At 51.2% G+C, this 230,686-nt stretch carries 194 protein-coding genes, 2 tRNA genes, 20 pseudogenes and 1 riboswitch (2 of these 217 only partly in view); of the genes and pseudogenes, 123 read left to right on the top strand and 93 right to left on the bottom strand.

Features of this window, described 5'->3' with window-relative positions:
* Together EP25_RS23310 and EP25_RS0119005 are read left to right on the top strand one after the other, a co-directional pair.
* Positions 1-202: the 3' portion of a hypothetical protein gene (locus tag EP25_RS23310; RefSeq protein ID WP_152555686.1), read on the top strand. 68 nt of this gene lie to the left of the window's left edge; the window shows 202 of its 270 coding nt (coding positions 69-270); its start codon lies beyond the left edge, outside the window; it ends in the stop codon at positions 200-202.
* A gap of 270 nt (positions 203-472) precedes the next feature.
* The gene (locus EP25_RS0119005; RefSeq protein ID WP_031435319.1) at positions 473-2,071 is read left to right on the top strand and encodes a tetratricopeptide repeat protein; all 1,599 of its coding nucleotides are present in this window, start codon (positions 473-475) and stop codon (positions 2,069-2,071) included.
* Positions 2,072-2,103: 32 nt separating this feature from the next.
* Here EP25_RS0119005 and EP25_RS0119000 read toward each other — a convergent pair whose 3' ends face one another.
* The 6 genes from EP25_RS0119000 to EP25_RS0118975 all read right to left on the bottom strand — a co-directional run bounded on the left by EP25_RS0119000 (position 2,104) and on the right by EP25_RS0118975 (position 10,442).
* Positions 2,104-3,888 (bottom strand): GspE/PulE family protein, encoded by a 1,785-nt coding sequence (locus tag EP25_RS0119000; RefSeq protein WP_031435318.1) that lies wholly within the window; start codon positions 3,886-3,888, stop codon positions 2,104-2,106.
* A gap of 58 nt (positions 3,889-3,946) precedes the next feature.
* Positions 3,947-5,653, bottom strand: a complete 1,707-nt coding sequence (locus tag EP25_RS0118995; protein WP_084191101.1) for a SulP family inorganic anion transporter — start codon at positions 5,651-5,653, stop codon at positions 3,947-3,949.
* A 149-nt stretch (positions 5,654-5,802) separates the two neighbouring features.
* Positions 5,803-6,615, bottom strand: a complete 813-nt coding sequence (locus EP25_RS0118990) for a formylmethanofuran dehydrogenase subunit C (RefSeq protein WP_031435316.1) — start codon at positions 6,613-6,615, stop codon at positions 5,803-5,805.
* The gene (gene fhcD / locus EP25_RS0118985) at positions 6,612-7,508 is read right to left on the bottom strand and encodes a formylmethanofuran--tetrahydromethanopterin N-formyltransferase (RefSeq protein ID WP_031435315.1); all 897 of its coding nucleotides are present in this window, start codon (positions 7,506-7,508) and stop codon (positions 6,612-6,614) included. The genes EP25_RS0118990 and fhcD overlap by 4 nt, the downstream gene beginning before the upstream one ends.
* Entirely contained in the window at positions 7,505-9,175 is a 1,671-nt protein-coding gene (locus EP25_RS0118980; RefSeq protein ID WP_031435314.1) for a formylmethanofuran dehydrogenase subunit A, read from the bottom strand. The genes fhcD and EP25_RS0118980 overlap by 4 nt, the downstream gene beginning before the upstream one ends.
* A gap of 7 nt (positions 9,176-9,182) precedes the next feature.
* Positions 9,183-10,442 carry a formylmethanofuran dehydrogenase subunit B gene (locus EP25_RS0118975; protein ID WP_031435313.1) on the bottom strand — a complete coding sequence of 420 codons (1,260 nt, stop codon included), beginning with the start codon at positions 10,440-10,442 and terminating at the stop codon, positions 9,183-9,185.
* Positions 10,443-10,969: 527 nt separating this feature from the next.
* Here EP25_RS0118975 and EP25_RS0118970 point away from each other — a divergent pair.
* The 5 genes from EP25_RS0118970 (at position 10,970) to EP25_RS23650 (ending at position 16,102) form a co-directional block, all read left to right on the top strand.
* Positions 10,970-11,782, top strand: coding sequence for a formate/nitrite transporter family protein (locus EP25_RS0118970; protein WP_031435312.1), 813 nt, complete (start codon positions 10,970-10,972; stop codon positions 11,780-11,782).
* Positions 11,783-11,869: 87 nt separating this feature from the next.
* Positions 11,870-13,600 (top strand): bifunctional protein-serine/threonine kinase/phosphatase, encoded by a 1,731-nt coding sequence (locus EP25_RS0118965; RefSeq protein WP_031435311.1) that lies wholly within the window; start codon positions 11,870-11,872, stop codon positions 13,598-13,600.
* A 44-nt stretch (positions 13,601-13,644) separates the two neighbouring features.
* Entirely contained in the window at positions 13,645-14,136 is a 492-nt protein-coding gene (cynS, locus tag EP25_RS0118960) for a cyanase (protein ID WP_084191100.1), read from the top strand.
* A 369-nt stretch (positions 14,137-14,505) separates the two neighbouring features.
* Positions 14,506-15,873 carry an L-lactate MFS transporter gene (locus EP25_RS0118955; protein WP_031435309.1) on the top strand — a complete coding sequence of 456 codons (1,368 nt, stop codon included), beginning with the start codon at positions 14,506-14,508 and terminating at the stop codon, positions 15,871-15,873.
* Between the two features lie 70 nt (positions 15,874-15,943).
* A complete protein-coding gene (locus tag EP25_RS23650; RefSeq protein WP_200875056.1) occupies positions 15,944-16,102 on the top strand; it encodes an MFS transporter small subunit in 159 nt (52 codons plus the stop codon).
* 41 nt (positions 16,103-16,143) lie between these two features.
* Here the strand turns inward: EP25_RS23650 and tnpA (EP25_RS0118940) are convergent.
* Together tnpA (EP25_RS0118940) and tnpA (EP25_RS0118930) are read right to left on the bottom strand one after the other, a co-directional pair.
* Positions 16,144-16,575: pseudogene (gene tnpA, locus EP25_RS0118940) on the bottom strand (IS200/IS605 family transposase).
* A 154-nt stretch (positions 16,576-16,729) separates the two neighbouring features.
* A pseudogene (gene tnpA / locus EP25_RS0118930) lies at positions 16,730-17,161 on the bottom strand (IS200/IS605 family transposase).
* A 297-nt stretch (positions 17,162-17,458) separates the two neighbouring features.
* Between tnpA (EP25_RS0118930) and EP25_RS0118925 the strand changes: the two are divergent.
* Positions 17,459-18,646: a sialidase family protein gene (locus EP25_RS0118925; RefSeq protein ID WP_051906898.1), complete on the top strand. Its 1,188-nt coding sequence runs from the start codon at positions 17,459-17,461 to the stop codon at positions 18,644-18,646.
* Positions 18,643-19,128, top strand: coding sequence for a TlpA family protein disulfide reductase (locus EP25_RS23305; RefSeq protein WP_036300780.1), 486 nt, complete (start codon positions 18,643-18,645; stop codon positions 19,126-19,128). The genes EP25_RS0118925 and EP25_RS23305 overlap by 4 nt, the downstream gene beginning before the upstream one ends.
* 204 nt (positions 19,129-19,332) lie before the next feature.
* Here the strand turns inward: EP25_RS23305 and EP25_RS0118915 are convergent, their stop codons facing one another.
* The 5 genes and pseudogenes from EP25_RS0118915 to EP25_RS0118890 all read right to left on the bottom strand — a co-directional run bounded on the left by EP25_RS0118915 (position 19,333) and on the right by EP25_RS0118890 (position 25,656).
* Positions 19,333-20,619 carry an alginate export family protein gene (locus EP25_RS0118915; RefSeq protein ID WP_036300777.1) on the bottom strand — a complete coding sequence of 429 codons (1,287 nt, stop codon included), beginning with the start codon at positions 20,617-20,619 and terminating at the stop codon, positions 19,333-19,335.
* Positions 20,620-20,808: 189 nt separating this feature from the next.
* Positions 20,809-21,240 (bottom strand): annotated as a pseudogene (gene tnpA / locus EP25_RS0118905) (IS200/IS605 family transposase).
* 141 nt (positions 21,241-21,381) lie between these two features.
* Entirely contained in the window at positions 21,382-23,106 is a 1,725-nt protein-coding gene (locus EP25_RS0118900; RefSeq protein ID WP_407661378.1) for an ABC transporter ATP-binding protein, read from the bottom strand.
* Positions 23,107-23,136: 30 nt separating this feature from the next.
* Positions 23,137-24,153, bottom strand: a complete 1,017-nt coding sequence (locus EP25_RS0118895; protein ID WP_031435304.1) for an ABC transporter permease — start codon at positions 24,151-24,153, stop codon at positions 23,137-23,139.
* 111 nt (positions 24,154-24,264) lie between these two features.
* Complete coding sequence (locus tag EP25_RS0118890; RefSeq protein ID WP_031435303.1) at positions 24,265-25,656, bottom strand: CmpA/NrtA family ABC transporter substrate-binding protein; 1,392 nt, start codon at positions 25,654-25,656, stop codon at positions 24,265-24,267.
* A gap of 1,187 nt (positions 25,657-26,843) precedes the next feature.
* Here EP25_RS0118890 and nirB point away from each other — a divergent pair.
* From nirB to EP25_RS0118855, 7 genes are all read left to right on the top strand, one after another.
* The gene (gene nirB, locus EP25_RS0118885; RefSeq protein ID WP_031435302.1) at positions 26,844-29,387 is read left to right on the top strand and encodes a nitrite reductase large subunit NirB; all 2,544 of its coding nucleotides are present in this window, start codon (positions 26,844-26,846) and stop codon (positions 29,385-29,387) included.
* Positions 29,384-29,719: a nitrite reductase small subunit NirD gene (nirD, locus tag EP25_RS0118880; RefSeq protein ID WP_031435301.1), complete on the top strand. Its 336-nt coding sequence runs from the start codon at positions 29,384-29,386 to the stop codon at positions 29,717-29,719. The genes nirB and nirD overlap by 4 nt, the downstream gene beginning before the upstream one ends.
* Positions 29,719-30,630 (top strand): PhzF family phenazine biosynthesis protein, encoded by a 912-nt coding sequence (locus tag EP25_RS0118875; RefSeq protein WP_031435300.1) that lies wholly within the window; start codon positions 29,719-29,721, stop codon positions 30,628-30,630. Before nirD ends, EP25_RS0118875 begins: the two co-directional genes overlap by 1 nt.
* 62 nt (positions 30,631-30,692) lie before the next feature.
* A complete protein-coding gene (locus tag EP25_RS0118870) occupies positions 30,693-32,171 on the top strand; it encodes an MFS transporter (RefSeq protein ID WP_031435299.1) in 1,479 nt (492 codons plus the stop codon).
* A gap of 3 nt (positions 32,172-32,174) precedes the next feature.
* Positions 32,175-32,771 carry an ANTAR domain-containing response regulator gene (locus EP25_RS0118865; RefSeq protein ID WP_031435298.1) on the top strand — a complete coding sequence of 199 codons (597 nt, stop codon included), beginning with the start codon at positions 32,175-32,177 and terminating at the stop codon, positions 32,769-32,771.
* A 231-nt stretch (positions 32,772-33,002) separates the two neighbouring features.
* Positions 33,003-34,226, top strand: a complete 1,224-nt coding sequence (locus EP25_RS22190; protein WP_051906894.1) for an NAD(P)/FAD-dependent oxidoreductase — start codon at positions 33,003-33,005, stop codon at positions 34,224-34,226.
* A 19-nt stretch (positions 34,227-34,245) separates the two neighbouring features.
* Positions 34,246-36,921 (top strand): nitrate reductase, encoded by a 2,676-nt coding sequence (locus EP25_RS0118855; protein ID WP_031435747.1) that lies wholly within the window; start codon positions 34,246-34,248, stop codon positions 36,919-36,921.
* A 207-nt stretch (positions 36,922-37,128) separates the two neighbouring features.
* Here the strand turns inward: EP25_RS0118855 and EP25_RS0118850 are convergent, their stop codons facing one another.
* Positions 37,129-38,766 carry an IS1182 family transposase gene (locus tag EP25_RS0118850; RefSeq protein WP_051906322.1) on the bottom strand — a complete coding sequence of 546 codons (1,638 nt, stop codon included), beginning with the start codon at positions 38,764-38,766 and terminating at the stop codon, positions 37,129-37,131.
* Between the two features lie 220 nt (positions 38,767-38,986).
* Here EP25_RS0118850 and EP25_RS0118845 point away from each other — a divergent pair, with 220 nt between their 5' ends.
* From EP25_RS0118845 to EP25_RS23300, 4 genes are all read left to right on the top strand, one after another.
* Complete coding sequence (locus EP25_RS0118845; protein ID WP_031435297.1) at positions 38,987-39,889, top strand: cation diffusion facilitator family transporter; 903 nt, start codon at positions 38,987-38,989, stop codon at positions 39,887-39,889.
* A gap of 259 nt (positions 39,890-40,148) precedes the next feature.
* Positions 40,149-41,864 (top strand): SulP family inorganic anion transporter, encoded by a 1,716-nt coding sequence (locus EP25_RS0118840; RefSeq protein WP_051906892.1) that lies wholly within the window; start codon positions 40,149-40,151, stop codon positions 41,862-41,864.
* 225 nt (positions 41,865-42,089) lie between these two features.
* A complete protein-coding gene (gene hyfB, locus EP25_RS0118835; RefSeq protein ID WP_031435295.1) occupies positions 42,090-44,201 on the top strand; it encodes a hydrogenase 4 subunit B in 2,112 nt (703 codons plus the stop codon).
* Positions 44,201-44,347 (top strand): hypothetical protein, encoded by a 147-nt coding sequence (locus EP25_RS23300; RefSeq protein WP_235185953.1) that lies wholly within the window; start codon positions 44,201-44,203, stop codon positions 44,345-44,347. The genes hyfB and EP25_RS23300 overlap by 1 nt, the downstream gene beginning before the upstream one ends.
* A 75-nt stretch (positions 44,348-44,422) precedes the next feature.
* On the opposite strand, the pseudogene tnpA (EP25_RS0118820) reads toward EP25_RS23300, so the two are convergent.
* Positions 44,423-44,854, bottom strand: a pseudogene (gene tnpA / locus EP25_RS0118820) (IS200/IS605 family transposase).
* Between the two features lie 91 nt (positions 44,855-44,945).
* On the opposite strand from tnpA (EP25_RS0118820), the pseudogene EP25_RS0118815 reads away from it, so the two are divergent.
* The 6 genes and pseudogenes from EP25_RS0118815 to EP25_RS0118790 all read left to right on the top strand — a co-directional run.
* Positions 44,946-45,731: pseudogene (locus tag EP25_RS0118815) on the top strand (respiratory chain complex I subunit 1 family protein); the annotation flags it as partial.
* Positions 45,731-46,408 (top strand): formate hydrogenlyase, encoded by a 678-nt coding sequence (locus EP25_RS0118810; RefSeq protein ID WP_031435293.1) that lies wholly within the window; start codon positions 45,731-45,733, stop codon positions 46,406-46,408. The pseudogene EP25_RS0118815 and the gene EP25_RS0118810, both read left to right, overlap by 1 nt.
* Positions 46,405-47,868, top strand: a complete 1,464-nt coding sequence (locus tag EP25_RS0118805; RefSeq protein WP_031435292.1) for a hydrogenase 4 subunit F — start codon at positions 46,405-46,407, stop codon at positions 47,866-47,868. The genes EP25_RS0118810 and EP25_RS0118805 overlap by 4 nt, the downstream gene beginning before the upstream one ends.
* Positions 47,865-49,439: a hydrogenase large subunit gene (locus EP25_RS0118800; RefSeq protein ID WP_031435291.1), complete on the top strand. Its 1,575-nt coding sequence runs from the start codon at positions 47,865-47,867 to the stop codon at positions 49,437-49,439. The genes EP25_RS0118805 and EP25_RS0118800 overlap by 4 nt, the downstream gene beginning before the upstream one ends.
* Positions 49,440-49,447: 8 nt before the next feature.
* Positions 49,448-49,960 carry an NADH-quinone oxidoreductase subunit B family protein gene (locus EP25_RS0118795; RefSeq protein WP_031435290.1) on the top strand — a complete coding sequence of 171 codons (513 nt, stop codon included), beginning with the start codon at positions 49,448-49,450 and terminating at the stop codon, positions 49,958-49,960.
* Between the two features lie 417 nt (positions 49,961-50,377).
* Entirely contained in the window at positions 50,378-50,884 is a 507-nt protein-coding gene (locus EP25_RS0118790) for a cytochrome P460 family protein (protein ID WP_084191099.1), read from the top strand.
* Positions 50,885-51,186: 302 nt separating this feature from the next.
* Here EP25_RS0118790 and tnpA (EP25_RS0118780) read toward each other — a convergent pair.
* Positions 51,187-51,618: pseudogene (gene tnpA, locus EP25_RS0118780) on the bottom strand (IS200/IS605 family transposase).
* Between the two features lie 94 nt (positions 51,619-51,712).
* On the opposite strand from tnpA (EP25_RS0118780), the gene EP25_RS0118775 reads away from it, so the two are divergent.
* The 12 genes from EP25_RS0118775 (at position 51,713) to EP25_RS22650 (ending at position 63,737) form a co-directional block, all read left to right on the top strand.
* Positions 51,713-53,032: an ArsB/NhaD family transporter gene (locus tag EP25_RS0118775; RefSeq protein ID WP_031435288.1), complete on the top strand. Its 1,320-nt coding sequence runs from the start codon at positions 51,713-51,715 to the stop codon at positions 53,030-53,032.
* A gap of 79 nt (positions 53,033-53,111) precedes the next feature.
* Complete coding sequence (locus tag EP25_RS0118770; protein ID WP_031435287.1) at positions 53,112-54,548, top strand: sensor histidine kinase; 1,437 nt, start codon at positions 53,112-53,114, stop codon at positions 54,546-54,548.
* A complete protein-coding gene (locus EP25_RS0118765; RefSeq protein WP_031435286.1) occupies positions 54,545-55,942 on the top strand; it encodes a sigma-54-dependent transcriptional regulator in 1,398 nt (465 codons plus the stop codon). The genes EP25_RS0118770 and EP25_RS0118765 overlap by 4 nt, the downstream gene beginning before the upstream one ends.
* A 119-nt stretch (positions 55,943-56,061) precedes the next feature.
* A complete protein-coding gene (gene atpD / locus EP25_RS0118760) occupies positions 56,062-57,450 on the top strand; it encodes a F0F1 ATP synthase subunit beta (RefSeq protein WP_031435285.1) in 1,389 nt (462 codons plus the stop codon).
* Positions 57,447-57,848 carry an ATP synthase F0F1 subunit epsilon gene (locus tag EP25_RS0118755; protein WP_031435284.1) on the top strand — a complete coding sequence of 134 codons (402 nt, stop codon included), beginning with the start codon at positions 57,447-57,449 and terminating at the stop codon, positions 57,846-57,848. Before atpD ends, EP25_RS0118755 begins: the two co-directional genes overlap by 4 nt.
* Before the next feature lie 5 nt (positions 57,849-57,853).
* Positions 57,854-58,132: an AtpZ/AtpI family protein gene (locus EP25_RS0118750; RefSeq protein WP_031435283.1), complete on the top strand. Its 279-nt coding sequence runs from the start codon at positions 57,854-57,856 to the stop codon at positions 58,130-58,132.
* A gap of 107 nt (positions 58,133-58,239) precedes the next feature.
* On the top strand, positions 58,240-58,917 hold the full coding sequence (locus EP25_RS0118745; RefSeq protein ID WP_031435282.1) for a F0F1 ATP synthase subunit A: 678 nt from the start codon (positions 58,240-58,242) through the stop codon (positions 58,915-58,917).
* Entirely contained in the window at positions 58,914-59,180 is a 267-nt protein-coding gene (gene atpE / locus EP25_RS0118740) for an ATP synthase F0 subunit C (RefSeq protein WP_031435281.1), read from the top strand. Before EP25_RS0118745 ends, atpE begins: the two co-directional genes overlap by 4 nt.
* Positions 59,181-59,195: 15 nt before the next feature.
* Positions 59,196-59,942, top strand: coding sequence for a F0F1 ATP synthase subunit delta (locus EP25_RS0118735; RefSeq protein ID WP_031435280.1), 747 nt, complete (start codon positions 59,196-59,198; stop codon positions 59,940-59,942).
* Positions 59,932-61,434, top strand: a complete 1,503-nt coding sequence (locus EP25_RS0118730; RefSeq protein WP_031435279.1) for a F0F1 ATP synthase subunit alpha — start codon at positions 59,932-59,934, stop codon at positions 61,432-61,434. Before EP25_RS0118735 ends, EP25_RS0118730 begins: the two co-directional genes overlap by 11 nt.
* Complete coding sequence (locus EP25_RS0118725; RefSeq protein WP_031435278.1) at positions 61,431-62,255, top strand: F0F1 ATP synthase subunit gamma; 825 nt, start codon at positions 61,431-61,433, stop codon at positions 62,253-62,255. The genes EP25_RS0118730 and EP25_RS0118725 overlap by 4 nt, the downstream gene beginning before the upstream one ends.
* A gap of 186 nt (positions 62,256-62,441) precedes the next feature.
* On the top strand, positions 62,442-63,737 hold the full coding sequence (locus EP25_RS22650) for a diguanylate cyclase (protein WP_152555685.1): 1,296 nt from the start codon (positions 62,442-62,444) through the stop codon (positions 63,735-63,737).
* A gap of 196 nt (positions 63,738-63,933) precedes the next feature.
* On the opposite strand, the gene rpiA is transcribed toward EP25_RS22650, so the two are convergent.
* Positions 63,934-64,620 (bottom strand): ribose-5-phosphate isomerase RpiA, encoded by a 687-nt coding sequence (gene rpiA / locus EP25_RS0118710; RefSeq protein WP_031435275.1) that lies wholly within the window; start codon positions 64,618-64,620, stop codon positions 63,934-63,936.
* Positions 64,621-64,667: 47 nt separating this feature from the next.
* Positions 64,668-65,129 carry a hypothetical protein gene (locus EP25_RS0118705; RefSeq protein ID WP_031435274.1) on the bottom strand — a complete coding sequence of 154 codons (462 nt, stop codon included), beginning with the start codon at positions 65,127-65,129 and terminating at the stop codon, positions 64,668-64,670.
* 327 nt (positions 65,130-65,456) lie between these two features.
* Between EP25_RS0118705 and aceE the strand changes: the two genes are divergently transcribed.
* From aceE to EP25_RS0118685, 4 genes are all read left to right on the top strand, one after another.
* Positions 65,457-68,138, top strand: a complete 2,682-nt coding sequence (gene aceE, locus EP25_RS0118700) for a pyruvate dehydrogenase (acetyl-transferring), homodimeric type (protein ID WP_031435273.1) — start codon at positions 65,457-65,459, stop codon at positions 68,136-68,138.
* Positions 68,139-68,152: 14 nt separating this feature from the next.
* A complete protein-coding gene (gene aceF / locus EP25_RS0118695) occupies positions 68,153-69,457 on the top strand; it encodes a dihydrolipoyllysine-residue acetyltransferase (protein WP_031435272.1) in 1,305 nt (434 codons plus the stop codon).
* A gap of 18 nt (positions 69,458-69,475) precedes the next feature.
* Positions 69,476-70,894 (top strand): dihydrolipoyl dehydrogenase, encoded by a 1,419-nt coding sequence (gene lpdA, locus EP25_RS0118690; protein WP_031435271.1) that lies wholly within the window; start codon positions 69,476-69,478, stop codon positions 70,892-70,894.
* 268 nt (positions 70,895-71,162) lie between these two features.
* Positions 71,163-71,420: a hypothetical protein gene (locus EP25_RS0118685; protein WP_031435270.1), complete on the top strand. Its 258-nt coding sequence runs from the start codon at positions 71,163-71,165 to the stop codon at positions 71,418-71,420.
* Between the two features lie 32 nt (positions 71,421-71,452).
* Here the strand turns inward: EP25_RS0118685 and EP25_RS0118680 are convergent, their stop codons facing one another.
* A complete protein-coding gene (locus tag EP25_RS0118680; protein ID WP_031435269.1) occupies positions 71,453-72,304 on the bottom strand; it encodes a radical SAM protein in 852 nt (283 codons plus the stop codon).
* A gap of 80 nt (positions 72,305-72,384) precedes the next feature.
* Here EP25_RS0118680 and fae point away from each other — a divergent pair, with 80 nt between their 5' ends.
* The 8 genes from fae (at position 72,385) to EP25_RS0118640 (ending at position 79,859) form a co-directional block, all read left to right on the top strand.
* Positions 72,385-72,933 (top strand): formaldehyde-activating enzyme, encoded by a 549-nt coding sequence (gene fae, locus EP25_RS0118675; RefSeq protein ID WP_031435268.1) that lies wholly within the window; start codon positions 72,385-72,387, stop codon positions 72,931-72,933.
* A 112-nt stretch (positions 72,934-73,045) separates the two neighbouring features.
* Positions 73,046-73,618, top strand: coding sequence for a DUF2452 domain-containing protein (locus tag EP25_RS0118670; protein WP_031435267.1), 573 nt, complete (start codon positions 73,046-73,048; stop codon positions 73,616-73,618).
* A 160-nt stretch (positions 73,619-73,778) separates the two neighbouring features.
* Positions 73,779-75,137, top strand: coding sequence for a phenylacetate--CoA ligase family protein (locus tag EP25_RS0118665; protein ID WP_031435266.1), 1,359 nt, complete (start codon positions 73,779-73,781; stop codon positions 75,135-75,137).
* 167 nt (positions 75,138-75,304) lie between these two features.
* A complete protein-coding gene (locus EP25_RS0118660) occupies positions 75,305-76,441 on the top strand; it encodes a prenyltransferase/squalene oxidase repeat-containing protein (protein ID WP_235185952.1) in 1,137 nt (378 codons plus the stop codon).
* A 5-nt stretch (positions 76,442-76,446) separates the two neighbouring features.
* The gene (locus tag EP25_RS0118655) at positions 76,447-77,256 is read left to right on the top strand and encodes a formyl transferase (protein ID WP_031435264.1); all 810 of its coding nucleotides are present in this window, start codon (positions 76,447-76,449) and stop codon (positions 77,254-77,256) included.
* A 96-nt stretch (positions 77,257-77,352) separates the two neighbouring features.
* A complete protein-coding gene (locus tag EP25_RS0118650; RefSeq protein WP_031435263.1) occupies positions 77,353-78,264 on the top strand; it encodes a hypothetical protein in 912 nt (303 codons plus the stop codon).
* Between the two features lie 37 nt (positions 78,265-78,301).
* A complete protein-coding gene (locus EP25_RS0118645) occupies positions 78,302-79,168 on the top strand; it encodes a glycosyltransferase family protein (protein WP_031435262.1) in 867 nt (288 codons plus the stop codon).
* A gap of 13 nt (positions 79,169-79,181) precedes the next feature.
* Positions 79,182-79,859, top strand: a complete 678-nt coding sequence (locus EP25_RS0118640) for a class I SAM-dependent methyltransferase (protein WP_031435261.1) — start codon at positions 79,182-79,184, stop codon at positions 79,857-79,859.
* Between the two features lie 227 nt (positions 79,860-80,086).
* On the opposite strand, the gene EP25_RS0118635 is transcribed toward EP25_RS0118640, so the two are convergent.
* Positions 80,087-80,491: a putative capsular polysaccharide synthesis family protein gene (locus EP25_RS0118635; RefSeq protein ID WP_084191098.1), complete on the bottom strand. Its 405-nt coding sequence runs from the start codon at positions 80,489-80,491 to the stop codon at positions 80,087-80,089.
* 932 nt (positions 80,492-81,423) lie between these two features.
* On the opposite strand from EP25_RS0118635, the gene EP25_RS23080 reads away from it, so the two are divergent.
* Positions 81,424-81,612, top strand: a complete 189-nt coding sequence (locus EP25_RS23080) for a transposase (RefSeq protein WP_084191097.1) — start codon at positions 81,424-81,426, stop codon at positions 81,610-81,612.
* Positions 81,613-81,670: 58 nt separating this feature from the next.
* Here the strand turns inward: EP25_RS23080 and EP25_RS0118620 are convergent.
* From EP25_RS0118620 to EP25_RS24310, 4 genes and pseudogenes are all read right to left on the bottom strand, one after another.
* Positions 81,671-82,048 (bottom strand): annotated as a pseudogene (locus EP25_RS0118620) (IS4 family transposase); the annotation flags it as partial.
* A gap of 79 nt (positions 82,049-82,127) precedes the next feature.
* A complete protein-coding gene (gene ltrA, locus EP25_RS0118615; protein WP_235185849.1) occupies positions 82,128-83,417 on the bottom strand; it encodes a group II intron reverse transcriptase/maturase in 1,290 nt (429 codons plus the stop codon).
* Positions 83,418-83,905: 488 nt separating this feature from the next.
* Positions 83,906-84,652, bottom strand: a complete 747-nt coding sequence (locus EP25_RS22185; RefSeq protein ID WP_051906886.1) for an IS4 family transposase — start codon at positions 84,650-84,652, stop codon at positions 83,906-83,908.
* Positions 84,653-84,669: 17 nt separating this feature from the next.
* Positions 84,670-84,882, bottom strand: coding sequence for an IS4 family transposase (locus tag EP25_RS24310; RefSeq protein WP_051906884.1), 213 nt, complete (start codon positions 84,880-84,882; stop codon positions 84,670-84,672).
* 786 nt (positions 84,883-85,668) lie between these two features.
* Between EP25_RS24310 and EP25_RS0118605 the strand changes: the two genes are divergently transcribed.
* From EP25_RS0118605 to EP25_RS0118540, 13 genes and pseudogenes are all read left to right on the top strand, one after another.
* A complete protein-coding gene (locus EP25_RS0118605; RefSeq protein ID WP_031435257.1) occupies positions 85,669-86,526 on the top strand; it encodes an ABC transporter permease in 858 nt (285 codons plus the stop codon).
* A 44-nt stretch (positions 86,527-86,570) separates the two neighbouring features.
* Positions 86,571-87,779: an ABC transporter ATP-binding protein gene (locus EP25_RS0118600; RefSeq protein WP_031435256.1), complete on the top strand. Its 1,209-nt coding sequence runs from the start codon at positions 86,571-86,573 to the stop codon at positions 87,777-87,779.
* Positions 87,780-87,783: 4 nt separating this feature from the next.
* Positions 87,784-88,410 (top strand): annotated as a pseudogene (locus EP25_RS22180) (sulfotransferase).
* A gap of 1,004 nt (positions 88,411-89,414) precedes the next feature.
* On the top strand, positions 89,415-90,500 hold the full coding sequence (locus EP25_RS0118590; protein WP_031435255.1) for a DegT/DnrJ/EryC1/StrS family aminotransferase: 1,086 nt from the start codon (positions 89,415-89,417) through the stop codon (positions 90,498-90,500).
* Between the two features lie 38 nt (positions 90,501-90,538).
* On the top strand, positions 90,539-91,735 hold the full coding sequence (locus EP25_RS0118585) for an ATP-grasp domain-containing protein (RefSeq protein ID WP_031435254.1): 1,197 nt from the start codon (positions 90,539-90,541) through the stop codon (positions 91,733-91,735).
* 1 nt (position 91,736) lies between these two features.
* Positions 91,737-92,699, top strand: a complete 963-nt coding sequence (locus tag EP25_RS0118580) for a hypothetical protein (protein WP_031435253.1) — start codon at positions 91,737-91,739, stop codon at positions 92,697-92,699.
* 1,081 nt (positions 92,700-93,780) lie between these two features.
* Positions 93,781-94,776, top strand: a complete 996-nt coding sequence (locus EP25_RS0118575) for a sulfotransferase (RefSeq protein WP_036300766.1) — start codon at positions 93,781-93,783, stop codon at positions 94,774-94,776.
* Positions 94,777-95,357: 581 nt separating this feature from the next.
* Positions 95,358-95,468 (top strand): transposase, encoded by a 111-nt coding sequence (locus EP25_RS24270; protein WP_084191095.1) that lies wholly within the window; start codon positions 95,358-95,360, stop codon positions 95,466-95,468.
* A gap of 777 nt (positions 95,469-96,245) precedes the next feature.
* Complete coding sequence (locus tag EP25_RS22175) at positions 96,246-97,253, top strand: glycosyltransferase (protein WP_051906882.1); 1,008 nt, start codon at positions 96,246-96,248, stop codon at positions 97,251-97,253.
* Positions 97,254-97,296: 43 nt separating this feature from the next.
* Positions 97,297-98,244 carry a glycosyltransferase family 2 protein gene (locus EP25_RS0118555; protein WP_051906880.1) on the top strand — a complete coding sequence of 316 codons (948 nt, stop codon included), beginning with the start codon at positions 97,297-97,299 and terminating at the stop codon, positions 98,242-98,244.
* A 21-nt stretch (positions 98,245-98,265) separates the two neighbouring features.
* On the top strand, positions 98,266-99,456 hold the full coding sequence (locus EP25_RS0118550) for a glycosyltransferase (protein ID WP_031435249.1): 1,191 nt from the start codon (positions 98,266-98,268) through the stop codon (positions 99,454-99,456).
* Positions 99,456-100,436, top strand: coding sequence for a glycosyltransferase family 2 protein (locus tag EP25_RS0118545; protein ID WP_051906878.1), 981 nt, complete (start codon positions 99,456-99,458; stop codon positions 100,434-100,436). Before EP25_RS0118550 ends, EP25_RS0118545 begins: the two co-directional genes overlap by 1 nt.
* Before the next feature lie 37 nt (positions 100,437-100,473).
* Positions 100,474-101,352 (top strand): glycosyltransferase family 2 protein, encoded by an 879-nt coding sequence (locus EP25_RS0118540; protein WP_235185951.1) that lies wholly within the window; start codon positions 100,474-100,476, stop codon positions 101,350-101,352.
* A gap of 101 nt (positions 101,353-101,453) precedes the next feature.
* On the opposite strand, the gene EP25_RS0118535 is transcribed toward EP25_RS0118540, so the two are convergent.
* The gene (locus EP25_RS0118535; RefSeq protein WP_031435246.1) at positions 101,454-102,578 is read right to left on the bottom strand and encodes an acyltransferase family protein; all 1,125 of its coding nucleotides are present in this window, start codon (positions 102,576-102,578) and stop codon (positions 101,454-101,456) included.
* A gap of 105 nt (positions 102,579-102,683) precedes the next feature.
* Between EP25_RS0118535 and EP25_RS0118530 the strand changes: the two genes are divergently transcribed.
* From EP25_RS0118530 to EP25_RS0118510, 5 genes are all read left to right on the top strand, one after another.
* A complete protein-coding gene (locus tag EP25_RS0118530; protein WP_084191093.1) occupies positions 102,684-103,463 on the top strand; it encodes a polysaccharide deacetylase family protein in 780 nt (259 codons plus the stop codon).
* Between the two features lie 9 nt (positions 103,464-103,472).
* Positions 103,473-104,405, top strand: a complete 933-nt coding sequence (locus tag EP25_RS0118525; protein WP_031435244.1) for a glycosyltransferase family 2 protein — start codon at positions 103,473-103,475, stop codon at positions 104,403-104,405.
* A gap of 102 nt (positions 104,406-104,507) precedes the next feature.
* Positions 104,508-105,521 carry a glycosyltransferase gene (locus EP25_RS22170; RefSeq protein WP_152555683.1) on the top strand — a complete coding sequence of 338 codons (1,014 nt, stop codon included), beginning with the start codon at positions 104,508-104,510 and terminating at the stop codon, positions 105,519-105,521.
* A gap of 8 nt (positions 105,522-105,529) precedes the next feature.
* Entirely contained in the window at positions 105,530-106,444 is a 915-nt protein-coding gene (locus EP25_RS0118515) for a glycosyltransferase (RefSeq protein WP_036300760.1), read from the top strand.
* Between the two features lie 23 nt (positions 106,445-106,467).
* Positions 106,468-107,733 carry a putative O-glycosylation ligase, exosortase A system-associated gene (locus EP25_RS0118510; protein ID WP_031435241.1) on the top strand — a complete coding sequence of 422 codons (1,266 nt, stop codon included), beginning with the start codon at positions 106,468-106,470 and terminating at the stop codon, positions 107,731-107,733.
* A 98-nt stretch (positions 107,734-107,831) separates the two neighbouring features.
* Here the strand turns inward: EP25_RS0118510 and EP25_RS0118505 are convergent.
* The 11 genes and pseudogenes from EP25_RS0118505 to EP25_RS0118455 all read right to left on the bottom strand — a co-directional run.
* Positions 107,832-108,209 (bottom strand): annotated as a pseudogene (locus EP25_RS0118505) (IS4 family transposase); the annotation flags it as partial.
* 79 nt (positions 108,210-108,288) lie between these two features.
* Positions 108,289-109,539 (bottom strand): group II intron reverse transcriptase/maturase, encoded by a 1,251-nt coding sequence (gene ltrA, locus EP25_RS0118500; RefSeq protein ID WP_031433037.1) that lies wholly within the window; start codon positions 109,537-109,539, stop codon positions 108,289-108,291.
* Between the two features lie 557 nt (positions 109,540-110,096).
* Positions 110,097-111,038 (bottom strand): annotated as a pseudogene (locus tag EP25_RS0118495) (IS4 family transposase); the annotation flags it as partial.
* Positions 111,039-111,122: 84 nt separating this feature from the next.
* Positions 111,123-112,685: an ArnT family glycosyltransferase gene (locus tag EP25_RS0118490; protein WP_031435240.1), complete on the bottom strand. Its 1,563-nt coding sequence runs from the start codon at positions 112,683-112,685 to the stop codon at positions 111,123-111,125.
* Between the two features lie 9 nt (positions 112,686-112,694).
* Positions 112,695-113,018, bottom strand: coding sequence for an EamA family transporter (locus tag EP25_RS24265; protein ID WP_407661377.1), 324 nt, complete (start codon positions 113,016-113,018; stop codon positions 112,695-112,697).
* Positions 113,019-113,073: 55 nt separating this feature from the next.
* Entirely contained in the window at positions 113,074-113,412 is a 339-nt protein-coding gene (locus EP25_RS24260; protein ID WP_051906872.1) for a DUF2304 domain-containing protein, read from the bottom strand.
* A complete protein-coding gene (locus EP25_RS0118475) occupies positions 113,409-114,221 on the bottom strand; it encodes a glycosyltransferase family 2 protein (protein ID WP_235185950.1) in 813 nt (270 codons plus the stop codon). Before EP25_RS0118475 ends, EP25_RS24260 begins: the two co-directional genes overlap by 4 nt.
* Before the next feature lie 678 nt (positions 114,222-114,899).
* On the bottom strand, positions 114,900-115,655 hold the full coding sequence (locus tag EP25_RS0118470; RefSeq protein ID WP_031435236.1) for a class I SAM-dependent methyltransferase: 756 nt from the start codon (positions 115,653-115,655) through the stop codon (positions 114,900-114,902).
* A gap of 346 nt (positions 115,656-116,001) precedes the next feature.
* Positions 116,002-116,760 carry a capsular polysaccharide synthesis protein gene (locus tag EP25_RS0118465; protein ID WP_031435235.1) on the bottom strand — a complete coding sequence of 253 codons (759 nt, stop codon included), beginning with the start codon at positions 116,758-116,760 and terminating at the stop codon, positions 116,002-116,004.
* A gap of 651 nt (positions 116,761-117,411) precedes the next feature.
* Positions 117,412-117,576, bottom strand: a pseudogene (locus EP25_RS23060) (transposase DNA-binding-containing protein); the annotation flags it as partial.
* Between the two features lie 298 nt (positions 117,577-117,874).
* A complete protein-coding gene (locus EP25_RS0118455) occupies positions 117,875-118,789 on the bottom strand; it encodes a sulfotransferase family protein (protein ID WP_200875054.1) in 915 nt (304 codons plus the stop codon).
* 778 nt (positions 118,790-119,567) lie between these two features.
* Here EP25_RS0118455 and EP25_RS22165 point away from each other — a divergent pair.
* The 3 genes and pseudogenes from EP25_RS22165 (at position 119,568) to lplT (ending at position 123,759) form a co-directional block, all read left to right on the top strand.
* Positions 119,568-121,725: pseudogene (locus EP25_RS22165) on the top strand (AMP-binding protein).
* Positions 121,726-121,743: 18 nt separating this feature from the next.
* A complete protein-coding gene (locus tag EP25_RS0118445; protein ID WP_031435233.1) occupies positions 121,744-122,535 on the top strand; it encodes an NYN domain-containing protein in 792 nt (263 codons plus the stop codon).
* 42 nt (positions 122,536-122,577) lie between these two features.
* Positions 122,578-123,759 carry a lysophospholipid transporter LplT gene (gene lplT / locus EP25_RS0118440; protein WP_031435232.1) on the top strand — a complete coding sequence of 394 codons (1,182 nt, stop codon included), beginning with the start codon at positions 122,578-122,580 and terminating at the stop codon, positions 123,757-123,759.
* 200 nt (positions 123,760-123,959) lie between these two features.
* Here the strand turns inward: lplT and EP25_RS0118435 are convergent, their stop codons facing one another.
* Positions 123,960-125,276: an MFS transporter gene (locus EP25_RS0118435; RefSeq protein ID WP_031435231.1), complete on the bottom strand. Its 1,317-nt coding sequence runs from the start codon at positions 125,274-125,276 to the stop codon at positions 123,960-123,962.
* 17 nt (positions 125,277-125,293) lie between these two features.
* A complete protein-coding gene (locus tag EP25_RS0118430; protein ID WP_031435230.1) occupies positions 125,294-125,902 on the bottom strand; it encodes a TetR/AcrR family transcriptional regulator in 609 nt (202 codons plus the stop codon).
* 67 nt (positions 125,903-125,969) lie between these two features.
* Between EP25_RS0118430 and EP25_RS0118425 the strand changes: the two genes are divergently transcribed.
* A complete protein-coding gene (locus EP25_RS0118425) occupies positions 125,970-126,470 on the top strand; it encodes an NUDIX hydrolase (protein ID WP_031435229.1) in 501 nt (166 codons plus the stop codon).
* Positions 126,467-127,231, top strand: a complete 765-nt coding sequence (locus EP25_RS0118420; protein WP_031435228.1) for a Nif3-like dinuclear metal center hexameric protein — start codon at positions 126,467-126,469, stop codon at positions 127,229-127,231. Before EP25_RS0118425 ends, EP25_RS0118420 begins: the two co-directional genes overlap by 4 nt.
* Positions 127,232-127,246: 15 nt before the next feature.
* Here the strand turns inward: EP25_RS0118420 and EP25_RS0118415 are convergent.
* A tRNA-Asp gene (locus EP25_RS0118415) sits at positions 127,247-127,323 on the bottom strand.
* 57 nt (positions 127,324-127,380) lie between these two features.
* Between EP25_RS0118415 and EP25_RS0118410 the strand changes: the two genes are divergently transcribed.
* The 5 genes from EP25_RS0118410 (at position 127,381) to EP25_RS0118390 (ending at position 130,949) form a co-directional block, all read left to right on the top strand.
* Entirely contained in the window at positions 127,381-128,052 is a 672-nt protein-coding gene (locus EP25_RS0118410) for an alpha/beta hydrolase family protein (RefSeq protein WP_031435227.1), read from the top strand.
* Entirely contained in the window at positions 128,031-128,681 is a 651-nt protein-coding gene (locus EP25_RS0118405) for a class I SAM-dependent methyltransferase (protein WP_031435226.1), read from the top strand. Before EP25_RS0118410 ends, EP25_RS0118405 begins: the two co-directional genes overlap by 22 nt.
* 81 nt (positions 128,682-128,762) lie before the next feature.
* The gene (locus EP25_RS0118400; protein WP_031435225.1) at positions 128,763-129,377 is read left to right on the top strand and encodes a DUF2238 domain-containing protein; all 615 of its coding nucleotides are present in this window, start codon (positions 128,763-128,765) and stop codon (positions 129,375-129,377) included.
* A gap of 72 nt (positions 129,378-129,449) precedes the next feature.
* Positions 129,450-129,944 (top strand): aminoacyl-tRNA deacylase, encoded by a 495-nt coding sequence (locus EP25_RS0118395; RefSeq protein ID WP_031435224.1) that lies wholly within the window; start codon positions 129,450-129,452, stop codon positions 129,942-129,944.
* A 240-nt stretch (positions 129,945-130,184) separates the two neighbouring features.
* Positions 130,185-130,949: a cytochrome b/b6 domain-containing protein gene (locus tag EP25_RS0118390; RefSeq protein ID WP_031435223.1), complete on the top strand. Its 765-nt coding sequence runs from the start codon at positions 130,185-130,187 to the stop codon at positions 130,947-130,949.
* 188 nt (positions 130,950-131,137) lie between these two features.
* On the opposite strand, the gene EP25_RS0118380 is transcribed toward EP25_RS0118390, so the two are convergent.
* Entirely contained in the window at positions 131,138-133,621 is a 2,484-nt protein-coding gene (locus tag EP25_RS0118380) for a glycogen/starch/alpha-glucan phosphorylase (RefSeq protein ID WP_031435222.1), read from the bottom strand.
* Between the two features lie 585 nt (positions 133,622-134,206).
* Here EP25_RS0118380 and EP25_RS0118370 point away from each other — a divergent pair.
* The 5 genes from EP25_RS0118370 to EP25_RS0118350 all read left to right on the top strand — a co-directional run bounded on the left by EP25_RS0118370 (position 134,207) and on the right by EP25_RS0118350 (position 137,766).
* Entirely contained in the window at positions 134,207-134,575 is a 369-nt protein-coding gene (locus tag EP25_RS0118370) for a hypothetical protein (RefSeq protein ID WP_036300756.1), read from the top strand.
* Between the two features lie 119 nt (positions 134,576-134,694).
* Positions 134,695-135,123, top strand: coding sequence for a YeeE/YedE family protein (locus EP25_RS0118365; protein WP_031435219.1), 429 nt, complete (start codon positions 134,695-134,697; stop codon positions 135,121-135,123).
* Entirely contained in the window at positions 135,120-135,533 is a 414-nt protein-coding gene (locus EP25_RS0118360; RefSeq protein ID WP_031435218.1) for a DUF6691 family protein, read from the top strand. Before EP25_RS0118365 ends, EP25_RS0118360 begins: the two co-directional genes overlap by 4 nt.
* 36 nt (positions 135,534-135,569) lie before the next feature.
* The gene (gene xseA, locus EP25_RS0118355; protein WP_031435217.1) at positions 135,570-136,931 is read left to right on the top strand and encodes an exodeoxyribonuclease VII large subunit; all 1,362 of its coding nucleotides are present in this window, start codon (positions 135,570-135,572) and stop codon (positions 136,929-136,931) included.
* Complete coding sequence (locus tag EP25_RS0118350) at positions 136,921-137,766, top strand: peptidoglycan DD-metalloendopeptidase family protein (RefSeq protein ID WP_152555680.1); 846 nt, start codon at positions 136,921-136,923, stop codon at positions 137,764-137,766. Before xseA ends, EP25_RS0118350 begins: the two co-directional genes overlap by 11 nt.
* Positions 137,767-137,992: 226 nt before the next feature.
* Here EP25_RS0118350 and ltrA (EP25_RS0118345) read toward each other — a convergent pair whose 3' ends face one another.
* From ltrA (EP25_RS0118345) to thpR, 17 genes are all read right to left on the bottom strand, one after another.
* Positions 137,993-139,327 (bottom strand): group II intron reverse transcriptase/maturase, encoded by a 1,335-nt coding sequence (gene ltrA, locus EP25_RS0118345; protein ID WP_031435215.1) that lies wholly within the window; start codon positions 139,325-139,327, stop codon positions 137,993-137,995.
* A gap of 564 nt (positions 139,328-139,891) precedes the next feature.
* Positions 139,892-140,257, bottom strand: coding sequence for a SpoIIAA family protein (locus tag EP25_RS0118335; protein WP_031435213.1), 366 nt, complete (start codon positions 140,255-140,257; stop codon positions 139,892-139,894).
* Positions 140,258-140,369: 112 nt separating this feature from the next.
* Complete coding sequence (locus EP25_RS0118330; protein ID WP_031435212.1) at positions 140,370-140,765, bottom strand: hypothetical protein; 396 nt, start codon at positions 140,763-140,765, stop codon at positions 140,370-140,372.
* A 342-nt stretch (positions 140,766-141,107) separates the two neighbouring features.
* Entirely contained in the window at positions 141,108-141,455 is a 348-nt protein-coding gene (locus EP25_RS0118325) for a (2Fe-2S) ferredoxin domain-containing protein (protein WP_031435211.1), read from the bottom strand.
* A 187-nt stretch (positions 141,456-141,642) separates the two neighbouring features.
* On the bottom strand, positions 141,643-142,983 hold the full coding sequence (cobJ, locus tag EP25_RS22160) for a precorrin-3B C(17)-methyltransferase (RefSeq protein ID WP_051906870.1): 1,341 nt from the start codon (positions 142,981-142,983) through the stop codon (positions 141,643-141,645).
* On the bottom strand, positions 142,983-143,378 hold the full coding sequence (locus tag EP25_RS0118315) for a cobalamin biosynthesis protein (RefSeq protein ID WP_031435209.1): 396 nt from the start codon (positions 143,376-143,378) through the stop codon (positions 142,983-142,985). Before EP25_RS0118315 ends, cobJ begins: the two co-directional genes overlap by 1 nt.
* Complete coding sequence (locus EP25_RS0118310; protein ID WP_031435208.1) at positions 143,375-144,115, bottom strand: cobalamin biosynthesis central domain-containing protein; 741 nt, start codon at positions 144,113-144,115, stop codon at positions 143,375-143,377. Before EP25_RS0118310 ends, EP25_RS0118315 begins: the two co-directional genes overlap by 4 nt.
* Before the next feature lie 5 nt (positions 144,116-144,120).
* Entirely contained in the window at positions 144,121-144,909 is a 789-nt protein-coding gene (cobI, locus tag EP25_RS0118305) for a precorrin-2 C(20)-methyltransferase (RefSeq protein WP_031435207.1), read from the bottom strand.
* 120 nt (positions 144,910-145,029) lie between these two features.
* Positions 145,030-146,367, bottom strand: a complete 1,338-nt coding sequence (gene cbiE / locus EP25_RS0118300) for a precorrin-6y C5,15-methyltransferase (decarboxylating) subunit CbiE (protein ID WP_235185949.1) — start codon at positions 146,365-146,367, stop codon at positions 145,030-145,032.
* On the bottom strand, positions 146,330-147,430 hold the full coding sequence (locus EP25_RS0118295) for a cobalt-precorrin-5B (C(1))-methyltransferase (protein WP_031435205.1): 1,101 nt from the start codon (positions 147,428-147,430) through the stop codon (positions 146,330-146,332). The genes cbiE and EP25_RS0118295 overlap by 38 nt, the downstream gene beginning before the upstream one ends.
* A gap of 13 nt (positions 147,431-147,443) precedes the next feature.
* Positions 147,444-148,106 (bottom strand): precorrin-8X methylmutase, encoded by a 663-nt coding sequence (locus EP25_RS0118290; protein ID WP_031435204.1) that lies wholly within the window; start codon positions 148,104-148,106, stop codon positions 147,444-147,446.
* 9 nt (positions 148,107-148,115) lie between these two features.
* A complete protein-coding gene (locus EP25_RS0118285) occupies positions 148,116-148,967 on the bottom strand; it encodes a sirohydrochlorin chelatase (RefSeq protein ID WP_031435203.1) in 852 nt (283 codons plus the stop codon).
* On the bottom strand, positions 148,964-149,743 hold the full coding sequence (gene cobM / locus EP25_RS0118280) for a precorrin-4 C(11)-methyltransferase (RefSeq protein WP_031435202.1): 780 nt from the start codon (positions 149,741-149,743) through the stop codon (positions 148,964-148,966). The genes EP25_RS0118285 and cobM overlap by 4 nt, the downstream gene beginning before the upstream one ends.
* Positions 149,736-150,470, bottom strand: coding sequence for a CbtA family protein (locus tag EP25_RS0118275; RefSeq protein WP_152555738.1), 735 nt, complete (start codon positions 150,468-150,470; stop codon positions 149,736-149,738). The genes cobM and EP25_RS0118275 overlap by 8 nt, the downstream gene beginning before the upstream one ends.
* The gene (locus EP25_RS0118270; protein ID WP_031435200.1) at positions 150,470-150,649 is read right to left on the bottom strand and encodes a CbtB domain-containing protein; all 180 of its coding nucleotides are present in this window, start codon (positions 150,647-150,649) and stop codon (positions 150,470-150,472) included. Before EP25_RS0118270 ends, EP25_RS0118275 begins: the two co-directional genes overlap by 1 nt.
* A gap of 111 nt (positions 150,650-150,760) precedes the next feature.
* A riboswitch (cobalamin riboswitch) is annotated at positions 150,761-150,971 on the bottom strand.
* A gap of 129 nt (positions 150,972-151,100) precedes the next feature.
* The gene (locus EP25_RS0118260) at positions 151,101-151,616 is read right to left on the bottom strand and encodes a hypothetical protein (RefSeq protein ID WP_031435198.1); all 516 of its coding nucleotides are present in this window, start codon (positions 151,614-151,616) and stop codon (positions 151,101-151,103) included.
* Position 151,617: 1 nt separating this feature from the next.
* Complete coding sequence (gene thpR / locus EP25_RS0118255) at positions 151,618-152,136, bottom strand: RNA 2',3'-cyclic phosphodiesterase (protein ID WP_031435197.1); 519 nt, start codon at positions 152,134-152,136, stop codon at positions 151,618-151,620.
* A gap of 296 nt (positions 152,137-152,432) precedes the next feature.
* Here thpR and EP25_RS0118245 point away from each other — a divergent pair, with 296 nt between their 5' ends.
* From EP25_RS0118245 to EP25_RS0118225, 5 genes are all read left to right on the top strand, one after another.
* Positions 152,433-153,908: a RimK family protein gene (locus EP25_RS0118245; RefSeq protein WP_031435196.1), complete on the top strand. Its 1,476-nt coding sequence runs from the start codon at positions 152,433-152,435 to the stop codon at positions 153,906-153,908.
* A 5-nt stretch (positions 153,909-153,913) separates the two neighbouring features.
* Entirely contained in the window at positions 153,914-154,987 is a 1,074-nt protein-coding gene (locus EP25_RS0118240) for a DUF2817 domain-containing protein (protein ID WP_031435195.1), read from the top strand.
* A complete protein-coding gene (locus tag EP25_RS0118235; RefSeq protein ID WP_036300752.1) occupies positions 154,980-156,083 on the top strand; it encodes a GNAT family N-acetyltransferase/peptidase C39 family protein in 1,104 nt (367 codons plus the stop codon). The genes EP25_RS0118240 and EP25_RS0118235 overlap by 8 nt, the downstream gene beginning before the upstream one ends.
* 284 nt (positions 156,084-156,367) lie before the next feature.
* Positions 156,368-159,313 (top strand): DUF748 domain-containing protein, encoded by a 2,946-nt coding sequence (locus EP25_RS0118230; RefSeq protein ID WP_051906866.1) that lies wholly within the window; start codon positions 156,368-156,370, stop codon positions 159,311-159,313.
* Positions 159,314-159,460: 147 nt separating this feature from the next.
* Positions 159,461-159,790, top strand: coding sequence for a hypothetical protein (locus EP25_RS0118225; RefSeq protein ID WP_031435192.1), 330 nt, complete (start codon positions 159,461-159,463; stop codon positions 159,788-159,790).
* Between the two features lie 190 nt (positions 159,791-159,980).
* Here the strand turns inward: EP25_RS0118225 and EP25_RS0118220 are convergent, their stop codons facing one another.
* Positions 159,981-160,742, bottom strand: coding sequence for a Mut7-C RNAse domain-containing protein (locus EP25_RS0118220; RefSeq protein ID WP_235185948.1), 762 nt, complete (start codon positions 160,740-160,742; stop codon positions 159,981-159,983).
* 483 nt (positions 160,743-161,225) lie between these two features.
* On the opposite strand from EP25_RS0118220, the gene EP25_RS0118215 reads away from it, so the two are divergent.
* The 3 genes from EP25_RS0118215 (at position 161,226) to EP25_RS0118205 (ending at position 164,134) form a co-directional block, all read left to right on the top strand.
* On the top strand, positions 161,226-162,401 hold the full coding sequence (locus EP25_RS0118215) for a porin (RefSeq protein ID WP_031435190.1): 1,176 nt from the start codon (positions 161,226-161,228) through the stop codon (positions 162,399-162,401).
* Positions 162,402-162,507: 106 nt separating this feature from the next.
* Positions 162,508-163,785: an ammonium transporter gene (locus EP25_RS0118210; RefSeq protein WP_051906864.1), complete on the top strand. Its 1,278-nt coding sequence runs from the start codon at positions 162,508-162,510 to the stop codon at positions 163,783-163,785.
* Positions 163,786-163,789: 4 nt separating this feature from the next.
* The gene (locus EP25_RS0118205; RefSeq protein ID WP_051906861.1) at positions 163,790-164,134 is read left to right on the top strand and encodes a hypothetical protein; all 345 of its coding nucleotides are present in this window, start codon (positions 163,790-163,792) and stop codon (positions 164,132-164,134) included.
* A gap of 72 nt (positions 164,135-164,206) precedes the next feature.
* Here EP25_RS0118205 and EP25_RS0118200 read toward each other — a convergent pair whose 3' ends face one another.
* The 3 genes from EP25_RS0118200 to EP25_RS0118190 all read right to left on the bottom strand — a co-directional run bounded on the left by EP25_RS0118200 (position 164,207) and on the right by EP25_RS0118190 (position 166,877).
* The gene (locus tag EP25_RS0118200; protein ID WP_031435187.1) at positions 164,207-164,791 is read right to left on the bottom strand and encodes a hypothetical protein; all 585 of its coding nucleotides are present in this window, start codon (positions 164,789-164,791) and stop codon (positions 164,207-164,209) included.
* 131 nt (positions 164,792-164,922) lie between these two features.
* Positions 164,923-165,408, bottom strand: coding sequence for an MOSC domain-containing protein (locus tag EP25_RS0118195; protein WP_051906859.1), 486 nt, complete (start codon positions 165,406-165,408; stop codon positions 164,923-164,925).
* Positions 165,405-166,877, bottom strand: coding sequence for a lipase maturation factor family protein (locus tag EP25_RS0118190; RefSeq protein ID WP_051906857.1), 1,473 nt, complete (start codon positions 166,875-166,877; stop codon positions 165,405-165,407). The genes EP25_RS0118195 and EP25_RS0118190 overlap by 4 nt, the downstream gene beginning before the upstream one ends.
* A gap of 225 nt (positions 166,878-167,102) precedes the next feature.
* Here EP25_RS0118190 and EP25_RS0118185 point away from each other — a divergent pair, with 225 nt between their 5' ends.
* The 4 genes from EP25_RS0118185 (at position 167,103) to EP25_RS0118170 (ending at position 171,867) form a co-directional block, all read left to right on the top strand.
* The gene (locus EP25_RS0118185; RefSeq protein ID WP_051906855.1) at positions 167,103-169,373 is read left to right on the top strand and encodes a copper-transporting P-type ATPase; all 2,271 of its coding nucleotides are present in this window, start codon (positions 167,103-167,105) and stop codon (positions 169,371-169,373) included.
* A gap of 317 nt (positions 169,374-169,690) precedes the next feature.
* Positions 169,691-169,921: an ABC transporter substrate-binding protein gene (locus EP25_RS0118180; RefSeq protein ID WP_235185947.1), complete on the top strand. Its 231-nt coding sequence runs from the start codon at positions 169,691-169,693 to the stop codon at positions 169,919-169,921.
* A gap of 72 nt (positions 169,922-169,993) precedes the next feature.
* A complete protein-coding gene (locus tag EP25_RS0118175; protein ID WP_031433923.1) occupies positions 169,994-171,307 on the top strand; it encodes an IS1380 family transposase in 1,314 nt (437 codons plus the stop codon).
* Positions 171,308-171,480: 173 nt separating this feature from the next.
* Positions 171,481-171,867, top strand: a complete 387-nt coding sequence (locus tag EP25_RS0118170) for an ABC transporter substrate-binding protein (RefSeq protein WP_084191090.1) — start codon at positions 171,481-171,483, stop codon at positions 171,865-171,867.
* Positions 171,868-171,908: 41 nt separating this feature from the next.
* On the opposite strand, the pseudogene tnpA (EP25_RS0118160) reads toward EP25_RS0118170, so the two are convergent.
* A pseudogene (tnpA, locus tag EP25_RS0118160) lies at positions 171,909-172,340 on the bottom strand (IS200/IS605 family transposase).
* A 65-nt stretch (positions 172,341-172,405) separates the two neighbouring features.
* Between tnpA (EP25_RS0118160) and EP25_RS0118155 the strand changes: the two are divergent.
* The gene (locus EP25_RS0118155) at positions 172,406-173,182 is read left to right on the top strand and encodes an ABC transporter substrate-binding protein (RefSeq protein WP_051906852.1); all 777 of its coding nucleotides are present in this window, start codon (positions 172,406-172,408) and stop codon (positions 173,180-173,182) included.
* A 10-nt stretch (positions 173,183-173,192) separates the two neighbouring features.
* Here EP25_RS0118155 and tnpA (EP25_RS0118145) read toward each other — a convergent pair.
* A pseudogene (gene tnpA, locus EP25_RS0118145) lies at positions 173,193-173,624 on the bottom strand (IS200/IS605 family transposase).
* Positions 173,625-173,696: 72 nt separating this feature from the next.
* On the opposite strand from tnpA (EP25_RS0118145), the gene EP25_RS0118140 reads away from it, so the two are divergent.
* Both EP25_RS0118140 and EP25_RS0118135 read left to right on the top strand, forming a co-directional pair.
* Positions 173,697-174,074, top strand: coding sequence for a diguanylate cyclase domain-containing protein (locus EP25_RS0118140; protein ID WP_084191089.1), 378 nt, complete (start codon positions 173,697-173,699; stop codon positions 174,072-174,074).
* A gap of 230 nt (positions 174,075-174,304) precedes the next feature.
* Entirely contained in the window at positions 174,305-175,582 is a 1,278-nt protein-coding gene (locus EP25_RS0118135; RefSeq protein ID WP_235185946.1) for a sulfite exporter TauE/SafE family protein, read from the top strand.
* Positions 175,583-175,660: 78 nt separating this feature from the next.
* On the opposite strand, the gene EP25_RS0118130 is transcribed toward EP25_RS0118135, so the two are convergent.
* A complete protein-coding gene (locus tag EP25_RS0118130) occupies positions 175,661-175,975 on the bottom strand; it encodes a hypothetical protein (RefSeq protein WP_031435178.1) in 315 nt (104 codons plus the stop codon).
* A 250-nt stretch (positions 175,976-176,225) separates the two neighbouring features.
* On the opposite strand from EP25_RS0118130, the gene EP25_RS22155 reads away from it, so the two are divergent.
* A complete protein-coding gene (locus EP25_RS22155) occupies positions 176,226-176,606 on the top strand; it encodes a rhodanese-like domain-containing protein (protein WP_031435177.1) in 381 nt (126 codons plus the stop codon).
* Positions 176,607-176,783: 177 nt separating this feature from the next.
* Here the strand turns inward: EP25_RS22155 and smbP are convergent, their stop codons facing one another.
* Positions 176,784-177,272, bottom strand: coding sequence for a small metal-binding protein SmbP (gene smbP / locus EP25_RS22150; protein WP_152555679.1), 489 nt, complete (start codon positions 177,270-177,272; stop codon positions 176,784-176,786).
* 29 nt (positions 177,273-177,301) lie between these two features.
* On the bottom strand, positions 177,302-177,754 hold the full coding sequence (locus tag EP25_RS0118110; RefSeq protein ID WP_031435176.1) for a MerR family transcriptional regulator: 453 nt from the start codon (positions 177,752-177,754) through the stop codon (positions 177,302-177,304).
* 203 nt (positions 177,755-177,957) lie between these two features.
* Between EP25_RS0118110 and EP25_RS0118105 the strand changes: the two genes are divergently transcribed.
* The 3 genes from EP25_RS0118105 to EP25_RS0118095 are packed head-to-tail and all read left to right on the top strand — an operon-like array spanning position 177,958 to position 182,154.
* On the top strand, positions 177,958-179,019 hold the full coding sequence (locus EP25_RS0118105) for a hypothetical protein (protein WP_031435175.1): 1,062 nt from the start codon (positions 177,958-177,960) through the stop codon (positions 179,017-179,019).
* 52 nt (positions 179,020-179,071) lie between these two features.
* On the top strand, positions 179,072-180,526 hold the full coding sequence (locus tag EP25_RS0118100; RefSeq protein WP_031435174.1) for a PPC domain-containing protein: 1,455 nt from the start codon (positions 179,072-179,074) through the stop codon (positions 180,524-180,526).
* Positions 180,523-182,154: a hypothetical protein gene (locus EP25_RS0118095; protein ID WP_031435173.1), complete on the top strand. Its 1,632-nt coding sequence runs from the start codon at positions 180,523-180,525 to the stop codon at positions 182,152-182,154. The genes EP25_RS0118100 and EP25_RS0118095 overlap by 4 nt, the downstream gene beginning before the upstream one ends.
* A 33-nt stretch (positions 182,155-182,187) precedes the next feature.
* Here EP25_RS0118095 and nhaR read toward each other — a convergent pair whose 3' ends face one another.
* Positions 182,188-183,084, bottom strand: coding sequence for a transcriptional activator NhaR (gene nhaR, locus EP25_RS0118090; protein ID WP_031435172.1), 897 nt, complete (start codon positions 183,082-183,084; stop codon positions 182,188-182,190).
* A gap of 217 nt (positions 183,085-183,301) precedes the next feature.
* Positions 183,302-184,249, bottom strand: coding sequence for an IS5 family transposase (locus EP25_RS0118085; protein WP_031435171.1), 948 nt, complete (start codon positions 184,247-184,249; stop codon positions 183,302-183,304).
* Positions 184,250-184,472: 223 nt separating this feature from the next.
* Between EP25_RS0118085 and ppc the strand changes: the two genes are divergently transcribed.
* Positions 184,473-187,265, top strand: coding sequence for a phosphoenolpyruvate carboxylase (gene ppc, locus EP25_RS0118080; protein WP_036300748.1), 2,793 nt, complete (start codon positions 184,473-184,475; stop codon positions 187,263-187,265).
* Between the two features lie 84 nt (positions 187,266-187,349).
* Here the strand turns inward: ppc and tnpA (EP25_RS0118070) are convergent.
* Positions 187,350-187,781 (bottom strand): annotated as a pseudogene (gene tnpA / locus EP25_RS0118070) (IS200/IS605 family transposase).
* Positions 187,782-187,935: 154 nt separating this feature from the next.
* Positions 187,936-188,367: pseudogene (gene tnpA, locus EP25_RS0118060) on the bottom strand (IS200/IS605 family transposase).
* A 163-nt stretch (positions 188,368-188,530) separates the two neighbouring features.
* Here tnpA (EP25_RS0118060) and EP25_RS23285 point away from each other — a divergent pair.
* The 5 genes from EP25_RS23285 to EP25_RS0118040 all read left to right on the top strand — a co-directional run bounded on the left by EP25_RS23285 (position 188,531) and on the right by EP25_RS0118040 (position 194,850).
* Positions 188,531-189,208, top strand: coding sequence for a hypothetical protein (locus EP25_RS23285; protein ID WP_051906848.1), 678 nt, complete (start codon positions 188,531-188,533; stop codon positions 189,206-189,208).
* Positions 189,205-190,596, top strand: coding sequence for an ATP-binding cassette domain-containing protein (locus EP25_RS22145; protein ID WP_051906846.1), 1,392 nt, complete (start codon positions 189,205-189,207; stop codon positions 190,594-190,596). Before EP25_RS23285 ends, EP25_RS22145 begins: the two co-directional genes overlap by 4 nt.
* On the top strand, positions 190,593-191,906 hold the full coding sequence (locus EP25_RS0118050) for an HlyD family secretion protein (protein WP_031435169.1): 1,314 nt from the start codon (positions 190,593-190,595) through the stop codon (positions 191,904-191,906). Before EP25_RS22145 ends, EP25_RS0118050 begins: the two co-directional genes overlap by 4 nt.
* A gap of 31 nt (positions 191,907-191,937) precedes the next feature.
* Positions 191,938-193,713: a TolC family protein gene (locus EP25_RS0118045; RefSeq protein ID WP_036301422.1), complete on the top strand. Its 1,776-nt coding sequence runs from the start codon at positions 191,938-191,940 to the stop codon at positions 193,711-193,713.
* 261 nt (positions 193,714-193,974) lie between these two features.
* Positions 193,975-194,850 (top strand): hypothetical protein, encoded by an 876-nt coding sequence (locus EP25_RS0118040; RefSeq protein WP_031435167.1) that lies wholly within the window; start codon positions 193,975-193,977, stop codon positions 194,848-194,850.
* A 27-nt stretch (positions 194,851-194,877) separates the two neighbouring features.
* On the opposite strand, the gene cysI is transcribed toward EP25_RS0118040, so the two are convergent.
* A complete protein-coding gene (cysI, locus tag EP25_RS0118035; protein WP_031435166.1) occupies positions 194,878-196,587 on the bottom strand; it encodes an assimilatory sulfite reductase (NADPH) hemoprotein subunit in 1,710 nt (569 codons plus the stop codon).
* A 12-nt stretch (positions 196,588-196,599) separates the two neighbouring features.
* Positions 196,600-198,396 carry an assimilatory sulfite reductase (NADPH) flavoprotein subunit gene (locus EP25_RS0118030; RefSeq protein WP_031435165.1) on the bottom strand — a complete coding sequence of 599 codons (1,797 nt, stop codon included), beginning with the start codon at positions 198,394-198,396 and terminating at the stop codon, positions 196,600-196,602.
* 305 nt (positions 198,397-198,701) lie between these two features.
* On the opposite strand from EP25_RS0118030, the gene EP25_RS22140 reads away from it, so the two are divergent.
* Complete coding sequence (locus EP25_RS22140; protein ID WP_051906844.1) at positions 198,702-199,100, top strand: Rieske (2Fe-2S) protein; 399 nt, start codon at positions 198,702-198,704, stop codon at positions 199,098-199,100.
* Positions 199,101-199,314: 214 nt separating this feature from the next.
* On the top strand, positions 199,315-200,019 hold the full coding sequence (locus EP25_RS22630; RefSeq protein WP_031435163.1) for a Rossmann-fold NAD(P)-binding domain-containing protein: 705 nt from the start codon (positions 199,315-199,317) through the stop codon (positions 200,017-200,019).
* A gap of 51 nt (positions 200,020-200,070) precedes the next feature.
* On the opposite strand, the gene rtcR is transcribed toward EP25_RS22630, so the two are convergent.
* A complete protein-coding gene (gene rtcR / locus EP25_RS0118015; protein ID WP_031435162.1) occupies positions 200,071-201,648 on the bottom strand; it encodes an RNA repair transcriptional activator RtcR in 1,578 nt (525 codons plus the stop codon).
* Between the two features lie 169 nt (positions 201,649-201,817).
* On the opposite strand from rtcR, the gene EP25_RS0118010 reads away from it, so the two are divergent.
* The 4 genes from EP25_RS0118010 to EP25_RS0117985 all read left to right on the top strand — a co-directional run bounded on the left by EP25_RS0118010 (position 201,818) and on the right by EP25_RS0117985 (position 205,964).
* Positions 201,818-203,050, top strand: a complete 1,233-nt coding sequence (locus EP25_RS0118010; RefSeq protein ID WP_031435161.1) for an RtcB family protein — start codon at positions 201,818-201,820, stop codon at positions 203,048-203,050.
* A gap of 45 nt (positions 203,051-203,095) precedes the next feature.
* Entirely contained in the window at positions 203,096-204,151 is a 1,056-nt protein-coding gene (gene rtcA / locus EP25_RS0118005) for an RNA 3'-terminal phosphate cyclase (protein WP_235185945.1), read from the top strand.
* A gap of 126 nt (positions 204,152-204,277) precedes the next feature.
* Positions 204,278-204,348, top strand: a tRNA-Ile gene (locus tag EP25_RS0118000).
* Positions 204,349-204,809: 461 nt separating this feature from the next.
* Complete coding sequence (locus EP25_RS0117985; RefSeq protein ID WP_031435158.1) at positions 204,810-205,964, top strand: slipin family protein; 1,155 nt, start codon at positions 204,810-204,812, stop codon at positions 205,962-205,964.
* A gap of 295 nt (positions 205,965-206,259) precedes the next feature.
* Here EP25_RS0117985 and tnpA (EP25_RS0117975) read toward each other — a convergent pair.
* The 3 pseudogenes from tnpA (EP25_RS0117975) to tnpA (EP25_RS0117955) form a co-directional block, all read right to left on the bottom strand.
* Positions 206,260-206,691, bottom strand: a pseudogene (gene tnpA / locus EP25_RS0117975) (IS200/IS605 family transposase).
* 154 nt (positions 206,692-206,845) lie between these two features.
* Positions 206,846-207,277, bottom strand: a pseudogene (gene tnpA / locus EP25_RS0117965) (IS200/IS605 family transposase).
* Positions 207,278-207,441: 164 nt separating this feature from the next.
* A pseudogene (tnpA, locus tag EP25_RS0117955) lies at positions 207,442-207,873 on the bottom strand (IS200/IS605 family transposase).
* Positions 207,874-208,052: 179 nt separating this feature from the next.
* Between tnpA (EP25_RS0117955) and EP25_RS0117950 the strand changes: the two are divergent.
* From EP25_RS0117950 to EP25_RS0117920, 7 genes are all read left to right on the top strand, one after another.
* The gene (locus tag EP25_RS0117950; RefSeq protein ID WP_031435157.1) at positions 208,053-209,141 is read left to right on the top strand and encodes a PDDEXK family nuclease; all 1,089 of its coding nucleotides are present in this window, start codon (positions 208,053-208,055) and stop codon (positions 209,139-209,141) included.
* A gap of 308 nt (positions 209,142-209,449) precedes the next feature.
* On the top strand, positions 209,450-210,238 hold the full coding sequence (locus EP25_RS0117945) for a pseudouridine synthase (protein ID WP_051907032.1): 789 nt from the start codon (positions 209,450-209,452) through the stop codon (positions 210,236-210,238).
* Between the two features lie 204 nt (positions 210,239-210,442).
* On the top strand, positions 210,443-210,835 hold the full coding sequence (locus EP25_RS0117940) for a cupin domain-containing protein (RefSeq protein ID WP_031435155.1): 393 nt from the start codon (positions 210,443-210,445) through the stop codon (positions 210,833-210,835).
* 57 nt (positions 210,836-210,892) lie between these two features.
* Positions 210,893-211,951, top strand: coding sequence for a PA0069 family radical SAM protein (locus EP25_RS0117935; protein WP_031435154.1), 1,059 nt, complete (start codon positions 210,893-210,895; stop codon positions 211,949-211,951).
* 151 nt (positions 211,952-212,102) lie between these two features.
* Positions 212,103-212,375 (top strand): hypothetical protein, encoded by a 273-nt coding sequence (locus EP25_RS0117930; protein WP_031435153.1) that lies wholly within the window; start codon positions 212,103-212,105, stop codon positions 212,373-212,375.
* Between the two features lie 38 nt (positions 212,376-212,413).
* Entirely contained in the window at positions 212,414-212,842 is a 429-nt protein-coding gene (locus EP25_RS0117925; protein ID WP_031435152.1) for a hypothetical protein, read from the top strand.
* A gap of 214 nt (positions 212,843-213,056) precedes the next feature.
* On the top strand, positions 213,057-213,788 hold the full coding sequence (locus tag EP25_RS0117920) for a hypothetical protein (RefSeq protein WP_031435151.1): 732 nt from the start codon (positions 213,057-213,059) through the stop codon (positions 213,786-213,788).
* A 51-nt stretch (positions 213,789-213,839) separates the two neighbouring features.
* On the opposite strand, the gene EP25_RS0117915 is transcribed toward EP25_RS0117920, so the two are convergent.
* The 17 genes and pseudogenes from EP25_RS0117915 to ectA all read right to left on the bottom strand — a co-directional run bounded on the left by EP25_RS0117915 (position 213,840) and on the right by ectA (position 230,087).
* Positions 213,840-214,685: an AlbA family DNA-binding domain-containing protein gene (locus EP25_RS0117915; RefSeq protein WP_031435150.1), complete on the bottom strand. Its 846-nt coding sequence runs from the start codon at positions 214,683-214,685 to the stop codon at positions 213,840-213,842.
* A gap of 462 nt (positions 214,686-215,147) precedes the next feature.
* Positions 215,148-215,765 (bottom strand): hypothetical protein, encoded by a 618-nt coding sequence (locus EP25_RS0117905; protein WP_031435149.1) that lies wholly within the window; start codon positions 215,763-215,765, stop codon positions 215,148-215,150.
* 249 nt (positions 215,766-216,014) lie between these two features.
* Complete coding sequence (gene gpmI, locus EP25_RS0117900) at positions 216,015-217,661, bottom strand: 2,3-bisphosphoglycerate-independent phosphoglycerate mutase (RefSeq protein WP_031435148.1); 1,647 nt, start codon at positions 217,659-217,661, stop codon at positions 216,015-216,017.
* 286 nt (positions 217,662-217,947) lie between these two features.
* Positions 217,948-219,042, bottom strand: a complete 1,095-nt coding sequence (locus EP25_RS22625) for a DUF5953 family protein (protein WP_051906842.1) — start codon at positions 219,040-219,042, stop codon at positions 217,948-217,950.
* Positions 219,043-219,536: 494 nt separating this feature from the next.
* Entirely contained in the window at positions 219,537-220,451 is a 915-nt protein-coding gene (locus EP25_RS22620) for an SMI1/KNR4 family protein (RefSeq protein ID WP_051906840.1), read from the bottom strand.
* Positions 220,452-220,738: 287 nt separating this feature from the next.
* Positions 220,739-221,185 carry a M28 family peptidase gene (locus EP25_RS23645; protein WP_268745424.1) on the bottom strand — a complete coding sequence of 149 codons (447 nt, stop codon included), beginning with the start codon at positions 221,183-221,185 and terminating at the stop codon, positions 220,739-220,741.
* Positions 221,142-221,360: a M28 family peptidase gene (locus EP25_RS24255; RefSeq protein ID WP_200875051.1), complete on the bottom strand. Its 219-nt coding sequence runs from the start codon at positions 221,358-221,360 to the stop codon at positions 221,142-221,144. Before EP25_RS24255 ends, EP25_RS23645 begins: the two co-directional genes overlap by 44 nt.
* Before the next feature lie 102 nt (positions 221,361-221,462).
* Positions 221,463-221,594 carry a hypothetical protein gene (locus EP25_RS24090; protein ID WP_268745423.1) on the bottom strand — a complete coding sequence of 44 codons (132 nt, stop codon included), beginning with the start codon at positions 221,592-221,594 and terminating at the stop codon, positions 221,463-221,465.
* Positions 221,595-221,763: 169 nt separating this feature from the next.
* Positions 221,764-222,195, bottom strand: a pseudogene (gene tnpA, locus EP25_RS0117870) (IS200/IS605 family transposase).
* A gap of 200 nt (positions 222,196-222,395) precedes the next feature.
* Positions 222,396-223,823, bottom strand: coding sequence for a sodium/proline symporter (locus EP25_RS0117865; protein WP_031435145.1), 1,428 nt, complete (start codon positions 223,821-223,823; stop codon positions 222,396-222,398).
* A 79-nt stretch (positions 223,824-223,902) separates the two neighbouring features.
* On the bottom strand, positions 223,903-224,781 hold the full coding sequence (locus tag EP25_RS0117860; RefSeq protein WP_031435144.1) for a TPR end-of-group domain-containing protein: 879 nt from the start codon (positions 224,779-224,781) through the stop codon (positions 223,903-223,905).
* Positions 224,766-226,208 carry an aspartate kinase gene (locus tag EP25_RS0117855; RefSeq protein ID WP_031435143.1) on the bottom strand — a complete coding sequence of 481 codons (1,443 nt, stop codon included), beginning with the start codon at positions 226,206-226,208 and terminating at the stop codon, positions 224,766-224,768. Before EP25_RS0117855 ends, EP25_RS0117860 begins: the two co-directional genes overlap by 16 nt.
* A 3-nt stretch (positions 226,209-226,211) precedes the next feature.
* Complete coding sequence (locus tag EP25_RS22125) at positions 226,212-226,556, bottom strand: TraR/DksA family transcriptional regulator (RefSeq protein WP_036300743.1); 345 nt, start codon at positions 226,554-226,556, stop codon at positions 226,212-226,214.
* Complete coding sequence (gene thpD / locus EP25_RS0117845; RefSeq protein ID WP_036300740.1) at positions 226,553-227,497, bottom strand: ectoine hydroxylase; 945 nt, start codon at positions 227,495-227,497, stop codon at positions 226,553-226,555. The genes EP25_RS22125 and thpD overlap by 4 nt, the downstream gene beginning before the upstream one ends.
* Positions 227,498-227,531: 34 nt before the next feature.
* Positions 227,532-227,936: an ectoine synthase gene (locus tag EP25_RS0117840; protein WP_031435140.1), complete on the bottom strand. Its 405-nt coding sequence runs from the start codon at positions 227,934-227,936 to the stop codon at positions 227,532-227,534.
* A gap of 275 nt (positions 227,937-228,211) precedes the next feature.
* Entirely contained in the window at positions 228,212-229,519 is a 1,308-nt protein-coding gene (gene ectB / locus EP25_RS0117835) for a diaminobutyrate--2-oxoglutarate transaminase (RefSeq protein ID WP_031435139.1), read from the bottom strand.
* A gap of 61 nt (positions 229,520-229,580) precedes the next feature.
* Positions 229,581-230,087 carry a diaminobutyrate acetyltransferase gene (gene ectA, locus EP25_RS0117830; protein WP_031435138.1) on the bottom strand — a complete coding sequence of 169 codons (507 nt, stop codon included), beginning with the start codon at positions 230,085-230,087 and terminating at the stop codon, positions 229,581-229,583.
* A 351-nt stretch (positions 230,088-230,438) separates the two neighbouring features.
* On the opposite strand from ectA, the gene EP25_RS0117820 reads away from it, so the two are divergent.
* Positions 230,439-230,686, top strand: the beginning of a protein-coding gene (locus tag EP25_RS0117820; RefSeq protein ID WP_031435137.1) for a MarR family winged helix-turn-helix transcriptional regulator. 268 nt of this gene lie beyond the right edge of the window; 248 of the gene's 516 nt are visible here — the first part of the coding sequence; its start codon is at positions 230,439-230,441; the stop codon falls past the right edge of the window.

The raw sequence follows: 230,686 nt of genomic DNA, 5'->3' as shown, positions 1-230,686 counted from the left end.
TCTCTGTTCCGCCGTCAGAAAAGCATTAACGAAATACCGCAAAGGGCGCGTTCCCATGGCATTTTTGGATAAAGAACAAGCATTGCCGCTTTTAGCGAAAAAACTGGGGCGCGGATTGAAACGTTTTCTTCGCGACGATATCAGATCGGCCCTTTCCTCTCGCAAGAGAAACGCGATGGAAACAATGCTAAAACACTCTTGACCACAAACTCGGTTCAATCTTAAGAACTTTTAGAAACAATCGATAGCCCCCTTTGTATAAAGGGGGCTTTATTTGAAAATCAACCGCTATCAGCGCCGCTTTCAGTTCATGTCTATTTAAATGCTGTTAAAAGCAGATAAAATATCTCGACAAGGAAAACGAGTCTTTTAAAGTCAATGGCTTTCCCATCAAGCATTGTGAACAGCCGTAACCCGCGCGGCTTATCTTTTTATCAGAACTGCATTCGCTTCCATCATTGAGCGTATTTTAATGAAAACGAAAAGCAAACAACTACAGCAACCCTCTCCCGCCGAGTTACAGTCGCTGCACCAACTGTTTCAGGCCGGTCGTTTACAGCAAGCGGAAACGATGGCGCGATCATTACAGTCCCGTTATCGTAAGGCGCCTGTTTTATACAACATCATCGGACTCTGCCAGCAGGGCCAGGGGCAATACCGGGAAGCGCTTTCTAGTTTTCGTAAATTAATCGCACTCGACCCTCGGATAGCGGAAGGTCATTTCAATCTCGCATTGCTGTATACCGAGATGGATAACATCAAGGAAGCGATTTTCAGTTACCGCAAAACCCTCCGCCTCAAACCGGACCTCACCGCCGCCCACTATAATCTGGCCGCGTTGCTGCAAGCACAGGGACTATTGGAGGAAGCCGCAGGGCATTACCGCAAAGCGGTGGAGCTCAATCCCACTTTTTTCGAGGCATTGGGCAACCTGGGAACGGTACTGCAACAGCAAGGCTTGCTTAAACAGGCGGAAGAATACTACCGCAGGGCGCTGGCGCTCAATGCCGATGCCCGAGGTTACTTTAATCTCGGAACCGTGCTGTACGGCTTGGGACAACACCAAGAGGCCATTGAGGCCTTTCAGGAGGCGATCAAACTCGATCCGGAGTTTGCCGATGCCTGGAACTCCATGGGAGAAACCCGCCGCGACCAAGGGCAAATGGACGAAGCCGTCCGTTGTTATCGAAAAGCAATAACGCTGCAACCCAAGCATAGCCGCGCCCGTTACAACATGGGCGAATATTTGTACCTTGCCGACCGCCTCGACGAAGCCGTTGCCTACTTCGACTCCTCCGATTTTGCCGACAGCCGGGAACGCGCGCTGCAATGTCTATACAAGAGCAAACAATTTGAACCTTTCAAACAACGCCTCGATAGCTTGACAGCCAACTCGCGGCATACATCGGTCATGCTCGGCACGCTGGCGACGCATTATGCCACCAATTTTCACCAACCCATTACTTACCGTTTTTGCTCGTCGCCGATGGAATATGTTCGCCACACTCGGATAGACGAATTGGCCGATCCCGATAGTCCGCTGCTGCAAGAACTGCTGCACGACATCCAACACCTGGCCATCGCCGAAAGAAAACAAGGGCGCTTATATTACGGCATTCAATCCGCCGGAAACCTGTTATTGCGATCCGAACCCTCGTTTCAAAAGCTTGCCAAATTGATCAAACAAAAGATTGCCCAGTATCGGCAACATTATGCGAAAAACAACGATTATTTGATTAGCGATTTTCCTCGGCAAATCGAATTCACCAGTTCCTGGTATTTACGCATGAAACAAGGAGGCTATTTGACGTCGCACATCCATGAGGAAGGCTGGATCAGCGGTTGCGTTTATCTGAAACTGCCGAAGCGAACCCACAATCACGAGGGTAGTTTTGCCTACAGTACCGACGGCGACGATTATCCCCGGCTGCATGATGATTTTCCTGAGGAAATTGTCGATGTCGAGGTCGGCGATTTAGTGCTGTTCCCTTCCTCCTTATTCCACCGCACCTTACCCTTCCAATCCGACGAGGAGCGTGTTTGCGTTGCCTTCGATGTAAAACCGGCATGACACTGATGCATCGATAATGAGACGGCGAGTCCTTACTCTCCTTCCATAGACTCCGGAGCGACTCTTAGCACTTCCTCGATCGAAGTCAGGCCAGCCAACACTTTTTCGACCCCGCTTAAACGCAAGGTCCGCATTCCTTCCAACAACGCCTGTTTGTGGACCGTCATCGCATCGCAATTGTCCACAATCAATTTTTGAATGGCCGGACTGTTTCTGAAGACTTCGTAAATACCGATCCGCCCGGCATAACCGGTGTTTCGGCAATCGTTACAGCCGACCGCTCTAAAAATCGTTTCCGGCTTTTTAACCTTGAACGGACGCACCAATACCTGCCACTCCGATTCATCCACCGCCGTTTTTTGTTTGCATTTCGGACACAAGGTTCTAATCAGCCTTTGCGCCATCACGCCGAGCAGGGTCAGTTTGATCAAATAAGGCTTGACGCCGAGTTCCAGCAAACGGGTCACGGCCGAAGGCGCATTATTGGTATGCAACGTGGATAAGACCAAGTGCCCGGTCAGCGAGGCTTGTATCGCCATTTCCGCGGTTTCCAAGTCGCGAATCTCGCCAACCATGATGATATCCGGATCTTGCCGCATCAATGTGCGAATGCCGGAGGCGAAATTCAAACCGATATTGTGTTGCACCTGCATCTGATTGAACGTCGGCTCGATCAATTCGATCGGATCCTCGACCGTACAAACGTTGACCTCCGGCGTCGCCAATTGCTTCAGAGTCGAGTACAAGGTCGTGGTTTTGCCCGAACCGGTCGGCCCGGTCACCAGAATGATTCCATGGGCCTGCTGGCTCATCTCGCGCCAGATTTGTTGTTCTTTCTTATTGAAACCCAGCTCGGAAAAGTCACGCAACAGAATTTCAGGATCGAAAATCCGCATAACCAGTTTTTCACCGAAGGCGGTGGGCATCGTCGACAGCCTCAACTCGACTTCGCTGCTATTTTTCAATGTTTTCAAACGCCCGTCCTGGGGCCGCCGTTTCTCGGCGATATTCATCCGCCCCAGCGTTTTGATTCGACTGGTGACGGCGTCCATCACCGCCGGCGGCAATTCGTAGACATGGTGCAGCACGCCATCGATACGAAAACGCACATTGCCTTTGTCCCGTCGCGGCTCCAAGTGGATGTCGCTGGCGCGCTGGTCGAAAGCATATTCGAACAACCAATTGACCAGGTTGACGATGTGTTGATTGTTGACCTCCAGATCGCTTTTTTCACCCAGCTCGACCAGTTGCTCCAGATTGGTCAATTGACTGCCGAAAGCATCGGGCCGGCTGGATGCGCCCTTGACCGACCTGGAGAAGGCGTACAATTCCTGAGTGTAACGGGCTATATCCTTGCCGTTGGCGTAAACTCTTTTGATTTGCTTCTTGAGCATGTGCCCAAGATCCTTCTCCCACTCGCGAAGAAAGGGTTCGCTGGTCGCAATCGTGACGCTATGTTCATCCACCGCGACCGGCAAAAAACCGAAGCGTTCGGCGTAGGGCTGGGAACATATAGCCGTGACGGTGACGACATCGATTTTCAGCGGGTCGATGAAAAAGTATGGCAGTCCCACCCGCGCGGCGACCCAGTGCGACAGCTTTTCCTCGGTAAAACGCTTGCGCAAACGTTTATTATCCGTCTCCTGGTAATCGCAAATGATCTCTATCGGCTGCTTGTCGCGGTTTTCCCAGTGCAGCGAAAAACGATGCAGTTCGCCACGTTCCTGTTCATCGATCAGTTTATCGGCCAACATCCATTCCAGAATCTCATCGATCGTCATCCGATGCTCATAGTGCGCGATAACCTGTTTTTTCATCTCGAGCTAAATCCTGTCTGACATACGCCAAGCGTTTGGGAGCGATTTTCAAGTAACGTCATTGACAAAAATCCATGTCCTTGCGCAATAATTGACCGGTTTCGGAATCCCGGCAAACCGTCCCTTCATCCACAGCCTTGATGCAATCGGCGAAATCCTGAAAAATATGCTGTTCCGGCACCAAGTCGGGAATCAGGTCGATCCTCATCAGCATATCCCTAGGTTGTTCCTGAATGCCGGTAATCAGCACTAACACGCCTTTCGCCTGCAATGCCATCACGGCTTCCTCGATCGCATAAATCCCCGACTGATCGATATAAGGTACATTCTTCATACGAAAGATCACCACGCCTACTTGCGGCAGGGCCCGGGTCATGGCCTGAAGTTTATTGACGAAACCGAAGAAAATCGGCCCCCCGAAATGTTTAATATAGACTTGCTCGCTGACTTTTTCCGAAACATTCAGCTCATCGGACCAGGATTCTTCCCGAGCAAAACTACCCACCGGACCAACCATATAATGCGCCTCGAGGATATCGCTCATTTTTTTCATGAACAATACCGAAGCCAATACCATGCCGACGGCGATCGCCACCAGCAAATCGGCAAAAACCGTAATGGCCAGCACTGTCAACATGACAATCGAATCGATTCTGGGCACGTGCCGAATATGTTTGAGTCCCTTGTAATCGATGATCCCGATACCCACGGTAATCAAGATGCCAGCCAACACCGGTTGCGACACCAACGCGGCATATTGGCCAGCCCCCAACAAGACCAAGACCATGGCGATGCTGTGCACCATGCCGGAAAACCGAGTCCGCCCGCCGGATTTGATGTTGACCACGGTGCGCATGGTCGCCCCGGCCCCCGGTATGCCGCCGATCAAGGCCGAAGCGATATTACCCAGCCCCTGCCCGAACAATTCTCGGTTGCTGTCATGCTGAGTCTTGGTCATGTTGTCGGCGACCACGGAGGTTAACAACGAATCCAGGGTTCCTAACGCGGCCAACGTCAATGCCGGCATGACGAACAGGATCGGCAGGTCCAAATCAATCTTGGCGAGCGAGGCAAAATGCAGCGAGGGCAACCCTTGCGGGATCTCCCCGATACAGGGTACATCCAGTTCCAGCAGCGCCGTCGCCAACGTGCCAAGCACCAATGCGGCTAATGTACTCGGTATTTTGCTGAACAGGCGGGGAATCAAATAAATGATCACGATGGTCGCTGTAGCCAAACCGATCGCGGCAACATTGATTCGATCGATAATTTCCGGCAAATGAACGAACACATCCGGAATTCGCTTGGGCGAGGCATGGCCCAGCAAGGGAAAAAGTTCCAGGCTAATGATGATGACGCCGATACCGGTCATGAACCCCGAAATGACCGGATAAGGAATATAACGGATATATTCCCCCACTTTCAGCATGCCCAGTAGAATTTGAAATAACCCTGCCAACATGAAAATCGCTACGACGCTTCCCATCGCCTGTTCCAACGAACCGCTATGGATTTCCACCGCCGAAGCGACCACCGTCGAGGCTACCACGGTCATCGGCCCGGTCGGCCCGCTGATCTGGGTCGGCGTTCCGCCGAATAACGCGGCGATAAAGCCGAGCATGATCGCTCCGTAGAGGCCGGCGATAGCGCCCAACCCGGATTGCACACCGAATGCCAGCGCCAACGGCAACGCTACGACGCCGGCGGTCAACCCGCCGAACAAATCGCCGGACAAATTCGCTAACTTGAACGTTCTATCTTCCATTAAAGGGTATGCGCAATAAAAAAGCTTTAGCCATACACAGTATAGCTAAAGCCTTTCGAGACATTCTCAGACCCGACAAAAAACGGCCAATGCGCTATAAGTCAAACCTTTGGCGGCGGTCGAAACCGCCTGCACCGCCGCTCTTATGCCTACAACTTAACCAACACTTCGCCCTTGCCGGTTTCGGCCATGTCGCCGCCGTAACGGCGCACGCGATTGAAAGCGACGGAAGTATCGGCAAACTTACTGTTCAACTGCTTGAACGAAGCGAACAACATCGGCAGAAAAGCCAAGGTATGCGACCCGCAATCGTTGAAGGTCGCAGACAGTTGCGGTTGGTTCCATAACAACAGCGTGCCTCGGCGCATCGCATAGCCCAGATAGCGTCCGGTCCGCCCCATGACGGCGATCGTGCCGGCCACCATGCGCGAGCCGCAATAATCGCCGGCATCGCCTTCGACCAGAATCATGCCGCGGCGCATGTGGTCGCCGGCGCGTTCGCCGACATTGCCCTTGACCAGGATCGTACCGCCTTTCATGCCTTGCTTGTTACCGGGCAAGGCCGCGCCGACAAAATCGCCGGCATCGCCGTCGATCTGCAGCAGGCCGTTTTTCATTTCGCAGCCGGCATACAAACCGGCATTACCGGTCACATGGACCGTGCCCGACTTCATCTGCTGGGCCAGATAGGCGCCGGCGTCGCCGTGCACGGTGATGCTGCCGCCATCGAGTTCCTTGCCGATACAGTCCAGCTTGCCGTAACTGCCTTCGATGACGATATTCCGGGGGTCGCCGCCTTTGATCTTGAACAACTCGTCAACCCTGATCGTGCGCTTGCCGTTCTGCAACTCGATGGCACCGATCTCGCTCGGTTCCATGCCTTCCAGTTTCTGGCAGACCAATGGCGACATATCGACGCGCTGATCCAGTCGCTGTTTCATCGTCAATGTTAATGCACTCATGCCATGATCTCCTGCAGATGAAAGTGGAACGGTCCCAGTTTGCCGCCGTAGTTACCGGCGCTGATACGGCGAATGCCATTTTCCGAGCCCAGATCGCAGACCGCCTGGATGCCGACGCGCATGGCCTTGTCGATGTCTTCCTTGCTGAGGCCGTCGATGACGATTTCCATGACCGATTCGACTTCCGGCGACAGGTCGGTTTTGGTCACCCCTTTCAGGGTCGGACAAAAGGCATCGTTGGTCGACGCGCCCAACGCCGGATATTTGGAACCGACTTTGGAACCGGAGCGCACGACGCCGCCCGGAAACGGCATGATCACATTGGGGATCTTGCGCATTTCCTCGATCGCCGCTTCGCAAGCCGCCAAGGCTTGCGGTTGCGATTCAGCCAACACCAGGAAGTTGCCGCCGCCGACCGCCTCGACCTGGCCGGTGGTAGCCTCGGTCAGGAACTCGCCGTCCATGACCGGCACCCGCCAGTAACGCTTGCCGTTGATTTTTTTCGAAATTTGGAAGCCGTCGCCGAAATAACGCAGGTTCTTGCCCAACGGAATTTGCTTGCCTTCGTCGATGCCGGCGAACAGGGCCGAGGTAGGAGACGTCAGCACGCACTGGCCGGCGCGGGTTTCCAATTGTTTGGCCAGGCCCTTGCCGCCCATCGCGAAGATCATGATCGCTACGCCGGGACGGCCGTCCGGCGTTTCGTCGGGCGACAACACCCGCTCGATACCGGCCTCACAGCCGCAGGCGATCACCGAGGTCGCGAAACCGGTCATGGCCTGGGCGGAAATCATCGCCCATTTTTCGTTCTGGGCGGTGATGATCGCCCGAGTCGCCTTCATCGGGAAGGCTTCGGCAAAAGTTTTATCTATCGTGACGCCATTGATGATCATAACTCGCCACCTCCCACGGTCGGATGCACGGTCAGACTGCCGCGGCCGTCTTCGGTGATTTCGTCATCGCTGATTTTAAAGTTGCCTAGTTTCATGGTCAGATAACGGTCGAAATAAGGTTGCAGATCTTTTTCCACGGAAGCGTCATAATCCGGCCGCACGACATGGGTCGTACCCCACGTCACATGCACGATCTGGCCATCGCGCACGACCAGCTCGCCGTCCTTGAAGACATAATCCGGTTTCTCGAACATTTTTTGCCGATCGCCGTCCTCGGTATAAACGGTGATATCGGCCCAGTTGCCGGGCACCAAGCCGCCCCTGTCGTGCAGACCGACCAGTTTGGCCGCCCCGGCGCGGGTCATGATCGCGATTTCCTGCAAGCTGTACTCACGGTCGATCGATGCCAGCGTCGTCATCTTCTGCGCTTCGGGATGGATCGTCGCCAGCATGTCGTTACGGAAACTCCGGTCCATCAACAACCGAATCAAATGCGGATAACTGGTGAACGGCGCGCCATTCGGATGGTCGGTGGTCAGGAACACCCGCCACGGATCGTCGACCAACAGGAATATCTCCAGGCCGATCGCCCATTGCAACGCGTTGACGAAGTTCTGGTCGCGGTATTTGAACGGCACCACGCCGCAACCGGCGTCGCATTCGATGTCCATGCACACCCATTTGTTCGGACTGGCGAACTTGTGGTTGGCATGCTGGTGCATGTTATCGCCGGAGGCGGTCACGGTCTGGCCGAACAGAATCTGGCCAACATCGGTGGTGATGTTCTTGTTCTTGTTGATCGCCTCGGCGATTTGCGCGGCGCCGGAAGAGAACTTGAAGTCACCCTCGGTGCCGTAGCTATGGAACTGGATATGGGTCAAGTGCATCGGCAACCCCTCGATACCCTGAATCGTATCCAGCGTGGTTTCGACGTTACCCGGCACGCCGAGATTACAGCCGTGCACATGCAGCGGATGCGGCACACCCAGCTCCTTGACCGCCCGGGCCAGCGTTTGCAGGATATCGCGCGGCGTGACGTTGTAATAAGCGTTTTTCTCGTCCAGATCCAGTTTCCGCTGGTTGAATTTGAAGGCGCTGATGCCGCCGGCGTTGACTACCTTGATGCCGATCGCCTTGGTCGCCTGCAGGGTCCAGGCGACGTAATCGTTGATCGCCTTCTGGTCTTTTTTCGCCGTCATCATCCGCAACAGATAATCGTCGCTGCCGAGCATCACATACCCTCCCTTGTCCAGGATCGGGATATCGCCCATTTCCATGTGCGCCTGACGCGCGTTGATCGGCAACACTGCCGGCTCGAACGCGGTCGTGTAACCCATCTCGGCATAACGGTAACCGGTCACGTAAGTGCTGGGGATCGCATGGCCGCAGCCTGAACGCGTCAGCTGGCTGCGCACGACGGGGTCGGCGCGATGATCTTCCGGCAGCAAAATCCGGGCGATGTTGCCCTTGCCGCCGCCGATATGGGTATGCATATCGATGGCGCCGGCCATCACGACCTTGCCGCTTAAATCGTATTCTTTGTCGATTTTGACGTCGTCGCCGGGTTTGGCGACAATCTTGCCGTCCTGGATATAAATGTCCTGTTGCTGTCCATCGATCCCGCCCGCAGGATCGTAGACAGTTCCACCTGTTAGTTTAATCAGCATGTCTCACCTACAACGCTTGTTCAATGGCATTCAACACTTCCGCGGTGCTGGGTAAACCGGAATCCCGTAATTTTTTCAAACGGATCGCGACTACGTTATCGAGCCGGTAGGCATGGCCGGCATGATCGATGCCCGGAGTACCGACGGGAATAAACACATCCGGTTCCTGTTCGAAGACCATACCTGAACGCCCGATCACGACCGTTGGCACATGCGCCTTGGGCGGCACGGCAGAACTATTAAACGCCTGAACCCAAATTAGTGCATCGGCTTCGCCGTTGTTCAACATGACATTGGCTTCAAATAAAAATGGGTCATATTCGGGAAATCCACGGCTAAAGCGCACGCGCGCCGGATAACCGGTGGTCCACCCGCAAACCTGGTTGGCGGTCTGCCCCCCTTCCTTACCCCCCAACGGGAAACCGGAACAGCGGCTGCCCTGGTCGTTGATGTCCTTGACCAGATCGCAAAGCTTTTGCACGGTCAGTTCGGCCTGACTGAAATTCAAGGCACCAGCCGCCCAGGTCACGACGCCGTATTGCGCCGCCTTGATTTGCTCGGCGACTTGTTGCAAGTCGGTTATAGCAATGCCGGCCACTTCTTCTGCCGTAATCTTGTTGCCTTTGACTAGCGCCGACAACACCGCGACGACTTCGGGTAAATCCTGATCGTCACAAGTCAGAACCTTGGCCTTGCGCCCATCCGGCGACGTCGAAGCTTCACCCGAAGGCGCCTTGCCCAAATAAATCACCTCGCGGGCGCTGGTGTCCGGGAGATGCATCGCCACCTTGTTCCATAAGTAGCGCTCATAGAAGCGCGGCGCGAAGGCTTCCAGATCGCAACCGACCACCAGCAGCACATCGCAGCGGTTCTTAATCTCGGCCAGTGTCGTGTTCACCCAGCCGGCATCCTGCATCGCCAGAATGTTGCGCCGCGCGGCATTGAAATTCATCTTGTCGACCACGGCACCGCTACGGTCAGCAACAGCCAGCAATGCACGCATGCCGTTGACGTCGGTCGCGCAGCCGCCGATCAGCGGTTGATTGCTGCCGCGAAGGATCTCCGCCGCCTTGGCGACGGCCTGCTTCAGGCTGACTTCCCGGCCATCGACCCTGGCTTGGGTATCGGTAATGGCCTGTTCGAACGCCGGCGTATTGACGGCGCAACCATTTTCAGTCACCTTCACCGCATTACCGTCGACCTGAACCGTCAGGTCGTCGGTGCCGATGCCGCAAAAAGGACTGGGCACTTCTGTTATTTCTGCCACACGCTTTCCCTCTTGAATAAATTTAAAGCTACACATCAAACAGACGGCGCAAAATCTATCCCGCCCGTCTGAAAATCAAATGTAAAATGACTTGTATTCTATCGCAATCTATAAGCCGCTGTCTCTTTCGTGACAAAAGCGAATTACGATCCATCCGATTGCCCTACAAAATCTATCCGTTTCGCACCAAAAATCAGCCGAATTGAATCAAATCGGTGCAGAATAGCTTCAATGACATTCCAACAACCCCGTTATTTCACGATTGTGGGCTGGCATGGTTTCTGCTGTACTAACTTATGAATTCCAACGTCGGAATTCTCCTAAAATCTCGAATTCCAGCGCCGGAATTCAATACAACCAGCCGACGAAATTCAGGGGACTACACCCTGGCCTTAATTTCCTCTATCACTCTGTGGCGGAACAGGGATCGACCTCTTATGGTTTCTCATAACCCGGCCACGCCTGTAACTCGGCACTGTATTCAAATCCGGCAACCGCATTAAACACACAATCTAAAGAGGTGAAACATGTCTTATCTAGTTCCCGCAGAATTCGTCACAAAAATGGTAGATGCCGGAGAATCCAAGATTTATATGTCGACCCGCGATACGGTGATCAGGGCTTACATGGCCGGCGCGATTCTCGCCTTGGCCGCGGTATTTGCGATATCCGTCGCCGTACAAACGGGTTATCCGATCATCGGCGCTATTTTGTTTCCCGTGGGCTTTTGCATGCTGTATCTACTCGGCTGCGACCTGCTTACCGGCGTGTTTGTCCTGACGCCGCTGGCTTGGCTGGATAGACGCCCAGGTGTGACACTAGGCGGCGTGTTCAGAAACTGGGGATTGGTTTTCGTCGGCAATTTCCTGGGCGCGCTGACGGTGGCGGTGATGATGTCGATCGTATTTACTTATGGTTTTTCGACCGAACCCAACGCCGTCGGTCAGAAAATCGCCACCATCGGCGAAGGGCGTACAGTAGGTTACGCCAAATACGGCGCGGCCGGCATGCTGACGCTATTTATCAGGGGTATGCTATGTAACTGGATGGTCTCCACCGGCGTGGTCGGCGCGATGATTTCCACCACGGTCAGCGGTAAGGTCATCGCGATGTGGATGCCGATCATGCTCTTCTTCGGCATGGCCTTCGAACATTCCGTCGTCAATATGTTCCTCTTTCCGTCGGGCCTTATCATGGGGGGCAACTTCTCGATCATGGATTATTTGATCTGGAACGAGATTCCGACCGTTCTCGGCAACCTGGTTGGCGGACTGGCCTTCACCGGACTTACATTATACGCAACCCACGCCAAAACGGCTCCGAAACGCGCTTTAGCCTAAAGCAACGGAGGCCTGCGAAATAAACGCTAAAGGTCAGGGTGCGCGACTGCGTTCCCTGACAAAAGGCCGCGTCATCATAACCCACCAATGCCCACGCAATTAACGATCGCCGTCGGCCAATATTCCGACAAGGGCCGCAAGGAAATCAATCAGGATTTTCACGGTATTTATATTCCCGAAGATCCACTATTGAGTTCGAAAGGAATTGCCGTAGCGCTGGCCGACGGTATTAGCAGCAGCGACGTCAGCCAGATCGCCAGCGAAGCCGCCGTCAGCGGTTTTTTCGCCGATTATTTTTGTACTTCGGAAACCTGGTCGGTCAAAAAGTCGGCGCACAGGATTTTGCTGGCAACCAATTCCTGGCTTTATGCGCAAACCCGGCAAAGCCTGTATCCCTATGACAAGAATAAGGGTTATGTCTGCACGTTCAGTGCCATCATCTTCAAATCGACTACCGCGCATCTCTTTCATGTGGGGGACAGCCGCATCTACCGTGTGCATGGTGGCGCCACACTGGAACAATTGACCGACGATCACCGGCTTTGGGTCTCGTCGGATAAAAGCTATCTAAGCCGCGCCTTGGGCATAGCCCCTCATCTTGAAATAGATTATCGGACGCTACCCCTGGAACAAGGCGATCTCTTTTTATTGGCAACGGACGGCGTTTACGAACACGTCCCGGACGATTTCATCCTAGCCGTCCTCGAACAACAGGGAAACGATCTCGATGCCGCCGCGCACAACCTCGTCAACGAAGCCTACCGGCGCGGCAGTACCGATAACCTGACCGTGCAATTGATCAGAATCGAACAATTGCCCGAACCGGAGGCCGGCGAGGCTTATAGACAATTAACCACCCTGCCTTTCCCGCCTATTTTGCAAGCCCGAATGAAGTTCGATGGTTATACCATCGTCAGGGAGGCCCATGCCAGTAGTCGCAGCCATGTTTATTTAGCTGTAGACGACAAAACAGGCATGCAAGCCATCCTTAAAACGCCCTCTATCGATCTGCGCGACGACCGCGACTACATAGAACGTTTTTTGCTGGAAGAATGGATCGCCCGTCGTATCGACAATCCCTTTGTCCTGAAACCCTGCAAACCGACCCGGACAAGACGGTTTTTATATCTCGCCATGGAATACGTTCAGGGACAAACCTTAACGCAATGGATGATCGACCATCCGAAACCCGACTTGGAAACCGTGCGAGCAATCGTCGAACAAATCGCCAAGGGACTGCGCGCCTTCCATCGGCTGGAAATGCTGCACCAGGATCTCAGGCCCGACAATATCCTGATCGACAACACCGGGACGGTAAAAATCATCGACTTTGGTTCGACTCGGGTGGCGGGCCTGACGGAAATTTCCACGGCCATCGATCAACAGCCCATACTAGGCACGGCGCAATATACCGCTCCCGAATATTTTCTCGGCGACGGAGGATCATCACGCTCCGATTTGTTTTCGCTGGGCGTCATTACCTATCAAATGCTATCAGGCAAATTGCCTTACGGACTCGACGTCGCCAAAGCCAGATCGCGGACCGCCCAGAACAAATTACGCTACCGTAGCCTGCTTTCCGACGAGGGTGAAATCCCCGCCTGGATCGACGATGCCATCGGCAAAGCAGTCCACCCGAATCCTTACCACCGCTACCAGGAAATGTCCGAATACATCCATGATTTGCGCCATCCAAATCAAGCTTTTCTGAACAAGACCCGACCGCCATTGATGCAACACGATCCGGTGGCATTTTGGAAGGGCCTTTCGTTACTCCTAACCATATTACTCATCGCTTTATTGATACGGATGAATTAGCACGACCACTTTTAACCCCCTTCACTTTCCACGAGGTAATCGACATGCAAACAAAACCCGCACAAACCCCATCCTCCAGCAACGCCGATTCCATGCTGAGCAAGGAACAAATGACCGATCTGATTGTTTCCGCCAAGGTGAAGAAACAACTTACCTGGCAAGCCATCGCCGACCAAATCGGCGTCGATGAAGTTTGGTTGGCCTCGGCCTGCCTGGGCATGAACAGCATGAAAGCGGAACTGGCCGAGAAACTGTGCGCCGTGCTGGAACTTGGCCCCGACGTCCAATCGGCGCTGGAAATGTTCCCCAACAAAACCTGGTCCTACCAAATACCTCAGGACCCATTGATTTACCGGCTTTACGAGATCGTCGGCGTTTACGGCGGTACGTTGAAGGAAATCATCCATGAAAAATTCGGCGACGGCATCATGAGCGCGATCGATTTCAGCATGAGCGTCGACAAGGAAGAAAATCCGGCCGGGGACCGGGTCGTGATCAAAATGAACGGTAAATTTCTTCCCTATAAATCCTGGTGAACGTCGTTAAAGATATAGTCGTAAATAACGCTCTATCTTTCCCCCGCCCTGCGGCTCAGGACGCTGGAGCGCCCCTAGACGGGTTCTCACGTCCTTAGCAAAACCCTAAGCGGTTACGCACCTATCCCGTCGGAGCGCTATCCCTTTTACGAATCCTGTCGAACTGTTGGGAGATAGCGCTTTAACGCCTAACTTTCCATGCGCTTGTAAGCCGCAGTAGCCAAATACTGTAATGAATTGACGCCCATCCTGAGAACAGTACCGAGCTGATCATAGCGTTTTTGTGGGGTAAAATGACCAATTTGTCCGATAAGCACCCGAACTGTCCGCAAACCGACGACATACAATTACAAGAAGAGGAGCTCACCGATGTCTGGTTTTTTTTCACCCCGGCGCGCCCAGGCCAAGTCCGGTTACAGCCGCTGGATGGCGCCGCCCGCCGCCCTGTCCGTTCACCTATGCATAGGCCAGGCCTACGCCTTCAGCGTTTTTAACGAACCGTTGACCCGCGTCATCGGCATCGATACGTCCGCTCCCGGGGACTGGAAATTGACCACGCTGGGCTGGATATTCAGTTTGGCGATTGTTTTTTTAGGCTTATCGGCCGCGTTCGGCGGTAAATGGCTGGAAAAGGTCGGCCCCCGCCTGACCATGTTTGTCGCAGCCTGCTGTTTCGGCGGCGGTTTTTGGGTGGCCGCGCTGGGCGTGTACCTGCACCAAATCTGGCTGGTCTACCTGGGCTATGGCGTCATCGGCGGCATCGGCCTGGGCCTGGGATACGTCTCGCCGGTTTCGACGCTGATCAAATGGTTCCCGGATCGCCGCGGCTTGGCGACCGGCATGGCGATCATGGGTTTCGGCGGCGGCGCGATGATCGGCGCGCCATTATCGGTGCTGTTGATGGATCATTTCCAATCCGCCACGTCGGTGGGCGTTATGGAAACCTTTATGGTGATGGGCGGCATCTATTTCCTGTCCATGCTGATCGGTTCATTGACGATACGCACGCCGCCCGCCGACTGGAAACCGGAGGGCTGGACGCCGCCGGCGGTCACTAACAAGATGATCACGCAAAACCATGTCCACATCGACCAGGCCCTGAAAACGCCACAATTTTATCTGTTGTGGCTGGTGCTGTGCCTGAACGTCACCGCCGGCATCGGCGTACTGGGCCAGGCTTCGGTCATGATCCAGGAGATATTCAAGGGCAGCGTGACCGCCGCCGCGGCGGCCGGCTTCGTCGGCCTGCTCAGCCTGTTCAATATGGGCGGCCGATTTTTCTGGTCCTTCGCCTCCGATTATCTCGGCCGGAAAAACACCTATTTGATCTTCTTCGCCCTCGGCATCGCCTTGTATGCGGCGGTGCCGTCGGTCGGCGCGGCCGGTAACATGCCGCTGTTCGTGCTGCTCTACGCCATCATCCTGAGCATGTACGGGGGCGGCTTTTCCACCATTCCGGCCTATCTGGCCGATATCTTCGGCACCAAATACGTCGGCGGCATTCATGGCAGGCTGCTGACCGCCTGGGCCAGCGCCGGAATCTTCGGCCCGGTCTTGGTCAATTACCTGCGCGAATTCCAGATTGAACAAGGCGTAGCCAAGGCCGACGCCTACAATGTGACGATGTACATCATGGCCGGCATACTCGCCCTAGGCTTTTTCTGCAACCTGCTGATCAGGCCGGTGCATGAAAAACACCACATGAAAGCCGATGAAATCGATGATCCGATCGTTTAATGCTGGACGACATGATGCGATGGGAACACCGCATTCCCGACCACCGATAATCAACCATTAACGGAACGACATGACCGATAACACTCCCCGTAAAAGATTCAACCCCTGGCTGGTATTGTTCTGGCTTTACGTGACCGTACCTCTCGCCTGGGGCATCTGGTCGACGCTGCAAAAAGCCCTAGCCTTGTTCACTAAACAACCACCCGCTCAAGCGGGTGGGTTCCAATAACGGACTGAAAGTCCGGATACGCGTCGACTAAACGACGCGTCTTAGTCGGGCTCCATCTTGAAATTATCGTTTGGATTAGGTTCAAAGTGATGCTCCAAATATTGCTTTATCATCTCATCAGTCATTTGCCCCACTGTGGCGCAAAAATAACCGCGGGCTCAAAAATGTCGACCCCAATATCGCTTTTTCAAGTGCGGGAACTCTTCGAACAGATAGCTCGAAGTTCGTCCCTTGATTCGCCTCATGATTTCGCTTGGGGCCATAGTCGGCGGCGCACTCACCAAAATGTGCACATGATCTTTGCTCACGACACCTTTGATAATCCGTATCTCAAAGGCTTCGCATGTCTGCCGCACCAAGTCTCTCACTCGTTCGGCTATTTCATCCTTCAGCACTTTATAACGATACTTCGTAACCCAAACAAAATGATACTCAATTTGGTAAACCGTATGGCTGCCGTATCTATAGTCCATCGCCACCTCCTTGGGCAAATTATCGCAGCTAAAGCTGACCGGCTAAAGCCGGTGGTTTAAACCTTATGATGGATACTAAACAACCACCCGCTCAAGCGGGTGGGTTCCAATAACGGACTGAAAGTCCGGATACGCGTCGACTAAACGACGCGTCTTAGTCGGGCTCCATCTTGAAATTATCGTTTGGATTAGGTTCAAAGTGATGCTCCAAATATTGCTTTATCATCTCATCAGTCATTTGCCCCACTGTGGCGCAAAAATAACCGCGGGCTCAAAAATGTCGACCCCAATATCGCTTTTTCAAGTGCGGGAACTCTTCGAACAGATAGCTCGAAGTTCGTCCCTTGATTCGCCTCATGATTTCGCTTGGGGCCATAGTCGGCGGCGCACTCACCAAAATGTGCACATGATCTTTGCTCACGACACCTTTGATAATCCGTATCTCAAAGGCTTCGCATGTCTGCCGCACCAAGTCTCTCACTCGTTCGGCTATTTCATCCTTCAGCACTTTATAACGATACTTCGTAACCCAAACAAAATGATACTCAATTTGGTAAACCGTATGGCTGCCGTATCTATAGTCCATCGCCACCTCCTTGGGCAAATTATCGCAGCTAAAGCTGACCGGCTAAAGCCGGTGGTTTAAACCTTATGATGGATAATTAACAACTCGAATCAGGCTTGTAGGGTAGAGCGATAGCGAAACCCATCTTTTTGTCGTGGACGGCGATTGTCATCCCGACCTTTCTGGCAAAAAATAATGGAAACTCTTAACATAGGGCGTCGAAATTGAAGGTAAGGCTTTCGCAATGAACTAAACGCGTTTTCTCGAAACTATATCAATTTCCGTCTCAGCCGTTTTTGTTGTCCGAAGAGTCTGTCAATGCGTCAATACCAAATACCCAAGACTTTCCTTGCCTTTTTCCTTTTACTGCTGCTTAACGCCTGTCAAACCCAGAATCCGGTGGCCAAGGCCGAAAGTCTTCCGACACCGGCACTGCGTTCCACGGTCGCCGTCGCTTTCGCGCCCGACGGACGTTTATGGCGCCTGACTCCGACGCCTGAGGCGGTCTACGTCGACTATTCCGACGACGAAGGCCGAAGCTTCTCCGCTCCTAGACGAGTCAATCCCGCCGCGCAGAAAATCAGCGTCTGGCCGGAGAATCCGCCCGCCATCGCCATCGGCCGGAACGGGCGTATCCATGTACTTTACTATGCCGACGAAGCGCAACGCTCCACCAGCTTCTACAGTTATTCCGACGACCGCGGCAAGACCTTCAGCCTGCCCAAGCTGGTCAGCGACCATGCCGATTCGGCCATGCATTACATGGACAGAATGCTACTGGACAACGAAGACAAGGTGTATCTATTCTGGCACGACCGCCGCCATGAATTGCTCGACCAAAAACTCGGTTCGGGCGTGTTGTCGCTCTATTACGCGGTCTCCGACAACCAACATCCCGAATTTTACAACCGTTTCATCAGCAACGGCATCTGCTCTTGCTGCCGCACCGCGACCGCACTGGCGCCGAACAACATGCCGGTATTGTTGGCGCGCATGGTGTTCCCCGACGGCGTTCGCGAACACGCGCTGATGCGCCTTGATAAAAACGGCAAATGGTCGAAACCGATCCGCGTCACCGCCGATCAATGGACCATCGAAGCCTGCCCCGAGCACGGTCCGGCGTTGGCGATCGACCAGCACGGCCGCACCCACATGACCTGGTTTACGCTCGGCAATGTCCGTCAGGGTATCTTTTACGCGCAAACCGACGATTTCGGCGCCAACGTCAGCGAACCGATGAGAGTGGGCAATCGAGAGCGCCTACCCGGTCATCCCGACATCCTGGCGCTGAAAGAACGCGTAATCCTGACCTGGAAAGAGTTTGACGGCAAACAAACCAGCATTCATGTGCAAGAGTCCGCCGACCGGGGCGCCAATTGGTCTGAACCCAGAACGGTGTTCACGACCCGCGGCGACAACGGCCATCCTGCCCTGATCAGCAACGGCCAAGACATTTTTCTTTCCTGGGTGTCCTCCGAACAAGGTCATCAAATCGTCAAGCTATGAAAAAACTGTCGTTAACACTTTGTCTGCTCAGCGCGCTGTTCGCTTCGTCGACACGTGCCGAAACTGCCCTATTAAAGCCTTTCGGACCAGGGAGCTACCAGACTTTACTCAGACAACAACACAACCACCCGCTGATGCTGGTACTCTGGTCCTTGACCTGCTCATCCTGCATGAAGGAAATGAGGATGCTGAAAACAATCGGCGACAACCATCCCGGCCTATCCATCGTGTTGGTTTCGGTCGACGATTCCGGCGACGCCGAGCAAGTCCGGAAAGTGTTGAAGAATAACCAGCTGGAAGAAATGAACAACTGGCTGTTCACCGAAGCCAATTCGGCCCAGCTCCGCTATCAGATCGACCCGACCTGGTACGGCGAGCTGCCCCGCACCTATTTTTACGATTCCGCCCATGACAGAAGCGGAATCAGCGGTGTTTTATCGAAACAGGATTACGAGCGGTTTATCGGACAAATCATGCAATGAGCGAAGAAGCCTCGTAACCCGCATGAAGCATCGCGGAATACGGGGCCTCGGAACCGCGCCATCCCGGATTCCGCTACGCTGCATCCAGGCTACAAACTGCAAATTCCGGTTTTTTGATGCCCTCATCCAGCCTTCTCCCGGAGGGCAAAGGTATTAAGGTGCCGAAATTTGAAGTGCGATGACTAAACCTTGTCGATTCATCGCTCAGAACGATACATTGGCCTGGACCCAAATTTTTTGGGTATCGTTTTTGAACCCGCCCGGCGCATTATCATCACCGTCGTAGTAAGCGTACTTGGCCAATAACGCATAATGTTTGCCGAATTTTTTCGTGACCAGAAAGTCGTATTCGTCGCCGTAGGTAAAACTGCCCGCGTCATCCTTGAAGTTGTGATAAACGAACATTAACTTGGCGCCGGCAATCGCTGTCGACGCCGTGGCATTGACGTCTCTCACGCCGTTCGGATATAGGGCGGCGTTCAAAAAACGGTCCGCCCAGCCTTGAAAGGCGTGATTGGTTCCCAGCGGGGTTGTAAATACACCGCCGTCGCGACCGTCCAATTGCTCCATGGCCCCCTTCACGGTGATTCCGGCCACGCTGATTCCCCCCATCAAATTGTAGCGGTCTCGCGAGAAATCGCTGCTGTTGGTGCCGTAATCTTGTTGATAACTGTATTCCGCCGTGTAGTGCAGGGTGATATCTTCATTTAGTTTCGGCGACCCTACGAAACGGACGCCATAGGTTTCGCTGGATTTGGCGAAGTTAGCCGGATCGTCTCTGAAATCCAGCCAATAACCGTAACCGATCGCGTTGCCCAGGTTACCGAGGCGATAGTTGACGTTGACGAACGGCGCGTCGATATTGTCCGTCAGCGAGAGAATATTTCTGACCCTGCCAATATAACCCGCTTTGATCGTCAAATCGGTAATGGACACATTGGTGACCATTACCGCATCGTAGGTTTGCTCCATTTGCCGCCAGCCGACGTTGCCGATAAAGCGGTCGTCGTCGATCTTGATGCGTTGCCTTCCGCCTTTGATCTCGGTATCGGGAATCCCCTTGTAGCTCAACCATAAACGGTTCAATTCGTGACGATCCGCCGGATCGGCAATAACATGGTGATTGGGATCGCCGTAAACGCTTCCGCCCCGGTAATCGTTTTGCGCCGCGAACAGGTTTTCATATTCGGCGAAAGCCTGAAAGCCGAAAATCTCGGGCGTCAAATATCCCAGGCGTAGGCGGAATGTGTTGCCATGGGCGGGTTCCGGAGCGGTGTTATCGGTATCGGCGTATTCATAACGATAATTGAGATCCAGTTTGATTTGACCATAGTCTTGAACGGTGTCCTGACCGAACCTCAGGGCCTGTTCGATCTTCTCGTCGAGTCCGGCCTTGGCGGATGGGATGACGGCCAGTGAAAACAAACACGCCGCGGCGATTCGAGGCGTTAAGGCATGAAGCGGTATAGTCTTTCTTTTGGGCAGAGTCATGACGATTCTCCAAATAATTGGCATGTGAATAAAGATGAAACGATGGGTTGAAAGCGTCAGTATTCGTTTCCTTCCCGACCGCGCTGCCGGGAAGGAAAGAAGGGAAATCACTAAACAACCACCCGCTCAAGCGGGTGGGTTCCAATAACGGACTGAAAGTCCGGATACGCGTCGACTAAACGACGCGTCTTAGTCGGGCTCCATCTTGAAATTATCGTTTGGATTAGGTTCAAAGTGATGCTCCAAATATTGCTTTATCATCTCATCAGTCATTTGCCCCACTGTGGCGCAAAAATAACCGCGGGCTCAAAAATGTCGACCCCAATATCGCTTTTTCAAGTGCGGGAACTCTTCGAACAGATAGCTCGAAGTTCGTCCCTTGATTCGCCTCATGATTTCGCTTGGGGCCATAGTCGGCGGCGCACTCACCAAAATGTGCACATGATCTTTGCTCACGACACCTTTGATAATCCGTATCTCAAAGGCTTCGCATGTCTGCCGCACCAAGTCTCTCACTCGTTCGGCTATTTCATCCTTCAGCACTTTATAACGATACTTCGTAACCCAAACAAAATGATACTCAATTTGGTAAACCGTATGGCTGCCGTATCTATAGTCCATCGCCACCTCCTTGGGCAAATTATCGCAGCTAAAGCTGACCGGCTAAAGCCGGTGGTTTAAACCTTATGATGGATAATTAACCGTCAATCCGGTCAGAGCCGAACGACCGTGGCTAAAGCGAAACCCGATTGAACCGGTTATCTAATGAGCGTGATCGCACTCGTTCAAAAAAGTCAGTAAACTCTCGCGATAACGGTAATAATCCGGGTGTTGCAGCAAAGACTTTCGGCTGCGGGGACGCGGCAGATCGATTTCTTCGATCTTACCGATCTTGGCCATCGGTCCATTCGTCATCATGACGACCCGATCGGCTAATAGGATGGCCTCGTCGACATCATGCGTGACCATGATGGCCGTCACATGGGTACGTTCCCAGACTTCCATCAATACTTCTTGCAGTTCCCAGCGGGTCAGGGAATCTAACATCCCAAATGGCTCGTCCAGCAATAACAGCTTCGGCGACAGGGCAAAGGCGCGGGCGATGCCGACCCGTTGGCGCATGCCATTGGACATATCCGCCGCTTTTTTGTACAGCGAATCGCCAAGCCCCACCCGCGTCAGATAATATTCGACGATATCGTCGCGTTCGGATTGCAGGGCATGAGGGTAGACTTTCTCCACGCCGAGCGAAACGTTTTCGAACGCCGTCAGCCACGGAAACAGACTGGGCGCCTGGAATACCACTCCTCGGTCGGGGCCGGCGCCGTCGATTTCTTTGTTGTCCAGAATAATACCGCCTTCCGAGATATCGTTGAGGCCCGCCGTCATCGTCAACACGGTCGATTTTCCGCAGCCCGAATGGCCGATGATGGAAACGAACTCCCCCTTCTTCATTTTCAGGTCGAAGCCGTCGACTACCTTGACGGTGCCGTTGCCGTCCGGCGTCGGATAAATTTTGCCTAAGCGGGAAAATTCCAGATAACGAGGCTTGCCGACGTCTTGCTGGTCCGGCTTCAATGCCGAAGTGTCCAATTTCCAATCGTTACTCGTATTGGGCCGCACGTCCGGTAGCACTAAATCTTCTCTTTCCCTCACTTTCGCGCGTTCCATGCCGACTTCCATCAGATAGCCGGTAATGTCAGCGCGCAGACGCTTGAAATTGTCGTCGTGGTTCAAGGCCGTGCGGTCGCGCGGGCGCTCGATATCGATAGCAAAATGAGGGCCGAAAGTAGCGTTGGGTCCGGGATTGAGCGGAATGACCCGGTCCGCCATGTAGATCGCCTCGTCGACGTCATTGGTGATCAAAACGACCGTTTTCTTTTCCCGCTCCCAGATCTGTAGAATCTCGTCCTGCAATTTGCCGCGGGTCAGCGCGTCCAACGCGCTCAACGGTTCATCCAGCAGGAGAATTTCGGGATTGGCCGCCAGCGCGCGGGCCACATTGACCCGCTGGCGCATGCCGCCGGACAGTTCGGCCGGCCGTTTTCCCATCGCCGCGCCGAGATTGACCATATCGATGTATTTTTCCGTATGCGCCTTGCGCCTTTCCTTGTCCCACTCGCCGTATATCTGATCGACGGCCAACGCGACATTTTCATAAACGGTCAGCCAAGGCATCAGGGAATAGTTCTGGAATACCACGCCGCGATCCGGCGCGGGGCCGGAAATGGGTTCGCCGGCCTTGAGGAGTTGCCCCCGGTCGGCTTGAATCAAACCGGCGATCAGCGAAATCAAGGTCGTTTTTCCGCTGCCGGAAAAACCGACAATGGCGACGAATTCACCCTCGCGAATCTCCAGGTCGATATCCTTGAGTATGGAATGATATTCGGCCCCTTCCCCATACCACTTGGAAACATTGTTGAGTTCGATCAAAGCCTGCGAATTTTCGGGCTCGGCGGCTTTTTCCTTTCTTAATTCTTCGATCATCAAATGTCGGGCTGCAGCCATAGCGTTCTCCTAGATTGCCTTACCGAAAGAAAAGATGTTTTCCAGCGAATGCATGATGCGGTCGAGAATGAAACCGATGATGCCGATCGTGAACACGGCCACCATGATTTTGCTCAACGAATGAGAACTGCCGTTCTGGAATTCGTCCCAGACAAATTTCCCCAGTCCGGGGTTTTGCGCCAGCATCTCGGCGGCGATCAGCACCATCCAGCCGACCCCCAGCGACAGACGCATGCCGGTAAAGATATAAGGCAACGCCGACGGCAAGATGATTTTCTTGATCTGGGTGCTGTAATTCAAACGCAACACTCTGCCGACATTGACCAGGTCCTGCTCGACCGAGGATACGCCTACGGCCGTATTGATCAGTGTGGGCCACAACGAACAAAGAGTGACGGTAATCGCCGAGGTCAGAAAGCTTTTTTCGAACCAGGAGTCGTCGTTGGTGACGTACACCGCGCTGACGATCAATGTCACGATAGGCAGCCAGGCCAGCGGCGAGACCGGCTTGAACACCTGGATCAGCGGATTCAGCGCGATATTGAAGACCCGGTTCATGCCGCACAAGATACCCAGCGGCACGGCGACGAAGATCGCCAGCAGAAATCCGGAAAAAACGGTATACAGGCTGGTGACGATCTGATCCAGATAAGTCGGCTTGCCCGTATAAGAACGGATTTTGACTGTCGCGTTCGGATTCCTGGCCAGCTTTTTCTCGTTCCGCTTATGCTGCCGTTCATAGAAGGCGGCTTCTTTTTCCCGCTCGGCGTAATGGTCTTCGATTAACGAATCGACCTCCTCCCAGACGGCGACCGGCCCAGGCAAAGCGCCCAAGCTGGTTTGTATTTGTTGCGCCACGGCATTCCACAACATCAGAAACCCGATAAATGCAACGACCGGAACGCCCATTGCCATCCATAACGCTTTGATTTGCTGCCGAGGATTGTCCCCGTTGCAGATTCTGACGACCGGCACGAACCAAGTCAGTCCCGTGATAGTAAAAAACTTGATCAATTTATTATTCATCTTTTCACCCGTTTGGCGTTGCTTCTGAAAAAAGGGCACATCCAGGTGCCAAAAGACTTCCTTGTACTACCGAGAACACCACTAACGAAAAATCATTTATTAAAACAAGGACTACTCGACCACCTTGCCGTCGACAACGCGTTGCTTCCCCTTCAGACCGATGGCAAACTTGGCCAAGTATTCGTTCGGCTTGCTGCCGTCATAGACGATGCCGTCGATGAATTCGCTTTGCGGCGGCTTGAAACCGCTTTCGTCATCCGCTGGAAAGTCAGCGGCCTTGGCCTTGCCTTCGGCGATCAACTCCTTCGCGGCGGCCATGTAGATGTCGGGACGGTAAACTTTTTTCGCGATATTCCTATACCAGCTGTCCGGCTTGTATTCGTTGATTTGCCCCCACCGGCGCATTTGCGTCAGATACCAGATCGCATCGCTGTAATAGGGATAGGTGGCGTTATAGCGGAAGAAGACGTTGAAGTCGGGCAAAGGACGCTTGTCGCCTTTTTCGTATTCGAATGTGCCGGTCATACTGTTGGCGATGACCTCGTAATCGGCCCCGACATAGGCGCTGTCGGACAGAATCTTGACCGCCTCCGGACGATTTTTATTGTTGTCCGCGTCCAGCCACATCGCCGCCCTGATCAGGGATTTGACGACGGCCAGATGGGTGTTGGGGTATTTGTCCGCCCATGCCTTGCTGACGCCGAATACTTTTTCCGGGTTGTCTTTCCAGATTTCGTAGTCGGTCACGACTGGAACGCCGATGCCCTTGAACACGGCCTGTTGGTTCCAGGGCTCGCCGACGCAGTAACCGTAAATCGTCCCCGCCTCCAAGGTCGCCGGCATTTGCGGCGGCGGCGTCACCGACAGCAAGGCATCGGCGTTTATTTGACCGCTGATATCTTGCGGAGGCGCATAATAGCCCGGCTGAATGCCTCCGGCGGCCAGCCAATAGCGCAATTCGTAGTTGTGGGTCGATACCGGGAAAACCATGCCCATGTTAAATGGCTTGCCCTCCGCCTTGTATTTGTCGACCACCGGCTTCAGGGCGCTGGCCTTGATGGGATGCACCGGCTTACCGTCCGCCATCGACACATGCGCTTTCATCTGTCGCCAAATGCCGTTGGAAACGGTAATGCCGTTGCCGTTCAGATCCATGCTGAAGGCCGTGATCACATCCGCTTTGGTGCCGAAGCCGATCGTGGCGCCCAACGGCTGTCCCGCCAGCATATGCGCGCCGTCCAGCTCGCCGTTGATGACCCGGTCCAGTAACACCTTCCAGTTGGCCTGGGCCTCCAACTGGACATACAAACCTTCGTCCTCGAAAAAGCCCTTTTCATAGGCGATGGCCAACGGCGCCATGTCGGTCAGTTTAATGAAGCCGAATTTCAGTTCTTCCTTCTCGATGTTCTCGACCGCGCCGGCCTGTCCCGACCAGCAGATCGCGGCTGCCGTCGTTAAAGCGCATAACCATTGTGTCGCTGGGTTGCCTTGATATGTTTTCATAAATCTCTCGCAGTTGATTTCCAAAAAAAAAGGCGTCATCGGATACCGGGAGATATCCTGATGACGCCTTTGTCGTGGTTGTCCTGCTACGGACTGCAAATTTAGCTTCGACGATGAAGCGGTTGCCTTAAGTTATGCAGCAGCTATGCCAGATTAAGAAAAACTGTTCGAATAAAGCGAGAAAATCATTGATAAACAGAATCTTACGTTTTTACTTACAGTCATTCCAATAAACAGAATAAGGTTTGCGCACACCGGGTTGTTTCTCATCACTAACCAATTTGGTGCGCCCGGCACTATGTTGCAGCAGAACCATGCCAACCATTGCCGCGCGCAATTTCTTTCCCGCCCTCTTCGGCCGACATTATTTGGCGCATTTGAATTGTTGACTGTATCGAGTTTGAATCAACCAGCGCAGACGTATTGCGAGTCGCACCCCACAGGCGGTTGTTTATTTAGATGAGCAAATCGGCGAAAAATGGAATGGCTAAAGTGTTTTTAACATTAACATTAGAGTCAGATTAAGCGTGATTCGATCAGGAAGCCTTGATACTAACAATCAATATAAAGGGTAAAGCTCGGCATGAAGTGACCGAAGGAGAAATATCGTCCCATTGGTGGGGCGCCATCCCCTCACATGCATTCTTCACTATTACTAGACCAGGGTCTCAGGGTTTGGTCAGCGATTTTCCAATCGACAAAAAGACTACGAAAGCATTTTAAACTTGTGATAAAGGAAAATACCGGTAATAAACGAACCAAAATTGTGCATAAGCACAATTTTAGCGCGCACGGAATGCTTAAGCGAAATGAAAACGAAACTTCCACATAGTTAAAAGTCACATATTAACAAAGACATAGAACAAAATCTTTATGTTGGCATCATAACTGCATTTGCTAGGGCACATTGATTCCATACACTTATTTGTTGATTAAAGCACTGGCGCTTTAACCCTTCGCGGGGTTAAAGCGCTTTTTTTTTGCCCGAAGGTTTTTTTGAACGCACTTGCGCAAGTCCCGGTCGCGGCATTGAGGGACTTGAGCCGGTAATGATGAGATCGCTTTCCCGGCAACATGAAAATGGTTTTACGGCATCTTTGTTTTGAACCGATAAGTGTGTTGCAAAGATTCTGAAAGCACGCGGCACCGGGATGCCATGCCTGGCGATTGATAGAGAGGTTTGTATTATGAACGCGAAACAAACACTGGTAGTGATAGGAAACGGAATGGTCGGCCAGCATTTTTTGACTACCCTGGTCAACAGCGGAGCAAGCCGCCAATACGACATCGTGACCTTCTGCGAGGAAACCCGCCCGGCTTACGACCGGGTGCATCTGTCGGAATATTTCAGCGGCAAGAGCGCGAAGGATCTTTCACTGGTGGAAGACGGCTTCTTCGAGCGGGAAGGCATCGAAATCCATCTGGGCGACCGGGCGGTCAAAATTGACCAGGTACAGCGGCTGGTTCATTCCGCGAAAGGTCTGGCCATTCGTTACGACAAAGTCGTGTTGGCGACCGGCTCTTATCCGTTCGTACCGCCTATTCCCGGTCACGATCGGGAACAATGTTTGGTTTACCGTACCATCGAGGATTTGGAGGCGATTACGGAATGCGCCAAAAATGCTCGGGTTGGCGTTGTCGTCGGCGGCGGGCTGTTAGGACTGGAAGCGGCCAAGGCGTTGACCGACTTGGGTCTGCAGACTCACGTGGTGGAATTCGCGCCGCGTTTGATGGCGGTGCAATTGGACGACGGCGGCGGCGCGATGCTGAGGAAGAAAATCGAGGCTTTGGGCGTGACGGTGCATACTAGCAAAAACACCGGCAATATTGCCGAAGGCGAACGACATGCTTTGAAAATGGAGTTCGCGGACGGCGAAACTCTGGAGACCGATTTGATCCTGTTTTCCGCGGGCATCAGGCCGCGCGACGACATCGCCCGCCACAGCGGCCTCGAAGTCGGTCCGCGCGGAGGTATCGTCATCGACGACGAATGCAAGACGTCGAACCCGGATATTTACGCCATCGGCGAATGCGCGTTATGGAACGGACGCATATTCGGCCTGGTCGCGCCCGGTTACACGATGGCCCGCGCCGTGGTCGCCAATCTAACCGGAAAAGCGGAGCGCTTTCAAGGCGCCGACATGAGCACCAAGTTGAAACTGATGGGGGTCGATGTCGCCAGTATCGGCGATGCCCATGCGCAAAGCCAGGGCGCCTTGGTTTATACCTATCAAAACGACTCCGACGAGGTGTACAAACGCCTGGTGGTCAGCGCGGACAAGAAGCGTTTGTTGGGGGCCGTTTTGGTGGGCGATGCGTCCGCCTATAGCACCTTGTTGCAATATTGCCTGAACGGCATCGAGTTGCCGGACAATCCCGATTCGTTAATCTTGCCTGCGCGATCCGGCGAATCGGCGGGACTGGGCCCGGATGCCTTGCCGGCATCGGCGCAGATCTGTTCCTGCCACGACGTCTCCAAGGGCCAAATTTGCCAAGCGATCGAAAATGGCTGCACCAGCGTGCCCGCATTGAAAAACGGCACCAAGGCAGGCACGGGCTGCGGCGGATGCGTGCCGTTGTTAAAATCGGTATTGGATTGCGAGCTGAAAAAAGCCGGGATCGAGGTCAATACCGATATTTGCGAGCATTTCCCCTATTCCCGCCAGGATCTTTACAATCTGGTCATCGTCGAGGAAATCAAGACCTTCCACGAGTTGCTCGACAAGCACGGCCGGGGACGCGGCTGCGAAATCTGCCGCCAGGCGGTCGGCTCGATTCTGGCCTCCTATTGGAACGAGTATATCTTGAAAAAAGAGCATATCGGTCTGCAGGATACCAACGACATTTTTCTCGCCAACATGCAGAAGGACGGCTCCTATTCCGTCGTTCCCCGGGTACCGGGCGGCGAGATCACGCCGGATCAATTAATCGCCCTGGGCGGCGTCGCGAAAAAATACCGCCTGTACAGCAAGATCACCGGCGGCCAGCGCGTCGACCTGTTCGGCGCGCGGGTCGAGCAATTGCCGGCGATCTGGCAGGAGTTGATCGACGCCGGGTTCGAGAGCGGACATGCCTACGGCAAATCGCTGCGCACGGTCAAATCCTGTGTCGGCAGTACCTGGTGCCGGTTCGGCGTCGACGACAGCGTCGGCCTGGCGATCGAACTGGAAAACCGTTACAAGGGACTGCGCGCGCCTCATAAAATCAAGTTCGCCGTGTCGGGCTGCACCCGGGAATGCGCCGAGGCGCAGGGCAAGGACATCGGCGTCATCGCCACCGAGGGCGGCTGGAACCTGTATGTCTGCGGCAATGGCGGCATGAAACCGCGCCATGCGGACTTGTTCGCCACCAACCTGGATAAGGAAACCCTGATCAAATACATCGACCGCGTGCTGATCTTTTACGTGCGCACCGCCGACCGCTTGCAGCGCACCTCGGTGTGGATGGAAAACATGGAAGGCGGGCTGGATTATCTGCGCGCGGTGGTGATCGACGACAAATTGGGTATTTGCGAGCAGTTGGAAGCGCAGATGCGGCATGTCGTCGCCACCTATCAATGCGAATGGAAAACGACCGTGCAGGACGAACAGAAACTCAAACGCTTCCGTCATTTCGTCAACAGCGACCGGCCGGACGACAACATTTTGTTCGTCGAGGAACGCGGACAGGTTCGCCCGGCCAACGAAAGCGAACGCGAACAACATCGTTCAAACGAGGAGGCTCTGGCATGACCGAATGGATCAATATTTGCGCCGTGGACGATCTGCAACCCGATTCTGGCGTCTGCGCCCTGGTTGGCGAACGGCAAATCGCCCTCTTTTATCTACCCAAGGAGCAATCCGTATTCGCGCTGGACAACCGTGACCCGTTTTCCCGGGCCAACGTCCTGTCGCGCGGCATGATCGGCGATTTGCAGGGCGAACCGATGGTGGCCTCGCCGATGTATAAACAACATTTCAGCCTGCGGACGGGCGCGTGCCTCGAGGACGCCTCGGTCAAACTGCAAACTTACGATGCCCGCATCGATAACCGACGTGTGCAAATTGCCCTGGGGAGCGACTGATGCGTTATAAATACTTCATAACAGACGTGTTTACCCGAGAGCTGTTCGGGGGCGCGCAGATTGCCGTAGTTCCCCGGGCCGACGGATTGTCCGACGAGCAAATGGCGGCGATCGCCAAGGAGTTTGCGCTGACCGAAACGGTGTTCGTCTTTCATCCCGAAACCAATACGGAACGGCGCTTCATGCGCACCTTCACCCCTCATGGCGAGATCGATTTCGCCGGCCATCCGATTATCGCGACGGCTTATGTGCTCGGGCATTGCGGCGACATCCAACTCAACGAACCGGTAACGCATCGGGTTTTCGAACAAAAATCGGGTCCGGTCGATGTCAACATATCGGCCAGCGGCGGCCGGCCCACATTGGTGCAATTCACCCGCAAAGTCGCTTCGGTGGTCGACCGCTTCGCCCCCAGCGACCAGGAATTGGCCGGTTTCCTGTCATTGCTGGTTTCGGATCTCGATCATAAAAAATACGCGCCCAGGCTGGTCTCGTGCGGATTTCCCTTTCTGGTCGTGCCGGTATGGAATTACGCCAGCGTGCGCAAGGCCCGGTTCAACTACGCGACCTGGAGCCAATCGGTGGCGCCGCAGACAGCGGCTCAGGAAATTTTGCTGTTCGCGCCTAAAACCCCCTATCCGGACGCCGACTTCAATCTGCGCCTGCTCGGGCCGAACATCGGCCTGCATGAAGACCCGCCCGTGGGTAACGCCATCCCGGCCTTTGCCGCCTACCTCTGTTCTTTCGACTTTACCCGTAAGGGGACTTACACCTTTGCCGTGGACCGGGGCGATGCGGAAAGCCGGCGCAGCGTGTTGAACATCGAAATGGACAATAAAGGCGAGGCATTGTTGCCGCTGCGCGTGGGCGGGGAAGCGGTGATTTTCGCCGAAGGCACCCTATTTGTTTGATCCATTTTCAATAGGAATGAATATTGCTTTCGAGCAAATCAATTGCTATTCAGGAACGCGTCATGCCCGTATTCGTAATCAACCTGTTCAGCCTGCGAGGCAAAATGAAAATTTTGCACATGAGCTGGCTGGCTTTTTTGATCAGTTTTATCGTCTGGTTCAATCATGCGCCGTTGATGCTGATGATTCAGCAGGATGTCGGTTTGACGCAATTGGAGGTCAACATCATCTTGTTGTTGAATGTGGCGTTGACGATTCCGGCACGCTTGCTGGTGGGCGTACTGGTCGACCGCTATGGCGCCCGCCTCAGCTACAGCGTGTTGCTGGCTGTCTGCAGCCTGCCGTGCTTCCTGTTCGCGCTGGCCGACAGTTTCGCTCAATTGGCCTGGGCGCGTTTTCTGTTGGGCGGCATCGGGGCCGGCTTCGTCGTCGGCATACGCATTATCGGCGACTGGTTCCCCTCGCGGCAAATGGGCACCGCCGAGGGCATTTATGCCGGCTGGGGCAACTGCGGTTCGGCCGTCGCCGCGATGCTGCTGCCGGGGCTGGCTTTGTATTTCGGCGGCGAAAACGGCTGGCGCTTCGCCATCGCCCTGACCGGCTTGTTATCGTTGGGTTTTGCCGGCCTTTATTATGTCAACGTCAGCAACCTGCCGGATGAAAAGCATTTTCTGCAGCGCGGCCCCACGGCGATTCTCGAAGTTTCCAGTATTCGCGATTTGTTCTTGTATATCTTCGCCATCGCTCCCCTGTACGGGGCGTTGTCGTTGCTGGTCTGGAAACTGTCCCGCCCGGAAATGGCGTTGTTATCGGACTTTTGGGTCGTCACGACCAATCTGCTGATTTGGAGCGTGTTCTTTTACCACGCCTACAAAGCGGTCGATTTGAATGCGGAACGTCTCAACCAACCGGTGGCGATCGTCCACCGTTTCAAATTCAACCAGGTGTTGGTGCTGGGCCTACTGTATTTGGCGACATTCGGCTCCAAGCTGGCGGTGGTGTCGATGTTGCCGATTTTTTTCTATCAGACCTTCAACGCCACGCAACAGATCACCCTGGTCGACGCCGGCCTATTGGCGGCCTGTTTCGTGTTGTTGAATCTGGTCGCCCGGCCGGTGGGCGGCTGGTTGAGCGATAGGTTTGGCCGTAAATCGACGTTGACCCTGTATTGTGCAGGCTTGACCCTCAGCTACGTCTTGATGTCGCAAATCTCGCCGAATTGGCCGATTGCTCTGGCAGTTGCCGTGACGTTGCTCTGTTCGGTCTTTCTGCAAGGCGCGGAAGGCGCGGTATTCGCAGTGGTGCCCTTGGTCAAGCGTTCCATGACGGGGCAAATCGCCGGCATCGTCGGCGCCTATGGCAATGCCGGAACCATTCTGTTTCTGGTGATCCTGACCTTCGTGCCGGCCTCGAGTTTTTTCCTGATTCTGGCCTTGTTCTGCTTGCTGTCGCTGGGGGCCGTCGTGTTTCTGGATGAGCCGAAAAGCGTGATCACCGAAATCATGCCCGACGGAACGCTGGCCGTTATCGAACTGGATTGAGTCATGAGCAAGTTGAACGTGTTGGTGGCCAACGAGTTGGAGGATGACGACGTATTGCAGCAAATCCTGCAAAAATGCGGTTACGAGGTCGCCGTGTTGAATCTGAACGGCTTGGAATTGTCCGAGGTCGTCAATACCCTGAACCCGGACATCGTGATCCTAAATCTATACCGCCCCGAAAATACCGTCCTGCGGCAGGTCATCGCCATCAACCAGCATCGCCAGGCCGTACCGGTCATCATGTTCGCCGAGGACCAGAGCACCGATACCATCAACAAGGTGATCAAGGCCGGCGTCAGCGCCTATATCGTCGACGGTTTCGAGGCCAAGCGCATCAAGGCGATCGTGGACATCGCCATGGCCCGCTTCAAGGAACAGCAGGCATTGAAGCGGGAATTGGAAAAAACCAAAAACCGGCTCGAGGAACGCAAGGATATCGACAAGGCCAAGGCCTTGTTGATCAAGACCCAGGATTATTCGGAAGAACAGGCTTACCATGCGTTACGCAAACTGGCCATGGAACGGAGCCTGACGATCGGCGAAATGGCGAAAAACGTGCTGGCGATGGCCGACCTGTTGCACCAGAATAGCACACAATAACGGTGCACGCGCACCATCAAGGCGAGGCCGGCCTGTCGCCGCGAATGACCGGCCCGGCTTGCATTGTGCGTACGATAGCCCGCGCGGCTAATCGAACAATACTTTTTTTAAGAATAGTTCGCTGGCCTGGATAATGCATCAACATTGAGGCTAACGAAAGCTCCTGTGTTAGGCAATGGCGCCTTATCTCCCGGCAAGGGGGATAAGGCGTTTTTTTTTGGGTGAAACGTTATGAAAGAAAAACTCGTTGTCATCGGTAACGGCATGGCCGGGATGCGCTGCATCGAAGAGTTGCTGGGTATCGCGGCGGATAAATTCGCGATTACGGTGTTCGGAGCGGAGCCCTACGGAAATTACAATCGCATCCTGTTGACTCCGGTCCTGTATGGCGGCAAACGGATCGAAGATATTATGATTCACGACCTGGCTTGGTATCGTGAGCACCGAATCGTATTGCGTTGCGGTCCCGAGCAAGAAATCATTGCGATCGATCGCGACAAACGCCTCGTCATTGCGCGGGACGGCAGCCGCACACATTACGATCGTCTGCTGATCGCCACCGGCTCCCGCTCGCATATCCTGCCGATCCCCGGCGCGGGAGTCGAAGGCGTCATCGGTTTCCGCGATATCGCCGACGTCGAATACATGATCGACCGGTCGCGGACGCATGAACATGCCGTCGTGTTGGGCGGCGGCCTGCTCGGGCTGGAAGCCGCCAACGGTTTGCTGCAACGCGGCATGCGGGTAACGGTCGTCAACCGCGCCAAACATATTCTCAACAAGCAACTGGATGAATGCGCGGCGGCAATGCTGCAGAAGGAATTGGAAGCGAAAGGAGTACGATTCCGCCTCGGCACGACGATAAGCACGGTCACCAATGACGACAAGCATATCACCGGGGTCGTACTCGACGACGGCAGCGAATTGCCGGCAAACCTTTTAATCATGGCGACAGGCATCGTGCCGAATATCGAACTGGCGCAATCGGCCGGTTTGCGCTGCGAGCGCGGCATTATCGTCAAAGATAGCTTGCTGACCAGCGATGAGCGGGTGTATGCGATTGGCGAATGCGTGCAGCACAGAGGCGAATTGTTCGGCTTGGTCGCGCCGGTCTATCAACAAGCCAAGGTATGCGCCCGAAATCTCGCCGGCGAAAACCAGGCCGCCTTCAGGTCGATCGCCCCGGCTACCGCATTGAAAGTGAGCGGCATCAACCTGTTTTCGATCGGCGATTATCGCGGAGACGAAAATACCGAGATTCAATTATTGATCGACCATGCCCGGCGCATTTACCGCAAGATCGTCTTGCGGAATAACACGATTGTCGGGATGCTAATGTACGGCGACACGAGCGAAAGCGCATGGTTCCAACAGTTGATCCGGGATAATGTGGATGTTTCCCGCATGCGGGACGGTTTGATTTTCGGCAAATCGGCTCCAGCCGAAGCCCAATGAAACATGCGGAATTGAAGACATGAATGAAAATAGCATTAAAACCACTTGCCCCTACTGCGGCGTCGGCTGCGGCGTGGAAGCCGAGATCGAAGATGCCGGAACGCGCAAAATAAAGATACGCGGCGATAAAGACCATCCGGCCAACTACGGCCGTTTGTGTTCCAAAGGCTCCGCCCTGGCAGACACGGTAACGCTGGAGGGGCGCCTGCTCTATCCGGAAATCCGAGGGCAACGTTGCAGTTGGGACCGGGCATTGACGCACGTCGCAACCGGATTTAACGAGGTCATCGCCAAGCATGGCCCGGATGCCGTGGCCTTTTATGTGTCCGGCCAATTGCTGACGGAAGATTATTATGTCGCCAATAAACTGATGAAAGGTTTCATCGGTTCGGCCAATATCGACACCAACTCGCGCTTGTGCATGTCGTCCGCCGTGGTCGGTTATAAACGCGCCTTCGGATCGGATACCGTGCCCGGCAATTACGAGGACCTGGAATTGGCCGATTTTCTGGTTTTGATCGGTTCCAACGCCGCCTGGTGCCACCCGGTCGCCTTTCAACGTATCCACAAGGCCAAGGAAAACAATCCGGCCCTGAAGGTCGTCGTCATCGACCCCCGACTGACGGACAGCTGCGACCTAGCCGACCTGCATTTGCCGTTGCGGCCCGGCACCGATGTCCGCCTGTTTAACGGCTTACTGTGCTATTTGGCCGATCACAATGGCCTGAACAGGGAATTTATCGAGGCGCATACCGATGGCTTTACCTCGGCTTTGCGGGCCGCGCGCGGCGATGCCGGAGATTTGACCTCGGTGGCCGAACATTGCGGTTTGCCGCAGACGGATTTATTGCAGTTTTATGCTTGGTTCATGCACTTCGACAAGACGGTCAGCCTGTATTCGCAGGGGGTCAATCAATCCAGTTCCGGCTCCGATAAATGCAATGCGATCATCAATTGTCATCTGGCCACCGGACGCATCGGCAAACCGGGCGCCTCGCCGTTCTCGTTGACCGGCCAACCCAACGCCATGGGGGGACGCGAAGTCGGCGGGCTGGCCAATACCTTGGCCGCGCATATGGACCTGGACAATCCCCAGCATGTGCGGCGACTTGCCCGCTTCTGGAACAGCGATCGCGTGGCCGACCGCGAGGGACTCAAAGCCGTCGAACTTTTCGACGCGGTGGCATCCGGCAAGGTCAAGGCTGTCTGGATCATGGCGACCAACCCCGTCGTTAGTTTGCCTAATGCCGACGCTGTCAAACAGGCCTTAAGCAAGTGCGAATTGGTGGTCGTGTCGGACTGTATCGCCGCCACCGACACCACGGCTTGGGCCGACGTCAAACTCCCCGCCGCCGGTTGGAGCGAAAAGGATGGCACGGTCACCAACTGCGAAAGACGGATTTCGAGACAACGCCCCCTGTTTCCGTCAAGCGGCGAGGCGCGGCCGGATTGGTGGATCATTTGCCAAGTCGCCCGACGCATGGGTTTCGGCGAGGCGTTCAATTTCGCCTCCAGCGCGGAGATATTCCGCGAACACGCGGCATTGTCGGCCTTCGAAAACGACGATACTCATGGCAGACGTGCGTTCAATCTGGCGGGACTCGGCGAATTGTCGGACCTGGAATACGAGCGCTTGAAGCCGGTACAATGGCCGGTTGCCGAGAAAACGAAAGCGGGCGCCTCCCGCATGTTCGGCGACGGTCGTTTTCTCACCGCCAACGGCAAAGCCCAATTCGTTCCGTTGAGTTGGAAAGCGCCTGTCAATCCGCCTACCGACAATTTTCCTTTTATTCTGAATACCGGCCGGATTCGGGATCAATGGCATACCATGACCCGAACCGGCTTGTCGCCTCGCTTGAACGCCCACAGAACCGAACCGTTCGTAGAAATGAATCCGACCGACGCCGAGCTAGCCAATATCGAAGACGGCAGCCTGGCCCTGATCGTCAGCCGTTGGGGCAATATGCTTGGGCGCGCCAGCATCACCCCGAAACAGAAACCGGGCAGTTTGTTCGTACCGATGCATTGGACGGAACAGTTGTGTAGCCGGGGACGGGTCGGCGCGCTGGTCAATCCCGTTGTCGACCCCTTTTCCGGCCAACCGGAAAGCAAGCATACGCCGGCGTGGTTGTCTCCCTTCGTCGCCCGCCATTATCTGTTTATCCTGAGCCGTCAGGCATTGCAATTACCGCCATTCGACTATCGCGTCAAGGTGAAGGGAAACGGCTATTGGCTCTATCACCTCGCCACCAGGACCCCTCACGACGACCTGTCCCATTGGGCGCGATCGTTGCTGCCGGAGGCCAATCCAGAACGGTTACCGGAATGGATAGAATATGAAGACCAGGCGGCCGGCATTTACCGGGCAGCGCAGATCGGCGGCGACCGCTTGCAAAGCTGCGTCTTCGTCTCCGACCATTGGCGCCTGCCCGATACCGGTTGGTTGCAGAACCTGTTCGACAAACCGCAATTAAACCAGGCGGAAAGATTGAGCCTGTTAAGCGGCAAACCGTCGCAAGGACAAGCCGATGTCGGTAAAACGGTCTGCGCTTGCTTCAATATCGGCGAAAAAACGATTCTCGATGCGATCGAGAAACAGAAATTAACGGATGTCGAAGCGATAGGCCGAAATCTCGGCGCGGGAACCGGCTGCGGCTCCTGCCTGGCCGAATTAAGAGAATTGTTACGCGCATGAAAGGATTATCCGATCGTCATACCGCACAATAGGGGCTGTAAACGCCTATTGCCAGTCATTCTTTCCCGTCCGCAAAAAAAACATGCGCCTGGTCCAAACTGGGTTCAATCGTGGGATCTATACTATTCGCATCAAAATTCGGTTTTTATGGACCCTCATTCAGCCTTCTCCCGAAAGAGGGCGTCGTAAAACCCCAATTTCTTTGATTTACCACTGGAAACCGGCCGTATTTTCCACGGTCGGCGAAGTTGGCAAGTCAGTAGTGTAACTCAGCCAAATGTCGACCATTCGGTCAAACGAGCTCATAAACCGGCTAAGCCAATGATATAAAGCACGAAAAAGAGCTGCCACTAAGGCGCGGCTCAGATTGTAAGCCATGGCGTGCAAGGCGAACTCTACTTTGACACCCGCCAAACCTTTACGGCGAAAGCGATTCAAACCTTGGCGACCGCGTAGCTGACTGAAGACGGGCTCCACCATGGCCTGCCGCTGTCGATAGCGTTGCCGAGGTTCGGGCTGGTCCATTTTCAGGCGCAGGGCTTCTTTTTGGGTATCGCTGTCATAGCGTTTGAGGGTGCGACCACTCTCGCTACGCGTGCATTGGGATTTCAGCGGGCAGTCTGAACAGGCATCGCAGGCGTAGACGGTATAAGCGCGGCCACTTTTACCGCCTTTGCAGGTGTGACGGCGAGTCAAGCGTTGTTGCCCCGGACAGCGATAGGTGTCGTCGTCGGCCTGATAAATAAAGCGGCTTTTGGGGATTTGTTTGTTGGATTGTTTGTTCCAATCGTCTCCTTCACTTTGGCCTTCCGGACAAAGCAATTCGATGTTGTGTTGCTCAGCAGTATCCAAGACGCCATTGCTGAAATAGCCAGCATCGAACAGAGCTGTTTCGACGCCTCCCATGGCTTGGGCGCGATCCAGTAAGCCCGGCACCACCTCGGTTTCGCTGGAAGGATGAACGTCGCAAGCCACGATCACTCGATTGTCGTTCGCCAATACCGACGGTTTATAACTGCCGCGAAAGTCTTTGGAGTTCTTTTGCGGCTGTAATACCGCCTCCGGCTCGTTGCTTTGTACTTGGGTCTTGGCCGGATCTTTGCCTTTGGCGGCTTGTTTTTGCTGGCGAGACTTTAGCTCGGCTTGGGCTTGTTCCAATAGGTTCAACCGCTTGCTTGCCGCTGCATCGTCGGGTTTGGCTTGCGCGGCTTCCTGCGCTTGCGCCAAGGCTTGCTTGAGCGCTTCTTCCTTCATCAATTGAAACCGGGAGGACATGGCTTCGATCACGGTACCGTCGCCCGCCAACGTCGTCGTGCCTGAGCCTGTGACTTTCAAAGTACGACGCGCCAGTTGATCGAAAAATTCGGTCGTCAATGATTCGGCATGCTGATGGACGAAACGGCCAATGACTGAGTGATCCGGCATGATACCGCCACTTAGCCACCAACACCCCACATCGGCTCGAGCTAAACGCTCCAAGTCGCGCAGGCTGCTGATGCCTTGTAACAGGCCGTAGAGAATAATCCCCACCATCGCACGTGGCGCATACGGCGGACGCCCGCCGGGCCGATAACGGGCTTCGAACTCGGCGAAGGATAGCGATTGCAGGAAGGGGCGCAATTTCAACGGGATGGTTAAGCCGGCGTGCTCCAGATGTTCGCCGAGCGGTTTACCGTTGATCGATAAGCCGCGCGGGTCGGGCGCTTCAAAACGGGCCATCGGTTCGCTCGAGATCGATTGAGCGATCAACTCAGGTAACGGTTCAACCTCGCATTCATCGAATAGCGAATATTGCTTGGCGCTATACAATGTCCTGACGGGTCTAATGTTCACTTCGGCTGCCATTGATCTATTTCTAATAGGTTTGGATAGGGTTATTTTACCGTATGTAGCTGGTTGGGGGGCTTTTACGACAGCCTCCGAAAGGAGAAGGTGTCAATGTGGCGAATTTTGATGCGATGACTATATTTTTGATGGGTAGTCAGAATATGTCTATAGTTATTCAACCAAGCAATTCATTGTCTAATACCTAAATCAACGCTCAGTCAATCATCCGAACAACTTCATGTCACATTCCAGCTCTCTGAAGGCCGTTACCTACGCGTTCTCCGCCAATCTGGGCATTGCCATCGCCAAGACCTTTGCCGCGCTCTGGACCGGTTCCGGTTCGTTGTTGGCCGAGGCCATTCATTCCTTTGCCGATTGCGGCAACCAGGTGATGTTGTTCGTCGGCATGAAACGCTCGCAAAAACAGGCGACGGCGAAACATCCGATGGGATATGGCCGGGAATCCTATATCTGGTCGATGATGGTCGCGTTCACGTTGTTTTCGGTCGGCGGCGTGTTTTCCGTCTATGAGGGCTGGCAACGCTATACCAATCCGCATGAGCTGGAGAATGCCGGCATCGCCGTCGCCATTTTGTTGATCGCCTCGGGGCTGGAATACTTTTCATTGAAAGGCGCGTTGACGGCCATGGCGCCGGAACAAGGCGAGCGCAGCCTGTGGCGATGGTTCCGGGAAACCCATTCCAGCGAACTGATGGTAGTCGTCGGCGAGGACTTGGCGGCATTGACCGGGCTCGTCATCGCCTTGGTCATGCTCAGCCTGGCCCTGCTCACCGGCAACACCGGCTTCGACGCGGCCGGCTCGATGCTGATCGGGCTGTTGCTGATCGCCGTCGCTATCTTAGTCGGGAAGGAAGTGCATTCCTTACTGCTCGGCGAAAGCGATGAAACCATCAGACAAGAAATCCAACGCTATCTGGAAACCCATCCCAGCGTCGCAAAGGTTCTGAACCTGTGGGCCATCAACCATGGCAACAATGTCATGGTGGCGATCAAGGCCGAACTGCAGGGCGACCTGAAGGTGCAGGAGGCGGTACGGGAGATCAACGCCATCGAACGGCAAATCAAGCAAACCCACAACAGGGTTAAATGGGTGTTCTTCGAAATCGATAATGCCGATTGATTTTCGCTCCAAATTACCCGGAATTGCGGTTTTTTGATAACCTCGAATCCGCAGAATGATTTTGACGGACACGCTGGCACTTAGTAAGCGCTACTTGTTTTTCGCACAACCGCACCTATTGGTTTATATCAACCACCCTATTTCGGTTCATATCCACCATTTGTGGATATGAACCACGCCTGTCTTCTCATACCAACTTTACAAAATTCACATAATCAATAGGTTAAAAATCTCCCTCCTATTGGCACAACCCTTGCAGATGTATCTAAGGTTAGTAACTTATGGGAAAGAGATCGTGAATAATTCATCCGTAACAAGCTCTCTGTCACTCACCGGCCTGGCCGGTTTGAAAAAACACTGGCGTGATGACCTGCTTTCCGGGTTCCAGATATTTTTGATCGCCCTTCCTTTGTGTTTGGGTATCGCGATGGCGTCCGGCCTGCCGCCGATGGCCGGCATCATCAGCGCCATCGTCGGCGGCATGTTCGTATCCAGAGTCAACGGCTCGTTCGTCACGATCACAGGTCCCGCCGCCGGCCTGATCGTCGTGATATTGGATGCCGTTACCACATTGGGCGAAGGCGACCCGACCGCAGGTTATTACTATACCCTGGCCGCCATCGTCGTCGCCGGCGTGCTGCAATTGATCATGGGGTATTTCAAGGTCGGAACGCTCAGTTCGTTTTTCCCGACATCGGTGGTGCATGGCATGTTGACCGCGATCGGCATCATCATTATGACCAAGCAAGTCCATGTCATGCTGGGGGTAACGCCGGAATCCGGCAGTCTGTTCTCGACCATGGCGCAGATCCCTCACAGCTTTTTGAATATGAACGCGGAAATCGGCGTCATCGGCATCTTCGGCCTGTTGCTTTTGATTTTATGGAACCGCCTCAGCCATCCGTGGCTAAAGAAAATTCCGGCGCCGATCTTGGTCGTCTTGCTGGGCATCGGCCTGGGCACTTATTTCGATCTGCAACACCAGCATATTTTCCACCTGCCCCAACAACTGGAAATGTTGACCAGGAATACGTTGCACGACGGCCAGGTCGGACCGAGCTATTTGGTTGCGATTTCCAATCACTTTATGTCCAGTTTTCATCTGCCCGACTTCGGCAAATTTTTTACCGTGGAATTCTGGGTAGCTGTCGTCAGCATCTGTCTGGTAGGCAGTCTGGAAAGCGTACTCAGCACCGTGGCGGTAGACAAACTCGACCCTTATAAACGCCATTCCAATCTGGACAAGGATCTGGCCGCGATCGGCGCAGGTAACGCCCTGTCCGGCTTGATCGGCGGGTCGGCGATGATTTCGGAAATCGTCCGGAGTTCGGCCAATATCAATAACGGCGCCAAAACCGGCTGGGCCAATTTCTTTCATGGCTCGCTGATGCTGTTGTTCGTCGTGCTGTTTCCTCAGGTGATACACAGTATTCCGTTGGCGGCCCTCGCCGCACTACTGGTTTATACGGGTTTCCGTCTGGCCTCGCCTAAAGAATTCAGCAAGGTATTGAAAGTGGGCACGGAACAGTTTTTCATGTTTTGCGTCACGATCGTCGGCGTGCTGGCGACCGATCTGTTGATCGGGGTTGCGATCGGCATCGTGGTCAAATTACTCGTCCACATTATGCGCGGTGTCTGGTGGTCCAATTTGTTCAAAATCCATTTCACCGTTAGCGAAAGCGGCGAGGAATATATCGTGAAATTGCACGGCTCCGCCCTGTTCACCAACTTTCTCCCGCTGAAAAAAGCCATGGACAACCTTCCTAAAGGCAAACACATCACGATCAACTTAACCAACGGTTATCTGATCGACCATACCGTGATGGAATATCTGCATGATTTCATGCATGATTACGAAAGCCATGGCGGCTACTGCAAGCAAATCGGCGAGCCCATTCACACGTTCTCCAACCATGCACTGGCGGCGCGTCTGATGACCGAGGACGAGCGCCGTAACGGCCGTTCTTATAGCTAAGAGCAACCTTTGGTTTGGACCAAGCGATTGCGAAATCAAGCATTTGCGTAACGTCTTTGCACTATCGTTCCCGCGCTCTGCGTGGGAACTATATCGGGAAGTTATTGTTAGCATAAACCTCAGCGCCATTCCACAGAGGCACGGGACGCTAATCGTCCTTTTTTGCATTCCCACACCGGAGTGTATAAACGATGAATACCTACTTCAAATCTTACGGACACCATTATGATTCTATTGCTGGCCTATGCGGCTGTACTGTTTAGCCTGCTGTCGGGCTTGCTGGCCTTGTTGCTGCGCCAACGCGACAAGGTCTTGAGCCTGGCCCAGGCTTGTTGCGCCAGACGACCGGAAACGCTACGCCGAATGGAAGGCTGGTTGGAGGCGGACAGATATCCTGATCGAATACGGCTGGGCTCGTTCATACTGCTGGGAATCGGCGCCGTGTTCGCGATCCTGGCCGGTCTTACGGTCATGCTAACCCAAGCCGCCGTCACCGACCGGCTCAGCCTCGGCCTGCCCTGGCTGCCCTGGCATGTGCGCTTCGATAGTCTGTCCGGTTTATTTTATCTGATCATAGGAATTGCCGTACTGGCCGTCAGTGCCTACGGCCCCGGTTATGTCAAGAACAACGACGAACAGGCCCACCCTTTCGCTGCGCTAGGTTTGTTCAGCGGCCTGTTCATCGCCGGCATGTTGTTGGTGCTGTTGGCCGACGACGCCTTCTTTTTCATGATCGCCTGGGAGTTGATGTCGGTCGCCAGTTATTTTCTGGTGGCGTTTCAACACGAAAATTCCGCCAACCGCCGCGCCGCCTTTCTCTATCTGATCATGGCCGAAGTCGGCGCGATCATGATTATCCTGGCCTTCGGCGTGCTGGCCGCCTTCGCCGACGGCTTTACCTTCGACGCGCTAAGACAAGCCAACCTGTCCGCCACTTGGACCAGCATCGCCTTCGTGTTGGCCCTGCTCGGTTTCGGCATGAAGGCCGGCCTGGTGCCTATCCATGTTTGGCTGCCGGAAGCCCATCCGGTGGCGCCGTCGCATATTTCCGCCTTGATGAGCGGCGTGATGCTGAAAGTCGCTCTCTATGGCTTGGTTCGTTTCAGTTTCGATCTGCTCGGCGATATTCAATGGCAATGGGGCGTGGTGTTGATGATTCTGGGCGCACTGTCCGCCTTGGCCGGCATTCTTTACGCGCTGATGCAATCGAACCTGAAACGCCTGTTGGCCTATAGTTCGGTGGAGAACATCGGCATTATCTTCATGGTGCTGGGGCTGGCGATGATTTTTCTGGCCAACGGCCATCCGCAACTGGCGGCCCTGGGATTGGTGGCGGCCTTGCTGCACGCCTTTAACCATGCCCTGTTCAAGAATCTGCTGTTTCTCGGCGCAGGCATCATCCAGCACCAGGTGCATGACCTGGACATCGATGTCATGGGCGGCTTGATCAAACGCATGCCGCACACCAGCAAGCTGCTATTGATCGCCTGCATGAGCATTTCCTCCCTGCCCTTGTTCAACGGCTTCGTCTCGGAATGGCTGGCGTTTCAGACCGCCCTGCAGGTCGACGTGCTCGATAGCGGCGTGCTGCGCAGCCTGATCCCGGTCGCCGCCGCCGCATTGGCCTTGACCGCGGCGCTGGCGGCGGCTTGTTTCGTCAATCTTTACGGCATCGTATTTTTAGGTCAGGCGCGTTCCGCCCACAGCGCCAAGGCCAACGAATGCGGCGATAAGGGCATGCTGGCCGGCCTGTCTCTGTTGGCTGGCTTATGTTTCCTGTTCGGCGTCTTTCCGGCGCTGATCATCGATTTGCTCGACTCGATCAATCTGCAATTACTGGGACACACGCTACCGAACAACGACGCGGCCGACTGGCTGTGGCTGGCCCCGGTCAGCGCCGAACAAGCGTCGTATTCGGCGCCATTCGTGTTGGTCGGGGTATTGATCGCCGGCGGCATCAGCTTTCGCTATCTGCGCCGCGACCCCGCCATGGCCTTCCGCGAATCGGAGACCTGGGATTGCGGTTTCGGCGGGGTGACCGCGCGCATGCAATACAGCAGCAGCGCCTTCACGATGCCGTTCCGCCGCATCTTCGCCAAGGCCTGGCGGCAGGATGAAATCATCGACCGACAGGCCGGCGGCATGCCGTTGCAGGTCACCGATATCCATTATCAACTGCATATCGAGGACCACAGCTGGCCCAAGCTGTACCAGCCGATCGAGCGCGGCGTCAACCGCTCGGCCCGGCTGATCGGCCGCATCCAAACCGGCAATATCCGAACCTATCTGGCCTATTCGTTCGCCACCTTAATCTTTCTGCTTTGGGTTATCAGCTGATGAATGTCATACTCGCTTTCCTGCAAACGCTGTTGTTTATCGCCCTGGCGCCGCTGTTGGCCGGTTGGGTGAAATGGTGCAAATGCCATTTGCAGAACCGCAAGGCGCCGTCGTTGTTGCAGCCTTACCGCGACTTGCTCAACTAAACAACCACCCGCTCAAGCGGGTGGGTTCCAATAACGGACTGAAAGTCCGGATACGCGTCGACTAAACGACGCGTCTTAGTCGGGCTCCATCTTGAAATTATCGTTTGGATTAGGTTCAAAGTGATGCTCCAAATATTGCTTTATCATCTCATCAGTCATTTGCCCCACTGTGGCGCAAAAATAACCGCGGGCTCAAAAATGTCGACCCCAATATCGCTTTTTCAAGTGCGGGAACTCTTCGAACAGATAGCTCGAAGTTCGTCCCTTGATTCGCCTCATGATTTCGCTTGGGGCCATAGTCGGCGGCGCACTCACCAAAATGTGCACATGATCTTTGCTCACGACACCTTTGATAATCCGTATCTCAAAGGCTTCGCATGTCTGCCGCACCAAGTCTCTCACTCGTTCGGCTATTTCATCCTTCAGCACTTTATAACGATACTTCGTAACCCAAACAAAATGATACTCAATTTGGTAAACCGTATGGCTGCCGTATCTATAGTCCATCGCCACCTCCTTGGGCAAATTATCGCAGCTAAAGCTGACCGGCTAAAGCCGGTGGTTTAAACCTTATGATGGATAATTAACGCATAAACAGCCGGTCGTTTCGAAACAGGCTTCCTGGCTGTTCGTCATTTCGCCCTATATCATCTTTTCCGCGACGATCCTGGCCGCGGCCGTGGTGCCGTTGATCGCGGTCGACCTGCCGACCGCCGCCGGCGCCGACGTGATCGTGCTGGTCGGCTTCTTTGCCTTCGCCCGTTTTTTCCTGGCATTGGCCGGCCTCGATGTCGGCACCGCCTTCGGCGGCATGGGCTCGTCGCGGGAAATGACGATTTCCTCGTTGGCCGAGCCGGCCATGCTGATGGCCATTTTCACGCTGACGATGACCGCCTCGACGACCAACCTGTCTTATGCCATCGCGCATGTTTTGGGCGAAGGCATGGTATTGCGGCCTTCCTTTATCTTCGCCCTGTTCGCGCTGGTGCTGGTGGCGATCGCCGAATGCGGACGCATCCCGGTGGACAACCCCGCCACCCATTTGGAATTGACCATGATCCACGAGGCGATGATTCTGGAATACAGCGGCCGCCACCTGGCGCTGATCGAATGGGCCAGCCAATTGAAACTGATGCTGTACGGCGTGTTGATCGCCAATCTTTTCTTTCCATGGGGCATCGCCGAAACGTTGACCCCGGCCGACCTGGGCTACGGCCTGATGGCGATCGTCGCCAAGCTGGCCTTGCTGGCCGTCTTGATGGCCACGTCGGAAACATTGTTTGCCAAGATGCGCCTGTTCCGGGTGCAGGAATACCTCAGTTTCGCCTACCTATTGGGCTTGCTGGGCATGCTCAGCCATATCATTCTGGAGGCCTCGCGCTAATGAATATCGAACAGATCGATCTCTATACCCAAATCATCCTGTCGTTGGCGGGCCTGATCACATTGTGCTCCTTCATCATGCTGGGCCAAGGCCGCCTGCTGAGGCTGGTTGTAGTATTCGCCCTGCAGGGCTTATTGCTGGTGCTGGCGACCGCGCTGGCGGCCTATAGTTTCAGCAATCATCATCTGTATATTTCCGCGGTGATTACTTTGGTGCTGAAAGTGCTGTTTATTCCCTGGATGCTCAGCCGCCACATTTTAAAGCTTAAAATGCACCGCGATGTCGAGGCATTGAAGAATAAAACCAGCGTCATGCTGGGCGGCGCCTCGCTGGTCATCTTCAGTTATTACGTACTGCACCCGATACTGGCCGACTCCACCATCATTTTGCTCAACGCGCTGGCCTTGAGCCTGGCCGTGGTGTTATTGGGCCTACTGCTGATGATTTCGCATCGCCAGGCCATCGCCCACGTGGTCGGTTTCATGTCGATCGAAAACGGCCTGTTCTTCGCCGCGATCGTGTCGACCCGCGGCATGCCAATGGTGGTGGAACTAGGCGTGGCCTTCGACGTGCTGGTCGCCGCCGTGCTGTTTGGGATCTTTTTCCTGCAGATCAGCAGCAGTATCGATTCGCTGGATGTGGACCGTCTTAACCGTCTGAGCGAGGTGGATGAATGATTGCGGCGTATTTAATTCTTCTGCTGTCGTTCGGCGGCATTGTGTATTTCGCCCTGATGGGGCATAAGGAGGAAATCGGTCGGCACAACGTCTGGTTCAACGGCATCGCCTTGTTCTTGTCGTTGTGGCTGGCGATAGAGGTTTTTAATTCCGGTACATTGCTATCAAGCAGCCAGTATTTTATCGTCGACTCCTTCAATGTCTATCTGATCGTATTGACGGCCTTCGTCGGCCTGACCACGGCGATTTTTTCCGATCCTTACATGGATCATGAAAAACAGTTGGGCAAATTGACCGACTCGCGACTGAAACTGTATTACTCGATGTACCAAGGCTTCATGTTCGCGATGTATCTGGTGCTGACCACCAATAACATGGGCATCCTGTGGGTGGCGATGGAAGCGGCGACCTTGGCGACGGTATTACTGGTCAGTCTGTATCGGACCCCGGAATCGGTCGAGGCGGCCTGGAAATACTTTATCCTGTGCGGCGTCGGCATCGCCCAGGCCTTGTTTGGCACCATCCTGCTGTATTACGCCGCGATGCAGATCGGCGATACGGAAAATTCCCTGATGTGGTCGGTGTTGTTCGACAATGCCGAGCGACTGAGCCCGGACATCCTGGAAATCGCCTTCGTCTTCATGCTGGTCGGCTACGGCACCAAGATCGGCCTGGTACCGTTGCATAACTGGTTACCGGACGCCCATTCCGAGGGCCCGACGCCGATGTCGGCGGTCTTGTCGGGCCTGCTGCTGAACGACGCGCTGTATGCGGTCGTGCGCAACAAGATGCTGGTCGACGGTGCCACCGGCAGCAATATCGCCGGCTTGCAGATGATGGGTTTCGGCCTGTTGTCGTTCCTGGTCGCGGCGTTCTTTCTGCATCGACAAAAGGATATCAAACGCCTGTTCAGTTATTCCTCGATCGAACACATGGGCATGATGACGTTCGCCTTCGGCATCGGCACGCCGTTCGCGACCTTTGCCGCGTTGCTGCACATGACCGTGCATTCGCTGACCAAATCGGCGATTTTCGTCACCGTCGGCCATGCCGCGCAAATCGCCGGCACGCAACGTATCGAAAAAATTCGCGGCCTGATCCGAACCCAGCCGAAAGTCGGCTGGGGCTTGTTGATCGGCACGCTGGCGATTGCCGGTTTTCCGCCGTTCGGTGTGTTCACCAGCGAGTTTCTGGTGCTGCTGGCGACGATGGAAAGTTATCCCTGGCTCACGCCGCTGCTGCTCTTGGGTATCGGCATCGCCTGCGCCGGACTGTTCCGCAACATCCAACCGATGGTCTACGGCGACCGTCCCGACGGCCAGCAGGCGATCAAGGCCAATCTATGGCCGGTCATGATCCATCTCACCATTGTGCTGTGGCTGGGCCTGGCGATTCCTAACGCGCTGGCCGATTGGTTTACCCAGGCCACCATCTTGATTTCAGGGAGCGCTCCGCTATGAACGATATCGATTGGCGCAACAATATACTGGCGCAGCTTAAGGACCACAGTCTCCAGATCGACATTTCGGGCAAGGATATCGAGCAATGGCGGGTCGCGGCCGAGGATTGGCAACGCCTGGCCGAACTCGCCCAGCAACAGCAAATGCGCTGGGCAGCGGGCTGGGCCGAACAACACGATCATCGCTTCAGCGTCCATGCCTGTTTGCAAAAACAAGGCCATTATCTGTGGCTAAAAACCTCGGTCAAGGGCGACAAACCCGAACTACCGTCGCAGGCTTCCGTTTATCCGGCCGCCAGCCGTAGCGAACGGCACACCCAGGATATGTTCGGCATCCATTTCCAAGGACATCCCGACTCGCGGCCGTGGGTCCGGCATCAAGCCTGGCACAAGCACCAATATCCGTTACGCAAGGATTTTCCGCTGCACGGCGAGCCGGCCGAGATTACCCCGCCCGACACCGATTACCAATTCGTCAAGGCGCGAGGTTCCGGCGTTTACGAGGTCCCGGTCGGCCCGGTGCATGCCGGCATTATCGAACCGGGGCATTTCCGCTTTCAGGCGGTCGGCGAGACCGTGCTGCATCTGGAGGAACGCCTGGGCTATGTGCACAAGGGCATCGAAAAACTGGCCGAAGGCCGCGATCCGGAAGGACTGGCCCGGCTGGCCGGGCGCATCTCCGGCGACAGCACGGTCGCCCACAGTTGGGCCGCCTGCCGGGCGATGGAACAAGCCGCCGGCCTCGCCATCCCGCCGCGCGCCGAATTCATTCGCGGCATTCTGTGCGAGCGCGAGCGCATCGCCAATCACCTCGGCGACATCGGCGCGATCTGCAACGATGTCGGTTTCGCGTTCGCGCAAATGCAATTCACCCGCCTGCGCGAACAATGGCAACGCAGCCAGGCCGACATCTTCGGGCACCGTTTGCTAATGGACTGCCTGGTGCCGGGCGGGGTGAAAACGGATATTAGTGCCGCCCATTGTTCGGCAATGGCGGCGGAACTGAAGGCGTTGCGGGCCGAACTGGACGAACTGCTGCCGGCGCTGGACCTGAATTCCTCGCTGGAAGACCGCTTATTGACGACCGGTTTCCTGTCGCCGCAAACCGCCGCATTATACGGCTGCGTGGGCTATGTCGGCCGTTCCAGCGGCCAGGATTTCGACGTGCGCCGCGATGCGCCCTACCCGCCCTACGACCGCCTGACGGTTAACGTTGCCTTGGAACAGCAAGGCGATGTGGCCTCGCGTTTTTGGGTGCGGGTCAAGGAGGTCTTCGCCTCGCTCAAGCTGATCGGGCAAATGCTGCAACAATTGCCGGAAGGCGATATCTTAGTATCCTGGCAACAACCTGCCGAACACAGCGAAGGCCTGGCGATGATCGACGGTTGGCGCGGGGAGATAATCACCTATGTGCGCTTCGCCGGCGATAACCGCATCGGCCGTTTTTACCCGCGCGATCCCAGCCTGCCGAACTGGCCGGCGCTGGAACGAATCGTATTGAACAATATCGTGCCGGATTTTCCGGTCTGCAACAAATCCGTCAACGGCTCCTATTCGGGGCATGATTTATAGGACAGACGATGTTAAGACTTTTTGCCAAAACCCTGAAAACCGGCATCATCAGCGAGAAGATCAAACGCCCCAAAAACGACGAGCTGGAACAGTTGGGCATCGAAGTCAAGCGCCATATCGATCGCTACTTCGCCGGTAGCCTGGCGATACGCGCAGTCGACGCCGGCTCCTGCAACGGCTGCGAGTTGGAGATCCACGCCCTGAACAATCCGCTCTACGATGTCGAACGCTTCGGCGTCCATTTCGTCGCCTCGCCGCGCCATGCCGACGTGCTGCTGGTCACCGGCCCGGTCTCGCGGCATATGCAAACCGCGCTACTGCGCACCTACGAGGCGACGCCGCATCCGAAATGGGTGATCGCCGCCGGCGATTGCGCGGCTTGCGGCGGCGAATTCGGTGTGTCCTATGCCTGTTGCGGCGCGGTAGCCAATGTGATCCCGGTCGACGTCACCATTCCCGGCTGCCCGCCGACGCCGGAAGTGTTGGTCAAGGGTTTGTTGGGCTTGATGATGAAAAAATGAGCAGTGGAGCCCCCCCGAGAAAAGCGCTGAATAAATCCGTCCAGGATTCCTCAGCGCCGTTCATCCCTGTACTCCAGAAAATACCGGATTAATCAGCATTTCCCTGGTTGCGAATTATCTCTCATAGGATAATGAAACGCCTGTTTGCAGAGACATAGCAACTGTATAATAATATCGATTCGATAATACTGCCAGACTATAATGACTTGTGTTAGGCTAATTCCGGACCCAACATATACTCACGGTTGGTTTTCGCCAAGTTAACCCAACATCTCTCAGGAGGGCGGTCGTAAAAGGCAGGATAGAGCGTATCGGTCCCCATCCTTTGCATTTCGTTGGGCTTACACTTCGCTTTTATGCCCTTTAGAGTAAACCCTACATTTTGAATTTTACGACAACCTAATCAGGAGTCAATTTATGAAACAAAAATCGTCCACAGGGATGCTAACGGCCGTTCTTATGCTCGGAAGCCAGACCTTATTCGCCAAAGACATTGCCCCCGCCCCCAACGGCATCGAAGTTCCCCGAGGCTATCAAAACTGGCAGTTCATCGGCACTTCGCATCGCACCGATAACAGCAGCCTCCGCATCATCGTCGGCAACGATATCGCCGTCAAAGCGATCGAGTCCGGTAAAACCAAACCCTGGCCCAAGGGCAGCGTGCTGGGCAAACTGGTCTGGAAAGACTCGCAACATCCGGATTGGGCCAAAGCCACCGTGCCCGGCGAGCTATCGCACATCGAGTTCATGATCAAGGACGCCGTCAAATACAAAAAAACCGGCGGTTGGGGATATGCCCGTTGGAAAGGGATGGATGCGGTTCCCTACGGCAAGGACGAGAACTTCGCCAAAGAATGTTTCAATTGCCATAGCATCGTCAAGAAAGACGATTATGTTTTTACCCACCCGGTCAAATTGCCCTGAACCGTTCTGTCGAAAAGTATCGCCGGCTTACTCCATAGCCGGCTGATGACAATGCTCAAGGACGAGCCGAAACCAACGTATGCCTTCTGATACTCTCTGTCCGGCCTGGCCGGTTTGCAAGCAAGGGCAACGTCCAATCGCCTCATCGCCGAGTCTATCAGAAGCCATCCGAAGGGAATCTTCCCATCGCTTATTGATAAGGAGCTTAATAAATGACGCATGACTAAACAACCACCCGCTCAAGCGGGTGGGTTCCAATAACGGACTGAAAGTCCGGATACGCGTCGACTAAACGACGCGTCTTAGTCGGGCTCCATCTTGAAATTATCGTTTGGATTAGGTTCAAAGTGATGCTCCAAATATTGCTTTATCATCTCATCAGTCATTTGCCCCACTGTGGCGCAAAAATAACCGCGGGCTCAAAAATGTCGACCCCAATATCGCTTTTTCAAGTGCGGGAACTCTTCGAACAGATAGCTCGAAGTTCGTCCCTTGATTCGCCTCATGATTTCGCTTGGGGCCATAGTCGGCGGCGCACTCACCAAAATGTGCACATGATCTTTGCTCACGACACCTTTGATAATCCGTATCTCAAAGGCTTCGCATGTCTGCCGCACCAAGTCTCTCACTCGTTCGGCTATTTCATCCTTCAGCACTTTATAACGATACTTCGTAACCCAAACAAAATGATACTCAATTTGGTAAACCGTATGGCTGCCGTATCTATAGTCCATCGCCACCTCCTTGGGCAAATTATCGCAGCTAAAGCTGACCGGCTAAAGCCGGTGGTTTAAACCTTATGATGGATAATTAACCTGGAACGACTCGATGCTGGTGTCGGCCAGCATCATGGCTTTGACTTTTCTTGGCATCTTTACCGAGGGCGTGCATGGCTTTCACCGCACCAAATTTGCCATGTTGGGCGCGGGTGCGATGATCTTCGCCGGCCAATGGTTCGGTTTTTACAGCCCTTCCCTGGCGCTCAAAGCCGTGGATTGGAACGTTGTGTTTCTGCTCGGCGCGATGATGACCATCGTCGGCATCATGATCCCTACCGGCGGTTTTCAGGCCCTGGCTTACCGCATCGCCGATTACAGCCGAGGCAAGTTGTTTTTATTAATGGTGCTATTGGGAACGGCGGTGACCGTCATTTCCCTGTTGCTGGATAACGTTACCACGGTAGTGATCTTCGGGCCGTTGATCGTGTTGATTTGCCAGGCACTGAACATCAGCCCGATTCCCTACCTGCTGGCCGCCGCCTTGCTTTCCGATACCGGCGGCGTCGCGACCCTGGTCGGCGACCCTCCCAATCTGATGATCGGCTCGGCCGCGCATATCGATTTCAATACCTTCTTCATGCGCATGGGCGGGATTGTCTTCGCCGCCTGGTTGGCCATTCTGTACGCCTTGAAGTTTTTCTTCCGCCAGGAATTGTCGGTCACGCCGGACACGCCCGATTTCACCGAGCAGGAAACGATCAAGGACCCGCAAACCTGGAACGTTTCCCTGTGGATCTTGGGCTTCATGGTCATTCTGTTTATATTCCACCACGACCTGGGCTGGAATGCCTGGGTGGTGGCCGCTATCGGCCTGACCTTGCTGGTGTTCATCGCCCACCATATCGATCTCGACGAGTCGTTCGGCTCGTTGGAGATGACCCTGCTGATTTTTTTCGTGTCGCTGTTCATCCTGGTGGGCGGCGTCGAACGCAGTCATTTCCTGGAATACATCGGCACCTTCATCAAGCCGTTCGTCGCCTCCGACCTGTTACTGGCCAGTATTGTCCTGATGTGGGTAGCGGCCATTTTGTCGGCGCTAATCGATAACATCCCGTTTACCGCCGCGATGGTGCCCATCTTACTCGGCCTGGAAGCACAAGGCATCAATGTCGCGCCATTGTGGTGGAGCCTGGCGATCGGCGTCGGCATGGGCGGCAACGGCACTCATCTCGGCTCGACCGCCAACGTCTTCATCGTGACCCTGTCGGAACGTATCGCGAAGGAGAACAACAACCCGGACCTGGCCATCACGCCGGGGGTATGGATCAAAAAAGGCACGCCCGCGATGATTCTGACATTGCTGGTCTCCTCGCTGGGCATGTCGCTGTTTTTCGATTTTTTTGCCGCCCCGATTCATCCTCATAAATAATGAGGCCTGGGTCGGAATTCATTCTCTCCATTCGCCAACCTATCGGTTTCGTGTGTATTGACTAACTACTCCTTCATTTATGCTCAATTTATTATTCAGACCCGTCATCTTCGTCAGCATCGTCTTAGGATTGTTCATTGTCGTCGAACTGTTGGCCATTGGCGGACTCACCTGGCGCAACCATCAACGCCTGAACATGCTGGAAGCCGATATCAGAAATGGCCATCGTCTGGAAGAAACCATCTTTGTTTTATTGACCAACCAATTACAAACGGACGGCAGCAGCAAGCCGGGCCGTATTGCCGACGATCCTCAGAATATGTTGGCCGAGCTGCAACACATCCTGCCGCCAAAACAGATCGGCTCCCCGCAAGTCGTCGCCGATATCAAGTCGCTGCAGGAGGCATTCGCCAAGGCTCTGCAAGGCGATAACGAAGGTCTCGTGCGATCCTTGGAAACGACCCGGCAATTGTTTTCCAGACAAATTCGCGAAGAGGAAAACCTGCTGGAAAGTATTGCCGCCGACAGTCAACTGGAATTCGAACTCGCCGTCGTCATTCCGCTGCTGACTTTCGCCATTATCTTCGTGATCGGGCGCTTCTTTTTCCGCCGTAACGTGCTTGCGCCGCTCGGTTCGTTGAAGGAATTCCTGCAAATGCTGGCCAGCGGCGACCGGCGCCCGATTCAACAGCAGTCGGCCGACCCGGTCATGCAGGCACTGTTCGACAATTACAACAACCTGGTCATGCGCTTGACCGAGCTGGAGCAGGAGCATCTGGATTACACCCATGAACTCGAGCACAAAATTCGCGAGGCGACATCCGCCTTATTCGAACAAAGTCAACAGATCGCCCGCGGCGAACGCTTGACCGTGGTCGCCGAACTGGCCGCCAGCACCGCGCATGAATTACGCAATCCCTTGGCCGGTATCCAACTGGCGCTGCAGAATATTCTGCTGGAATGCGAAGACCGGGAACTGCAGGAACGGCTCGAGGCCGTCTTTCACGAAGTCAAACGGTTGACCCAACATCTGAACGACCTGTTGGCCTTGACCCGCACGCCGTCCAATCAGGCCGAAACTGTCGATATCAGGCAAATTTGCAACGATTTGAGTCAATTTTTGAAATATCAAATCCCTGAAAACGTAAAACTGACATATAATATCGATCCGAAACTAAAAGCTCATTTGCCGCCGACCGAATTTCGCCTGGCTTTGTTGAATCTGCTATTGAACGCGATTCATGCCATCGGTAACCAGGCCGGACAGATTCAATTGTCGGCCCGGCGCGACGATGAGCGGATTATTATTACCGTTCAGGACAGCGGACCGGGTTTTGACGATTCGCTACTGAACAACGGCATCCAGCCATTCGTCAGTTTAAAGGAAAAAGGGACGGGGCTGGGCTTGGCAATGGTGCAGCGTTTTGTCAAATCCCAGCAAGGGACCGTTCGATTGCACAATAACGAAGACGGCCATGCCTGCGTTACGTTAACCTTACCGGTATTGAATTCATGAAAGACTGCTTGTTAATTATCGAAGACGAGAAACTGCTAGGCCTGGAGTTGCAGCGTTTTTTCAGTAAACAAGACTGGGAAATCGAATGGGTCACCTCGCTCGGCGAGGCCCGGGAAATTTTATTACAGCAAAAAATCGACCCCATCGTCGTACTGTCCGATATGAACCTGCCGGACGGCAACGCGCTGGATTTCCTGGAGGAAATGCGCGGCCAGGCGATAGAAGGCATCGAATGGCTGTTTCTGACCGGTTTCGGCAGCATCGCCGATTCGGTACGGGCGCTACGCCTGGGGGCTTTCGATTTTATCGAAAAACCTTGCGAACTGAACCGCCTGAACCTGCAAATCGAAGGCGCGGCGCGTAGCGCCAAGGCCCAACGCCGCTTGCTGCAGGAAACCGAAAGCAGCCATAAGAAATTTTCCGACAAAGCCTTGCTGGGACGCAGCCCGAACACAAAATCGCTCCGTAACATGTTGCAACGGATCGCCAAAGTCCCTTTTTCCAGCCTGGTGATCCACGGCGAGACCGGTACCGGCAAGGGCCTGCTGGCCAAGGTGCTGCATTACAACGGCAGTCGTGCTTCCGCGCCCTTGGTCGAGATCAACTGCGCGGCATTGCCCCACGAACTGTTGGAATCGGAGCTGTTCGGGTTCGAGGCCGGGGCCTTCACCAACGCCCGCAAACGGCACCGCGGCCTGTTCGAGCAAGCCCATAAAGGTACGCTGTTTCTGGATGAAATCGGCGAAATGGAACTCGATTTGCAAAGCAAACTGTTGAAGGCGGTCGAGGAACTGAAAATCCGCCGCCTGGGCAGCGAAACCGAAATCGACGTGGACGTGCAAATTATCGCCGCCACCAACCAAGATCTGCCGAAGCTGGTGGCCGCCGGAAAATTTCGCGGCGACCTCTATCATCGCCTCAGCGTCCTGTCCGTCCACATTCAACCCTTGCGCGAGCGCCTGGAAGACTTGGAGGACTTGGTGCCGGCCTTCATCAACGAATTCAACGCCAAGTCGGGCAAGAAAGTCAGCACCGAATTGTGCGACGAGACCTGGCGGCAACTGAAGCGTTACCATTGGCCCGGCAATACGCGAGAATTGCGCAATGTCATCGAACGCTGCGTGCTGTTGGCCGAAGACTATAAATTTCCGTTGCAATGGCTACAGTTATCGGGCAACCATGTGGCGGAAAATCAACCGCCCGCCGCCGATGACGCCAGGCAATTGCATATCCCGCTGGACGGCAGCCTGTCGTTGCAGGATATGGAAAAATACATCTTGCAAAAGGTGCTGGAACTGACCGATTATAACGTGACGGCCGCCGCCAGGATGCTGGGTTCGACCCGGGAAACCTTGCGCTATCGGGTACAGAAATATCGGCTAAAATGTTCTTGAATGAAAGAGGCCAGGTTCAAGGTAAAAGAGTATACTGACAATGAAACGTAGCCTGGAATTAGCGCAGCGGAATCCGGGAATGGCGTAACCTCGACCCTTCCGATGAAAAGGCCGGCATCATGGAAGCACCCATCAGCTCACAGAAAACCGCCATCGGCACCATCACCGAAGTCCACGGCCCGGTCGTGATTATATCCTGCAAGCGACTCCCCCCTCTGCGCCAAGCCTTATACGCCTGTTTCGACCACACGACTTTTTTGTTCGAGGTCCATCAGCATCTGGACCAGCATCAGGTCCGCGCCATTACGCTGCACGGTACCGCCGGCTTGAGCCGTGGCATGCCGGTGTACGACAGCGGGGCGCCGTTGCATGTGCCGGTGGCCGAACAATGCCTGGGACGGCTGCTGAATATCTTCGGCGAACCGCTGGACGGTCAGCCGGAACTGCCGCAAAAAGACTATCGCAACATCCATTCCAAACCGGCCGCGCTGTATGAAACCGCCGGCATCACCGGCATTCTGCAAACCGGCATCAAGGTCATCGATCTGCTGTGCCCCTTCGTCAAGGGCGGCAAAACCGGCCTGTTCGGCGGCGCCGGCGTCGGCAAGACCGTGCTGGTAATGGAATTTATTCACGCCGTCTCGGCCATTCATCAGGGCGTCTCGGTTTTCGCCGGGGTCGGCGAGCGCATTCGCGAGGCGCATGAGTTGTGGCGGGAAATGCAGCAGGCCGGCGTCATGCAGGATACGTTGCTGGTGTTCGGGCAGATGGACGAATCGCCCGGCGTCCGTTTCCGCATCGGACTTTCGGCCCTGACTTATGCCGAATATTTGCGCGATACCCTGCAAAAGGAAGTCCTGTTCGTCATGGATAACGTTTTCCGTTTCGTCCAGGCCGGCAGCGAGATATCCAGCCTGCTCGGCCGTATGCCGGCCACGGTCGGTTATCAGCCGACCCTGACCACCGAAGTGGCCGAATTGGAGGAACGCATTCTTTCCACTCAAAGCGGCAATATCACCTCGGTACAGGCCGTCTACGTGCCGGCCGACGACATGACCGACCCAGCGGTCAGCACGATACTCAGCCATCTCGACACCACCGTCATTCTGTCCCGGGAACAGGCCAGCAAAGGCATTTATCCGGCGGTCGACCCGCTGCAATCGGGCAGTAAGCTGATGGACAAACATACGCTGGGCGAACGCCATTACCAGATTGCCGAAGGCGTTCGCGAGCATCTGGCCCGTTACCGGGAATTGGAGGACATCATTGCCATGCTCGGCATCGAGGAATTGTCGGAAAGCGACCGCCGCATCGTCATGCGCGCGCGAAAACTGCAGCGCTATCTGACCCAACCGTTCAAGGTATTGGCGCAACACAGCCATCAACCGGGGGTCTCGGTGCCGTTGCAACAAACCTTGAGCGATTGCGAAGCCTTCCTGTTGGGCCAATACGACAACATTTCCGAGCAGCAATGCTATATGCGGGGCAGCATGCAGGAACATCCATGACGACATTTACCCTTAATCTATACGATGTCAGGCAAAGCCAAACCATCGACGACGTTGCCGTTTTCGTCGGCGAAGATGCCAGCGGCAGTTTCGGCCTGAAGGCCCACCATGCCCGTTTCATGACCTCGTTGATTACCGGTTTGAGCCGCTTTCGCCGGCAAGACGATGATTGGCAATATCTGGCGCTAGCCGGGGGGGTACTTTATTTCCACAACAACGAATTATCCATTTCCACTCGGCATTTTTTGGTCGGCAGCGATTTCGAACGCATCAGCGAGCTGTTAAAGCAGCAAATAGAACAGGAAGAAGAAAGCCTCGGCTCAATCAGGCTCAGCCTGCAAAAAATGGAACAATCGATGTTGACCAAGCTCTGGAACCTGCGACGCCGCAACGAATAAACGTCATGAACGATCATAAAAAGAACCTGATACGACAAATCGAGCGCCAGGCCAGACGCATGCAAAAAGCGCGTAGGGAACAACACAATATCCTAGCGCAAACCTTGTTTCTCGGTACTCTGGGCCTGGTCTTGGTACTGCCGGTGATCGGCGGTGCCTATCTGGGTTTTTGGCTAGACGGCATGGCGCAAGGCTATTCGATGCGCTGGACCCTGGGCTTGATTCTGTTAGGCTTGGTAATTGGCGTGATAAACGTATATTTATTGATCAGGGAAAATGAATGAACGAGGTATAGGAATGGGTAACCGAAGCTCTTGAATCCCTAAAGATTTTCGTTCCGGGCTTTTTGTTAGAATTACAATACGGCGACCGAGCAAAAAAACAGACGGCAATGGACAACGACTTTTCCCTCACCTTCGGCTTCCTGACCTTGCATTCCTCGGTGCTCACGACCTGGGGCATCATGTTGGCCATCACCGCTTTCGCCGGCTTGACCACCCGCAACATGACAATGTTGCCGAGCCGGCTGCAAACGATTATCGAGGCAATCGTCGGCGTCATCGAGCAAAGCGTTCTGGCGGTCGCGCCGGAACACGGACGCATGATCATGCCTTTCATCGCCACGTTGTGGCTGTTTTTGGTCGTTGCCAATCTGCTCGGCCTGATTCCGGGCCTGCATTCCCCGACCCGCGACCTGTCGGTCACCGCCTCACTGGCGCTGCTGGTGTTTCTGTCGGTACATTGGTTCGGCATCCGCACTCAAGGCCTCAAGAACTATCTGCGCCATTACCTGCAACCCACGCCAATCCTGTTGCCATTCCATATTCTTAGCGAATTGACCCGTACCCTGGCATTGGCGGTCCGCCTGTTCGGCAATATCATGAGCCTGGAAATGGCGGCCATGCTGATTCTGCTGGTGGCCGGTTTTCTCGCCCCGGTGCCTATTTTGATGCTGCATATCGTGGAAGCCTTGGTGCAGGCCTATATTTTCGGCATGTTGGCGCTGATTTATCTGGCCGGTGCGATACAATCGCAACAATCACATACTGAAGAACAAGGAAAATCATGAACGCAATGACCTGGATAGTTTTAGGATCGACGGTGGCCGCCGTGATCGGCATAGCCATCGGCGTGATCGGCCCGGCGCTGGCGATGGGAAGGGCCATCAGCAGTTCGTTGGAAGCAATGGCGCGCCAGCCGGAATCGGAACGTCCGTTGATGCGCACGCTGTTCATCGGGCTGGCGATGATCGAATCGCTGGCCATTTATTGCTTGGTCATCATCTTGATCGTGCTATTCAAGAACCCCTTGCTGACTTATATCTTGCCTTGATGCGGACAACGCCCGATGGAATTCGACCTGACCACATTCCTCCTCGAAATCGTCAATTTTCTGATTTTAATCTGGATTCTACAACGCTTGTTTTACCGTCCGGTCAGAGACCAGATCAATCGCCGTAAGCAATTGATCGACCAGTCCCTGGCCCAGGCCGAAAAAATGCGCCAGGAAGCGTTGGAGTTGAAAAAGACCTACGAGAACCGGCAACAGCAATGGGACCAAGAAAAACAGGCGGCGATAAGCGCGTTGCACCAGCAATTGGAAACCGACCGACAACAACAATTGCTTAAGCTGCGAGAGGAATTGGAGCTGGAACGCCATCGGGCGAGAACGTCGATGCAACGGCAACAGCAGGAAATCCATCGCCACCAACAGAAATTGGCATTATTGAACGGCGCCCACTTTGCGTCATTGATTCTAAAACAGGCTGCCGGACCGCAACTGGAAGACCGTTTGTTCGATCTGTTATTCCAACAAATACACCAGTTGCCGGATGCCTGTATGAACTCGCTGCAAACGCTGGACCGCAATAAAACACTCGACATCCATGTCAGCAGCGTCTATCCGATCGATCATGAGCGAAAGCAGCGGCTGGAACAACGGCTGACTTCGCTGATCGATAATCCGCTGCATTTTGAATACAGCCAGACCCCCGACCTGCTTGCCGGCTTCAGAATCGACATCGGCGCCTGGGTGTTGCATGTCAATCTGCAGCATGAACTGAGCGGCTTCGCGGAGATTGCCGATGACTTCTGAGGCCGACTGGTATGCGGAAAGCGACCTGCTGCAAAAACAGCAAGACTGGTTGAGCCGTTACCGGCCCCAGTTGCGCACCGCCGAACAAGGGATCGTCATTTCGGTCGGGGACGGCATCGCCTGGATCAAGGGGTTGCCTTCCGCGGCTCTCGAAGACATCGTCATTTTTGCCGACGGCAGCCGCGCCATGGTGTTCGACCTGAACCGCGAACTGATCGGCGCGATACTACTTTATCAAAGCGAGGCCTTGACCGCCGGCACGCTGGCCTATCTGGCCCGCTACAGTCTCAGCGTACCGATCGGAGACACTTTTTTAGGCCGCGTCATCGACCCGCTCGGCGAACCGTTGGACGGACAAAGCAGCCCCTCCCAACTCGTGCGCGGCAACCTGGAACAGCCCTCGCCGCCGATCATCGCCCGTGACTTCGTCAGCGAACCGCTGTATACCGGCGTCAAGATCATCGACACGCTGATTCCGATCGGCAAGGGCCAACGCCAATTGTTGATCGGCGACGAAGGCACCGGCCGCAGTTCGCTGGCCATCGATACCGTGATCAATCAGAAAGGCAAAAATGTGCAATGCATTTATGTCATGATCGGCCAGAAGCGTTCCGCCGTCGTATCGACCATCGAGCTGTTGCGCAAATATGGCGCCCTCGACTACAGCGTCTGCGTGGTCGCCGAGGCCAGCGCCCTGCCCGGCCTGCAATACATCGCGCCCTTCGCCGGTTGCGCCCTCGCCGAACATTGGATGAAACAAGGCCATGACACACTAATCGTTTACGACGATCTGTCCACCCATGCCAAAACTTATCGCGAACTATCGCTGTTACTGCGCAGACCGCCGGGGCGCGAAGCCTATCCCGGCGATATTTTTTTCGTCCATTCCCGCCTACTGGAACGCGCCACCCGACTGCACGCCAGCCACGGCGGCGGCAGCATGACAGCCTTGCCTATCGTCGAAACCCAACAAGGCGAAATCGCGGCCTATATTCCCACCAATCTGATTTCCATTACCGACGGTCAGATTTACCTGAACAGCGATTTATTTACTTCGGGTTTCCGACCCGCCATCGATATCAGCAAATCGGTTTCGCGTATCGGCGGTAAAGCACAACACTCGGCAATACGCGACCAGGCCGGGCGGATAAAGTTGGAATACCTGCAATTTCTCGAGCTGGAAAATTTTTCCCGTTTCGGGCAAAAATTGGAGGCATCGATGGAAGCCAGAATCCGACGCGGACGTTTATTGCGGGAAATTCTGAAACAGGAGCGACTGGCACCGGCTAGCGTCCCTTTTCAGCTGGCCTGGCTGATCGCCTATAACGACGGACTGTTCGATTCGGCGCAACCGTCCCAAATTGACGGCCTATTGCAACAACTGCAATTCGTGATGGAAGATTCGCCCCTGTCGTTGAACAGCGAGCTAGCCGAATGGCGACAATTTTTAGGCGAAGTTCTGTCCAACAACTATAACCATACCACGCCATGACCCAGAGCCGCGTTTTACAACATCATATCGGACAACTGCAAGAAATCCGCGGCATTTTGCATTCCTTAAAAAACATGGCTTTCATGGAAGTTCACCGCTTGAACCAGTACCAACGAACCCATAATCTGGTCGTGCAACAAATCGCCGAGGTCGCGGCCGATTTTTTACATTTTTTCCCCGGTCCAACCGAAATTGCGCCTGATTACCCGTCGATCATCATCGTGGTGGGTTCGGAAAGAGGATTTTGCGGCAATTTCAATGACAGCCTGATCGAAAACCTTGCACCGCTGTTTCCGGCCACCTTGATCGCCGTCGGCACCCGTCTGTGCCATCGCCTACGCAACAATCGTATCGCTTGTACCGAGCTGGCAGGCGCCAATAGTAGTGAAGAAATCAGCCAGGTATTGAATGCCCTGATCGCGGCGATCAGCGATCTACAACAACAGCACGATTTTTTCCGCTTATCGGTACTTTCGCATCGCGATGAACATGGCGGCACGATGCTGCGACCGTTACTTCCGCCTTTCGCCGCAATCGAAAGCCAGGTTGAACACAAAAGCGAACCCTTGTTGAATTTATCGCCGGCTCAATTCCTGTTCGAGTTGGCCGACCAATTTGTCTTTAGTTCGCTGCAAGACATTCTGCTGACCTCGTTGAGTGCCGAAAACAATCAGCGTTTACAGCATCTGGATAATGCTGTCAGACACCTGGACCAGGAAACGGCCAAACTACGCAGAATGAGTCAAATATACCGCCAGGAAGAGATAACCGAGGAGATCGAAGTCATATTATTGAATGCGGAAAACCAGCTGGCAAGTTGATCTTTGATTGCCTCAGACAAACTCCATGACAAAACCATTATTCGCCAGATGGTTGTTTTTTGCCCGAATCTTGTTAAGCTTCACAATTAACCTTCGCCTACGCCGTATGGCGGCATTCTTACACGGCCCAAGAAAAACAATAACCAGCAAACCAGTCGAAATGCACTTTTTCAGAGGTGATTGCCCGTGAAAAAACAAGATATGGACGTCTTCATTCGCCATGTCGTCAACAAACATTTGTCCCATCTTTTGCCCTCGGAAATAGTGGGCTATCTCGACCAGCAATCCCAAAACCCGGCATTGACCGAACCTGTAGCCCAAGCCATCCAAGACTGGGACAGTAAGATTTCGGTGCAATCCTATTGGCAAGGCGTGTTTAGCGATCACGTCGAACAAAAATACCAATCGCTGGCCAGTCTTTATAAACAAGCCTTATTCGCCGAAAAAAAACTGAGAATCACCTACGAGGAACGAGCCGAGGAATTTTTGTTCAATCCCTTCGGCCTGGTTATCCGCAATAAACAATATTTCTTCGCCGGCTGTTATGAAAACGACCCGGAACCGACTTTATTGCCCGCCAACAAAATACACGCATTATCCTTGACCGAGGAAAGCGCATTGCCTCCCGCCAGCGACTTCGATCTCGATGCTTTTTCGGAAACCTATCTAAACCATCCCGTGCCGCCGTCGGTTATCGAACATTTAATCATCGAATTCCCGGAAAAATCCTATTTCTATGTAAAATCCCATCCGATCCGCTGCCGGAACCTGACCATCACGGAACCGCAAGGTTCTCCCGGTTACTTCAATCTGGAAGCCTACGAGGTGCCGAATACGATGAAACTGCAACAGTGGCTTTCCGGCTTCCACGATGACGCCCAGGTGTTGAAACCGAGCTTTCTACGCCGGCAGATTAATCGTTCGTTCGTCGACCAACTCACCAACCTCTATAACCGCAATGCTTTCGAACGACTCGGCCAACGCGAAATCGAACGCTTTTACCGTGATCACCGGCGCCATTTTTCCTTGCTGGTCATGGATATCGACCATTTCAAGGCGATCAACGACCAACACGGCCATATTTTCGGAGACGAAGTATTGGTCAAGGTCGCCGAGTGTTTCCGCGGCTATGACGCCATTCGTTATGGCGGAGAAGAGTTCGCGATATTGCTGGCCGACACCCACGCCCATCAGGCATGGGCCGCCGCCGAGCGGATCCGGCAAAATATCGAACAACTGGCTTTCAAGAACGAAAACAAACAAACGGTTTCGATTACCATCAGTATCGGCATCGCCGAATTTCCGGTTCACCTGTTGGAATTGGACAAGCAATTATTGGCTACCGAAAAAAACAGCAAACCCGCCGATAAGTACAAAAGCAGCCTGATGACAGCCATCACCGGCCAGGCCGATAAAGCCTTGTATCAAGCGAAAGCCTCCGGCCGTAACCGGGTTGTCATTTATCGACCGGAATTTACCTAGCCCACCCTTAACATTGTTCGATCGTAAAACATTGAAACTGATATAAGAATAAATATTATGGCACTGCATTTGTTAATGCCTGGCTAGGCGGCATTCTCATTAAGCCAAACCTTGCAAACAACCCAACCAGGCATGCCGATAAGTTGCCGTCACCCTATAATATGCCGCCATGCAACGGAATATTCTAAATCTTAGACTAACTGTTAGCCTCGGCCCAACGCTGTTCAACATTATCGTCCTTGCCGATAAACACCGCACTGGCGAGATTTCTGAAAATACCGTGCTCGACCACGCCCGGCAGATCGTTCAAGAAATCGTCCAATTCCGACGTTTGCATATCCTCGGGAAATTTCATATCCAGAATCAAACTGCCGTGGGAACTCAGCATGAAATTGTCCTTGCCGGGGATGCGGCGCAAATCGCCTTGCCCGCCGGCTTTCTCCAATTGCGCCTTGACCATTTGCCAAGCAAATGGCATCACTTCGATCGGAATGGAAAAATTGCTGCCAATCCGGTCGACCAGTTTGCTTTCATCGACCAATACCAAGAATTGACGGCTGGCTTTGGCCAGCAGCTTTTCCCGCACTAAATCGGCGCCCTGTCCTTTCAGCAAAACCAAATCGGGATCGACTTCATCGGCACCGTCGACATACAGGTCGATTTCACTCACCTGGTCCAGCGCTAACACTGATAACCCCAATGCCCGCGCCTTGATCTGGCTGACAACGGAACTGGAGACGGCATTAAATTGCAAGCCATCCTGCTTTAGCCTGGCTAGTGCCTGGATAAAATAGTCGGCGGTCGACCCCGTTCCCAAACCCACCAACATTCCGTCCTGAACAAATGAGGCCGCGTGCTCGGCGACCCGTTGTTTGGCATTCATAACTGGCTCCCCCTAAGTCAAGTTAACGTTACCTCATAGCTTCGTTCTCAGCCCTGCTTTGCCTTGGTGAAATAAAACAGCAAGCCGAAACCCGTTAATACGGGTAGCAGAATGCGCGTTAGCAACCAAAGCCAATTGGGTATTCGCGTGGCAAAGCCCCAAAACCGTTCGCTTTCACTACGGTTGAAATCGTTAGGCAAGAAACACAGGCTGTAGGTATAAAAATGGCTGTCAAAAACATAACAGCGCGCTCTTTCTTTAATATAATGTTCGCTATAGCGCCGGTGAATCGAATCATCCCGGTAGATTTGCCGCAATACCTGATAGCCTGCTAGCAGTTTTGCGGGTATGTCTCCAGGCGAACGGTCAAATTTGAAGGTGTAATTTTCCCCGGTTTCCGCCACGGTATAGCGATAACTTTCTTCGGCCGCCTGGTAAATATGATCTCGAGTGCCGCAAAGCACCGTAAGACTTTGACAAAGCAACAATATCAACAATATAAGTCGCATCGACTTTCGCCTACTCTCAAATTCGTTTCTCGGGATTATACTCTGATAATTCAAGAACGATATTGCCTATGCAATAATCGGCATATTGGCTTAAGACCGAGACATGGAGAATTCACTTTCATGCGACACATCAACTGCCGCGCAAAATTGCTGCGTTAAATAATGCTTTACAATTCAGTGAACTACCCGTCCGAGACAGAAATATTGCAACACAAATCTAGGTTGCAGGCAAAAGACAAATGTCCGCGCATTTCCAAAAAAATCGCTTAACAGTTACAATTGTACGATTAAATCAAACAATCCACTGATTTTCCCTAGGCATTTGTGATGAATAAAAGTTTAAATTCCGACATCATCGGTAAAATTGATATCGACCCGGAAGAAACCCGCGAATGGGTGGAAGCGCTGGAGTCGGTCATCGAACAAGAAGGCAGCGATCGCGCCAGTTTTCTGATCGAAACGCTGGTGACAGCTGCCCGCAAAGCCGGCACGGACATCCCTTTCAGTGCCAACACCCCTTATGTCAACACCATCCCCATTCCGCAACAACCCAAATACCCCGGCAATACCGATATCGAACGTACGGTTCGATCCTATGTGCGCTGGAACGCCATGATGATGGTATTGCGCGCCAATAAACATACCAATGTCGGCGGCCACATCGCCAGCTTCGCCTCGGCCATTACCCTTTACGATGTCGGGCAAAATCACTTCTGGCATGCGCCATCCGATCATCACGGTGGAGATTTGATTTTCAGCCAGGGCCATTCCGCGCCCGGAACTTATGCCCATGCCTTTTTGCTCGGCCGCCTGAATGAAGAGCAGATGGATAATTTCCGCCAGGAAGTCAACGGTGACGGCTTGTCCTCGTATCCTCACCCCTGGTTGATGCCCGATTTCTGGCAATTTCCGACCGTTTCGATGGGCTTAGGACCGATCATGGCGATTTACCAGGCCCGTTTCATGCATTACATGCAAAACCGCGGCCTGGCCGATACCGAGGGCCGCAAGGTCTGGGCTTTCCTAGGCGACGGCGAATGCGACGAACCGGAAACTTTGGGCGCGATCGGCATGGCCGGACGGGAAAAGCTCGACAACTTGATCTTCGTCGTCAACTGCAACCTGCAACGACTCGATGGCCCGGTGCGCGGCAACGGCAAAATCATTCAAGAATTGGAAGGCAACTTCCGCGGCGCCAACTGGAACGTCATTAAAGTGGTCTGGGGACGTCGCTGGGACGCGCTGCTGGCGCGCGACAAAGACGGCCTGATCGCCAAACGCATGATGGAATGCGTGGACGGCGATTATCAAACCTTCAAATCCAAGGATGGCGCCTATGTCCGGGAAAAGTTCTTCAACACCCCGGAACTGCAAGCGCTGGTGGCCGATTACACCGACCAGGACATTTGGGAACTGAACCGCGGCGGCCACGATCCATTGAAAATCTTTGCCGCCTATCATGCCGCGGTCAATCACAAGGACCAGCCCACCGTGATTCTGGCCAAGACCATCAAGGGATACGGCATGGGCGAATCCGGCCAAGCGCAAAACACCAGCCATCAGCAGAAGAAGATGAGCATGGAATCGATCAAGCACATCCGCGACCGTTATCAACTACCGGTCAGCGACGAAGCCTTGAATGATCTGCCTTATATCCGCCTTGCCGAAGACTCCGAGGAATTGAAATACCTGAAAGAACGCCGCGCCGAACTGGGCGGTTTCCTGCCTTCCCGCCGAACCAAGGCCTATCCGCTGGAAATCCCGCCATTGGATAACTTCCAGGCGATGCTGAAAGGCACTGGCGAGGGCCATGAAATCTCCACGACAATGGCTTTCGTCCGCATCCTGAACCAATTGGTCAAGGACAAGCAAATCGGCAAACGCATCGTGCCCATCGTGCCGGACGAATCGCGCACTTTCGGTATGGAAGGGATGTTCAGGCAATTGGGCATCTGGTCCCAGGTCGGCCAGCTGTACACCCCGCAGGATGCCGAACAACTGCTCTTCTATAAGGAAGACAAAAACGGCCAGGTACTGCAGGAAGGCATTAACGAAGCTGGCGGGCTGTGCGACTGGATCGCAGCAGGTACCGCCTACTCCACTCACGGCGTGCCGATGATTCCGTTCTTTATTTATTATTCGATGTTCGGTTTCCAACGGGTCGGCGACCTGATCTGGGCCGCGGCCGACCAACGCACCCGCGGCTTCCTGTTGGGCGGCACCGCAGGACGCACGACGTTGAACGGCGAAGGATTGCAGCACGAAGACGGCCACAGCCACCTGATCGCCGCCACGGTACCGAACTGCTATAGCTACGATCCGACTTTCGCTTACGAACTCGCGGTCATCATCCATGATGGTTTGAAACGCATGTATGTCGAGCAGGAAGATATCTTCTACTACATCACGGTGATGAACGAAAACTACGAGCACCCCGCATTGCCGGATGGCGCCGAAGAGAGCATTCTGAAAGGCATGTATCAATTCAAGAAAGGCGCGGCGGCGAAAGGCAAACCGCGCGTGCAATTGCTGGGTTCCGGCACGATCTTCTGCGAGGTGATCAAAGCGGCGGATATGCTGCGGGAAGAATGGGCCGTAGAAGCCGACCTGTGGAGCTGTCCGAGCTTTACCGAACTGGCCCGCGACGGCCAAAGCTGCGACCGCTGGAACCGCCTCCATCCGACCCAAAAGCAACGGCAGCCTCATGTCAGCGCCTGTCTGGAAAAGGCCAAGGGGCCGGTCATCGCCGCCTCGGACTATATGCGCGCCTTCGCCGAGCAGATTCGCCCCTATATCAACGAATCCTATACCGTATTGGGCACAGACGGTTTCGGCCGCTCCGATACCCGCGAAAATCTGCGCAGCTTCTTCGAGGTGGACCGTTACCATATTACCGTCGCCGCCCTTTACAGCTTGGCCCAGAAGGGTGATATCGAGGCCGCCAAAGTGGATGAAGCCATCGCCAAGTACAACATCGACCCTGAAGCCGTTGCACCCTGGTTAAGATAAGGAAAAGAATATAAATGACATCTTTAATTGAAATAAAAGTCCCGGATCTGGGTAATGTCTCGGATATCGATGTTATCGAAGTCCTGATCCAGCCCGGCGACGAGATCGAAGTCGAACAAACCGTCGCGGTACTAGAGACCGACAAGGCCACGATGGACCTACCGTCCAGCGCGGCCGGCAAGGTCGAGCAGGTCCACATCAAGGTCGGCGACAAGGTCAACGAAGGCACCCTGATCGCCATGCTAGCCCCCGCAGCTCCCGGCGCGGCACAGGAAGAAGCTGCGGCGCCGGCAGAACCGGCACCTGCCGCGCAACCGGAAACGGCCGCGCCTGTAGCAGCGCCGGCGGTAAAAATCGAGACGGAAACGCCGAAGCCTGCCCCCGCGCCAGCCGAGGTTACCCTCCCCGCCAGCGGCGGCGCCAAGGCCCATGCCACGCCTAGCGTCAGGCTATTCGCCCGCGAACTGGGCGTCGATATCGGCCGGATCGGCAACGGTAGCGGCCGTAAGGGCCGCATCCTAAAGGAGGATGTCAAAAACTTCGTCAAGCAAGTCATGGCTTCTAGCGGCGGCGCGCAGGGCGGCGCCGGCATTCCGCCGATTCCGGCGGTCGATTTCAGTCAGTTCGGCGAAGTCGAGGAACAACCGCTGAACAAAATCAAGCGTTTGACCGGTCAGAACATGAGCCGCGTCTGGCTGAACCTGCCGATGGTCACCTACCATGACGAGGTGGACATCACCGACATGGAGGCGTTCCGCAAGGCGACCAATGCCGACAAAAACACCGAAGTCAAGCTGACCGGACTGGTGTTCATCATCAAGGCCCTGACCGCGGCGATGAAACAATTTCCGTCCTTCAACAGCTCCTTGTCGACCGACGGCGAAAAACTGTTCTTTAAAAAATACTTCAATATCGGGATTGCCGTCGACACCCCTAACGGCCTGGTCGTACCGGTGCTGCGCGATGTCGACAAAAAGAGCATCATCGAATTGTCGCGGGAACTATCGGAAAAAAGCGATCTGGCCAGAAAGGGCAAATTGCTGCCGGCCGATATGCAAGGCGGCTGCATGACGATTTCCAGCCTCGGCGGCATCGGCGGTACCGCTTTTACTCCGATCGTCAATGCGCCGGAAGTGGCGATCCTGGGCGTGACCCGGGCGAAAATGCAACCGGTCTGGAATGGCGAAAGCTTCGAGCCAAGATTAATGCTGCCGCTGGACCTGACCTACGATCATCGTGTAATCGACGGCGCGGAAGGCGCCCGCTTCATGGAAGCGATCAAATCCTATCTGGGCGATTTGCGCCGTCTGTTACTTTAAGGAAAAGGGAGAAAGGCTATGTCTGCTGAATCAACTATCAATGCGGAAGTCCTGGTATTGGGCGGCGGCCCCGGCGGTTATACCGCCGCGTTTCGTGCCGCGGACCTGGGCAAGAAAGTGGTGCTGGTGGAAAAATATCCGGTACTGGGCGGCGTCTGTCTGAACGTCGGCTGTATCCCATCCAAGGCCCTACTGCATATCGCTCAAGTCATCCACGAGGCAGATGCTTTTGCCGCGCACGGCGTGACTTTCGCCAAGCCCGAACTGGATCTGGATAAAATCCGCAGTTGGAAGGAAAGCGTCACCCAGTCGCTGAACAAGGGCCTGGCGCAATTGGTCAAGCAACGCAAGATCACCCGACTCACCGGCGTCGGCAAATTCACCTCGGCCAATACGCTGGAAGTTCACGGCGACGACGGCGTGCAAACCGTCACCTTCGATAACGCCATCATCGCCGCCGGCTCGCATCCGACCCAGATCCCTTCATTCCCCAACGACGACCCGCGTCTGCTAGACTCCACCGGAGCCCTGGCGCTGGAAAGCATTCCGGAAAAACTGCTGATCGTCGGCGGCGGCATCATCGGCCTGGAAATGGCCACCGTCTATCATGCCCTGGGTTCGAAAATCAGTGTCGTCGAATTGATGGAGCAAATTATTCCGGGCTGCGACAAGGACCTGGTCATGCCGCTGCAGAAACGCATCAAAAAACAATACGACAATATCTGGCTGAAAACCCAGGTCACGGCGATCGAAGCAAGTGACGAAGGCTTGAAAGTCAGTTTCGACGGCAAGGATGCACCGGACAGCGAAGTCTTCGACAAGGTTCTGGTCGCGGTCGGCCGCCGGCCGAACGGTAACCTGATCGACGCCGACAAAGCCGGCATCGAAATCGACGAACGCGGTTTTATTCCGGTCGATAAGCAACAACGCACCAATGTCAGCCATATCTTCGCCATCGGCGATATCGTCGGCAATCCCATGTTGGCGCACAAGGCCGCCTACGAAGCCAAAATCGCCGCCGAGGTCATCAGCGGCCATAAGAGCGCTTTCGACGCATTGACGGTGCCTTCGGTCGCTTACACCGATCCGGAAGTCGCCTGGATGGGGCTGACCGAAAACCAAGCCAAGGAACAAGGCATCGAATACGAAAAAGGCGCCTTCCCGTGGGCCGCCAGCGGTCGGTCGTTGAGTCTGGGACGCAACGAAGGCGTCACCAAGGTCCTGTGCGATAAGGAAACCGGACGCCTGCTCGGCGCCGGCATCGTCGGTCCGAACGCCGGCGAGTTGCTGGCCGAGGCGGTGCTGGCGCTGGAGATGGGCGCGGACGCCGAGGATATCGGCCTGACCATCCATGCCCACCCGACCCTGTCGGAAACCTTCGCCTTCGCGGCCGAAATGGTTACCGGGACGATCACCGATTTATACCTCAAAAAATAACCGAGGAGCCCGATCGATGGGTTTCGCTTAAGCTCTACCCATCCTACATAACTGCTCCCAGATAGCGTAGGATGGGTAGAGGCGATAGCCGAAACCCATCAATAAAATCACGATGATCAGCCGCAAACAGGATACAACACCGCGGAATCCGAGATAGCCGCCTGCATTCATTGAACTGCCTCTCAAATTTGAACATAGCAAACAACCAACTGTTGTCGGATTTGTCTACAGGAATATAAAATACAGACAGATAAAACAGGAGTTTGTTATGAACATCACCGATCCGGCCACCAGCGCGTTTAACCTGATCTCCAGTTCCCAACAAAAAGCCAGTCAGGCCGCTCACGAAATCGCAACCCTTCCCGTAGACGAGCAAGAAGTCGGAAAACCCGAAGACTTTGATTCCCGCTCGGCGCTTCCCGCTCTTCTCAGCCTGAAGGAAGCCAACCTGGAGAACCAGGCCGGCGTTAAACTACTGCAAACCGATCACGAGATGAAACAAAGCGTCATCGATATCTTTGTTTAAGGCGGAGTGGCAGATTGCCTGCGGCATCCGCCCTACACGCTGACCGAAACCTTGTAGCCCAACTTTTCAATTCGCTTGGCGAATTCCCGCATTTGTTCTTCGGGCACAGGGGTCAATTCATTTGCCTCCGGTTGCATCGACTGGCGGGCAATGCTGTAAAGCATGATCTTTTCAAGCTTTATCTCATTTTTGATCCGCGACAATAACTCCAAATATGCCTGCTTCTCTTCTTGACTCCATGGATAACGCTTGTAATTCAATACGCAAGTTTGCAGTTTGGTCGGGCACAAACCGGCACAGATATGCAAATGCTGCAGAACCTTATCGTCACTTTCCAAACTGTTATTGATCGCGACTCGCCCGGCCTTGGTCGGGCTATCGAGCTTAAACCACACCTCGCCGCCGAAACGGTTTAACTCCCGGAGCCCTTCCTGAACCTTCGCCTGATGCATCAGGCTGCCATTGGTAATCAAAACCAAACCGCTGCCCGGAAAAATCCCCTTCGCCTCGCCTATCTCACCGATAAGCCGAACCGCCTCGGCAAACTCCGGCAGACTGGTCGGCTCGCCATTGCCGGAAATGGCGATATCCTTGATTACGCGTTGCTGCTCCGGGACACCGAAACAGTCGAAAAAATCGCCATGCAGTACTCGATCGAGAAAATGCTTCAATTCACTTTCCAACAAGGCAAAATCGAGCGGCGGCGCGGATCCACGCTTTAAATCGGGCACCTGACAATAGACGCATCGCCAGTTGCAGGAATTGTTGGTATTAAAGTTAATTCCAATCGATAGCCCCCCTGCCCTGCGGGAAATGACCGGATAAATATAGTGCAACCCTGCCGCATCGCGGCGATGATCGGTGGTCGTTAAACGCTGTGTCACGGTACGGTTAAGATTCGCTGCAAAACATGTTATTCTACTGGGTTAGGAATACTTTTTTAATGTTTTTACAGGAGATAAACATGAGCGAAAGAATTATCATGCGTACCGGTGAAGCTCTCGTTGCAGGCGGGCCGCCGGGAACGGCTGCGGAACCGGAAATCGTCATCGGTGAACTGGACGGCCCTGTAGGCACCGCGTTGGCGACCCTGACCGGCGACCAAACCAAAGGCCACTCCAAGGTTTTTGCCATTCTGAATACAGACATTCAAGTGCGTCCTGTCACATTGATGGTGAGCAAAGTCACCGTTAACAATAACCGCTACACCAACATCCTGATGGGGACCGTGCAGGCGGCTATTGCCAACGGCGTACTCGATGCCGTTCGCGCCGGCGACATTCCCAAGGAAAAAGCCAACGATCTGGGCATCATTTGCTCGGTTTGGTTGAACCCTAGCGTCGCTAAAGATGATAACCTGGACCACCAAATCCTGTTCGACATCCACCGCAAGGCAACGGCGCAGGCGATCCACAAAGCGATGACCAACACGCCTGACATCGATTGGTTGCTGGAAAACCAGGACAAAATCACCCATAAGTATTTCCAAATGGGTCTGGACGGCAAAATCTAAACCGCTTTATCGTCAAGAAGAAGCCCCGCCCTTGCGGGGCTTTTGTTAAGGCGAAAAAAATCACACAGCCAACCGAAAAGAATAGAGGTTCGAAAAACCTTTTTCGGAAGCAATGACTGATTTCAGAAAATCCGCTAACCCCCAAGGAAAAGGACTTGCCCCAATTCTGGAAAACCTTCGACAGACCACCCAAAACCTGTCCGTCCCTGCCAAGGACATCCATCGCATCGCCGACGAATTATTCACTTCCCTTTTCGTCTTGCACAGCCAAATTCGCTTCAAACCGATCTGCGGCCAAGACTACTGGCTTTACCGTAAAGACGGAACCTACCAACTGTCATTGATAGCCCCGGAACAATGGACCCCGGCGCAATCCGGCCGCTACATAGGCGTTTGCCAACTACAGAAAGACCTGACCTGGACGCTGGAATTGTCCGAGCAAAGCCGCAGCGATCAGAAATTGATCACGGAAATCACCCGCCAACGCGAACGCTTCGACGAGAAAATACGCCAAGCCACGCAAGTGGACAATGTTCTGCCCGCTTACATCGAAACCTTGCCCTACTATTCCCGAATACTGGCTTCGGCTCTTAGTTATTCATTGAAACAATCGATGAGAAAGGGCGGCATCATTAGCCTGAACTTCACACAAGCAGAGCAATTATTTAACGCAGCAGAAAAATGATAGCACGGTCGTATTTTTGAACATTTTTGTTAAACATTAGCATAGCCACTACACTTACAAGATTGTTCTTCACGAATACACATTTTAAGATACAGTTTTTTTATAATATACGTTCAACCATTTCAGAAAAAAACTTCTATAACTTCATGGGCTTTTATCAATGTCTTCTTTCCCGCCTTTTCTCTCTCGGAATGTCATTTATCCCTTGCAAGAAGCGCTGTTGAGTCGCCCGACTTTCCGCTATCTAAAACAGCTCGAACAAACCCAATGGCTAACAAGAGACGACACCGAAGCCCTACAAGTAACAAAGCTACGTACGCTGCTTAGCTCCGCGTTACGACACTGCCCCTGGCATGCCGAAAGAATCAAAGCGGCCGATATAATTCCCGAGCGATGCACCCTGGAGGATTTCCGGCGTCTGCCCACCATGAGCAAACAAGACGCTCAACTGCATGGGGCCGAAATGAGATGGCGAGACGTTCCCGGCGGCAGCAAACAATACAGTACCGGCGGCTCCAGCGGCCAACCGTTGATCTTTCATTTCGGGCGCTGGCGGCAGGCTTCGGATGCAGCGGGAAGAATCAGGGCCAGGCGCTGGTGGGGAGTGAACGTCGGCGATCCCGAAGTCTATCTATGGGGCGCCCCGGTCGAACTCAACAAAACCGACAAAATCAAGACCGTTCGCGACCGCCTTCTCAATCAGCTGGTTCTCAATGCATTCGCCATGTCGCCTGAAAACATGGATCGCTATCTGGAAAGCATCAAAAAATTCAACCCCAAATGCATTTACGGTTACGCCAGCAGCATCGCGATACTGGCGAAGCATGCCCAAACCTACTCGATCGAAACAAACTTTCCCGAACTGAAAGTCATCTGCACAACCGGAGAACCTCTTTATCCCGACCAAAGGAAACTTATTCAGGAAACGTTTCACGCGCCAGTCGCCAACGAATTCGGGAGCCGGGACATTGGTTTCACGGCCCATGAAACCCCACACGGGCAAATGCTGCAAATGAGCGAAAGCATCATTCTGGAAGTACTCGACCGGCACGGCAATCCGGTCAAGGCGGGTGAAATGGGAGAAGCCGTCATGACCGGTCTCTGCTCGGAGGCGCAACCGTTTATTCGCTATCGCACCGGCGACATGATCAAACTCTCCGAGCAACCGGATAAAGACGGTAGAGGCCTTCATGTGATTGAAGAGGTCGTTGGCCGCACCACCGATTTCTTAATTCATCAAAACGGTTCGATCGTGCATGCTCTCGCAGCCATTTATGTCCTGCGGGAAACCGAAGGAGTGGAACAATTCAAAATCATTCAACACGATATCAATCAATTCGAGGTTTTAATCGTTAAAAATACCCTTTGGCACGATATTGCATTTCAACACATCGAACAAAAATTTAAGGAACGATTCGGCAATGCGGCTAATATTGATATACGCTTGATAGATAGGATCGAACCGGAAGCATCGGGAAAAATCAGACAAGTGGTGGCAAAAATTCAACCCAATTTATAAGGTTGCTACTAAAATTAACAATGATATTAGGCTTGCAACGTCCACCCAACTAAGCCGAAGCTAAGATCAAGCAAACAAGAAAAATAAAGTCAACAGAATTCATGACAAAGACACTACAAAAACTTATTTCAGTCCCTTTTAGATATAAACCTTGGCGTCCCGAGCATTTGTCCATTATTTTTGACGACCTGGTAGGTTTAGGCAAACAACCCGTTCAGAACGATGAAATCCACCTTAAAGCGGCTATTGAATGGCTTTGCAAGGCCCAGGATCAACGTAAATCATTCAATGACCGGGGCGGCGTTTCGGCCGGCTGGAGTTTCGAAGACGGCTGGCTCCCCAGCTATCCCGAAACCAGCGGCTATATCGTCGAAACCTTTTTGGCGGCCGCCGGCATTTTAAATAATCCCAGGTTGAAAGAGCGCGCTTCGGACATTATCGACTGGGAACTTTCTCTTCAAAACCCTAACGGCTCATTTCCCGGACATTTCGGCGAACACGGCAGCAAACCGGTTATATTCAACACAGGGCAAATCATGCATGGCATGATCGCCGGCTATCTGAACTTCCAGCGCGAAGAGTGTCTGACGGCTGCCGTCAAGGCCGGGGAATGGATGCTCACGCAACAAGACGAGGACGGCTGTTGGCGGCAATCGGTACATAACGACACGCCGCACACCTATAATACGCGTGCGGCCTGGGCTTTATTAAGAACGGGGTTGCTGGCTAACGAAAAAAAGTTGATCGATGGCGCCCAAAAAAATATAGAATGGGCCTTGACCCAACAAACCGAATCGGGCTGGTTCCGCACCAACGCCTTTACCGCCGACAGTTTGCCCTTTACCCATAATATCGCCTATGCGATTCGCGGCATCCTTGAAAGCGGTCTGCTACTCGAGAACCAAGCTATGATTGATGCAGCCGTAAAAGCCGCAAGAACCCAGGCCGCGCAACAACGCGAAGATGGCTGGCTGGCCGGACGATATGCCGACAACTGGACGCCGCAAGCCCTTTATTGCTGCCTGACGGGATTGGCGCAAATGTGTATTATTTGGCTGCGATTGTCTCAGTCACTCGGCCAGAATGATTTACGGCAGCATGCCGACCGGGGCATCGATTATCTTAAAGCAAACCAGCGTATCGACGACAACAAGGATTTCCGCAACGGAGCGATAGCCGGTTCAGCCCCGATATGGGGACGATATTCGATGTTCGAATACCCCAACTGGGCGGCAAAATTCTTTGCCGATGCCCTGATGATACGAATGACAGGAAACCCAATTCCGAAAACCAACAGGAGCTAACGCCGATGTCCGATCTTTCAGTAATCATATTGTGCGGGCAATCGCCGAGGCATCTGTATTTCGCCAATCACGTTTGCAAGTTTTGCAAGCCGCTTGCAATCGTCCAGGAATCGGGCAGCCATGATTTCGTCAAAAAGCTGCTTAACCTATTAAAAAATCCTAAGAAGCTATTGCAAAAAGTTTCGCGCTGGCTAAGGGATCGAAAACGCTATCGAGGCAACCCGGAAGCCAAGTACTTTTTTGGCGACCGGGAACCCACTCTGGACCGAAGCGAGCTGAGAGTCGAAGTCCCCTATATCAATGATGAACAAGTATTGTCTCTCATCGACCAGCACCAACCCGACGTCATCTTGGTTTTCGGCACCTCGTTGCTAAAGGGCGCGTTACTTGAAAAAGGCAAACTCGGAATCATCAACCTACACGGAGGACTGTCGCCCGAATATCGCGGTGCCGACTGCACCTTCTGGGCCCTTTACAACCAAGAACCGGAAAAAGTCGGCTGCACGATCCACTATATCAACGCGGGAATCGATACTGGCAATCTGATCGCCCACGTCTGTCCGGAAGTGAAAGAAAACGACACGGAATTAGTTTTGTTCTGGAGAGCGGTAAAATCCAGTACATTGGTGTATGAAGAACTCCTCAATAAACTGGAGCAAGGCGAAAAACTTGGTGCAGTCCAAAAAGAAAAAGGGAAATTGTACCAGGTGAAGGAAAGGCAATTGCACCATGAGAGAGAACTGGAAAAACTTTTAAACAACGGCTTGCTGTCAAATATCAACTTGAAAGAACGCGTTACCTGGTTTCATAAGTAACTCGTATATTATGGACTAGACACTAGTTACCCATTCGTCAAGCCTATGGAAGCCGAACATCCACTAATTATCCGATGATAGAAACCTAATAAAAAAATGTTCTATAGCCTTAAAGATAAATTGAACCGGTACCTGTTTTCACTTGCTTGCCGGCAAATAGATCAAACACCGCCCATCGTCAAAAGCACTGACAAGCCGGTCGCCGTGCTGACGCAATTGCAGCATAAAGACGTCTTAATGTTTTTAATTGCAGCAAAATCTTTTGCCAAAAGGGTTCCTCTATCCAAAGTCATTATTATTAACGACGGTTCGTTAGATCAAGACGATATTTCGAGGTTGAAACAACACATTCCGGTCGCCGACATCTACGATGCGGTAAACTATGCCGAACCGGCATGCCCTAGCCGCGGCTGTTGGGAAAGATTGCTAGCGATCGCGCATTTCACGAACGATTATTATGTTATTCAATTGGATAGCGATACGCTCACACTCTCCGCACTGGATGAAGTGAACAAGCACATCGAAACCAATACCGGATTCATAATCGGCACCTGGGATGACCAAGAAATCGAACCGATGGATGTTTGTTCGGAACGGGTACAAAAAAATGTCGGCAAATCCTTAAACGGCCATGTACAAATGGTTGCCGAAGCGTATTTCTCGGAATTGAAAAACAGCGTAAATTTAAACTATGTAAGGGGATGTGCGGGGTTTTCCGGCTTCCCGAAAGGCGGAATCAATAAAGAATTTATCGTAGAGTTTTCCACTGAAATAGAAAAGTTAATCGGCTCGAAATGGCACGAATGGGGTAGCGAGCAAGTCATGACTAACGTTACCGTCGCAAACCTTGACAAAGCGGCGGTTTTACCCCATCCCAAATACAGCGATTGCAATAAAATGAAGTTGCCATACACCTGTTTCGTGCATTTTATTGGGGATTGCAGATTCAAGGCAAATACCTACCCTAACCTGGCGAAAGCGGAAATATGGAAATTAATCAATTCCTAGATTTTATTATGATAAGGGAAAATCTTAGCTGGTTTATGTGGTAAATAACGAACAGAGCGGAAAGGGGAAAATGATACCTATACGAGTTAAGCAATTTCCAAATTTTTTCTTGGATGTTGTAAATAGAAATAAAATATTAAAAAAACCCCTTCAATCCCAGCGTAAATTTTATTTGTGTTATTTTTGCTGCGCATCCTATTTCAAATATATATATTGCTCTTTGCACAGCTTAGCCAACCATATAACAGATACCCCTTTTAGCGTTTTGATTTTCAATGATGACGAACAACCTTTATCGGATCGTCAGATAGACGTGTTGCAAGAATTGATCCCGGGAACTGAAGTGATTTCCTGGCCGAAAAGCATGGGTTGGGGCTCGAGTCAAATAAGTAATATTTGGCGCGCATACGGTAAAGCATCTGAATATGCAAACGACGAAGATATCATTGCTCGAGTTGATGCAGACGTGTTTTTTTTTAACGATCGAATATTTCAGCTTGTTAAAAGAAGTAACGCCGATCTAATTGGAGATGGACATTATGTCGGATTCAAATACACCCAAGGTGGCTGTTATTTTTTTAAAGCAAGTGCAATCAACAAGATTAACAAAATGCTGAGCAAGGAGTCTATTGACCAAGTACTTAGTGAAATAGACATAACCGTTGAAGATATTGCAGCCTTTCATTTTGCCAAGCGATTAAAACTCAAGATTTGTATGACCTGGTTCATGATGTTTCCCGATGAGATACGTAATGCCGGGAAATTAACCTTATGGCTAAAATGGAAATTTAGTTGCGCTCATTTTGTCATGAAAAATAAAACAATAATGTTAGATTTTTATATGAGTGAATGTCTTCGCGGCAAAGCATTGACAGATTTCTTACGTACAATCGAGACAAGCTAATCGGGAATTCCCTATGAAAAAAACAGACTTTAAACCTGCTCACTACCATAAGTGTCCGCGGCCGGAAATGGTTCAGTTTATTCCTGATTTCGCAAGCAATATATTAGAAATAGGTTGCGGAAATGGGAGTTTTAGTGCAGAAGTAAAAAGAATTCGACTGGAACAAGGAAGAAAAATTAAAATTACAGCTATCGAATTAGATAAAGAAAGCGCCAACGTTGCGAAATATAAATTAGACCTTGTAGTTTGTGCCGACATTGAAAAAGGTGCGCTCGATAGTGCTGAGATTAAACAACAACAATTTGATTGTATCATATGCAATGATGTCTTAGAGCATTTAATCTTACCCTGGGAAGTATTAAAGACCCTTCGTTCTTTATTAACTCCGACTGGCGTTGTTGTTGCATCTATTCCTAATGTGCGTTTCTGGGCAGTAGTAAAAGGATTGTTATTTGATGGAGAGTGGCGCTATACAGGCGAAGGAGTGCTCGACATAACGCATCTCCGTTTCTTTACAAGAAAATCAATTGAACGATTGTTCACAGAATCCGGGTATCAAATTGAAAGCCTAGTTGGAATAAACAGCTATGTAAGCGGTTGGAAATTCACTTTGTTAAATCTACTGACTTTTAACTTTTTTAAAGATATTCAATACCTTCAATTTGCAATTGTTGCAAAAAAGCACGCTTGAATTTCGTCTACGTTATGCGGATACGATGCAACCGAGTGCAGAGGGTGTTCAAAACGCTTTGTCAACTGAGTGAGTGAAACAAGGTTTGCCAATGTCGAGATAGTCATAAACGGCCGTCTTGGGTTTCGTGACTCCAACGTTTCTCGTAATCTGTATGTGCGTTACGACCAAGGAGGGAGCGCTTCTATTCGGGAAATTACGGACTGAAACACTCAAGTGTCGGTTTTCTAAATCCCGGCCTTTGATCCCCTTGTCCAACGCTTCCTGAAATTTTCAATTTCCTCCGCGCTGTAGAAATGCCGGCTGTAAACTGATCCATATACTTCGTCCAAATACTTGTCTGGTAATGCGACCTCCGAAATGAAAGCTCGGTAGGTCTCATTATAGTCTTTGCGTGCGCCGATGTTTTCCGATCGCAGTTCAAAATCCTCTATTGCCAGAAAGTCGCTCATAGCCTCCCTTACGCAGCACTCCAAATTCTCGAGTCGCATTAACAGCAACTTGGCACCGACATTCCGGAAGACAGCATACCCTACGTCGATCGGAAAAGGGTCCTTGAGTACATCGATTCCAAATACCTCCTTGATCTGTTTATCGAACCAAGTTGACGGCGTTTCGTGATCCCTTCCAATGCATCAGGAACAACTCGCGAAGCAACTCCAGAGACAGGTCGCCTCTAAGGTACCTTTCGCGATAATGCGGGGTAACGCCCAGCTGATGAAAGAACGCGGACACATTCCTCGCAACGGGGTCACGAACTAAGCTAATTAATGCCCATTCCTTGTACTTGCCGTCGTCGATCGCCGCCCTAAGCGCTCTACCATTCTTTATTTCCTTCAGAGTCTCATCCGGATTTAGTCCGCTGGCGCGCCCTCTCTCCTCCACACTCTCGAAATCTGCAAGTACGTGCGCATGATAGACTGGCACGCCCAAGTCTAGCGATCGTAACGATTTCGCGATCGATGATGAACCTACTTTTCCCATTTGGAAGATCAGAATGGGTCCACGGCAGTTCAAGCCATGCGCTCTCGCCTTGCTCGCTAGGTAGCAACGGTGGAGGAAATAGTAAGGTTTCTTGGCAAACACTGCACTACCTCGTTCTCTGTATATCGTCAGATAGTCGAATGAAAAAACAGATTTACTAACATTGAAATCATGGATAGAAAATTCAACCGCCTTTTCCTACCTATTTCCCGGTAAGCCTTAATATAATTCTACCTTGTCAGATTAGAAAACTTATTCAAAATAATTGCACGAAAGCATAATAAGCCTTTGTTTTAATTTTATAATTTATCAGCATAACGTGAAAATCCTAGAACTACGTCCATTCATACCCTACAAAAGCTTCCGGAAGCCCTCAGCACGCATTTGCCGGCTTTTTCATCATTTTTCGTGTCTTCGACACACAACTCCATTGCCACCTTTAAAAGCCTATACACACGGATTGTTCCAATCTGCCAAAGCCACCATTTTGCGGACGAGTGAAATCAATGCCGTCAATCACCAATCTATAAAAGATATGCTAACAGAGGGCTGCATAAATTGGCAATAATTTGGACAGCAGATTGCCCTGGAAGCGCATGAACTATTGGTTGAAACTGATTCGGTCCTGATTTTCGATGAAAGCGGCTTCGCTAAGAAAGGTCATCCGTTCGCCGATGTCGCCCGGCAATGGAATGAACGTCAGGGTAAGGTGGACAACTGTCAGGTTAGTGTATTAGCGACCTTATGCCGGGGTGACTTGGCCTTGTAGTTCTGCGCACCCGAGTCCGACAGTTTAATCCCTAAAAGCCATTCCTTTATACACAAACCTAGGTCTCCCGCACCGCGCGTATTCCCATGGCGAAGTCCATGACGCGCTGCAATCCTTGCCAGAGTGATTTGGCGCCCGGTTCTCCATCGCCTTTACGTCCCAAGAACCCGCCAAAACTCGCAATCAATCGAATCGCTTCATTGAGTTTGGGCGGTTCAGGCGGCAAAGGTTTTCGGGCAACCAACCAAGCGGCTTGCCATTCTTCACGATCAAACACCACTTCGCAGTCCAGCTCCGGACATTCCCGCCCCAAGAGCATCAAGTAACCGATTCGCCAGGCAATAATCATAAACAAAGCCAATGCCAGTTCGATGCGTGAAATGGCAGATAATTGCAAGGCTTCCACCTTGCAGCCGTTTTTCAAGATGTTGAAAAACAGGTGAGTAGACCGCGGGAACTTCCCCCGCAGCCTCTCGCAGAACGGTACGTGAACCTCTCGATTCATACCGCTCCCATCAGGCAAACGCGCCTGTCATTCCTACTCGCCAATGGGCGAACAAGTTCGGGCATTGTTCAGCTATGTGTTCAAGAAACTGCGCCGCTCTAGTTTTGTGCCATCGAAGGGCTTTAAACTTTCGTCTTGCCCATCTCACCAACGTTTTGTTGAAGTGACGACACATCGCATACAAGGCCGATCGATAGTACCGACCATAATAGCCAATCCATCCATTGATAATGGGATTCAGCCATTGAGCTAGTTGCTCAATACTCAGCTCGGTACGCATGCGTATGCGCAGTTTCCTGATTTTCAGTCGCATCGCTTTCAGGGCGACTTTGCTCACCGCTGGCGTAAAATTCACAAACAAACTGTTGCGTTTGCGATTTTTACAGAGCCGTGGCTTAAAGGTATAACCTAGAAAATCAAAGGCCGTATTTTCATAGCGTCCTTTACGACTACCATCTTTACAGTAAACGATCTTGGTTTTCAGCGGATGCAGCTCTAATCCACAAGCTTTGAAGCGCTGTTCCAGGATTGTCAGCATCTGTTTGGCTTCCCTTTCACTACGACAGTGCACCAAACCATCATCCGCATAGCGACACCAGGGTGTATTCGGATAATACTTTTGTAGCCATTTGTCGAAGACATAATGCAGAAACAGGTTGGCGAGCAAAGGACTGATCACGCCACCTTGTGGCGTACCCTTTTCCCGCGACACCTGTTCGCCATTAGGCATCTGCATCGGTGCCGTTAACCAACGCCGGATATAAAGCCGAATCCACGGACAGTCCGTGTGTTTATCAACGGCTTTCAGCAACAGATCATGCGGGATGTTGTCGAACAATCCTTTGATGTCGAATTCCAGCACCCAGTCGTCATGCCAACAGCGTTCCCGAGTAACGCCGATCGCATCCAGTGCTGACTTGTTCGGTCTATAGCCATACGAATCCGCGAGAAAATGCGGTTCAACTGCCGGTTCAAATTTCAGTTTGACCACCATCTGCGCCACACGATCATTCACTGTCGGTATCCCCAGTAGACGCTCTCCCCCCGATTTCTTCGGGATCGCAACCGCTTTAACGGCCGGCGGAAAGTAACTGCCTGACGATAACCGGTTCCAGAGTTTGTAAAGATTGTCTTGCAGGTTTCCTTCATACTCTGCAAGGGTTTGCTGATCAATGCCAGCGGCACCTGCATTGGCTTTCACCAATTCAAACGCGCGCATGACTTGCCATTTGGAAATGACAAAAGGTTTTGCTTGGCTCATGACCTTCCTCCTGTCTGTCGACAGTTGAAGCCTGAACAAAGCAGCCCGACGTTGTCCCTTCGCTCCACGTTCATTACCAACGCTTCCTCACTACTACGAACAACTCCGCCCCAGTATCATGCATCGATACTCTGATGCTCATAAATTTCGTTATTTGCATGCCTCTCTTCACATCATGATGACTGGTTCCCGCAGTTCCCATCGAAAGCCCGCTATAGAGTCACGCCTTCTTTACGCCGGACACCGCTTGCACAGCATTCGGAATTCACTTGCAAACTGATCCCAGAAGATCGAAACGCCTCTGGTTTTGATGTCAATTCTCTGGATGACGACGCGTCAACAAAGGTTCGGGGTTACTCGTCTCTCTATACCTTACCTGCTAATTATCCATTAACTTTTCCTCAACGCTCACTACCTGCACTCTTAATACACGCAGCTTGAGGCGGTTTGAAGCCGGCTTCCAACAGCAGACTCCGGTGGACCTACCACCATCTTCCAATGAGCTTAGCCACAATTCACCGCATATCCTATGCGGCTAACTTGTGTGCCAGCGGCACACTTTCGATCTCCCAACGGCAGCGATACCAGTCCACATAGTCTGCTGCTTCAGATAGCGTGTTCGCGGCGCGGTTCGTCAACAATCGCCATTCCAAGGGCTTTTCACCTGCCGGCGGATCGATTTCTTTGGCTAAAATCGCGGTTGTCTCGAATGTTCCTCCATTCTCAGCGGGAAAGCTGACGCGCAGTGTTCGCATCTGTTGGACGACTTTTCGCCCCTGGCGGCCGGCGCGTGGGGGTAAGTAAAAACTCAGCTCTCCGAGTGGTTCGGTTTTGGCGACTTTATCCCATAGCTTGTCCGTTTCTCCGGTCAACTTACGATTATGCTTGGCTCGAATCAGCCAATCCGCTGGCTTGCCAAGCGCATCCGCCCGTTGCATTAAGGCCAAGATATCGGCCTCTCGATCCGCCACGTACACCAAGCGGGTCTCCGGCAAATCGCTGGCTCGTTCGGCTATCCGTTCGTAGCCCTCGATCCAACGTAAACTCTCCAAAATACCGGGGCGTTCTCCTTGTTCATCTTTCGCTTCGCGCGCCCACATCCAAGCATCCAGGACGCCTAAGGGTAAACGCTCTGGCGTCACCGCATAGGTCGGATGGAGATGCATGCCGCGTTGCGCTTCATACGATAACGGTCCCAACCCTTGCGTTTGCCGACCATTGAAATCCAACTCCGTGGTATCTTGTAAACACAACACCACCGGTTGCCCACGCATCCGCGTGAACGAGCAGTCTAGTCTATATGCGGCTGCAGAATATCACGCCAATCGACTTCTTCTTGAGCAAAGAAGCGATAGGCCGCTATCGTTTCCGCCCAGCCGCCACAGGCCCCAGGAATACTAGCCGTCGGCTTCGCGGCAAACTGCTGAAGCAGTTTGATTGAACGCGCATTCAACCGTTGATCTCCAAGATCGATCCGTGATAATTCTTCCTTTGCCCATCCCATGGTGACTCTCAGCTCCTCATGCAAAAAATTCAGATCATACCGTTTTTAGTGACTTGTGTATAACGGGATGCCTAAAAGCAGCATTTTTTTCACCTTCGGTATATAATAAATCAATAGACCAGCTCCAATTTTCCAAAAATTCCTGTAGTGGCACGTATTAGAAAATAAATCTATATTTGACAGATTATTCAGAACGCTAAAGTAAGGTCATGTTTGTGTGAAGATCCCCCATTCTGGCCCGCGCCAATATGTTCAAATTGCATAGGGGTAAAGAACAGACGTAACCGGTTAGTCGGACACGCATCGTCCAAAGCGATCCTCTATCACGAACGCAGTATTGTTGAGCGCGGCGCGATTGAAAGATGAAATGACGGTCGCATGGTGCACGTCCACGGCCATGACAAGGTCATGTGTTATTTGATGATTGGCATTCTCGCGCTGGCAACGAACCAACTGAGACTTTTGTCACGTAAAAATGCTTAACCCTGTTTTTTGTGTAATTGATTCATACTACGAGCAGGAGGGGGCATTTTCAAATGTTAGAAAAATCGATGACCTAAAGCGGTAAATCGACAAAAATAAAGGCGGTCACTTCAAAAATTTAGCATGAGTGGTTGAGAGACGAAGTTTGAAGTTTGTCTCACTTTTCGACCTATAATTTTTCAAGAGAGTCTCAATTTAATCAAATTTAAAAATAATTAGAATCGCTTGGCAATCAAAACTTAATTTCGCTATTCTGAAGCCATTACACAACAACTATTTCAAAATTTTATTTTTCAATAAACTATGAGCACTAAGAACATCCAGGTTACAGTTTACGAGCCAAATTACAGCCGAACAACTTTCCTAGCTTCTTTGATAGCGATCTTAAAGGATATCAAACCGGCTCATGAACTCGGTTTCCGCTTATTTAAAAGAGATTTAAAGTCACAATACCGGCAATCTTTTCTCGGTTTTATTTGGGTACTCGTCCCTCCTCTTCTGACAGCAGGACTATGGATATTCTTAAACAAAAATAGAGTCGTGAATGTTGGTGAAACAGACATCCCCTATCCGTTATTTGTCATGATTGGAACGATACTCTGGCAAGTTTTTGCAGAAGGCGTTAACCAGCCCTTGGCTAGCGTGCGCTCTAACCAAAGCATGCTTACCAAAATCAACTTTCCCAGGGAAGCTTTATTACTGTCCGGCTTTTACACTATTATCTTTAACCTAGCTCCCAAATTGCTTGTTTTAGCAAGCGCTTACGCATTTTTTAAACTACAACCTTCAATCAGCCTTGCGTACTTTCCAATCGGCTTACTCATGATTAGCCTTACCGGCTTCATGATCGGTTTATTACTCACACCGATCGGACTATTGATCAACGATGTGTCACGAGGCTTAACGATTTTACTACCATTCTTAATGTACCTAACCCCAGTAATTTATCCCACACCTACTTCCGGGCAGGTAGCAATATTAACGAAATTCAACCCCTTAGCTACTTTAATTACGTCAACACGCGATTGGTTAAGCGGCCAGCTCATTTATATACCGCAAGAGTTTTCGATTCTTTCAGGCTTGACAATCCTATTACTTTTTATCGGAATGCTGGCTTATCGCATATCAATGCCAATAATTACAGAGCGCTTTGGCGGCTAATCAACTAAACTATCCGATAAATCGAGTCTTGCACAAATTAGAAAATGAGCGACAAAGAAACCCTGGTCAAAGTAGACAACATTTCCAAAAAGTTTTGTCGTGATTTCAAGAGATCACTTTGGTATGGAACATTAGATATCAGCAAAGCTATGCTAGGCATCCAACCGAAACAAAAACTCAGAAAAGCCGAGTTTTGGGCGGTTAAAGACATTTCGTTTACCCTAAAACGAGGAGAATGCATCGGTCTAATCGGACATAACGGTGCCGGCAAATCGACTCTGCTAAAAATGTTGAACGGTCTGATTCCGCCTGACGGAGGCCGAATCGAAATGAGAGGCCGCGTCAATGCATTAATCGAACTGGGCGCCGGCTTCAATCCGATACTCACGGGGCGTGAAAACATCTATAACAACGGAGCAGTGTTGGGGCTTTCAAAGAAAGAAATCGATGCCAAATTAGACAGCATCATCGAATTCTCTGAAATCGGCGACTTTATCGATTCCCCTGTGCAAAACTACAGTTCCGGCATGCGGGTGCGACTGGGATTTGCCGTCGCAGCGCAAATGGAACCGGATGTATTGATCATCGATGAAGTATTGGCCGTTGGCGATATTGGTTTCGTTTTAAAGTGTTTTAATCGCATCGACACCATACTGCAGAACGCAGCTGTTATCTTTGTTTCACACAGCATGCCACAAGTCTCCAGAATTTGTACAGAAGCGATATTGATGGATAAAGGACAAGCCATATATCAAGGATCGAATGTCTCAGAAGGCATTGATCTATACTATTCGCTTTTTAAAACACAACACTCCACACATTTTCGTGGTAAAGGGGTTTCCTTAAATAAAATACTATTGAATAATACTGAGATAACTTCTGAAAATCCCTCAATTCAAGTAAAGCGCTTATCTGATCTTACGATCAAGTTAGATTTAAATATCGATAAAAGAATCAAACACCCTGAAATTAGTCTAGGATTTTTTGATAAGGAAATGCGTACAGTAGCTAACTTCATTAGGGAAGAACCTATCAAAAAATTAGCCAATAAAAATGGTAAAGTTTTTGTTTGTATAAACTTACCAAGAATTCAATTTTCTAAAGGAATTTATTCAATTGCCTTATCAGTATCTGAACGGCGTGGAGGCGAAATCCTTTTTCGACAACAATCTTTTGCTCATTTTCAAGTTATCGCTGATCATCATGTTTGGTCACCATTTCAATTAGTAGGTTCTATTAATCAACTAAACTAACAACATGTTTTCAAAAAAAAGAAATGTCTTTTGTATAGGCAGAAATAAAACGGGAACAACGTCATTAGAACTAGCCCTAAAATCATTCGGTTACAAACTTGGAGACCAAGCAAAAGGAGAGTTATTAATGGAAGACTGGGCCAGGCGTGATTTCCGCAAAATAATTAAATTTTGTAAAACTGCTGACGCCTTCCAAGATGCACCATTCAGTTACGATTTTACATTTCAAGCTGTAGACAATGCATACCCTGGTTCAAAATTTATCCTTACAGAAAGAAGCAACTCGGAAGAATGGTACGAATCGCTAATTAGATTCCATACGAAGATAGTCGGAAAAAATAGACTACCAACACCCAATGATTTGAAAAACTTTCCTTATCGATATAAAGGATATATATGGGAAAATGCTTAGCGAATTTATGGAATAAATGAAAAAACCTTATATAACAAAAAGATTTATATAACCCATTATGAAAACCATAATAATCGCGTTAAAGAGTATTTCAAATATAGGCCACATGATTTATTAATCATAAATCTTTCAGATGATTCTTGTATGGAACGGCTATGCAATTTTTTAGATATCGAATTTACTAATCAAGTAATGCCTCATTTGAACAAGTCAGCTTAATATTTTAATGAGGTTCTTTATTAAGCGATTTTTTAACTACTTTTAGCTAAAAGCTATATAGAAATGCAAAAATTTTTTTTCACATTTCATAAGCAATAATGCAATATTTGACTTTGGTAAACGTATCGAAGACACAATATTATTAGCAAGCATGGGAAGAAGTGGAAGCATGTTTCTTTAGAATATAATTAATTATGATAGTAGCTATCGTATAATTTTTGAGCCTTTTTTCAAAAAGAAAGTTAAAATAGCAGAAGATTTCTCGTATCCTTTATATTTAAGAGAAAATTTAAAAGATATAAAACGTAAAACAATTACTGAAAAAATATTAAAGGTGAAGTTTCGATGTCCTTAGACTGATGGAGAAAATTAACAAAATTTTACAAATAAAAGGCTGTTTAAAGACATTAGAGTTAACTTGCACCTAAAGTGGCTACATAATAATTTACCTAAAATAAAAATTGTTTAATTAATAAGAAATCCATGTGCGGTGGTGCATTCTTGGTTAGCATCAGATTTTGGCGATGGAATTACTTCTAGAACTAGCTAATTATCGCAAAAAGATTTTTTAACTGACTACGAGAATCGATTTAAAGAAGAATATTTAAAAGCTGACACAGCTTTTGAGAAAATCATTCTTTTGGTGTTTATATTACTTTTCCCCATTAAACCAGTTTTCAAAAAACGAAATACATATCGTTTTTACGAAAACTTATTTTTATTTCAAAATAATAATTTTTTAAGACTGCTCGATTTTCTTTGTAAATGGTATATAAAAGAAAAAAGGACAAAGTGAGTTATCAAAAAAGATGTAGACAAAATAAATGGCTGGAAAAAATGTATTACAGCCAAAGAAATTGAAGCCACAAAAAATAATGAAAATATTTCACATGCAAGGTTTACACTGCTTTAAGGCATCAAAGCAAAATCACCAAGCCATTTATAATTCCTTAAAATAATTTATTCATTTTAAAAAAAATAAAGCTATTTATAAGAGCTTAATAATGATCAACGTTACTAAACCATTCCTTCCTCCCCAGGAAGAATATAAACAGTATATCGATGAAATCTGGCAGCGTGCTTGGTTAACTAACAACGGCCCATTAGTTAATGAGCTGGAACTGAAACTTAAAAAATACCTAAACCTCAAGCATCTGTTATTTTTAAACAACGGTACAATGGCTTTACAATTAGCCATCAAAGCTTTGAATTTAACTGGTGAAATCATCACCACACCGTTTTCTTATGTTGCGACAACCTCATCGATAGTCTGGCAACATTGTAAACCAGTTTTTGTCGATATCGACAGTAAAACGCTCAACATCAATCCGCAATTGATCGAACAAGCGATTACTCCAAATACCAGCGCAATACTCGCCACTCATGTATTTGGCAATCCCTGTGATATTGATGCCATTGAAGCAATCGCCAAAAAACATAATCTGAAAACTATTTACGATGCCGCGCACTGCTTCGGAACAACATATAAAGGTGAATCCGTCCTAAACTATGGCGATATCAGTTGCATTAGCTTTCATGCGACAAAATTGTTTCACACTATCGAAGGAGGCGCCGTAGCCACACAAAAGCCAGAATTATTGGAAAAAATGGCTTATTTGAGAAATTTTGGCCATAACGGTCCTTATGAATTCAACGGAGTAGGTATCAATGGTAAAAATTCGGAATTTCATGCCGCAATGGGGTTGTGTAATCTAAATTATATCGAAGCCATTCTCGATAAAAGAAAAAAAGACAGTTTACGCTATGACAAATGGCTTGCCGATATGATTTTTCAACGACCTGAAATAAATCCAAAGTGCAACTACAACTACGCATATTATTCAGTTATCTTTTCCAGTGAATCGGAATGCGTCGGCGTTCTAAGTGAACTAAATAAACGCAATATTTTTTCCCGTCGCTATTTTTACCCTTCACTATCGACATTAAATTATGTTCCTCAAAACAAATGTAAGATGTCTGAAGATATTGCTTCGCGCATTTTGTGCTTACCTCTTTACTATGATTTGAGTAACACCGAGATTGACATGATTTGCAGGTATATTAAGAGATATTTTAAATCTAGAAAATAATCTGATTCAATTAATAAATTTTTTAAACTTTTAAAATAATGAGAAAACGAATATTATGCCTTGGTGGTGCCTATGCTCAAATACCAATTATCAAAGAAGCAAAAAAAAGGAATTATTACATTATAACATGCGATTATCTCCCAGAAAACCCAGGACATAGATTTTCTGATGAATATTTTAATGTAAGCACTACAGATTATCAAGGCATACTTAAAGTAGCAAAAAAAGTAAACCCCGACTTTTTAGTGGCTTATGCATCAGATCCTGCTGCACCTATTGCAGCCTATGTTTCTGAACAATTAGGATTACCCAGCAATTCATATCAAAGCGTAAAAATTTTAAGTGAAAAAGACTTATTTAGAAATTTTTTGATAGAAAACAGCTTTAATACACCAAAACATTTTTCTCTTAGTCGAAATAATTATTTAGAGAAAAAAATATACTCCTGGGGGCTTCCTATAATAATAAAACCGACGGACTCATCTGGGAGTAAAGGCGTTAGCAGAGTTGATCATTACAATCAAATTGAAAAAGCTATTAGCTATGCATTTGAATTTTCTCGAAACAATAGAATAATAATCGAAGAATTTATAGACAGTCGAGGAAAACAATTACATGGCGATGGTTTTGTTCTAAATGGAAAACTTGTTTTCTCGTCCCTAGGAGATCATTGGTATGATTCAGAGTGCAATCCATTTGTTCCATACGCAACAACATGGCCAAGCGAAACCTCAAATGAAATCATTAAAAAGGTAGAATTGGAGGTAGCTCGTGTTATTCAAAATATAGGATTAAAAAATGGCCCTATAAACATTGAAGCAAGAATAGATATTCATGGTAAAATATTTATTATGGAAATTGGTCCACGAAGTGGAGGAAACTTTGTACCTCAAATATTAAATTATATAACAAATTTTAACATGGTAAAAGCTTTATTAGATGTTCTTGAAAATAAAATAATAGAAATCCCAGATATACCAATAAAACATGGCGCATATTATGTCATCCACTCAAATACAACGGGAACTTTAAGCGGCTTATCTATTAACAGCAAAATAAGTCCTTTCATAAAAGAATTCCATCAATACATAAATCTTGGTGAAAAAGTAATTCCTTTTACCGGCGCTAATGCAGCAATTGGCATATTATTATTAACATTTAATAATCGCGAAGAGATGAAGTATTACATAAAAAATATGAAAAAATTTATAACACTAAAAATACTCAAGACTTAAAATGGAAATCGGTGGCTATTTTCAACTAGAATTACGAAATGGAAATGAGTTCCATTCAGGCGCTTTAAGATTAAACACAGGAAGAAATGCTTTTGAATATATTTTAAGAGCAAAAAAGTACAGCAAAGTTTATTTACCTTATTTTACCTGTGAAGCTATGCTGGAGCCCATTAAAAAGTTAAATATTGACGTTGAGTTCTACAAACTAGATCCCTATTTTTATCCGGCCTTTAATATTAGAAAAATAAAAAAAGGAGAAATTTTTTTATATACCAATTATTTTGGTATCTGTACTGATATTTGTAAAAAATTATCTAAATATATCAATAATCTTATTATTGATAATTCACAAGCCTTTTTTTCAAAACCAATTGATGGTATTGACACATTCTATTCTCCAAGGAAATTCTTTGGTGTTCCAGATGGTAGTTATCTATATACAGATTCAAAGATAGATTGGAAATTAGATCAAGATTATTCACTCGACCGCTTTGATGATTTAATTGGCAGAATTGAGTATAGTGCTGAAAAATTTTATGAGAAACACAAACAAATTAACTCACTCTTAAAAAACCAGCCTATCAAATTAATGTCAAACATCACAAAATCCATTTTACAAGGCATAGATTACGACTACGTAATTTTTAAAAGACAAAATAATTACAATTATTTACACAACATTCTTTCCGGAATTAATTGCTTAAACACCAGTCTAAATGACAATGATGTTCCATTGATTTATCCATTGTTTGTAAGCAATGGCATAGAACTAAAGAAGATATTAATAAAAAATAAGATCTACGTCGCAACATATTGGCCAAATGTAAAACAATGGACTGAACAAACAGATTATGAGCATCAACTTGTTGATCATTTAGTTTGCTTACCAGTAGATCAACGGATAAATTATCAAAATTTAGACTTTATAATAGAATTAATTTTATTAAATACTAATACAAATTAGAGTATTAGTAGATTTCTTACTTTAAAATGGCTTACTAGTTCAAAAATATTAAAGTAAATACACTTTGTTAAATAAATCGACATAGCCCCTTTATTCGATGACATGGAGATGAGAAGAAAGGAAAACAGCGGCACGAGCTTAAAACTGGTCAATCGACGATCACTTAGGATATGGTTTGGCGTACCGATGATTTGACACTAGCATTAGCCTAAAAAGTTCGCATACAGAGGCAACCCAATGACCAATTTTGAGATGGCAATTCAATGAGCACTCACCTTGAGAGATATGATCAAACTTACTTTGCGAGCGAAGCAAAGTCTGTTGTCGTTGATTCAGTTACAGGATTATGATTCAAGCGCCCATTTACAGTAACTTAAGCCGGTGTCAACAAGCCTAAAAGCACGCCTGCCTTGATCGGCCAGCCAAATCTCGCATCATCTGGTGGTGGATACATCGGTATTAATGGTTTATGGCGAAGGGGAATGGAAAGTTTGCAAACACGGTATTGGCAAACGTCGAACGTAGCAAAAACTATATGTGAAGGTTTAATAGCCAAGAAGTCGTCAATGCAGAATTGAGAGCCAATTTTGTCGGAGGTCCCGAAGTGCTTCCAAACTTATTAGAGCAAGTAGATCACCAAGATGATATTGCCACCGAGGCCGGTAACAGGGCTTTATAACAAGGCGAATTGTCACTGAGCGGTATCAACCGTGTGAAGGTGGTGGCGAATAGCATGAAGAAGGAGGCGCTTATTCATGCCAGAACTGCGCTAATGAACGGAGCTGCGCTGAATGTGGTAAAGTCAAATTGAAACGGAAAAGTGGTTACCACCATCGGAGTCTAGCGGAAACTGCAATGTTTCAGCCGGGTCAAAATATTATTAAGTAACAAACTGAAGAATCGTGACTTCGCCGCCTAGCAGGTCGAGACTTAGTTGCGAATCCGGGCGATAAATTAAACTAAGGTTAAGTCTAACTTCGGTTTTTTTATGCAACAAAGCCACAACCAATTCTTATCGACTAAAGATATGTAAAAATTGTGAGGTGGAATATTTAGCAGCACTAATTTATAGGGTGAATCAATGAATTTAAGACATACTTCTGAAAAAGGAAGAACAGTAAATTTCTCTCGTAACCAATTGCTTGAGAGTTTATTAAAAGAACTAAATGCTGAATTGTGGCTCACTGAAAAAAGACTTCTGCAACAATTTAATAAACCCCAATCGCTACCCCTTATTCTGATTATGGGGCCCCTTAGAAGCGGTACAACACTATTCATGCAATGGTTGGCGAATACAGGTCTGGTAGCTTATCCAACCAATTTATTATCTCGTTTTTATCATGCACCGATTCTTGGTGCCAAAATACAATTGCTGCTTACAGATCCAAGATACAACTTCCGTGATGAATTAAATCAGTTTTCACAATCCATTGAGTTCAAATCAGAAAACGGAAAAACAAAAGGGGCATTAGCGCCTAACGGATTCTGGTATTTCTGGCGACGATTTCTTTCAGAAGCGGAACGCGATGTATGGACTGATGATGAGTTACTGAAAAATATGGACGTAGAAACTATGAAGACGGAATTGACCGGCGTGATGGATGTCTTTCAAAAACCATTTTCCGCAAAAGGAATGTTGTTCAATTACAACATCCCTTTTCTGAATAGCATTTTTGATAAGATTCTTTTTATACAGATCAAGCGTGACCCTATAAGTAACGTAGCATCAATTTTAGAAGCCCGAACACGACAGCTGGGAACAGAACATCAATGGTATTCATTCAAAATACCTGAATACGATCAGCTAAAGAATTTAAACCCTATCATGCAATCATCTGGACAATTACATTACATCAACAAAGCCATTGATCTAGGAATGTCAGAGGTCGATGATTCCAGAAAACTACTTGTACAGTACGAAGATTTTTGCGCAAGACCCCACTATTTTTTCAATCAACTTTTGAAAAAACTTGAATTACCAATTTCCCCCTATAATGGAGTAGAAAAGTTCACAATATCTAGACAATATATTAAGGAAGCCAAGGCAATAACAAAAGCCTTGAATAATTTCAAATGAGCAAAGTGAATATTTTCAGCGTTGATACATTTACTAGGTTTTAAGCGCTTATCAGCTGAAATACATACAAAAGTGTATGGTAACAAGTCTCAAAATTGGTGCTGCTTACTTTGAATGGACTGGTTAAGCGCCCTAGCAGAAAGTCAGTTGATATTCAGAAAAAATCGAGCTTAAATTTTTTCAATGGCCCGATAGACGACACTTTCATCGATGACTAAGCATTGACCGCTGCCATGCTCGATTGATTGCTGCATAATGAACACTTTATGCAAATCAATGGTAAGAGTTACTAACTTAAGGATGAACTCCAAAAGTACAGAAAACAAACATCGAATGACTTGACGGGGACAAAGGGGTCAATTTTCAATCGGTGTTGAAAATGGATAACGCACGAAGAAAAAAGACCACTGGCTTATTCACAGGATAATAAATTGGCAGAAAATAATAAAAAAAAGTTTGTTACCCGCATTGTTGCATAAATAGCCAGCTCCCCATAATTGAGGGTCAATGAGGCTATGGATTGAAGATCAGGTGGTTCAACGCAGGCATCAGCAAAAAAAACTGGATAGAGAGGCAGTTCGATGAAATACTATGAGATGACTATCCAATGTGCGCTCACTCTCAGAGAAATGTTTACACTGACCTTGAGAGCGACGCAAGGATTTTTGCTATCGTTGATTAAGTTTTATTAAAGGTCGCCGTCCAAGCGCCTCATTACAATACCTTAAGCTGGTGTCAACAAGCCTTATCGGTCTGAGTGCCTCGATCGGCAAGCCAAGCACCCCTTCATCTGGCGTGAATTCAACGGGGTTAAAGGTGTATGGCAAAGGGAGAATGAAAAGTTCGCAAATACTGAGTAGGCAAGTATCGAACATGGCGACAACTCCATGTGATGGTTGATGCCAGGGTCCAAGAAATCATTGCGGCCAATTTTGTTGATGACCCCGAAGTGCTGTCGGATCAATTGGATGATCGGAACACAATCGCTGCTGTGTCTGGTGATGGGACCTATGATACTCTCCATTGTCACCCAAGCGATTCGCAATAAAGGAGTTCGCGCGTTGATTCCACCGCGTGAAGGTGCTGTCGAATGGCCTGATGGCGAAGAGGGCGATGTTCATGGACCGCCATAATAGGCCGTTGCGCAAAAGTCGGTGTAGCTAAATAGAAACGGCAAAATGGTTACCATATCCAGAGTCTGGCGGAAACCACCATGTTTTTGGATCATAGGATTATTCAGCGATAAACCGAAGAATCGAACCTTTGCCCCCCCAGAAGTTTGTGGCTTTCTTATTATTTACGCACAGGAGCGCTAAACAAAATTACAGGCCTTTGTATGCTTGAAAGTTATACAGTCTCATAAACATGAGACTGGAACACAGCGTAAGTCTCTCTCCGGCTTATTTATGCAACTAAGCCATGACCATGACAAATTGTAAAGGTTGCCCTTCTAATATTGAATAAAGCTTATGACAAACAAATTAGAAACACCTATCAAGATCACTCAGCAAGTTTATAATACTGTGACAATTCCTTTAGTCAGCATCATCTGTAACACCTATAATCATAAGAACTTTATCAGCGACGCAATTGAAGGTTTTTTGATACAGGAAACAACCTTTCCCGTTGAGATATTGATACATGACGACGCTTCTACGGATGGTACAACTGAAATAGTTAAATCTTACGAAAAAAAATATCCTGACTTGATTAAAGCCATTTATCAAAATAAAAATCAACGATCACAAGGTATTAAGCCATTTGTAAAATTTCAACATCCAAGAGCTAAAGGAAAATACATTGCTCTTTGTGAAGGTGATGATTATTGGACGGCACCAGATAAATTACAAAAACAAATTGATTTCTTAGAAAAAAATAGGGATTTCAGCATTTGTTTCCATAATGGACAGCTTCTTGAAAATGATAAAATATGCGATGATCCTCTAAATATCGACCAACCTGAAATCACAACTATAATTGACTTATGTAAAAAAAACTTCATAAGAACAGCTTCTTGTGTTTTTAGAAATCATCTATTTGACAAGCTACCAGAATCATACAATAAAAGTCCTGTTGGCGATTATTTTTTACATTTACTAAATGCACAATATGGAAAAACAAAATTCTTTTCTGAAAAAATGTCAGTTTATAGGATCCACAGTCAAGGACTTTGGTCTTCCAAAACACCGTTACAACAGATGGTATCATCGACTGAAGTTTATAAATTTTTAATCCAGCATTTTAGTGGTGAAGTTCAGCAAGCGTTATTATTTGCTTATTTCAACTTAAATGAAAGCATAATAAATTATTATAGCAAAGATAAAGATAGACTAATAAATGAACACAAATCAAACTTAAATGATCCATATTATCTTATCGAAAAATGTAATTTCTCTGTAATGCTAAAGGCCTCAGCACTTAAATTAATTCGTTTTATTAAAAAACACACCTACCTTCAATTAAGAAAATTAATTTAGCTAAAATCATCGAAACAGCCGTTTTTCATATGGTTAGACTCTTATGTTGCAAAATAACTTCTTTAGCATAATAATTTGTACTTATAACCGTTCATGTGATTTGAAAAAAACTTTGCTGAGTTATGCCAGCTTTAAAGAAAACATTCCCCATGAACTATTAGTCGTCGATAATAATTCAAGAGACGACACCAGCCTCATCTGCGAAGAATTTATTAATACCTATCCCCAAGTCAAATATATTTTCGAACCAACACCCGGTTTATCACATGCTCGCAATACAGGTATAAAAGAGGCTCAAGGCAACATTATTGCGTTTGTAGATGACGACGTAAACTTTCTACCCTATTGGTTCAACAATATTTTAAAACCATTCATCACTGATCCCACAGTTATGGCGGTTGGAGGCCAATCGTTTCCGGTATTTGAAGGAGGGAATCCAGATTGGATTACAAACGAGATGTTAAAAATCTATGGATCGACTTTATCCGGCGACACGGAAAAACAAATGTTTTTCCCTGAGCACCCATTTGGCCTAAATATGGCAATTAGAAAATCGGTATTTAAACAAATCGGTTTATTTAATACTGCGTTAGGTAGAAAAAAAAATTCACTTCTTTCCAATGAGGAAAGCGACTTATTTCATCGAATTGACCAACACAAGATGAAAGTCCAATATACCCCCCATGCTAAACTAGAACACCGTATACCAAAAGAACGAGTATCAAAAAAATGGGTTTTAAAACGTTATTTTTGGGGCGGTATATCAGAAATCATAGAAGAAACCTCCAATCTTAAGCCAGCTCGCATTAAGTATTTAAGCCACTTGTATAGTGAATTCATGATGATTAAAAAAATAATTTTTGCTGATTTGACTTTCTCACCCAAAAAATTGTATTGGCATATAAATACACTTTCATTTTATCAAAAGGCCCTAGTCGCCGAACACATTGGAAAAATGCGACAATTATTAGTTCAATTATTGAGTTTTTAAATATAGAAAAACTATCAAACAATGCACATACTTATCGTTTCAGATCAACTCCCCATGCCAGATCGCGCATCGGGCGACTTGCGCTTTTATTCCTTGTTAAAGTCATTGGCTAATAGACATACATTAGTTTTTTTTATAAAAGCTGAAGAATACCAAAGGAATTTGATAGGTGAAACAAATTATATTCACTACAAGTCTTTGTTATCGTCGCTAGGCATTGATATATCTACCTCCTTTCAAAATGCGGTCAAAAAATACAAATTTGAATGCGTAATTTTTGAGTTTTACTATACCGCTAATTTTTATCTTTCAATAATACGCTATTATCAACCGGAATCTCGTATTTTTATCGATTCAGTCGATGTTCATTTCAACCGTTTGTATGCCAAGGCTAAATTAAGCGAAGATGATAGCGACTACAATCAAGCAAAATGCACTGAATCTGAAGAATTAAGTGCTTACAGTCAAGCAGATGCGCTTATCACTGTCAGCCAAGAAGACAAAGATATATTACTTTCACGCCTCCCCAATAGTAATATATTTGTTATTCCAAATATCCATCATATCCCTGATTTCGATCCTAATCGTATCAGTTCGCCAGTCAAACTTCTTTTTGTCGGAAATTTCAAACATCCCCCAAATGTCGACGGTATTATTTATTTCTGCCAGGAAATCATGCCTTTACTGGCTCAGAAAATCGAGGTTAAGTTGACTATCGTTGGAAACTCTCCAACCGATGAAGTAAGAAAACTGGCTAATAACAATATAAAAGTTACCGGTTTTGTACCCGAAGTGGGCCCTTACTATTCTAATACCGATATTGTTATTGCTCCACTTCGTTTTGGTGGAGGCTTGAAAGGTAAAGTTGGAGAGGCGATGAGCTACAGTCGGCCATTAGTCATGACCAGTTTTGGTGCCGAAGGTTTTTCAATAACAGACCGTTTTCACTATCTTTTGGCCAATTCTGCTGATGAATTTATAAAAGGGATTGTGGAGCTTTCTAATAATCCGGTGTTGTACGATAAAATATCCCTCAATGCATGGAATTATATTAACGATAACTATTCAGATAAGAAGATTGATCTTTTGATTGAAAGTATATTTTCAAAAATCGACTCTATTAAAATAAGAAAACTTACTATATATAAAAGAATGTATATTTGGCTATCTGAACTAGCGCGACAGCATTTATTGTGGAGATTTAAACGATAATGGGTGACAAAGTTTTTATTATTGTTCTCAATTGGAATGGTATTACTGACACGCTCGAATGCCTATTTTCTTTACGAGAAATAGATTATCCTTCATTTGAAATAGTCGTCGTAGATAATGGTTCAAGTGACGATTCTGTTGCTCAGATCAATAAGTTTTTTCCCGATATTACATTACTGCAAACCGGAAAAAATCTCGGTTATGCGGAAGGTAATAATGTTGGCATTCGGCATTCATTAGAGCAAGGCGCTGATTATATATTTATTTTAAACAACGATACTATTGTTGACAGTAATATTTTAACCGAGTTAGTTTCCGCTTCTCGGCATTCAAACGATAAAGGTATTTTTTCAGCCAAAATTTTTTATTATGACCATCCTAATGTGATTTGGTATGCTGGTGGTTACTGGTTGCCCGAACGTCCAGGTTTTATTCATGATGGTACTAACGAAACCGATAGTTCGCGTTTTTCTGAATTAAAAGAGTGCGACTTTGCTTGTGGGTGCGCTTTGTTTCTTTCACGAATGGTTATTGAACAAATCGGCATAATGGATCAAAAATTTTTTCTGACTTTTGAGGAAACTGACTGGTGTTATCGCGCTAAACAATTTGGTATTTCATCATATTTCGTGCCATCTGCTAGATTATGGCACAAAGTTTCTGCCTCATTAGGGGGTGAAGATAGCCCTTTACGCGAATATTTTATTATGAGAAACATGCTACTTTGGGCACAAACTCATTTATCTTTTAAGGAATTTCTAAAGGTTTTATTACGTTGCACTATCCAGCTCACCGGCTGGGAAACTAATAAAAACAGTTTTTCATTTAAATTTCATTTTTGGAATATCAATAGAATGCTTCATCGTTTATTCAGCAATAAAGTAAGTAATGTTGAGAAGGCACGAAGACAAGGCTTTTTGCATTTTCTTCTACGCCGTTTTGGCGACTGCCCTGCTGATATACGCTTACTCAACGATTAATTTATTGTTATTTATGAACGACTTAGTTAGCGTGATAATGCCATGCTTCAACAAAGAAACCAGCATTGCACACAGTATCGAAAGCGCTTTGCAACAAGACTATCGTAAGTTGGAATTGATCGTTATCGACGACGGCTCAACCGATGACAGCGTTAAAGTCGTTCGCACTTTTTCCGACCCGCGCCTGCGCCTTCTTGAACAGAACAATACGGGCGTCTGTCAGGCCAGGAACAATGGTTTAGCAATGGCCCAAGGTGACTTTATTGCATTTTTGGATGCGGACGATACCTGGGATATAGGTTGTCTTTCCCGCTTACATGCGGCTTTGTCCGATCATCCCGATGTGGTAATTGCCTATTGTGGTTGGCAAAATGTCGGATTACCTGGCACTCGCGGAAAACCCTTTATTCCGCCGGATTACGAAAACGACAAAAAAATCGAACAGCTGTTTGAAAATTGCCGCTGGCCCATACATGCCTGCTTGACTCGGCGTTTTGCGATAGTGGAAGCTGAGGGATTCGACATCCGTTTTAAGCAATCCGAAGATTATTTGTTATGGTTGAAGATTGCCGCTAAATATTCGATTGTTCGCGTGCCTGAAGTGTTGGCCTACTACCATCACAACGGAGATTCGGTTCAAGCCACTGCTAACGTCCTGGAAGCGGCCTTCATGCATTTGGATACCCAATTGGCAATCGTCGAAGAACTGGAGGACTTTTTCCGATTTGCAACGACGAAGGAATTGAAGCAAATTGCCTATACGGAACTTCTAAGGCGCGCTTACGATTGTTACTGGCGGCGCGATTTAAATCCTGCGAAAAGAATGTTTTGGCGGGCAATAAAAGACGGTTACGGTTCTTTTAACGAGTACAAATATTTTATAGCGAGCTCACTCTTGCAATTATACGGCGCTTGACCTCTGTTTCAAATCGATTTATCCGGCTAGGTCTCCCTATCCTGCCCTGCGCGTCACAAAACAAGCATTTTCCTCGAAATACACTGGGTCTGTACTCTCTTTTAATAGTCGACTCGTATTAACTTACGTTTTTGCAGGCGATTTCTGGCAGGAACTTCAACATATCGATAAGTGATTTCCGACACGCCGAAAACGACTAGAATGATCACTGAAAATATAGTAATCGAGAGAAGCTGTTTATCGACTCCATTCATTACCCAATAATCAAATAAAAACCATTTATATTGGAACGCAAAACGCATAACAACATAGTGCATCATATAAACGGAATAGGAAACCATGCCTAAATGAACGAATAAAGGGTGGCACAGCATTTTAGCTAAAATACCTTTGTCGCTCGCCGTAGTAAGAATCAACAGAAAAAAAGCGATAACGGCAATAATATCGTTGAACGCAAACTGCATGGTCGCAAAAATAACAACTACAAAAAGCAGTTGGAACGCGACGAGTTTATCAATAAAATCGTTATTAACCAGTGTCCATACATTATATATGACCATTCCAAGCAAAAAACCTGCGGTACAGCGCATCAATGCCAAATGGCATGTTTGATTCAATCCACTTTCTAAATATAGTAATGTTGCGTAGAACAATATAGGAACCAGCAATAATATTATATAAAATAAAGGCTTAACTAAATATTGCACCAAACATAAAAGCGGAAATAGCAAATAAGCAAAAGTTTCGGTGCTAATAGACCATGAAGGCGTATTCCATGTATTAGTCGTATTTAGTTCCCAACTATGTATCAAAAAGATATTTGTGATCAGACTATAAAAATTATTATCCCCTCTAAAAAAATCACCCGTTTGAGGAAAAATTAAATAAGACGATCCCCTGATAGCCAATAAAAAAACGAGAGCAAATATATGGAGGGGATAAATCCTTGAAAATCTCGCACGAAAAAAACGCACGCTCGCTTGCACAAATTCGGCCAAATTCGGCTGATGCAAAGTCCTTGCGTAAGCGTAAGAAAGAACGAAACCGCTCAAGATAAAAAAACAATCCACCCAAAGGTAACCCTTGCCAATAAACGGCAATTTTGAGCCAACCTCAATTTCGCCCCAGGCCAGTATTTCCTTCATGTGTAGTATCAATACAAAGAGTGCCGCAATTCCTCTTATCGAGTGATGCGAGCGGATTTCTTTTCTTTGTGTGGAAGCCATCGATCAACGATCCAATAACAAGGCAATAAGGGTCATCTAAAACAATTGCCGCCAAAAGAGACTATAATCATAGCACTTCCACAGCTTTGAACGGCTATAGATGTTATGAACCGTTTTGTAATCCTAATGTACCACATGGTCCGCGACCCCGGAAACGACCTCGAAGCGCGTTATGCTTGCCCACCTCCGCGCTTTGAACAACATATGCGGCAATTACGCAAGCATGGTTATCAACCGGTTTCATTAGATACAATATGGGAACATATGTTACAAGGCGCCGACCTGCCCGAGAAAGCGTTTGCCGTTACGCTCGATGACGGTTTCGAAGACAATTATCTGGCCGCCTATCCGATATTGTGTAAATATTCCGTCCCAGCAACGATTTTTCTGGCAACCGGCGTGATTGGCAAGAACAACGGTTGGATGAGCGAACTGTATCCGGTTCGCCGGATGCTGACGAGAGAGCAGATACTCGAAATGACAAAGAACGAATTAATTACTTTCGGAGCCCATACGGTCAATCACCCTAAGTTGTCTCAACTTAACGATTCCGAAGCGGCTAACGAAATCGTCCAATGCAAGCAAGAGATAGAGGAGTTAACGGGCTCGTCCTGCCGTTATTTCGCTTATCCGTACGGCCTGTTCAACCAATCCACCCCCGAACTCGTTAAGTCCGCGGGTTATTCTTTAGCCTGTTCTACCCGTTCGGGGTTCAACAACAGCGAGCGCAACCCTTACCTGCTCCATCGTATCGAGGTATACGGCTCGGATCCCTGGTGGAAATTGAAACAGAAAATGACTTTCGGCATAAACAACGCGAGCGTTACCTTTCCCTGGCAATACTATTACGGCCGTATTAAGGACCGTTTTATTACTCACCAATAGCTCATATCCATGGAAATCAGTATCATTATTTGCTCATACAACCGCTGCCACAATTTAGCCGAGTGCTTCGACCACTTGACGCAGCAAAGCGACGTAGATGACCTTAGCTGGGAAGTGGTTTTGGTCGATAACAACTCAACCGACGACACGCGCTCTGTCGTCCGTCAGTTAGCCTCGGAGTTAGGCATTAATATCCGTTACTTTTTCGAACCCGAACAAGGACTTTCTGCGGCACGAAACAAAGGCATCAAGGAAGCGAAAGGCACCTATTTGCTATTTATCGACGACGATATCCGGGTGACTCGCAGCTGGTTGGCTTCCATTTATAAAACGTTTAAAGAATTCGATTGCGATGTTGTGGGCGGGCGCATTCACGTCGAAAGCCCGGCCAGCTTTCCCGCTTGGATTCGTCCAGATATGTACGGTTTTTTAGGTCATCAGGATTTTGGCGAAACGCCGCACGCAATGGACGGTATCAACGAGTTTCCTTTCGGGGGCAATATGGCGATTCATCGCCGTGTTTTCGACAAGGTTGGAAATTTCGATACCAATAGGGGTCGAAAAGGCGAAGGCCGTAAAAAGAATGAGCTATTCAAAGGTGAAGAAACCGACTTTTTTCAACGCCTGGCCAAGGCGGGAGGCTCGTTTTATTACCAACCTAACGCCCTGGTCATGCATAAAATTCTGCCGCATCAACTGAAAAAACGTTTTTTCCTTACGTTGCACGCCAATGCCGGCATTTTGCACGCCAAGAACGACCACGCTCCACATAAACGGAGGCTGGCGGGAATTCCTTTATTCGTATTTCTGCAGTTCATTCGTTCGATAAAAAGTTATATCGTCCTTTTTTTGGAAAAAGGACCTGATTACGCATTCCGCCAACGGATGAACATCTATTATTTCTGGGGAATGCTACAGGGCTACTATTTCAAAAATAACTGACTGTTAATCGTCTATAGTTATATATAGCTGAACAAATATATGAACATTTTCTTTAAACAGTATACGACATACGTAAAGTTAAAAAAACGACTGCCCTGGCGCGTGCAGAAACTTTTTCCGGAACCGGCTAGCGACCAATATTACGTATTAAGCGACTTTCCTCTGATCGTTATTATTCCGGAAGACGTGCACGAAAACTATGCTAAGTGGAAAATCTTTTTTCGAATGCTGCGCCCGAAAAAAGCGATATTTTTGTGCCGAGTGAGATATACGCTCGAACCGGACCCCCAGGTTCCGCCTATCGCCGCCTGGCACAAAGCTTACACCGAACAAAATCCTCGGCATCGTTTCATCTATTTGGCAAATACCGAAAAGGAAGAAAAAAAGCTACAACAGTTCGGGTTGGAAAGCTACTTCGTCAACCAGAATTGTTTTATCGATGAAAAGATGTTTCAGCCGGAACCGAAAAGCGAGAAATTGTTCGATGCAATCTATAACGCTCGATTAAGCCGCTTTAAGAACATACAATTGGCGGGCGAGTTGGACAACCTCGCGTTAATTACCTATTTTGCAGTACAGGAAGACTACGACCAATTTACCGAGTCTCAACAGACGATTCCGAAAGCGACGGCGTTAAACTGGCCCGGACATCCGCCGTTAAAGGACTGTGTCATCGGCAATTACGGTAAAATCAACATTAACGACATTTCTTCGTATTTAAATAAGGCTCGGGTGGGACTTTGTTTGTCGAATATCGAAGGCGCAATGTACGCCTCGGCGGAATATCTCCTCTGCGGACTCCCCGTTGTGTCAACCGAGAGTCTTGGCGGTAGAGATGTAATGTTCGACAACGATTACGTTATCATGGTCGAAAATTCATCTTTGGCGGTCAAAGAAGGAGTTAAAGCAATGATCAGCCGAAACCTCAGCCCTGAATTTGTCAGGAAGCGTACACTGGAAAAAATGGAGCTACACCGAAGATATTTTATCGATTTGATTCAACAACTATACGAGGAGAACGGGATAAATCGACGATTCACCGACGAATGGAGCAGGCTTTTCATAAATCGCATGTATAAAGTTCAAGATTTGAAGTTGATCTCACAGTATCTCTAAGGCTTTGCATGGAACTCACGGTACTGATCTGTACACATAACCGCGCCGCTCTGCTGGAAAAGACCATCACTTCGATACTAGCGTGCCGACGTCCGGAAAATTGCGACATCAGCATCCTGGTGGTTGCGAATGCGTGCAATGACGATACACTGAAAACCGTTCAAAAACTCGCTGACAACTCGAGTGATATCCCGGTCCGCTATTTGGAAGAACCGATTGCGGGAAAATCCAATGCGTTAAATCTTGCCATAGATAACATTCCGTCGGGCTATATCTGTCTGATCGATGACGACCATCGCGTTGACAGCCGCTATTTTGAGTCGGTCGCACAATCTATCCGGCAGTACCCCGGCGTTCCTATTTTCTGTGGACAAATCATTCCGGATTGGACCGGTGACGAACCGGCGTGGATCCATGATAAAGGGAAGTACAAAATTTATCCGTTACCGATCCCCCATTTCGAGTTGGGAAACGCGCCTTTCAGAGTCAATAGAAACAACAAGTTACCTGGTGGAGGAAATTTGATAATTGAACGTAAAGTGTTCGACTCAATTGGTAACTTTTCTACTGCCCTAGGCCCCCAGCGACATAATTTGGCAGGCAGCGAAGACAGTGACTTCATACTGCGGGCATTGGATGCCGGCGTGGACATTCAATACTCTCCTACGATTGTCCAATACCATTATGTTGATAACGATCGCCTCAAATTTAAATATTTATTATTGAAAAGCTTCCAACGCAGTAAAACTATTATGTTAGCTAAACATCCGCAACAGCGAACAATCCCCAAATATTTTTGGGCTAAATTAGCCAATTATTTTTTCGCGATGTTTTTGCCAGGCGGCATTGCGCGCTTCCGGTATTATGCGATGCGCGTTGCCGCCACGCTCGGTGAAATCAGTGGATTGATTTCCCCCCGTTAAAACCTTCGTACTAAAATCCATCGATGCGTGATCTTGTCGTCTTAATCTTCCTCGTACTTTGTATCGCCGCCGCCATTAAAAAACCCTGGTGGGGTGTGTTGTCCCTCGCAGTATTCAGTTATCTCAATCCCCATGCTTATGCGTGGGGCTTCGTACGCACGCTCCCCGTGTATTACATTTTATTTTTAGTTGTTGCATTTCGCACTTTCACGACCGATGACAAACAACCCTTACCCTCAGATTGGCGCATTATTTTCTTTATTTTGCTTTGGCTATATTTTATTTTGACCACGACCCAAGCGTACATACCGGATGTCGCATGGTCTCGATTTTGGGTAATCACTAAGATCTATATCCCTTTTTATTTTACGTTGGTATTAATCAACACCAGAGAAAAACTATTTTATCTAATTATTACAATCGGCATTTCAATCGGAATTGTTGCGGTTAAGGGAGGAATTTTTGCGATTTTAAGCGGATTCTCTTATCGAGTATACGGGCCGCCCGCAACACAATTTTATGAAAACAATGCGTTTGCCGTTGCGATGCTAATTGCAATCCCTTTACTATTGCTGTGGCAAAAAGAGACGAAAAACCCCTGGATAAAGCGCGGAATTCCCTTTTCGATTCCGATTATCTACGCGGCCTCATTGTCTTCCTGGTCGCGCGGGGCGTTGCTAACGTTAGCCGTCCTTACCCTAGTATTAATCTGGAACAGCAATCGCAAGTATTTAGCGATTCCCACTGCTATCATAGGGGCTTACTTTGCCATAGATTATCTCCCCGAAGAATGGTTTGGGCGTATGGGGACAATTGAAACATATGAAGAAGATGCTTCCGCAATGGGTCGAATACAGGCCTGGACTGACGGCTGGAATCATACCCTTCACCATCCATTTACGGGATCGGGTTTCGAAGGTTGGATGTATGTAACCAACCGCGATTGGCATAGTTCCTATATAGAAATGCTTTCCGAACACGGCTTTGTCGCCTTCGGCTTATGGCTGTCTATGATTCTTGGCACTCTAGTCAGCCTAACGACACTGCCGCAAAAAACCAAGAACATCAAAGGAATGGAATGGGTCGGCAATTATTGTTTTTCAATTCGAGCGTCGTTGATTTGTTATATGGTAGGAACCGCTTTTCTTGGACTTTCCTACTGGGACTTGCTTTACCATTTAATATTTATTGCCGTACTTATAAAAAAGTTTGCGTTAGAGGAAATGACGGCATTGACCGAAAAATCAACTAACAAAGACAAACTTTTATCGTTCCGACACGACAATTAATATCCCATAATGAATGACAATATTTTTGTCTTGTGGATATTTTTCAATTAAATTATTCATTATTCGATAGAGTTAACGGCATCCCGTTATACACAAATCTAGGTCTCCCGCACAGCGCGTATTCCCATGGCGAAATCCATGACGCGCTGTAATCCTTGCCAGAGTGATTTGGCGCCAGGTTCACCATCGCCTTTGCGCCCCAAGAATCCACCAAAACTCGCAATTAATCGAATCGCTTCATTGAGTTTGGGTGGCTCAGGCGGCAAGGGTTTACGGGCAACCAACCAAGCGGCTTGCCATTCTTCTCGATCAAACACCACTTCGCAGTCCATCTCCGGACATTCCCGTCCCAAGCGCATCAAGTAACCGATTCGCCAGGCAATAATCATAAACAAAGCCAATGCCAGTTCGATGCGTGAAATGGCAGATAATTGCAAGGCTTCCACCTTGCAGCCGTTTTTCAAGATGTTGAAAAACAGGTGAGTAGACCGCGGGAACTTCCCCCGCAGCCTCTCGCAGAACGGTACGTGAACCTCTCGATTCATACCGCTCCCATCAGGCAAACGCGCCTGTCATTCCTACTCGCCAATGGGCGAACAAGTTCGGGCATTGTTCAGCTATGTGTTCAAGAAACTGCGCCGCTCTAGTTTTGTGCCATCGAAGGGCTTTAAACTTTCGTCTTGCCCATCTCACCAACGTTTTGTTGAAGTGACGACACATCGCATACAAGGCCGATCGATAGTACCGACCATAATAGCCAATCCATCCATTGATAATGGGATTCAGCCATTGAGCCAGTTGCTCAATACTCAGCTCGGTACGCATGCGTATGCGCAGTTTCCTGATTTTCAGTCGCATCGCTTTCAGGGCGACTTTGCTGACCGCCGGCGTAAAATTCACAAACAAACTGTTGCGTTTGCGATTTTTACAGAGCCGTGGCTTAAAGGTATAACCTAGAAAATCAAAGGCCGTATTTTCATAGCGTCCTTTACGACTACCATCTTTACAGTAAACGATCTTGGTTTTCAGCGGATGCAGCTCTAATCCACAAGCTTTGAAGCGCTGTTCCAGGATTGTCAGCATCTGTTTGGCTTCCCTTTCACTACGACAGTGCACCAAACCATCATCCGCATAGCGACACCAGGGTGTATTCGGATAATACTTTTGTAGCCATTTGTCGAAGACATAATGCAGAAACAGGTTGGCGAGCAAAGGACTGATCACGCCACCTTGTGGCGTACCCTTTTCCCGCGACACCTGTTCGCCATTAGGCATCTGCATCGGTGCCGTTAACCAACGCCGGATATAAAGCCGAATCCACGGACAGTCCGTGTGTTTATCAACGGCTTTCAGCAACAGATCATGCGGGATGTTGTCGAACAATCCTTTGATGTCGAATTCCAGCACCCAGTCGTCATGCCAACAGCGTTCCCGAGTAACGCCGATCGCATCCAGTGCTGACTTGTTCGGTCTATAGCCATACGAATCCGCGAGAAAATGCGGTTCAACTGCCGGTTCAAATTTCAGTTTGACCACCATCTGCGCCACACGATCATTCACTGTCGGTATCCCCAGTAGACGCTCTCCCCCCGATTTCTTCGGGATCGCAACCGCTTTAACGGCCGGCGGAAAGTAACTGCCTGACGATAACCGGTTCCAGAGTTTGTAAAGATTGTCTTGCAGGTTTCCTTCATACTCTGCAAGGGTTTGCTGATCAATGCCAGCGGCACCTGCATTGGCTTTCACCAATTCAAACGCGCGCATGACTTGCCATTTGGAAATGACAAAAGGTTTTGCTTGGCTCATGACCTTCCTCCTGTCTGTCGACAGTTGAAGCCTGAACAAAGCAGCCCGACGTTGTCCCTTCGCTCCACGTTCATTACCAACGCTTCCTCACTACTACGAACAACTCCGCCCCAGTATCATGCATCGATACTCTGATGCTCATAAATTTCGTTATTTGCATGCCTCTCTTCACATCATGATGACTGGTTCCCGCAGTTCCCATCGAAAGCCCGCTATAGAGTCACGCCTTCTTTACGCCGGACACCGCTTGCACAGCATTCGGAATTCACTTGCAAACTGATCCCAGAAGATCGAAACGCCTCTGGTTTTGATGTCAATTCTCTGGATGACGACGCGTCAACAAAGGTTCGGGGTTACTCGTCTCTCTATACCTTACCTGCTAATTATCCATTAACTTTTCCTCAACGCTCACTACCTGCACTCTTAATACACGCAGCTTGAGGCGGTTTGAAGCCGGCTTCCGACAGCAGACTCCGGTGGGCCTACCACCATCTTCCAATGAGCTTAGCCACAATTCACCGCATATCCTATGCGACTAACTTGTGTGCCTGCGGCACACTTTCGATCTCCCAGCGGCAACGATACCAGTCTACATATTCCGCCGCTTCGGATAGCGTATTCCCGACGCGGTTCGTTAACAGTCGCCATTCCAAGGGTTTTTCTCCCGCCGGTGGATCGATTTCTTTGGCCAAAATGGCCGTAGCTTCAAATGTCCCACCGCCTTCGGCTGGCAAACTGACCCGCAATGATCGCACCTGTTGGACGATATCTCGTCCCTTGCGCCCAGCGCGCGGCGGTAGGTAAAAACCTAGCTCTCCGAGCGCATCGGTTTGGGCGACTTTATCCCATAGCTTGTCCGTCTCCCCACTTAATTTGCGGTTATGTTTGGCTCGAATCAGCCAATCCGCCGGATGGCCAAGCGCATCCGCCCGCTGCATTAAGGCCAAGAGATCGGCCTCTCGATCCGCAACATAAACCAATCGGGTATCAGGACACTCGATGGCCCGTTCGGCTATCCGTTCGTAGCCTTCAATCCAGCGCAAACTCTCCAAAATACCGGGACGGTGACCTTGTTCATCTTTCGCTTCGCGCGCCCACATCCAGGCATCCAGGACACCTAAAGGTAAACGCTCTGGCGTTACCGCATACGTCGGATGGAGATACATTCCACGTTGCGCTTCATACGATAACGGCCCCAATCCTTGCCCTTGACGACCGTTAAAATCTAACTCCGTGGTATCTTGCAAACATAACACCACCGGTTGCGAACGCATCCGCGTCAACGAGCAGTCTATATGCGGCTGCAGAATATCACGCCAGTCCACCTCTTCTTGAGCAAAGAAACGATAGGCGGCTATAGTTTCCGCCCAACCGCCACAGGCCCCAGGAATACTGGCCGTCGGTTTCGCGGCAAACTGCTTCAGCAGTTTGATAGAACGTGCATTCAAACGTTGATCTCCTAGGTCGATCCGTGATAACTCTTCCTTTGCCCATCCCATGGTGACTTTCAGCTCCTCATGCAAAAAACTCAGATCATACTGTTTTTAGTGACTTGTGTATAACGGGATGAGTTAACGGTTGCTTTACATATGCGATAGCAAAACAAAGTTTTGGCCATATAGGTTAAATCTACTATGTCTTGTATTCGGAGGAAACTCGAAAAGCGAACCCTCTTTTTCGATCCACCATACCATTTTATGACTCTTTGATTTTTTAAAATTATTATATCCTTTGTCGAAATCACTTTCGAAAATAATATTCCGTTCGGCATAATAGGTTAACGGCGTTTTAGGGCCTTCAGCCAAATTAGTAATAATAATATCGTTTGGAGAAGACAGTTCCTTTATTTTAAGCGAAAGCGACTTAATCAACATTGCGTGTTCATGCTGTTCGTCGGGTAACACTTTCTCCTGTAGCGTATGAAGATCGATTAACCGCGGTAACGATCCTCCGATCACCAGTAGAAAGAAAAAGACGGCAAGCGGATGGATCCATTTTACTAACGGCGTAAACTTTTCATTTTTGTGGCCGATATCATTCCCCAATATAGTACTGCTGATAAAGATTGCCGATAAAACGGCAAATGGGGCCGCAAAGAAATAGGTATGCCAGTAATGAATATAGACGCTACGATAAAATACAATACAATAAGTTGCCGCAACGCTTAGCAAAATTATAACATTTGATTTTAATAACCGTTTTTTTCCTAAAAACCAGACAAACCCAACGACCGACACAATCACCAACGGATACGTATATAATAAGTCCAAACGGGATAATAATCTTTTTGTATAAAGAGAGGGAGTAAATGTGACTTTAACTTCTTCATAGCGATTCGCCAGTTCGTGATCAAGGTCTATCACGCCCATATAAACCAAGCCTTGATTTACTAAATCAGTAAAACTTTTCGGGTCAACCAAATATGAAAAACATTCAAAAACCAAAAAAATAATCAGCCCATAGCACATCAATATAGTTGGAAAAACAATTCTTTTAGTGCCTTTTTGAGATATGAAAAAATGTAAGCAGAGTATTGAAAGCAAAAAATACACCGGCCAGTCGGTAAGTAAACCCGCTCCCATGGCCAGAAAAAAAGCGATATAGCCTTTTTTCCCATACATATCCCTAATCAAATTATAATAATATAAAGACAATAGTATAAAAAAAAGGGATAAGGGTTCGTACCCTGGCTTTCGAGCAAAAAATAAAATAGCCGGAAAAGAAGCAAAAATAAAAGTTGCCGTAATCGCGACATTTTCTCCGTAACTTTGTTTGCTGATTTTATAAAGCAAAACAATACTCGCTAAGGAAAACAGGATAGGCACCAACCTCGCTGCCGCTTCGTTTTCTCCGAAAACCGCAAAACTTCCAGCAATAAGGAGAGGCAACAAGGGTGGGTGATGCTGATAATATTTGAGACTATCTTTGTCTTGCCCGGGCAGATAATTATACGCCTGACCGAACTTTAGCTCCCAAATACCGTGTTCCAAATAGTTTTTCGCAATTTTGCTGAATAAAGCTCCATCTCCCCCATCAAGACCGTTCCAAGGTTGGGACATATTTCTTACCATTAACGCCGAGCTAACGATCAAAATTGCCAACAATACGATTTTAGTCGGGTTTAATAGTGCCTTGGTAGCTCCCATGTTATGTTCTCACTTCATCGAAACCAAGTAGACGCCGGCTATAATCACGGAAACTCCAACCCATCGATTCCAGGGAACGCTTTCACCCAACACAAAAATGGAAACAACAATAGCGAGGATAAACGACAAACTGGAAAACGGATAAATGTAACTTAACTCGTATTTGGAGAGTAAGTACAACCACAAGAATGTTGCTAACCCATATATTGCGATACCCGACCAGATATATAATGATCCAACGAGATCAAAGCAGGTCTGCAACAACGAGCCGTTAAAGACGCTCGGCAAAGCTTGGAGACCCTTCTTCCATAAAACCTGACCGGCTAACAGCATACTGAGGTAGCTAGCCATAATTAGTAGTAATTTCATATGATTCGAATATTAAATATTAAGAAATATCATGGTCTTCCGGACATTTAGCCTCGGATATCGCCAAGTGTCTGACCAGGCGAGCAAATCTTTGTTCCATTTCTTTGAACTTGAGATAGTAAACAAATGCTATAAAAAACAAAACCAAATGAGACAGATAAAAAAGAAAATCGGCCCCTCTGACGACACCAAAATAATTGGCAATCTTCGTCGACCAATCCGGATTAAAAGAAAAGACAATCATTAATGAAATAAAAGCTAATATAAAGCTTTTCCTAAGAAGAACTTTTTTTGGCAACAATAGGACGTAGGTAAAAAATAATCCGAGCAAAAAAACCAACACTAACTTAAATGTCATTTCATGAATCTCCCTATAAAAAGGTCGATGAGTATATTGAGTGCATTTAATGAGGATTGACCTTTACTCAGCGAGTAGTCGGTATAATTGATCGTAACCGGATATTCGTTTATTTCCATGCCCTGGTCAACCAATTGATGCAGCATTTCCGAAGCATACGCCATACCGGTTTGTGTGATATTCAAAACACTTGCAGCTTTGCGACTAAACAAACGCAACCCATTATGGGTATCGGTTAATTTTGTCCTTGTCGTAAGGTTTGAAAAAATAATAGCTAACTTCAAAATAAGTTTACGCGTCCAAGGCATATTTGTCGTTGTACCTAAAAACCGGGAGCCTATGACGACGTCGCAGCCCTGTTTCTTAAATTTTCCGTACATACCTGATGCATCTTCTACCCTATGCTGTCCGTCAGCATCAAAAATAATAACTGCCTTCGCCTCTTGGCGTAAGGCATATTCAATACCGGTTTGCATCGCCGCTCCAGCGCCTAAATTAACCGAGTGCTGCAATAAATGTATAGGAAGTCCCTGCAATTGCCTCAGCGTTCCATCGGTCGAACCGTCATCAACAACGATGACATTGATGAATGTCGACAGAAGTTCAACAACGACGTCTCTTACTACGGGCGCTTCGTTATATACGCGCACGACGACATATAAGTTGTCATCAAGTCTTCCATCGGAATTCGGCAACGCTTGGTGCTCCATTTTCAATTCCTCCAACACAAAATTTCTAACAATTACTGACCGATGCTTTCGAGCGAGCAGCACAGGTTCGCGGTTGCTACGTGAGATCAGGGCAGTCACGGAAGATTAGAATCCGAACCACAAGAACAGATGCAGAACACCCGACGATTCGACAACTAATTGCCATTCGAGAGAAACTACAAGAAGCGTTGTTACTCAGTTCAGTAATCATATTCCATGAATTCAGAATCAATCCGGCCCGACTATATGTGTCACAGGATAGACTAAAATTAACAGAAATGCGTTATCTAAACCAACCATAACAGCTAATTCTTTATCTCTTAAGGTGACGGCTTAGGTCGCCTAAGGGCAAAGTCTGTCTGGCTGGTGGCATCGGCCATCAAACAGATCTACCAGGTGATCGATCGTAAGCGTCCACCGCTACTCTGTTGCCAAGCTTCAATATGGTCGAGCCACCGTTTCGATTACGCCATTGTTCATCCTCGCCAAAAAATAACAAGCATGAACGGTTTTGTACTCGCAAAAAAAAGATGGGAGGGTTGGACGCTTACTCTTTACTGTTCCGGGAAACCTTAAGACGCTGAAAAAATCCACAGGATATTTATTTTTTCAGTTGCGCAACATTATCCGTTATGAGAAATCGATAATGTCCTCGCAACCATAGATTTCAGGAAATTCCGACTTAATCGGCATGCACCGATTGGCCTCTCCAGATCTATGAAAACATACCAGGCAGCGGATCAGCGATATTGTAGATCAGCTCCGTTGATCGCAACTCTATCGGCGAGGTGTGAGATAAAACCAACGGCTGTTGGGATGTCGATATTCGCAAATCGCGTCCAAAAATACGTTTTTAAAGAGAACTTTCAGGAGGAAAGGAATAAAAAATGGGTAACTTTCCACAAATCTGGATTCGATAGAAATTTTCTCAATTTCGTGAGAGCTTGCAAAGCGATCAGCGATAGCATCGCCGAGTTCGTCGTCAAGGTAATCGTGAATTTCGACGAGGATATGGGAACGAAACAATTGAGGAACCAAAGTTGGATCCAATAACTGCTTTTCCGCCCCCTCGACGTCCATGATCAAAACTGAAGCGTCAGAATGTTGCAAAAACACGTCTTGCAATGCTGTGACATCGCATAAACTTCTAATTTCGACCTGTTCCTGAACTCCATTCAGTTTAGCCATATCGGTCAACAGCTGCCGTCCTGAAGGATTGGCTTCGAATGCTATAACTTGACTGTTCATGCATTTTATTGCCATTCCGATCGCATAATAACCTTCCGCCGCGCCCACATCGACAATCATCCTTGGATTCAGAGAGATTAATTTGAAAATATGGTCGTGTAATTCCAGTTCGTAAGTTCCTAACAGCTTAGGTTCGTAAGAACTCCCCACCGCAGCACTGACGTATTTCATACCTTTGAACGGACCGGAGAGCACCTTGCGGTTATCTTTGCGTTCGATCCAACGCCGCAGCAGCGTGCTAGGCCAGAATCGATACGGCACGAAATTTCGAACGAATTTATTCAATATAATTCTCCCTGCATGAATACTAATTCAGCCCACTGCTCTGCCCTGATAGTCAGCACCGCCATAGGGAAGCAATACGCCGCAATTTTCAAAACTTATGATAGTCTAGTTTGATTGCCAGGAGTAGTACTAACGTTCATCACAATTTTTCTAGACCACTTCAAATCGGTGCTTTCGACTTATGGGTATTCACTTGATCCGCTACAATATGATTACGCTCATAGTCCGAAAAAACTCTCCATTTCCGAGATATCTACTTTTTAGAATAAGCTATGTCGGCAATGAGATTGAATGTTTCAAGCGAGCCTTATGATCTGCCCAACCGCTTTAGACGTCAAATCAGGTTTCATTTTAATAGATTCAACTTGGTTAGAAGTTGAGTCAACTTACTAGGCTCTTTCTCAATTTTTAACGCCTTTCGAAATATTTTTGACACTAAACGATCTGAGCTTAACAATGCATTTTCATTTAATTTTCTTAAAAAATAACCTGAAGCTTCGTTGCAAAAATGAAAAATAATCGTTTCGTCTGAGATGTTGTCACTAAATTGTTCTTTTCGTGACATTAGCTTTGATACCTTACCGCCATCGATTTCATCTAAATAACATTTTGACCATCGCAGATGTGGGTATTCCTGACCAAATTTTTTTAACAATTCATTTCCTATTCCGTTCCAGCTGAATCCCGATAAATTTTCCGAAATGATGTCATCTTGGGCTGAAATAATCGTATCCAACAACCTGCAACCCGGCCGGGCCACAAAGCAACCAATGCTTGTTCCAATGTTTTGACATGCGTAATCGTACTCGTCCGGTAAGTCAAAAAGAGGATCCAAACTATTCAATGCGGCCATGTCACAATCCAGCCACATACCACCATATTTGTGAACAAGACGGGTTCTAATGTAATCTGCTTTGTGGGCAGCCTTTTTTAATTGAAACCATTCCGGGCGTAAGTCAGGAAGAAATTCGCCGATATTATTAGGATTAAGCAAATATAAATTTGAAACACCTTTATTGTTTTCTATCGTTCTGATGCATAACTTAATATGGTCAGGCATCGCGTTGTTTCCAATGCTTTCCCAATACATCCAAATATTTTTCATTTATCCGCCTCTAGAACTCGTTATAGAGAATACCGCTCAAGATTCTGATAAGCACGATGAAAACGCAGTGAGGATTTCACTTCAAGAATGTTTGAGCCAATAGAAGCTTAATTATACGTCAAAAAAATTGTTTTCGGCCTAGACTGAATCGCCGCATCAGGTCCACCGCATATAAATTGCCAAGAAAACAGAGCCTTGGCACGGTAGTCATCATTCCAGGCCGCCTTTCGTCTTTTTATCCATACTCAAAAGAAGACGGTTTGTTTTCAAACAGATTGAGGCATAACTGGTGGATACACATCATGATGGCGGGTCCATTGTCTTTGCGAATTTGACTAGAGTCATCCCCAAAAACGACATCCAGTCGCCAATGCAATGGATTTTCCACGCCCCAGAGGCCTCGAACCGCTTGAGCAAAGCATTTTGCGTCCTAGGCAATTGAGTCGATAAAAAATCGGATTTCCACCGCCTTCTTGTCATCTTGCAAACACGCTCTCTCAACCAAGCCAATACTCCGCAGTCCGTTCCACTTAGAAACCGTGGAGAGTGAAGACAGTTCTTCGGTACTCCAGTAGCGTCGAGTTTCAATTTAATGTAATTAGTCAGCAGAAAACACAACTCTACCGGTTACGCACGCATCCTCGTGAACGGTCAGTCTATATGCGGCTGCAGAATATCGCGCCAATCGATCTCTTCTTGAGCAAAGAAGCGATAAGCCGCTATCGTTTTCGTCCAGCCGCCACAAGGCATAGTAATAAAGGCCGTCGGCTTCGCGGCAGACTGCTTCAGCAGCTTGATTGAACGCGCATTCAAATGTTGATCTCCAAGTGATTAGTCTTCCTTTGCTCATCCCATGGTGATTTACAGCTCCTCATGCAAAAAATTTAGATCATACCGTTTTTAGTGACTTGTGTATAACGGGATGACTTAAAGCATTCCTTCATATACAAATATCGTCATATCTACCGGGAGGCAAGTACCGCACCTGGGACGGCACGCTCAACACGTCCCTATAGCCTCGATTCCAGCAATCCCTGCCGGAATGACGCTTTGTGTATAAAGGTATTCAGTTAAAGATCTCTACAAAATTAATTACCAATTTCGCCTCAAAAATCTATTGGTTCATGCCGGCAACCAAAGGCAATATCCGCTCTATTTTTTCCCGGTTTACGCTTTTCTTCCATTTTTCGACGCCGATTTCAGAGAAAGTATTGTATGGTTTATCCAAAATAGTTCGGCAATGTTCTTCTATTGCGTTGTCGAAAGGTACGCAACAGCCTTCGAACAGCTTTTTGAATTCGTCAATCGGGTTAGCAATCAGCATTTCGTAACTGACTTCGTGCCATTGTTCAGTCGGTATGGTTTTCTTTGCCGATAGTATCGCTTCGTTGATTGCCTTGTATTGAAAAGCACAGACCTCTTCAATATTCGCCTTAGTCAACTGGCGCCAACCTTCTGCTAAAAAGAAACACCAACGTCTGTATTTCCCGTTATCGATCGCAATTGTTTCCGGTAAATTATCTGCCCATGTTCCAAATTCACCTGCCTTATTCCATCCTTTGATTAGAGAATCGATGTTATCTCCGGGATTTCGTTTAATAAAGACAAAATGGGCATCTGGAAATAATTTATACAAATATGGAACAGACAGACCATTTTGATTATTCTTATCGACAATGCGTTTTTTACCCGTTTGGGTATAAAAATAGTGCGTTACGATATCCCTGTCCTTTTCACTAGCTAACGTTCGATCGATAGAATGCGAGTCCCAGTTTCTTTCTGACAATGGATGTAACTGAGCCCAAAAATCATGAGTCTCCTTTTGTAATGTTCCTAAACAACTAGATTCAGAAAAGGTTTTATAAACTAAAGTTGTTCCAGCACGACTGCATCCAATTATAAATATTGGTTTTTCTAACCTTTTTTTATTAATTGAATACAAAATTGAACGGAAATCTATAGCCAACATTTTTCGGTAGTACTTTAATGTTTTTACTATTTTTTCTGATAATTCATTCATTTTTTTCATAACTACGTTGAGACTATAACTTTTACATGACAATGGCATGAATTTGATGGATATAAATAGTCGGAGATAAACTTTCCTTATCTTTCACCTTTCGTTTTAATAAGATTAAGTAATTTTCATGTATTTCAAAAACTGTTACTCTATTCGTCGTCTTTACGCACAAATAAGTCTCGTTTTTTTGCTTACATGGTTACGGCCCTGAATTTATCACTGAATAATCCTTGGACACGAAACATGACAGTTTTCGCTAGACTCCGTTGATGGTACCCGCTTATACGCTTCTATTTGACTTCACCTAATTCAGCACGGCTCAGTAGCATGGTGATTCTGGGATGCATTTCCAATTCTAAATATATAGTCCATAAAGCGCCTTCACACGGAAGAATTTTAGTGAGTGTGCTCTGCTTTGGATTGATCACGACAATTCGCCGTATCACTGTCGCTATTTCTCGCTATTGCGACAGTGAAATCTTAATCACTCACTTGAACCAGTAAAACCGACAGCACTTAAGTATTTACAACAAAATTGACCGTCCACTCTGCCAAAACGACCGTTCGGGTCTGTGTACCCATTATCATATGCAATTTCTATCATTTTTGATATTTGTCTATTCGCTAGTAGCAACCCCGTCTTCTTCTATCCCTCTGAAATATCTAAATGTTGATTTATCTTCCACTTTTCTCTTATCTCATCGACCAATGTCATTTAATTTTTATTTAGTGCCCCACAACCAATCATCCACTATCTGCTATGATGTCATCCGGAGGATGACATATTATGCTTTTTAATTTAATAAAGAAGTTTTTACATTGGCTGCTGACGCTGATTTATAAGGTCGAGGTCAACGGCCTGGAGAATTACGCCAAGGCCGGCAAACGGGTGCTGATTATTTCCAACCATACGTCCTTTTTGGACCCGCTACTGTTAGGCGTTTTTTTTGCCGGATAAGATCACTTTCGCGATCAACACCCAAATTTCCCAACGCTGGTGGCTACGCCCTTTCCTGGGGCTGTCCCATGTGTTCCCGATGGACCCGACCCATCCTCTGTCGCTGAAAGCGCTGATTCATCATCTGCAGCATGAAACCAAAACCGTCATCTTTCCGGAAGGACGCATCACCGTAACCGGATCACTGATGAAAATCTACGACGGCACCGGCATGGTGGCCGACAAATCGGGCGCGACCATTCTGCCGGTACGCATCGACGGCGCCCAATACACGCATTTTTCCAAGCTGCGCAATATCGTCCGTTTGCGCCTGTTCCCGAAAATCACGCTACAGATTCTGCCGCCCACTCTGATCCATTCCGACGAAGGCTTGACCGGCAAATCGCGGCGCAAACACAGCGGCCATATCCTGGCCGACATCATGACCGACATGATGTTCGCGACCAGCCATTACCATCAAACCATTTTCGCGGCCCTGCTGGAGGCGCGTACGATATATGGCGGTAAACAGACGGTCGCCGAGGACCTGGAGCGCAAGCCGTTATCTTACGACACGCTGATCGCCCGCACGATCGCGATCGGCAACCTGCTGGAGAAAATCACCGTCCAGGACGAGCATGTCGGCGTCTTACTGCCCAATTCGACTAAAACCCTGAACGTCGTGCTGGGTCTGCAATTGCACGGCCGTGTCCCTGCCATGTTGAACTTTTCCACCGGCGTCGCCGGCATGGCCTCGGCCTGCCGCACCGCCGAAATCAAGACGGTGCTGACTTCGCGCCGCTTCGTCGAAATGGCCAAACTAAGCGACGACGCAGATGCCCTGGCGCAACAGGTAGAGCTGGTCTATCTGGAAGACCTGGCGCAATCGCTGTCGGTTACCGACAAACTGAAAGCGGCCCTGCAGAGCAAAACCGCCGATTTTTGGTACAAACACCACCGCTTCAGTCCGGACAGCGCCGCCGTGGTGTTGTTTACCTCCGGCTCGGAAGGCGAACCGAAAGGCGTGGTGCTATCGCATGCCAATATCCTTAGCAATCACAAACAGTTGAAGGCACGCATCAATTTCAATTCCCAGGACGTGGTCTTGAACTTTCTGCCGATGTTCCATTCCTTCGGCTTCACTGTCGGCACGATGCTGCCGGTGTTGAACGGCATGACCACATTCTTCTATCCGTCGCCGCTGCATTACAGCGTCATACCGGAAATCGCCTATGAAATCGGCGCCACCATCATGTTCGGCACCAACACCTTTTTCGCCGCTTATGCGAAAAAAGCCCATGCTTATGACTTCTACAACATGCGCTATGTCGTTGCCGGCGCGGAGAAACTGCAGGAGACTACGCGCCAGTTATGGATGGACAAATTCGGTATTCGCATCCTGGAAGGCTACGGCGCCACCGAAACCGCGCCGGTCACGTCGGTCAACACGCCGATGGACTACAAGGTCGGGACGGTCGGTCGTTTCATGCCGGACATGCTGCACAAGCTAGAACCGGTACCCGGAATCGAGCATGGCGGCAAATTGCATGTCGCCGGTCCCAACATCATGAAAGGCTATCTGCTGCCGGCTAATCCCGGCAAGCTAGTACCGCCGGAATCGATCTACGGCAAAGGCTGGTACGACACAGGTGACATCGTCGAGGTCGACGAAGACGGTTTCATTACGATCAAGGGTCGCAGCAAACGCTTTGCCAAAATCAGCGGCGAAATGGTGTCTTTGACCGCGGTCGAGCAACTGGCCGCCAAGGCATGGCCGGAGACGCATCACGCCGTTGTCGCTCTGCCCGACCCGAAAAAAGGCGAACAGCTGATTTTGTTGACCACGCAAAAAGACGCGAGCGTCAAACAACTGGCCGCGGCCGCTGAAGGCGTCGCGACGATCAACCTGCCGCGGAAAATTTTCGTCGTCGATTCGGTGCCGGTACTAGCGACCGGCAAAACCGATTACCAGGCGGCGACGGAATTGGCGGCGGAAAAGTTGAAATAACCTACGGAGGTCAACGCCATGCTTCATACCGAGAAAAAACTGGCTGTGCTGATCGACGCCGAAAACACCCAGTTATCGGCACTGGAAGCCATCATGACCGAATTGGCCAAATACGGCTATGTCATCGTCAAGCGGGCCTACGGCGACTGGGCTTCCTCCGGCCTAAAAAACTGGAAAAATACGCTGAACGAGCTGGCGATACAGCCCATACAACAGTTTTCCTACACCCAAGGCAAGAATTCCTCGGACGCGGCCATGATCATCGATGCGATGGATTTATTGTATTCCAACAAATTCAACGCCTTCGCGCTGATTTCCAGCGACAGTGATTTCACCAAACTGGCCACCCGCTTGAAGGAATCGCAAATCCATGTCTACGGCGTCGGCGAACGAAAAACGCCCATCGCCTTCCGCAATGCCTGCGACGATTTTCTTTATATCGATGTATTGAAGAGTTTGAGCAGCGGCGAAGAAGATAAACCGTCCACGACGACGCCACAGCCCGACCAGGACAGTTCCGAACAGCCGAGACCCTACAGCCGGCAACAACTGTGTCAGGACGCAAAGTTGATCAACGCCTTGCGCAACGCCGCCGAAGAATGCTCGGAAGACGACGGCTGGGCGGAGCTTGGCGTCTGCGGCAGTTTGATCAAACGTCAATTTCCGGATTTCGACTCGAGAAACTACGGTTACGCCAAACTTTCCACCCTGATCGAAACGACCAAGCTGTTCGATCTGAAAAAAGAAAAAATGCCGGACTCGAATCACATCAAGCTCTATTATCGAGACAAAAAGAAGCATGGCAAATAATCCGCCATACTCGCCGACAAACCGTCTCTTAGGCCTAACCACATGACCAAACATATCTACCCGTTGCTGATCGCGCAGTTTTTATCGGCCTTCGCCGATAACGCCATCCTGTTTACCGTGATCGCCCTGGTGATGCAGTCCACGCAGCTGCCCTCCTGGTACGTGCCGGCATTGCAAAGCGTGTTTCTGGTCGCGTTCGTGCTGCTAGCCCCGTGGGTGGGCGGATTCGCCGACCATCATGCCAAATCGCGGGTGTTGATCGTAGCCAACCTTATCAAGGCTTCCGGCGCAGGTTTACTGCTGATCGATGTCGAACCGCTGTTGGCCTATTGCCTGGTCGGCGCCGGCGCGGCCATTTACAGCCCGGCCAAATACGGCATCCTGCCGGAACTGGCCGGACACGACTTACTGGTCAAGGCTAACAGCTGGATCGAAGGCTCGACGATCTTGGCCATTCTGTTGGGCATGGTAGTGGGCGCCAAAGTCGCCGATCACTCGATCACTTGGGCGCTGTGCGGCACGATCGCCTTGTTTCTGATTTCGGCATTGGTGACATTATTGTTGCCGGTCCGCGTCAGCCTGAGCAAGCCACCCGGCTCGACGCTACTGCGTTTTTTCCGTCAGATCGGCCGGTTCTTCGATACGCCCCGCTCGCGATTTTCGATGCTCGGCGCTTCGTTATTCTGGGCTGCGGCGGCAACCATACGCGTCATCATCATCGCCTGGGCCCCGCTGGTATTGATGAGCAAAAACGCCAGCGAAATCGCCGAACTGACCTTGTTTCTGGCCATCGGCATCATCGTCGGCTCCGCGTTGGTGCCGCGTTTGATTCCGTTGGACCGCCTGCGCCGCGCCCGCCTACCCGCCTATTTGATGGGCTTGTTCATCATCGGCTTGAGCTTCACCGATGCCCTATGGCCGGCACGATTGGCCCTGTTCCTGATCGGCATGGCCGGCGGCATGTTCATCGTCCCAATCAATGCCGCCTTGCAGGATCTGGGTCAACACAGTATCGGCAGCGGCGGCGCCGTCGCCTTGCAAGGTTTCTTTCAGAACCTGACCATGTTGATCGCGGTCGGCTCCTATACCTACGCCTCGTCTCGCCATGCCGACCCTGTATTGGCGCTATTAACCCTTGGCATCCTGGTCATCATCGCCACTTTTCTGGTCTCGTGGCATTTGCCGGATAATAGCGAACCTTATCGCTTGCATAGGGAGAATTGATCCATCAACAAGCGGGGATATTGCTGAGACCAATGATGGATTTCACTGCGTTCTGCCCTACCTTGCCGGTCAATCGTGGCCCGCATGAAGCTTTTCGAAATATGAGGCATCGGGGACGCGAATATCCCGGATTCCGCTGCGCTGCATCCAGGCTACAAGTTATCTACAACTTTTCGCGTCATAATCGCCGTCGTTTTACGTCAATCCGCCTGCAAAGCGGCCGCCTTGCCCCGTTTCTCATCGACCCGCGCCAGCAACAACAGGCCGACAACGAAAAACATCAAGGTCGACAGCAAGGCCATGCGCTGGTCTCCCGCAGTCAGGTAATTGACCAGCCCGTAACTGACCGGACCGACGATCGCCGATAACCGGTTGACCAGTCCCCACAAGCCGAGAAACTCGCCGGAACGGTCGGGCGGCGTGAACTGGCTGACCAACGCCCTGCCGACCGCCTGGCTGGCGCCCATCGCCACGCCGATGATATTGCCGGCCAGCCACATCTGGCTGGATTCATTGGCGAAGAAGGCCGTCACGATGGCGATAATCCAAAGTACCAAGGTAATAGCCAATGTCGGCACCGAACCGAACCGGTCCTGCAGATGGCCGCAGATGAAGGCCCCCACCGCTGCGGTGACATTGACCACCATGATGAGGATAATCAATTCCTCGCGACCAAAGCCCATGACTTCTTGCGCATAGATGGCCGCCAGCACGACGACGGTGCTGACGCCGGACTGGTAGACGGCCAGCGTCAACAGGAAGCGGAATAAATCGCGAAAATGCAAGGCATGTCGAAAGGTATGGGCCAAGCGCTGAAAACCGATGCGAACATAGGATATGCCCGCCGTCTTGGGTTGCGACACGGCCCTCTCGCGCAGCCAGATAAAGGTCGGCAGCGCGGTCAGAGCAAAGATCGCCGCGGTAATCAATAGCGTGAAGGGAATGATTTCGCTATCGGGCCAGCCCTGCTGCCTACCCCAACCGATAAACCAGAGGCAGCAACCAAGCGTCAGCAACCCGCCGAAATAACCGACGCTCCAACCATATCCGGACATTCGACCCATGTTTTCCTTGGGCACCAATTCCGGCAGGAAGGCGGCAATCAGGTTCTCGCCGCCGGCGAACATAATGGCAGACAGCGTCACCAACAACATTGCCAGCCAAACATCCCCAGGACCGACCAGCGCCAGCAATCCGGTCGCCAGAACGCAACCGATACTGGAGATCAGTAAAAATGTTTTCTTACTGGCCCGATGGTCGGCCATCGCCCCGATCACCGGGCCGGCGAGCATGACGGTAAAATTGGCCAGGCCCACCGCCAGCGACCATAGCAAAGTCGCCATGCCCGCATTCTGCTGATCCAACGGCGCGGCGATCACGCCGACAAAATAGGCGCTGTATATAGTGGTCAATATTACGGTGGTATAGCCCGAGTTGGCGAAATCGTATAAGGCCCAGGCCAGCAGTTCCCGGCGCCCGGCCGGCGGCCAGGTATTGTGTTGTTTTGCGCGGGTCATCGACATGCCTGAACGAGTTATTGCCGCGCGTTTCCGGTCCAACCGGCGAGAAAATTTTTCACCAGCATCGTGACCACCTGCTCGATGTCGCTGACCCCGACCATGTCCAATTTTCCCGCCAGCGACAGCATGCAAACGCCATGTACGCCGCTCCACAAGGTGCGCGCCGCTAAGCTGGACTGTTCTCGGGGTTGTTGCGGCTCCAGTTGGCAAAAAAGGTTCTCGATGCGCTCGAACATTCGATTCACTTTTTCCTTGTACCAGTCCGGAATGTCGCCATTCTCCTGCTGGCACTGCTCGAATATCATGGTCCAGCGATTATAATTCCGCTTGGCGTACGATAAATAAGCCTTGGCCAGATCCAAAATGCACTGTTCGATGTTGTCGCCATCCGCCACTTGATCCAGTTCCCTGGTCAGATCGTCCAGCGTGCGTCCTTTAACATGCCGGATCAAATCCGCCATGTTGTCGAAAACCATGTAAATGCTGCCAACGGTATAGCCAATCTCCATGGCGATTTTTCTGACCTTAAGCGCCGGAAAACCGTCTTCCTCGACAATGTCTTCGGCCGCCTTTAACACCATTTCTTTGATTTCTTCCATGCTGTGTTGACTTCTTCTTGCCATTGTCCTGTTTTGCTACAATCCTAAAAAACGCTACCTTACACGACCTGAGGCTTGGAATCGAGAACAAATGCACAATGAATTACTTTCGGTTGTCGATCAAAACGACCGCATCATCGACCGCCGCCCTCGTACCGAAATACACGCTCAAGGGTTACGCCATCGCGCCGTCCATGTTCTTGTATTTAACGACGACGGCCTATTGTTTCTGCAAAAACGCTCCATGCTGAAAGATTTGAACAAAGGTTTGTGGGATACTTCGGTTGCAGGCCATGTCGATCTTGGAGAAGACTATGGCCCGTGCGCGCTGAGGGAAGCGCAAGAGGAACTCGGCGTCGACGTGGCGGAAACGCTGACGCCGCTGTTCAAACTGGAGGCGACGCCGCAACTCGGCATGGAGTTCGTCCAGGTTTACCGCTGCCTCCATAACGGTCCGTTCGTATTGGCCCCGGAGGAAATCGACGCAGGTAGCTGGTTCTCGCCGGATGAAATCAACCACCGAGTCGATGTAGACGACAGCACACTGACCGATACCTTTAAAACCATCTGGCGACACTATCAACGACTATGATTTCCAGACATCGATTACAGGATTTCTACAACGACCTATTGCAACCGCATTCCTACAGCGACTACGGCCCCAATGGCCTGCAAATTGAAGGCCGGGAACGGATCGGCAAAATCGCCTTCGCCGTGTCCGCCACCCGCGACTCGATTGAGCGGGCAATAGCGCAACAAGCCGATGCCTTGGTCGTTCACCACGGCCTGTTTTGGTCCTTTCATGGCGCGAAGCCGCTGACAGGCGCATTCGCCCGACGCGTGCGGCCGCTGGTGAAACACGACGTCAACTTGTTCGCCTATCATTTGCCCTTGGACGGTCATCCCGAAGTAGGCAATGCGGCGACCCTCGGCCGATTACTCGATTGCATCGAACAGCAACCATTCGGCGATTACAAGGGTTCCCCAACCGGCATCAAGGGACAGCTGAAAACACCGGTCTCGGCGGCCACTTTGGCGGAAAGGCTGGAACAGGTTCTGCACCATCCGGTCATACTTGCTTCCCCCGACAAGTATCAGACGATTACGAGCTTGGGTATTATTACCGGCGGCGCCAACGGCGAATGGAAAAGCGCTTATCAACAAAGGCTGGATGCTTACATTACCGGAGAAATCAGCGAACACGACTGGCACGATAGCCAGGAACACGGCGTGCACATGCTGGCGGGAGGTCACCATGCGACCGAACAGTTCGGCATTAAGGCATTATTGGAAAGGACGCAACAGCAACTGGATGTTGACTGTTTTTATATCGGCAGTGACAATCCTGCCTGAAAGGTTAGAAATCAATGGCGGAGCGGACGGGACTCGAACCCGCGACCCCCGGCGTGACAGGCCGGTATTCTAACCAACTGAACTACCGCTCCGTTAGTGAAGCGAGTATTATAAAGCACTTTTATCCCTGGTCAAGCATATTTTTATTCATGAAAACAGAAACGCATAAAATTACCGTTAACCCGAAAGCCTACGTCACCTCGATCTGGTTAATTCCGGAACAGTTCGACTCTATTTTGCTGATCGCGCCGGGGGCCGGCAAGGATATGCATTCCGATTTCATCAGCCACCTGCACGAAGGCATCGCCGAATACAACATCATGACGGTGAAATTCAATTTTCCTTATCTGGAACAAGGCAGGGCAGCTCCCAATACGCCCTCGGTGCTGGAAGACACTTGGTTGGCGGTGATCGATGCAGTAATGGCTCAAACCGGCTTCCCCAGGGAAAAGATCTTTTTATCGGGCAAGAGCATGGGAGGGCGTTACGCAACCTTGCTGGCCGCCAAAATGGACGGCTTCGCCGGTATCATACTTTACAGTTATCCGCTGCATGCCCCCGGCAAAACGCACAAGCCCCGCAGCGAAGACCTGAATTCGGTCCATTCGCCGATGGTATTTTTTCAAGGCAGCCGCGATTCACTGTGCGAACTGGACGTGTTTAGACCGATTCTCGACAACTTACCCACGCAACCGGAATTGAATGTCATCGAAGGGGGCGACCATTCCTTCAAGATGCTGAAACGCCTAAACCGGAGCGACGCCTCGATTCGCCAGGAATTGGTCGAAAAATCGGTCGAATGGATCAAGCGTCACCAATAACCTGTCCGCTTTGCCGCGGTTCGCAAACGCCTCCATTCCATCGCGATAAGCGGCGGAACTATCGCCGTTGTCTCGATTGCCAATTGGTCTTCGTGGCGGCCGAGCAGCATTTATCGGTCGACGAAGAGAAAGCGATTTACGATTTGCATGAAAACGATCCCGCCGATCCGGGTTATCGGCAATTCTTGTCACGCCTGGCAATTCCCCTTAGCCACCGCTTACCGCCCAATGCGACGGGCCTGGATTACGGTTGCGGTCCGGGCCCTGCCCTGGCGGCCCTGTTTAAAGAACGGGGTTTCGCCATGCAGATGTTCGATCCGCTGTATGCCGATGATCAGAAAGTATTGAAACAACGCTACGACTTTATCACCGCGACCGAGGTCGTCGAGCACTTCCGCAATCCGCATGATGAATTCGAGCGTCTTTTTTCATTATTGCACCCCCAAGGCTATCTCGGCGTCATGACCAAATTGGTCATCGACGCGGAAGCTTTCGCCCGTTGGCATTACAAAAACGATCCGACCCATATCAGTTTCTTCTCCATCCCCACCTTTCGCTGGCTGGCTGAAAAATACGGCTGCAAGATCAAGTTCTTGCAGCGCGACGTGGTAATTTTTCAAACTTCGTGAGATGAATCGTTGTATGCCATGCCGCCGCAACCGGCTTTCGCGAAATGTAAAGACTTCTCTCGATCTGCGGGATAATCTGCCATGAAAAAAACCTGGATCACCACATTTTTGCTCGTGTTCGCCTGGTCGGCCGTGCAGCCCAAGGACTATCTGACCTGGAGCATGGAAGTGGCCCCCGCCGTGATCGGTTTTTTAATCTTGATCGCCACCTATCGCTCATTTCCGTTAACGCGCCTGCTCTATGGCTTGATTCTATTGCACTGCATCGTATTGATGGTGGGCGGCCACTACACTTACGCCGAAGTGCCTGTCTTCGATCAGTTAAAAATGCTGTTGGGGTTCGAAAGAAATAATTACGACAAACTCGGCCATTTCCTGCAAGGCTTCGTTCCGGCCATCATTGCCCGGGAAATTCTAATCCGTAAGGCCGTGGTCAGATCCCCGGCTTGGCGCAACTTCTTCATCGTTTGCATTTGCCTTGCCGTTAGCGCGCTGTATGAATTGATCGAATGGGGCGCCGCCATCGCCATCGGCATCTCGGCGGAGGCATTTCTCGGAACCCAGGGTTATATTTGGGACACCCAGGCCGACATGGCTTTCGCGTTGACAGGCGCCATAACGGCCCTGCTGTTGCTGGGACGAATCCATGATTCACAACTGCAACGCTTCAAACCCTTTGCCGCCATGCCCAAATAAAAGGCATATCCACACACGTTTGGAAGATACTGCAGGTAACGCACCCTTGTAACTCATTCATAGGAGCCAGTCATGACAGAACAATTGAATTCCCCCGTCACCCGTCTTCTCGATGCGCATGCTATCGAGTACGGACTGATCGAGATCCCTCTGGACCCCGAGCGAAAGCCGGTGCGTTCGCTCGAACAACTAATGGCCGGCCTGGACCGCGATCCCGGCCAAATCGTCCGCAGTCTGTTATTCCGTTGCGGTTCCGGTCAGTTCGCGCTATTGGCCGTGGCCGGCGGCGGCCGGGCCGATTGGGGCGTGCTGCGCAAACAGCTGGACGAACGCCGCTTGACCATGGCGCAAGCCGACGAAGTGTTGCAAGCGACCGGCTATCCGATCGGCGCCGTGCCTCCCATCGCCCTGCCCGAGGCCGTTCGCGTGCTGGTGGACGAAACTGTTTTTGACCATGGCAAGGTCGTTATCGGCAGCGGCGTGCTGGGTTACGCGCTCGACGTGGCCGGCACCGATTTAAGAAAAGTTCTGGCGGACGCAGAAACCGGGCATTTCGTGAAGTTGTAGGAAGCGGGGTAAATGTACTCATCATTCCTGTACTCCCTTGGATAAATGCCGAAATTTGAAGTGCGAAGGGAATAGAAACATCGCACGAATCTTTGCGCCAAAATGATGCCGGCCTATTAATCGACAGCCTCTCGATTTCCACTCGTGCGCTATTATTAGAGAGATACCATGTTTGAAACCGGCCGAAGACATCGAACACAGGCTTACTTGCCACGGCACACCGTTAAGAAGGAGTTCAATATGAATCACGCAAGCGACAATCACGGCCCTGTCTATTCATACCGGGTCTGGGACCGTTCGGTCCGCTTGTTTCACTGGCTGAACGTTATCTGCGTCATCGGCTTGATCGGTGTCGGCTTGGTTATAATGAACAACAAAAGTTTTGGCGTCAGCGCCGACGGCAAAATACTGTTGAAAACCATCCATGTTTATTTCGGCTATGTGTTTGCCGCCAACCTGACATGGCGTATCGCCTGGGGCTTTATTGGCGGCCGTTTTTGCCGTTGGCCGGCCATTTTCCCATTCGGCAAGGGTTACCTCAATTCGTTAATTTCCTATCTAAAGGCCCTTAAAACCGGACGCCCCGTTCATTATGCGGGCCACAACCCCGTGGCAAGAATGATGGCGACGCTGCTGTTTTTATTGCTAATCGCGCAGGCGTCGACCGGCCTGATCCTGGCCGGCACGGACCTTTATTTTCCTCCCTTCGGCCAAGAAATGGCCGAATGGGTTGCCGGCGAGGATCGCGGCTTAGCAGCCGAATTGAAACCGGGTTCGAAAGAAGGTGTCGATCCTGTTGCCTATCAAGAAATGCGGGCGTTCAGAAAACCGTTTATCACTATCCATAATTACGCCTTTTATGTGCTATCGGCGGCAATATTGCTCCATATCATTGGCGTGGTTGTGACGGAAATCAAGGAGAAGAGCGGCTTGGTCTCGGCGATGTTTACCGGCAATAAGTTTTTTCACCAAAAGCCGCTCGATTGGGATGACGACGAAGCCTAATACATAACTGAAGAGTCAGTTCTTTCTCTCGACACAAATCAGCACATGAACCAGAATCAATATCGACAATTTCTCAACGATCCGGTGGCGTTTTTGAGTGCCGACCCAGAACTGCTGTACGGCTGACTCTACATACGCTAGCGTAATAGGATTATCTTATGAGCTCCGCCGCTGCGAAACTAACCCTATCAACGCAATTTGAACGTATCGAGCGGGGGCATATGTATGGATACCGGCTCGACCTTCCAAATATCGCGGCAATATTCGGCGATGGTCCGGTCGGCCGAAAACTTGCCGGAACGGGCGGTGTTAAGCAGCGACATCCTGTTCCAGCGCATTCTGTCCCGATAGGCGAGATCGACCTCCACCTGGCATGCGTAATAGGCATTGAAATCGGCAAACACCATAAAAGGATCGCTGAACAGCAAGTTGTCGGTCAGATCGCGGAACAAGCCCACATCTCCGTGGGAAAAGAAGCCGCTTCGAATCAGGTCGACCGCTTCCCTGAGAATGATATCGTTTTGGTAATAATCCCGCGGCGTATAACCAGAGTCCTTTAAACGCTGAACCTGCTCGGCGGTGTTGCCGAATAAAAAGAAGTTTTCCTCCCCCACTTCTTCCCTAATTTCGATATTGGCGCCGTCCAGCGTGCCTATCGTCAACGCCCCGTTCATCGCGAATTTCATATTGCCGGTGCCGGACGCTTCCTTGCCGGCCGTCGAAATCTGCTCGGAAAGATCGGCGGCCGGGTAGATCAATTGGCCGTTACTGACGTTGAAATTGGGCAAGAACACCACCTTGAGAAAATCTTTGGTTGCCGGATCTCGATTGACCACATGCGCGACCGAATTGATCAATTTAATGATCAGCTTGGCCAGGTGGTAACCCGGCGCCGCCTTCCCGGCGAAAATAAAGGTGCGGGGGTGATAGTCGAAATGCGGGTCCGATTTAAGGCGCTGATACAGCGCGATAATGTACAAAATATTCAAATGCTGGCGCTTGTATTCATGGATGCGTTTGACCTGCACATCGAAAATCGAGTCCGGATCGACCCCCACCATGGTGCGTTCGTACAATTTTAGTGCGAAATCATGCTTGTTGAGGCGTTTGGCATCATGCCAGATTTCCAGGAAATTGCTGTCGTCCGCCTTGTCCTCCAGCCGTTTCAATTGGCTCAAATCGCCGATCCATCTCTCGTCGCCTATCGCATCGCTGATCAACCGGCTAAGCCGTGGATTACACAAGGCCAGCCATCGCCTGGGCGTAACGCCGTTGGTCTTGTTGCTGAATTTTTCCGGCCAGAAGCGGTAAAAATCGGCCAAGACATCGCTTTTCAGCAACTCCGTATGCAATGCCGCCACGCCGTTGATGGCATGGCTGCCGACGCAAGCCAAATTGGCCATGCGCACTTGGCGTCCGCCCCACTCGCCGATCAGGGACAAACGCGCCACTTGTTCGGTATCGTATAAACATTGGGGCCGAACCCGTTCGAGAAAGCGGTCGTTGATCTCATAAATGATCTCCATCAAGCGCGGCAACAAGTTCTGAAATAAATCGACAGGCCAGCATTCCAGGGCCTCCGGCAACAGCGTGTGGTTGGTGTAGCCGAAGGTGTTTTGCGTGACATGCCAGGCGATATCCCAAGGCACTTCATGCTCGTCCAGCAACAAGCGCATCAATTCGGCAATGGCGATGGCCGGGTGGGTGTCGTTCAGTTGCACGGCGAATTTTTCATGAAAATGCTCCAGCCCTACCCGTTGCACCTTCATGATCCGCAGCATGTCCTGCAGGGAACAGGAAACGAAGAAATACTGTTGCTGCAAGCGCAATTGCTTTCCTTGCAAGGGTCCATCGTTAGGATAGAGCACCTTGGTCAGGTTCTCCGAAGCGACTTTTTCCTCCACCGCTCCGTAGTAGTCGCCCTCATTGAAACGACCGAAATTGAACGACTCCGGCGCCACCGACTGCCATAAGCGCAAAGTATTGGCGGTATTGTTCTTATAGCCGAGGATCGGGGTGTCGTAGGGAATGCCCTTGACTTGCCAACCGGGCACCCAACGCACGCTGAACTCTCCGTTTTCCTTTTCCAGCCTTTCCGTATAACCGCCGAACTTGATATCCACGGCCCATTCGGGGCGAACGATCTCCCAGGGATTGCCTTTCAGCAACCATTTATCGGTTTTCTCCACCTGCCAGCCGTCGATAATGACCTGTTCGAAAATACCGAATTCGTAGCGTATGCCATAGCCGATCGACGGTATCTCCATGGCCGCCATGGAATCGAGGAAACAGGCCGCCAACCGGCCCAAGCCGCCATTCCCCAAACCGGGTTCCGGCTCCTCAAGCAACAGCTCGTCCAGGTTCAGGCCCAGTTCCAGCATCGCCTTGCGCACTACATCGGTGACGCCAAGGTTCAACAAATTCAGCGCCAGATGCGGTCCCATCAAAAATTCGGCCGACAGATAGGCAACGGTTCTGGAATGTTTTTCGGTATATTCGGAGGCCGTTCCTACCCAACGCGCCATCAGCATATCGCGCACGGTATAGGACAGTGCCATGTAATAGTCGAATGTACTGGCCAGCGCCGGGAATTTCCCCTGTACATTGGCCAGGTTGCGAAAAAAACTCCTTTTCACTTCTTCCGTCGTCAGTTGTAAGTTTGTCTGCGCCATAAAGTTGCGACCTCGGTGATTAATTTAACGACTAAGTAAGTTCAGTCACCATTACACGAAGCAATATTAATGCCTCATTGCTTACTTCCTTCTCAGTCAATTCATGGTCCCGGCTTTAATCTGGGCTTACATGATTTACGCACTGCATTGGCCAAGCCTGGGCAATCTCTGTATAGCGCTCGCACTGGGTAGCGAATTGACTCGAACCATCTGCACGGCGTGTCAATTATTTAAGAGGAAGTTTATTTATTTTGAAGTACTCGCCCATCTAATGTACGACATCGCGGGCAAGCGCCTATTAGAAGTGGGCTGCCCTTGGCAAGCCCGTTGCTAAACCATCGTTCGGCCAATATTAACGCGACAGATTACCATGCGGAGGCAGAGGCTTTTCTGATGGAAAACACCGACTATCTGACTCGGCGGTTTCGGGGCCGGATTCTGCGCTATCGGCGGTCGTCTTAGCTAAAAACATTGACTAAAACGCGAATTCTCAAGCCGAAAATTCGGCAATAGAATCATTGTCAGAACTCGCCTACGGCCATAATTATGCTATTCTATTCCAACTTTAATTTAGAAGCAGAAGTCATGAAAGCTCTGTTATCGATTGTTACCATCGCCGGAATCATCGTGCTCTACTTTATGGGGGTCGCGTTCCATATCAATTTTTTTAATACTGAAATGTTGATTCACAATGCCATCCACTTTTTCGCCGGTTTTTTCCTGCTAGGCACCTGGGTTTGGTACAAGCACCAGCTTAAATTCAAGACAGCCTTATATACCATCCTTATCCTGATGGCCTTAGATTACCTGGTAGATTTCATCCGCGATGTCAATAACTTCAATCTGCAAATGATGATTTATGATGTGTTTATTGTGTTTTGGGGCGCAGTCATCGGTTATTTGTTCAGGCGTGGTTTGAAAAAAAACAGATTCGAAAACCGGCTTGAGGGCTGAACTAGCGAAACCGTCAATCACATTGTCTATCCAACTTTTTCCTTCCGACAAAGTCTGCACTAAAAATAAAACCTCAGTAGAATATGGCACTAAGTAGTCATTATCCGAGGGATTAAGCATTGGAAAATTTCACACCCTATTCCGCCCTGTTGGGCGGTTCGCTAATCGGCCTCAGCGCCGCTATTCTTTTACTTTTCAACGGCCGCATCGCCGGCATCAGCAGCATCATGAACGGCGTTTTCAAATCGCCCAAGCATGAAGTCAGCTGGCGTTCGGCATTCCTGGCCGGTTTGGTACTCGGCGCCTTGTTGTTTCAGTGGATCGCGCCCGGCTTCATCACACCCCGCCAAGAGTATCCATTAGGGTTGGTGGCGATCGGCGGTTTTCTGGTCGGCGTCGGCACCCGCCTCGGCAGCGGTTGCACCAGCGGCCATGGCATCTGCGGCATCGCCAACCTGTCGCTACGCTCGATTTATGCCACGCTTACCTTCATGGCGACCGGCTTCATCACTGTTTTCTTGATCAGACACGTATTTTCACTGACATGAGTAAAATCATCATTGCCCTGCTTTGCGGGGTTATTTTCGGCCTGGGCCTGTCGTTGTCGCAAATGGTGAATCCGAACAAGGTGCTCGCCTTTTTAGACATCAGCGGCAACTGGGACCCGAGTCTGGCCTTCGTCATGATGGGGGCGCTGGCGGTCGCGCTTCCAGCGTTCCGCTTCATCCAAAAACGGCGGCAGCCCGTGTTCGAAGACGGCTTTCACGTCACCCATAAAACCGCGATCGACAAGCCATTGTTGTCCGGCGCCGCCATCTTCGGCATCGGCTGGGGCATGAGCGGTTATTGTCCGGGACCGGCAGTGACCAGCCTTGGCTTCGGTTCGATGGAAGGCCTGGTCATGGTTGCGGGAATTTATGCCGGTTTTTTCGCCGAACGCTTTTTTGCTAAAAAATAGGCAGATTAAAGCGCAGCGCCCCATCTTTCATGAGTTATGCTTGAGCCATCGCTGCCCGACAGGGAACAAATCTACAGCGTCACCGAACTGAACCGCGCCACCAAGCGCTTACTGGCCGAATATTTCGCGACGATACGGGTCGAAGGGGAAATTTCCAACCTCAGCACGCCATCGTCCGGGCATATTTACTTTACGCTGAAGGACGCCAATGCCCAGGTGCGTTGCGCGATGTTCCGCATGAACCTGCGCCGAGTGCGTTTTCGGCCCGAAAACGGCAAACAGGTGGTCGTCACGGCCCAGGTCGGCCTGTACGAACCGCGCGGCGATTATCAATTGATCGTCGAGGCGATGGAAGAAGCCGGCTCCGGCGCCCTGCAGCAAGCTTTCGAACGTTTAAAGAACAAATTGCTGGCGGAAGGACTGTTCGAGGCATCGCGTAAACAAGCCATTCCGAGCCTGCCCTCCCGGATCGGTCTCATCACGTCGTCCACCGGCGCCGCGATTCATGACATTTTGACGGTGTTGAAACGGCGCTTTCCGGCCGTTCCGGTCATTCTCTACCCGGTCGCGGTCCAGGGCGACAGCGCCAGGCACGAAATCGTCCGGGCGCTAGAAACGGCGAACCAACGACAAGAGATAGACGTGCTGATCCTCGCCCGCGGCGGCGGATCGCTGGAGGACCTGTGGGCTTTTAACGAGGAGATCGTCGCCCGGGCGATCGCGGCCAGCGAGATACCGGTCATTTCCGGCGTCGGTCACGAAGTCGATTTCACCATCGCCGATTTCGTCGCCGACCTGCGCGCTCCCACCCCCTCCGCCGCGGCGGAACACGCCGTGCCAGATCAACAAGAATGGATCAACACATTTCGCGCCTACGAGCTACAACTGCAACAATTGATCCGGCGAAAATTGACGCAACAGCGGCAAACGCTGGATTGGCTGCAGCGCGCATTGCAACTGCAACATCCCGGTCAACAATTGCAACGCAACGCACAACGCCTGGATGAACTGGAGAATCGCTTGCGCATGGCCATGCAAGTTCGAATCAGTCAAAACAAAGTGCGGCTGGAATCGAAAGCCCAGACATTGTATCGGCACAATCCGGCCGATAAAATCGGTTATCATCGGCAAAAATTACATTATTTCGAAAAACAGCTGCAACGCGCCATGTTGGGAAAGTTGGAGCAACTGAAGCGCCAGCAAACCGCTCTTACTCAAACGCTGCATGCCGTCAGTCCGCTGGCGACACTGGAACGCGGCTATGCGATCGTCACCGATTCCGGCAGCGGCGAAATCATCAAATCCAGTCATCAGCTTAATTCGGATTCCGTATTGGAAACCCGCTTGAGCCATGGCCGCTTCACCAGCCGAGTCAAGGAGATCAAACATGATGAATAAAATATTGTTTCTATTACTTCTCCCCATCGCTGCGTGGGCGGGCAAATTGCCGGAGCAACTGGCCGTCCCCGGCGGCATCGTCAAGATTGGCGTGGGCGAAGGCCATACGAACGCCCCCAAGGTTTTCTATGACGGTAAGCGCGTCTTGGTCACTAAAGATGAGCAAAGCTGGCTGGCGCTAGTCGGTGTGCCATTATCGGCGAAACCGGGCCAACACAGCCTCCAGGTTATCGGCAATAACGAGGAACGGAATCTCAAATTCAACATCGCCGACAAAGAATATCCGGCGCAGCACTTGACCATCACCAAAAAACGCATGGTGACCGGCTTCACCGAAGCAGACCTAAAACGCATCGAAGCCGATAAGATCGAAATGACCAAGGCCAAGGCGGTATGGAGCGAAGGGCCGATCGATGCCGATTTCGTCGCCCCGGTGGACGGCCGCTTGAGCAGTCTGTTCGGCTTGAAACGTTACTTCAACGAGATTCCGAAAAATCCGCACAACGGTCTGGACATCGCCGCGCCAACCGGCACGCCCATCCTCGCACCGGCCTCCGGCAAGGTAATCAATACCGGCAATTATTATTTCAACGGCAATACCGTTTTTCTCGACCACGGTCAAGGCCTGCTCAGCGCGTACTTACATATGAACGAAATCACTGTCAAACCCGGCGATGTCGTTAAACAAGGCGACCCACTGGGTACGGTCGGCGAAACCGGCCGCGTCACCGGCCCGCACCTACACTGGATCGTCTATCTGAACCATACCCCGGTCGATCCTGCATTATTCATCTCGCAAGATATCGTCAGGCTGGATGCGAGAAACAAGAAATAAAAGCACACCGGCCGAGTATTGGCTCAAAGCCCGGCCCAACATTTAAGAACCGGTCTTATCAAAAGGTAGAGTAGAGAACAGGGTTCCGCTTTCCACAGGCTTGGCCTATCCGTTTCCGCCTCTTTCGTCCGGCGGTGCCTCAATAGCCTTGCCATAGTCAGCTTCTCCTGCCCTCCCTCATCAAACCGTGCGTGCGGTTTTCCCGCACACGGCTTTCCGATGTTCTTCACACCAGGGCATGCACCTTCTTCCAGCCCGCCGTTGTCGGAACTTTGTATAGCCCATATTTCGTATAAAGCTGCTGACTGGGAAAGCGGCCTAAACCAGCCCCCCGGTCCTTTACCTTGTGGCGTTTCATCAGGTGTGTTCGCATACGCTCTTCTGTATGCCATTTTACCCTCTCCAGCGCTTGACTGGAGTTACCATAATGAAAGTAGTTCACCCAGCCACGAAGCACGCTATTCACACTGCCTATAACATGCTCAAGTGGTATCGGTGTCCGTTCTCTCGCGGTCAATTGCGTTATACGATCTTTTATTTTCGCCAACGATTTTGGAGACGGGCTCCTATGCGTATAAGACTTGCCCGTTTTCCAACTTTTGCCGACCCTAATTTTAAAACCCAGTAAGTTAAAAGGCTCGTTTCTGGCATCGACAATGTGCGTCTTGGTCTCATTTAACGTGAGATCCAGTCGCTCTAGTACATGCTTTACCGTTGCCAAGGGCATATCTGCTTTGCCCCGACACATCACCACAAAATCATCTGCATATCGGATAATCCGTGCTTGCAATTTCCAGCACAAATGATGCCGTTCCCATATCCGGTCGAGTACATGCAAGTAGCAGTTCGCCAGCAAAGGTGAAATGACGCCACCTTGCGGCGTTCCCAAGCTATTGCCTTTGCCACCACCTACGTTCCTTTTGACACCATCCTTGTCCTCACTAATCACCGGGGTTTTCAGCCATTGCTTAATGAGATGCAGAACCGCACCATCAACGATGCGTTCGGCTACCACAGCCATCAGTTTGGCGTGAGGTATACTATCGAAGTATTTCGACAGGTCTGCATCAATAACGCAGGTATAACCCTGATGGAGTGCATTCGTTATCTCATCCACCGCATCATGGGCGGATTTCTTCGGCCTAAATCCATAGGAGTTCGGGCAAAAGTCCGCTTCGAATATAGGTTCGATAATCAGTTTCACTGCCATTTGGGCCACACGATCACGGATCGTCGGAATTCCCAACGGACGCATAGTGCCATCCGCCTTCGGAATCATGACGCGCCGTACCGGATTCGGACGGTAGGTCTTGTCTTTCAGGTCCTGAGCCAGTTCCAGCAAGAACTTATCTATCCCAGTCTTCTGCTCTATGTCCTCAAAATTCATCCCGTCGATTCCAGGACTTCCTTTGTTGGCCCGGACAAGACGGTAGGCAAACAGGAGGATGTCTTCCCGCCACATCTTGTCATATAGTGCATAGAAGCGATAGGCCGGTGCTTGCTTGGCCTTGATGTAGAGCTTCCTCTGTAGTGTCCTGAGATTTTCCGGAGTTTCTAGCATTTCGCAATCTCCTGTCCTTCCACTCTTCGGTTGCGTGAACAAAGTAGGGTTCCTTCTCTCAACCGGGGTTATGTTGTCCCTCGGCCTTAGACGATACTATGAACCCCTCCGACTCCCGTTACAGTCCGGTGCGATTTCGTTTCCTTATACGCCCCAGTCGATGGCCTCCCCACCACTGCAACGGGTCTCCAGCACTGGGCAATAAATCTTCGAGAACATGCCGACCCTGCTACCCCGGGAGTCGATAAATGCCACTTCCGTTATTTCAGCACCTATCCAACGGCCTTCCCCTTCTGACCACAGGGTCAGCTTCTCCACTTCGTTTACGAGGCTACTCATAGGTTCACTTACGTTACGGCCTACTCTCTTGCTGTTTGGAAACTCACGACCCCGTGTTACCACAGCGCCGCTTCCTCATACTACCGGGGCGTACGGACAATTCCCCGGACGGGACTTTAACCCGCTAGATTTATTGCTATTACTGCGAACGGTCAGTCTCGATTGGATGTTGTCTAACGTAAAATCAGGAGCCTGCGTCCACTCTGTAGCCGTTATCGAAGGAGATCAAGGCCTTTCTCGTAACCAAGCCCAAGCGGCCTCTTCGTCGGATATATCGAAGTATTTTACGGTTGCTTGAGTAAACGGTTTGCATAAACGAGCCATCCATTCTTCCCATTGCTTATCGCCGACCAGCGCGATGCGGTCAAAATCGGAGTAGTGTTGGACGCCAAACTTTAGATCGTCCCAGGCGGCATTCAGGTCCCAACCATGGAAGTCTTCGAATTTCGCGAGGAGAGATACTTCGCCTTCGGCCTTCGCAAGCGTTTTTTCGACAACTGGAATGAAGGCCTGATAGTCCTCATCGTGCAATGTACCGGTCAACTTGAAACCCAGAATTTTGGGAGAATCGTTCGGGATGAGCTCGATCATGCTACTTGCCTCATCAGTTTAAAGATAACTCATGAAAATATAATTTGAACCCAAAAGGGTTAAGATTAACAACGAAACCTCATGGGGACAATTGATACTAGGGTTTGGTATGTTAGTCGCCTAGCGAATGAAATCGTTCCCTCTCTGAAACATAAACAATGGGGCCAATCAGTAACAAAAAACTCAAGAAGTAATAACTCCCAGAAACGCTATCATCGGTTTGCATTTTGTAAATGAAGTACGGCAAAACGGCCATGCTGAAAACAACCAGCCATAATTTCAGTTTAGGATGGGATTCAATGAAATCGCCCATCCGTTTTCTTTCGTTTCCGTACCCTTTGTAATAGGAAAAGTCGTGAAACGCTGAGAACATTCCAAACAAAGCCCCTAGTCCCAACAATGCCGGCTGCTGATGTTCGATTTCCAGGAAAGACGTGAGTATAATCGCGAGAATAACTGATCCTCCAATAACCCAGTATCGCACCAGTTTCCTCTGTCCTGTCGTCATATTGGCCTTGTGTCAAATTCCAGTCGTAACCTGCACATATTTAACGGGCACGGCTAAGGAAAAATTTGTCGCGGTGTTTGGATTTGTTGCGTATTAAACGGAATAACATCAAGTTAGATGAAATTGATTTTACTGTCGATAATTTTCGATTTTAAAAATACAAATTCGGCCAAAATCGCCTGTCAGTAAATCGAAAGATCAAGTCTCTGAATGTCCGGTTCATGGCATCAATCCGGGTCAAAAAGGGAGACACTTGGTTAAGAAACCGTATCCAGAAAGCGATTTCAAATAGTCGCAAGCGCAGTAAGCGGAAATACCGAATAAAATTCCCCATCAATCATGTCAGTAACCGGGGCCGCGATGAAAAATCAGCTCATCCACCGGTACGCCGCCGAGCAAATGCTGTTCTATGATGCGGTCGAGATTGGCTTCGGTGACGTTGTAATACCAAACGCCATCCGGCTGTACGCAGAGGATGGGCCCCGCCTTGCAGGTGGCGAAACAGTTCGTGCGGGTGCGTTTGACCCGTAACGCGCCCTTATCCAGGCCCGCCGCCTTGAACTTTGCCCCCAGGCTGTCGAACAAGGCTTGCGATTCGCCGTTTTGCGTACAACGCGGGCCGGTGCAGACCAGCAAGTGGCGTTTGTAATCGCCCAGTTTGGGTTTTTCGGGAATAGTCATGTCATTCATCGATCTTCTCTTGTTTTGAAATAGCGTCTTCGGCAAAGCTTGGCATTTACACTCGTTCCCGCGCTCCGCGTGGGAATGCAGTCTGAACCGCTCTGCGGTTCGGGACGCGGGAGCGTCCCTGTCTGAGTTACCACGCAGAGCATGGTAACTAGATCGTGAAGTTATTTTTTGCTAAATCCATAGCGCCTCAGTCTAATCTTGGCGTTTGACCGAATTGTCCGATCGCTTGCTGGAAGCACTCAAGGGCATTCTGGTCGAATTGACCGCCCGCTTTGACCAGCAGCAACGAACAAATCGCTTCTCCGTGAGCATCGGTCAAATACAATCCCTGTTGTTTGTCGCCTTGACAGAAAAACCAGGCGCCGGCGATGCGAGCGGTATCGACATGCAAATGGCAATGCTCGTTGGTTAAATTTAACCATGTGTTTTTCCGGGTCAGATTTTGCGCTTCCAACAGGATTTCGGCGATGGCGCCATGACTGCGCACCACGGCCCGCAGTCGCCCCCAGTTGCTCGCCGCAGCCAGCACTTCATCCAACTGCTCCTCAGCTATCGGCTTGCTTTTCATCACACCGGCCTCATCGTCCTCTCCGGCATCCGCGACGGCAGCCAATATTTCGCCTAACGGCGCGTCGAAATGCCCGGCGATATCGCGTAAGTTCGCCTCGGGATGCTCGCCGATATGACGGCGCACGCAGGCATGCCAGCCTGTCAGTCCCATGCTCAGCGAGCGGCCGGCCTGCTCGCCGTTTCTGGTTTCGCCGGTCAATGTATCGTATTTATTGGCATAACCGCGCGGCGTGACCATCAAACCTTCGCGAACGAAGGTGCTGCTGTTGCCGATCAATACCGTGCATAACATGCCGATCTCGCAATCGGCCATTTGCGCCAGTGTGGTCATTTGTATAAATTGACGGCGGCGGTAACCGGATTTGACGATCGCCACCGGCGTATCCGCCCGGCGATGCAACAGCAAGATTCGTTGCGCCTCGACAATTTGTTGGGTGCGGCAGCCACTTTTCGGGTTGTACAGTCCGACGACGAAATCGGCTCGGGCCGCGGCCTCCAAACGACGGGCGATGGTTGGCCACGGCGTCAGTAGATCCGACAACGAGATCGAACAAAAATCGTGGGTCAGCGGCGCGCCGACCAGCGCCGCACAGGCATTCAAGGCCGTCGCGCCGGGTATCACTTCCACGCTGATACCGCTATCCGGCGTCCAGCCGGCCTGGAACAGCACTTCGTAAGTCGGTCCCGCCATGCCGTAAACGCCGATGTCGCCCGACGATACCAATGCGACCGTTTTACCCAGACGGGCATGTTCGTAAGCCTCGATGCTGCGGTCCAGTTCTTCGGTCATGCCTTTACGAATCACTTCCTTACCGTCGAGCAGGTCCTGCACCAGTTTGATATAAGTGGAATAACCGATCACCACATCCGCCTCGGCGATGGCGTCCAGGGCCCGCTGACTCATGTGCTTCGGCGCTCCGGGGCCGAAACCGACTAATAAAATTTTGCCTTTGTTCATCACTCTCTCAAGTTGACTATCGAAACCGTGGCGTTTTTGCCGTCCTCGCCGCGGTATTTGTGTTTTTCCAACAATAAGGCCGACATAGTCGCATTGGCCGCCAACAGCGCGGCGGCTTCGGCCACCGCGGGCGTACCCATGTATTTGCGCACGGTTTCCGACGGATTCGGAACGTCGACTCGCGCCAGTTGTTGCGCGCTGAAAAACTGCAACGGCCAGCCGTACATCTGCGCTAACTCTAAAATCGCGGTCTCGTCGCTTTTCTTGTCAATGGTCGCCAGGCCGGCGACGGCGCGCTTGTCCAAGCCCGCCAGCGCCAAAGCCTGCTCGACCGCGCTCTGCACCGTAGCCGTCGAGGTATCGCGGTCGCAGCCCAGACCCAGTATGACTTTCATGAATCCTGCCCCAGCGGCGGACGATACACCACCAGACGTTCGGCGAGCTTGTCCCAGCAGCCGGGCTCGATGTCGCGTCGGGTAACCCACAGCACCGCGCGATAACGGTCGAGATCGACCTCCTCGAAACGCTCGAACAGATGGATATTGCCGGGCAGCGGCGTCGGCCGCGACCACCAGTTCTTGGCCCCGGCCTCCTGCACGAGGGCAATCGGCTCTTCGTTGACGACATGCGCCGATACGCGGGTGATGTTGATTTTCGGCGCCTCGACCCGCCAGCCCAATTCCCGGCCCAGAATATCCACCGGGATGGTTTTGCCGACATCGGAAGCCGTGGTCAATACCGCTTGCGCATCCAACAGCGCCGCCAAGCGTTCGGCAAAGGCATTGGCCCCGCCGACATGGCCGGATAACACCGGAATCACGAATTTCCCGGCATCATCGATGACGACCACCCCGAGGTCTTCATCCTTGGATTTGAGATACGGTGCAATAAGCCTAACCACCGCGCCCAGCGAAATAAACATCACTAACTGATCGTAATTTTCAAACAGCCTACCGATATTCGCGCGCAACGCGCCTGACAGTATTTCGATGGGATTGGCGATATCGGGCAAATCGGCGGCGAATTTTTCCGAAACCGCCAAATGCGCTTCGGGTAATTGTGCTGCAAGCCTTAGCGCTTGCGACAAACCGTGTTTAGTGATCGCGACCAGCACGATACGGGGTTCGGTCATGGTGCTTATGACTCCAATTCAGTGGTTGATGTTTTCTTACGGCAGCCGCGAATCAATTCGCCGCGCTGCCGGTGCGGATTTCGGATCAATAGCAGGGATAGATAATTGACCTTTGCGCCTTGCAGACGCTGGACATCTCGCTCGACCCGTTCTTCCGGCGCGCCGGCTTTCTCGACGAATGCTGCTTGTGCTAGCAGATTGCGGCGTTGCAACAAGTCGATAATGTCGTCTAATAAGGGTTTGACCTTCAGCAATATCAGCGTGTCGAAATCGTCCAGCAAACGTTCGATCATGCCGATGCCATAACCGGCCGGTATGATCGCGACGGTCTCGTCGGTATCGGCCAGCGGCATCGCCACCCGCGCGGCGGCGGCGTTGAAAGACGGCACGCCGGCCACGGTTTCGATCGCGACGGCGGCATCTAAAGCCTGCACGGTGCGGGCCAGATGACCGAACGTCGAGTAAGTGGAGGCGTCGCCCTCGACCAGAAACAGCACGTCCCGGCCGCTGTGCAAATGCGCCAACACGGTCTCGGCTGCGCGCAGCCAGTAGCCGGCCAAAATATCTGTATCGTGAGTCATCGGAAAGATCAACGCCGCATGTTGTGGCGGTAGCGTTAAACCGCCGCACAAGACGATTTGCAAGGCATGGCTGTCGGCGTCCTTGCGCCGGACAGGATAAGTCCAACAGCAATCTCGTCGTTGCAAAAATTCCCAGGCGCGGCGGGTGATCAGGCCGGGATCGCCGGGCCCTAACGACACGCCTAACAGACGACCTGTTCTATGTTCATTCATGGTTGCTTTCCTGAGACACTCATAGGATGTGCTGAACACCGTGAAGCGCATCGGTAATCGCGACAGATGCGCCTCCTAACGTCGGCACATCCTATTTGTGCGCACGTTATCGCGTTATGTTCATTCATGCTTGCTTTCCTGTGACGCGCCGCATTGCGCGCAAACGATCCAGATCGGATTTTCGGCTTGCAAGCGGTTCATATTCAATATCGGTTTGCTGCGCGCGGCTTGCAGCTGCACCACATCCCAGTCGGCGCCGGTCGTTTTTAAGACTTCTGTGGCCGCAGCCAGGTTTTCCAGCGTCGCGAAGTTCATCACCAACTGGCCTTCGTCGCGCATGCGGTTTAGACATAGTACGATCAAATCGCGCAATTCCCCGCCGGAGCCGCCGATGAATACCGCGTCGGGATCCGGCCAACTATCCAGGCCGTCCGGCGCGCGGCCGAGGCGCAACGTGTAGTTGCTGACTCGCAAACTGCTCCGGTTGGCCGTCACGATGGCCGCGTCCTCGGCGTTTTTCTCGATCGCGTAGACATGACCTTGCGGGCACAATCGCGCGGCTTCCAGACCGACCGAGCCGGAACCGGCGCCGATGTCCCAGACAATGCTGTTCGGCTTCAGCGCCATCCGCGCCAACGACACGGCGCGCACTTCGCGTTTGGTGATCAGACCTTTATCGGGCTTGCGTTGTTGATAGCGCTGATCTGGCAGGCCGAATAGCGCTTCTTTCTTAACCGGCTTGCGCCGAATCAACACGATATTAGGATAGTCAAAACGGCGGCCTGCGGCCTCATCGATCGGCAGCCAGCCCGAGTTAGCTTCTTGGGCTTGCATCAGCCGGGATAGCACCGCGATGTCGTAATCTTCGGACAGCGTTTCCAATTGCAGCATCCGGGCGATGCGGTCAGGCGTGTTGTCCGGGCTGGTCAACACCGCCGTCAACGGCGATTGACGCAATAGTTGCAACAGACGATACAAACCATGCCGGGCATCGGCGCCGCAAAGCCATTCGCCGACATCGCGGCTATGCACCGAACCGATGCGCACTTCCTGCCACGCCAGCCCGAAACGCGCACAGGCCAGTTGCAGCATGGACAGGTTGGGCAGAATGTCGAGGCGCTCGCGGCCGAGTTTGCCGATCAGAAAATGGGCGATGCCGTGGCATAAGGGGTCGCCGGTCGCGACGACCACGACTTTTTTGCCGGCTTGTTGGCCGTCGTCTATCCACACCGGCACTTGGCTTAATTGCCCGGTCAGGTCTCGGCGTTCGGCGCTTGGCGCTATCGCATCGGCCAACAAAGCCAATAATCTTGATCCGCCGATCACGACCTCGGCCTGCCGTAGGTGCGCCAAGGCGTCGGCTGTCAAACTGCGGCTGCCGTTATCCAATACGCCGATGATTCGGCAGGGTTCCATCATCTCAAAGTTCTCCAGCGACTTCGGCCAGCTTGTTGCCATCGAAGTCGCACATCAATATGCGTAAATGAAATTGTCCGGCATAGCGATCGCGTAACGTGGCGATGACGCGCCGGCCCAATGCCCGGTAAAACGGATCGATCAAGCCCAACTCTTCCATGCGCTCGCTGGCGTAACGGGCCATTTCCGATTGGCTGATTTCCTGGCAAACGGCCGGGGGAGCGCCGATTTCTGCGGCGATGTTCGCCAACAGACCGGTATCGACCGCGCTGCGGTTGGCATGGGTGATGGTTTCGCCTTGGGCGATCTTGGTCAGCTTGCCGACCATGCCACCGATCACCACGTGACGAATGCCGCACTTGACCACGGTGTCCAGCGCGTATTTCAGGAAATCCCCCATTTGCACGAAGCAGGCCGGGGCCAGTTCGGGCAACTCGCGCATCGTAAACTTTTCGGTGCGGCCGCCGGTGGTCAATACCACGACAGTCTGGCCCTGGTTCACGGCCACTTCGATGCCTTGAATCACGCTGGCCCGAAACGCGGCCGTCGAATACGGATGCACGATGCCGGTCGTGCCCAGAATGGAAATCCCGCCGACTATGCCCAATCGGCCATTCAGGGTTTTTTTCGCCATTTCTTTACCGCCCGGCACCGAAATGGTTACTTCCAAGCCCTTTTGCCGCAGCAACGGTCCCGCGGCGGCGCGGACGTTGGCTTCGATATTACGGCGCGGCACCGGGTTGATCGCCGGACTGCCGACTTCCAAACCCAAGCCCGGCATCGTGACCGTGCCGACGCCGTCACCGCCTTTCAAAACCACCGAACCCGTCGCCTCGGGAAGCACGCGCAGGTCTGCGGTCAGCGGGGCCTTGTCGGTGACGTCCGGGTCGTCGCCGGCATCCTTGATCACCACCGCATGCGCCGATAGGCCGTCGCAAACGGCATCGCTAACGCTAAACCAGACCCGTTGCCCGTTCGGCAATTCGCATTCGACCGTTTCCGGCACGCTGCCGGTCAATAGGCCCAAAGTCGCGGCCCGCGCCGCTGCCGCGGAACATGCGCCGGTGGTGTAGCCTTTGCGGGTGCCTTTGGCTTTACGCTCCACGCTTCGACTCTGCCTATCTTGCTTGTTGGGCTTCGGCCAAAGCCAGTAAGGCATGGATGGCCGCCACCACTAAGGTCGAACCACCTTTACGGCCATCGATGACGATCCAGGGTATGGTTTCGATTTCACTGAGCAGCGCCTTGGATTCGGCGGCCGACACGAAACCGACCGGCATGCCGATGACCAGGGCCGGCCGCAGATTTTCCTCCCGCACCATGCGCACCACTTCCAGCAACGCGGTCGGCGCATTGCCGATCGCGACGATGCCGCCATCCAGCAAATTCAAGCCTTGCGCCTTGCGCATGGCTTGTACGGCGCGGGTGCTGTTTTCTGCTTTGGCCTGAGCGATGATATCTTCGTCGGCGATGAACTGATGGGTGCTCACGTTAAAATGACTCAGGCGCGGCTTGGATAAACCGACGCAAATCATTTCCACGTCTGCCACAATCGGCGCACCGCTTAATAGCGCTTGCACCCCTGTGGTTACAGCCTGCGGCGAGAACTGCGTCAAACCGTTGAATTCGAAGTCGGCCGTGGCGTGGATCATCCGCCGCACCACTTGCCATTCATCAATCGAATAGGCATGCGAACCGACTTCGGCATCGACGATGGCAAAGGAGTCGTGTTCGATTCGACGACCGGCATCGGTCAGTTGTTCGGTAACGATATTGTTCATAAGGCGTTTTCAAGCAGGGTGATGATGACCGTGGCCATGATCGGCGGCGAATTCGCGGTATTTGCAGCCGTCGCATTCCATCATCATTGGTTGGGTGTTGGTAGTGGCTTCCGCGATGCGTTGCTCCAGCAAATCATAGATTTCGTTCTCGAAACCGAGATAATGACCGAGCGTAAAGTTCACCTGCGGATACTGGCTTTGCAGCCGCTCCACTTGGCGGCGTATGCGTTCGATCAAAGTGCCGGTGAACAGATAAAACGGCAACACCACAATCTGCCGCATCTCTTGCTTGATCTGGCGCTGCACCACCGATTCCAAACGCGGGTGGGTGATGCCGGTAAAGGCGATATCGACCAGATCATGATCTGTTTCTTCGTACAGCCAGCGCGCTATTTTGGCGACTTCGCCGTTAGCGACCCGGTCCGACGAACCGCGCCCCAACACGATGACGCCGGTATTGCGCGGGTCCGGCACATCCAAGGCATGCATCGCTTTGCTGAGATTGCGCTTCATCGCGGTCAGGATTTCGTCGCAAGCACTCAGATGCCGGCAATAGATGAACTCGACCGCTGGATGGCGTAAACGCGCATGTTCGATATGCTCGGGGATTTCCATTTTGACGTGGCCGGCGGCGTTTAGAATCAACGGCACGACCACGACTTGGCCGCCGCGTTGCGCCGCTGTATCCAGGCCGTCGTCCAGCAGCACGTCGGCAAATTCGATGAAGCAGACTTCGACATGGTGCTGCGGTTGGCGTTGTCGCCATGCGTCGGCGAAGGCAAGAATTTCCTGATTGCCAGAGGCTTCGCGCGAACCGTGGCCGACCAATAAAACGGTTTGTTTCTGTAAGTTTGGATTCATGTTTTCGTGGCTTTGCGAAAGCGATGCGAAAAACCGGCATCGTAGAGTTTGGAATGCTGAATCTCGGGCCAATCGCGAGCGCCGAGCGCCGGGCTGGCGATAATCATAGCCTGGCTGTTGATTTTTTCGGCGCGGCAACGCTCTCGAATGTCTTGCAAAGTGCCGCGAACGATTTTTTCCTGACCGGGCCAACTGGCTTTTTGCACCACCAATATGGGGGCATGCTCCGGCCAACCTGCGGCCGATAAGGCTTTTTGCACCTTGTCCAGCAGCGTAATCGACAGGAAAAGACATAAGGTGCTGCGATGAGCAGCCAGGGCTTCCAGTTCTTCCCCGGACGGCATTGGCGTGCGCCCGGCGACCCGGCTCAAGATCACGGTTTGAGTGACTTCCGGCAAGGTCAGGGTTTCCCCGGCCGCAGCCGCCGCTGCGAAGGCAGAGGAAACGCCGGGTACTACCGCCCAGGCGATGCCGGCCTGATCCAGCGGCCTCACCATTTCGGTCAACGCCCCGTAAAGGCAGGGATCGCCGGTTTGCAAGCGGACGACGGTTTCATGCTGGCGGGATTGCTCGATCAGCCATGCGGTGATGTCGTCTAGCGTCATGTCTTTGGAGTCTCGAATCAGGCAGCCGGCCGGGGCGTACAAGGTGGCCGCTTCATTCACCAAAGAACCGGCAAACAACACCGCGCCGGCTTGAGCTAATAAGCGTTGTCCTTTGACGGTCATCAATTCGGGGTCGCCCGGGCCGGCGCCGACAAACCAGACCTTAGCCATGTGCGCTCTCCTTCGCGGGCGAAAGTGGATTTTGCTTTTTCGGCTGAAAACGAATCGCCAACGCCGCCGACAAACCGCCCAAAACCAGCCAGAACAGCAAATTACTGACTGCGGTCGCCTGTATGAATTGCGCTTCCAAGGCCGCCGGCGCCAGACTTGCCGCGACGACCGGTTGCGGCGCGCCTATCGCATGCGGGAGCCATATCAACAAGGCGCCGGCCAGCTTTAAGGCCTGATGGTTTTGCAGAAACAACAATCCCAAGCCGGCGGCCGTCGCGCAAACTGTCGCCAGCCACCAATATTGGCGAGCGACCAGTTCGGCGGACTCGGTGCCGGGCAATTCCGGCGGCAGCCCCAAGCTTGGCGCTACGAAAAACACCGCGTAAGCGCCCAAGCCCCAAGACAGGCCGCCGGTCCAGCGCGAAGGCCTGCGTAAGCAATAGGCGCCCGTCAACATCAGGGCGAAGCCAATGGCCATGACGATGTTGCTGCTAATGGTCGCCAGCGTTCGCTGCCAGCCGTCCTCGGGCTGCCAGGCTTCGTCAGGATGTTCATGACCGGCAATGGCGTCGGCTGATATATCGGACGCTAACGAAAGGCCGACTTCAAAGGTCTCTGCTTCCAAGATCAACGGCGTGACCCATAGCATTTGCATCAGGGACAATAATATCGCCGCGGCAATTCCGGAAATGCCGGCTGTCAACAATAGAGACTTAAACAGGCCCATCAGTGGCAAGGAAAGCCGGTGGCGTGACGGGTGTCGTGGGTCGTATTGTGCACTTCGGCAAGCGGCGTAAAACCGACGGCCAGCACCATTGCTGCGCCAAACAACATCATGGATAGGCCGGCGATCACGCGCGCATCGAGCGCGGTAGCCAAATGGGAAAACGTGGATTGAAAAAACATGACAGTCTCCTCGAACAAAGTGGATTTCGGGAGCAGACTGGATAGGAAAATGACGCGTACAGAGACGGATTACGAGAAGGTCTCCTGCTTGCGCTCTCCCACCGAGTCGGCAACCATACATTCGATCAGGCCGGTCTTCTGGCTTACCGTCATTTGAAGTCGTCCACCTTCCCACACAAATTGCGCAGTGGCATCAGGACGATTCATCAGGCTTACAGCAGCGGGGGCTGCGCCGGAATCGATAGACAACTATCTCACCGGACTTCCCGTTTAACTTCGGTACACAAATGCGGACCGAAGCACCTTATCGTTTAATCAGTATAAATCAGACGTGGTAAAAATGGCTACGTTTTTGTTCTTCCCTTGGTTTTTGAGTGACCGTAAAATACGTGTCCGCGCGTGGGATAAGCTGCGAAGAAAGACAAAAAAATCAACGAAGGCGCTGCATAATCTAGAAACACACGCCATAGTCCAACAAAAATTCGTGGCAATTAAAAAATAGGCGCGGATAGTCCAAACGAATGATTAATTTCAGGACATATTCAAAATAAACCGCCAACACTGTCAACCGAGCCAACGCCGACCAAAACCTGGACCGACAATTCGCCGAATTACGCCAAACGCACAACGTCCAAAACAACACCGGCGTCAACAAGATGAAATGGACCTCGTCCCAGCTCGATACGGTAAACTCTCCTCTTTTCGCCACGGTGTCGACGGCATACAAAATCCCGTTCAGCAACAGAAAAAACGGCCAGAAAACCTGCCATAGCGTTGCTTTTCCAAGCCACGCCCGCAGCAGATAATGGCGTAGCCCGGCATAACCTTCGAAATACACATGCTCGGCTGCCGGTTCCGGAGAGCTGATCCAGAAAAAGCCGGCCAACATCAGTGTCGCCAACAGCAGTTCCCAAGGTTCGACTACCCTCATTTCATGAAAAAAAATCGGTAACGAGTAAACAAACATTTCAGTTTTCCACGGTTAAAGGCCAGCTCTGTACTATCCGGTATTGAACGCCGAGGTCGGTGCTGACCGATTCCATCAACGCAAACCTATCCGCCGGCCAGGACAGCGGCTGAAACTCGATTTCCGGTTTGAATCTGGCCTTCCGCGCCAGTGTCACATGAGCCTTGTATGGCCTGGTATCGACATCGATATCGCAGCCCACGGTTATTCTGGTCAATTCTGCGACAAGATCCAACAGCGGCTGCGGAGGTTGCGAACAGGTCAGCGACAAAATGCCGGGCCTGCGCCACAGGGCCAACCGATCGAACAGGATGTCCATGGAGGGCTCAATGATGCTTCCCGCCCGGGCCCTGAGAGTTTGCTCCTGATTGGCGTCGACATCGCCTAAAAACACCAGGGTGATATGAATATTGTCCGCCCTGACTTTCCTCAAGTGGTCTTTCTTGATCGCTCGACTCAATTTGACTACCTTATCCCGGGTTTCATCATTCGGGCATAAGGCAAAAAACAATCGTTTCATCGGGATTCCATCGTCAATGGAAGATTTAAAAAGGCTTAAACGTTTTTAGCACGGAACCAGCTCATGAGCAATGCCGACAATTTAAATGGCGAGAACGCGATAGATAGCGGTCCGCTTATGATCGCCCTTTCGCACCGCCCCCGAAAATCCGCCATCGGGAGATCAATTTATGCGCTTTTTGCCGCTGACTAAATTTTCGGCTAGCTATTGTAATTTGCCGGATTAAGCTTATTATCGCGTTAATTATGACTGCCTCCCCTTTAGCGTCGCATTGCATAGACTCATCAGGTAACACCATGCAAACCCTTCATATTGTCGTCGATCATTTGGATGACTGGCGGCCCTATTATCCGAGTAACGAGCTCATCAGTGTCGAGGACTACCTGTCGGCCCCGGTGACCGGTCCCGAGAGCAAGACCCGCGTCATCAACCTGTGCGGCGATTACGACTACCTCAGTACCGGTTATTATTGCTCGTTATTGGCGGAAGCACGCGGCCAACGCGTGATACCGTCGATACGCAGCATCAATGACCTGGCCAACCACCGTTATTATCGCTTGTACGATAACGACCTGAACCGCTATCTGGAAAAGTGCGACATCGGCGACGCGCGCCATCTGCGGGTCAAGTTCTTTTTCGGCCAGTCCTCGCAGGCCAGCCTGGAAAAACTGGGCCGACGGTTGTTCGAGCTGTACCCCTGCCCGATCCTGCTGGTCGATTTCAGTCGCCGCGAACGGCATTGGCAAATCGATGCCATCAACCCCGGCAAATTGACCGAATTGAACGACGAAGAGCAAACCCTGTTCGCCAACGCCATCGATGGCTACAGCCGCAAAATCTGGCGCAAACCACGTCCCCGCAAACGCTTCCGCTTCGATCTGGCGATACTGTGCAATGCCAAAGAAGCGTTTCCGCCCAGCGATAAAAAAGCCATCAAGCATTTCATTCGCGCCGGCAACGAGCTGGGCCTCGATGTCGAGGTCATAGGTCCGCACGACTATGCCCGCCTGTTGGAATACGATGCATTGTTCATACGCGAGACGACGGCGATCGACCACCACACCTACCGTTTTGCCAAGCGCGCCGAAAGCGAAGGCATGGTGGTACTGGACGACCCGGATTCGATTCTGAAATGCACCAACAAGGTGTTCCTGGCCGATCTGCTGGCCGCGCACAAGATCGCCACGCCCAGGACTCGCCTGCTGATGCGGGACAAACCGCTCGATTACGAGGAACTGGAACAGGAATTCGGCTACCCGGCGGTGCTGAAGATACCGGACGGTTCCTTTTCCCGCGGCGTGGTCAAGGTGCAAAACCGCGCCGAACTGGAAAAGCAGTGCCGTTCCTTGTTCCAGGATTCGGCTATTTTGTTGTGCCAGGAATATGTCGTGACCGATTACGACTGGCGCATCGGCTTTCTCAACAACAAACCGATCTACGCCTGCCAATATTTCATGGCCCGCGGCCATTGGCAGATCTATAACCACGGCAGCGACGGCAAGACCAAAAGCGGCGGCTTCACCACGTTGCCGGTCCATCAGGTACCCAAAGACGTCATCAAAACCGCCAGCCGCGCGGTCAAGCTGATCGGCGACGGGCTATACGGCGTCGACATGAAGCAACTGCCCGACCGCAACGTCATCATCGAAATCAATGACAACCCCAGCATCGACAGCGGCATCGAGGACGCCTGGCTGGGGGAGGACCTATACCGCACCGTGATGGCCGAGTTTCTGCGGCGCCTGGAACGCCTGCATAACGATTACCGTTGACAACCATGCCCTACGCCTTCGACCTGGATTGCTTCGCCACCGATTACCGCCACGCCCGGGAGAAATTCCGCCACGCCTGCAAACACCCCGAGGGCAAACTGCGCACCTTCAACCATCCATTGAGCAGCGAGCGCCTGCCTCTGGCCACCGATGCCTATTGGCTGGGTCCGGAACAGGCAGCCAACGTATTGGTCGTAATCAGCGCCACGCATGGCGTGGAAGGCTTTTGCGGTGCGGCGGCCCAGGCGCAATGGCTGCGCCATGAAAGCCTGGTTCAACCGGACAGCGCCGTTCTCTTGATCCATGCGTTGAATCCGTTCGGTTTTGCCCATTGCCGCCGGGTCAACGAAGACAATGTCGACTTGAACCGCAACTTCGTCGATTTCGGCCAGCCTCCCGACAACCGCGGTTACCGGCAACTGGCGGACGCGCTGTTGCCCGAAAGCCCAGGCGCGGCCGCCAGCGGCAAACAGATATTGGAAACTTACCGCCGGCAACACGGACAAAGCGCATTGGAACAAGCCATCAGCGGCGGCCAATACCAGTTCGCCGACGGCCTGTTTTATGGCGGCGAGCGCCCCAGTTGGTCGCGCCGCGTCATCGAAACGATCATCGCCGACTATCGCCTGGCCGAAAGGCGGCGCCTGACGGTGATCGACATTCATTCCGGGCTGGGTCCCTACGGCTACGGCGAAATCATCTGCGACCATCCGCCGGCATCGAACAGCACCAGACTGGCGAAACGCTGGTTCGGCGACAGTGTGACCGAACCGGCTCGCGGCACCTCCACGTCCGTCCCCAAGTACGGCTTGCTCGACTATGCCTGGTATCCGGCGATCGGCGATCGGGGATGTTATGTCACCCTGGAATTCGGCACCTACAGCGTCGCTGAAATGTTTGCCGCGTTACAACAGGAAAATGTTTGCTGGCACAAAAACGTCGGGCAGGACGAACAAAACGCGGCGCGGCAACGCCTGCGCGACTATTTTTATCCGGCCAAGCGGGACTGGCAGGAAATGGTGCTGTTCCGCTGCGCCCAGGTCATCGAACAGGCCATGCAAGGGCTGGCAAATGATTGAACCGCGCTTTCGCCAGGCCAACAAAACCGACATTCCCGCGCTGGTCGCGATCGAAAACCGTTGCTTCAGCGAAGACCGACTGACGCAACGCAATTTTCAATGGATGCTGGAAAAGGCCCATGCCGAACTCATCGTCGTCGAGGCGGAAGGAATCATGGCCGGCTACGGTTTGTTGCTGTATCGCCGCGGCACCTCGCTGGCCCGGCTCTATTCGCTGGCGATACTGCCCGAACACCGCGGCAGCGGCCTGGCTGCGAGCCTGCTCGGCGCATTGGAAAATTGCGCCCGACAGCACGATTGCGTCTATCTGCGCCTGGAAGTACGCCCGGACAACGAACGCGCCATCGCCTTATACCGGCGCCTGGGTTATCGCCAATTCGACCGCAAGCTGGATTATTACGAAGACCATAGCGAGGCGTTGTGCTTTGAGAAACGCATCATTTACCCGCAACCGGTCACCCGCCTGGAAGTACCGTTTTACCGGCAAACCACCGAATTCACCTGCGGCCCTGCATCGTTGTTGATGGCGATGAACGCCTTAAATCCGGAACTGGAACAAAGCCAGGAACTGGAGCTGCAATTGTGGCGCGAATCGACCACGATTTTCATGACCTCCGGGCACGGCGGCTGCGGCCCGCACGGCCTGGCGCTGGCGGCTTACCGGCGCGGTTTCGCGGTGGAAATGTTTCTGAGCGAAGAGGATGTTTTGTTTATCGACAGCGTGCGCAGCCCGGAGAAACGCCAAATTATTGCGCTGGTGCAGGCAGACTTCATGCGCCAATTGCGCAAGACGTCCGTCCGGATCCATTACCGCCGGGTCTCGCTGGACGAACTGTGCGAGCACCTCGACGCCGGCCGCATTCCGCTGGTTCTGATCAGTACCTATCGCATCAACCGCAACAAGGCGCCGCATTGGGTCGTGATCACGGCGCACGATGCGCATTTCGTCTATATCCATGATCCCGACATGGAGGAAGGGCAGCATTCGAGCATGACCGACAATATCTATGTGCCGGTGCCGAAAAGGGATTTTCCGGCGATGGCACGCTTCGGCCGTAGCCAGTTGCAAACCGCCCTGGTTCTTTCCACTCAATGAATTATGCCAGCAATTCTCAGCTTGAGCATTTTAGCGGTGTTTAGGGCCTGAGGCGTGTCTGTCGAGGAACGCCGTGAACCCGTCCTTGGGGTCTTGACGGCGGCATCCCTGCCGCCGACATCCTCGCCAAACACCCCCAAGCCCTCTCTGTTATCCTAATTGGGAATTGCTGGAATTATGTTATCGTTTGGCAATCCCTAGTCGTTCGTGTTAAGAACATTGGGGAAAGACAATCGAACAATAGGTTTAATGACGCCGTTACACTCCTATCGCGAGAGTGAATCATGGGAAAACTGACTTTATCGTCGAGAAATAAAATAGTCTTGTTATCGTTGACCGGCGTAATACTGCTTTATGCGCTGGCCGGCTTCCTCGTGTTTCCCGCCGTTCTCTCCCATCAAATTCCCAAATTGGCGCAGGAAAAACTGCACCGTTCAGCGTCGGTCGACGACATCCACTTCAATCCGTTCTCGTTGGAATTTTCCGTCGATGGATTTACCCTCACCAGTCGAGATGAAAGTCCTTTCGCCAGTTTCGGGCAATTTTATGTCAACCTAAACATGTGGCGATCGATCATCGACCTGACCCTGACCTTCGATCAAATCAAACTGAGCCAACCTTATGTTTTTGTCGAACGCGACCGCAAAGGCGACTTCAATTTTTCCGACCTGCTTAACCAAAAGCAGAGCCCGGATGAAGAAAATCAATCGAACAATGGCGAAATGTTTCCGGTCACCCTTGAACAGGTAACGATTGCACAAGGCAAATTGACCTGGGAGGATAATTTTTATCCGCAATCGCAACGGGAGGATATTTACCCGCTGGACCTGACGTTGCACAACTTGACTACCCGACTTGATGGGCAATCGCAGTTGGGATTCTCGCTGATGTTCGCCTCCGGCGGTTCTTTTACTTGGCAAGGCACGCTAGGTTTAAATCCTTTATTTTCCGACGGCAACATAACGCTCGAAAAGGTCAGTTTCCGTCGAGTTTGGGAACTTTTCCTGAAAAATGCGGTGCAATTCGAAATACAGAAAGGCAGCGAGCTGATCGAGGCCGAATACCACTTGCGCGACGGTACGACCGGTCCCCGTCTCTTGATCGACAATGCCCAGGTCGAAATCTACGATGTAAAAATCTCGGAAAAAGCTCAGCCGGATGTCTTGATCGACATACCGGATTTCAAACTCTCCGGCATCAACGCCAACCTAGCCGACAAAACCGTCAAGATAACCGACATTTCAGCCAACGATGCCGCTTTCAAGGCCAGGCTGAACGCCGACGGCAGCATCAATTATCAGTCCTTGTTCAAAATGGGAGGCGAACAAAAACAGACGACGGCTGCAACCAAACCAACTGCCGGAAAAGAGCAACCGTGGTCGGTCATCATCGACCGGCTGGCCATGGAGAATTTCGCCCTGCGCTTTGTCGACAACACCTTACCAAGGCCCGCCACGATTGCTCTGTCGAATATCGACTTCAAGAGCCAAGACCTGAGCAGTGAAGCAGGCGCCACTGTGCCGCTGAATTTATCCTTGACCGTCAATGACGGCGGCAAAATCTCGCTCACCGGCGAAACCTCGCTCGAGCCGTTCCAAGCCGACTTACGGTTCAAAGCCGATGCCATCGCGCTAAAAGATTTTCAACCCTATGCCGATAAGGCCGCCAAACTCGATATCCTCTCGGGGCTGTTCAGTGCCGATACGCATATCGCCCTGCTTCAACAAGATAAGCAGGAGTTGGCCATCACCCTGCAAGGCGATAGCCGAATCAGCGACTTCGCCAGCAAAGACCGGATTTCCAACCAGGACTTCCTGAAATGGGGGGAGTTGAGCCTGCAACAGATGAATTTCGATATCGCGGGGAACAGCTACAGCATCGACAACATTACGCTAAAACAGCCTTATGCCCGTGTTCTGATCAAACAAGACAAGAGCCTTAACGTTAACGACGTGATTGTCGCCAAACCAGCAACCGAACAAACAGCCGCTGCCCAAACCGAGGCAGAGAAACCTCGGCAACCCGCGCCGACATTCAAAATCGGCCGCATCGACATCAGCGGAGGCGAATCGGATTTTGCCGATTTGTCGCTGATAATGCCTTTTTCCGCCTATCTCAACCGATTACAAGGTTCAATAGATAGCATCTCTACGGCGCGCAACGACATCACGCGAATCAAACTGGCCGGCAAGGTCGACGACCTGGCGCCGGTCAAGATCGAAGGCCAAATCAGTCCATATAAGGGAGATTCGGAATTTGCGCTGGATTTTAACAGCATGCCCATGCCGTTGATTACCCCTTACATGGCCCAATTCGCCGGTCGCAAGATCGAGAAGGGCAATTTCACCCTGGGTTTGCGTTATAAGATTCAAAACCGGCAATTGACCGCCTCGAACAAGCTGTTGATCGAACACCTGGTCTTGGGCGATAAAGTGGAGAATCCGAAAGCGGTGTCCTTGCCGTTAAATCTCGCCATCGCTCTGCTGGAAGACAGCAACGGAAAAATCGCTCTCGATGTGCCGATCACTGGAAGTCTGGAAGACCCTAAATTCAGCGTAGCCAGCATCGTGGACGACGCGCTGGTAAATGTCATCACCAAGATCGTCTCTTCCCCTTTCAATGCGATCGCCTCCTTGATCGAAGGCGGTAAAGACATCAGCAACATAGCGTTTCCTGCAGGACAAGCCACCTTAATAGAGGATCAGCGCCATAAACTCGATGAACTGGCCGTCGCCTTGAAGAAACGCCCCAAATTGCAATTGGAAATCAAGGGGGCGGCCTTTTCCCGCCTAGATTGGCCATCGTTGCAGCAGGAAACGTTGCGCACTCAATTGCAACAACGCCGGGCCGACGAATTGAACCGGGAAAACCAGACAAATCTGGCGGCGAAGGATATTCGCCTATCCGAAGAAGATTACCAACGCTTGCTGGCGGATCTGTTCATCAAGAATTATCCGAACTTAAACGAACGTTCTTTTTTCGGCACGCCGCGTTTGCTGGACCCGAAAATGGGTGACTTTTATGCCGTGGCAGAACGCAAATTGGCAGCGGACATTCCTCCCGATCCTGAACGCCTGGCTCAATTGGCAAATTCCCGCGCCCAGGCGATTGCCAAGTATCTGATCGCAAAAGGCATCGCCGTGAACAGAATATTCATGTTGGACGCCAGTGTCGATACTAAGAATTCCGCAGAGGAAGCAACATCGACATTAAATTTAACAGTGAACTGACATCTGCTTGAGGACACAAACAAAATTACATTATTTTTCTATGGATTTAAAATGCGTGAACCTGATCACATGCAATATAAGCGTATCAAGCTAGAATATAAGTAAATAATAATAATTTGAAAAACTAAATTTTTGAGGTATTGGTTAATGAAAAAATTATTAAACTTCTTTGCTATTTTATTCGTCCTGTTCAGCACTTCAGTTTTGGCGCATCATCCGGCGGAAGATATTGTCGACGAAGATATTTATGCGATGATCGATAGCATGGTTGCCGATACTCCCCACGCAGATTTAACTTTCGAACAGAGAGAAGATGCGATGGATACAACCATTACGAGTGAGTCAATGGTTCAATTGGACAATATGTTGGAAGACAGTTTGATGACTTACGTTGACATGCTGGAGGGTGACGTTTCAGTAACGATCGACTTTAACGACGATAGGTCGGTGACTATGACTATTATGCAAACGCTGTAACGGCCCTCTTTCGATCCCATCCTCTCCCCCACTGTTTAACACCTATCGTTAAACAGTGGGGGATTGCATACCCTGAAACTAAAGCAGTTAATCTTTTGTTGGAATCGGATTCTTTAATTCGATGGGGTATTGGCTCCAAGTAAAAAATCGCTCCAGCCGACTTTTAGTATTCCCGATCATTTCTGCTTTTTCACCAAACTTTTGAATCCATAAATTCTTGCAGCAACCGCTGGGTGTCGTCCTGGTGACTGCCCTGCCAATAAATCTGCCCACAGTTCTGGCAAATCCAAAAATCATCGAAATGCTTGCGCGTCAGCGGCGCCAACCGTTCTTCGATTTGCGCCTTGGGGATCGCCACTAATGGGCCATTACAGCGGGTACAACGGGTATGAGGCGCAACCAAGCGATACAAGTCGAAGCGCCGCAGCACTTCCTTGACTTGCTGCCGCGGTTGATCGGAGCGAACGAAATAGCCGTGAGTGATGATTTTTCTGCGCAGCAGCATGCGGTCCCTGGTCAATACAATGCGATGTTGCCCATGAGCGATTTCGGCGATTTCGGCATCCTGATAATCGTTGCGATACAAGCAATCGAAGCCCAGTAAACGCAGATATCGCGCCAACCTCCCCAAATTACTGTCCGCTACGAAACGGCAATTTCGTAACGGTTTTTCCCTTACCTTCAATAACGGGCTGATGTCGATGCTTTCGAATATCGGATAAACACTGATGCGGTCATTGTGTTGTACGGCATGGGAGAAATCGACCGACTCGCCATTGACCAGGATCAATTCCACTTCCGTATGCGGCACTCCCAAGGCCTCGATCACATCTTTCACCGATGCCTTGCGTTCGATCGCATATTGAAACTGAGTCCTGCGTCGCGCAAGCGGAAGAAAATCGTTCAGTTCTTCGTAGAATCGTAGATAAAGGATGGACATATGAGGATACAAGACGACTTCGTTCGGCTAAAGGCGGAACCGTGGCAAACCGATCACATTCACGGCGTCTTCTGAAGCAAGCAACTGATAAAAAACATTTTTATACCGAATAGCTACCAATAAACGTTGCTGTTCTTAAAAGTAATTTGCATGGCTGTTAGAAATCTTTTGCGTTGCACCAAAATAGTTCATAAATACATATAATTTGTTTATAAATATCAGTATCTTAAATATTTAGCACAATAATAGTATTTTTACGCACCTTTATAGTGCAAAATAAACTGTTTTCTTTGTAAATGAACGTAAAAAAAAGCCATCCCCATTTAAGCGGCCGAAATCACGCATCGGCTACCAAACCGGAAAACAAGGTAACTAAGCAATATTCCAGACTTTTTTGCTTGATAAGATTTTATCACTAACAATCAAAAACTTACCTTCAAAAAAAATTTAATAAGGTATGAAAATTGCTTTGAATCTGCGTCCATACTGGAGACAATGCAATTGATTCGACGAGCTTTCCTTAACTCTGTACTAGCGACATTTTTACCCTTCTATGCGTTCGCTGCGGAAGACGGTCTTATTGAAGCGATCAGTGGACACAATTTAAACCAATCGGAATTTCTACAACGCAACTCCATCCTCGTAGGCGGCTGGATTGCCGCGGGCTTCAGTTATTCCACCGACAACCCCGACCATCGCGACAATGGCCCCGTCACGTTCAATGACCGCAACGGCGAACTCCAGTTGAACCAACTCAATTTCTATGCCCAAAAACTCGTGGATATGGAGTCGGATAACATCGAATTCGGTGGCCGTATCGACCTGCTCTACGGCACCGATGCCCGTTTCACCCAGGCAACCGGGTTGGATGACAACCTGATCAGCGAAGCCGATTATCGGTTTTACGATCTGGCCCTGCCGCAAATTTATCTGGAAGTTTTTTCGCCCGTGGGAAATGGCTTAAGCGCGAAAATCGGTCATTTCTATACCATCATCGGTTACGAAGTCGTCAATGCGCCGGACAATTTCTTCTATTCCCACGCTTACACCATGCAGTATGGCGAACCCTTCAGCCATACCGGCATTTTGTTCAATTATCCATTGAACGGCAATATTTCAATTAACATAGGCTCCGTCAACGGTTGGGACAACTTTAGCGAAGATTTAAGCAATTGGAATTTTATCGGCAATATTTCGTGGTCGAACGACGACGAATCCACTTCGCTCGTTTTGTCCATGATTACCGGCGACATTGACGCTGCCTCCAACGAAAACCGGACGTTGTACAGTCTGGTCGCTACCCACCATTTCACTGACGAACTGCATTACTTGCTGCAACACGACTTCGGCTTCCAGGAACAGGCGGCGATGTCGGGCAATGACGCTTATTGGTATGGCCTGAATCAATACCTTTTTTACGACTACAGCGATACTCTTTCCTTTGGCCTGCGCGCAGAATGGTTCCGCGACGATGGCGCGAGCCGCCTCACTGCCGGCTCCTCGGCAAGCTATTTTGCCGTTTCCACCGGCATCAACTGGGAACCGCGCAACTGGATAAAAATCCGGCCGGAAATCCGTTACGACTGGGCCGACGGCGACACCCATGCTTTCGACAATCAGACCCGAAACGATCAATTGCTGTTTTCAATGGACATCGTCCTGACTCTTTGATTTCTTTGCCACTATCCCGCGTTCTGAGATGTCTACGCGCCTTGGATAGCTTATTAAGCCGGAAAGGATTATCATTGATAGTGATTCAATATAATAATAAACCATCATGAAAGCACTTCTGACTTTGCCTTTGTTTACCCTCGCCTTCCCTGCTCACGCCGACCAATTAAACTCGGCCGATACGGCTTGGATATTAACCTCGGCGGGCCTGGTGCTGTTCATGACCCTACCGGGTTTGGCCTTATTTTACGGCGGGTTAGTCCGCACCAAAAATGTATTGTCGGTCATTATGGCGTGTTTTTCCGTCACCTCCTTGATTTCGGTCATTTGGGCGATGCTCGGCTATTCCCTCGCATTAACTGACAGCGAAACTTGGCAGCCTTACCTGGGCGGCACCAGCCAAATACTCATGAGCAATATGTCCGAGGAAAATCTGGTCGGCAATCTGCCGGAAGCCGTTTTCGCGATGTATCACATGACGTTCGCCATTTTTGCCCCCGCCTTGATTGTCGGTAGCCTGGTGGAACGCTGCAAGTTCTTCCCGCTGCTGTTTTTTTGCGCCTTGTGGGAAATTCTCGTCTATGTACCGACCTGTCATTGGCTTTGGGGTAATGGCTGGCTGGCCGAACTGGGCGTGATGGATTTTGCCGGCGGCATAGTCGTCCATGGCAGCGCCGGAATCGCGGCCCTGGTGGGCGCCATCATCCTGGGGCCGCGAAAAGGCTTTCCGCAACAGTTGATGATGCCCCATAACCTGACGATGACGGCGATTGGCGCGGGTATTTTGTGGGTGGGTTGGCACGGCTTTAGCGCCGGTAGCGCCTTAATGGCCAACGGCGCCGCCGGGATGGCAATGTTATCGACGCATATTTGCGCTTCGTCGTCTTCGCTCACCTGGATTTTGCTGGACTGGCTGCGTTTCGGCAAGCCCAGCGTCCTTGGAGCCATGACCGGCATGGTGGCGGGTCTCGGCATGATCGCCGCAGGCGCCGGCTACGTTTCGCCATTCGGCGCCTTGCTGATCGGCGTTATTGCTGGCACTGCCTGCTTTTACTCCATACAGCTCATCAAACAAATTCTAAAAATAGATGATGCGCTCGACGTTTTCCCTGTCCATGGAGTCAGCGGCATTTTTGGCGCCCTGTTGACCGCGATATTCGCCGACGAATCTTTCGGCGGCAACGGCTTAATGATAGAGGACGGCATATTTCAGCAATTCCTCATCCAACTGCTCGGGATAGGCGTGGTCTTAGTCTGGAGCGCGGCAATCAGTTATGTATTATTCAAGCTAATCAACAAAACCGTCGGTTTAAGAACCACGGATGAGGATGAAGTAAACGGTTTGGATATCGCGCAACATGACCAACAAGGTTACAACCTGTAAAGCCATGCTTTCGATTTTGAAACAATTGCTCAAGCCTTCGTTACTTGCCGCCAGTTTTTTCTGGGCCGCAATCGCTAGCGCCTCACTTACCGCGGAACAAGCCGAACAAATCGTTCAAAACACCAACTGCAATGGACAAACCGTCGCCGAAGCCATTAAATCCCATATCAAACGCCATTCGCAACGGGACCTAGGCTGGCGGGTATTCATAGAGGAAGACTATATTGACGTGGAAAGAGCCATATTGGTCAACAAAGGCCGGCAAATTCGCTACCGTTGGCGCATCGACCGGCAAGGTCTGGTGGCCCCCGTCAATAAAAAAGCCAGACAACTTTGCGCCGGTTCTTAGAACAACAGCGGAACCAATGCTTTCCGGCCTCTCTACCTATGACCTCCTTGCCCTCCGAATTATCGGCATCAACTAACGTATATGCCCCCGAATATCCGTTCGTAACTGTCCCAAGAGTACGTTAACCGCGGCATTCCGGCCCAACCGCCGCAATTGGTTCAGCGCATCCTGAATCTGGGGGACGGTATGGGCGCGACCGTCGAACTTACGAAAGCCGACCCCACGGACGGTTTTAAGGCAGAGCCAAGTATTTGTGAATTTCATGAGTATCGGCGGCTTATCCGCGCCATTGCGGTAAAGCATCGGGCCGTTAACCGGCGGGTTACCCGATCGCAATGCGTTCATCACCTGCTGGTTAGTCGCATCGATATAGGGTATTTGATCCGGCATATCCACCTGCAAAAGAACGCCGCCATTGGCCGGGCAATAATCGGAGGAATCGTATAAATTGGTCGAAAGATACAAACCCGGCCCGGCATTCGACCCTCCTCCAACCGGCTGGTTATAGCGCTGAGAGAAGAGCGCTTCGTCCCGTCCGCCGAGCGTCAATCCCAAGTGATTATCCCCGCCCCAGGAATAGAATATCCCGCGTGATGGAACAGTATGGGCATACTGTTTGCCGACTTCGACTATCCTATTGACCTCTTGAATGCTCATACCCCTCCTTACTTCATTCATAAATTAATTGGCTGGGATCATAATGGGCGTTGTTAGGGAGAGCAAACATTTGTAGCAGGGTTCGGAGCAGGAGATTGACTGCCCCCTAAACAAATTTCTTAAGCATGAATTCATTCCACGACAATCACGGCATCTCCTGTACAAATCCGCCCGGATTGGATGACCTGGGCGGTGATTCCTCCATGGCCGCGCATGGCATTGTACCCCCCCTGACCGAGGACTGTCTCCATTCTGGAACAAGGGTGACAAAGTCCCGTGGTCTTGAAAACGGCATCGCCTATCCGAAAACACCGTTGCTTCAGCGCTAATAGGTTGACGCCGCGAACCAGCAAATTCCTGCGCAACAGATCCGGCGCGACGGTTTTTCCAACAAAGGATTCGAGTACCGACAAATGCTCCCACTGCATCAATGTCACCTGCCTCTTTTTACCACGACCCGAGTAATGATCCCCCATCAACCCCTGTTCGCTATCGGCCATGACTGCTTCGACAGGAATCACCGCTTGTTTTTGCGCCGGCCTTACCCCTATCCATAGCAACTCTCCATGAGCCGGATATTGATCGGTCAATGCGTGGATATCGTGCTGATACATCATTCGTTTATCAAAGGCATAGACGTCAGTTTACGAGCAGGCCAATAAATCCGTTCCAAGCGGCGCTGCCAAATATTTCCGCTCAGTCGACGCTGTTGTAACGAAGTATATCCATAGCGATACAGCATGGCCCGGATATATTTGGGCGGCTGTTCCGGAAAGGGATTTTCCGCCAACAAAGCCAACACCTGAGGCGATCCTTGCAGTAATTTTTTCAGAAAACGATCGAACCAGGAGCCGACCCGAGGCGGAGCCAACGCGGCAAACCACATCTGCCAGTCCAGCCGGGGTTGGTGGGGAATGTTCCAGCCTAATGCCTTATTTGGCCGACCTGGCTTGTATTTGAATTGGTAATCGCGCCATTGCATGCCATCATTCGAACCTTGCACGATAATTTCATCACGGCGAGTCGTCATCACGGCAAACGGGCCGTAATTGTTGACCAGGGATAAAATGGCCGTCGTTCCGACCAGCGTGTTAAAGGGTTCTTTTAGCGGCGATTTGGCATGATATAACCAGATATGCCCCGCGCATACCGATAAAACCAGGATACCCCACAATCCGGCGCAGGTGTTGGCCACAGTTCCCGCAAACGGTTGGCGCCGTTGTATCCTGGAAACGAGATGTTGCGGCAACAACGTCGAAATATCGCGATCTTCCAATAAAAACAGACAAAGCAGAATCACCAACAAATTGAAGAAATTATAATTACCGGTCAAAAGTATGCAGCCCTGCAGCAAGACGAATGAAGCGAAGGCCATCAAACGAAACGGCCTGGGCAGAAAAACGAATAACGGCACGATCAGTTCGATGACAAATACTCCACCGACACAGAGTTTATGGAACCATGCCGGCAGATGATAGGCGTAGTAAGCGACGGGCGTCGGCAACGGCTGCGTTTCATAATGATAATTCAGTGCGGTGAAATTCGCCCAGGTCGGGTCGCCGCTGGCCAGTTTGACGACGCCGCCCATGAACATGAAGCGCGCCAGCAGCCAGCGAAACAACAGGATTACGATCCCCGAACCCCACGTCAGGAACAGCGCCAAAGCCCCTATTTCAAGCAGAAAAGCATCCCATTGAAACAGCATGAAGTCCTGACCGGCCGCCACCAGCGACAGATACAGCACATAGCACGCGATCAACGCCAGGCGCGGAGAAAGATTGCACAATAACAAGACGGCGGCCGCCATGCCGGCATAACAAGCCCACCTGAGCATAGCATCGGAAGCATCGAACCAGAACAGGGTCGGCATGCGCCAAAATTTCTGCTCGGGAAAGATTTGTGCGATCGACTCGAGCTTGGCGGAGAGTGGCAAAATGCCATTTGCACCGATCAAGCCGTCAATTTGCACCGCCATCGAGGCAAACGCGGCAAAGTAGACGACCGCCAGTCCGCGCAAAAACAGCCAATTGATGAGACCGTAATCTCGGCCGTATCGGTTCCAGAACGCATTGGAAAGAATTTTCATCATTCGACTCGCTTAAGTCGTCATTGCACCATCGCCAGACCGGGTTCAGTTAGTACGCTCATCGCAGCATATCGCTAAAAGTATTTTGTAATCAATTTCTTGCCGATAAAAAAGCATGGGGGATCGGAGGATATTAACCCACATCTTGCCAATTCGGCGCGATCTTCACAAGGCAAGAACTGAAGTGTTAGTATCAGTCAAGCGAACCAACAAAAGGAACAGACCATGACTGAATCCAAAGCTAGCGACGTTCCGACGCCTCCCCCGGCATCAGGCTATTTCACCTGCCCCATGCATCCTGAAATTCGCCGCTCCGAACCCGGCAACTGTCCCAAATGCGGAATGGCATTGGAATCGGTCAATCGAACGGAACAGTCATCACAACGAAAATATGTCTGTCCGATGCATCCCGAGATCGTGCGCGACGCGCCCGGCAACTGCCCCAAGTGCGGCATGGCTTTAGAGCCGCAGCAAGTTTCCTCCGAGGAGACGGAAAACGGCGAATTAAGCGACATGAAAAGACGGTTTTGGCTATGCTTGGTTCTGACTTTTCCCGTCTTCGTGATCGCCATGGGCCATGGACTAGTCGAAACTTGGCTGTCGCCCTGGTTTTCCACGCAGGATATCCGTGTGCTGGAATTCGCCTTGGCGACACCGGTGGTGCTATGGGGCGGCTGGCCATTTTTTCAACGCGGTTGGCAATCGTTGCGCCATCTCAACCTTAACATGTTCACGTTGATTGCCATGGGCATCGGAGTCGCCTGGATTTATAGTGTCACCGCCACTTTTTTTGCCGACCTCTTTCCACCGACGGTGCGCAATGCGGACGGCACGGTCGATGTTTATTACGAGGCGGCAGCCGTCATCACTACATTAGTGTTATTGGGCCAGGTTCTCGAATTGAAAGCGCGCAGCCAAACCAGCCAGGCCATCAAGATGCTGCTGCAACTGGCGCCGAAAACGGCGCGACGGGTCAGCGACGGGAAAGAAGAAGATATTCCCCTGGAGCAGGTTCAAGTCGGAGATATTCTGCGTATCAGGCCGGGCGAAAAAATTCCGGTGGATGGCGTGGTGCAAGAGGGGCACAGCAGCGTCGACGAAGCCATGATTACCGGCGAGCCGATACCGGTGGAAAAAGCCAGCGGCGACAAATTGATCGGCGCAACCATCAACGATAGCGGATCACTGTTGATGCGCGCCGAGAAAGTCGGCAGTGACACGCTGCTAGCCAGAATCGTCGATATGGTCAGCGAAGCACAGCGCAGCCGGGCCCCTATCCAAAAACTGGCCGACATCGTCGCCGCCTACTTCGTGCCTGCCGTCATGCTCATTGCCTCGATCACCTTGCTTGCCTGGTGGTTTTGGGGCCCGGAGCCGCGTCTGGCCCATGCCGTCGTCAATGCCGTCGCCGTGCTGATCATCGCCTGCCCTTGCGCCCTGGGGCTCGCCACGCCGATGTCGATCATGGTCGGCACCGGCCGGGGCGCGCAAAATGGTGTCTTGATCAAGAATGCCGAGATGCTGGAGATCATGGAAAAAGTCGACACCCTCGTCGTCGATAAGACCGGCACCTTGACGGAAGGCAAACCCAGACTACTCTCGACCCTTCCTGCGGAAAATTTCACTGCGGACATCATTTTGCGCTATGCCGCGAGCCTGGAACAAGGCAGCGAACACCCACTGGCCGCGGCTATCGTCAAGGGTGCTAAAGAGAAAAACATAGCCTTGCTGCCGGTGGAAAACTTCGAAGCCGTTAGCGGCAAAGGCGTGATCGGACAAATCGACGAACACCGCGTCGTGCTGGGTAACGAGCGCTTGCTATCAGAAGAAAATGTCGACATCTCGGAATTGAGCCCGCAAATAGAGATGCTGCAACGCCAAGGACAAACGGTGATGTTCATCGCCGTGGATGGGCAAGCCGCAGGCATCATCGGCGTGGCCGACCCGATCAAAGCCTCCTCCCGCGAAGCCCTCGCCGATTTGCATCGATCGGGCGTCAGCGTGGTCATGTTGACCGGAGACAATCGAGTCACCGCCAGCGCCGTCGCGGGCGAATTAGGCATCGACCAGGTCGAAGCAGAAGTATTGCCGCAGCAAAAAGCGGAGGTGGTCAAGCGCTTACAAAACGATGGCCATATCGTCGCCATGGCGGGAGACGGCATCAACGACGCCCCTGCCCTGGCCCAGGCCCATGTCGGCATCGCCATGGGCAGCGGCACCGACGTGGCGATGGAAAGCGCCGGTGTCACGCTGGTTAAGGGCGACCTGCGGGGAATCGCCCGCTCCCGGCAATTAAGCAAGGCAACGATGAAGAACATCCGGCAAAATCTATTTTTTGCCTTTGTTTATAATGCGATCGGCGTTCCGGTCGCGGCTGGTATTCTATACCCGTTTTTCGGCATCCTATTGTCGCCGATGATTGCCGCGGCAGCGATGAGCTTTAGCTCAGTGTCGGTCATAGCCAATGCATTGAGATTACGCAACCTATCGCTCTAACCTCTCAACCGTTATTGATAAAGATTATGAGTATTTAGCGGGACAAGCCACGCTGAAAACTAACGAACGTTGTTAGAAACCCAGAACCTCAATTTTTCGAAATAATCGAGACAAATTAAGTTTTCCGCTTAGCGGAAAATACCCTGTTCACAGGCTGTAGAGTTCCTGATTTATTTGTTAGCCGCCACCAATCGTACAAAATGTGACAAAACAATATTTTTTCAGCAACGAATTGTATTAAGGTCGAATTTAACACGACAACAATACCTCGGATATGGACATTGCCAACTCAACCCAGTTTACAGCTTATGAAACAGATGCTTATATACCTAATCTGGTTGGTGTTGGTTTTATTTGTCTGGAAGCCGGGCATTGTCTATCCGGCCGACGATTCACAGCCTCAAACAGTCGATTTGCAACTGCGCTGGCATCATCAGTTTCAATTCGCCGGTTATTATGCAGCGTTAGAAAAAGGTTTCTACCGCGCGGAAGGTTTAGAGGTTAGGCTGCACCAAGCCAGACCGGGCCTTAACCCGAATATTTCATGATAGAGGCGGGCAAGTTTGTTGATATTTGATAAAATTCAGTTACTTAGATTGAATTTAACCAACAACTTGCCCATGACAAATTGTACTCCAGCTCAAATAGAATTTCCTCCCTTAAAACGCCGTAAAATCGAGGCCCAATTCAGTGGTGGAGCGATCACCAGTGATGGCGGTGTGCTGTTGTTAAGAGCGATTGACCAGCAATTAGGATTAACCGAACGGATAGCGGCGCAGATTCCTGACGCCAGAGCCCCTGACCGCGTGCAACACTCTGTGATCAACCTGCTCCGTCAACGGGTTTATGGCTTGGCGTGTGGGTATGAGGATTTGAATGATCATGACACGCTCAGAAATGATATCGCCTTTCAGACGGCGGTGGAAAAGGATCAGACATTGGGCAGCCGATCCACCTTGTGCCGGTTTGAGCAGCAGGCGGATCGCGCCTTGATGTGGCGCGTTCATGAGGAACTGGTGGCGCAGTTTATCGCTTCGTATGAGACACCGCCGAAATCGTTGGTCCTGGACTTCGACGCCACCGACGATCCGGTTCATGGCGAACAGGACGGACGTTTTTTTCATGGCTACTATCGGCACTATTGTTTCCTGCCGTTGTATGTCTTTTGCGGCCATCATTGCTTGGTCAGTTATCTACGTCCCAGCAATATTGATGGCGCCAAGCACAGCTGGGCGATTCTGGCGTTGCTGGTCAGGCGCTTGCGTCAGGCTTGGCCGGACGTTGACATCACGTTTCGCGGCGATGGCGGTTTTTGTCGCCATAAGATGCTGAGTTGGTGCGAGCGGCATCGCGTTCACTATATTGTCGGGTTGGCCAAAAATAAACGCTTAACGCGCTTAAGCCAACCCTGGATTGAACAAGCCCGGCAACAGTTCCAAAGCGAACAGCAGAAACAGCGTCTCTTTACCGATTTCCACTATAAAGCCGGCACCTGGAAACGCCGACGCCGTGTCATTCTTAAGGCCGAACACATGAGCCAAGGGAGTAATCCCCGCTATGTCGTAACCAATCTGGACGGCGATGCACAAACACTCTATGAAACCGTTTACTGTGCGCGAGGCGACATGGAAAACCGGATTAAAGAGCAACAATTGGATCTGTTTGCCGACCGCACCAGTTGCAGCCTGTGGTGGCCGAATCAGTTTCGTTTGCTGTTATCCACCTTGGCCTATACCCTGATCCAGGCGATTCGCCGAATCGCCCTCAACAACACCGAACTAGCGACAGCCACTTGCGCCACCATTCGCCTGAAATTGTTTAAAATCGGTGCCGTCATCATTCGTAACACCCGTCGTATTCGACTGCTGTTCAGCAGTCAGTATCCGTTTCAATCCCTGTTTAAATCCGTTTGTCAGCGCCTGTGCCCTGATTAGTACAAACAGAGTGCTGTGCCCGGCACGCTGATAAACAATGGGGTAAGGGGAAGTTGCGCCTGAAAAACGGAAATCAATGCTTAATTCCCTTTTTGACCGCTCAATTTCTCCTTACGATCGCATGTTTTAAAACAAACGAGGGTTTCGATAGGGTTTCAAGGGACTGATGAAATATCCGGGTTAAACCGGTCGAGGAAGTCCTGAGTGGCCGCGCACTGTACGCGCAATCGAACAGCGACCTTCTTTATGCCAGATTGCACGGGAAACCGGTAGTGGCCTTGGCCGCCATTTTTCAACATTCGCCGCTAGTGCTTCTGACCCGAAAAAATAGCGGCATCGAAACGCCGCGCGACTTGATCGGCAAAAAAGTCATGCTGCTGAATCCTCGGACGGATGCTTATTTTCACGCAATGCTAAGGAATGCCGGCATTAAGGCGCAGGAAGTGGACATTGTCACAAGCAGTTTCGACATCGAGGATCTGATTACCGGCAAGGTCTCCGCGTTCAATTCCTATATCACCACTAAACAACCACCCGCTCAAGCGGGTGGGTTCCAATAACGGACTGAAAGTCCGGATACGCGTCGACTAAACGACGCGTCTTAGTCGGGCTCCATCTTGAAATTATCGTTTGGATTAGGTTCAAAGTGATGCTCCAAATATTGCTTTATCATCTCATCAGTCATTTGCCCCACTGTGGCGCAAAAATAACCGCGGGCTCAAAAATGTCGACCCCAATATCGCTTTTTCAAGTGCGGGAACTCTTCGAACAGATAGCTCGAAGTTCGTCCCTTGATTCGCCTCATGATTTCGCTTGGGGCCATAGTCGGCGGCGCACTCACCAAAATGTGCACATGATCTTTGCTCACGACACCTTTGATAATCCGTATCTCAAAGGCTTCGCATGTCTGCCGCACCAAGTCTCTCACTCGTTCGGCTATTTCATCCTTCAGCACTTTATAACGATACTTCGTAACCCAAACAAAATGATACTCAATTTGGTAAACCGTATGGCTGCCGTATCTATAGTCCATCGCCACCTCCTTGGGCAAATTATCGCAGCTAAAGCTGACCGGCTAAAGCCGGTGGTTTAAACCTTATGATGGATAATGAAACCTTCATTCTAAAGCGGCGCGGCATCGACTATAGCGTGCTTAATCCGGCCGACTACGGTATCGATTTCTATAGCGACATCCTGTTTACCTCGGAACAAGAAGTCAAGGAACATCCTTTAAGGGTGCAAGCCATGCTGCGAGCCAGTTTGAAAGGGTGGCGATATGCCTTGGATCATCCCGGCGAAATGATAGACTTGTTGCAAACTAAGTACAAGGTGCCGAAATCAAGAGAACATTTACAGTACGAGGCCGAAGCAATGCAGCCATTAATCGAACCCGACTTAATCGAAATCGGACACATGAACCGTGAACGCTGGGAACGCATGGCACAAGCGTTTATCGACCTCGGCATAGGGAGCGAGAATTTTTCGTTGGACGACTTTATTTATCAACCGCATCCAACCCTCCAGATTAAAAAATTGCAAAAAATACTCATTTTTTTCGTTATCGTCAGCGGAGCGGCTTTATTGGTCGCGGTTTGCATGCTCTGTGGCTGGGCTCGCCTGAAACACGAAGTCGCCTTACGTAGGATTGCCGAGGCACAAGTGAAACAGCTCGCCTATTATGATCCTTTGACGGCAATACCGAATCGCAACAGTTTTATGCCTTATGCGAACAAACAAATACATTCGGCCCTTAGAAATAGACAAAAGCTGGCCTTTTGCTTTATCGACTTGAACCGCTTCAAGGAACTAAACAACCACCCGCTCAAGCGGGTGGGTTCCAATAACGGACTGAAAGTCCGGATACGCGTCGACTAAACGACGCGTCTTAGTCGGGCTCCATCTTGAAATTATCGTTTGGATTAGGTTCAAAGTGATGCTCCAAATATTGCTTTATCATCTCATCAGTCATTTGCCCCACTGTGGCGCAAAAATAACCGCGGGCTCAAAAATGTCGACCCCAATATCGCTTTTTCAAGTGCGGGAACTCTTCGAACAGATAGCTCGAAGTTCGTCCCTTGATTCGCCTCATGATTTCGCTTGGGGCCATAGTCGGCGGCGCACTCACCAAAATGTGCACATGATCTTTGCTCACGACACCTTTGATAATCCGTATCTCAAAGGCTTCGCATGTCTGCCGCACCAAGTCTCTCACTCGTTCGGCTATTTCATCCTTCAGCACTTTATAACGATACTTCGTAACCCAAACAAAATGATACTCAATTTGGTAAACCGTATGGCTGCCGTATCTATAGTCCATCGCCACCTCCTTGGGCAAATTATCGCAGCTAAAGCTGACCGGCTAAAGCCGGTGGTTTAAACCTTATGATGGATAATTAATGACAATTACGGTCACAAGGCCGGCGATGCGATATTAATTCATGTCGCCAACGCCATCGCATCGGTCATCCGTGAATCCGACATGGCGGCCCGCCTTGGCGGCGACGAGTTCGTCGTGTTACTAACCGACATACACGATATCGAGGATACCCAACGTTCCATCCACGACATTCACAAAGCCATCGCTACCGAAATTGCATTTGCTTGCCACACGCTTTGCGTGACGGCAAGCATCGGTGTCGCCATTTTTCCGGATGACGGTGAACGCATCGACGACCTCATCACAAAGGCTGACGCATCCATGTTTGAGGAGAAAAAACAAGCCAAGGCCGACAACAAACTGCTAGCTATCGGCAAACGCGCATTTTAAGGGCTGGCCTTTTTGCTTCCTATCTCCCGTTAATAGCATGTGACAAGGGGTGCGGTAAATAAATTCGGGAGGTTAATGCCGCCGACATAAATCCGCATGCTTTCCAAGCAAGCCTGGAAAATTTTGCATATTAGGTTTATCGCTATACCATACATGCGCAGCCTAGCTTCTCCCTCGAGATATGGCGCCTTCCAAAGCCTACGCCTCAATGACAAAACACTATCATCGTCATGAACGAACACAATAAAACCGGCTCTCCCCATCCCCTAACGACGGCCATCCGCAAGATATTTACCGTCTCGCTGGCTCTGGCGGGAATCGGCTGTATTCTGTGGTTGGATAGCTGGTTCATGAACCATACCGACATGCCCAGCCTCAGCCGCGACATGAGTTATGGTTTATTGATCCTGATCGGTTTTCTCTCCAGTTTTCATTGCGTCGGCATGTGCGGGCCGTTGATCCTCGGCTATACCGCTAAAAACGCGGCCACTGGACATAAATCGTATCCGGCTCACCTGCTTTACGGCCTCGGTAAAACCCTGTCCTATTCGACGATCGGCGCCCTGTTCGGCGCTTTTGGCGCCATCGTATCTTTTACGCCTTATACCCAGGGCGCGGTCGGTATCGCCGCCGGCGTTTTTCTATTATTGTTCGGCCTGCACATGCTGGAAGTGTTTCCGGCCTTGCATCATTTTCAATTCAAAACGCCGGCATTTGTCATGCGTTTTATCGGCAAGGAATACCGCAAACATAGTAACCCCTTCATAATCGGCTTATTGAACGGGCTGATGATTATATGCGGCCCCTTACAAGCCATGTATGTCATGGCCGCCGGTACCGGCAGTTGGTATGAGGGGGCCGCCATTTTGTTTTTTTTCGGCATTGGCACTCTGCCGTTACTGCTGGGTTTCGGTTTCATGACCAGCTTGCTGTCCAACAGCCTGACGCCTAAATTACTGAAAGCCTCGGGCATCATCGTGATGGCGTTGGGCGCCATCATGCTCAATCGGGGCTTGGCGGTAACGGGTACCAGCATGGACTTCAATACCCTGCTCGCGCGATTTTCACAACACCTATCCCCCGCTAACGCGGAAACGCCTTATTGCGAGTCGGAACAAATCATCCGCATGGACGTCGATGGAAACGGGTTTACGCCCAACCAGTTCACGCTTCGCAACGGCATCCCGGTAAAATGGGTGATCAGCGGTAAGGAGCTCAATCAATGCAATAAAGTCATTGTCGTCCCAGATTATGACCTAAGAATCGAGGTCCGGCCGGGCGAGCAAGTCATCGAGTTTACCCCCAGTGAAACCGGCGTGGTCTCCTGGAGTTGCTGGATGGGTATGATCCCCGGCAGTTTCATCATCGTCGACGAAACGCAAGCTCCCGTCAGCGATACAAACGAGACTGCCTCCACCAAGTCCGATGGAGAAAGCGAGTACGAACGTCTCATTCGCGAATTCAGGCAATGGTGGGATAAGTTCCTGAAAAATATCACGCAAGCCTAGTTCAGCCGCACTGAAGCGACTGAACAGGGGGCGTACACAACTTTACCTGACGGTATTTGAGCTGATCCAGCGCATCGCCTAGGCCAACTCCTCCAACCGTTTTTCCAACTCCGCGGCAATTAACGCGTCATGATGACGCTTTAAGGTGGAATCGGTTGGCCGGGGAGCGAACTCCGCCTCGACCTCGGCGCGCAATTGCGTTAGAAAATGGCGTCTCAAGGTGGAATCTTCGGGTATTTCGCTTCGTTTGCTCTGCTGTATACTTTCCTCGGCCCTGACGATTTGCGGTACTTCCTTGTTAACCGTCTCGTTAAAAATGGAATAGCCCAATGGAAAAAAAGCGGTAGCGGCCACGATGATCATGACTAAAAACAATTCGGCGACTTCTAACATAATAAATTCCTTACAAAAAGAATGGAAAAACAACCAGCCCAATGCATTTGTCATACCATCCTTGAGTTCTTTATTTTTGCGCTGCTTCGGCGAATGACTATTGTTTACAAACCAACAAAAAACCTAATTTCTCTGTGTGTTTGTTCAGAATCTTTCATTCCCTGTTTTCGCGTAATTCTGGCTATCGGTTTTTCGCTTTCCACGCCGTCAATGGTAGGATGCTCTTTTATTTACCGTGCATCTTTTTCCTATGAAAAAACTTCATCTGATTATTGCTTTTTTTATCGTGACGCTGAGCGGCTGCATGTTTCAACAACCGGATTATTTGACCATGATAACCGCTCCGGAATTGAACAACCTCATGCAAAAGAAGGATATTTTCCTGGTGGACGTTCATACCCCCAAACAACGGCATATCAAGGGCACGGACCTCTTTATTCCCTATAACGAAATCGAGGAAAACAAGGATAAATTGCCGGCCGATAAAAATACCCCCATTTATGTCTATTGCGAAGGCGGACCGATGGGCAATGCCGCGGCGCGTACGCTGCACGAGCTGGGTTACCGCAATCTCTACAATCTCGAAGGCGGAACCAATGCCTGGAGAAAAGCGGGCTTTGCTTTTGAGTAAGCGAACGTCTCAAATTGAGCCAATTGCAGCGAAAAAGCTTAAATTGCCGTAAGTCCTTAACCGGCAACGGCCCGACAGAAACAAATAGATAGATATGCAGAAAAAACAGCACTTTAGACGCGTTGGGATGCTGGTTCGCTGAGAAATCCGGAAAAGGATTTCTCAGCGTTACCAAACCTAAAAGGTACTTTTAATATGCTCTATCGCCTGCTGGGTATGATCGGCAACCAAGTCCCTATGTCCGGCTTCGTTGTGTTTCACAGATTCATGTAAATGTTTGGCCGCCTCGGTCATGTGATGATGCGCATCGGCGTGGGCCTTTTCGGAAATTTCCGCGTGTTTGAGCGCTTCTTTCGCATGGATAGCGATTAAGGAATGCCCCATTTCGCCATGTTTGACGGTTTCCTTCAGATGTTTGATCGCTTCCGTCACATGCATATGCGCGTCGGTATGCGCTTTTTCACTGGCCGTCGTATGCTTTATGGCTTCCTTGGCATGGTGATGGAACTCCTTAGAATGGCCCATTTTACCGTGCGTTTCGGCAGCCACGGCATGTTCGAGCGCTTGTATGGAATGCGGCGCTTCAGCGTATACAACACCGGTTAGCAACAATCCCAATACCGAAGTAGCAATAAACATTCTAATAATTTGTAGAGCGTTGTTCATTGTTCGATCCCCTCATGTTGGATACTTAATCAACTTGATTTTTTCTTTGCTACAGCGGAAGTTGATTCCCTGCCGATCCCCACCGATTCAATCAGATAACAGATGCTGTCGCCATCGGGAATGCCATCGGGCATTTTCTTCCAGCCTTCCAAGGTCTGTTCCATGCGGACTTGCAACTCCATTAAATGCTCTAATCGCGCTCTGTTTACCCGAATGCGATGGCTAATCAAATCGCGCACCATTGGACACGGTGATTTCCCTTTACGGCTTTCGGCTAAAATGTGTTCGATTTCCTTTAGGCTAAACCCCAGGCTCTTCGCTTTACGGATAAAATCCAACCGCTTCGCGTCATTGACCGTGTATTGGCGATAACCGTTGACCGGATCGCGTTGCGGTATTAATAAACCGATACGGGTATAGTGGCGAATGGTGTCCGGAGGTACCTGACACAGATTTGCTAGCTCTTTAACTCGATACAACATTTTTCCTCCCGCGCATTCAGTGTAAAACCTGTGTCCTACTCATAGGTCAAGCTCCCAATCAAATTTTTTCCTTTCTGTCGTCAACTAAATGAGAAAATGCTTTGACTTTTCAGAGCATTTTGCTTGGTTGTAATTGATTTTCAATCGGCGCCATAATGCTCTTCATATTGTGAATTTTTAAGCAGCCAAGTCGAGGGAAGGTAATGAAACGATTCAAGTGGGCGACATTAGGCATTTTTTTTCTGATCTTCTGGTTCAGCGCTTCATTGCCGGCCGACGTCGGCGGCAGTCTGAATCCCACGAAAAACAATCCGCTCGCCAACCGCCACGACGTCGTCGATACCACCAGTCCGACCAAATTATTCGACCAATACCGGGAATCGCGCTACAGCATGCGTTGGTTCGACAAGCATAAGGAGCGCATTCAAGAGGCTTACCGCCGTATCGATAAAATCGAGGAAGGTTTTCAGGCCCTAGGCCGCGATAAGGAAGCGCAGAAAATGCGCGACATGAAACGCCAGTTCGCGCTAATCAAAAGGCAAATGCCGCAACGGCAAGGCTTTCTGCAAACCATCGTCAACATGATGAAATATAAAAGCCAATTGCTCAAGCCGCATGCCAGGAAACTGATCAAACTGGCCAGCGATATCGAAGAATACGATAAAAAACTAAAGGAAGAACAGAAGAAACAAGGCATAAAAGCGGCCGCTGCCGGCGCGGCTCAAGATGCAGTGGTAAGCGAGCCGGTCAAGACGCCGCTGGAGATCTATGTCGCCGAGTTGTCCGGCGACATGAAGTTCTTCGTCAACGGCGAAGAAGTGCATGCGATCGGTTACCGTTTTCCGCTGCCGGCCAGTAAAAAAATCAAATTGCAGGCTTTGTTGATGGGCAAACAGCGCAAATACGGACTGGGACTCAAACGGAAAGGCAACATCATCGAAATCGACCGAACCAATCATTTTTTAAATTACAAGGTGCAACTGCCGGGAGGCGGAATCGGCGAAACCAGTTGGGAAATCGATGATGAACGCTACACTTGGCGAGTCAGGCCGAGCAAGACCGACGGCAAGTGGGAGATCGACAACGGCGAACATTTGAATGTCGAAGACGATGTGCTGGTGCTATACGGACCCAGAGCGATGAGTTACAGCATCGACGTCTCCGGCAAGGCCAAATGGAAAACCACCTATAAGACCCACGGCAATCCACTGACCCGCCTCGACGAAGGCACGGGACACATCAAAATCGCAATCGCGCCGCAGTAACCATGCCGCGAACTAATCGTTATTGCCACATTGACACGGGAAGAGATGGCTTATGATGAAGAAAAATAGAGTGAGACAAACCATGATGCTTGGCTTCGGCGCCTGGCTGGCTTGCACGGCGCTTCCTTACTTGGCCTGGGCCGAAACCCTCAGCGATGACACGTTGAGCGAAGAACAGATCATGACGTTGACCGATATCGACATGGAAATCGACGACATTGCCGACGATCAGCTCGACCCGGCGACCAAGCCGGAGGGTTTCGACGAGCTGGTCAAGGCCTTGGACGAAATCGACCGAAACCTGCAGGACTTGGAAAACACCGCGCAAGAACTTGAAGCTGGAGAAGGTTCGCCGGCAGCCGAAGCGACAACGACACGACCCGATGATACGGCCGAGACGGCGGAAGCCATAACCGCCGACAGTGTCGAAAGCGAATCCAACAACAGTTTCGGCAAAGCCGATCCGATCGCGTTGAACGGCGAGATCAGCGGCACGATTCAACCCCGCCGGGACGCCGACTGGTACCGTCTGGCCGTCCCCGAACAAGGCCAACTGGTCATCGCCAGCAAACAGGTGCCGGACAACATCGATCTGGTGCTGCGGGTTTGGAACGGCAACAAAGAGACCATCAGCAACTGGTATTCGCCGCTGCGCAAGGGAGGCGAGCTGAACGCGTCGATCGACCTGAAAAGTCCCGGCGACTACTTTTTGGAAGTGCACGACGGCCGCGACGACAGTCATGCCAGCGACGGCTATCGATTGGAATTGCAATTCACGCCCAGCGGCGATCGCTTCGAACCGAACGACAGTTTCGGCAAAGCGGCGCCGATCGACCTGGAATCATCGCTCCAAGCAACGATATTACCGCAGCGCGACGTCGACTGGTATCGCTTCGAGATAGCCGAACAAGGCGAGTTGAAAATCGTCGCCGAACAAGTCGCGGAAAACCTGGCCATCGTTTTTCGTCTCTGGAACGCCAACAAGGAGACGATAACCAATTGGTTCGCGCCGTTGAGCAAGGGCGGGCCTACCGAGGCGGTCCTCGATTTGCCGGAGCCCGGCAGCTATTATTTGGAAGTGCATGACGACCGCGACGATCAACGCTCGGTGCAACCGTTTACCTTGACCTTCGAATTCAAAGCCAGCGGCGACCGGGCCGAGCCCAATAACAGCTTTGCCCAGGCCAAGCCCTTGCCGCTGGGAGAAACGGTGACAGCCACTATCCTACCGAAGCGAGACGCCGACTGGTACCGTGTCGATGTCGATAAACAAGGCGAATTAACGGTGGAAATCACGCAATCGCCGCAAGATTTGGATATGGTATTCAGGCTCTGGAACGGCGAAAAAAATACCATTTCCAACTGGATGGCACCGCTGAGCAAGGGAGGCGACGTCATGGGCAAGGTCAGCTTGCCCGAACCCGGCAGCTATTACATCGAAGTCCATGACGGCCGCGATGACGCCCGTTCGGTATCGCCTTATCGCATCACGGCGACATTGCAATGACCAAATGTTTTACCGCCAAGCCTCGGCCAGTCGTAGCGCTTTGCGGGGCTCTGTTGGCCGCCGCCTGCCTGGCCGACGATACGCGCCATAACGATCGCACCGAAGCCGCCCGGCGCGTGATCAGCGCCGAACCCTATCTGTCCGAATATGGGGTCCTGGACGACCCTTATCAGTTCAAGAATCTGGACACGGCCCAGGTCAGGAAAAAACTGCAGGAAGCCGAACGCGGCATAAACTCGGCGCAGGCTAAGCATTACCAGTCGCAATCCGCCTTACAGCAATACGAACAATTGTTGGTGACGCAGCGCAAGGTCCCCCGTTCCGCCCTACCGACATACCGCGATCCTCTGGGAAAGTTGGAAAAACTGCGCGGCCTGGTCGATCGTTCCGGCAAGGTATTGCGCGACTACCTGATCGCCAAGGCCGACTTGAGCGAGGAAATGGCGCTGCGCGAACATCCGGATAAGTTTTTCGCGCGGGAGCAGGAATTACAGGAAGCCATTCGCCATTCCAAGGAAATTCAGGACTATTGGGCGCAATTACGCCAAGGCATGCAACAAGGCGATCCGGATGCTTGGAGCAAGGCGATGGAACTGGAGCGTAATGCCCGCGCGGTAAAGATCGCCCAAGGCAAGGAGCCAGTCATCAAACTCGGCAAAACCAGCGGTGTCGGCACTACACCGCAGCATACCGATAGCGGCGCCCAAACATCGCCCGGCACCGCGCAATCGACTACTCTCATTTCCGCTCCCGCCTCGGGTTCCACGGTCGACATCAGTTATCAGGATGTGTACGGAGCCCAGGCGACGGCGGAACAAATCGCCCAGGTCGAAATCCAGGAAATTAAAAAACTACCCGCCGAGTTGAGGCGGGGCGTGCCGAAAGAAATACAACGTTTATTCCTGTACGGCGGCTACGAAAAACTGAGCCGCGCCGAAAAAAGTCATATCCGCCATGTCGTCAAACAACTAAACCAACAACTGAGTCAGCAAAATCAATTGGAAAAAGCCTTCGGCGATATCTATAACCGGGCCGAAAACAGCCTGATCGCCGAAAAATTGGTCTCCCCTAACCGGGCTAAAAGAGCCCAGATGTTCAGCGCGATCGGCTTTCTGTTGATCGAATTTACCCAAGGGGCGACCGATTATGTCTATGGACAGGCGCGCAAGGCCAAATGGCGGGAAGCCTACCAGAAAATCGCCGCCGACATTCCGGCCGGCAAGAGCGAAAAAGTCATCTTCATCGAAGATGTTCACCGCCGCCAACTGGAATTTTATTCCTGGTACGAAACCGAATCGGTGCAGGCTTTCCGCGGCACTATCGATATCGACACCAAGAACGATATGTTCGAGGCGCTAGTCAATTTGCGTAAGAGTTCCCAACCCGGCTATTGGCGGCAACAGCGGCTTTATACCGCTTATGTGATCGGCAGCGGCCAAGGCAAGGACCAGCAGCCCAGCGATAAAGACGCCTTCATGGCCGGTGCCAATATCGGCCGGCTGGCGCGCGGCGGCAAGGACGTACGCGACATCCTGCGCAAAACCTACCCCAAATACAATAAATGGCAATCAACCCGCGAGGCTTTCAAGCGCGGCTATCGCAAGGCGGCGCAAGGCTTGATCGATTGATCCCATGGTCACTGGAGACGCCATGACAACCGGCTAGAACAACTCGGCCCGCGCATAGTCCAGAATGGCGGTGACGGCGGGATGCTTCAGTCTTTTGTGCATGGTGACGGCATAAAAGCGTTCCTCGACAACGTCGATATGGCCGATGGCGGTGACGTTGTATTGCCGTTCGATTTCCTCGGCAACCGTGGTCGGCGCGACAAATAACCCGGCGCCGCCGCTACCGAATGTTTTAACCAAGGCGCTGTCCTCGATCTCCGCTTCGATTTTTGGACTGATGCTTTGTTCATCGAACCATTGATCCAACGAACGCCGCAATGCGGTATTGCCGGTCGGCAGCAGAAACGGCGCGCCGTTCAGGGAACGGGGAAAATCCGCGCGATAACGTTCGGCTAATGGGCGGGTTCCGAATACGGAGACCGAACAAGCGCCGAGAAAATGATTGAAGGCCTTGTTATCGCTGGTCGGCGTCAACGGGACATCCGACAGCACCAGATCGATGCCTTGCAGCGACATTTCCGACAAGAGGCGCTCCGCCTTGTCTTCATAGCAAAAAACCTGTACCGGTTCGGGCAAATGGCGGGCCGGCTCGATCAAACGGTAAACCAGCATTTTCGGCAGAGCGTCGGCGACACCGACACTCAAGCGCAGGGCACGGCCGCTTGCTTTACCTTCCAAAGCATTGCCAAGCTCGCGTCCCAGCGAAAAAATCTCGTCGGCGTAATGAAAAACGATGCGGCCGGTTTCCGTTAACACCAACTTACGCCCTTGTTTGTAGAACAGTTTTTCGCCCACCGCCTGCTCGAACACCGCCAATTGTGCGCTAATGGTCGGTTGGGCCAAATGCAGTTTCTCGCTGGCCCGGGTCACGCTTTCTTCGCGCACGACGTTCCAAAAATAAAACAAATGTTGATAGTTAATACGTTTCATAGCCGGCGTTGGTGTTGCAAAATCCCACGGTAATCGAAATTGCCAGGGGTACTGGTAATGATGAAAAAACCGCAAGCCCGTAGCGCAGGCCCATATTTCCGGCGTTGCCACGGACAAAATCGATATTCTCTCACTCGTCTGATAATTTTATAAAGCATTTTGGCTTTGTTGCATAAATAAACGAGAGACAGTCCATTCCTGTTTCCCCTTAACTTTTTCATGAGACTGGGTAACTTTCAGGCATACCAAGGCCTGTCATTTTATTCATCGCCCCAATGCGCAGGTAAGCCTCGACCTGTTGGGCGGCAAAGGTCCTATTTTTCAATTTATCGCTGAATAATCCTTTGACTCGAAACATCGAGGTTTCCGCCAGACTCCGGCGATGGTAACCACTTTGCCGTTTCCATTCCGCTTCACCGACTTCAGCACAGCGCCGTATAATGGCGGTTCTGGGATGAACCGCCCCCTCTTCGTCATCAGGCCATTCGACAGCGCCTTCGCGCGGTGGAATCAAAGCGCGAGCCCCTTTATTGCGAATGGCTTGATGACAAGTAACGGTATCATAGGCGCCATCACCTGCCACGGCGGTAATCTTATCTTGGTCATCCACTTGGCCCAATAAATCCGGCAGTACTTCAGGGTCGCCGACAAAATTGGCCGTCAACTCAGCCGCAACGACTTCTTGGGTCTGTGCATCCACCATTACATGGAGTTTTCGCCATGTTCGACGCTTGCCCACGCCATGTTTGCGAACTTTCCATTCTCCTTCGCCATAGACCTTTAATCCCGTTGAATCCACCACCAGATGGCGAGGCGCTTGGCTTGCCGATCTTGGCAGGCGTACCGATAAGGCTTGTTGACGCCGGCTTAACGTACTGTAATGAGGCACTTGGACATCGATCTTTAATAGCTGAATCAGCGATAGCAAAAATCCTTGCGTCGCTCGCAAGGTCAGTTTAAACACTTCTCTGAGAGTCAGCGCACATTGAATCGCCATCTCAGAATAGGTCATTGGACTGCCTCTATACCCCGTTTTTTCCGGCTGATGCCAATGCTGAACGACTGATTCATCAAACCATAACGTGAGCGAACCTCGATTGATCAGCGCTTGGTTGTAGGCCGACCAGTTTTTAAGCTTATACCGTTGCTTTCCTTTCTTCTCCATGTCCTCGAATATGGGGGCTATGCCGATTTATGCAACAAAGCCAAGCATTTTTATAGATATTTTCTATATATTTTTCATGAATATTCTATTTTACAATGAATATTGAAATATTTACGCTATTGCCATCGTTCGTTCGGCCAACACGAAGCGCGCTTCTACCATCTCGCTCGCTCCGGTTTCGAAAGGTCGACGACAACAATTTATTACGATGAGAGGATAAGCAGTGGATATTTCAATAGACGACAACAAACTGAGTCATTCATCCAAAGTGCTGGGCTCGTTATTGACCAAAGTATTGAAGACCCAGGCGCGCCCGGAGGTTTATAAGGCAGTCGAACAATTGCAGAAGCAGTTCGCGGGGCTGTTGCGCGATGAAACCAGCGAATCGCATCGCCGCCACCTGTTGGAAACAGTGGAAAATCTGGATGAAGAAGCGATGAACGAGGTAGTGCGGGTGTTCAGCCATTATTTCAGTCTGCTCAACATCGCCGAGGAATCCTACAACCTAAAGAACCGCAACAAACAATTGGTCGGCCATTACTGGCCCGGTTCCTTCCACGATACGCTGATTACGCTAAAGGAATCGGGTGTCGGCGCCGACAAATTGCAGACCTTGCTGGACGAACTGCTGTACATGCCGGTGATGACGGCGCACCCGACCGAAGCCAAGCGCCGTACCGTCAAGGGCGTGTTGCGCAATATCTTTCAGGCGCAGGAGGCCTTGAGCGGCCAGCGCCTGCAGGGAAACCCGCGCAAGCAGATGCTAAACCGCCTGCAGAGTTATATTCAACTATTGTGGAAAACCGACGAGGTGCGCTCGCGCAAGTTAAGCGTAGCGGACGAAATCGACGCCGGTTTATTCTATTTCTCGCTGTCGCTGTTCCAGGCCACGGCCGAGGTTTATCGCAAGTTCCAGCTATCGCTGGCCGATGTCTATGGCGAGGAGGCGGCCCAGGCAATTCGCGTGCCCAGTTTCCTTCGCTTCGGTTCCTGGATTGGCGGCGACCGCGACGGTAACCCGAACGTAACCCCTGAAATCACGGTGCTGGCGTTGCGCCGGCAGGCCGAGACGGTCATGCAGGAATATGTGCGGCGTCTCGATGAATTGATCGGACAACTGTCCTTATCTTACGGCTTTTGTGACCTGACCCAGGCGTTCGTCGACAGTCTGGAGGCCGACCGCGCCATGCTGGGTCCCTCGGTTGCTGCGCTGGAAAACCGTTACACCCAGGAGCCTTACCGGCATAAACTGGTCCTGATGAAATTCCGCATGGAACGCAGTCTGCTGACGGTATCCCGACGCATCAACGACGAGCCCGAACTCAGCGACAGCCATGCCTATAGCAGCGCGGCGGAATTCCTGCGCGATTTGCAACTGATCGACACATCCCTGCGGGGTCATGGCGACGGCGATATCGCCGACCTGGAACTGAGCGATCTGATCCGCCTGGTCGAGACCTTCGGCTTTCATTTAATGGAACTGGATGTGCGTCAGGAATCGTCCCGCCACAGTGAAGCGGTCGCCGAGATCCTGGCGGCGGCGCTGGATCTAAATTATTCCGCGCTGGACGAGGAACAGCGCTTGGCGTTGTTGAGCGAGGCGCTGGCGACGCCGGGCGGCTTGATGTTCGACCGTTCCACGTTGTCGGCACCGACCCAGCAGACCTTGGAATTGTTCGACATCATGGCCGGCATGAAGCGTGAAATCGGCCCGGAATGTTTCGGCAAATACGTTATTTCGATGACGCATTCGGCCAGTCATATCATGGAGGTGATGCTGCTGGCGGCACAAAGCGGCCTGGTCGGCTGTATCGGCGGCCACTGGCATTGCCATATCGAGGTCAGTCCGTTGTTCGAAACGGTGGAAGACCTCAAACATATCGAAACCGTGCTGACCCGTTTGTTCGATACGCCGACCTATCGGGAACTGCTGAAGGCTTCGGCCGGTCGCCAGGAAATCATGCTAGGCTATTCCGACTCCTGCAAGGACGGCGGCATCCTGGCTTCGGCCTGGAACCTGTTCCAGGCGCAACGGCGAGTGATCGATCTGGCCGAGCAACGCGGCATCAAATGTCGCTTGTTCCACGGCCGGGGCGGCACGGTGGGCCGCGGCGGAGGCCCGACCCACGAGGCGATTCTGGCCCAGCCGCCCGATACCGTGCGCGGCCAGATCAAGTTCACCGAGCAGGGTGAAGTGCTGTTCTACCGTTACAACAACATGGAAACGGCGATCTATGAATTGACGATGGGTGTCACCGGCTTGATGAAGGCCAGCGTCAGCCTGGTGCAGCCGGCCCAGGCCGATTGCCCGGAAAGTCTCGCGGTCATGGACGAGCTGGCCCAGCTCGGCGAGCAAAGCTATCGCGAATTGACCGAACGCACGCCCGGCTTCCTCGATTATTTCTACGAGGCGACCCCGGTCGGCGAGATCGGCCAACTCAACATTGGGTCGCGGCCGTCGCATCGCAAAAAGCAGGACCGGTCGAAGAATTCGGTGCGGGCGATCGCCTGGGTGTTCGCCTGGGCGCAGTCGAGACAGACCTTCCCCGCCTGGTACGGCATCGGCTGGAGCCTGTCGACCTGGTGTGCGGGCAAGCCGGAACGACTGGAGAAACTGCGCGCGATGTACCGCGACTGGCCGTTCTTCCGCAACCTGCTGAGTAACGCGCAAATGGCGTTAAGCAAATCGGACATGCGCATTTCCAAACAGTATGCCAGCTTGTGTCTCGATCCCGACACCGGTCAGCGCGTCCACGGCCTGATCGCGAAGGAATATCATCGCTGCGTCGAGTGGGTACTGCAGGTCGCCGAGAAGGACCGCCTGTTGGCCGATAACCCCTCGCTGGCGTCGTCGCTGCATCGCCGCAATGCCTATCTGGGCCCCTTGAACTATATTCAGGTAAACTTACTGCGACGGTTGCGGACGGATGGCGACAATAGCCAGGACAGCCGCTGGTTGCAGCCGCTGCTGCGCACGATCAACGCGATCGCCGCCGGCATGCGCAATACCGGATAGAATAACTAAACAACCACCCGCTCAAGCGGGTGGGTTCCAATAACGGACTGAAAGTCCGGATACGCGTCGACTAAACGACGCGTCTTAGTCGGGCTCCATCTTGAAATTATCGTTTGGATTAGGTTCAAAGTGATGCTCCAAATATTGCTTTATCATCTCATCAGTCATTTGCCCCACTGTGGCGCAAAAATAACCGCGGGCTCAAAAATGTCGACCCCAATATCGCTTTTTCAAGTGCGGGAACTCTTCGAACAGATAGCTCGAAGTTCGTCCCTTGATTCGCCTCATGATTTCGCTTGGGGCCATAGTCGGCGGCGCACTCACCAAAATGTGCACATGATCTTTGCTCACGACACCTTTGATAATCCGTATCTCAAAGGCTTCGCATGTCTGCCGCACCAAGTCTCTCACTCGTTCGGCTATTTCATCCTTCAGCACTTTATAACGATACTTCGTAACCCAAACAAAATGATACTCAATTTGGTAAACCGTATGGCTGCCGTATCTATAGTCCATCGCCACCTCCTTGGGCAAATTATCGCAGCTAAAGCTGACCGGCTAAAGCCGGTGGTTTAAACCTTATGATGGATACTAAACAACCACCCGCTCAAGCGGGTGGGTTCCAATAACGGACTGAAAGTCCGGATACGCGTCGACTAAACGACGCGTCTTAGTCGGGCTCCATCTTGAAATTATCGTTTGGATTAGGTTCAAAGTGATGCTCCAAATATTGCTTTATCATCTCATCAGTCATTTGCCCCACTGTGGCGCAAAAATAACCGCGGGCTCAAAAATGTCGACCCCAATATCGCTTTTTCAAGTGCGGGAACTCTTCGAACAGATAGCTCGAAGTTCGTCCCTTGATTCGCCTCATGATTTCGCTTGGGGCCATAGTCGGCGGCGCACTCACCAAAATGTGCACATGATCTTTGCTCACGACACCTTTGATAATCCGTATCTCAAAGGCTTCGCATGTCTGCCGCACCAAGTCTCTCACTCGTTCGGCTATTTCATCCTTCAGCACTTTATAACGATACTTCGTAACCCAAACAAAATGATACTCAATTTGGTAAACCGTATGGCTGCCGTATCTATAGTCCATCGCCACCTCCTTGGGCAAATTATCGCAGCTAAAGCTGACCGGCTAAAGCCGGTGGTTTAAACCTTATGATGGATAATTAAATTAGGTAGGGCGGAAGCCGACAGGCATTCCGCCAGCTAGACTTACGAAAATAGGATTCATAATCCGCACTTGCTGATAGTAGATGAACACAAGCCTCAGAACGGTTTTGCATTATTTGCTGGACGAATTGGAGATCGGCGACAAAGAAACCGATTTGAGCCGCATACAGCTCGCCGGCGATGACAGCCCGGTTGCGTTAACGGCCGCCGCCGAACAATTAGGTCTGCGCGCGACCGAAGCGGTATTGACCTTGGACGATGCGCTGGCGGTCTGCGGCCATGCAATGCCGCTGCTGACCCGGCTGGAACCGGGGCGATGGCTGGTATTGGCCGGCTTCAGCCGAGGCCGTGTCGACGCCGTATTGATCGAGGACGGCCAGATCGACGACCGGCGTGATCGCGCCGGAGACATCGCCGCTTTGCTGCCAGCCGATCCGAAGCAGGGGCGTCTTTGGCTGCTGCTGGAAGCGGCGGAACCGTTGGCGGCGGCCAAGAGCCACGCTCACGACGATGCGCTGCCGCCGCTGCGGCGTTTGCTCGGCCTGTTGCGCGGCGAACGCCATGATTTGTTGCTGGTGTTGTTGTTTTCCTTGGGCACGGGACTGCTCTATCTGGCGACGCCGATCGCGGTGCAGGCGCTGGTCAACACCGTGGCGCTCGGCGGCATGCTGCAGCCGTTGATCGTGCTCGCCTTCATCCTGTTCGTATTCCTGGCCTTCGGGGCGTCATCTACGTACTCCAGACCTATCTGGTCGAATTGATACAACGGCGCATCTTCATCGGCGTTTCGACCGACCTGGCCCAGCGTCTGCCGCGCGTCGATAGCGAAGTGTACGATCGCCACAACGGCGCGGAACTGGTGAACCGCTTTTTCGATGTCGTCACGATACAAAAGGCCGGCGCAACGCTGTTGCTGTCCGGTTTGGCGACGGTGTTGCAGGCCCTGGTCGGCTTGCTGGTGTTGGCGGCCTACCATCCGCTGTTGCTGGTGTTCGATGTCGTACTGAGCGGTCTGATCGCATTCGTATTGTTCGTGCTGGGACGCAACGCCATCGATACCGCGGTCGAAGAATCGAAGGCCAAATATGCGTTGGCCGCCTGGCTGGAAACGGTGGCCCGCAACATGCTGACCTTCAAGTCCGCCGGCGGCCCGGAGTTCGCCCGACAACGCAGCGATGAATTGGCTCACACCTATCTGGCCAACCGCAAACGCCATTACCGCGTCGTGCTGCGGCAAACGATCGGCGCGGTCGCGCTGCATGCCGTGGCCGGCACCAGTCTGCTGGCGATCGGCGGTTTGCTGGTCATCGAAGGGCAGTTGACGCTAGGGCAATTGGTCGCCGCCGAATTGATCGTGTCCGGGGTGTTGTCTTCGTTCGCCAAGTTCGGCAAACAACTGGAGGGGTTCTACGACCTGATGGCCGGGGTCGACAAACTCGGTCATTTGCTCGATTTGCCTCTGGAACGACAAGGCGGGGAAAAAATCGATCGCGACATGGCCGCCGAACTGAAGGTGACCGACCTGAGCTTCGCCTACCATAGCAAACATGCCTTGATCGACGGGCTCAGTTTCAGCTTGCCTGCCGGAGAAAACCTGGCGCTGTTGTGTCCATCCGGCGGCGGCAAGACCACCCTGGCCGATTTGCTTGGCGGTCTGCGACTGCCCAGCGGCGGGCGCATCGAGCTGAACGGCGTCGATCTGTGCGATTTGAGCCTGCAGACCCTGCGCCGCCAGGTCGCCATCGTCAACCGCCGCGAAGTCATCGAGGACAGCGTCCTCGAAAACGTGCGCTTGGGACGCGGCGAGATCGACAACACCGAGATCCGCCAGGTGCTGGAGCAATTGGGGCTGCTGCACGAGTTGAAGTGCCTGCCCGAAGGTCTGCACAGCGAAATTACCGCCGCCGGCACGCCGTTGGCCTCTTCCCAGTTAAGCCGGCTGTTGATCGCCCGGGCGCTGGTCGGCCGGCCCAACTTGCTGGTGATCGACGGCATACTGGACGATCTCGACGAGATGACGCGCGAACAGATTTATCGCGTGTTATTCCGAGCGGAGCACAACTTTTCCTTGTTGGTGCTGACCCGTTTGCGCGATGTCGCTGAGCATTGCCGGCGGACGATGGTTTGGCCGATGGAGGCAAGACCATGAGAAGAGTGCGTACCCAGAACTCCCTGAGCGCGCTGAGCGCGGCGCAGACGCCGCACCTGGTGTCGCGGCTGGCGCGCCTGTTCGCCTGGTTGTTCCTGACGATCCCGTTGGCGATGCTGTTTCTGCCCTGGCAACAAAATGTCACCGGCATAGGCCGCGTCGTCGCCTACGCGCCGATCGAGCGGCAACAGACCGTCGACGCCACCGTTTCCGGCCGTATCGTCAAATGGCATGTCAAGGAAGGCGACCGCGTCAGACAGGGCGACAAACTGGTCGAAATCAGCGACATCGATCCCCGCTACACAGACCGCCTGCAACAACAACTGGCGGCGGCCAGCGCCAAGGTCGCGGCGAAAGAACAGGAATTGCAGGCCTACAGGCTGCAAAGCGACAATCTCGGCGCGGCGCGGGACATCAAGATCGCCACCGCGCAATACAAGCTGGAGATGGCCCGCCAGAAAGCGCGGGCCGCCGGCGAGTCGCTGGCGGCGGCCAAGGCGACGCTGGAGACCGCGCGCCTGCAACGTCAGCGTCTGCATAATTTGTTGAGCGACGGCCTGGTGTCGCGGCGCGAATTCGAATTGGCCGAGCGCGATCTGAGCGTCGCACTGCGCGGCCGCAACAGCGCGCAGGCCTCGTTGCAGTCGGCCAATGCAGCGGAGCAGGCGGCCATGGCCGACATCGAAAGAATACGCGCCGATGCCGACGCCAAGATCAGCGCGGTCACCGCTTATCTGAACAAGACGCTGAGCGAACTGGAGGAAAGCCGCGCCAGTCTGGCCAAGATCGAGGTGGCGTTGGCCCGGCAACAGTCCCAGGTGATCGAGGCGCCGCGCGACGGCGCGATCCTGCGCTTGCTCAGCAATCCGGAGGCACAGGTGCTGAAACAGGGCGATCCGTTGGCTATCCTGATTCCGACCACCGATCAATACGCTGTTGAGCTGTGGTTGGACGGCAACGACGCGCCCTTGACCCTGCCCGGCCATCATGTCCGCCTGCAATTCGAAGGCTGGCCCGCCGTGCAGTTCGTCGGTTGGCCGGAAGTCGCGGTCGGCACCTTCGGCGGCCGCGTCGCCTTCGTCGACTCGACCGACAACGGCAAGGGCGAATTCAGGGTTATGGTCGTGCCCGACGAACAGGACCGCGTCTGGCCGTCGAATCGTTTTTTGCGCCAGGGCGTTCGCGTGCGCGGTTGGGTGCTGCTCAGCCGGGTCTCGCTGGGTTACGAGATTTGGCGGCAATTGAACGGCTTCCCGCCGATGCTGACACCGGAATCGCCATTGTCGGATGTCGCGCGTAAGCGTCTGTAAAACTGCGGGATTAGCGATGGAGTCGAATGGCATGCGCGTTATTAATGAACGATTGCTGGTTCTGGTCGCCCTAGGCCTGCTCGGCGGCTGCAAAATTCTGGACGTCGCGTCGCCGGAGCCGGCTATCGAGTCTAAGGTCGAGCAGCGTCTGCAACGGCAGGAAGGCGTCTCGCTGCAAAAATGGGCGCAAGGCCAGTCGCGGACGCTGGAACAGTCGTTGGCCGAACGTAAACGCAAGCCTCTGGATCTGTCGTTGCCGCCGACCTTGCCGTCGCTTCGGCCCGACATGGAAGGCGACGAGGAAGAAATCCGTCCCCGAAAGCGCGAACGGCAAGGCAAAGACAACCGCTGGCCATTGACCATCGCCGATGCCAGGGCGATGGCGCTGGCAAACAACCTGGATCTCAAAATTGCCGTGCTGGAGCCGGATATCGCTGCGACCCGCGTCAGCGAGGAAGAAGCCAAGTTCGATCAGCTGATTTTCGTCAACGCCAAATACGGGCGCAAGGACACACCGCTCTACGACGGCGATCTGGTCAAGTTCAGCACGCTGGACAAGAACTCGCCGCTATACGGCGCGGAAGCAAAACTCAGTGCGTTACCGCAGGAGACCAAGAGCTACGGTATCGAAGCCGGCATCAGCGTGCCGCTGCTGACCGGCGGCAAGGTCACGCTTTCGTCTCCTCTCGTGCACAAACGCACCTATAAGGGCGTGACCAGCGACGAATTCCGCAGCGCACTGCGCTTCAGCATCAGCCAGCCGTTGTTGCGCGGCGCCGGCATCGCTAACAACGTCGCCGGCATTCGCATCGCCGCCTATCAAAAACGGGCCGCCGATGTCGGTCTGCGGCTGCAAAGCATCCGTGTGCTGGCGGCGATCGACCGCGCCTATTGGGCCCTGTACGCGGCCTGGGGCGAGCTGGACGTGCGGCGCCAGCAATATCAAAACGCCGCCGACAACCTGTCCATGGTCAGGCGTCGGGTCGACGAGGGGCTGACCGCGGCGGTGGAGCTGAATCGCGCTGAAATCGGGGTCGCCGAGCGCATGGAAAAACTGGTCGTCGCCCAAACCAAACTGAAATTGAGCCAGCGCAAGCTGAAGTTGTTGCTGAACGACCGGCGGCTGGACCTGGATTCCCAGCAATGGCTGGCGCCGCAGACCCCGCCGCTGCTGACCGGCTTCAGTTTCGACCGGGAACGGCTGGCGCGGCAAGCGTTGCAGGGCCGCCTGGAACTGCTGGAACTGGAATTGAAACTGGCCGCCGACACCAGCAAGATCGACTATCTGCGCAATCAGACCCTGCCGCTGTTCATGCTCGATTATCAATACGGCGCGCTGGGCCGCGACACGGCTTTTGGCGACGCTTATGGCGATGCAGTTAGCGGCGATTTTCAGGATTGGTCGATCGGCTTGAAGTTCGAATTGCCGGTCAGCAACGCCTTGCGCGAATCGCGTCTGCAGCGCGCCGTGCAGCAGCGCTTGCAGCGCCTGACGACGAAGCGCCTGCGCGAGCTGAGCATACGCCGGGAGATTTTCGATGCGCTGGACCGAGTCGACCAGGACTGGCAACGCATCGTCGTGACGCGGCAGAACGTGATCCTGGCCGGTTTGAATTATCAGGCCGAGTTGAAACAGTTCCGCCAGGGCCTGCGGACCATGACCGAAGTGCTGGAAATGCTGACCAAGCTGGGCGAGGCGCAAGTGCGGGAAGTCAACGCGATCGCCAATTATCAGGTCTCCCTGATCGACCTTACTTACGCCACCGGCACCTTGCTCGGCTTCAGCAAGGTCGGTTTTTCGGAGTAATTTGGGCCGGCGTTTCCCTGACGGGTAATGCTCGCCCGACTGGATAAGTTCCATGACGTCCTGATTGTTAACTCCTCGTTACAACTCAATTTTTTGCGCTAGCTGGACCGATTGTTAAGTTATGCTGAATTCTAAACTCTTTTCCTGGATTGAAGTCTAGAAACTTAATGGTTCGGTAATCTATTCTACCAACCCCTTGAAACGAGCCCTTTTCCGAATCCGTACTTGCGGCTGGTCATCGATTGAAAAAAGAGGTGCGTAATGAGTTACGATCAAAAGATGTTCGAATTATCCGACGACCTTGCGCTGACGCATGAAACCGTCGCCCGCTTTCGAGAGATGTTGAACGATTCGCAAGCCTTGTCCCGCTTTCTGAAGGAAAACGAGCGCGCCGTCGCGTTTTTAAGCGCATTGGCCGACGGGCCGGGTGAATGGCAAGAATGTTTGGTCGAAGCGTTGTGCCAACCCGATGTCGTGTTCGAGCTGGCGCAGGCCGGCAAGACTGAGGCGGTGTGGTCCATGATCTCGCGGCTATCTTCGCTGGAGAGACGACTCGCCGTTTTGAAAGCGCCGGAAGTGGTTTTTATTTTGGCCAAAAACGGCAAGGCCGATGCCGTCAGACGTTTGCTGCAGGAATTTCCGCAAACGCAACAGCGTTTATCGATTTGCCGCATCCCTTACGCGGTCTTCGGCATGGCCAAATACGGCAACACGGCCAAGACCCTGTCATTGATCCGGGGTTTCTCCGATACCTCGCAACAAGCCATAGTGTTAAGCGCCAGCCATGTCGTTTACGGCTTGGTCGATAATCTCGATGCGTCCGAAAAACCGTCGCTGCTGGCGATGATTCAACGCTGTTCGAAAGACCAGCAGGCCGACATTCTGGCTTCCGATCTCGCGGTACTGGGCCTGGTCAAAAACGGTAAAATCGATCACGTGCTTTCCTGGTTGCGCGGTTTTAATCAGCCCCAGCTGGATAGAGTCCGCAACGCCGCCTACGTCGTGCCGGTGCTCAGTGAAAATGCGCGACCGGGCGACATTGCTTTCTTCGTCAAGGGGCTGCCGAAAAAACGGGAGGCTCTTAGCAGGAAAGAACGCATGTCGGTGTATCGTTCCGGACAGCGTCGTTTGCATTGAGCGGTAAAGCGGCTCAAAAAGAACGTTTCACCGCTGAAAATCCCGTCCCGCCGTCACCGGTTCGATATGGCCGGCGCGGACCGCGAAATCGCCGAAATGCTCGCCTTCTTTGCGCTCGTCGGCATACTGTTGCAGCAGGGGCGTCAAGGCGTCCAGGATTTGCTCCTCGTTGATGTTTTCCCGGTACAGCCTGTTCAAACGTTGGCCTTGAAAACCGGCGCCCAAGTAGAGGTTGTATTTTCCCGGCGCCTTGCCGACCAGGCCGATCTCGCCGAGAAAGGGTCGGGCGCAGCCGTTCGGACAGCCGGTCATGCGCAATAGGATCGGCTCGTTTTGCAGTCCGTAGCGGTGCAGAATCGGCTCCAGCTTGTCGAGGAAGGCCGGCAGATAGCGCTCGCTCTCGGCCATCGCCAGGCCGCAGGTCGGCAACGCGACACAGGCCATCGCATTCAGGCGCAGCGCGCTTTGCCGTTCGGGCTCGTGGAAGCGGTATTGTTGCAGCAGCGACTCGATGACTGGCTTGTTCTTGTCGCTGACCTTGCCGATGATCAGGTTCTGGTTCGGCGAAATGCGGAAGTCGCCGTCATGCGCCTTGGCGATCTCGCGCATTCCGGTCATGATGGGCGCCGCATCGCTGTCGGCGATGCGGCCGTTCTGAATGAACACGGTGTAATACCAAAGATCGTTGCTATCTTTGATCCAGCCGTAACGGTCGCCGGAATAGTCGAACGTGTAGCCTCTCGGCGCCTCCAATTGCCAGCCCAGGCGCCGGTTCAGTTCGAATTTGAACCAGTCGACGCCGCGGTCGTCGATCGTGTATTTCAGGCGCGCGTGCTTGCGGTTGGTCCGGTCGCCGAAATCGCGCTGGATCTTAACGATCTCTTCGGCCACCTGCAAGGTCTTGTGTTTGGGGCAGTAGCCGATCAGGTCGGCCAGACGCGGGTATGTGTTCGGCTCCCCGTGGGTCAGGCTCATGCCGCCGCCGACCGTAACATTGAAGCCGACCAAATGGCCGTTCTCGGCGATCGCGATGAAACCGAGGTCGTTGGCGAAGATGTCGACGTCATTGGTGGGCGGCACCGCGACCGCGGTCTTGAATTTGCGCGGCAAATAATGCTTGCCGTAGATCGGCTCCTCGTCCTGGCGGCTGGAATCGATCAGTTTTTCGTCCAGCCAGATTTCGTGGTAAGCGGTGGTTCGCGGCGTCAGATGGTCGTTGATGCGGCGCGCGTATTCATAAGCTTCTTCGTGCAAGCGTGATTGTTCCGGCAGCGGGCTGCACATGACGTTGCGGTTGACGTCGCCGCAGGCGGCGATGGTGTCGAGCAAGGAGGCATTGATTTCGGCGATGCTGCGCTTCAAGTCGCGTTTCAGGATGCCGTGAAACTGCAACGCCTGGCGCGTGGTCAGGCGGATGCTACCATTGCACCAAGTGTTGGCGATGCGGTCCATTTCCAGCCATTGCGCCGGCGTGCAAATGCCGCCGGCGACCCGGACCCGAACCATGAACTGGTAATGCGGCTCCAGTTTCTGCTTGCGCCGCTCGTCGCGCAGTTCGCGGTCGTCTTGCTGGTAAATGCCGTGAAACTTGGACAGCTGGGTGTCGCTGTCGGCCAGCGCGCCGGTCAACGGGTCGTTCAGGCTTTCCACCAAGGTGCCGCGCAGATAATTGCTGGCGTCCTTGATGCGCTCCACTTCCACTCGTTTGTTCAGTTCTTCCGCAGACACATCGGTCATCGCTTCATCCTCTTAATAAACATCACGCTGATAGCGTTTTTCTTTCTGTAGGGTTTTGACATACTGCTCGGCCGCCTCGCGGCTCATGCCGCCTTCCCGTTCGACCAGGCCGAGCAAGGTCTCGTGCACGTCGCGCGCCATGTGCTTCTCGTCGCCGCAGACATAAAGATAGGCGCCTTCCTGCAGCCAGGCGTACAAATCGCGTCCGTTTTCCCGCATGCGCTGTTGCACATAGACTTTCTCTGCCTGGTCGCGAGAAAAGGCGACGTTCATCCGCGTCAGCAGGCCGCTTTTCAGATAGCGCAACCATTCGCTTTGATAAAGATAATCGGTCATGAAATGTTGATCGCCGAAAAACAACCAATTCTTGCCGGACGCCCCGATCGCCTCCCGCTCCTCGACAAAGGCGCGGAACGGCGCGATGCCGGTGCCGGGGCCGATCATGATGATCGGGGTGTCGGGGTCTGTCGGCAATTTGAAGTTTTTGTTGTGATCGACATAAACCGGAATCGTACTATCAGGCCCCAAGCGGTCGGCCAGGAAGGTCGAACAAACGCCGTGACGCCTGCGTCCGTGGCTTTGATACCTGACCGCCGCGACGGTCAGATGCACTTCGTCCGGATGCTGTTTCAGGCTGGAGGCGATCGAATAAAGGCGCGGCGGCAGCTTGCGCAGGCAGCCTATGAAGTCTTGCGGATTCAGTTCGCCCCCCGGAAAATCGGTGACGACATCGATGATTTCTCGGCCGTATAAATAGTCCGCCAGCGCTTGCTTATGCGCCTCGTCCAACAAGCGCGCCAGCTCGGCATTGTTGATCAATGCCGCGTATTTTTGCAGCATCGGCCGAGTCGGTGTCGTGATCTCATAGTTTCGCAACAGGGCTTCAGATAATGTGCTGTCCTTGCCGTCATTGTCGATTTTTTCTTCGCCATTGAAATGTAGCTTCTTGAGCAGTTCGTCGACCATTTCCGGTGCATTACAGGGATAAACGCCCAGCGCATCGCCCGGCTCGTAATGCAGGCCGGAGCCTTCCAGCGACAATTCGTAATGATGGGTTTCTTTCTGCGAACCGCGCCCGTTCAACACGATATCTTCCAATAAGACGGCCGGAAACGGGTGCTTGCGCGAATAAGGGGATGTCCCGGCGCTGGAGAGCGGTGATGCTGGCTGAGCGGTTGCCGATGGCGCGCTTTGCGTGCGTTGGCTCAAATCCTCCAGCACGGCGTTGATCCAGCCTTCCGCCGCCGTCTCGTAATCGACGTCGCAATCGACCCGTTCATGCAGCCGCGCCGCGCCCAGTTCTTCCAATCTTCGGTCGAAATCGGCACCGGTCTTGCAAAAGAATTCGTAACTGGAATCGCCCAGGGCCAACACGGCAAACTGGGTGTTTTTCAGCGATGGCGCGCGCTTGCTGAACAAAAATTCATACAGCTCGCGGGCGTTGTCTGGCGGTTCCCCTTCCCCGTATGTGCTGACGATCACCAGCAGAAATTTTTCGGTCTTCAGTTGCGGCGCCTTGTAATCGCCCATGTCTTTGATCACGGCCCGCAATCCACGTTCCCTGGCCAAGGCCTGGGTTTGTTCGGCCAACGCCTCGGAATTGCCGGTCTGGGAACCCACTAGGATGGTGATTTCTTCAGCCTGTGTCATAGCTCCAGCGCTATGTGAGGTAGAGGTCAATTGCGCGGTCAAGTAGCCCGCCATCCAGGCTTTTTGCTCCGGCGTCAGGGACGAAACCAATTGCTGGAACAAGCGATAGCGTTGCTCGTCGAATGGTGTCTGGCTTTGTTCGGGAAGTGAATCGTGCATAAATATTATCCTTATCGTGCCGCGCAATAGATGAGTTCCATGGATATCTGCAGCAATCGAAGCATGTCAGTATGTACCCGACGGAAGTCTAACAAGATTAATAACCAAGTATTTTACTTGGTTAATTGCGCTATAGCTAGCTTCTTCCAAAGTAACGAGGTTTACGCTTTATTGAGGAAGAGACAATGAAACAACCTATATCTAAGAGATGAGATTTTCGAAAGGTTATTTCCTTAATCTTTATAGGCTTGATTTTGATTCGCTACTTGCATAGATTACGTAATTTGCTCTGAAAATGAATTACGATGTATTCCGATGATCTGCAGTTTATTTGTACCTCCGATAAGCTAACCAGCCTCGATTATTTCATTAGCCATATTGAATATCGTGAAAAAAAAGCCACCGCCGTCATTTTTTATCACCAAGACCGTGTTCGAGCGTATTTGAATAGTTGCAGACATGGGGAGCGGCGGCTGGATTGCGAAGCCGATACCGTGTTCAATGCCAACGGCCAACTGCTGAGCTGCTCCATGCATGGTTTTGAATTTGATCCGACAAGCGGCGAATGTTTATCTCCAAAAGGCTCCGGCAAGAAACTGCAGCCGGTGCAGGTTATCGAGAAGGAAGGTCGTATCTATTTTGCCGATAAGCATATCCGCATTATCGACCCTTTAAAGACAGACCAAGATATACCTTTGGAATGACATAGGTGCCCTGATTACTAAGCATTTGACAGGATTGTTCGATGCTTCAAGCAAAACTTTACTATAAATTGGTTTCAGGGCATGTCTATCCACTTTAGTTATCAAGATCATTCTTACTAATGCGCGCTACTACCGCTCTTTCCGGCAGCCCAGCTAGGCTTGCGCGAACTAGGCATTTTTCTCAGCCTAGCTGCAATGAGTTAGAAGTTACGCAATGAGCATAAAAACATTAATACTCGGAGGCGGCTACGTCGGTCGAAGGCTGGCCGACCGACTAGACGCGGCGATGACCCACCGCAGCGAGGAAAAGGCAATGCGACAATCGATTTATTTCGATCTGTCCGCCCCCGACAGTTGGGATAGTCTTCCGCAAGCCGGCAACGTGATATGGACGTTTCCGGCTGCGCCGCTGGATCAGGTGCAGGCGTTTTATCGGACAAAGTTGACGAATGTCCGGAAGCTGTTTGTCTATGCCAGCACCTCCTGCTATCGAACGCAGCAAACGGACCTGCGGATCGATGAAGACCAACCGCTAGATTTGACCCGCGAGCGAGTCGTGAGCGAGGAGTGGCTGCGCCAACAAGGCGCGACGATACTGGTGCTGGCCGGCATTTACGGCCCGAATCGCCAGCCGCAGGACTGGTTGAGGAAAGGCCTGATCAAGACGCCGGATAAACGCGTCAATCTGATTCATGTCGACGACATCGTCACGATCACCGAGCGTTTGCTGGACGACGACCGCAACCCGCGCGGCGAACGCTTCAACCTGGCCGACGGCGAGGCCTTGCTCTGGCGCGACATCGCCGATCATTACGGCTTGCCCCTTCAGGATTTCGGCAATAGTTACGCCAGCAAAAAAGTCAGCAACGACAAAATTCGCGACTGGCTGGGAGGCTACCGCTTTCGCGCCTTGTTTTAATCGAGGACGAATATTATTCATCGTCCATGTTAAGCATAATTCGACCCTTGATTAAAACTTCAACTGCTCGAATTTCAAGCCGTATTTGCGCAGAAACTGCACCAGGCGGTGACTATCGTTGACCGACGTCTTTTGTTGCCGGCTGATATCGAACAGCCGTCGACCTGCTTCGGCGGCCGAAGCCGATTCCTTGCAGACCTTGATGACGCCGGCCAATTGAATTTGCTCGAATAGATCCAGCGGCTGGTCGACATAAACGCCCACATCTACAGCCCTTTCTCCGGCAGTTGTCGCTTGCCAGTTCCGCCGCAGACAAGCCACCTCGTCGTCTACCACCTCGGCAGTGATGCGACCGCCCGGCGCCAGCGTCGCCATGCGGGTGATACTGGCGTTTAGATCGCGAAAATTGGCTTTCCACGCTGCCTCCGGCGATATCGCGAAAGCGAGATACCGAGACCGCCCTGCCTTGTTGAAGCTGACCAAGGCGCCAGCTTTTTCAGCGAATTTTTCCAGTTCGTAATCGATGTTTGGTTCCAGATCCTCGATGCGCTGTTTCAGCGATGGCAAGGCATAGGTCCATAAGTTGATTCGCGCCAGCAAATCATCTCGGAAAAGCCCTTTTTCGACTTGCTTTTGTAAATTCCGATTCGAACCCGAGATCAACTGAAAGTCGCTGCCGCTTTCCCGGTCCGAACCGAACGGCATGAAGCGTTTGTCCTCGATTGCGCGCAGCAGCATGGCTTGTTCGTCCAGACCCAATTCGCCGATCTCGTCCAGAAACAACACGCCGCGGTCGGCTTCCAGCAACAGGCCTTTGCGATCCTTGACCGCGCCGGTGAAAGCGCCTTTGACATGGCCGAACAGAGCCGACATCGCATTATCGCCGCGTAGCGTCGCGCAGTTGACCTCGACCAATTGGCCGGTCACGAGTCCGCGTTGCTTGCGCAATTCGTAAATGCGCTTCGCCAGCAACGATTTTCCTGCTCCGGTCGGACCGGTCAACAAAATTGGTTCTTTCGAGCGCAGCGAGACCTGTTCCAATTGCGCGATGGTCTTGTTGAAACCGGCGTTGCGGGTGGGAATTCCGCCCTTCAGATAGACCGTTCCTTCATCGTGTTCCCGGGAAAAGCGCGAGGCGATACGGTCGTAGCGCGACAGGTCAAGATCGATAATTTGATAATGTGCCGGAGCCGCTTCGTCGCGTTTGGCCGGCGCGGTCTGGATCAGCCGTCCCCGGAGGTAATGAGCTTCGTTCAAAAGAAACAAGCAAATCTGTGCGACATGGGTGCCGGTAGTGATGTGCAGCAGATAGTCCTCGCGCTCAAGATCGAAACGATAGCCGCGGGCGAAATCGTGCAATGCGCCGTAAATGTTCTCGAAATCCCACGGATCATCGATTTCTATCAGATGGTGACGGACGTCGGTTTCCGGCGAAATCGCATGTATGTCGGCTGTAACGATATCGGCCAGCGCCTGATAGTCGTCCTGAAACACTAACTCCAGCCGGTCTATCACCAAGTCTTCATGCTGGCACAACGACACGGTAGGACGCCAACGTTCCCAGCGTTTCTTGCCTTTGCCTCGGTTGTCCAGGGTTGTGCCCAACAGGCTGATGGCGACTGTTTTCATTTATCTATTTAGATAGCTACTTATCGATACAAATAGCCTAAAGTATAGAGCTTGCCGAAGCATCCGCCAGTAAAATTCATATCTTTATGAAAATAAAAGGAAAATACAGCTAATCCATAATTGGCATCGTTTCTGCTTTATAGCGAGTGTGATTTGCAAGGAAAAGACTATGACACAGATCAATTATCAGGTACTAAAAGAAGACGACGGCGTTCCGGTTAAAGCTTGGACGCATGGCGTAGCATTCGAGGATGCCGCCAAACGGCAATTGCTGAATATCGCCCAATTGCCATTTATCTACAAATGGATCGCGGCGATGCCGGATGTGCATTTAGGAAAAGGCGCGACGATCGGCAGTGTGGTCGCGACGACTAAGGCCGTTATTCCGGCCGCAGTCGGCGTCGATTTGGGTTGCGGCATGATGGCGGTCAAGACCTCATTGGACGCCGGGCAGTTGCCTGATAATCTGAGCGCCGTGCGTAGCGCGATCGAACAGGCTGTGCCGCATGGACGCTCCAAGCGTCTTAGGAAAAGCACACGCGATATCGGTGCCTGGGGCGATTTGCCGGACGATGTGATGGCGGCGTGGAAACCGTTGTCAGAGCAATTCACGGTGTTGACCGAAAAACACGGCGTGCTGAAGAACACCAACAACATTAATCATTTGGGAACGCTGGGCACCGGCAACCACTTCATCGAAGTCTGTTTGGACCAAGATCAGGCCGTTTGGGTGATGCTGCATAGCGGTTCGCGCGGTGTCGGCAACCGTATCGGCAGCCATTTCATCGAATTGGCGAAGAAGGAAATGGAGCGTTGGCATATTCATCTGCCGGACCGCGACTTGGCTTATCTGCCGGAAGGCAGCAAGCATTTCGACGATTACGTCGAGGCGGTAGAGTGGGCGCAGCAGTTCGCCCGTATCAACCGCGAGGTGATGATGGCGAGAGTGCTGTCGGCAATACGGCAAAGCCTGCAACTGGAATTCGAGGCTCATCTTGAGGCGGTCAATTGTCATCATAATTACATCAGCCGCGAGCTGCACTACGGCGAGGAAGTAATGGTGACCCGCAAGGGCGCGGTGAGAGCCGGTTTGGGCGAGATGGGCATCATACCCGGCAGCATGGGGGCGAAATCCTATATCGTCCGGGGGCTGGGTAACTCGGAAAGCTTTCATAGCTGCTCGCATGGCGCTGGCCGGGTGATGTCTCGGACCGAGGCGAAAAAGTCGGTATCGCTGGCACAACACGAAGCCGCCACCGCCGGAGTCGAGTGCCGCAAGGACAAGAGCGTGATCGACGAAACGCCGGCGGCTTATAAGGACATCGATGCGGTGATGGCCGCTCAGCAGGATCTGGTCGAGATCGTCCATACCCTGAAGCAGGTGGTTTGCGTAAAGGGATGAATTTCGTAGGGTGCAATAGGCGATAGCCGTATTGCACCAAATGGGATGAAAAACAACATAGGCAATGCGATGGAATTTATAGAAATAGATGGTTCACAGGGCGAAGGCGGCGGCCAGGTGCTGCGGACGGCGTTGTCGCTGTCGGCTTGCACCGGCCGGGCGATGCATATCCGCCATATCCGCAACGGCCGCCGAAAACCGGGATTGATGAGACAACATCTGGCTTGCGTGCAGGCCGCCGCGGCGATCTGCAACGCCGAGGTCAAAGGCGCATCGCTGGGTTCGAAAAATATCCAGTTCGTGCCGAACGAAATCGAGGCCGGAAACTACCGCTTTTCGGTCGGCAGCGCCGGCAGCAGCACGTTGATATTCCAAACCGCGTTGCCGCTGTTGATGTTGGCCGGCAAACCGTCGCTTTTGCAGCTTGAAGGCGGCACCCATAATCCGTTAGCGCCGAGTTACGACTTCATTCACGAGGTCTTTTTGCCGATACTGCGGCAAATAGGCGTCGACTGTCAGGCGCAAATCGACCGCTACGGTTTTTATCCGGTCGGCGGCGGCCAATGGTCCGTGACAATAGAACCGAAATCGGATTTTTGCCGTATCGATTTAACCGAACGAGGCGCATTACTGAAAGCGGAAGCGGTTTGTATCGAGGCCGGTTTGCCGGCCCATGTCGCCGAGCGGGAGATCAAAAGACTGCGGAAAAAGCTGAACTGGCCGGAGGACGCCTTCGGCAGATTGAAAGTCAAGGCGTTGGGCGGCGGCAATGTGGTATCCCTGCGCAGTTATTATCGGCATGCGACGGAAGTCATCGACAGCATCGGTGTGATCGGCGTCAGCGCCGAACGGGTTGCCAGCAATGCCGTCGAGCAATTGCGTCGCTACCAAAACAACGGAGCCCCGGTCGGCGAGCATTTGGCGGACCAATTGTTGTTGCCGCTGGCGTTGACCAAAGGCGGTTCCTTCGTGGCCGGTCCGCCCAGCGAACATGTGCGCACCAATATCGTCGTCATCAAACAGTTTCTGGACATCGACATCCAGTGCGAGGAAATCGCGCCGAAACGGCAATGGCGGATTTCGGTAGAAAAAAGAATGTAGGCGGATCGCATCCGCCCGAACGGGTTTGGACGTTTGCCGCGAATCAGCGGAGCCGGTTCAATATGCCGGCCCGGCGCAGAGGCCGCTGGCTTTCTGTGTACCGCTTCCCGGCGAAAATCCGAACGACACTTTGTAGCTCAAAGGTAGAGCCCTTGACTGATAATCAAGTTGTGCCGGTTCGAGTCCGGCCAAAGTACCGCCTTAACAAGGCTCTTGGTAAAGGCCTCGGCCTGGGGTTCGACTCCCCTTTTCGACGCTTCGGCGTCACCACGGAAATCCCGGCCCCGGCAGGCGACTGCCGGGGCGATGACGGCGACAGCGCCGAACCTTGCGGATCCGCAGGACACGAGCGTCGCGACGGAGGCGGCCGAAAGATGCCGGCAGCGCGACAGGAGGTTGCATGGCGAGCGTTTTTCCGCCGCCTTTCGGAACAATGACTCCTGCCTTGCGTAAACAAGGTTCCGCCTGCGCCGTCAGGGAGTTCTCATCAAAGCGCTGAATAAATCCATCCGGGATTTTTCATCGTCCGGCCAAGGAAAATACGATTGCCCTTGGCCTCACAAAATCAATCGCTTGGCGATAGATTGTGATCGTGCATCCAAGCACACGGGAAAATGCCGATCAACACGGCATTTTCACATTATTTAAGGAGAACACCATGTTAGGAATCAAAACATACGAAATCGCGGATCACGAAAAAGCCATGTTGTTCCGCAAGAACAGTTTCAAGAAAATGCTGGAGCCGGGACGCTATTGGTTCATCGACCCGTTGAACGAGTTACGCGCCGAAGTTCACGATTGCGCCCAGCCTAAATTCCAGCATAAGTTGGCGAAGTTTCTGCTGCGCACCTATCCGCAGTTGAAAAGCGATCATTTCGACGATTATGAATTGAACGATTCCGAGCTGGGCCTGTGCTATGTCGACGGCAAACTGGCCGACGTACTGCCGCCGGGAACTTATCATGTGTTCTGGAGGCAACCGGCCGAGGTTAAGGTCGAGCGGCTGGACATCAGCCGGGAATATCGCGTGGCCGACAACGTTTTGTCCCTGCTGGTGCACAGCGATTATTTCCGTAGCGCGCAGGCCGCGGCGGCAATGGTTTATTACGCCGAAGTGCCCGATTACGCTGTCGGCCTGTTGTTGGTCAACGGCCATAAGGAAGGATTGCTGCCGCCCGCCAGTTACGGTTTCTGGCGTTACAACCGCAATATCGCCGTAAAGCTGGTCGATTTGCGTCTGCAAAGCCTTGATATCGGCGGCCAGGAAATGTTGACCAAGGACCGGGTCAGCCTGCGGATCAACCTATCGGCGGCTTACAAGGTTGAAGATGCCGAGAAGGCGGCGATGCAGTTGGCCGATTACGCCGATTTCCTGTACCGCGAATTGCAATTGGCACTGCGCGAGACAATCGGTGGAAAGACCTTGGACGAATTGCTGGCCTACAAGAATGCGATGAATGAGAATATTTTCCGGACCGTGTCGGCCAAGGCCCGCCATTACGGCTTGCACCTGAGCGGCGTCGGCGTCAAGGACATCATCCTGCCGGGCGAAATGAAGACGATCCTGAACCAGGTCGTCGAGGCGGAAAAAGCGGCCGAAGCCAACCTGATCAAACGCCGCGAGGAAACCGCTGCGACCCGGTCGCTGCATAACACAGCGAAGGTCATGGAAGGCAATCCGACCATCCTGCGCCTGAAGGAGCTGGAAGTGCTGGAGCGGGTCTCCGACCGCATCGACAAGATCACGGTTTATGACGGCCTAAAAGGCTTGATGAACAACCTGGTTCAGCTTCCGGTTGATGGCAAGTCCTGACAGGGTTCGGGATGTATTCTTGTTTAAAACAAGTTGTAGGATGTGCTGAGCAAAAGCGAAGCGCATCGGTCGAGTCTCATCGTAACGATACCCCGACCGATGCGCCTCACGTTGTTCGGCACATCCTACAAACATGTTCATATAAAATTTAACATGGTAAAGCAGGCATATGGCATGGCTTGACATAATAATTGTTAGCGCCTAGATTCATCTCAACTAAACAACCACCCGCTCAAGCGGGTGGGTTCCAATAACGGACTGAAAGTCCGGATACGCGTCGACTAAACGACGCGTCTTAGTCGGGCTCCATCTTGAAATTATCGTTTGGATTAGGTTCAAAGTGATGCTCCAAATATTGCTTTATCATCTCATCAGTCATTTGCTCCACTGTGGCGCAAAAATAACCGCGGGCTCAAAAATGTCGACCCCAATATCGCTTTTTCAAGTGCGGGAACTCTTCGAACAGATAGCTCGAAGTTCGTCCCTTGATTCGCCTCATGATTTCGCTTGGGGCCATAGTCGGCGGCGCACTCACCAAAATGTGCACATGATCTTTGCTCACGACACCTTTGATAATCCGTATCTCAAAGGCTTCGCATGTCTGCCGCACCAAGTCTCTCACTCGTTCGGCTATTTCATCCTTCAGCACTTTATAACGATACTTCGTAACCCAAACAAAATGATACTCAATTTGGTAAACCGTATGGCTGCCGTATCTATAGTCCATCGCCACCTCCTTGGGCAAATTATCGCAGCTAAAGCTGACCGGCTAAAGCCGGTGGTTTAAACCTTATGATGGATACTAAACAACCACCCGCTCAAGCGGGTGGGTTCCAATAACGGACTGAAAGTCCGGATACGCGTCGACTAAACGACGCGTCTTAGTCGGGCTCCATCTTGAAATTATCGTTTGGATTAGGTTCAAAGTGATGCTCCAAATATTGCTTTATCATCTCATCAGTCATTTGCCCCACTGTGGCGCAAAAATAACCGCGGGCTCAAAAATGTCGACCCCAATATCGCTTTTTCAAGTGCGGGAACTCTTCGAACAGATAGCTCGAAGTTCGTCCCTTGATTCGCCTCATGATTTCGCTTGGGGCCATAGTCGGCGGCGCACTCACCAAAATGTGCACATGATCTTTGCTCACGACACCTTTGATAATCCGTATCTCAAAGGCTTCGCATGTCTGCCGCACCAAGTCTCTCACTCGTTCGGCTATTTCATCCTTCAGCACTTTATAACGATACTTCGTAACCCAAACAAAATGATACTCAATTTGGTAAACCGTATGGCTGCCGTATCTATAGTCCATCGCCACCTCCTTGGGCAAATTATCGCAGCTAAAGCTGACCGGCTAAAGCCGGTGGTTTAAACCTTATGATGGATAATGATGGATACTAAACAACCACCCGCTCAAGCGGGTGGGTTCCAATAACGGACTGAAAGTCCGGATACGCGTCGACTAAACGACGCGTCTTAGTCGGGCTCCATCTTGAAATTATCGTTTGGATTAGGTTCAAAGTGATGCTCCAAATATTGCTTTATCATCTCATCAGTCATTTGCCCCACTGTGGCGCAAAAATAACCGCGGGCTCAAAAATGTCGACCCCAATATCGCTTTTTCAAGTGCGGGAACTCTTCGAACAGATAGCTCGAAGTTCGTCCCTTGATTCGCCTCATGATTTCGCTTGGGGCCATAGTCGGCGGCGCACTCACCAAAATGTGCACATGATCTTTGCTCACGACACCTTTGATAATCCGTATCTCAAAGGCTTCGCATGTCTGCCGCACCAAGTCTCTCACTCGTTCGGCTATTTCATCCTTCAGCACTTTATAACGATACTTCGTAACCCAAACAAAATGATACTCAATTTGGTAAACCGTATGGCTGCCGTATCTATAGTCCATCGCCACCTCCTTGGGCAAATTATCGCAGCTAAAGCTGACCGGCTAAAGCCGGTGGTTTAAACCTTATGATGGATAATTAATAATATGCTGGTCAATATGAATAATCGGTTTTTTACTTTACCTTTCAGTGCTAGTTGCACTTGATAATTATCAGTTGGACTTTACAGGGAGCTTAAAGCGTGTTTCGAGTGGATATAAACAACAAATGTTTGATTGAGCTGAAGCCCACCGGCTTCTCAGAGCTGGGATTGAAGGAACGTTTTGACATTCAAGAATGGATCGAAAAATCACCGACTATTCTAGGTGAGGAATTGTTAGTTATTGGTAAAGAGGTGATCTTGCCTTCTGGAAAGCGGTTAGATCTTCTATGTGTTGATAAGTCAGCTACTCTAGTGATTGTAGAACTTAAACGTGATGATTCTGGAGCATCTGTTGAATGGCAGGCTATAAAGTATGCGTCTTACTGTTCAAACTTTCTTCCCGAGGAGATTTTCAGACAATACGCCGGATATCTGGATAAGTCGGAAGCTGATGCTGCTAAGGCAATCGAAGAGTTTATTGATGGTGACATTGAGTCATTGAATTCCGTTCAGCGCATTATCCTCGCATCGAAAGAATTTAACTCTGAAGTAATATCGGCGGTGCTATGGCTGCGAGAGTTTGGAGTTAATATTCAGTGTACAAGGCTTGCACCTTATCTCGACGCAGATGGAGGACTGTTCATTAAACCAGAAACCATAATTCCACTTCCAGAAGCCAAAGACTATATTGAGCGAAAAGAGATCAAGCAGCGGAAAGCTGCTTCGATACCTGGAGAATGGACTGGATACTGGTTTGTGAACGTTGGGGAAGGTCCGCATCGCATTTGGGAAGACAACATAAAATTCGGCTTCATAGGTGCTGGTCAAGGAAAGCGCTATTCATCTGCTCTCCATCGTCTATCAATCGGGGATAAGATTTATGCCTACATGAAAGGACTTGGTTACGTCGGCTTTGGTGAAGTAATAAGTCCGGCTGTGATGATTCGCGACTTCGTTGTGTCGGAAAGCAACATCCCATTATTGGATGCCGGACTTAAAGCAGAGCGGCCCGGAGAAAACTCTGACGACGAAGAATTATCAGAATGGGTTGTGGGCGTTAAGTGGATCAAAGCGGTTCCTAAATCACAGGCGAAAACATTCAGCGGTGTGTTCGCAAATCAAAATGTTGTCTGCAAACTACGGCATGAACAGACGCTAAAGTTTGTCCAGCAGGAGCTTGGTAAGTGATCGAACCACGCGCCTCAACAAATTGCCTTCGTTACCATTTCGTTAATGAGCGGATGTTCTGAGCTCAAGCGAAGCGCATCGAGATCATATCTATCGCGACCGATGCGCCTCACGTTGTTCGGCACATCCTACAAGAAATTTATTCGAGATATAGAAATAAAATAAGGATTTCGCTTCTTCCGGGTGCAAGTAAAAAGCGGATTTGGAAATATCTGTTGCAGCATTGTGTTATAACGCATCGTTTTGATCGATATATGAAAACAGATGCGTAAAGAAGTCATGTTACAGGCTGGAAAATCGAAATGTTGATGCCAAACAATGATCAACCCGATACCCGGCCCCTACCAGATAAGAACCCACTCACCGAGATTTATCGCGACGACTGGTTGCTGGTCGTCCACAAGCCGGCGGGCTTGCTGGTGCATCGCAGCCCCATCGACAAGCATGAAACCGAGTTTGCGCTGCAATACGCGCGAGTGATGAATGGCGGCAAGTATGTTTACCCTGTGCATCGGCTGGACCGCCCAACCTCGGGATTGCTGGTGTTCGCGCGGGACCCGCAAACCGCGAGCACGCTGGGTAAGGCGATGATGGCCGGAGCCGTGAGAAAAACCTATCTGGCCATGGTGCGAGGATGGTTGCCGGAACAAGGGATTATCGATCATCCGCTACGGGACGAGCCTGAGGATAAGCGGCGTAAGGGCGAGCCTCAAGCCGTGCGCGATGCCGTGACTCGATACCGCCGCTTGGCGATTACGGAAATTCCGGTGGCAATCGAAGGCTATCCGACCAGCCGCTACAGCCTGGTGGCTCTATATCCCGAAACGGGCCGTAAACATCAGTTGCGCAGGCACATGAAGCATATCAGCCACCCGATCATCGGCGACGCCAACCACGGCCGAGGACGCCACAACCGCTATTTCGCCGAACGCTTCGGGCAAGGTCGGTTAATGCTGGCGGCTACGGGGATGGCTGTTCTCCACCCGGTTACCGGCGAAAGGCTGCAATTGAACGCGGAACCGGAGGCGAGTTTTCTGAAGGTACTGTCCATATTCGGTGACAGATTGCCGGCTTCGGGTTTTTGTCAATTGCTTTGACCGAAGCGAATATATCTCTGACGCTCCCGATTCCTATAGATTTTCTGGATGTGCCGAGAATCGATCGATGCGCCTCTCGTTGTTCGGCACATCCTATAACAGGTTATCCATATCGCTCATACCTCCGGTTTAAGAATTGAACCTTTAATTGTTGGCTTTTATCGAATAGGCTACGACTTTTTAATTATTCGAGGGAAAACTATCATGATCAATTTAACTACAGCCAAAAATCCAGTTTTCTTGTTGCTGGCCACGATAGCTTTACTATTCGCCAATACGACTGTATCCGCTAAAGAAAACTCAAAATTGAACAAGGAGTTGCTGTTCGAAAAATCGGTCGAGCTACCGAAGCCCGCGATCGATGCGAAAATCGTCAGGGTGACTTTTCCGCCGAAATTTAAAACCCCCTGGCACGAACATCAAGGACCGGGCCCTCGCTATATTTTGAAAGGCCAATTGACCGTCACCGAAGGCGGTAAAACCAATACCTATGGCGCGGGCGACGTGTTTTGGGAATCGGGATTGAGAATGCGAGTCGAAAACACCGGCGAAGGCGAAGCGGAATTGATTATTTTTGAACTTGCTCCTTCTCAATAGGCGTGATCGATGCGCCTCTGTTGTCCGGGACACCCAACTCACTAGACAAAACCGAGTATGAAGCCAATATCACTCGTGAAAGGCCGAGGCGCACAAAGCAACCGGGATGGCCGCTACAACGCCACCACGCATGAAACGGAACATGATGACTGGGAATACTTTGATAACGATTCAACGACTCGCACCGAAATCGCTAGCGAGATTGCGCGAACGATCATTGCGCATAACCAATCACCCGATGTTCCTTTCGAACAATCGATCAATCCTTACCGGGGTTGCGAGCATGGTTGCATTTATTGTTTCGCCCGTCCCACCCATGCCTATCTCGGGCTGTCTCCCGGCCTGGATTTTGAAACCAAACTGAGCAAAAAAACCAATGCGGCCGCATTATTGCGCAAGGAGCTTCAGAAACCCCGCTACCGCTGTTCGCCCATTGCATTGGGCGCCAATACCGATCCTTATCAACCGATCGAGCGCCATAGCCTCATTACCCGTCAGATTCTTCAGGTTCTGAGCGAATTCAACCATCCCTGCACCATCACGACAAAATCGGCACTGGTCGAGCGGGACACCGATATTCTGCAGGAAATGGCGAAAAAGCACCTGGTGCAGGTTAATCTATCTATCACAACGCTGGACCCGGAGCTTGCTCGCAGCCTGGAGCCCCGCGCCAGCACGCCGCTAAGAAGACTACGCGCCATTGAAAGACTCCGCGAATCGGCCATTCCGGTCAATGTCATGGTCGCGCCGGTGATCCCCGTTTTGACCGACCCGGAACTGGAGTCCATTCTCGAAGAAGCGGCCACGGCAGGCGCCGAATCGGCGGGTTATATCCTGATTAGATTACCGCTGGAGGTGGCGGAAATGTTTGAAGAATGGCTGCAAGCTCATAGCCCCGGCCAAACCAAGCATGTGCTGAATCAGATACGCGACTGCCGCGGCGGCCGCGCCAACGACCCGCGTTTCGGTCACCGGCTGCGCGGGCAAGGCGTTTATGCCGATATGATTGCCCAACGCTTCAAGATTGCAAGCCGTCGTCTGGGATTGGACCGGCCAACCGAACGTCTTGATTGTTCTCAATTTAGAGGGCAACCGCAACAGCTGGATTTGTTCTGAAGCCCTTTCCAAAGCCGGATCAATAGAACACTGATTTAATAATCAGCAACGCTCAACCGGGCCGATAAATTCCCTTGCATATTTTGATAAAGGCCGCTATGTTGAGGACGGGCTTAGACGACGATTTGATCACTCTCTGGAGGTAGGCACTATGGCGACACAACAAGCAAGCAATGAGGAATTGCAAAAGCAACTCGAAGCGCTGCGGCAAGACTTCGCTGAATTGGCAAAGACGATCAAGGGAATGTCGTCCGCTTATGTCGGAGAGAAGCAGGCTGGGGTTCAACACGCGGCCGAGCAAGCGCAACAACAGGTCAAAGAATCGCTTGGTAAAGCGGAAGCCGAGATCAAGGCAAACCCTTTTACTAGTATGGCAATCTCGTTCGGTTTGGGGCTATTGATCGGCAAGTTGTTGGATCGTTGAATGAAGCACTCCCATTGTCTTGAAACAGCACGGCTTTAATGGGCCTTCGCGCTAGATTCAAGGTCTACACGGTCGCTATCGGCATCGCGGCCGTGTTTTTCTTGCTGGCCCTGGTTTTTGGCGGCCTGGCAATGTTTTATTTTTTCTCTTCCTATTTTTCGCTGGATCTGGCCGCCTTGTTGACAGCGGCGATTTATTTACTGTTGGCGCTCATCGTTCTGATATTCGCCCAACTGTTCAGCATTTACGATAGACGACGGAGCCATCCATCACGCAACGATGAGACGATAAACCCGCTTGAAGAAACGTTGCAAAAGCCGTTCGACCCGGCCATCCGCGATTGGGTTAAACAGCATCCGGGACGCAGTGTAACGCTGACATTGCTGGCCGGAGTCGTGCTGGGAAGCAGCGACGATGTACGCGATGCGTTAAAAAAATATTACGACCGCCATTTTAACGACAATTGATTCAATCCGCGCCACCAACGTTCATCGGATCTGCCGTGCGGAAAACAAGCGCATCGCGTTGTCCGCTATGCCCTAAAGCTTACTACCGGACTATTCATAAATTCTTTCGCAATTTTATCAGCTGCCTGAGACGAGAGTCTGACTGATTCAAGCTAACACAATTGCTGCGCGCGACCTGACACAACACCCACAGAAACCGAACAAGATAGGCAATATGACGAAACTTTCCTTAATCGAAACCGAAGCGCGAAGACGCTTAGGCAGGTTTCCGGAACAGAAACTCGAAGCCCTGCAACGGGAAGTCATCGAGCTGTGCGAGGAGCATTGGTCGCTTATCCGCGGTCCCGAACCCTTCTCCGGTTTGACCCGCGCTTTGTGGACAGTAAGGCCCCATTTGGTCGACTTGTTCGTGGATCTGTACGGAAGCTACGACGCTAAATTATCAGTGACTTTTAGCAACCTTCCTCCGATTAAGGTGTTAGCCGCACTAGTGCTCGCCGAGATCGAACACGGCAACGCCGAAGGTGCACGCCTCGCCTATGAAGCCATGATGCTATTCGAAACCGAGGAGGCGAGTGAAATCTATATCGACTCGGTACGCACCCGATTGCGCGGCGTCAGGCCAAATCGAGCAAAATGGCACAAGCATGAGCACCACGATGCTTTGTTCAGGTCCTTGGCATTCATTTCCGAGCAGACAGGACGTAGCGACTTGCAAGCGATCATCGTGGCACTCGAATACCTAAGCGCTGTCCAGGCGAGCCGTACCGCCAAGGAACACCCAGGCGAGGAAGAAAAAATCCTCGAATTTTTACAAAACCTGGACCTCGTCTTGCGGGGTTTCGAAGCCGATAAGCTTCACTATACTCTACGAGGAACAGCAAGAAAGCCTGTTTCCACAAAACGTCTGGAAGACATGCTTGCGCGGATTAGAGGCAATCCATGACCGCAATCAATTCTCGCCGATCACAGCAAAATCAGACACTCTTCAACATCCCTACGAATCGAGCGCAATGGCTTTTTGTTTCCAGCGGCCTTGGACGAACTCCAGCGCTTCCCGAATATTGAGATCCCTGGTCGCACCGCCGGTGCGGAGGAAAAATTTCGGCGTGTTGCCCTGGTTTAAAAACACGGGACGGGGAGCGGGTGAGACGATGACACGGCACACGTTCTTGCCATCCCGGACATGAAATAATATATGCAGATAGTGGCATAAATCAGCGCCGAGATTATTCGAAACCGCCGTCATGATGGCCTGTTCGAAACCGTCTTGGTTTTGTTTTTTCAACGATTGGAAATCCTGTTCCAACCCCAGAATCGTCCCGTCGTCGGCCACCCCGATCAACAAGGTTCCACCGTGAGCACTGTTTAAGAAACCGGCCAGGGTTTTCATAATCACGGTTTCCAGTGAACGATTGACCCGCGATTGTTCGATATCCCAGCGAAATGAAGATTTGAATTCCAACCACGGCCCTTCCCCTTGTTCAATGATCGATATCAGGTCCTTGTCCAGTTCGTGTTTTAACAGCTCTATGCTATGCAGGTTGCGATGCACGTAGCCATAGATCGCGAACGACAGCAACCCCAACAAGGCGCCGATTTCGGCATAAAACAGCAAAAATTCCAGCTTAAAGCTGAGATTGCCCTTCAACAAGGCCTGAGCATGGCTGAGAATATAATCGAATGAAGAAAGATTTTCTTCACTGAGGATTTGCAACGTAATGAATTCATAACTCGGCGCCAGTACCAGTACACCCAATACAGCGCCAATCAATGCCGCATAAAAATACAATTTAATCTGCTGCTTCCAGATAGAAATAATCAGTAGCAAAAATCGTTTCATAATCAATTCCGTTATGGCGCCATCATATACATTGGTAAGTTAACTAGACAACGCGCTTTTGCAAGGTAGACTTCTCAATGATTGACAAGACAAGATGCTGATTTTATCCGATTATGTTTTTGGCAATCCCACCTAACCGGCCAAAACAGGCTGTTATTCTAATTCAAACAAAATGAGGGAAAGCTATGGGACCTTATTATCGTGGTACATCGCAAGGCATGGGGGCTTTTTTCGATTCGTTTTATCAACACCCGGTTTTAATGGTGTTGTTAATGATAGGAGCAATCGGCGCGGGTGTATTTCTTTGGTACCGAAAAAAACCGCGTTAGTAATCATCGATGCGACATTGACCAATAGCAATCCCCTCATCATATAGTCGAGTCGGTTTTTTACCAGATTTTTGTCATCCTTTTAGGAAGCCACCAGTACCTGATGATTCGTTCGTCGCTATATTGCTGCCGGTCAATCGGACGTCTCAATCGGAAAATAATGGCCGAAGCAGGACGGACAGAAGGTATGGCTGGTATTGCCGGGACAACGTGTAACCCATTCGCCCACCCAGTCCCAACGTTCAGCATAGCGAAAGTTTTTCACCCTTCGACAATAAGCGCACTGACAAATAAATCCGTTCTGATCCAAATAGGCGGATTCGTCCGCGTCCCTCTCTCGCCTTCGTCCGGGATCATGCGGCCTTTCGACGACTAGCGAGTTAACGAAGAGCAATCCCTCATGTTTTGGCAACGGATAAACAATCTGATGGTAAAGCCGGAAGACGTTAGCGCTCGAACATTCATATTTATGACCCCAGACAGTATTGGACTTGAGGCAGACATTCAATTTTTCGAGGTACAAGGCTTTAACCTCTCCGGCGACGCAATCCATAATCGACCGTCCCAGTCCCCATTGCTCGGAAATTTGCGGTTCACCCTCATTTTCCTTGGCAAATTGAAACCATCCCGGATTCAAATAAGCGAGGCGAAAATCTTTCCAAACGCCATAAATGGCTCCACTATGCTTCTCCAGGAAATCGTAATTGTGGTAACGGAATAGCTTCTTAAACGGTCGGTCTAATCTTTTCATAACTACTCCGGGACTAGAAACACTGGATTAACGCCTTAAATCAGTTGATTGGAATGTGCTTTTTCTGCTTGTTTTACATTCAGGCGCCAAGTTAAATCTTAACATTTTGCGCCGAGCCCGGGAATTTTTACAGTCAATTTCCGCTAGCGCGACAGGGGCTTAGCGCAGCCCGCTAAACAATTGCCAACTATGCGGGTTAATTTGAAGATCGCTGCAGGTGCTAGCAACATCCCGCAGCGAACAGAGGTTTTATTGGGCCGGTTCGATCAGGCTCGGATCGTAATCTTCCGGCGCTTCAAAGCCCAGCAGATTCAACACAGTGGCCGCTATGTTCGACAGACCTGGCGCTTCCAGATCCTGGCGCAATTGGTAAGCCGGAGCCATTTCCCCGGAAATCAGCACGAAAGGCACAGGATTCAGGGTGTGCGACGTTTTGGCTTTGGTCCGGCCCTCCGCATCCCTTTTCACGAAACCTTTTTTATCCAGCTCGTACATTTCATCGGCGTTGCCATGGTCGGCGGTAATGATCGCCGTGCCGCCCACTTCCAAAATGACCGGAATCAAGCGCGCCAATTGCAGGTCCAACCCCTGCATCGAGGTGACGGCAGCTTCGAAATTGCCGGTATGGCCGACCATGTCGCCGTTGGCGTAATTGACCCGCAAATAGCGGTATTTGCCGCTGCGAATCGCGTCGATCAACGCGTCGGTGATCTCGGCGCATTTCATCCACGGACGTTGTTCGAAAGGTACGACGTCGCTGGGGATTTCGACATAGGTTTCCTGCGCTTCATCGAATTTTCCGGAGCGGTTGCCGTTCCAGAAATACGTGACGTGGCCGTATTTCTGCGTCTCGCTGATCGCGTATTGCGGAATGCTGTTTTTGGCCAGATATTCCCCCATCGTTCTTTCGATCGCCGGGGGTTCGACCAGAAAGCGCGCCGGCATTTTGGTATCGCCGTCATATTGCATCATACCGGCATAAGTAACCTTAGGCAGCGGGCCGCGATTGAAGGCCGTGAAATCCTCCTCGGTAAAAGCGCGAGAAATTTCGATGGCACGGTCGCCACGGAAATTAAAGAACACCACCGCGTCGCCGTCGACAATCGGGCCCAATGGTTGGCCGTCTTTGGCGATCACGAAACCCGGCAGATCCTGGTCGATCACCTTCAGTTCTTCACGATAAGTCTCGATGGCTTCATGGGCGCTGGCGAATTGCCGACCCTCGCCGCGCACGTGGATGTCCCAGCCGCGCTGCACCATGGCCCAATGCGCTTCGTAACGGTCCATCGTGATGGTCATACGGCCGCCACCGGACGCAATCGCCACGTCGAATTCGGCATTGCGCAATTCATCCAGATAGGTTTCGAACGGATCAACGTAATCCAATGCCGAGGTCTCGCCCACGTCGCGTCCGTCCAGCAAGATATGAATCCGCACCTTAGCAACGCCTTCTTGCTTGGCTTGCTCCAGCATCGCTTTTAGGTGGTCTATGTGGGAATGCACGTTGCCGTCCGAGAACAACCCCATGAAATGCAGGGTGCCGCCTTGCTTAGCGGTATCGACGACTTCATGCCAGGCTTGGCCTTGCCATAAATTGCCGCTAGCAATGGACTCGGCGACCAGCTTGGCGCCTTGAGCGAATACGCGACCGGCACCGATGGCATTGTGGCCGACCTCGCTGTTGCCCATGTCGCCGTCGCTAGGCATGCCGACCGCCGTGCCATGCGCGCGCAAGGCGGTCATAGGGAAATTCGCCATCAGCTTGTCTAACATGGGCGTTCGAGCGGTTTTAACCGCATCGCCTTCCTCGCGCGGAGAAATACCCACGCCATCAAGCACAATAGTAACAACCGGCCCCGGAGATGGGGAAAAACGAGAAGACTTTTCTAATTTCATAGTGTGTCCGTATGAATGGAAAATTGAGAAGGAGAATCAAAAAAGGCCATAGAAGCGATTAAACGATTATTTTAACAGCTATGCCGGTTACCAAGAAATACAGCCGACAGAATGAGCCCCAATTAAACTAACCTTATTGCTCAAGTCAATCGGCGTATCCCTTTAAGCAAAAAAGAAGCTTTCAAGTTCTGTTGAATACAAGCGAGCAACAAAAAGTCATTGTAAAATAGCAACATGTGATTTTGTTTTGTCGTGAAAAACAATTTTTATGGATTTAGCTTCGAGTTCATTTCTTTTTCAGCTTGGAAAGAAATGTCAAAGTATTGGCCTCGATTTTTTCATTGTGTTTTGACGATATTTTTTTAGCTGCTTGCTTTATGCCTTGCCGTAATTTCTTGATTGCCTTTTCCTGCTCTTCCTGCGATATTGTTTTCCGAGGCTGTTCCAATATTCGCTGTAAATCCTCCATACTGCAGTTTGGTGATTGAGAAGGAGTCGATCGTTCGAACTCTTCGACAGTCATACCCACTGGCTGAAATCGCCGATAAGCCCAGATAATGGCTTCACGATGATCAGCCCGCAAAATATCAAGAGGTTCTTTGGTTAGCTTAAAACGCCATCCTCCATTCGACAATTGCTTTGCCAACGGCATTATTCTCTCGTCTTGTTGAGGATCGGGAAAGTTATAAAACTTAGCCGTTTCAGCATTCCAATAATTTTGCCAAAGAATACGCGGAACCGCTCGCTTATAGGCCACGTAATTGGAATTTTTTAAATGCGGCAAATGCAAAGCCAACTCTTGAACGAATTGATGCTGATCAGGAAAGCGCGCGTCAAAAGACAGATTCCGTTCTAAAGCCTTATTGACTAAAAATAAATTATCATTCGTATCGACAAAGCTCCATGATGAATATTGAGCATTGGAAACCTCTGCCACAACCTCAAATAAAGCATCAAATTCCGTTAAATGTTGCGCAATATCAAGCTCTAAATGATAGCCCCATGAAGTTGGTGTTGACATCCCCGGCAGATAAAGCCTCGTAGGAATAAAATGTAGTTTAACTAGATTTGCCAAATCTCCGTTCCAAAACGAATTCTCTCCAAAACACCCATATTTTTCAGATATTTTGATCAAAAATTCAAGCCTCTTTTTTCCAACAGAAATGTTTTTATATTGAAGATCTTCCGTCCACACTTCATTTATTAAACGTTCTTTAATAGTAAATTTGAGTTTCCAACCTATATGAACACCAGGAGCAAGACCTTCAATACACTGCATTAATTGCTCTAGAGTTTCTGCGGAAAAATCCCGGGTAGGGCAAAAAAAGTCCAATCTATAATTTGGCAGTTTCCCATCATAATCAATAAAATTATCCGGCATTGTCTGCAAACCCCAATAGCGAATTACAATTGAAAATTATTCCACTACATCCAAATACAGATCAGCGAACCTGTTTATAGGTGGTTAATAGGTTTTGCGCCGGTCAGATCTGGTGGCTCCACCCATTTAGAAGGACAGACTTGAAAAACAGAAACCGATGCAATCTTCTGTGCAAGTAACTGTTGCCAAGGTTCTTGTACTAACAATTGATAGCCGAAATTACAATTAGCTGTCTCTGCTATGCAATTTGATTTGCCTAATCACCTAAAAAATATCCTATTGCTTGTGGTCCGGGAATGATTTTTGTACTTCCCGTAGTTTTAACTTCTCCGCCTTGTACAACAGAAGTTAATACCGCCTACGGCTCGGCGGTCATGCTATCGAAACCGCTGATCCAGTTTTTAAAGGACTTGGCAGGAATGTCGATGGTACCGAGCACCTAGTAGGAGGCATAATCGGTTTAGTAAATCGTGCGGTTCGTAACTCACCGCACGCTACGAGCTCCGTTGATTAAATTCTTCTTCCAAATAAAGTAAATCGATTTTCAAACTGGCGACATCGATGCGATAGCGAATTTCCATCATTTCTTTGAAATTACGATAACGTGGAACACTCGGGTCACCCGGATTCCAAACCCAACATTCCCAGTCGTTCGGTCCATTTTGGATCACCGGATTCAACAGCCAAAGTGAAGCGTTCATTATTTGATTGGTATCGCCAATCTGCAAACACTTTTCTAAATATTCAACCCGGGTATCCTCTGCATTACCGAACACGTCATTAGCTTCATAACTGAAATAGCCCACATCGGGAACTTCCTCGTCAGGTTCATCCCCTTCTATCCACCACGTTTCCATGGTTTCCTTGTCGCGAATTCTTAACCAATCAACTTCATTATCGGGTAATAATCGTCCGTAAACATTCAACATGCCATTGGAGACTTGTAAAAATTCTTTGTATGATTCAGGCAAAGTTACTTGTAACCGTCGCTCTAGAGCATCAATCACCGATTTATCTGCAGGAGGGAAAAGTAAGCCGTTGTTGAGTAATACTTCGTCAATCAAATCATTTCCTCCAACGATTTGTATTTCTTTTGTTCGACTTTTCTTTCTAAAATAGATTGCTTTGACGATATAATTTAACAGTTGATCTGCATTTTTTTTATCTAAATCTGTTTCAGACGGATAACTAATTCTTCCTGATAGCAGATCTTCTTGATATTCAACGTTGTTTTGTTGCAAAAACCGTTTAACCCAATCAAAATCTTGTTCATAAGTCAAAACTTGTTTCTTTACTAGACTTAGTATTTGATCGTTCCATTTTTGCAAAAAAGCTTGCCAGCCTATTTCATCTATCTTAAGCGCAGGAGGCAAATGATCAACAACCAGATGGGAAACGGTCTGATTCATACTGCACCTCTTCATCCCAAATATAATGCTAACCATAGTAGCCGAACCAGGCAGTAGTTTTAAAAATAATCGTCTTTTCATTAACAACTACTAGGAGTAGCATTGGTTGCCATTACCCCCCTACGTTTACACCTTCCGTTAAGTCTGTTTTCCACCTCAAACGTCATAAAAGCGCGTAGCCTCGATTAGCGAAAGCGTAATCGGAGGGAGGTCATACTCCTAGGCGAGCGATTACGCTATGCTAATCGCACCGACGGCCCTATAAATTAGGCCCAACACCGGTCAAATCACAAAGCATCAAAAACAATCCAATTGGTCATTGCTACGAACGGCTCGTAGTTGAGCTTATCCGGTGTATCTTGCGCCGTATGATAATAGGGATAACGATAAAAGGCGGTATCTGTGATCATGAAAGCCTTATATCCGTGCCGCCAAAACGCCAGATGATCGCTCCAGGTTACGCCTGGCACAAGTTCCAGAGTGGCAATGGATTGCACCGGGAAATCCGTGACCGAGGAAAACGTTCGGACACAGTCTTTCATGATGCTGCGGGAGCTCAAATTGGAAACAAATGCGATAAAGTTGCCGGTATCTGGATAAAAATACTTCAGCAATGGGGGGTAGGTTTGACTGCCCTTTTGATTTCGATAATAGCCGATGGTCTCCAGCGAAATCATAAAGCGGATTACATCACCGCGTTGCCGGGCCGCTTCCGCATAGATCATACTGCCCATGCTGTTCCAGAAGAAAAAAAGGCGGTTCTTCGTTCACGAAAGCGGCGAAACGCAAACCAATTTTTGGCGTAACCTCCTTGAATAGGCGAGAAAGTTCTAGCAAAGCTGCAACCCCGCTGCCATTATCATTAGCGCCCGGACTACCCAAGACCGAATCATAATGCGCACCGATCACAATGACATCATCGTCAGCACCGCCACCGGGACGGGTAATTTCAAGATTAGCGCAGGCAACCCTTTGTGAGGAATATGTTTGTTTATTAACGGCGTAGCCTTGTCACCGCCAATCTTCACTGATATATGCCTCCGCGGCACAAAGCGCATCCGGATGAAAAATATCGTGTTCGCCAATTTTACCGGTTAGCTCATAAACATACGCCCGTAAGCGCCGCTCAGATACTTTGTTCATGCCTGTATGACCACAATACGGAAAATCCATTACTTCGGTTTGGTTTCTGCTGCTGAAAACACTTTGTAAAAACGCGCTGGATTGATATCACTAAACAACCACCCGCTCAAGCGGGTGGGTTCCAATAACGGACTGAAAGTCCGGATACGCGTCGACTAAACGACGCGTCTTAGTCGGGCTCCATCTTGAAATTATCGTTTGGATTAGGTTCAAAGTGATGCTCCAAATATTGCTTTATCATCTCATCAGTCATTTGCCCCACTGTGGCGCAAAAATAACCGCGGGCTCAAAAATGTCGACCCCAATATCGCTTTTTCAAGTGCGGGAACTCTTCGAACAGATAGCTCGAAGTTCGTCCCTTGATTCGCCTCATGATTTCGCTTGGGGCCATAGTCGGCGGCGCACTCACCAAAATGTGCACATGATCTTTGCTCACGACACCTTTGATAATCCGTATCTCAAAGGCTTCGCATGTCTGCCGCACCAAGTCTCTCACTCGTTCGGCTATTTCATCCTTCAGCACTTTATAACGATACTTCGTAACCCAAACAAAATGATACTCAATTTGGTAAACCGTATGGCTGCCGTATCTATAGTCCATCGCCACCTCCTTGGGCAAATTATCGCAGCTAAAGCTGACCGGCTAAAGCCGGTGGTTTAAACCTTATGATGGATAATTAACCAACTCAACGACAGTATACTCGGCTTATCTTCGGTTAAGCTTTGACAACAGGAGCCACTCGGCCTGGTCAGTTCGGAATAAAAATAAGGGATTCTCGGATGAGGAGGATAAACGTGAATTTATTTATCTGGCGAAGAAGACACCCAGCCAAGCCTCATTTTTCGGTATTGTGCGTCACCGTAAAAGATCAACAAACCCGTCAACATGCCGGCCATGCCTTCGTAGACGACATTGTTCCAGCCTAAATAGCGCCATATTAACGCCGCCGATAATCCCGCACACACCGCCAGCAGCGTGGATTTTTGACCGGGTTTTGCTCCCAGACTCAGCACGATCAACAACGGCGCGAAGGCGCTGGCCAGGCCGGACCAGGCCATGATGACCAGACTGAACACGCTTTGGCTATTGACGAAGGCCCATAGCAAGGCGGACAACGCGATCAGCGTCGTCATCGATTTCAGTAGCAGCATGTTTTCGCTCTTGTGCGGCAACAGATCGTGAGTCAGCGAGGCCGAACAACTCAAAATCAGCGAATCGGCAGTACTCATCGTGGCGGCGAAAATGCCAGCTAGGATCAATCCGACCAACACCGGCGGCAACAATTGCTGGGCCATGGTCGGCAACGCTAGTTCGGCGTCGAAGGAACTCATATCGCCCAGATAAACGCGCGACAGCATGCCGACAGCGGTCGCCATGCAATAGAAGACGATGAACCATAGGTAATACCAAAGCCTGGCTTGACGCATATGATCGATGTCGTCCAGGGTCATGAAGCGCACCATGATATGCGGCTGGCCGATCACGGACAGGCCGGCGAACATCCAGCCTACAATGAAGACGATGCCACCAGCCAAGCCGGGAAGCACCTCATCCTTCGGAAACCAATCCATGAAGCCCGGCACTCGGTCCATTCTTTGGATGGCGCCGTCGATGCCTCCCAGCGAATTGACCGCCACCACCAACAACAGTCCCATCGCCAACATCATAACGACCGATTGCGCGGCGTCGGTCCAGATCGACGCACGGATGCCGCCGGCGAAACAATACAGAATGACCAACACCGTACCCATCACCGCGCCGGCCCACTGCGGCCAGCCGAATAACACATGCAAGGCCTTGCTGCCGGCCACCAATTGGGCACTGGAATAAGCCATCAAGAAGACCAAAGAAATCAAGGCGATCAGTTTTTGCAAGCGTTCGTAATTCTCGCCGTGCCAATTACTCAACACGCCAGCATAACTGACCTCGCCCGAGGCACGAGTCGATTGGTGCAAACGCGAATGAATAAAGGTCGAACCGAGATAATCCCCCAGTATCCAGCCGCACATCAGCCAGATCGAAGCCAGGCCGGTGACGTAGGTATAACCGATCACGCCGATGAACATATAGCCGCTGTTGTTGGTGGCGACGGCGGATAAGCCGACCAGGGCGGGATGCACCGAACCGCTGGCCAAATAATAGTCCTTTTTATCGCCTCGGCTCTGGAACAACGAGCTGACGCCAATGAGAACGAAGACTAGCAGGAAAAAGATGAAACTTAAGATCATGTTGTGATTCTCGAAAGATAATGGTCATATGGCAATCGCGTGGGGCAACCGGCGTTGCGGTCCGGGCTGTCAAGCGGAGCTATTCCTTCAGGTTCAACAATTTCTGGAACGGGTTAAAATCGTGCAACGCTTGCAACGCCGGCTCCTTCAGAATATCCTCGCGATAGGTTTCCGAGCGGCTTAAGGTTTCCCCTAAATAACGGACGGCCTCGTCATATTGCTTCATCGCCGTGTAGGCGCAGGCCAACTGGTAAAAGGCATGGCAATTGTCCGGTTCGATAATCAGCGCCTGGTGGCATAGATTGGCCGCCCATTGCGGCTCACCCAACTCCAATACCGCATCGGCTTTATAGGTCAATGCCTCGCAGTCATTGCTGCGCAGCTTCAGGATTTGATCATAGATCAGGATTTTATTAGCCGGATTATGATCTTGCGCCGCGCGCAGCCATAACGATTGCAATTCGCGTGTGCGTTCGATTTCGGCGCGGTTGTGTTCGATATGTTTCGTTTCCTGGTTGAGCTGTTGTTCCACGTCGCGAAGCCTTTGCTCGTATTCTTTGACCAGCTTGGAAATTTCCTCGTCGGCCAGGGAATGAACACGTTCCTTGATGTCTCTTATCGAGGACCATCCCACTAATACCAATACCGACGTCGCCCCGGCAATCAGGTAGAAAAAATACGTTATGGTATCGGTGGCATAGGCGACGGCGCGATCGACCGAAGCCAACTCACGGTCGACGATTTGCTGAATCAACTCCGCCTTTTGCGTGCCCAGGTCGATTCGTAGTTGTTTCAATTCATCCAGCACATAACGTTCGACAAAAGGCGAATACAGCGGCTTGTCGAGACTCTCCACCTCTTGCTCGATGCTATCTTGCCGATTGGTTGGATCGCCGTATGCCGATTGAATAGAAGCAAAAAAGACAATCGACAGACAAAAAATCAGCAAGCGAGGCATATCGCCCGCCCATGATCATGCACTTCCACCAGGGCGCGATGCAGGCTCTTGATGGCCTGGTCGAAATCATCCTCGCTAACGACCAGCTGCATGTCTACCTGGCGCATCGATTGATGTATCGCTAGCACGCTGATATTGCTGTCGGCCAGCGCCGCGACCGTCTTGGCCAAGATCCCGGGTATTTGCATGTCGCTGCCGATGGCCGAAGCGATGGCAACCTTCCGCTGATTGATGTCGGCCTCGGCAAAGCGTTCCTGCAGGACATGACGGATTCTTTTCACCGTTTTCAAATTGGTCGACAGGTAATGGGTGATGGTGTTGGCATTGATGTCCTTGGAGACGATATGCGCATTGAAGCGTCTTATCACGGTCAGAATTTCCTTATCGTACTGATCGATATTACCGGCCATATCCTGGTCGAACAGCTCGATGGCGTAGACGCCCTTGCAACCGGCGATGATTTCCACGCACGGCTTGTCGCTAATGTAATCGCCGGTAATCAACGTGCCGGCATGCTCCGGTTCGAAGGTGTTCTTGACCCGCAACGGTATGTCGTGCCGCCGCAGCCCCTTGGCCGCCTTGGGATGAATCGCCTCCATGCCCAGGTTGGCCAGCTGGTCGGCCACATCGTAGTTGGTACGGCCGATGGGTACGGCATTGTCCTCGCCCACCAGCCTGGGATCGGCACTGCTTAAATGAAATTCCTTGTGGATGACCGTTTCCTTGGCCTCGGTCAACACCGCGATGCGGCTAAACGTCATTTCGCTGTAACCGCGATCGAAGGTGGACATCAAGCCTTCCTCGCTATGGGCATACCCGGTGACGATCGGCAGTTGCGTCTGCAAATCGACATCCTTGAATGCCGACAGTATGCGCTCGTCCAAGGACGTATGCTTGGCCGAATTCCAGCCGGTCAAGTCGACCAGGCAGGCATTGACGCCGTCGCGCTGCAACAACTGCGTGGTGTTCCACGCACTGTGCGCTTCGCCGATACTGGCCAGCATTTCCCTGACCGTGGCGAGATGGGCTTCCAATGCGAAATGGCCGTGCCGGCACAAGCTTTGCAGATCCTCCAGGCATTTATGCGCATTATCCAGGCGCTCGCCGATGAAACGGTTCGCTCGTTCCAACATATCTTCGTCATCGAACAAGGACGCATTGATCGCGAACAGTTCCTGTTTCAGCGACAACAAGGCCTCGCGCCAGCTTTCATCGTTGCGGCCGTTGGCGAACAAAGCGAACACGCCCGGTTGGCCGTTTTTTTTATGTTCCAACAAGCGGTCGGTAATGCCGCCATAGGCGGATACGACGAAAATTCGTTGATACAACGATTCCTCACGCATCGGTTTCAGGATAATATTATCCCGCACCGAGACATAATCACTCATCGACGTACCGCCGATTTTTTCTACACTATGATCATTCATTGATTAAGATTTCCTGCTGCTATCCGCGCAAAACACGCAGAACTGTGTATCAGGGACCGTTTTCAAACGGGCAAAGGGAATTTCACGGCCACACTGCTCGCAATATCCCGCATCTTCGCTGTTCAGCCATTGCAAATTCCGTTTCAAGCGCACCAGCTCCAACTTGGTATTCTCCACCACGCGCGACTCGACGGCCGAATTGATGGTCAAATCCAGATTCGCGGCCTCATCGTCTTCCTGCTCTTGCTTCTTATCGGACACCACCACGGCGCCGCCCAATACTTCTTCCAGCAAGGCGATGCGTGAACGGACCAAACGCTTGAGTTGTAAGCATTCTTCTTCGGTCATCGGTCTGTATAGTCAAATTGTTGCGGCACGATGGGTTTGATTTGCTCCCTGGAACAAAGATACTCCGGACGCGGCAACAGGTTGCCGAAGGGTTCCTGCACCCGGTTGGAAATCGCGTTATAAACAAAAAAGATGTTGGAACGCGGATAAGGGGTGATGTTGCTCCCCGAGCCGTGCATGACATTGCAATCGAAAACGATCACGTTGCCCGCCTTGCCGGTAGCCTGAACGATACCGCCTCGTCGCACCAACTTTTGCAACAACCGATCGCTGGGCACACCGTATTGCTGCATCTTCAGCGAACTCCGGTAATGCTGGTCGGGGGTTTCCCCCTCGCATACCGCGAAGTAATCATGCGAACCCGGCACCAACATCAGAGGGCCGTTGCAGGCATAGTTATCGGTCAACGCGATCGAAATACTCACTGCCCGCATGCGAGGCATGCCGTCCTCGACATGCCAGGTTTCAAAATCGGAATGCCAATAGAATTCCTTGGCCCTGAAACCGGGCTTGTAGTTGACGCGCGACTGATGAATATACACTTGATCGTCTAACAAATATTGCGCCAAACCCGCGATACGCTGATCGCGTGCCAATTGGCCAAACAGCAAATTGTTCTCATGGACCTTAAACAGGGAACGGATATCGCCGCTCTCGGTCTCCGTAATGATTTCTTCTGTTTGGCGAAGTTTTGCACCCTCGCCTAGGCGATCGAGTTCCTCACGAAAGCAAGCAACTTCTTGCTTGGAGAAAAAATTTTCCAGCACCAGAAAGCCCCGCGTCCTATATTGCCGGACTAAGGCAATATCGATCGGACTTTCCTGCTCCGTGGACGCATACACAACAGGGTCTTTCCGTTCCAGTAACCGCGCCGCCCCATAACCACGGGAAGGATAGATATCGCTAGTCCTATCCAATTCGAGTAGTTGCTCGGTAAACATAATGAATTATTTCCTCCTGTTGAGTTTAAAGCGCTCAGTCGCTGATTTCCTCCGCTACCAATTCATAGGCACCTTCGGCATTGTGCACTTCCTTACCGTTCAAGGGCGGGTTAAAGACGCAGGCCATCTTCATTTCGCTGAAGGCGCGCAAAATATGCTCGTCATGCTTGTCCAGGATATACAAGGTACCTGGCGAGATGGGATATTTTTTGCCATCGGCCAGCGTTTCGACTTCGCCTTCGCCGGACATGCAGTACACCGACTCGAGGTGGTTTTTATAATGCATGCGGAAATCCGCACCTTGATAAATGGTTGTAATATGGAAGGAAAATCCCATGTTATCGTCTTTCAACAACATTCGGGTACTTTCCCAATTGCCGTCTGGCGAGACGATTCGACGATTGCTTTGTTCTGCTTCGGCTAAATTTCTAACTATCATTATCTTGTTTGGTATTGATCAAAGAGGTTGTAGGTACTGGCTGGCTCGAAGCCAGCAAAAAAGACACCGCATTCTCTCATCGACTAAAAGGATCACTCCAGTCGATGAGAAGTGCTAAATGAGGAAAAGTCCGGAAAGAAAAGTTAGGACGAAAAACAATGTTTTATTTCTGTTGGAATCCGCCGTAGGACTCGCGCTGTTTTCTAACGCACGCGTCCCACGGGAAATCCGCTCGACACTAGCCTTATGCGGCGCCTCTAAGATAGTCCAAGCTCTCAGCTGGCCAGTTTCGTGCTTTCGAAATAATCCTTTTCTTCCGGAATGGAATCTTCCTTGCCGCACACTTCCTTGATCGCCTGCTCGACGATATCGAGCCCTTTTTTCAAATTTTCATCACTGATAATCAGCGGACACAAAAATTTGACGACATGGTCGTCGGCGCCACTGGTTTCGATGATCAAGTTTTGTTTGAAGGCCCGGCGGGTGATTTTTCCGGCCAAATCGCCATTGACGCAATTGATACCCTGGAACATGCCTCGGCCGCGTGCGGTAAAATTTCCCTCGCCGTACTGGTCGATGATGGCTTGCAGGCGTTGAGAGATATATTCCCCTTTGCGCTTAACTTCCTGCGACAGTTTATCGTCCGACCAGTAATGGTCGATCGCGGCCTTTGCCGTCACGAAAGCGAAGTTATTACCGCGGAAAGTACCATTATGTTCGCCCGGCTTCCATTGATCCAGTTCGGGACGGAACAACACCACCGCGAATGGTAGGCCGTAACCGCCCAAGGATTTCGACATCGTCACGATGTCGGGGGATATACCGGCGTCCTCGAAGCTGAAATAGGTGCCGGTGCGGCCGCAACCGGCCTGGATGTCATCGACGATCAGCAATACCTCGTGCCTTCTGCACACTTCCTGCAAGTTTCTCAACCATTCGAAACTGGCTGCGTTGATACCGCCCTCGCCCTGCACGGTTTCGACAATCACCGCCGCCGGCTTGTCGATACCGCTACTGGAGTCGGACAATACCTTGTCCAAATAAGCGGTAGTGTCGATATCGTCGCCGAGATAACCGTCATAAGGGATACGGCTGGTGCCGATCAGACTGACACCGGCCGCCCCGCGATGGTGCGAGTTACCGGTCGCCGCCAACGAACCGAGACTGACGCCGTGGAAGCCGTTGGTAAAAGCCACGATATTCTCGCGCCCGGTCACGTTCCTGGCCAGTTTCAACGCCGCTTCGACGGCATTGGTGCCGGTCGGTCCGGTAAATTGCACGACATAGTCGAGGCCGCGCGGCTTCAGAATTTTTTCGTTGAAGGTCTCCAAAAATTCGCCTTTGGCCTTGGTATGCAAATCCAAGCCATGGGTGATACCGTCATTATGGATATATTTGAGCAGTTTCTCTTTAAAAATGGGATTGTTGTGCCCGTAATTTAACGTACCCGCCCCGGCAAGAAAATCGAGATATTTGTTGCCTTCTTCGTCGTAAAGAAACTCGCCTTGGGCTTTATTGAACACCCGCGGAAACGAACGCGCATAGCTCTGCACTTCCGATTCGATTTCTTCAAAAATTTTCATGTTTACTTCTCCTATTAATCTTTAGTCACGGAACATATCCCAGCCAAACGCCGGCCTAACTTCATTGGAACGGACCGACCCTGACCAACATTTCCGTATCATGCGCGTTATCAAAATGCTGTTTTCGATCGAACATCACCTTCGTGTGCAATTCCGTGTTCAGTTTCTTTGCCAATCCTTGGAATAAAGCCCACGAGGCCCTGTTCTCTTCGGTAATCGTCGTTTCCAGGAAACGGACATCGGCGCATTGAGGACGCGCCAGAATATCGTTCAACATCCTGGTCGCCAGCCCTTGCCCCCTGGCCTTCTCGCTAACGGCCACCTGCCAAATGAATAGGCAATCCTGACGTTCCGGGATCAGATACCCGGAGATAAAACCGACTAAATCGTCTTGGTTGAGCGCCGCTACCGAAGTCCCGGCAAAATGGCTGCATTGCAACAAATTGCAGTACATGGAATTGGGGTCAAGCGGCGGACAATGTGCCACCAACTGAAATACTGAGGCGCCGTCCTCCGCTTGAGGCGGGCGTAAATTGATATCTATTGATTCGGATTTTGACTCTCGCATGATTGATATATGTCTAATATTTACGACACTAAACAATAAGTTACCCAGGTAAAGATAGTTTTACGCAGTAAAATAATGTTTTAATACCATAAACAAAATCAGACCACCTATTGTTCAGCGATATTAATACATTGTACACTAAAGAATTTTATTGTCCACCGCCTTACCCTCACGCAATTTTTATTCAGGCCAATGAAAAATCCGTTGAAAGCATTGAATTCCATGGCGAGCAAGAATTTCAGCGGCTGTTAAAATTCATTTTTCATTGACCGCGATATCATTGAAATCGATCGGCTTGTAGTGTTAGCCGGTTTATAATCAGTATTTTTCAAACAACGATAGGACACACTATTGGAGCGCATCGAGGAAGTACTTATTGCCCTGCGCCGCGTCATCAGGGCTACCGACCTTCATTCCAAGCATCTTGCCAAAACCACCGGCCTGACCGCGCCGCAGATCTTGCTACTCAAGACCATCCATACGAAAGGCCAGGCAACCATCGGCGAATTGGCCAACGAAATCAGCCTCAGCCAGGCCACCGTTACGACAATTCTGGATAGGCTGGAAAAGCGCAAATTGGTCTACCGCGAACGCTCTAC

This window comes from Methylomarinum vadi, from assembly GCF_000733935.1.
GTDB lineage: Bacteria > Pseudomonadota > Gammaproteobacteria > Methylococcales > Methylomonadaceae > Methylomarinum > Methylomarinum vadi.
The sequence above is the reverse complement of the archived record's forward strand: the minus strand, read 5'-3'. Positions and strand labels throughout refer to the sequence as shown.

What these genes read in the sequence shown, in the direction of transcription:
- EP25_RS0119005 (WP_031435319.1), top strand. Translation starts at nt 473, where the DNA reads ATGAAAACGAAAAGCAAACAACTACAGCAACCCTCTCCCGCCGAGTTA.
- EP25_RS0119000 (WP_031435318.1), bottom strand. Translation starts at nt 3,888, where the DNA reads ATGAAAAAACAGGTTATCGCGCACTATGAGCATCGGATGACGATCGAT.
- EP25_RS0118995 (WP_084191101.1), bottom strand. Translation starts at nt 5,653, where the DNA reads ATGGAAGATAGAACGTTCAAGTTAGCGAATTTGTCCGGCGATTTGTTC.
- EP25_RS0118990 (WP_031435316.1), bottom strand. Translation starts at nt 6,615, where the DNA reads ATGAGTGCATTAACATTGACGATGAAACAGCGACTGGATCAGCGCGTC.
- fhcD (WP_031435315.1), bottom strand. Translation starts at nt 7,508, where the DNA reads ATGATCATCAATGGCGTCACGATAGATAAAACTTTTGCCGAAGCCTTC.
- EP25_RS0118980 (WP_031435314.1), bottom strand. Translation starts at nt 9,175, where the DNA reads ATGCTGATTAAACTAACAGGTGGAACTGTCTACGATCCTGCGGGCGGG.
- EP25_RS0118970 (WP_031435312.1), top strand. Translation starts at nt 10,970, where the DNA reads ATGTCTTATCTAGTTCCCGCAGAATTCGTCACAAAAATGGTAGATGCC.
- EP25_RS0118965 (WP_031435311.1), top strand. Translation starts at nt 11,870, where the DNA reads ATGCCCACGCAATTAACGATCGCCGTCGGCCAATATTCCGACAAGGGC.
- cynS (WP_084191100.1), top strand. Translation starts at nt 13,645, where the DNA reads ATGCAAACAAAACCCGCACAAACCCCATCCTCCAGCAACGCCGATTCC.
- EP25_RS0118955 (WP_031435309.1), top strand. Translation starts at nt 14,506, where the DNA reads ATGTCTGGTTTTTTTTCACCCCGGCGCGCCCAGGCCAAGTCCGGTTAC.
- EP25_RS23650 (WP_200875056.1), top strand. Translation starts at nt 15,944, where the DNA reads ATGACCGATAACACTCCCCGTAAAAGATTCAACCCCTGGCTGGTATTG.
- EP25_RS0118925 (WP_051906898.1), top strand. Translation starts at nt 17,459, where the DNA reads ATGCGTCAATACCAAATACCCAAGACTTTCCTTGCCTTTTTCCTTTTA.
- EP25_RS23305 (WP_036300780.1), top strand. Translation starts at nt 18,643, where the DNA reads ATGAAAAAACTGTCGTTAACACTTTGTCTGCTCAGCGCGCTGTTCGCT.
- EP25_RS0118915 (WP_036300777.1), bottom strand. Translation starts at nt 20,619, where the DNA reads ATGACTCTGCCCAAAAGAAAGACTATACCGCTTCATGCCTTAACGCCT.
- EP25_RS0118900 (WP_407661378.1), bottom strand. Translation starts at nt 23,106, where the DNA reads ATGATCGAAGAATTAAGAAAGGAAAAAGCCGCCGAGCCCGAAAATTCG.
- EP25_RS0118895 (WP_031435304.1), bottom strand. Translation starts at nt 24,153, where the DNA reads ATGAATAATAAATTGATCAAGTTTTTTACTATCACGGGACTGACTTGG.
- EP25_RS0118890 (WP_031435303.1), bottom strand. Translation starts at nt 25,656, where the DNA reads ATGAAAACATATCAAGGCAACCCAGCGACACAATGGTTATGCGCTTTA.
- nirB (WP_031435302.1), top strand. Translation starts at nt 26,844, where the DNA reads ATGAACGCGAAACAAACACTGGTAGTGATAGGAAACGGAATGGTCGGC.
- nirD (WP_031435301.1), top strand. Translation starts at nt 29,384, where the DNA reads ATGACCGAATGGATCAATATTTGCGCCGTGGACGATCTGCAACCCGAT.
- EP25_RS0118875 (WP_031435300.1), top strand. Translation starts at nt 29,719, where the DNA reads ATGCGTTATAAATACTTCATAACAGACGTGTTTACCCGAGAGCTGTTC.
- EP25_RS0118870 (WP_031435299.1), top strand. Translation starts at nt 30,693, where the DNA reads ATGCCCGTATTCGTAATCAACCTGTTCAGCCTGCGAGGCAAAATGAAA.
- EP25_RS0118865 (WP_031435298.1), top strand. Translation starts at nt 32,175, where the DNA reads ATGAGCAAGTTGAACGTGTTGGTGGCCAACGAGTTGGAGGATGACGAC.
- EP25_RS22190 (WP_051906894.1), top strand. Translation starts at nt 33,003, where the DNA reads ATGAAAGAAAAACTCGTTGTCATCGGTAACGGCATGGCCGGGATGCGC.
- EP25_RS0118855 (WP_031435747.1), top strand. Translation starts at nt 34,246, where the DNA reads ATGAATGAAAATAGCATTAAAACCACTTGCCCCTACTGCGGCGTCGGC.
- EP25_RS0118850 (WP_051906322.1), bottom strand. Translation starts at nt 38,766, where the DNA reads ATGGCAGCCGAAGTGAACATTAGACCCGTCAGGACATTGTATAGCGCC.
- EP25_RS0118845 (WP_031435297.1), top strand. Translation starts at nt 38,987, where the DNA reads ATGTCACATTCCAGCTCTCTGAAGGCCGTTACCTACGCGTTCTCCGCC.
- EP25_RS0118840 (WP_051906892.1), top strand. Translation starts at nt 40,149, where the DNA reads ATGTATCTAAGGTTAGTAACTTATGGGAAAGAGATCGTGAATAATTCA.
- hyfB (WP_031435295.1), top strand. Translation starts at nt 42,090, where the DNA reads ATGATTCTATTGCTGGCCTATGCGGCTGTACTGTTTAGCCTGCTGTCG.
- EP25_RS23300 (WP_235185953.1), top strand. Translation starts at nt 44,201, where the DNA reads ATGAATGTCATACTCGCTTTCCTGCAAACGCTGTTGTTTATCGCCCTG.
- EP25_RS0118810 (WP_031435293.1), top strand. Translation starts at nt 45,731, where the DNA reads ATGAATATCGAACAGATCGATCTCTATACCCAAATCATCCTGTCGTTG.
- EP25_RS0118805 (WP_031435292.1), top strand. Translation starts at nt 46,405, where the DNA reads ATGATTGCGGCGTATTTAATTCTTCTGCTGTCGTTCGGCGGCATTGTG.
- EP25_RS0118800 (WP_031435291.1), top strand. Translation starts at nt 47,865, where the DNA reads ATGAACGATATCGATTGGCGCAACAATATACTGGCGCAGCTTAAGGAC.
- EP25_RS0118795 (WP_031435290.1), top strand. Translation starts at nt 49,448, where the DNA reads ATGTTAAGACTTTTTGCCAAAACCCTGAAAACCGGCATCATCAGCGAG.
- EP25_RS0118790 (WP_084191099.1), top strand. Translation starts at nt 50,378, where the DNA reads ATGAAACAAAAATCGTCCACAGGGATGCTAACGGCCGTTCTTATGCTC.
- EP25_RS0118775 (WP_031435288.1), top strand. Translation starts at nt 51,713, where the DNA reads ATGCTGGTGTCGGCCAGCATCATGGCTTTGACTTTTCTTGGCATCTTT.
- EP25_RS0118770 (WP_031435287.1), top strand. Translation starts at nt 53,112, where the DNA reads ATGCTCAATTTATTATTCAGACCCGTCATCTTCGTCAGCATCGTCTTA.
- EP25_RS0118765 (WP_031435286.1), top strand. Translation starts at nt 54,545, where the DNA reads ATGAAAGACTGCTTGTTAATTATCGAAGACGAGAAACTGCTAGGCCTG.
- atpD (WP_031435285.1), top strand. Translation starts at nt 56,062, where the DNA reads ATGGAAGCACCCATCAGCTCACAGAAAACCGCCATCGGCACCATCACC.
- EP25_RS0118755 (WP_031435284.1), top strand. Translation starts at nt 57,447, where the DNA reads ATGACGACATTTACCCTTAATCTATACGATGTCAGGCAAAGCCAAACC.
- EP25_RS0118750 (WP_031435283.1), top strand. Translation starts at nt 57,854, where the DNA reads ATGAACGATCATAAAAAGAACCTGATACGACAAATCGAGCGCCAGGCC.
- EP25_RS0118745 (WP_031435282.1), top strand. Translation starts at nt 58,240, where the DNA reads ATGGACAACGACTTTTCCCTCACCTTCGGCTTCCTGACCTTGCATTCC.
- atpE (WP_031435281.1), top strand. Translation starts at nt 58,914, where the DNA reads ATGAACGCAATGACCTGGATAGTTTTAGGATCGACGGTGGCCGCCGTG.
- EP25_RS0118735 (WP_031435280.1), top strand. Translation starts at nt 59,196, where the DNA reads ATGGAATTCGACCTGACCACATTCCTCCTCGAAATCGTCAATTTTCTG.
- EP25_RS0118730 (WP_031435279.1), top strand. Translation starts at nt 59,932, where the DNA reads ATGACTTCTGAGGCCGACTGGTATGCGGAAAGCGACCTGCTGCAAAAA.
- EP25_RS0118725 (WP_031435278.1), top strand. Translation starts at nt 61,431, where the DNA reads ATGACCCAGAGCCGCGTTTTACAACATCATATCGGACAACTGCAAGAA.
- rpiA (WP_031435275.1), bottom strand. Translation starts at nt 64,620, where the DNA reads ATGAATGCCAAACAACGGGTCGCCGAGCACGCGGCCTCATTTGTTCAG.
- EP25_RS0118705 (WP_031435274.1), bottom strand. Translation starts at nt 65,129, where the DNA reads ATGCGACTTATATTGTTGATATTGTTGCTTTGTCAAAGTCTTACGGTG.
- aceE (WP_031435273.1), top strand. Translation starts at nt 65,457, where the DNA reads ATGAATAAAAGTTTAAATTCCGACATCATCGGTAAAATTGATATCGAC.
- aceF (WP_031435272.1), top strand. Translation starts at nt 68,153, where the DNA reads ATGACATCTTTAATTGAAATAAAAGTCCCGGATCTGGGTAATGTCTCG.
- lpdA (WP_031435271.1), top strand. Translation starts at nt 69,476, where the DNA reads ATGTCTGCTGAATCAACTATCAATGCGGAAGTCCTGGTATTGGGCGGC.
- EP25_RS0118685 (WP_031435270.1), top strand. Translation starts at nt 71,163, where the DNA reads ATGAACATCACCGATCCGGCCACCAGCGCGTTTAACCTGATCTCCAGT.
- fae (WP_031435268.1), top strand. Translation starts at nt 72,385, where the DNA reads ATGAGCGAAAGAATTATCATGCGTACCGGTGAAGCTCTCGTTGCAGGC.
- EP25_RS0118670 (WP_031435267.1), top strand. Translation starts at nt 73,046, where the DNA reads ATGACTGATTTCAGAAAATCCGCTAACCCCCAAGGAAAAGGACTTGCC.
- EP25_RS0118665 (WP_031435266.1), top strand. Translation starts at nt 73,779, where the DNA reads ATGTCTTCTTTCCCGCCTTTTCTCTCTCGGAATGTCATTTATCCCTTG.
- EP25_RS0118655 (WP_031435264.1), top strand. Translation starts at nt 76,447, where the DNA reads ATGTCCGATCTTTCAGTAATCATATTGTGCGGGCAATCGCCGAGGCAT.
- EP25_RS0118650 (WP_031435263.1), top strand. Translation starts at nt 77,353, where the DNA reads ATGTTCTATAGCCTTAAAGATAAATTGAACCGGTACCTGTTTTCACTT.
- EP25_RS0118640 (WP_031435261.1), top strand. Translation starts at nt 79,182, where the DNA reads ATGAAAAAAACAGACTTTAAACCTGCTCACTACCATAAGTGTCCGCGG.
- EP25_RS22185 (WP_051906886.1), bottom strand. Translation starts at nt 84,652, where the DNA reads ATGCGTGGGCAACCGGTGGTGTTGTGTTTACAAGATACCACGGAGTTG.
- EP25_RS24310 (WP_051906884.1), bottom strand. Translation starts at nt 84,882, where the DNA reads ATGGGATGGGCAAAGGAAGAATTATCACGGATCGATCTTGGAGATCAA.
- EP25_RS0118605 (WP_031435257.1), top strand. Translation starts at nt 85,669, where the DNA reads ATGAGCACTAAGAACATCCAGGTTACAGTTTACGAGCCAAATTACAGC.
- EP25_RS0118600 (WP_031435256.1), top strand. Translation starts at nt 86,571, where the DNA reads ATGAGCGACAAAGAAACCCTGGTCAAAGTAGACAACATTTCCAAAAAG.
- EP25_RS0118590 (WP_031435255.1), top strand. Translation starts at nt 89,415, where the DNA reads ATGATCAACGTTACTAAACCATTCCTTCCTCCCCAGGAAGAATATAAA.
- EP25_RS0118585 (WP_031435254.1), top strand. Translation starts at nt 90,539, where the DNA reads ATGAGAAAACGAATATTATGCCTTGGTGGTGCCTATGCTCAAATACCA.
- EP25_RS0118580 (WP_031435253.1), top strand. Translation starts at nt 91,737, where the DNA reads ATGGAAATCGGTGGCTATTTTCAACTAGAATTACGAAATGGAAATGAG.
- EP25_RS0118575 (WP_036300766.1), top strand. Translation starts at nt 93,781, where the DNA reads ATGAATTTAAGACATACTTCTGAAAAAGGAAGAACAGTAAATTTCTCT.
- EP25_RS24270 (WP_084191095.1), top strand. Translation starts at nt 95,358, where the DNA reads ATGAAATACTATGAGATGACTATCCAATGTGCGCTCACTCTCAGAGAA.
- EP25_RS22175 (WP_051906882.1), top strand. Translation starts at nt 96,246, where the DNA reads ATGACAAACAAATTAGAAACACCTATCAAGATCACTCAGCAAGTTTAT.
- EP25_RS0118555 (WP_051906880.1), top strand. Translation starts at nt 97,297, where the DNA reads ATGTTGCAAAATAACTTCTTTAGCATAATAATTTGTACTTATAACCGT.
- EP25_RS0118550 (WP_031435249.1), top strand. Translation starts at nt 98,266, where the DNA reads ATGCACATACTTATCGTTTCAGATCAACTCCCCATGCCAGATCGCGCA.
- EP25_RS0118545 (WP_051906878.1), top strand. Translation starts at nt 99,456, where the DNA reads ATGGGTGACAAAGTTTTTATTATTGTTCTCAATTGGAATGGTATTACT.
- EP25_RS0118540 (WP_235185951.1), top strand. Translation starts at nt 100,474, where the DNA reads ATGCCATGCTTCAACAAAGAAACCAGCATTGCACACAGTATCGAAAGC.
- EP25_RS0118535 (WP_031435246.1), bottom strand. Translation starts at nt 102,578, where the DNA reads ATGGCTTCCACACAAAGAAAAGAAATCCGCTCGCATCACTCGATAAGA.
- EP25_RS0118530 (WP_084191093.1), top strand. Translation starts at nt 102,684, where the DNA reads ATGAACCGTTTTGTAATCCTAATGTACCACATGGTCCGCGACCCCGGA.
- EP25_RS0118525 (WP_031435244.1), top strand. Translation starts at nt 103,473, where the DNA reads ATGGAAATCAGTATCATTATTTGCTCATACAACCGCTGCCACAATTTA.
- EP25_RS0118515 (WP_036300760.1), top strand. Translation starts at nt 105,530, where the DNA reads ATGGAACTCACGGTACTGATCTGTACACATAACCGCGCCGCTCTGCTG.
- EP25_RS0118510 (WP_031435241.1), top strand. Translation starts at nt 106,468, where the DNA reads ATGCGTGATCTTGTCGTCTTAATCTTCCTCGTACTTTGTATCGCCGCC.
- ltrA (WP_031433037.1), bottom strand. Translation starts at nt 109,539, where the DNA reads ATGAGCCAAGCAAAACCTTTTGTCATTTCCAAATGGCAAGTCATGCGC.
- EP25_RS0118490 (WP_031435240.1), bottom strand. Translation starts at nt 112,685, where the DNA reads ATGGGAGCTACCAAGGCACTATTAAACCCGACTAAAATCGTATTGTTG.
- EP25_RS24265 (WP_407661377.1), bottom strand. Translation starts at nt 113,018, where the DNA reads ATGCTGTTAGCCGGTCAGGTTTTATGGAAGAAGGGTCTCCAAGCTTTG.
- EP25_RS24260 (WP_051906872.1), bottom strand. Translation starts at nt 113,412, where the DNA reads ATGACATTTAAGTTAGTGTTGGTTTTTTTGCTCGGATTATTTTTTACC.
- EP25_RS0118465 (WP_031435235.1), bottom strand. Translation starts at nt 116,760, where the DNA reads ATGAAAAATATTTGGATGTATTGGGAAAGCATTGGAAACAACGCGATG.
- EP25_RS0118455 (WP_200875054.1), bottom strand. Translation starts at nt 118,789, where the DNA reads ATGAAAAAAATGAATGAATTATCAGAAAAAATAGTAAAAACATTAAAG.
- EP25_RS0118445 (WP_031435233.1), top strand. Translation starts at nt 121,744, where the DNA reads ATGCTTCATACCGAGAAAAAACTGGCTGTGCTGATCGACGCCGAAAAC.
- lplT (WP_031435232.1), top strand. Translation starts at nt 122,578, where the DNA reads ATGACCAAACATATCTACCCGTTGCTGATCGCGCAGTTTTTATCGGCC.
- EP25_RS0118435 (WP_031435231.1), bottom strand. Translation starts at nt 125,276, where the DNA reads ATGACCCGCGCAAAACAACACAATACCTGGCCGCCGGCCGGGCGCCGG.
- EP25_RS0118430 (WP_031435230.1), bottom strand. Translation starts at nt 125,902, where the DNA reads ATGGCAAGAAGAAGTCAACACAGCATGGAAGAAATCAAAGAAATGGTG.
- EP25_RS0118425 (WP_031435229.1), top strand. Translation starts at nt 125,970, where the DNA reads ATGCACAATGAATTACTTTCGGTTGTCGATCAAAACGACCGCATCATC.
- EP25_RS0118420 (WP_031435228.1), top strand. Translation starts at nt 126,467, where the DNA reads ATGATTTCCAGACATCGATTACAGGATTTCTACAACGACCTATTGCAA.
- EP25_RS0118410 (WP_031435227.1), top strand. Translation starts at nt 127,381, where the DNA reads ATGAAAACAGAAACGCATAAAATTACCGTTAACCCGAAAGCCTACGTC.
- EP25_RS0118405 (WP_031435226.1), top strand. Translation starts at nt 128,031, where the DNA reads ATGGATCAAGCGTCACCAATAACCTGTCCGCTTTGCCGCGGTTCGCAA.
- EP25_RS0118400 (WP_031435225.1), top strand. Translation starts at nt 128,763, where the DNA reads ATGAAAAAAACCTGGATCACCACATTTTTGCTCGTGTTCGCCTGGTCG.
- EP25_RS0118395 (WP_031435224.1), top strand. Translation starts at nt 129,450, where the DNA reads ATGACAGAACAATTGAATTCCCCCGTCACCCGTCTTCTCGATGCGCAT.
- EP25_RS0118390 (WP_031435223.1), top strand. Translation starts at nt 130,185, where the DNA reads ATGAATCACGCAAGCGACAATCACGGCCCTGTCTATTCATACCGGGTC.
- EP25_RS0118380 (WP_031435222.1), bottom strand. Translation starts at nt 133,621, where the DNA reads ATGGCGCAGACAAACTTACAACTGACGACGGAAGAAGTGAAAAGGAGT.
- EP25_RS0118370 (WP_036300756.1), top strand. Translation starts at nt 134,207, where the DNA reads ATGAAAGCTCTGTTATCGATTGTTACCATCGCCGGAATCATCGTGCTC.
- EP25_RS0118360 (WP_031435218.1), top strand. Translation starts at nt 135,120, where the DNA reads ATGAGTAAAATCATCATTGCCCTGCTTTGCGGGGTTATTTTCGGCCTG.
- xseA (WP_031435217.1), top strand. Translation starts at nt 135,570, where the DNA reads ATGCTTGAGCCATCGCTGCCCGACAGGGAACAAATCTACAGCGTCACC.
- EP25_RS0118350 (WP_152555680.1), top strand. Translation starts at nt 136,921, where the DNA reads ATGATGAATAAAATATTGTTTCTATTACTTCTCCCCATCGCTGCGTGG.
- ltrA (WP_031435215.1), bottom strand. Translation starts at nt 139,327, where the DNA reads ATGCTAGAAACTCCGGAAAATCTCAGGACACTACAGAGGAAGCTCTAC.
- EP25_RS0118335 (WP_031435213.1), bottom strand. Translation starts at nt 140,257, where the DNA reads ATGATCGAGCTCATCCCGAACGATTCTCCCAAAATTCTGGGTTTCAAG.
- EP25_RS0118330 (WP_031435212.1), bottom strand. Translation starts at nt 140,765, where the DNA reads ATGACGACAGGACAGAGGAAACTGGTGCGATACTGGGTTATTGGAGGA.
- EP25_RS0118325 (WP_031435211.1), bottom strand. Translation starts at nt 141,455, where the DNA reads ATGAATGACATGACTATTCCCGAAAAACCCAAACTGGGCGATTACAAA.
- cobJ (WP_051906870.1), bottom strand. Translation starts at nt 142,983, where the DNA reads ATGAACAAAGGCAAAATTTTATTAGTCGGTTTCGGCCCCGGAGCGCCG.
- EP25_RS0118315 (WP_031435209.1), bottom strand. Translation starts at nt 143,378, where the DNA reads ATGAAAGTCATACTGGGTCTGGGCTGCGACCGCGATACCTCGACGGCT.
- EP25_RS0118310 (WP_031435208.1), bottom strand. Translation starts at nt 144,115, where the DNA reads ATGACCGAACCCCGTATCGTGCTGGTCGCGATCACTAAACACGGTTTG.
- cobI (WP_031435207.1), bottom strand. Translation starts at nt 144,909, where the DNA reads ATGAATGAACATAGAACAGGTCGTCTGTTAGGCGTGTCGTTAGGGCCC.
- cbiE (WP_235185949.1), bottom strand. Translation starts at nt 146,367, where the DNA reads ATGGCAACAAGCTGGCCGAAGTCGCTGGAGAACTTTGAGATGATGGAA.
- EP25_RS0118290 (WP_031435204.1), bottom strand. Translation starts at nt 148,106, where the DNA reads ATGAACAATATCGTTACCGAACAACTGACCGATGCCGGTCGTCGAATC.
- EP25_RS0118285 (WP_031435203.1), bottom strand. Translation starts at nt 148,967, where the DNA reads ATGAATCCAAACTTACAGAAACAAACCGTTTTATTGGTCGGCCACGGT.
- cobM (WP_031435202.1), bottom strand. Translation starts at nt 149,743, where the DNA reads ATGGCTAAGGTCTGGTTTGTCGGCGCCGGCCCGGGCGACCCCGAATTG.
- EP25_RS0118275 (WP_152555738.1), bottom strand. Translation starts at nt 150,470, where the DNA reads ATGGGCCTGTTTAAGTCTCTATTGTTGACAGCCGGCATTTCCGGAATT.
- EP25_RS0118270 (WP_031435200.1), bottom strand. Translation starts at nt 150,649, where the DNA reads ATGTTTTTTCAATCCACGTTTTCCCATTTGGCTACCGCGCTCGATGCG.
- EP25_RS0118260 (WP_031435198.1), bottom strand. Translation starts at nt 151,616, where the DNA reads ATGTTTGTTTACTCGTTACCGATTTTTTTTCATGAAATGAGGGTAGTC.
- thpR (WP_031435197.1), bottom strand. Translation starts at nt 152,136, where the DNA reads ATGAAACGATTGTTTTTTGCCTTATGCCCGAATGATGAAACCCGGGAT.
- EP25_RS0118245 (WP_031435196.1), top strand. Translation starts at nt 152,433, where the DNA reads ATGCAAACCCTTCATATTGTCGTCGATCATTTGGATGACTGGCGGCCC.
- EP25_RS0118240 (WP_031435195.1), top strand. Translation starts at nt 153,914, where the DNA reads ATGCCCTACGCCTTCGACCTGGATTGCTTCGCCACCGATTACCGCCAC.
- EP25_RS0118235 (WP_036300752.1), top strand. Translation starts at nt 154,980, where the DNA reads ATGATTGAACCGCGCTTTCGCCAGGCCAACAAAACCGACATTCCCGCG.
- EP25_RS0118230 (WP_051906866.1), top strand. Translation starts at nt 156,368, where the DNA reads ATGGGAAAACTGACTTTATCGTCGAGAAATAAAATAGTCTTGTTATCG.
- EP25_RS0118225 (WP_031435192.1), top strand. Translation starts at nt 159,461, where the DNA reads ATGAAAAAATTATTAAACTTCTTTGCTATTTTATTCGTCCTGTTCAGC.
- EP25_RS0118215 (WP_031435190.1), top strand. Translation starts at nt 161,226, where the DNA reads ATGCAATTGATTCGACGAGCTTTCCTTAACTCTGTACTAGCGACATTT.
- EP25_RS0118210 (WP_051906864.1), top strand. Translation starts at nt 162,508, where the DNA reads ATGAAAGCACTTCTGACTTTGCCTTTGTTTACCCTCGCCTTCCCTGCT.
- EP25_RS0118205 (WP_051906861.1), top strand. Translation starts at nt 163,790, where the DNA reads ATGCTTTCGATTTTGAAACAATTGCTCAAGCCTTCGTTACTTGCCGCC.
- EP25_RS0118200 (WP_031435187.1), bottom strand. Translation starts at nt 164,791, where the DNA reads ATGAGCATTCAAGAGGTCAATAGGATAGTCGAAGTCGGCAAACAGTAT.
- EP25_RS0118195 (WP_051906859.1), bottom strand. Translation starts at nt 165,408, where the DNA reads ATGATGTATCAGCACGATATCCACGCATTGACCGATCAATATCCGGCT.
- EP25_RS0118190 (WP_051906857.1), bottom strand. Translation starts at nt 166,877, where the DNA reads ATGAAAATTCTTTCCAATGCGTTCTGGAACCGATACGGCCGAGATTAC.
- EP25_RS0118185 (WP_051906855.1), top strand. Translation starts at nt 167,103, where the DNA reads ATGACTGAATCCAAAGCTAGCGACGTTCCGACGCCTCCCCCGGCATCA.
- EP25_RS0118180 (WP_235185947.1), top strand. Translation starts at nt 169,691, where the DNA reads ATGCTTATATACCTAATCTGGTTGGTGTTGGTTTTATTTGTCTGGAAG.
- EP25_RS0118175 (WP_031433923.1), top strand. Translation starts at nt 169,994, where the DNA reads ATGACAAATTGTACTCCAGCTCAAATAGAATTTCCTCCCTTAAAACGC.
- EP25_RS0118155 (WP_051906852.1), top strand. Translation starts at nt 172,406, where the DNA reads ATGATGGATAATGAAACCTTCATTCTAAAGCGGCGCGGCATCGACTAT.
- EP25_RS0118135 (WP_235185946.1), top strand. Translation starts at nt 174,305, where the DNA reads ATGAACGAACACAATAAAACCGGCTCTCCCCATCCCCTAACGACGGCC.
- EP25_RS0118130 (WP_031435178.1), bottom strand. Translation starts at nt 175,975, where the DNA reads ATGTTAGAAGTCGCCGAATTGTTTTTAGTCATGATCATCGTGGCCGCT.
- EP25_RS22155 (WP_031435177.1), top strand. Translation starts at nt 176,226, where the DNA reads ATGAAAAAACTTCATCTGATTATTGCTTTTTTTATCGTGACGCTGAGC.
- smbP (WP_152555679.1), bottom strand. Translation starts at nt 177,272, where the DNA reads ATGAACAACGCTCTACAAATTATTAGAATGTTTATTGCTACTTCGGTA.
- EP25_RS0118110 (WP_031435176.1), bottom strand. Translation starts at nt 177,754, where the DNA reads ATGTTGTATCGAGTTAAAGAGCTAGCAAATCTGTGTCAGGTACCTCCG.
- EP25_RS0118105 (WP_031435175.1), top strand. Translation starts at nt 177,958, where the DNA reads ATGAAACGATTCAAGTGGGCGACATTAGGCATTTTTTTTCTGATCTTC.
- EP25_RS0118100 (WP_031435174.1), top strand. Translation starts at nt 179,072, where the DNA reads ATGATGAAGAAAAATAGAGTGAGACAAACCATGATGCTTGGCTTCGGC.
- EP25_RS0118095 (WP_031435173.1), top strand. Translation starts at nt 180,523, where the DNA reads ATGACCAAATGTTTTACCGCCAAGCCTCGGCCAGTCGTAGCGCTTTGC.
- nhaR (WP_031435172.1), bottom strand. Translation starts at nt 183,084, where the DNA reads ATGAAACGTATTAACTATCAACATTTGTTTTATTTTTGGAACGTCGTG.
- EP25_RS0118085 (WP_031435171.1), bottom strand. Translation starts at nt 184,249, where the DNA reads ATGGAGAAGAAAGGAAAGCAACGGTATAAGCTTAAAAACTGGTCGGCC.
- EP25_RS23285 (WP_051906848.1), top strand. Translation starts at nt 188,531, where the DNA reads ATGAACACAAGCCTCAGAACGGTTTTGCATTATTTGCTGGACGAATTG.
- EP25_RS0118050 (WP_031435169.1), top strand. Translation starts at nt 190,593, where the DNA reads ATGAGAAGAGTGCGTACCCAGAACTCCCTGAGCGCGCTGAGCGCGGCG.
- EP25_RS0118045 (WP_036301422.1), top strand. Translation starts at nt 191,938, where the DNA reads ATGCGCGTTATTAATGAACGATTGCTGGTTCTGGTCGCCCTAGGCCTG.
- EP25_RS0118040 (WP_031435167.1), top strand. Translation starts at nt 193,975, where the DNA reads ATGAGTTACGATCAAAAGATGTTCGAATTATCCGACGACCTTGCGCTG.
- cysI (WP_031435166.1), bottom strand. Translation starts at nt 196,587, where the DNA reads ATGACCGATGTGTCTGCGGAAGAACTGAACAAACGAGTGGAAGTGGAG.
- EP25_RS0118030 (WP_031435165.1), bottom strand. Translation starts at nt 198,396, where the DNA reads ATGCACGATTCACTTCCCGAACAAAGCCAGACACCATTCGACGAGCAA.
- EP25_RS22140 (WP_051906844.1), top strand. Translation starts at nt 198,702, where the DNA reads ATGTATTCCGATGATCTGCAGTTTATTTGTACCTCCGATAAGCTAACC.
- EP25_RS22630 (WP_031435163.1), top strand. Translation starts at nt 199,315, where the DNA reads ATGAGCATAAAAACATTAATACTCGGAGGCGGCTACGTCGGTCGAAGG.
- rtcR (WP_031435162.1), bottom strand. Translation starts at nt 201,648, where the DNA reads ATGAAAACAGTCGCCATCAGCCTGTTGGGCACAACCCTGGACAACCGA.
- EP25_RS0118010 (WP_031435161.1), top strand. Translation starts at nt 201,818, where the DNA reads ATGACACAGATCAATTATCAGGTACTAAAAGAAGACGACGGCGTTCCG.
- rtcA (WP_235185945.1), top strand. Translation starts at nt 203,096, where the DNA reads ATGAAAAACAACATAGGCAATGCGATGGAATTTATAGAAATAGATGGT.
- EP25_RS0117985 (WP_031435158.1), top strand. Translation starts at nt 204,810, where the DNA reads ATGTTAGGAATCAAAACATACGAAATCGCGGATCACGAAAAAGCCATG.
- EP25_RS0117945 (WP_051907032.1), top strand. Translation starts at nt 209,450, where the DNA reads ATGCCAAACAATGATCAACCCGATACCCGGCCCCTACCAGATAAGAAC.
- EP25_RS0117940 (WP_031435155.1), top strand. Translation starts at nt 210,443, where the DNA reads ATGATCAATTTAACTACAGCCAAAAATCCAGTTTTCTTGTTGCTGGCC.
- EP25_RS0117935 (WP_031435154.1), top strand. Translation starts at nt 210,893, where the DNA reads ATGAAGCCAATATCACTCGTGAAAGGCCGAGGCGCACAAAGCAACCGG.
- EP25_RS0117930 (WP_031435153.1), top strand. Translation starts at nt 212,103, where the DNA reads ATGGCGACACAACAAGCAAGCAATGAGGAATTGCAAAAGCAACTCGAA.
- EP25_RS0117925 (WP_031435152.1), top strand. Translation starts at nt 212,414, where the DNA reads ATGGGCCTTCGCGCTAGATTCAAGGTCTACACGGTCGCTATCGGCATC.
- EP25_RS0117920 (WP_031435151.1), top strand. Translation starts at nt 213,057, where the DNA reads ATGACGAAACTTTCCTTAATCGAAACCGAAGCGCGAAGACGCTTAGGC.
- EP25_RS0117915 (WP_031435150.1), bottom strand. Translation starts at nt 214,685, where the DNA reads ATGAAACGATTTTTGCTACTGATTATTTCTATCTGGAAGCAGCAGATT.
- EP25_RS0117905 (WP_031435149.1), bottom strand. Translation starts at nt 215,765, where the DNA reads ATGAAAAGATTAGACCGACCGTTTAAGAAGCTATTCCGTTACCACAAT.
- gpmI (WP_031435148.1), bottom strand. Translation starts at nt 217,661, where the DNA reads ATGAAATTAGAAAAGTCTTCTCGTTTTTCCCCATCTCCGGGGCCGGTT.
- EP25_RS22625 (WP_051906842.1), bottom strand. Translation starts at nt 219,042, where the DNA reads ATGCCGGATAATTTTATTGATTATGATGGGAAACTGCCAAATTATAGA.
- EP25_RS22620 (WP_051906840.1), bottom strand. Translation starts at nt 220,451, where the DNA reads ATGAATCAGACCGTTTCCCATCTGGTTGTTGATCATTTGCCTCCTGCG.
- EP25_RS23645 (WP_268745424.1), bottom strand. Translation starts at nt 221,185, where the DNA reads ATGGGCAGTATGATCTATGCGGAAGCGGCCCGGCAACGCGGTGATGTA.
- EP25_RS24090 (WP_268745423.1), bottom strand. Translation starts at nt 221,594, where the DNA reads ATGAACAAAGTATCTGAGCGGCGCTTACGGGCGTATGTTTATGAGCTA.
- EP25_RS0117865 (WP_031435145.1), bottom strand. Translation starts at nt 223,823, where the DNA reads ATGATCTTAAGTTTCATCTTTTTCCTGCTAGTCTTCGTTCTCATTGGC.
- EP25_RS0117860 (WP_031435144.1), bottom strand. Translation starts at nt 224,781, where the DNA reads ATGCCTCGCTTGCTGATTTTTTGTCTGTCGATTGTCTTTTTTGCTTCT.
- EP25_RS0117855 (WP_031435143.1), bottom strand. Translation starts at nt 226,208, where the DNA reads ATGAATGATCATAGTGTAGAAAAAATCGGCGGTACGTCGATGAGTGAT.
- EP25_RS22125 (WP_036300743.1), bottom strand. Translation starts at nt 226,556, where the DNA reads ATGACCGAAGAAGAATGCTTACAACTCAAGCGTTTGGTCCGTTCACGC.
- thpD (WP_036300740.1), bottom strand. Translation starts at nt 227,497, where the DNA reads ATGTTTACCGAGCAACTACTCGAATTGGATAGGACTAGCGATATCTAT.
- EP25_RS0117840 (WP_031435140.1), bottom strand. Translation starts at nt 227,936, where the DNA reads ATGATAGTTAGAAATTTAGCCGAAGCAGAACAAAGCAATCGTCGAATC.
- ectB (WP_031435139.1), bottom strand. Translation starts at nt 229,519, where the DNA reads ATGAAAATTTTTGAAGAAATCGAATCGGAAGTGCAGAGCTATGCGCGT.
- ectA (WP_031435138.1), bottom strand. Translation starts at nt 230,087, where the DNA reads ATGCGAGAGTCAAAATCCGAATCAATAGATATCAATTTACGCCCGCCT.